The organism is Streptosporangium album (genome assembly GCF_014203795.1).
GTDB lineage: Bacteria > Actinomycetota > Actinomycetes > Streptosporangiales > Streptosporangiaceae > Streptosporangium > Streptosporangium album.
Genome location: NZ_JACHJU010000001.1, coordinates 2221075 through 2451760 on the forward strand (window position 1 = coordinate 2221075; position 230686 = coordinate 2451760).

At 69.1% G+C, this 230686-nt stretch carries 216 protein-coding genes, 3 pseudogenes and 1 riboswitch (2 of these 220 running past the window's edge); of the genes and pseudogenes, 101 read left to right on the forward strand and 118 right to left on the reverse strand.

Annotated elements, in window-relative coordinates; translation table 11 throughout:
• On the forward strand, positions 1–867 hold the 3' portion of the coding sequence (locus FHR32_RS10495) for an alpha/beta fold hydrolase (RefSeq protein ID WP_184754134.1). It extends 84 nt beyond the left edge of the window; the window shows 867 of its 951 coding nt (coding positions 85–951); its start codon lies beyond the left edge, outside the window; its stop codon occupies positions 865–867.
• A gap of 39 nt (positions 868–906) precedes the next feature.
• Here FHR32_RS10495 and FHR32_RS10500 read toward each other — a convergent pair whose 3' ends face one another.
• On the reverse strand, positions 907–1797 hold the full coding sequence (locus tag FHR32_RS10500) for an IS66 family transposase (protein ID WP_184754135.1): 891 nt from the start codon (positions 1795–1797) through the stop codon (positions 907–909).
• Between the two features lie 95 nt (positions 1798–1892).
• On the opposite strand from FHR32_RS10500, the gene FHR32_RS10505 reads away from it, so the two are divergent.
• On the forward strand, positions 1893–3128 hold the full coding sequence (locus FHR32_RS10505; RefSeq protein ID WP_184754136.1) for a winged helix-turn-helix domain-containing protein: 1236 nt from the start codon (positions 1893–1895) through the stop codon (positions 3126–3128).
• Positions 3129–3996: 868 nt separating this feature from the next.
• Here FHR32_RS10505 and FHR32_RS47215 read toward each other — a convergent pair.
• Together FHR32_RS47215 and FHR32_RS10515 are read right to left on the reverse strand one after the other, a co-directional pair.
• Positions 3997–5256: pseudogene (locus FHR32_RS47215) on the reverse strand (RNA polymerase sigma factor); the annotation flags it as partial.
• A gap of 155 nt (positions 5257–5411) precedes the next feature.
• Positions 5412–5744, reverse strand: a complete 333-nt coding sequence (locus FHR32_RS10515; protein ID WP_184754137.1) for a YciI family protein — start codon at positions 5742–5744, stop codon at positions 5412–5414.
• A gap of 294 nt (positions 5745–6038) precedes the next feature.
• On the opposite strand from FHR32_RS10515, the gene FHR32_RS10520 reads away from it, so the two are divergent.
• The 4 genes from FHR32_RS10520 to FHR32_RS46630 all read left to right on the forward strand — a co-directional run bounded on the left by FHR32_RS10520 (position 6039) and on the right by FHR32_RS46630 (position 9319).
• The gene (locus tag FHR32_RS10520; protein ID WP_184754138.1) at positions 6039–6716 is read left to right on the forward strand and encodes a DUF998 domain-containing protein; all 678 of its coding nucleotides are present in this window, start codon (positions 6039–6041) and stop codon (positions 6714–6716) included.
• A 72-nt stretch (positions 6717–6788) separates the two neighbouring features.
• The gene (locus FHR32_RS10525) at positions 6789–7628 is read left to right on the forward strand and encodes an NAD-dependent protein deacetylase (RefSeq protein ID WP_312882244.1); all 840 of its coding nucleotides are present in this window, start codon (positions 6789–6791) and stop codon (positions 7626–7628) included.
• Positions 7615–7758: a hypothetical protein gene (locus FHR32_RS10530; protein ID WP_184754140.1), complete on the forward strand. Its 144-nt coding sequence runs from the start codon at positions 7615–7617 to the stop codon at positions 7756–7758. The genes FHR32_RS10525 and FHR32_RS10530 overlap by 14 nt, the downstream gene beginning before the upstream one ends.
• Positions 7759–8098: 340 nt before the next feature.
• Positions 8099–9319, forward strand: coding sequence for a cytochrome P450 family protein (locus tag FHR32_RS46630; RefSeq protein WP_312882245.1), 1221 nt, complete (start codon positions 8099–8101; stop codon positions 9317–9319).
• A 7-nt stretch (positions 9320–9326) separates the two neighbouring features.
• Here FHR32_RS46630 and FHR32_RS45855 read toward each other — a convergent pair whose 3' ends face one another.
• The 3 genes from FHR32_RS45855 to FHR32_RS10545 form a co-directional block, all read right to left on the reverse strand.
• Entirely contained in the window at positions 9327–9449 is a 123-nt protein-coding gene (locus tag FHR32_RS45855; protein ID WP_281390861.1) for a hypothetical protein, read from the reverse strand.
• Positions 9450–9476: 27 nt separating this feature from the next.
• On the reverse strand, positions 9477–10214 hold the full coding sequence (locus FHR32_RS10540; RefSeq protein ID WP_184754141.1) for a hypothetical protein: 738 nt from the start codon (positions 10212–10214) through the stop codon (positions 9477–9479).
• Positions 10215–10337: 123 nt separating this feature from the next.
• Complete coding sequence (locus FHR32_RS10545) at positions 10338–13454, reverse strand: bifunctional cytochrome P450/NADPH--P450 reductase (protein ID WP_184754142.1); 3117 nt, start codon at positions 13452–13454, stop codon at positions 10338–10340.
• A 76-nt stretch (positions 13455–13530) separates the two neighbouring features.
• Here FHR32_RS10545 and FHR32_RS10550 point away from each other — a divergent pair, with 76 nt between their 5' ends.
• Positions 13531–14133, forward strand: a complete 603-nt coding sequence (locus tag FHR32_RS10550) for a TetR/AcrR family transcriptional regulator (protein WP_184754143.1) — start codon at positions 13531–13533, stop codon at positions 14131–14133.
• Between the two features lie 134 nt (positions 14134–14267).
• On the opposite strand, the pseudogene FHR32_RS46635 reads toward FHR32_RS10550, so the two are convergent.
• Positions 14268–14594, reverse strand: a pseudogene (locus FHR32_RS46635) (hypothetical protein); the annotation flags it as partial.
• A gap of 212 nt (positions 14595–14806) precedes the next feature.
• Between FHR32_RS46635 and FHR32_RS10560 the strand changes: the two are divergent.
• The 3 genes from FHR32_RS10560 to FHR32_RS10570 all read left to right on the forward strand — a co-directional run bounded on the left by FHR32_RS10560 (position 14807) and on the right by FHR32_RS10570 (position 17266).
• Positions 14807–15370 (forward strand): RNA polymerase sigma factor, encoded by a 564-nt coding sequence (locus FHR32_RS10560; RefSeq protein ID WP_184754144.1) that lies wholly within the window; start codon positions 14807–14809, stop codon positions 15368–15370.
• Positions 15370–16314 carry a CU044_5270 family protein gene (locus FHR32_RS10565; protein ID WP_184754145.1) on the forward strand — a complete coding sequence of 315 codons (945 nt, stop codon included), beginning with the start codon at positions 15370–15372 and terminating at the stop codon, positions 16312–16314. The genes FHR32_RS10560 and FHR32_RS10565 overlap by 1 nt, the downstream gene beginning before the upstream one ends.
• 235 nt (positions 16315–16549) lie before the next feature.
• The gene (locus tag FHR32_RS10570; RefSeq protein ID WP_184754146.1) at positions 16550–17266 is read left to right on the forward strand and encodes a class IV adenylate cyclase; all 717 of its coding nucleotides are present in this window, start codon (positions 16550–16552) and stop codon (positions 17264–17266) included.
• Positions 17267–17288: 22 nt separating this feature from the next.
• On the opposite strand, the gene FHR32_RS10575 is transcribed toward FHR32_RS10570, so the two are convergent.
• Positions 17289–17924, reverse strand: coding sequence for a recombinase family protein (locus FHR32_RS10575; protein ID WP_221465817.1), 636 nt, complete (start codon positions 17922–17924; stop codon positions 17289–17291).
• Between the two features lie 247 nt (positions 17925–18171).
• On the opposite strand from FHR32_RS10575, the gene FHR32_RS10580 reads away from it, so the two are divergent.
• From FHR32_RS10580 to FHR32_RS10590, 3 genes are read left to right on the forward strand one after another with little or no spacing between them, the layout of a single operon-like run.
• Positions 18172–18789, forward strand: a complete 618-nt coding sequence (locus FHR32_RS10580) for a hypothetical protein (protein ID WP_184754147.1) — start codon at positions 18172–18174, stop codon at positions 18787–18789.
• Between the two features lie 17 nt (positions 18790–18806).
• Positions 18807–19937 (forward strand): sensor histidine kinase, encoded by a 1131-nt coding sequence (locus FHR32_RS10585; RefSeq protein ID WP_312882247.1) that lies wholly within the window; start codon positions 18807–18809, stop codon positions 19935–19937.
• Positions 19934–20653 (forward strand): response regulator transcription factor, encoded by a 720-nt coding sequence (locus FHR32_RS10590; RefSeq protein ID WP_184754149.1) that lies wholly within the window; start codon positions 19934–19936, stop codon positions 20651–20653. Before FHR32_RS10585 ends, FHR32_RS10590 begins: the two co-directional genes overlap by 4 nt.
• A gap of 306 nt (positions 20654–20959) precedes the next feature.
• Here the strand turns inward: FHR32_RS10590 and FHR32_RS10595 are convergent, their stop codons facing one another.
• Positions 20960–21409 carry a very short patch repair endonuclease gene (locus FHR32_RS10595; RefSeq protein WP_184754150.1) on the reverse strand — a complete coding sequence of 150 codons (450 nt, stop codon included), beginning with the start codon at positions 21407–21409 and terminating at the stop codon, positions 20960–20962.
• 183 nt (positions 21410–21592) lie between these two features.
• Between FHR32_RS10595 and FHR32_RS10600 the strand changes: the two genes are divergently transcribed.
• Both FHR32_RS10600 and FHR32_RS10605 read left to right on the forward strand, forming a co-directional pair.
• Positions 21593–22696: a DNA cytosine methyltransferase gene (locus FHR32_RS10600; RefSeq protein WP_184754151.1), complete on the forward strand. Its 1104-nt coding sequence runs from the start codon at positions 21593–21595 to the stop codon at positions 22694–22696.
• A gap of 144 nt (positions 22697–22840) precedes the next feature.
• Positions 22841–23812 carry a DNA cytosine methyltransferase gene (locus tag FHR32_RS10605; RefSeq protein ID WP_184754152.1) on the forward strand — a complete coding sequence of 324 codons (972 nt, stop codon included), beginning with the start codon at positions 22841–22843 and terminating at the stop codon, positions 23810–23812.
• Between the two features lie 24 nt (positions 23813–23836).
• On the opposite strand, the gene FHR32_RS10610 is transcribed toward FHR32_RS10605, so the two are convergent.
• The 3 genes from FHR32_RS10610 to FHR32_RS10620 are packed head-to-tail and all read right to left on the reverse strand — an operon-like array spanning position 23837 to position 27782.
• The gene (locus FHR32_RS10610) at positions 23837–24745 is read right to left on the reverse strand and encodes a DUF6339 family protein (RefSeq protein ID WP_312882248.1); all 909 of its coding nucleotides are present in this window, start codon (positions 24743–24745) and stop codon (positions 23837–23839) included.
• Positions 24742–25707: a hypothetical protein gene (locus FHR32_RS10615; protein ID WP_184754153.1), complete on the reverse strand. Its 966-nt coding sequence runs from the start codon at positions 25705–25707 to the stop codon at positions 24742–24744. Before FHR32_RS10615 ends, FHR32_RS10610 begins: the two co-directional genes overlap by 4 nt.
• On the reverse strand, positions 25704–27782 hold the full coding sequence (locus tag FHR32_RS10620; RefSeq protein WP_184754154.1) for a helix-turn-helix transcriptional regulator: 2079 nt from the start codon (positions 27780–27782) through the stop codon (positions 25704–25706). Before FHR32_RS10620 ends, FHR32_RS10615 begins: the two co-directional genes overlap by 4 nt.
• 768 nt (positions 27783–28550) lie before the next feature.
• On the opposite strand from FHR32_RS10620, the gene FHR32_RS45860 reads away from it, so the two are divergent.
• From FHR32_RS45860 to drmB, 5 genes are all read left to right on the forward strand, one after another.
• Positions 28551–28679, forward strand: coding sequence for a hypothetical protein (locus FHR32_RS45860; protein ID WP_281390862.1), 129 nt, complete (start codon positions 28551–28553; stop codon positions 28677–28679).
• Between the two features lie 231 nt (positions 28680–28910).
• Positions 28911–33566, forward strand: a complete 4656-nt coding sequence (locus tag FHR32_RS10625) for a DEAD/DEAH box helicase (protein ID WP_184754155.1) — start codon at positions 28911–28913, stop codon at positions 33564–33566.
• Positions 33563–35437 (forward strand): UvrD-helicase domain-containing protein, encoded by a 1875-nt coding sequence (locus FHR32_RS46640; protein WP_221465351.1) that lies wholly within the window; start codon positions 33563–33565, stop codon positions 35435–35437. The genes FHR32_RS10625 and FHR32_RS46640 overlap by 4 nt, the downstream gene beginning before the upstream one ends.
• Positions 35430–38621 (forward strand): helicase-related protein, encoded by a 3192-nt coding sequence (locus FHR32_RS10635; RefSeq protein WP_184754157.1) that lies wholly within the window; start codon positions 35430–35432, stop codon positions 38619–38621. Before FHR32_RS46640 ends, FHR32_RS10635 begins: the two co-directional genes overlap by 8 nt.
• Positions 38621–40468, forward strand: coding sequence for an MrfA Zn-binding domain-containing protein (gene drmB, locus FHR32_RS10640; protein WP_184756466.1), 1848 nt, complete (start codon positions 38621–38623; stop codon positions 40466–40468). The genes FHR32_RS10635 and drmB overlap by 1 nt, the downstream gene beginning before the upstream one ends.
• Positions 40469–40502: 34 nt before the next feature.
• On the opposite strand, the gene FHR32_RS10645 is transcribed toward drmB, so the two are convergent.
• Together FHR32_RS10645 and FHR32_RS10650 are read right to left on the reverse strand one after the other, a co-directional pair.
• Complete coding sequence (locus FHR32_RS10645; RefSeq protein WP_221465352.1) at positions 40503–40745, reverse strand: DUF397 domain-containing protein; 243 nt, start codon at positions 40743–40745, stop codon at positions 40503–40505.
• A 112-nt stretch (positions 40746–40857) separates the two neighbouring features.
• Positions 40858–42102: a helix-turn-helix domain-containing protein gene (locus tag FHR32_RS10650; RefSeq protein ID WP_184754158.1), complete on the reverse strand. Its 1245-nt coding sequence runs from the start codon at positions 42100–42102 to the stop codon at positions 40858–40860.
• A gap of 80 nt (positions 42103–42182) precedes the next feature.
• Between FHR32_RS10650 and FHR32_RS10655 the strand changes: the two genes are divergently transcribed.
• The 3 genes from FHR32_RS10655 (at position 42183) to FHR32_RS10665 (ending at position 43714) form a co-directional block, all read left to right on the forward strand.
• Positions 42183–42533 carry a hypothetical protein gene (locus FHR32_RS10655; RefSeq protein WP_184754159.1) on the forward strand — a complete coding sequence of 117 codons (351 nt, stop codon included), beginning with the start codon at positions 42183–42185 and terminating at the stop codon, positions 42531–42533.
• 147 nt (positions 42534–42680) lie between these two features.
• Complete coding sequence (locus tag FHR32_RS10660; RefSeq protein ID WP_184754160.1) at positions 42681–43139, forward strand: hypothetical protein; 459 nt, start codon at positions 42681–42683, stop codon at positions 43137–43139.
• Positions 43140–43192: 53 nt separating this feature from the next.
• Positions 43193–43714, forward strand: coding sequence for an ATP-binding protein (locus tag FHR32_RS10665; RefSeq protein WP_184754161.1), 522 nt, complete (start codon positions 43193–43195; stop codon positions 43712–43714).
• Here the strand turns inward: FHR32_RS10665 and FHR32_RS10670 are convergent.
• Positions 43703–44509, reverse strand: a complete 807-nt coding sequence (locus FHR32_RS10670) for a helix-turn-helix domain-containing protein (protein ID WP_184754162.1) — start codon at positions 44507–44509, stop codon at positions 43703–43705. The two genes, FHR32_RS10665 and FHR32_RS10670, sit on opposite strands and share 12 nt — an antisense overlap.
• A 112-nt stretch (positions 44510–44621) precedes the next feature.
• Here FHR32_RS10670 and FHR32_RS10675 point away from each other — a divergent pair, with 112 nt between their 5' ends.
• A complete protein-coding gene (locus tag FHR32_RS10675) occupies positions 44622–44978 on the forward strand; it encodes a VOC family protein (RefSeq protein ID WP_184754163.1) in 357 nt (118 codons plus the stop codon).
• Between the two features lie 453 nt (positions 44979–45431).
• Entirely contained in the window at positions 45432–45896 is a 465-nt protein-coding gene (locus FHR32_RS10680; RefSeq protein WP_184754164.1) for a hypothetical protein, read from the forward strand.
• Positions 45897–46338: 442 nt separating this feature from the next.
• Here the strand turns inward: FHR32_RS10680 and FHR32_RS10685 are convergent, their stop codons facing one another.
• The gene (locus FHR32_RS10685) at positions 46339–46947 is read right to left on the reverse strand and encodes a TetR/AcrR family transcriptional regulator (protein WP_221465353.1); all 609 of its coding nucleotides are present in this window, start codon (positions 46945–46947) and stop codon (positions 46339–46341) included.
• A gap of 51 nt (positions 46948–46998) precedes the next feature.
• Between FHR32_RS10685 and FHR32_RS10690 the strand changes: the two genes are divergently transcribed.
• The 3 genes from FHR32_RS10690 to FHR32_RS45875 all read left to right on the forward strand — a co-directional run bounded on the left by FHR32_RS10690 (position 46999) and on the right by FHR32_RS45875 (position 49457).
• Positions 46999–47535, forward strand: coding sequence for a hypothetical protein (locus FHR32_RS10690; RefSeq protein WP_246466092.1), 537 nt, complete (start codon positions 46999–47001; stop codon positions 47533–47535).
• 907 nt (positions 47536–48442) lie between these two features.
• Positions 48443–48979 carry an RICIN domain-containing protein gene (locus FHR32_RS10695; RefSeq protein WP_184754165.1) on the forward strand — a complete coding sequence of 179 codons (537 nt, stop codon included), beginning with the start codon at positions 48443–48445 and terminating at the stop codon, positions 48977–48979.
• A gap of 349 nt (positions 48980–49328) precedes the next feature.
• The gene (locus FHR32_RS45875; RefSeq protein ID WP_281390863.1) at positions 49329–49457 is read left to right on the forward strand and encodes a hypothetical protein; all 129 of its coding nucleotides are present in this window, start codon (positions 49329–49331) and stop codon (positions 49455–49457) included.
• A gap of 59 nt (positions 49458–49516) precedes the next feature.
• Here FHR32_RS45875 and FHR32_RS10700 read toward each other — a convergent pair whose 3' ends face one another.
• From FHR32_RS10700 to FHR32_RS10710, 3 genes are all read right to left on the reverse strand, one after another.
• Positions 49517–52918, reverse strand: coding sequence for a serine/threonine-protein kinase (locus FHR32_RS10700; protein ID WP_184754166.1), 3402 nt, complete (start codon positions 52916–52918; stop codon positions 49517–49519).
• 178 nt (positions 52919–53096) lie between these two features.
• Complete coding sequence (locus tag FHR32_RS10705) at positions 53097–53696, reverse strand: cysteine hydrolase family protein (protein ID WP_184754167.1); 600 nt, start codon at positions 53694–53696, stop codon at positions 53097–53099.
• 96 nt (positions 53697–53792) lie between these two features.
• Positions 53793–55037, reverse strand: a complete 1245-nt coding sequence (locus FHR32_RS10710; RefSeq protein WP_184754168.1) for an MFS transporter — start codon at positions 55035–55037, stop codon at positions 53793–53795.
• Positions 55038–55171: 134 nt separating this feature from the next.
• Here FHR32_RS10710 and FHR32_RS10715 point away from each other — a divergent pair, with 134 nt between their 5' ends.
• On the forward strand, positions 55172–56107 hold the full coding sequence (locus tag FHR32_RS10715) for a LysR family transcriptional regulator (RefSeq protein ID WP_184754169.1): 936 nt from the start codon (positions 55172–55174) through the stop codon (positions 56105–56107).
• 64 nt (positions 56108–56171) lie between these two features.
• On the forward strand, positions 56172–56336 hold the full coding sequence (locus FHR32_RS10720) for a hypothetical protein (protein WP_184754170.1): 165 nt from the start codon (positions 56172–56174) through the stop codon (positions 56334–56336).
• A gap of 21 nt (positions 56337–56357) precedes the next feature.
• Here FHR32_RS10720 and FHR32_RS10725 read toward each other — a convergent pair whose 3' ends face one another.
• Positions 56358–59903, reverse strand: a complete 3546-nt coding sequence (locus FHR32_RS10725) for a WD40 repeat domain-containing serine/threonine protein kinase (RefSeq protein ID WP_184754171.1) — start codon at positions 59901–59903, stop codon at positions 56358–56360.
• Positions 59904–60301: 398 nt separating this feature from the next.
• On the opposite strand from FHR32_RS10725, the gene FHR32_RS10730 reads away from it, so the two are divergent.
• Positions 60302–60640 (forward strand): alpha-amylase inhibitor, encoded by a 339-nt coding sequence (locus FHR32_RS10730; protein ID WP_184754172.1) that lies wholly within the window; start codon positions 60302–60304, stop codon positions 60638–60640.
• Positions 60641–60791: 151 nt separating this feature from the next.
• Here FHR32_RS10730 and FHR32_RS10735 read toward each other — a convergent pair whose 3' ends face one another.
• The 4 genes from FHR32_RS10735 to FHR32_RS10750 all read right to left on the reverse strand — a co-directional run bounded on the left by FHR32_RS10735 (position 60792) and on the right by FHR32_RS10750 (position 63294).
• On the reverse strand, positions 60792–61679 hold the full coding sequence (locus FHR32_RS10735) for a hypothetical protein (RefSeq protein WP_184754173.1): 888 nt from the start codon (positions 61677–61679) through the stop codon (positions 60792–60794).
• A gap of 103 nt (positions 61680–61782) precedes the next feature.
• Positions 61783–61968, reverse strand: a complete 186-nt coding sequence (locus tag FHR32_RS10740) for a hypothetical protein (protein ID WP_246466094.1) — start codon at positions 61966–61968, stop codon at positions 61783–61785.
• 94 nt (positions 61969–62062) lie between these two features.
• Positions 62063–62209, reverse strand: coding sequence for a hypothetical protein (locus FHR32_RS10745; protein WP_184754174.1), 147 nt, complete (start codon positions 62207–62209; stop codon positions 62063–62065).
• Positions 62210–62406: 197 nt separating this feature from the next.
• Complete coding sequence (locus FHR32_RS10750; protein ID WP_184754175.1) at positions 62407–63294, reverse strand: helix-turn-helix transcriptional regulator; 888 nt, start codon at positions 63292–63294, stop codon at positions 62407–62409.
• Between the two features lie 125 nt (positions 63295–63419).
• Here FHR32_RS10750 and FHR32_RS10755 point away from each other — a divergent pair, with 125 nt between their 5' ends.
• A complete protein-coding gene (locus tag FHR32_RS10755; RefSeq protein ID WP_184754176.1) occupies positions 63420–64805 on the forward strand; it encodes an MFS transporter in 1386 nt (461 codons plus the stop codon).
• A 639-nt stretch (positions 64806–65444) separates the two neighbouring features.
• Here the strand turns inward: FHR32_RS10755 and FHR32_RS10760 are convergent.
• From FHR32_RS10760 to FHR32_RS10785, 6 genes are all read right to left on the reverse strand, one after another.
• Positions 65445–66653 carry a cytochrome P450 gene (locus FHR32_RS10760; protein WP_184754177.1) on the reverse strand — a complete coding sequence of 403 codons (1209 nt, stop codon included), beginning with the start codon at positions 66651–66653 and terminating at the stop codon, positions 65445–65447.
• A 70-nt stretch (positions 66654–66723) separates the two neighbouring features.
• A complete protein-coding gene (locus FHR32_RS10765; protein WP_184754178.1) occupies positions 66724–66918 on the reverse strand; it encodes a hypothetical protein in 195 nt (64 codons plus the stop codon).
• Positions 66919–66947: 29 nt separating this feature from the next.
• Positions 66948–67739 (reverse strand): ABC transporter permease, encoded by a 792-nt coding sequence (locus FHR32_RS10770; RefSeq protein WP_184754179.1) that lies wholly within the window; start codon positions 67737–67739, stop codon positions 66948–66950.
• Positions 67736–68686 (reverse strand): ATP-binding cassette domain-containing protein, encoded by a 951-nt coding sequence (locus FHR32_RS10775; RefSeq protein ID WP_221465354.1) that lies wholly within the window; start codon positions 68684–68686, stop codon positions 67736–67738. The genes FHR32_RS10770 and FHR32_RS10775 overlap by 4 nt, the downstream gene beginning before the upstream one ends.
• 21 nt (positions 68687–68707) lie before the next feature.
• Complete coding sequence (locus tag FHR32_RS10780; protein WP_184754180.1) at positions 68708–69556, reverse strand: DUF4097 family beta strand repeat-containing protein; 849 nt, start codon at positions 69554–69556, stop codon at positions 68708–68710.
• 83 nt (positions 69557–69639) lie between these two features.
• Positions 69640–70158, reverse strand: a complete 519-nt coding sequence (locus FHR32_RS10785; protein WP_184754181.1) for a toxin-antitoxin system HicB family antitoxin — start codon at positions 70156–70158, stop codon at positions 69640–69642.
• Positions 70159–70380: 222 nt separating this feature from the next.
• Here FHR32_RS10785 and FHR32_RS10790 point away from each other — a divergent pair, with 222 nt between their 5' ends.
• On the forward strand, positions 70381–71169 hold the full coding sequence (locus tag FHR32_RS10790; protein ID WP_184754182.1) for a hypothetical protein: 789 nt from the start codon (positions 70381–70383) through the stop codon (positions 71167–71169).
• A 412-nt stretch (positions 71170–71581) separates the two neighbouring features.
• Positions 71582–72127 carry a hypothetical protein gene (locus FHR32_RS10795; protein ID WP_184754183.1) on the forward strand — a complete coding sequence of 182 codons (546 nt, stop codon included), beginning with the start codon at positions 71582–71584 and terminating at the stop codon, positions 72125–72127.
• Positions 72128–72213: 86 nt separating this feature from the next.
• On the opposite strand, the gene FHR32_RS10800 is transcribed toward FHR32_RS10795, so the two are convergent.
• Together FHR32_RS10800 and FHR32_RS10805 are read right to left on the reverse strand one after the other, a co-directional pair.
• Positions 72214–72366 carry a hypothetical protein gene (locus FHR32_RS10800; protein ID WP_184756676.1) on the reverse strand — a complete coding sequence of 51 codons (153 nt, stop codon included), beginning with the start codon at positions 72364–72366 and terminating at the stop codon, positions 72214–72216.
• Positions 72367–72430: 64 nt separating this feature from the next.
• Positions 72431–72592 (reverse strand): helix-turn-helix domain-containing protein, encoded by a 162-nt coding sequence (locus FHR32_RS10805; protein WP_184754184.1) that lies wholly within the window; start codon positions 72590–72592, stop codon positions 72431–72433.
• Between FHR32_RS10805 and FHR32_RS10810 the strand changes: the two genes are divergently transcribed.
• Both FHR32_RS10810 and FHR32_RS10815 read left to right on the forward strand, forming a co-directional pair.
• Positions 72591–73142 (forward strand): YciI family protein, encoded by a 552-nt coding sequence (locus tag FHR32_RS10810; RefSeq protein WP_184754185.1) that lies wholly within the window; start codon positions 72591–72593, stop codon positions 73140–73142. The genes FHR32_RS10805 and FHR32_RS10810 overlap by 2 nt on opposite strands.
• A 353-nt stretch (positions 73143–73495) precedes the next feature.
• Positions 73496–73846, forward strand: a complete 351-nt coding sequence (locus FHR32_RS10815) for a HEAT repeat domain-containing protein (protein ID WP_184754186.1) — start codon at positions 73496–73498, stop codon at positions 73844–73846.
• Between the two features lie 446 nt (positions 73847–74292).
• Here the strand turns inward: FHR32_RS10815 and FHR32_RS10820 are convergent, their stop codons facing one another.
• Complete coding sequence (locus FHR32_RS10820) at positions 74293–75276, reverse strand: BtrH N-terminal domain-containing protein (RefSeq protein ID WP_184754187.1); 984 nt, start codon at positions 75274–75276, stop codon at positions 74293–74295.
• 121 nt (positions 75277–75397) lie between these two features.
• On the opposite strand from FHR32_RS10820, the gene FHR32_RS10825 reads away from it, so the two are divergent.
• Complete coding sequence (locus FHR32_RS10825) at positions 75398–75829, forward strand: winged helix-turn-helix domain-containing protein (protein ID WP_312882250.1); 432 nt, start codon at positions 75398–75400, stop codon at positions 75827–75829.
• Here the strand turns inward: FHR32_RS10825 and FHR32_RS44205 are convergent.
• From FHR32_RS44205 to FHR32_RS10855, 6 genes and pseudogenes are all read right to left on the reverse strand, one after another.
• Positions 75772–76173 (reverse strand): annotated as a pseudogene (locus FHR32_RS44205) (transposase); the annotation flags it as partial. The gene FHR32_RS10825 and the pseudogene FHR32_RS44205 overlap by 58 nt on opposite strands.
• A 31-nt stretch (positions 76174–76204) precedes the next feature.
• Positions 76205–76660, reverse strand: coding sequence for a DUF2690 domain-containing protein (locus FHR32_RS10835; protein WP_184754188.1), 456 nt, complete (start codon positions 76658–76660; stop codon positions 76205–76207).
• 217 nt (positions 76661–76877) lie between these two features.
• Positions 76878–78116 (reverse strand): sigma factor, encoded by a 1239-nt coding sequence (locus tag FHR32_RS44210; RefSeq protein WP_312882252.1) that lies wholly within the window; start codon positions 78114–78116, stop codon positions 76878–76880.
• 278 nt (positions 78117–78394) lie between these two features.
• Entirely contained in the window at positions 78395–79021 is a 627-nt protein-coding gene (locus tag FHR32_RS10845) for a hypothetical protein (RefSeq protein ID WP_184754189.1), read from the reverse strand.
• Positions 79018–80562 carry an ATP-binding protein gene (locus FHR32_RS10850; protein WP_312882253.1) on the reverse strand — a complete coding sequence of 515 codons (1545 nt, stop codon included), beginning with the start codon at positions 80560–80562 and terminating at the stop codon, positions 79018–79020. Before FHR32_RS10850 ends, FHR32_RS10845 begins: the two co-directional genes overlap by 4 nt.
• Before the next feature lie 78 nt (positions 80563–80640).
• Positions 80641–81324, reverse strand: a complete 684-nt coding sequence (locus FHR32_RS10855) for a response regulator (RefSeq protein WP_184754190.1) — start codon at positions 81322–81324, stop codon at positions 80641–80643.
• 186 nt (positions 81325–81510) lie between these two features.
• Here FHR32_RS10855 and FHR32_RS10860 point away from each other — a divergent pair, with 186 nt between their 5' ends.
• The 3 genes from FHR32_RS10860 to FHR32_RS10870 all read left to right on the forward strand — a co-directional run bounded on the left by FHR32_RS10860 (position 81511) and on the right by FHR32_RS10870 (position 83521).
• On the forward strand, positions 81511–81879 hold the full coding sequence (locus tag FHR32_RS10860) for a hypothetical protein (RefSeq protein ID WP_184754191.1): 369 nt from the start codon (positions 81511–81513) through the stop codon (positions 81877–81879).
• Positions 81880–81895: 16 nt separating this feature from the next.
• Positions 81896–82564, forward strand: a complete 669-nt coding sequence (locus tag FHR32_RS10865) for a class F sortase (protein ID WP_312882254.1) — start codon at positions 81896–81898, stop codon at positions 82562–82564.
• A 228-nt stretch (positions 82565–82792) separates the two neighbouring features.
• Complete coding sequence (locus tag FHR32_RS10870) at positions 82793–83521, forward strand: tyrosine-protein phosphatase (RefSeq protein WP_184754193.1); 729 nt, start codon at positions 82793–82795, stop codon at positions 83519–83521.
• A 52-nt stretch (positions 83522–83573) separates the two neighbouring features.
• On the opposite strand, the gene FHR32_RS10875 is transcribed toward FHR32_RS10870, so the two are convergent.
• Complete coding sequence (locus tag FHR32_RS10875) at positions 83574–84392, reverse strand: alpha/beta fold hydrolase (protein WP_184754194.1); 819 nt, start codon at positions 84390–84392, stop codon at positions 83574–83576.
• Between the two features lie 154 nt (positions 84393–84546).
• Between FHR32_RS10875 and FHR32_RS10880 the strand changes: the two genes are divergently transcribed.
• Positions 84547–85161: a TetR/AcrR family transcriptional regulator gene (locus FHR32_RS10880; protein WP_184754195.1), complete on the forward strand. Its 615-nt coding sequence runs from the start codon at positions 84547–84549 to the stop codon at positions 85159–85161.
• An 88-nt stretch (positions 85162–85249) separates the two neighbouring features.
• The gene (locus FHR32_RS10885; RefSeq protein WP_184754196.1) at positions 85250–85789 is read left to right on the forward strand and encodes a DUF4262 domain-containing protein; all 540 of its coding nucleotides are present in this window, start codon (positions 85250–85252) and stop codon (positions 85787–85789) included.
• A gap of 234 nt (positions 85790–86023) precedes the next feature.
• Here the strand turns inward: FHR32_RS10885 and FHR32_RS10890 are convergent, their stop codons facing one another.
• Complete coding sequence (locus FHR32_RS10890; RefSeq protein WP_184754197.1) at positions 86024–86257, reverse strand: hypothetical protein; 234 nt, start codon at positions 86255–86257, stop codon at positions 86024–86026.
• A gap of 686 nt (positions 86258–86943) precedes the next feature.
• Here FHR32_RS10890 and FHR32_RS10895 point away from each other — a divergent pair.
• From FHR32_RS10895 to FHR32_RS45880, 5 genes are all read left to right on the forward strand, one after another.
• A complete protein-coding gene (locus tag FHR32_RS10895; protein ID WP_184754198.1) occupies positions 86944–87495 on the forward strand; it encodes an RNA polymerase sigma factor in 552 nt (183 codons plus the stop codon).
• Positions 87492–88445: a hypothetical protein gene (locus tag FHR32_RS10900; protein ID WP_184754199.1), complete on the forward strand. Its 954-nt coding sequence runs from the start codon at positions 87492–87494 to the stop codon at positions 88443–88445. The genes FHR32_RS10895 and FHR32_RS10900 overlap by 4 nt, the downstream gene beginning before the upstream one ends.
• A 266-nt stretch (positions 88446–88711) precedes the next feature.
• Complete coding sequence (locus FHR32_RS10905; protein ID WP_184754200.1) at positions 88712–90115, forward strand: hypothetical protein; 1404 nt, start codon at positions 88712–88714, stop codon at positions 90113–90115.
• Between the two features lie 151 nt (positions 90116–90266).
• On the forward strand, positions 90267–91277 hold the full coding sequence (locus FHR32_RS10910) for a scabin-related ADP-ribosyltransferase (protein ID WP_446696836.1): 1011 nt from the start codon (positions 90267–90269) through the stop codon (positions 91275–91277).
• Between the two features lie 5 nt (positions 91278–91282).
• Complete coding sequence (locus FHR32_RS45880; protein WP_281390864.1) at positions 91283–91408, forward strand: hypothetical protein; 126 nt, start codon at positions 91283–91285, stop codon at positions 91406–91408.
• A gap of 6 nt (positions 91409–91414) precedes the next feature.
• Here FHR32_RS45880 and FHR32_RS10915 read toward each other — a convergent pair whose 3' ends face one another.
• The 8 genes from FHR32_RS10915 to FHR32_RS10950 are packed head-to-tail and all read right to left on the reverse strand — an operon-like array spanning position 91415 to position 99755.
• A complete protein-coding gene (locus tag FHR32_RS10915) occupies positions 91415–91777 on the reverse strand; it encodes a hypothetical protein (protein WP_184754202.1) in 363 nt (120 codons plus the stop codon).
• Positions 91778–91826: 49 nt separating this feature from the next.
• Entirely contained in the window at positions 91827–93746 is a 1920-nt protein-coding gene (locus FHR32_RS10920; RefSeq protein WP_184754203.1) for a sensor histidine kinase, read from the reverse strand.
• A gap of 60 nt (positions 93747–93806) precedes the next feature.
• Positions 93807–95096: an amidohydrolase family protein gene (locus FHR32_RS10925; RefSeq protein ID WP_221465355.1), complete on the reverse strand. Its 1290-nt coding sequence runs from the start codon at positions 95094–95096 to the stop codon at positions 93807–93809.
• Positions 95093–95911, reverse strand: a complete 819-nt coding sequence (locus FHR32_RS10930; protein WP_184754204.1) for an energy-coupling factor transporter transmembrane component T family protein — start codon at positions 95909–95911, stop codon at positions 95093–95095. The genes FHR32_RS10925 and FHR32_RS10930 overlap by 4 nt, the downstream gene beginning before the upstream one ends.
• 7 nt (positions 95912–95918) lie before the next feature.
• Complete coding sequence (locus FHR32_RS10935; RefSeq protein WP_184754205.1) at positions 95919–96485, reverse strand: ECF transporter S component; 567 nt, start codon at positions 96483–96485, stop codon at positions 95919–95921.
• Complete coding sequence (locus tag FHR32_RS10940) at positions 96482–98173, reverse strand: ABC transporter ATP-binding protein (RefSeq protein ID WP_184754206.1); 1692 nt, start codon at positions 98171–98173, stop codon at positions 96482–96484. The genes FHR32_RS10935 and FHR32_RS10940 overlap by 4 nt, the downstream gene beginning before the upstream one ends.
• Positions 98170–99330 carry an adenosylhomocysteinase gene (locus FHR32_RS10945; protein ID WP_184754207.1) on the reverse strand — a complete coding sequence of 387 codons (1161 nt, stop codon included), beginning with the start codon at positions 99328–99330 and terminating at the stop codon, positions 98170–98172. Before FHR32_RS10945 ends, FHR32_RS10940 begins: the two co-directional genes overlap by 4 nt.
• Complete coding sequence (locus tag FHR32_RS10950; protein ID WP_184754208.1) at positions 99324–99755, reverse strand: Rossmann-fold NAD(P)-binding domain-containing protein; 432 nt, start codon at positions 99753–99755, stop codon at positions 99324–99326. The genes FHR32_RS10945 and FHR32_RS10950 overlap by 7 nt, the downstream gene beginning before the upstream one ends.
• Before the next feature lie 300 nt (positions 99756–100055).
• On the opposite strand from FHR32_RS10950, the gene FHR32_RS10955 reads away from it, so the two are divergent.
• The 6 genes from FHR32_RS10955 (at position 100056) to FHR32_RS10975 (ending at position 105763) form a co-directional block, all read left to right on the forward strand.
• A complete protein-coding gene (locus FHR32_RS10955; RefSeq protein WP_184754209.1) occupies positions 100056–101921 on the forward strand; it encodes a CASTOR/POLLUX-related putative ion channel in 1866 nt (621 codons plus the stop codon).
• Positions 101922–101951: 30 nt separating this feature from the next.
• Positions 101952–102080 (forward strand): hypothetical protein, encoded by a 129-nt coding sequence (locus tag FHR32_RS45885; RefSeq protein ID WP_281390865.1) that lies wholly within the window; start codon positions 101952–101954, stop codon positions 102078–102080.
• A gap of 255 nt (positions 102081–102335) precedes the next feature.
• Positions 102336–102692: an HPF/RaiA family ribosome-associated protein gene (locus tag FHR32_RS10960; RefSeq protein WP_184754210.1), complete on the forward strand. Its 357-nt coding sequence runs from the start codon at positions 102336–102338 to the stop codon at positions 102690–102692.
• 51 nt (positions 102693–102743) lie between these two features.
• Positions 102744–103115, forward strand: a complete 372-nt coding sequence (locus FHR32_RS10965; RefSeq protein WP_184754211.1) for a hypothetical protein — start codon at positions 102744–102746, stop codon at positions 103113–103115.
• 82 nt (positions 103116–103197) lie between these two features.
• Entirely contained in the window at positions 103198–105468 is a 2271-nt protein-coding gene (gene secD / locus FHR32_RS10970; protein ID WP_184754212.1) for a protein translocase subunit SecD, read from the forward strand.
• Positions 105469–105562: 94 nt separating this feature from the next.
• Positions 105563–105763: an EF-hand domain-containing protein gene (locus FHR32_RS10975; RefSeq protein ID WP_184754213.1), complete on the forward strand. Its 201-nt coding sequence runs from the start codon at positions 105563–105565 to the stop codon at positions 105761–105763.
• A gap of 306 nt (positions 105764–106069) precedes the next feature.
• On the opposite strand, the gene FHR32_RS10980 is transcribed toward FHR32_RS10975, so the two are convergent.
• The 4 genes from FHR32_RS10980 to FHR32_RS10995 form a co-directional block, all read right to left on the reverse strand.
• Positions 106070–106819 carry a L,D-transpeptidase family protein gene (locus FHR32_RS10980; RefSeq protein ID WP_184754214.1) on the reverse strand — a complete coding sequence of 250 codons (750 nt, stop codon included), beginning with the start codon at positions 106817–106819 and terminating at the stop codon, positions 106070–106072.
• Positions 106820–106852: 33 nt separating this feature from the next.
• Positions 106853–107968, reverse strand: a complete 1116-nt coding sequence (locus FHR32_RS10985) for an FAD-dependent oxidoreductase (RefSeq protein WP_184754215.1) — start codon at positions 107966–107968, stop codon at positions 106853–106855.
• A gap of 527 nt (positions 107969–108495) precedes the next feature.
• Positions 108496–109833, reverse strand: coding sequence for a hypothetical protein (locus tag FHR32_RS10990; RefSeq protein WP_184754216.1), 1338 nt, complete (start codon positions 109831–109833; stop codon positions 108496–108498).
• Between the two features lie 131 nt (positions 109834–109964).
• Positions 109965–110279 carry a hypothetical protein gene (locus FHR32_RS10995; RefSeq protein ID WP_184754217.1) on the reverse strand — a complete coding sequence of 105 codons (315 nt, stop codon included), beginning with the start codon at positions 110277–110279 and terminating at the stop codon, positions 109965–109967.
• 242 nt (positions 110280–110521) lie between these two features.
• Between FHR32_RS10995 and FHR32_RS11000 the strand changes: the two genes are divergently transcribed.
• The 5 genes from FHR32_RS11000 (at position 110522) to FHR32_RS11020 (ending at position 115248) form a co-directional block, all read left to right on the forward strand.
• Positions 110522–111154, forward strand: a complete 633-nt coding sequence (locus FHR32_RS11000; protein WP_184754218.1) for an IclR family transcriptional regulator — start codon at positions 110522–110524, stop codon at positions 111152–111154.
• A 476-nt stretch (positions 111155–111630) separates the two neighbouring features.
• On the forward strand, positions 111631–112113 hold the full coding sequence (locus tag FHR32_RS11005) for a hypothetical protein (RefSeq protein ID WP_184754219.1): 483 nt from the start codon (positions 111631–111633) through the stop codon (positions 112111–112113).
• A 257-nt stretch (positions 112114–112370) separates the two neighbouring features.
• Positions 112371–112595: a ferredoxin gene (locus FHR32_RS11010; RefSeq protein WP_184754220.1), complete on the forward strand. Its 225-nt coding sequence runs from the start codon at positions 112371–112373 to the stop codon at positions 112593–112595.
• Complete coding sequence (locus FHR32_RS11015) at positions 112585–113979, forward strand: NAD(P)/FAD-dependent oxidoreductase (RefSeq protein ID WP_184754221.1); 1395 nt, start codon at positions 112585–112587, stop codon at positions 113977–113979. The genes FHR32_RS11010 and FHR32_RS11015 overlap by 11 nt, the downstream gene beginning before the upstream one ends.
• A gap of 30 nt (positions 113980–114009) precedes the next feature.
• Complete coding sequence (locus tag FHR32_RS11020; RefSeq protein WP_184754222.1) at positions 114010–115248, forward strand: cytochrome P450; 1239 nt, start codon at positions 114010–114012, stop codon at positions 115246–115248.
• A gap of 76 nt (positions 115249–115324) precedes the next feature.
• On the opposite strand, the gene FHR32_RS11025 is transcribed toward FHR32_RS11020, so the two are convergent.
• Positions 115325–115678, reverse strand: coding sequence for a VOC family protein (locus FHR32_RS11025; RefSeq protein WP_184754223.1), 354 nt, complete (start codon positions 115676–115678; stop codon positions 115325–115327).
• A gap of 9 nt (positions 115679–115687) precedes the next feature.
• On the reverse strand, positions 115688–116128 hold the full coding sequence (locus tag FHR32_RS11030; protein WP_184754224.1) for a nuclear transport factor 2 family protein: 441 nt from the start codon (positions 116126–116128) through the stop codon (positions 115688–115690).
• Between the two features lie 132 nt (positions 116129–116260).
• Between FHR32_RS11030 and FHR32_RS11035 the strand changes: the two genes are divergently transcribed.
• The 10 genes from FHR32_RS11035 (at position 116261) to FHR32_RS11080 (ending at position 126642) form a co-directional block, all read left to right on the forward strand.
• Positions 116261–116887: a TetR/AcrR family transcriptional regulator gene (locus FHR32_RS11035; RefSeq protein ID WP_221465358.1), complete on the forward strand. Its 627-nt coding sequence runs from the start codon at positions 116261–116263 to the stop codon at positions 116885–116887.
• A gap of 122 nt (positions 116888–117009) precedes the next feature.
• On the forward strand, positions 117010–118179 hold the full coding sequence (locus FHR32_RS11040; protein ID WP_184754226.1) for a homogentisate 1,2-dioxygenase: 1170 nt from the start codon (positions 117010–117012) through the stop codon (positions 118177–118179).
• Entirely contained in the window at positions 118161–118967 is an 807-nt protein-coding gene (locus tag FHR32_RS11045) for a hypothetical protein (protein ID WP_246466096.1), read from the forward strand. Before FHR32_RS11040 ends, FHR32_RS11045 begins: the two co-directional genes overlap by 19 nt.
• The gene (gene fahA, locus FHR32_RS11050; RefSeq protein ID WP_184754227.1) at positions 118967–120103 is read left to right on the forward strand and encodes a fumarylacetoacetase; all 1137 of its coding nucleotides are present in this window, start codon (positions 118967–118969) and stop codon (positions 120101–120103) included. Before FHR32_RS11045 ends, fahA begins: the two co-directional genes overlap by 1 nt.
• A gap of 87 nt (positions 120104–120190) precedes the next feature.
• Positions 120191–121399, forward strand: coding sequence for a L,D-transpeptidase (locus FHR32_RS11055; RefSeq protein WP_184754228.1), 1209 nt, complete (start codon positions 120191–120193; stop codon positions 121397–121399).
• Between the two features lie 281 nt (positions 121400–121680).
• Positions 121681–122115 carry an NfeD family protein gene (locus tag FHR32_RS11060; RefSeq protein ID WP_184754229.1) on the forward strand — a complete coding sequence of 145 codons (435 nt, stop codon included), beginning with the start codon at positions 121681–121683 and terminating at the stop codon, positions 122113–122115.
• Position 122116: 1 nt separating this feature from the next.
• The gene (locus FHR32_RS11065; protein ID WP_184754230.1) at positions 122117–123187 is read left to right on the forward strand and encodes an SPFH domain-containing protein; all 1071 of its coding nucleotides are present in this window, start codon (positions 122117–122119) and stop codon (positions 123185–123187) included.
• A gap of 167 nt (positions 123188–123354) precedes the next feature.
• On the forward strand, positions 123355–124383 hold the full coding sequence (gene tdh, locus FHR32_RS11070) for an L-threonine 3-dehydrogenase (protein ID WP_184754231.1): 1029 nt from the start codon (positions 123355–123357) through the stop codon (positions 124381–124383).
• Positions 124383–125555 (forward strand): glycine C-acetyltransferase, encoded by a 1173-nt coding sequence (locus FHR32_RS11075; protein WP_184756474.1) that lies wholly within the window; start codon positions 124383–124385, stop codon positions 125553–125555. Before tdh ends, FHR32_RS11075 begins: the two co-directional genes overlap by 1 nt.
• A gap of 169 nt (positions 125556–125724) precedes the next feature.
• The gene (locus FHR32_RS11080; RefSeq protein WP_184754232.1) at positions 125725–126642 is read left to right on the forward strand and encodes a LysR family transcriptional regulator; all 918 of its coding nucleotides are present in this window, start codon (positions 125725–125727) and stop codon (positions 126640–126642) included.
• A 6-nt stretch (positions 126643–126648) separates the two neighbouring features.
• Here FHR32_RS11080 and FHR32_RS11085 read toward each other — a convergent pair whose 3' ends face one another.
• The 3 genes from FHR32_RS11085 to FHR32_RS11095 form a co-directional block, all read right to left on the reverse strand.
• Positions 126649–127251 (reverse strand): HNH endonuclease, encoded by a 603-nt coding sequence (locus FHR32_RS11085; protein WP_184754233.1) that lies wholly within the window; start codon positions 127249–127251, stop codon positions 126649–126651.
• 22 nt (positions 127252–127273) lie between these two features.
• A complete protein-coding gene (locus FHR32_RS11090) occupies positions 127274–128638 on the reverse strand; it encodes an AAA family ATPase (protein ID WP_184754234.1) in 1365 nt (454 codons plus the stop codon).
• A 313-nt stretch (positions 128639–128951) separates the two neighbouring features.
• Positions 128952–129428 carry an ATP-binding protein gene (locus FHR32_RS11095; protein ID WP_184754235.1) on the reverse strand — a complete coding sequence of 159 codons (477 nt, stop codon included), beginning with the start codon at positions 129426–129428 and terminating at the stop codon, positions 128952–128954.
• A 229-nt stretch (positions 129429–129657) separates the two neighbouring features.
• Between FHR32_RS11095 and FHR32_RS11100 the strand changes: the two genes are divergently transcribed.
• On the forward strand, positions 129658–130494 hold the full coding sequence (locus tag FHR32_RS11100; RefSeq protein ID WP_281390866.1) for a helix-turn-helix domain-containing protein: 837 nt from the start codon (positions 129658–129660) through the stop codon (positions 130492–130494).
• Positions 130482–130694: a DUF397 domain-containing protein gene (locus FHR32_RS11105; RefSeq protein ID WP_184754237.1), complete on the forward strand. Its 213-nt coding sequence runs from the start codon at positions 130482–130484 to the stop codon at positions 130692–130694. Before FHR32_RS11100 ends, FHR32_RS11105 begins: the two co-directional genes overlap by 13 nt.
• 277 nt (positions 130695–130971) lie before the next feature.
• On the opposite strand, the gene FHR32_RS11110 is transcribed toward FHR32_RS11105, so the two are convergent.
• Complete coding sequence (locus tag FHR32_RS11110) at positions 130972–131373, reverse strand: NUDIX hydrolase (protein ID WP_184754238.1); 402 nt, start codon at positions 131371–131373, stop codon at positions 130972–130974.
• 536 nt (positions 131374–131909) lie between these two features.
• Between FHR32_RS11110 and FHR32_RS11115 the strand changes: the two genes are divergently transcribed.
• Both FHR32_RS11115 and FHR32_RS11120 read left to right on the forward strand, forming a co-directional pair.
• A complete protein-coding gene (locus tag FHR32_RS11115; RefSeq protein WP_184754239.1) occupies positions 131910–132491 on the forward strand; it encodes an RNA polymerase sigma factor in 582 nt (193 codons plus the stop codon).
• Positions 132492–132493: 2 nt separating this feature from the next.
• On the forward strand, positions 132494–133576 hold the full coding sequence (locus FHR32_RS11120) for an LCP family protein (RefSeq protein ID WP_184754240.1): 1083 nt from the start codon (positions 132494–132496) through the stop codon (positions 133574–133576).
• 124 nt (positions 133577–133700) lie between these two features.
• Here the strand turns inward: FHR32_RS11120 and FHR32_RS11125 are convergent, their stop codons facing one another.
• Entirely contained in the window at positions 133701–133940 is a 240-nt protein-coding gene (locus FHR32_RS11125; RefSeq protein WP_184754241.1) for a hypothetical protein, read from the reverse strand.
• A gap of 67 nt (positions 133941–134007) precedes the next feature.
• Here FHR32_RS11125 and FHR32_RS11130 point away from each other — a divergent pair, with 67 nt between their 5' ends.
• The gene (locus FHR32_RS11130; RefSeq protein ID WP_184754242.1) at positions 134008–134478 is read left to right on the forward strand and encodes a hypothetical protein; all 471 of its coding nucleotides are present in this window, start codon (positions 134008–134010) and stop codon (positions 134476–134478) included.
• Here FHR32_RS11130 and FHR32_RS11135 read toward each other — a convergent pair.
• Positions 134471–135952, reverse strand: a complete 1482-nt coding sequence (locus FHR32_RS11135) for a PucR family transcriptional regulator (RefSeq protein ID WP_184754243.1) — start codon at positions 135950–135952, stop codon at positions 134471–134473. The genes FHR32_RS11130 and FHR32_RS11135 overlap by 8 nt on opposite strands.
• Positions 135953–136173: 221 nt before the next feature.
• Between FHR32_RS11135 and FHR32_RS11140 the strand changes: the two genes are divergently transcribed.
• From FHR32_RS11140 to FHR32_RS11150, 3 genes are all read left to right on the forward strand, one after another.
• Positions 136174–137271, forward strand: coding sequence for an alcohol dehydrogenase catalytic domain-containing protein (locus FHR32_RS11140; RefSeq protein WP_031170008.1), 1098 nt, complete (start codon positions 136174–136176; stop codon positions 137269–137271).
• A 12-nt stretch (positions 137272–137283) separates the two neighbouring features.
• The gene (locus tag FHR32_RS11145) at positions 137284–138720 is read left to right on the forward strand and encodes an APC family permease (RefSeq protein WP_184754244.1); all 1437 of its coding nucleotides are present in this window, start codon (positions 137284–137286) and stop codon (positions 138718–138720) included.
• 132 nt (positions 138721–138852) lie between these two features.
• Positions 138853–139062 carry an HAD family hydrolase gene (locus FHR32_RS11150; protein ID WP_281390959.1) on the forward strand — a complete coding sequence of 70 codons (210 nt, stop codon included), beginning with the start codon at positions 138853–138855 and terminating at the stop codon, positions 139060–139062.
• A 36-nt stretch (positions 139063–139098) separates the two neighbouring features.
• Here FHR32_RS11150 and FHR32_RS11155 read toward each other — a convergent pair whose 3' ends face one another.
• Genes FHR32_RS11155 through FHR32_RS11170 form a run of 4 tightly spaced genes read right to left on the reverse strand, consistent with a single transcriptional unit; the run spans position 139099 to position 142491 of the window.
• Entirely contained in the window at positions 139099–140280 is a 1182-nt protein-coding gene (locus tag FHR32_RS11155) for an ABC transporter permease (RefSeq protein WP_184754245.1), read from the reverse strand.
• Positions 140277–140936 (reverse strand): ABC transporter ATP-binding protein, encoded by a 660-nt coding sequence (locus FHR32_RS11160; protein WP_184754246.1) that lies wholly within the window; start codon positions 140934–140936, stop codon positions 140277–140279. Before FHR32_RS11160 ends, FHR32_RS11155 begins: the two co-directional genes overlap by 4 nt.
• Positions 140933–141979: a peptidoglycan-binding protein gene (locus FHR32_RS11165; protein WP_184754247.1), complete on the reverse strand. Its 1047-nt coding sequence runs from the start codon at positions 141977–141979 to the stop codon at positions 140933–140935. The genes FHR32_RS11160 and FHR32_RS11165 overlap by 4 nt, the downstream gene beginning before the upstream one ends.
• Positions 141976–142491, reverse strand: coding sequence for a hypothetical protein (locus tag FHR32_RS11170; RefSeq protein ID WP_184754248.1), 516 nt, complete (start codon positions 142489–142491; stop codon positions 141976–141978). Before FHR32_RS11170 ends, FHR32_RS11165 begins: the two co-directional genes overlap by 4 nt.
• 106 nt (positions 142492–142597) lie before the next feature.
• On the opposite strand from FHR32_RS11170, the gene FHR32_RS11175 reads away from it, so the two are divergent.
• Positions 142598–143242 carry a response regulator transcription factor gene (locus tag FHR32_RS11175; protein WP_184754249.1) on the forward strand — a complete coding sequence of 215 codons (645 nt, stop codon included), beginning with the start codon at positions 142598–142600 and terminating at the stop codon, positions 143240–143242.
• Positions 143239–144366: a sensor histidine kinase gene (locus FHR32_RS11180; protein ID WP_312882259.1), complete on the forward strand. Its 1128-nt coding sequence runs from the start codon at positions 143239–143241 to the stop codon at positions 144364–144366. The genes FHR32_RS11175 and FHR32_RS11180 overlap by 4 nt, the downstream gene beginning before the upstream one ends.
• A 97-nt stretch (positions 144367–144463) precedes the next feature.
• Here the strand turns inward: FHR32_RS11180 and FHR32_RS11185 are convergent, their stop codons facing one another.
• Positions 144464–145342, reverse strand: coding sequence for an SEL1-like repeat protein (locus tag FHR32_RS11185; RefSeq protein ID WP_184754250.1), 879 nt, complete (start codon positions 145340–145342; stop codon positions 144464–144466).
• A 142-nt stretch (positions 145343–145484) separates the two neighbouring features.
• On the opposite strand from FHR32_RS11185, the gene FHR32_RS11190 reads away from it, so the two are divergent.
• Positions 145485–145631, forward strand: coding sequence for a hypothetical protein (locus FHR32_RS11190; protein ID WP_184754251.1), 147 nt, complete (start codon positions 145485–145487; stop codon positions 145629–145631).
• A gap of 124 nt (positions 145632–145755) precedes the next feature.
• Here the strand turns inward: FHR32_RS11190 and FHR32_RS11195 are convergent, their stop codons facing one another.
• From FHR32_RS11195 to FHR32_RS11220, 6 genes are all read right to left on the reverse strand, one after another.
• Complete coding sequence (locus tag FHR32_RS11195) at positions 145756–146601, reverse strand: MerR family DNA-binding transcriptional regulator (protein WP_184754252.1); 846 nt, start codon at positions 146599–146601, stop codon at positions 145756–145758.
• A gap of 731 nt (positions 146602–147332) precedes the next feature.
• Positions 147333–147962, reverse strand: coding sequence for a hypothetical protein (locus tag FHR32_RS11200; RefSeq protein ID WP_184754253.1), 630 nt, complete (start codon positions 147960–147962; stop codon positions 147333–147335).
• Positions 147963–148046: 84 nt separating this feature from the next.
• Positions 148047–148586, reverse strand: a complete 540-nt coding sequence (locus tag FHR32_RS11205) for a DUF6529 family protein (protein ID WP_184754254.1) — start codon at positions 148584–148586, stop codon at positions 148047–148049.
• Between the two features lie 399 nt (positions 148587–148985).
• Positions 148986–149249, reverse strand: a complete 264-nt coding sequence (locus FHR32_RS11210) for a hypothetical protein (RefSeq protein ID WP_184754255.1) — start codon at positions 149247–149249, stop codon at positions 148986–148988.
• Positions 149246–150103 (reverse strand): metallophosphoesterase family protein, encoded by an 858-nt coding sequence (locus FHR32_RS11215; protein WP_425584213.1) that lies wholly within the window; start codon positions 150101–150103, stop codon positions 149246–149248. Before FHR32_RS11215 ends, FHR32_RS11210 begins: the two co-directional genes overlap by 4 nt.
• A gap of 107 nt (positions 150104–150210) precedes the next feature.
• Positions 150211–150720 carry a cupredoxin domain-containing protein gene (locus FHR32_RS11220; protein WP_184754256.1) on the reverse strand — a complete coding sequence of 170 codons (510 nt, stop codon included), beginning with the start codon at positions 150718–150720 and terminating at the stop codon, positions 150211–150213.
• 692 nt (positions 150721–151412) lie between these two features.
• Between FHR32_RS11220 and FHR32_RS11225 the strand changes: the two genes are divergently transcribed.
• The 3 genes from FHR32_RS11225 to FHR32_RS11235 are packed head-to-tail and all read left to right on the forward strand — an operon-like array spanning position 151413 to position 153540.
• The gene (locus tag FHR32_RS11225) at positions 151413–152636 is read left to right on the forward strand and encodes a transposase family protein (RefSeq protein ID WP_184754257.1); all 1224 of its coding nucleotides are present in this window, start codon (positions 151413–151415) and stop codon (positions 152634–152636) included.
• Complete coding sequence (locus tag FHR32_RS11230) at positions 152576–153073, forward strand: RNA polymerase sigma factor (protein WP_221465360.1); 498 nt, start codon at positions 152576–152578, stop codon at positions 153071–153073. Before FHR32_RS11225 ends, FHR32_RS11230 begins: the two co-directional genes overlap by 61 nt.
• Positions 153070–153540 carry an SRPBCC family protein gene (locus FHR32_RS11235; protein ID WP_184754258.1) on the forward strand — a complete coding sequence of 157 codons (471 nt, stop codon included), beginning with the start codon at positions 153070–153072 and terminating at the stop codon, positions 153538–153540. Before FHR32_RS11230 ends, FHR32_RS11235 begins: the two co-directional genes overlap by 4 nt.
• A gap of 63 nt (positions 153541–153603) precedes the next feature.
• Here FHR32_RS11235 and FHR32_RS11240 read toward each other — a convergent pair whose 3' ends face one another.
• The 3 genes from FHR32_RS11240 to FHR32_RS11250 form a co-directional block, all read right to left on the reverse strand.
• A complete protein-coding gene (locus tag FHR32_RS11240) occupies positions 153604–154179 on the reverse strand; it encodes an OmpA family protein (RefSeq protein WP_184754259.1) in 576 nt (191 codons plus the stop codon).
• Positions 154163–154774, reverse strand: coding sequence for a hypothetical protein (locus tag FHR32_RS11245; protein WP_184754260.1), 612 nt, complete (start codon positions 154772–154774; stop codon positions 154163–154165). The genes FHR32_RS11240 and FHR32_RS11245 overlap by 17 nt, the downstream gene beginning before the upstream one ends.
• Positions 154775–155067: 293 nt before the next feature.
• Positions 155068–155235, reverse strand: a complete 168-nt coding sequence (locus FHR32_RS11250; RefSeq protein WP_184754261.1) for a hypothetical protein — start codon at positions 155233–155235, stop codon at positions 155068–155070.
• Between the two features lie 220 nt (positions 155236–155455).
• Here FHR32_RS11250 and FHR32_RS11255 point away from each other — a divergent pair, with 220 nt between their 5' ends.
• Entirely contained in the window at positions 155456–156748 is a 1293-nt protein-coding gene (locus tag FHR32_RS11255) for a cytochrome P450 (RefSeq protein ID WP_184754262.1), read from the forward strand.
• A gap of 5 nt (positions 156749–156753) precedes the next feature.
• Here FHR32_RS11255 and FHR32_RS11260 read toward each other — a convergent pair whose 3' ends face one another.
• The 11 genes from FHR32_RS11260 to FHR32_RS11310 all read right to left on the reverse strand — a co-directional run bounded on the left by FHR32_RS11260 (position 156754) and on the right by FHR32_RS11310 (position 168526).
• Complete coding sequence (locus FHR32_RS11260; RefSeq protein ID WP_184754263.1) at positions 156754–157359, reverse strand: TetR/AcrR family transcriptional regulator; 606 nt, start codon at positions 157357–157359, stop codon at positions 156754–156756.
• Between the two features lie 151 nt (positions 157360–157510).
• Entirely contained in the window at positions 157511–158146 is a 636-nt protein-coding gene (locus FHR32_RS11265; protein ID WP_184754264.1) for a hypothetical protein, read from the reverse strand.
• A 252-nt stretch (positions 158147–158398) separates the two neighbouring features.
• On the reverse strand, positions 158399–159328 hold the full coding sequence (locus FHR32_RS11270) for a WXG100-like domain-containing protein (RefSeq protein ID WP_184754265.1): 930 nt from the start codon (positions 159326–159328) through the stop codon (positions 158399–158401).
• On the reverse strand, positions 159325–159681 hold the full coding sequence (locus FHR32_RS11275) for a hypothetical protein (RefSeq protein WP_184754266.1): 357 nt from the start codon (positions 159679–159681) through the stop codon (positions 159325–159327). Before FHR32_RS11275 ends, FHR32_RS11270 begins: the two co-directional genes overlap by 4 nt.
• 258 nt (positions 159682–159939) lie before the next feature.
• Positions 159940–161748 (reverse strand): GTPase family protein, encoded by a 1809-nt coding sequence (locus FHR32_RS11280; protein WP_184756478.1) that lies wholly within the window; start codon positions 161746–161748, stop codon positions 159940–159942.
• 2 nt (positions 161749–161750) lie between these two features.
• Positions 161751–163640 (reverse strand): GTPase family protein, encoded by a 1890-nt coding sequence (locus tag FHR32_RS11285; protein ID WP_184754267.1) that lies wholly within the window; start codon positions 163638–163640, stop codon positions 161751–161753.
• 262 nt (positions 163641–163902) lie between these two features.
• Entirely contained in the window at positions 163903–164601 is a 699-nt protein-coding gene (locus FHR32_RS11290; protein ID WP_184754268.1) for a response regulator transcription factor, read from the reverse strand.
• Between the two features lie 197 nt (positions 164602–164798).
• Entirely contained in the window at positions 164799–165356 is a 558-nt protein-coding gene (locus FHR32_RS11295) for a hypothetical protein (RefSeq protein WP_221465361.1), read from the reverse strand.
• A 28-nt stretch (positions 165357–165384) separates the two neighbouring features.
• Positions 165385–166638: an ABC transporter permease gene (locus FHR32_RS11300; protein ID WP_184754269.1), complete on the reverse strand. Its 1254-nt coding sequence runs from the start codon at positions 166636–166638 to the stop codon at positions 165385–165387.
• Positions 166635–167372 (reverse strand): ABC transporter ATP-binding protein, encoded by a 738-nt coding sequence (locus tag FHR32_RS11305; RefSeq protein ID WP_184754270.1) that lies wholly within the window; start codon positions 167370–167372, stop codon positions 166635–166637. Before FHR32_RS11305 ends, FHR32_RS11300 begins: the two co-directional genes overlap by 4 nt.
• Positions 167369–168526, reverse strand: a complete 1158-nt coding sequence (locus FHR32_RS11310; protein WP_184754271.1) for an efflux RND transporter periplasmic adaptor subunit — start codon at positions 168524–168526, stop codon at positions 167369–167371. Before FHR32_RS11310 ends, FHR32_RS11305 begins: the two co-directional genes overlap by 4 nt.
• A gap of 151 nt (positions 168527–168677) precedes the next feature.
• Here FHR32_RS11310 and FHR32_RS45890 point away from each other — a divergent pair, with 151 nt between their 5' ends.
• On the forward strand, positions 168678–170471 hold the full coding sequence (locus FHR32_RS45890; RefSeq protein WP_184754272.1) for an efflux RND transporter periplasmic adaptor subunit: 1794 nt from the start codon (positions 168678–168680) through the stop codon (positions 170469–170471).
• Between the two features lie 147 nt (positions 170472–170618).
• Here the strand turns inward: FHR32_RS45890 and FHR32_RS11320 are convergent, their stop codons facing one another.
• From FHR32_RS11320 to FHR32_RS11345, 6 genes are all read right to left on the reverse strand, one after another.
• Entirely contained in the window at positions 170619–172004 is a 1386-nt protein-coding gene (locus FHR32_RS11320) for a sensor histidine kinase (RefSeq protein ID WP_184754273.1), read from the reverse strand.
• A complete protein-coding gene (locus FHR32_RS11325; RefSeq protein ID WP_184754274.1) occupies positions 172001–172708 on the reverse strand; it encodes a response regulator transcription factor in 708 nt (235 codons plus the stop codon). Before FHR32_RS11325 ends, FHR32_RS11320 begins: the two co-directional genes overlap by 4 nt.
• A 35-nt stretch (positions 172709–172743) precedes the next feature.
• Positions 172744–173934, reverse strand: coding sequence for an L-2-hydroxyglutarate dehydrogenase (gene lhgD, locus FHR32_RS11330; protein WP_184754275.1), 1191 nt, complete (start codon positions 173932–173934; stop codon positions 172744–172746).
• Positions 173935–174035: 101 nt separating this feature from the next.
• Positions 174036–177434 carry an SCO7613 C-terminal domain-containing membrane protein gene (locus FHR32_RS11335; protein ID WP_184754276.1) on the reverse strand — a complete coding sequence of 1133 codons (3399 nt, stop codon included), beginning with the start codon at positions 177432–177434 and terminating at the stop codon, positions 174036–174038.
• Positions 177435–177578: 144 nt separating this feature from the next.
• Positions 177579–178592 carry a YjiK family protein gene (locus FHR32_RS11340; protein ID WP_246466101.1) on the reverse strand — a complete coding sequence of 338 codons (1014 nt, stop codon included), beginning with the start codon at positions 178590–178592 and terminating at the stop codon, positions 177579–177581.
• Positions 178593–178972: 380 nt separating this feature from the next.
• Positions 178973–180262: an MATE family efflux transporter gene (locus FHR32_RS11345; protein WP_184754278.1), complete on the reverse strand. Its 1290-nt coding sequence runs from the start codon at positions 180260–180262 to the stop codon at positions 178973–178975.
• Positions 180263–180393: 131 nt separating this feature from the next.
• On the opposite strand from FHR32_RS11345, the gene FHR32_RS11350 reads away from it, so the two are divergent.
• On the forward strand, positions 180394–180549 hold the full coding sequence (locus FHR32_RS11350; RefSeq protein ID WP_221465364.1) for a hypothetical protein: 156 nt from the start codon (positions 180394–180396) through the stop codon (positions 180547–180549).
• 82 nt (positions 180550–180631) lie between these two features.
• The gene (locus FHR32_RS11355; RefSeq protein WP_184754279.1) at positions 180632–181600 is read left to right on the forward strand and encodes an aldo/keto reductase; all 969 of its coding nucleotides are present in this window, start codon (positions 180632–180634) and stop codon (positions 181598–181600) included.
• A gap of 98 nt (positions 181601–181698) precedes the next feature.
• Here the strand turns inward: FHR32_RS11355 and thpR are convergent, their stop codons facing one another.
• From thpR to FHR32_RS11375, 4 genes are all read right to left on the reverse strand, one after another.
• On the reverse strand, positions 181699–182271 hold the full coding sequence (gene thpR, locus FHR32_RS11360) for an RNA 2',3'-cyclic phosphodiesterase (RefSeq protein ID WP_184754280.1): 573 nt from the start codon (positions 182269–182271) through the stop codon (positions 181699–181701).
• Positions 182228–183469: an MFS transporter gene (locus tag FHR32_RS11365; RefSeq protein ID WP_184756480.1), complete on the reverse strand. Its 1242-nt coding sequence runs from the start codon at positions 183467–183469 to the stop codon at positions 182228–182230. The genes thpR and FHR32_RS11365 overlap by 44 nt, the downstream gene beginning before the upstream one ends.
• Positions 183470–183726: 257 nt before the next feature.
• Positions 183727–184188: a MarR family winged helix-turn-helix transcriptional regulator gene (locus FHR32_RS11370; RefSeq protein WP_184754281.1), complete on the reverse strand. Its 462-nt coding sequence runs from the start codon at positions 184186–184188 to the stop codon at positions 183727–183729.
• Between the two features lie 312 nt (positions 184189–184500).
• Positions 184501–185994: an NCS2 family permease gene (locus FHR32_RS11375; RefSeq protein ID WP_184754282.1), complete on the reverse strand. Its 1494-nt coding sequence runs from the start codon at positions 185992–185994 to the stop codon at positions 184501–184503.
• A gap of 101 nt (positions 185995–186095) precedes the next feature.
• On the opposite strand from FHR32_RS11375, the gene FHR32_RS11380 reads away from it, so the two are divergent.
• Positions 186096–186386, forward strand: a complete 291-nt coding sequence (locus tag FHR32_RS11380) for a DUF2530 domain-containing protein (protein WP_184754283.1) — start codon at positions 186096–186098, stop codon at positions 186384–186386.
• 55 nt (positions 186387–186441) lie between these two features.
• Here FHR32_RS11380 and FHR32_RS11385 read toward each other — a convergent pair whose 3' ends face one another.
• Entirely contained in the window at positions 186442–189501 is a 3060-nt protein-coding gene (locus tag FHR32_RS11385) for a sacsin N-terminal ATP-binding-like domain-containing protein (RefSeq protein ID WP_184754284.1), read from the reverse strand.
• Between the two features lie 94 nt (positions 189502–189595).
• Complete coding sequence (locus FHR32_RS11390; protein ID WP_184754285.1) at positions 189596–190414, reverse strand: DUF3027 domain-containing protein; 819 nt, start codon at positions 190412–190414, stop codon at positions 189596–189598.
• 201 nt (positions 190415–190615) lie between these two features.
• Between FHR32_RS11390 and FHR32_RS11395 the strand changes: the two genes are divergently transcribed.
• Complete coding sequence (locus FHR32_RS11395; protein ID WP_312882262.1) at positions 190616–192214, forward strand: MFS transporter; 1599 nt, start codon at positions 190616–190618, stop codon at positions 192212–192214.
• Positions 192215–192240: 26 nt separating this feature from the next.
• On the opposite strand, the gene FHR32_RS45895 is transcribed toward FHR32_RS11395, so the two are convergent.
• Together FHR32_RS45895 and FHR32_RS11405 are read right to left on the reverse strand one after the other, a co-directional pair.
• Complete coding sequence (locus FHR32_RS45895; protein ID WP_184754286.1) at positions 192241–192639, reverse strand: cold-shock protein; 399 nt, start codon at positions 192637–192639, stop codon at positions 192241–192243.
• Between the two features lie 193 nt (positions 192640–192832).
• A complete protein-coding gene (locus tag FHR32_RS11405) occupies positions 192833–193462 on the reverse strand; it encodes an HAD family hydrolase (protein ID WP_312882263.1) in 630 nt (209 codons plus the stop codon).
• A gap of 266 nt (positions 193463–193728) precedes the next feature.
• Here FHR32_RS11405 and FHR32_RS11410 point away from each other — a divergent pair, with 266 nt between their 5' ends.
• From FHR32_RS11410 to FHR32_RS11430, 5 genes are all read left to right on the forward strand, one after another.
• Positions 193729–194352 (forward strand): TetR/AcrR family transcriptional regulator, encoded by a 624-nt coding sequence (locus tag FHR32_RS11410; protein ID WP_184754287.1) that lies wholly within the window; start codon positions 193729–193731, stop codon positions 194350–194352.
• Between the two features lie 101 nt (positions 194353–194453).
• A complete protein-coding gene (locus FHR32_RS11415; protein ID WP_184754288.1) occupies positions 194454–196820 on the forward strand; it encodes a helicase-associated domain-containing protein in 2367 nt (788 codons plus the stop codon).
• A gap of 145 nt (positions 196821–196965) precedes the next feature.
• Entirely contained in the window at positions 196966–197646 is a 681-nt protein-coding gene (locus tag FHR32_RS11420) for an MgtC/SapB family protein (RefSeq protein WP_184754289.1), read from the forward strand.
• A 137-nt stretch (positions 197647–197783) separates the two neighbouring features.
• A complete protein-coding gene (locus tag FHR32_RS11425) occupies positions 197784–199430 on the forward strand; it encodes a DNA repair helicase XPB (RefSeq protein ID WP_184754290.1) in 1647 nt (548 codons plus the stop codon).
• Positions 199431–199752: 322 nt separating this feature from the next.
• Entirely contained in the window at positions 199753–201771 is a 2019-nt protein-coding gene (locus FHR32_RS11430; protein WP_184754291.1) for a HelD family protein, read from the forward strand.
• Positions 201772–202016: 245 nt separating this feature from the next.
• Here the strand turns inward: FHR32_RS11430 and FHR32_RS11435 are convergent, their stop codons facing one another.
• The 9 genes from FHR32_RS11435 to FHR32_RS11475 all read right to left on the reverse strand — a co-directional run bounded on the left by FHR32_RS11435 (position 202017) and on the right by FHR32_RS11475 (position 213998).
• Positions 202017–203060, reverse strand: coding sequence for a YVTN family beta-propeller repeat protein (locus FHR32_RS11435; protein ID WP_246466103.1), 1044 nt, complete (start codon positions 203058–203060; stop codon positions 202017–202019).
• 457 nt (positions 203061–203517) lie between these two features.
• Positions 203518–205143 carry a chaperonin GroEL gene (gene groL, locus FHR32_RS11440; protein WP_184754293.1) on the reverse strand — a complete coding sequence of 542 codons (1626 nt, stop codon included), beginning with the start codon at positions 205141–205143 and terminating at the stop codon, positions 203518–203520.
• Between the two features lie 340 nt (positions 205144–205483).
• A complete protein-coding gene (locus FHR32_RS11445; protein ID WP_184754294.1) occupies positions 205484–205684 on the reverse strand; it encodes a cold-shock protein in 201 nt (66 codons plus the stop codon).
• Between the two features lie 317 nt (positions 205685–206001).
• On the reverse strand, positions 206002–206277 hold the full coding sequence (locus FHR32_RS11450; protein WP_184754295.1) for a MoaD/ThiS family protein: 276 nt from the start codon (positions 206275–206277) through the stop codon (positions 206002–206004).
• Positions 206278–206300: 23 nt separating this feature from the next.
• Positions 206301–207566 (reverse strand): threonine synthase, encoded by a 1266-nt coding sequence (gene thrC, locus FHR32_RS11455; RefSeq protein WP_184754296.1) that lies wholly within the window; start codon positions 207564–207566, stop codon positions 206301–206303.
• 14 nt (positions 207567–207580) lie between these two features.
• Positions 207581–207721, reverse strand: a riboswitch (SAM riboswitch).
• Positions 207722–208106: 385 nt separating this feature from the next.
• Positions 208107–209621, reverse strand: a complete 1515-nt coding sequence (locus FHR32_RS11460) for a S1 family peptidase (RefSeq protein ID WP_184754297.1) — start codon at positions 209619–209621, stop codon at positions 208107–208109.
• A 244-nt stretch (positions 209622–209865) separates the two neighbouring features.
• Complete coding sequence (locus FHR32_RS11465; RefSeq protein ID WP_184754298.1) at positions 209866–211359, reverse strand: S1 family peptidase; 1494 nt, start codon at positions 211357–211359, stop codon at positions 209866–209868.
• 308 nt (positions 211360–211667) lie between these two features.
• Entirely contained in the window at positions 211668–213167 is a 1500-nt protein-coding gene (locus tag FHR32_RS11470) for a S1 family peptidase (protein WP_184754299.1), read from the reverse strand.
• A 273-nt stretch (positions 213168–213440) separates the two neighbouring features.
• Complete coding sequence (locus FHR32_RS11475) at positions 213441–213998, reverse strand: RNA polymerase sigma factor (protein WP_184754300.1); 558 nt, start codon at positions 213996–213998, stop codon at positions 213441–213443.
• A gap of 101 nt (positions 213999–214099) precedes the next feature.
• Here FHR32_RS11475 and FHR32_RS11480 point away from each other — a divergent pair, with 101 nt between their 5' ends.
• Complete coding sequence (locus tag FHR32_RS11480) at positions 214100–215530, forward strand: alpha,alpha-trehalose-phosphate synthase (UDP-forming) (protein ID WP_184754301.1); 1431 nt, start codon at positions 214100–214102, stop codon at positions 215528–215530.
• A 118-nt stretch (positions 215531–215648) separates the two neighbouring features.
• On the opposite strand, the gene otsB is transcribed toward FHR32_RS11480, so the two are convergent.
• Positions 215649–216431, reverse strand: coding sequence for a trehalose-phosphatase (gene otsB, locus FHR32_RS11485; RefSeq protein WP_184754302.1), 783 nt, complete (start codon positions 216429–216431; stop codon positions 215649–215651).
• Between the two features lie 97 nt (positions 216432–216528).
• Positions 216529–216837 carry a DUF3263 domain-containing protein gene (locus FHR32_RS11490; protein ID WP_184754303.1) on the reverse strand — a complete coding sequence of 103 codons (309 nt, stop codon included), beginning with the start codon at positions 216835–216837 and terminating at the stop codon, positions 216529–216531.
• Between the two features lie 143 nt (positions 216838–216980).
• Here FHR32_RS11490 and FHR32_RS11495 point away from each other — a divergent pair, with 143 nt between their 5' ends.
• Positions 216981–217781, forward strand: a complete 801-nt coding sequence (locus FHR32_RS11495; protein ID WP_184754304.1) for an SAM hydrolase/SAM-dependent halogenase family protein — start codon at positions 216981–216983, stop codon at positions 217779–217781.
• A gap of 256 nt (positions 217782–218037) precedes the next feature.
• Positions 218038–218562, forward strand: coding sequence for a hypothetical protein (locus tag FHR32_RS11500; RefSeq protein WP_184754305.1), 525 nt, complete (start codon positions 218038–218040; stop codon positions 218560–218562).
• A gap of 105 nt (positions 218563–218667) precedes the next feature.
• Here the strand turns inward: FHR32_RS11500 and FHR32_RS11505 are convergent, their stop codons facing one another.
• The 5 genes from FHR32_RS11505 to FHR32_RS11525 all read right to left on the reverse strand — a co-directional run bounded on the left by FHR32_RS11505 (position 218668) and on the right by FHR32_RS11525 (position 224305).
• Positions 218668–219681: an ABC transporter ATP-binding protein gene (locus tag FHR32_RS11505; protein ID WP_184754306.1), complete on the reverse strand. Its 1014-nt coding sequence runs from the start codon at positions 219679–219681 to the stop codon at positions 218668–218670.
• Positions 219665–220702, reverse strand: a complete 1038-nt coding sequence (locus FHR32_RS11510) for an ABC transporter ATP-binding protein (protein WP_312882264.1) — start codon at positions 220700–220702, stop codon at positions 219665–219667. Before FHR32_RS11510 ends, FHR32_RS11505 begins: the two co-directional genes overlap by 17 nt.
• A gap of 11 nt (positions 220703–220713) precedes the next feature.
• Positions 220714–221631 carry an ABC transporter permease gene (locus FHR32_RS11515; protein WP_184754307.1) on the reverse strand — a complete coding sequence of 306 codons (918 nt, stop codon included), beginning with the start codon at positions 221629–221631 and terminating at the stop codon, positions 220714–220716.
• Entirely contained in the window at positions 221624–222553 is a 930-nt protein-coding gene (locus FHR32_RS11520; protein WP_184754308.1) for an ABC transporter permease, read from the reverse strand. Before FHR32_RS11520 ends, FHR32_RS11515 begins: the two co-directional genes overlap by 8 nt.
• A gap of 120 nt (positions 222554–222673) precedes the next feature.
• A complete protein-coding gene (locus tag FHR32_RS11525) occupies positions 222674–224305 on the reverse strand; it encodes a peptide ABC transporter substrate-binding protein (RefSeq protein ID WP_184754309.1) in 1632 nt (543 codons plus the stop codon).
• 506 nt (positions 224306–224811) lie between these two features.
• Here FHR32_RS11525 and FHR32_RS11530 point away from each other — a divergent pair.
• From FHR32_RS11530 to FHR32_RS11545, 4 genes are all read left to right on the forward strand, one after another.
• Positions 224812–225753 (forward strand): ABC transporter permease, encoded by a 942-nt coding sequence (locus FHR32_RS11530; RefSeq protein ID WP_184754310.1) that lies wholly within the window; start codon positions 224812–224814, stop codon positions 225751–225753.
• Entirely contained in the window at positions 225746–226600 is an 855-nt protein-coding gene (locus tag FHR32_RS11535) for an ABC transporter ATP-binding protein (RefSeq protein ID WP_184754311.1), read from the forward strand. Before FHR32_RS11530 ends, FHR32_RS11535 begins: the two co-directional genes overlap by 8 nt.
• Before the next feature lie 79 nt (positions 226601–226679).
• Complete coding sequence (locus FHR32_RS11540) at positions 226680–227201, forward strand: YbhB/YbcL family Raf kinase inhibitor-like protein (RefSeq protein ID WP_312882265.1); 522 nt, start codon at positions 226680–226682, stop codon at positions 227199–227201.
• A 107-nt stretch (positions 227202–227308) separates the two neighbouring features.
• Complete coding sequence (locus tag FHR32_RS11545; protein WP_184754313.1) at positions 227309–227488, forward strand: hypothetical protein; 180 nt, start codon at positions 227309–227311, stop codon at positions 227486–227488.
• A gap of 150 nt (positions 227489–227638) precedes the next feature.
• Here the strand turns inward: FHR32_RS11545 and FHR32_RS11550 are convergent, their stop codons facing one another.
• Both FHR32_RS11550 and FHR32_RS11555 read right to left on the reverse strand, forming a co-directional pair.
• Positions 227639–228694 carry a hypothetical protein gene (locus FHR32_RS11550; RefSeq protein ID WP_184754314.1) on the reverse strand — a complete coding sequence of 352 codons (1056 nt, stop codon included), beginning with the start codon at positions 228692–228694 and terminating at the stop codon, positions 227639–227641.
• A gap of 441 nt (positions 228695–229135) precedes the next feature.
• Entirely contained in the window at positions 229136–230494 is a 1359-nt protein-coding gene (locus FHR32_RS11555) for a KamA family radical SAM protein (protein ID WP_184754315.1), read from the reverse strand.
• Positions 230495–230668: 174 nt separating this feature from the next.
• Between FHR32_RS11555 and FHR32_RS11560 the strand changes: the two genes are divergently transcribed.
• Positions 230669–230686, forward strand: partial view of a DUF1707 SHOCT-like domain-containing protein gene (locus FHR32_RS11560; protein WP_184754316.1) — the beginning only. It continues 579 nt past the right edge of the window; the window shows 18 of its 597 coding nt (coding positions 1–18); the start codon lies at positions 230669–230671; its stop codon lies beyond the right edge, outside the window.

A 230686-nucleotide genomic window follows, 5' to 3' on the forward strand; every position in this document is an offset into this window, starting at 1 on the left:
ACGGTGGCGGTAGCGCGGCAGGGCGCCGAGGCCACTGGGGACTCGACCCTGCCTCTCGACGGCGGGAACATCTACGTGCACCAGGACGGCCCCCGCGATGCCCCGGCACTGGTACTGATCCACGGGCTCGCCGCGTCGACCCGCTGGTGGGACCCGCTGGTTCCGATGCTGGCGAGGTCCTACCGCGTCATCCGGGTCGACCTGCTCGGGCACGGCCGGTCAGCTAAACCGGCCGGCGGGGGCTATGCGATCCCAGAGCAGGGACGCCGGGTCGGCGAGGCACTGGACCGGCTCGGCGTCAAGCACGCCATCGTGGTCGGCCATTCCACCGGCGGCTCGGTCGCCACCGCTCTCACCGAGCAACGACGCGACATGGTGACCGCGCTCGCGCTCATCGACTCCGGGCCCCGTATGGACGCCTTCATCTCAGACGGGCCCGTCGGCCAGCTCTTGTTCATCCCCGTCGTCGGGCAACTGCTGTGGCGGTTGCGGACCGACACGATTGTTCGCCAGGGTTTGGACACCGCGTTCAGCCGCCGCGGCTACCAGATCCCACAACAGCTCGTGGACGATGTGCGCGGTATGACCTACCACGCGCTCACCACGACATCGCGGGCAGTCGACGACTACCTGAAGCAGCGCGCGCTCCCCGATCGGCTGACGGTCCTCGGCAAGCCGCTGCTGGTGATCTTCGGTGAGGAAGACCGGAGATGGCGATCCTCCTCCGCCGCCGGCTACCGCGCCGTTCCGGGTGCGAGAGTCGAGTTGCTGCCCGATGTTGGACACTCACCCATGCTCGAGGATCCGCCGAGGACCGCCGCACCTCTCCTAGCCTTCACCGCGATCCACGCCGCGCAGGCGGACTGAACGAGACGATGAACCGTATCCATTCTGGCCCGTGATTGATCAGGCGGTTTGTGGTGGCATCCAGGGGGTTCCTGCGAGGGCGGCGCGGAGGGCGTCCAGGGGATGGACGCCGTGATTGCGGGCGCTGCCCAGGTAGGAGCGGATGAGGCAGTAGCGGGCGGCGGTGCGCACGCTGCGCCAGCAGCCGCCGATCTTCATCTGGAGTTTGACCATCCGCTGCGGCTGCTCGGCGGGGTTGTTGGTGAACGGCACAGTGAAGTCGACCGCAAAACGCCAGACCTGGGGGGCGCGGGTCTGCAGGCGTTTGGCCAGGGTGTAGCCGGGATGTCGCCCACTCGGCCAGTCCCGGTGGGCGTTGGTGGCCATGCCCCAGGCCACCGCGGTGTCGTAGCGGGCGCGCAACGCGTTCAAGACGTCGCCATCCAGCGCGGTGGCGCCGTCGGCGCGGGCCTTGGCGACAGCTGCTTTGGCGTCGGTCAGGGCTTGGGCGGCAGGCTGGGTCCAGCAGCGTTGTACCCGGCTGTCATCGGCGTCCAGGTCACCGATGCCACGCAGGGAGCGCAGCAGGTGAGCACAGCACAGCTGCACCGCGGTCAGGTCCCGGTCGTACTTGGCATAGGCGGCGTAGTCGTCGCGGACCAGGGTGCCGCGGTAGCCGGGCAGAATCTTGAAGGCGTCCAGTTCGGCGTGGCCGCGACCCGCCGCGGCGCCGAACCACACCAGCTTGCCGGCGCGAGCGGTGTAGACATACAGCAGCCGATCGTCGTCATCTCCGGCCACCCTCGCGGGGGTCTCGTCGTGGTGCAGGACCGGCGCCGCCCGTAGCCGCTCCTTCAACACTGTCTCGAACCCGCCCAGCCGGGAGGCGATCCGGGGCAGCAGGCCGCCGGTGAACCCGGCCGAGACCGGCGCGTCCAGCAACACGCTCATCAAGCTGTCTTCTTGAGGGCTTCCTGATCACCTTAAAGCGCAAGTCAGAGACATCTGAGGAATATCGAACATTCTTTCGGTTACAATGCAGGGCTATGTCATCCCCCCTGGTCCTTGGCGTGGAGTCCGCGCGACGTCTTGCCGTGAGCTGCCAGCATCTGGCCGGGCCGCGGCCCGGCGGCGATCTGGAGGGGCTGCGGCATGTGCTGCGTAGGCTGCGGTGCCTGCAGCTCGACCCGGTCAACGTGGTGGCGCGCAGTCACCTGCTGGTGCTGTGGAGCAGGGTCGGCGGCTACGATCCGGCCGACCTGGACCTGCTGCTGTGGCGGGAGCGGTGGCTGTTCGAATACTGGGCGCACGCCGCGTCGATCGTGCTGGCGGAGGACTATCCGATCCACCATGCCATGATGCGCGGCTACCCGGCGGGCCGGTCGCGCTTCGGGCGGCGGGTCCGTGACTGGTTGGAGGCGAACGACGGGTTGCGGCAGCACGTGCTGGACCGGTTGCGGGAGGCGGGGCCGCTGCCCGCCCAGGCGTTCGACGACTGCGCGACGGTGGCGTGGGAGTCGAGCGGCTGGACCAACGGCCGCAGCGTCGAGCGGATGCTGGACTTCCTGTGGATCCAGGGGCAGATCTTGGTGGCCGGGCGAGAGGGGCGACGGCGCCGTTGGGACCTGGCCGAGCACTGGCTGCCGGAGTGGGTCGGGGGCGAGCCGCTACCGCAGGAGGAGGCGGTGTCGCGCGCGGCCGAGCACGCGCTGCGCGCGCTCGGCGTGGCCCGCGCGACCGACGTCGAGCGGCACTTCACCCGTGACCGCTATCCCGGCCTCGCCGAGGTGCTGGACCGGCTGGAGCGGTCGGGTCGCATCCTGCCCGCCCAGGTCGCGGGCGGTGCCGAGCGGTGGTACGTGCATCGCGACGTCGTCGGCCTGCTGGAGCGGGACTGGGAGCCGCGCACCACTCTGCTGTCGCCGTTCGACAACCTCATCTGCGACCGTGAGCGGACCGAACGCCTGTGGGGGTTCACGTTCCGCACGGAGATGTACGTCCCCAAGGACAAGCGGCAGTACGGGCACTACATCCTGCCGATCCTGCACGGCGAGCGGCTGATCGGCAGGCTCGTGCCACGCCTGGACCGCCGCCGGGGACTGCTGGAGATCGAAGGGGTGTTCCCCGAGGCGGAAACACCCGCGGACGAGGTGACCGCCCAGGCCGTAGGCCGGGCGATCGCCGGACTGGGCGCGTTCGTCGGCGCCCGCGAGATCTCCTACGGGGACAAGGTGGCCGAGCCGTGGCGGACGGCGCTTCAGGCGGTCGGCGTGACCGGCTGACCCGCCTGGACGGAGACGGCCGCCCGCGTACCGTCGCCGGCCCCGCTGAAACCATCGCCGCACACGCCTTCAGGGGTGTAGGGGTTCCCCGGGACGGTGGCGGCTTGGGCGGGGATGGCCCCTATCCGGCCCGGAGCTGGTTGAGGGTATGGCCGGTGGCCTGCTTGAACAGATACTCGGCCCGTTCGTAGGAGAGCCTGCGGCGGCCGGTCTCGGGGCACAGGTCGCCGGGGGCGGGGGGACGGCCGGGGCCGGGCCTGCGGTCGGACAGGAACAGGGGGCCGCGGCGGCGGCCCGCGATGAGGTGCGGGAGAAGCTCGGCGGTGCCGGACCGCCAGTGGACCCAGCGGGGCCCGGCGGCCACCCTTCCGCGCATCCCGGCCAGGTCGAGGTCCTCGACGTTGAGCGCGAGCACCGATCCGGCGCCGGCCGCGCTCTCGTGGAGCAGCAGCCACAGGGTGCGCTCGCGCAGGGCGAGGTCCGGCCGCTCCCACAGCGCCTCGACGCGCGGCCGGTCCATGGGGCGGGTGCGCCCGCGGGGTTCGGGCCGGCGACCGAGCCCGGCGGCCAGGTCACGGGCCAGGTCGCCGGCAGGCAGGCCCTGGGCGGCGGCCCAGGCGGAGAAGGAGCGTACGGCGCCGCGATGCCGGTTCCACGTCGCGGAGGCGGCGCTCCCCCACGCGGCGGTGAAAACCTCGGCGACCTGCCCGGCGCTCACGCCGCGCAGCGGGGCGTCGTCGCCGAGGTCACGGCGGAGCCGGCTCATGGTCTGGCCGTAGGAGCGGACGGTCGCCGCGTCCAGGTCGTCACGGGAGAGGAAGGCGCCCGCGGCATCGGCCAGGGTGACGCCCGTCTCCCGCGTGGCCGCGCCGGCGCAGGCCGCGGCGCGTGCCAGGAGGACCGCGCGTTCGGGCATGTTGAGGGTGAGAGCCGCGGCGCGTTCGAACTCCCGCCTGGCCTCCTCATGGCGGCCGAGCCTGACCAGGAGGTCGCCGCGCACGCTGGGGAGACGGTGGTAACCCTGGAGCGCCGGTTCGGCGACCAGCGTGTCGGCGAGCGCCAGGCCCGCCTCGGGCCCGTACGCCATGGCCAGCGCGACCGCGCGGTTGAGCTGCACGACCGGTGTGGGCAGCACCCGGGCGAGCGCCTCGTAGAGGGCGGTGATCTGCGTCCAGTCGGTCTCCTCCGCCGTCCGGGCCCGCGCGTGGCACGCGGCGACGGCGGCCTGCAGCGCGTAGGGACCGAGGGATCCGCCGGGCTGCCTGGCGCGCAGCAGGGCCGCGAAGCCGCGACGGATGAGGAGCTGGTCCCAGCGTCCGCGGTTCTGCTCGTGCAGCGCGACGGGTTGCCCCGCCGGACCTGTCCGGGCGGCCGACCTCGACGCCTGGAGCTCCATCAGCGCGACCAGGCCGTGCACCTCGGCCTCGCCGGGCGCGAGCCCGGCCAGCAGGCGGCCCAGGCGCAGCGCCTCCTGGCAGAGGTCCTGACGCATCCAGCCGTCGCCGGCGGTCGCCGTGTATCCCTCGTTGAACACCAGGTAGATGACCTCGAGGACCGACGACAGGCGCGCCGCCAGCTCCGGCCCCGCCGGGACCTCGAAGGGGACCTGGAGGGCGGCGAGGGTGCGTTTGGCCCGGACGACGCGCTGCGCGACGGTCGGCTCGGAGACGAGGAACGCTCGTGCGATCTCCTCGGTGCGCAGGCCGCCGAGCAACCGCAACGTCAGGGCCGTCCGGGATTCGGTGGACAGCGCGGGGTGGCAGGAGACGAACATCAGGCGCAGGACGTCGTCACCCACCTCCTCGTCGAGTGCCGCGTCGAGGTCGGCCTCGGCGGTGTCCGGCCGGGTGGACAGCTCGTGGGCGAGCTGCCCGTGCCTCTGGTCGAGCCGCTCGTCACGCCGCAGGTGGTCGACGGCGCGGCGCTTGGCGACGGCCATGAGCCAGGCGCCCGGGTTGTCCGGCACATCCGCCTGTGGCCACTGTTCGAGGGCGGCGAGGAGCGCGTCCTGCGCGAACTCCTCGGCCAGCCCCACGTCGCCCACCATCCGGACGAGCCCGGCGATGATCCTCGCCGACTCCATCTTCCAGACCGCGTCGACCGCGCGGTGGGCGTCTTGGGACGTCACACGCTCGATCAGAGCACCAACCCGGCCCGCCGCGCAAACCCGGGATCAGAGCATCCGCCGGCCGGGGACGCAGAGCCCCGATCAGCGCTCCGGGCCGGCTGGAGGCGCAAGCACCCGCTCAGCAATCCAGACCGGCCGGGCGCACGGGCATCCGATCAGTTCTCCGGGCCGAAGACCTGCTGGATGTCACCCTCGCCATCACCGATGATCTTCCAGAAGCGCCGGGAGAGCTCGATGGCCTCCTCCTTCGAGCGCGCCTCGATGAGCGCGAAGCTGACGATCGCCTCCTTCGCCTCGGTGAACGGCCCGTCGGTGATCGTGATCTTGCCTCCGGAGGCCGACATGTGGGTGCCGGCCGGGTCCAGGCCGCCGGTCGCCAGCAGCACCCCCGCCTGGGTCATCTCCTCGATGAACGCGGCCATCTCGGCGTAGACGGCCTCGTCCGGGGTCGCCGCGTCGCCGGCCTTGGTCGTCAACAGGAATCGCATCGCCATATCTCCTTCTGGTGGTCGGACGGCCGATTTTCGCCGGTCTCCGGCTACGCGTCGACCGGACCCGGCGGAAATCGACACGCGTCTCCCGACCAGGGCGGCAGCCGGATGTGACAGGGAATGCGATGTGACAGGGAATGCCCGAAATGCAAAATATTCGCAGGTCAGAGAGGCGAGACCAGGGCGACGTCGAATCCCGGCCTCCCCGTTCGACGCGTCAGCGAGGCCGGACAAAACACCGGCGGACCGACGACAGCGACGGACCTCCGTCGCACCAGAGAGGAACCAGCCATGACCGCCATCCAGTCCGGCATCGCCACCCCCGTCACCCCCGCCGGCGCCCCCGCGACGCGCACCCTGCTCGCCTGTTCCGTCGCCGCCGCGCCCCTCTTCGCGGTCGTGTCGCTGACGCAGGCCTTCACCCGTGAGGGCTTCGACCTGACGCGCCACCCCCTGAGCATGCTGAGCACCGGCGACCTCGGCTGGCTCCAGATCGCCAACTTCCTGATCAGCGGCGTCCTGACGATCGCCGGGGCGGTCGGCCTGCGCCGCGTCCTGCGCGGCGCGTCCGGCGGCACCTGGGCGCCCCGGCTGATCCTGGTCAACGGCATCGGGATGATCGCCGCCGGAGTCTTCGTCATGGACCCGGGCGACGGCTTCCCCGCGGGCACCCCGCTGGGCCAGCCGACCGGGATGAGCTGGCACGGCCTCATGCACATGGTCGCCGGGTCCATCGCGTTCACCGCGCTCATCGCCGCCTGCTTCGTCCTGGGCCGCCACTTCTCCCGCGCCGGCCGCCCCGGTGCCGCCGTGGCCTCACGGCTCAGCGGCCTGATCTTCGCCCTCGGCGACGGCTGGGCGATGTCGGGCGGGCACGCCGGTTCCCTGACCCTGTGCATCGGCGCGATCACCGGGATGGCGTGGGTCTCCGTGGTGGCGGCGGACAGGCTGGCCGCACTCCGCGGGTGACCGAGGTCGGAGCGGCCCGGCTCGACGGGGGCCTGAGGCCGTACCGCGCATCCGGTGGGGCAGCATGTAACGGTGAGCGAGGGTGCGAGCGTGCTGGCGGAACTGTTGACCGCGGGCGATGTCGTGGTGCTGAGCGGGGCCGGGATATCGACGGAGTCGGGGATCCCCGACTATCGAGGGCCGAGTGGGACCCTGAGCCGGCACAGCCCGATGACCTACCAGACGTTCGTCGGCGACCCGGCGGCCAGGCGGCGCTACTGGGCCCGTAGCTACGTCGGGTGGCGGGCGATAGGCCGGGCGCTGCCGAACAGCGGCCACCATGCGGTCGCGCGCCTCCAGCAGCGGGGCCTGGTGGCCGGCATCGTGACGCAGAACGTCGACGGCCTGCACCAGCTGGGCGGTGCCCGGGCGGTCGTCGAACTGCACGGCAGCCTGCACCACGTGGTCTGCCTGGACTGCGGCGATTCGACCTCGCGGGAGGAACTGGACCGTCGCCTGACAGAGGTGAATCTGCGGTTCGGCGCCCGGGCCACCGCGGTCAACCCGGACGGTGACGTCGACCTGCGGGATGAGGAGATCGACGCGTTCCAGATCGTCGGATGCCGGGCATGCGACGGAGGAGTGCTCAAGCCCGACGTCGTCTTCTTCGGGGAGACCGTCCCGGCGACGCGGGTGCGTGAGTGCTTCGCCCTCGTGGAAAGAGCACGCCTGCTCCTGGTCCTCGGATCGTCGTTGACGGTGATGTCGGGCCGCCGGTTCGTGCTGCACGCCGCGAAGCTCGGCATCCCCGTGGCGATCGTCAACCAGGGCCCCACCCGCGGTGACCTCTACGCGTCGCTCGCCATCGACGCTCCCCTGGGCACGGTCCTTCCGGAACTGGTCCGCCTCGTCGCCACCCATGCCGGAGCCTGACACCCGCGTAGGAGCCCGCGTTCCCGATCCGTTCCCCGCGTACGGCCCGCGCGGCAGTACCGCCATCGACATCGGCATCGGCATCGGCATCGGCATCGGCATCGGTGAGATCTTCCGGCACCCAGGGTGACCATGCGGATCCTGAAGATCGGTTCACTAGCCTGGACACGCCCGTCCAGGTTGAACCGCTCCGGCAGATCCGCCGCACCCCGAAAGCCTCGGACAATCAGCGACACCGTGAACAGCGGCGAACAGAACTAAAGGCTATAAACCGCCCCAAAGTCATCTCGGTCGCCCAGCGCGATCGCGGCCGGAGTCGTCGAGGACGGCTCCGTAGCCGAAGACCGCGCCGCGGAAGCGGGGCGAGGATGCGGTCCGCTCCTACCGTCAATTTAATGCTGCAAATAACCCAATTCGGGCACCCCCATTCGTTAAGGTAACGGCGTCTATGCACTATTCGAAGGAGCTTCGTGGCCAACACTCCGTTCTCGTTTCCTGTCCCCGGGGAGCCCGTCCCCCAGACCCTTGCCCATCTCCGAAAGCTCGGCCCGGTCGTTCCCATCGAGCTTCCCGGCGGCGTCAGCGTGTGGGCGGTGACAAGCCAGGACGCGATCTTCGAGCTCCTCTCCAATGACAACAAACTGTTCAGCCGGAACCCCAGGCACTGGTCGGCCCTGCAGGACGGGGCCGTCCCAGCGGACTGGCCGATGCGCCCGGTGGTCGAAGGGGAGCACCTGCAGGTGCTGGACGGCGCGGATCACCGTCGGCTGAGGGGCCTGATCTCCCGGGCCTTCACCCCGTCGCGGGTCGAAGCGCTGACACCTCGCATCGAGAAGATCACGAACGAGCTTCTCGACGGTGTGGTGGCGGCCGGCGACGGAGTGGACCTGGTGTCCGCCTTCACCGAGCCGCTGCCGATATCGGTGATAAGCGAGCTGTTCGGCGTCCCCGTGCCAGATCGTCCCCGGCTCCGGAAGTGGACCCAGGTGCTGATCTCGCACACCAGCACCGGCGAGGAGACTGCGGCGGCGAACCGCGACCTGCTCGCCTACCTGGGCGAGCTTGTCGAACAGAAGCGTCGCGTCCCGGGTGACGACCTCACCTCCGGGCTGGTCCGCGTCCACGACGAGGACGATCGGCTGACCGGCTCCGAACTGGTGGCCATCCTCTGGCTGATGGTCATCGCCGGGCACGAGACCACCGTGCACCTGCTCGGGAACGCCATTGTGGCGCTGTGCGCCCATCCGGAGCAGCGCGCCCTCGCGATAGCGGGCGATCGGTGGTCACAGGTGGTGGAGGAGGCCCTCCGGAGCGGCGCGTCCGTCGCCACGTCCCCGTTCCGGTACGCGGTGACGGACGTGACGCTCGCCGGGGTGCGTATCCTCGCCGGCGAACCGCTGCTTGTGTGCTACGGGGGGGCGGGGACGGACACCGACCGACACGGTGAGGGGGCGGACCGTTTCGACATCACACGCGAACAGACAGGGCATCTGGCCTTCGGGCATGGCCCGCACTTCTGCATCGGCGCGCCACTTGCCCGGCTTGAGGGCGCCATCGCCCTCTCCGCGCTGTTCAGCCGGCTACCCGACCTGAACCTGGCCGTCGCCCCCGCCGAGCTTCTCTACTCGCCGTCCTTCATGACCTACGGCCCGCTGGCCCTGCCGGTGAGCCTCGGCGTTCCTGGGAGCTGACGGCGGATCAGAGCGTTCCGGAATCGGCCTCCTCCGGAACGACCGCGAGGATGCCACGCTTGTGCTGTGAGCCCGGCACCCCGGTCACCGCGTAACCGACCACCCGGTCGGCGATGCCCACCGGGCTCACAGCTCGGCGCAAGGCTCATGTGGCCCGCTAAGCGTCCCCGAAAACCTCCCAGACCTGGAGCAGCTGGCCGGTGCGCGGGTTGTAGTCCACCTTGGCCAGGACGGGATGCCTGACCCCCTTCATGACCTTGGTGAAGGCCGGTGTGGTGCACACCTTGGTGCCAAGACCGTCGCGCCTGGCGTTCACGTGGCCGGACAGCCAGGCATCGCCGCATTTCCCGGTCACGCGGTTGAAGACCAGATCGGTGTAGCCCAGCTTGACCGACCTGCCGCCCTTCGTGAAGACGACCGTCGTGTCGTTCTGGCGCTTGATCGTGCCGTAGGCGGTCTTCGAGTCACTCGGCGTCGCGAGGATCTCATGAATCCGCTTGGTCGTGCCCAGCGAAACCCTGATCGGCACGGGATCGAGCCTGAGCGCGAAGGTCAGGTCACGGTCCTGGCAGCGAGTCCTGCCCAGGCCCTTTCCGTCGAGCTTGACGACCCCCTCGGTCTCCTTCAGTCCGCACTCGGCGGTGATCCTGCGGAAGTCGACGCCGGAGTAGTTCAGCCGCCGTTCCTTGGCGCCGGGAACGGGGGTCAGCTTGTAGCGCAGGACACCACCCCCCTTGACGAGGGTCGCCTCCGCCGGCGTGATGCGCAGGGTGTCGGCTCCGTCGGCCCAGGCGAAGCCGTAGAACACCTCCGAGGTGGACGCGACGGCGGGCGTGGTGGCCAGGCCGGTGACACCGACGGCGAGCGCGGCGGTGGCGGCGAGCGAGCGCAGCATTGGATTGTCCTCCCCGAGTTGCGATCCCTTACCTGGGTGAGACTCTCCAGAGCTCTCGAAAGTTCGCATCGGCCTCCGAGGTGTACCCGGCCGGGTGCCCGCGCCGGCCGGGAGGGCGCGAGGTCAGGCGAAGACGTCCTGCTGGTAGCGGCCCTCGGCTTCCAGGGTGCGCAGCCATTCCTCGCCGTCGCCTCCGGTCCTGTCCCGGTAGATCGCCGCGAGGGCCTGCCGTACGGCGGGCGCCATGCGGAGCCCGTCGCCGCAGACGTAGACGTGGGCGCCCCGCTCCAGCAGCGTCCAGAGCGTGTCGGCCTCGGCGGCGACCGCCTCCTGGACGAAGCGGAAGGGGTGGTCGTCGACCGCGGAGAACGCGGCGTGCGCGCGGGCGACCCCGGCCGCCTCCCAGTCCTGGAGTTCCGAGCGGTACAGCCAGTCGTGCGAGGGGTGGCGGCAGCCGTAGAAGACCTCGGCGGGACCGGTGGCACCGGTCAGAGCCCGCTCCTCCAGAAAGCCGCGCAGCGGGGCGAAACCGGTGCCCGGGCCGACGAGGATCACCGGGGTCGCCGGATCGTCGGGGAGGCGGAACGGAGGGGCCGGAACCCGCACGTATCCATAGAAGACATCGCCGGGCTCCAGGCCCGCCAGGTAGGCCGAGCACATGCCCCGATACTCGCCGCTGCCCGACCAGGAGGGCCCTTCCACCAGGCCGACGGTGATCCGGACCCGGCCGGGGGAGGCCAGCGGCGAGGAGGAGATCGAGTAGTAGCGCGGCCGGATCGGTCCGGCCAGCTCCAGGAAGACCGGCAGGGGCAGGGTGATCGCGGGGAACCGCTCCAGCAGCGTGAGCACCGAGACGCGCTTGGCGAGGATCTCGTCGGCGTAGGCGGCCTCCAGCTCGGCGAGCCGCCCCCGGGTGTGAGGGCACTCCGTCTGCCCGGCCAGCGCCGAGAGGTCGGAGCGCGTGGCCACCTCCTGGAGCTCGGCGAACTCGGTCAGCAGCAGCCCGGCGGTCACCGGGGTGTCCACGGGCAGATGGGTCGTCCCCCGGGAGCGGAGCCGTACGACCTGGTCGCGGGGGACGCGCAGGCAGCGCAGCGCCCACTCGACCAGCTCGGGGGCGTTCTTGGCGAAGACGGCCAGGTGGTCACCGGCCGTGTAGGTCGTTCCCGGGGGCAGCTCGGCCACGATCGAACGCACCCCGGGGCGCGGAGCCTCCAGCGCGAAGTCCCACAGCCCGGCCGGGTCGCCGGTCAGCTCCTCGTTCGAGAGCACGGTCAGCGGGACCGCCTGCGGGGACACGACCGCGGGGCGCACGTCGGCCTCGGTGAGGACGTCCATCTCGTAGCGGGGCCCGCTCTCGGCGGCGGCCGTGCCGTACTCCTCCGCCAGCGCCGCCCAGAGCGCGCCGGTCCACGCCGAGACGTCGCCGTCGAAGTCGCCGTCCGCGTCGGCTTCGCCGCGGTCGATCAGCGGTACGGCTCCCGCCCGGGTGAGCTTGTCGAAGGCCCGCCGGGGGAAGTCCTGGTAGGTGGGCCACTGGGTGTTGCCGCAGCCGAGCAGTGCGAGCCGTACCCCGTCCATGGCGGGAAGCTCCGTCAGGGCGTCGAAGCGCTGGGCGTTGTCGGGCGCCTTGCCGTTGTAGGTGGAGGTGATCACCACGAGGAGCCCGTCCCGGGGCGGGTCGAGCTCGTCCAGGGTCGTCAGCGTGGTCGCGAACCCGGAGCGCCCGGCGCGCTCGGCCAGCCTCTCGGCGACGTCGGCGGAGGTGCCGAGGTTGGAACCGTAGGCGACGGTGAGGCCGACTCCGGTGACGGCCACCTCCACCGGCTGTTCCGCCACGACCTCGACCGTCTCGGCGACGCCTCGTTCGTACGGCTTGCGTTCCCTGACCCGGACCGTGAAGCCGTCGGGCTTGACGGTGAGCGTCTGCTTGATCTCCATCCGGTAGGCGTCCGGGTCGGAGATCGCGAACCGCTGCAGGATGACGGCGAGGGCCAGCCGCGCCTCGGTCAGCGCGAACTGGCGCCCGATGCAGGCCCGCTCGCCGTTGCCGAACGGCTTGTAGGCGGCGGGGTGGTGGCCGGCCCTGTTCTCCGGGAGCCAGCGGTCGATGTCGAACTCCTCCGGCCGGTCCCACGCCTTCGGGTGCCGGTGCAGCGGCGGCAGGAGGACGACGGCCGGCTGGCCCTCGCGCACCGGGTAGCCGCCGACCGTGGTGTCCTCGAAGGACTTGACGGCGAACGCCGGGATCGGGGACCAGATCCGCAGCGTCTCCTCCAGGATCCGCGGGATCACGTCCAGCTTCATGACCGTGTCGTAGGTGGGGACGGTGTCACCCGGCAGCAGCCGGTCCACCTCGGCGTAGGCCCGGGCGAGCACGTGCGGGTTGCGCAGCAGGTTGTAGAGGGCGAAGGAGAGCAGCCCGCTGGTGGTCTCGTGCCCGGCGATGAGGAAGGTCAGGACCTGGTCGCGGATGTTCTCGTCGGAGAGCCGCTCGCCGCTCCGCGGGTCGGCGGCCTCCAGCATCAGGCCGAGCAGGTCCTTGGTGCCGCTCCGGCCCGCGGCCCGGCGCTGCCTGATGACGTCGTCCACCAGCTCCTGCATGGTGAGGATGTCGGCGCGGTAGGCCTCCTCCCGCCTCTTCTTGAGCTTGGTGACCAGGGGGAGCTGCCGGTTGCGGAGCATCGCCTCGGTCAGCGCGCGGCCCATCGCCTGCAGGAACGGGTGGAGTTCGGGTGAGTCGAAGGAGTTGAACCGGTAGTCGAACCCGGTGAGGGAGATCGTGTCGAGCGTGAGCCTGGTCATGTCGTCGGCCACGCTGACCTCGTCGGAGACCGCCCACTTGGCGGCGAGCTCCTGCGCCACCTCCAGCATCTGCGGGAAGTAGGCCTTCATGGACCGCTGACTGAAGGCCGGCATCAGGATGCGGTGCGCGTGTCCCCAGACCGGTTCGTCGTGGTGGGCGGTGAACAGCCCGTCGCCGGCGAAGTCGCGGACGATGGAGAGCGGCGGGTCGATGCCCTTGTAGAACCGCGTCTCGTCGCAGAGCTCGGCGACCAGGTCGGGATCGGACACGAACAGGACCCTGCGGCCGAGCAGGTCGAGCTGGTAGATGCCCTCGTCGTGCTCCGCGGCGAGCTTCTCGAGGAACGCGGCGGGCGCGTGCGCCGGGATCTGGAGCGTGTTGCCGAGCACGGGCAACCCCTGCGGGGCGGGGATGGATCGGACCGCTGTTGCCATGGGAACTCCCCCCTCTGCCGGCGATCTACCGATACCGCCAGCCATACACTGTATGTCTGACGCTACCATACGGTGTATGGCAGTGAGTGCGCGCAGGGGACAGCCCCTGACGCTTGAGGAGATCTACGCGACCACGCTGCGCCTGGTCGACGCCGCCGGGGTGGACGGGCTGTCCATGCGCAAGCTGGCGGCCGAGCTCGACGTCAACCCGATGTCGCTCTACCACCACGTGGAGAACAAGGAAGCGCTGATGAGCGGGGCCTGCGCCGTCGTCGCCTCCCGGCTGCGGCTGCCCGCCGACGACGGCGCCCCGTGGCAGGACCAGTTGCGCGCGCTGGGCCACGCCTACCGGTCCCTCGCGCGGTCGCACCCGTCGCTCTGGTCCTACGTCAACGGCCACCCGAACCTGGTCAAGCAGGAGAACACCCTGTGGGCGGTGTTCAACCGGATCCTCTGCGCCGCCGGGATCCCCGCCGAGGATCTGGTCCACACCCGCAAGGTGCTGTACACCTTCGTCTCCGGGTTCCTCAGCGCCGAGACCAGCGGGCTGCTCTTCGAGCTCGAAGGCACGGCGGACGCCGACAGCGCCTTCGAGATCGCCCTCGACCTGATCGTGGCCGGCCTGGAGTCACGCCACTCCGCGGTAGCCGGACCGCCGCCGGAGCCCCTGGGTCGATGAAGCCGGGTGGTCAGGACGCCGGCAACCGATCGGCGAGCCGGTCCAGCCCCCGCCTGCCCGTACCCGTCGTCACCGAGCGCGTCGACGGCGGCCCGCCCGCGTTCGAGATGGTCGTGCGCACGGTCGAGGTCGCCGAGCTTGCGATAGGCGTCGCCCAGGTTGAGATGCAGGGAAGGATAGAAACCCCGCACGGAGCCGGCGACACCCGCCTGCCGCGCCCGCTCATCGGTGACCAGGTCGGCCGCCTCCAGGGCGCGCAGGTCCCAGCGCAGCTCCTCGCGCACGTCGTCCTGGACGTCGGCCATCGAGTGCGCCAGCGCACAGCGGTGCAGCGGGTCGCCGGCCGCACCGATCTCCTCCCACAGTCCGGCGAACAGCCGCCGCGCGGCCTCCCGGTCGCCGCTGCGACCCAGTTCGATGCCTTGGCCGATCCTGGTCATCGTCGCGTCGGGCTCGGTCATCCGGTCTCCTCCTCAGGGGGCGATGGTGCCCCGGCGACTGTAGCGGCGGGCACCGACACAAGCCCGACCCAGCTCACGGTGGGGGTTCTCGACCCCGGGCCGGAGGTGCGGCGTTCCGAGTGGCGTGCGTCATGTTTTCCACCGGATCGAGAACCCGATCGCGGTCTTCGGGAGACAGCAGGGTGACCGACCGACCTCACTAAGGAGGGCCGTTGACCATTGAGACGGCCGAACTCGACGACGCCGAGCTGATCAGGCGATCCGCGGGCGACCCAGAGCAGTTCGCCGCGCTGTTCGACCGGTATGCCCGGCAGATCCACCTGTACGCCGCGCGGCGGATCGGCACGCAGGCCGCCGACGACATCGTGGCCGAGACGTTCCTGGCCGCGTTCCGGCGGCGCGGTACGTACGACCTGTCGTTCCCGCTGGCACGCCCCTGGCTGTACGGCATCGCCACCACACTCGTCGCCCGGCACCGGCGCCAGGAGGAGCGGTTGCTCCGGGCGCTGAGCCGGACCGGCGTGGACCCGCTGCCGGAGGCGGTGGCCGACACCGTGGTCAGCAGAGTCGCGGCGCGCGACAAGCAACGCGAACTGGCCGGGGCGCTGGCGTCGCTGTCTCGCGGCGACCGCGACGTGCTGCTGCTGGTGGCGTGGGAGGACCTCAACTACGAGGAGGTCGCGCAGGCGCTCGGCATTCCGTTGGGGACCGTACGGTCGCGGCTGCACCGGGCCAGGAAGAAGGCACGGACCGTGCTGGGAGACGAGGAGCTGTGATGAACACGATCAAGGATTTCCGGCGGGACACCCCGCCGATGACGGCGCAGGCGGAGAGCGCCGCACGGGCGCGGCTGCTGGCCGTGGCGCGGGAACCGGAGAGGCGGCGCGCACCGCGGCTCGGCCGGCGACTCGGCCGGCGGCTCGCGGTCGCGGGCGCGCTGGCCGTGACGGTCGGCACCGGCGTGGTGGTGGCGACCGACCGGCCGCGCGCGGTCATCCCGGTGGCGAGCGTGCAGGAGCTGGGCGAACGGGCCGCGCAGGCCGCCTACGACGACCGCGGGCAGGTGCCCAACCCCGGCCAGTGGCTGTACATCAGGGAGCTCCAGGCGCCGCAGTCCAAGGACGAGAGCTACGGGGTGGACGTCTCCCAGCGCGTCGTATGGGAGCAGTGGACCAGCGTGGACGGCAAGCAGATAGCGGGCCTGTTCCCCAACGGCAAACTGCTCGTCCAGGGAAACCATCCGGGGCTCGGCGCGGCCGACCTGGCCCGGCAGCCGGTCACCCCGGAGGGGGTGCTCACGAAGATCCGCCAGAAGCTGGAGGGCATGCACATGGTGTGGGCAACCGGGCCGGCTCCCTCCATGGACGAGCAGCTCTTCCAGGCCGTCTACCAGCTCATGGACACCCAGGCGCTCCCACCGGAGGTGCGGGCGGCGCTGTTCCGCGGCCTGGCCACCATCCCCGGCGTGAGTTTCACCGAGGACGTCTCGGACGCCGACGGCCGGAGGGGGGTCGCGTTCAGCCACACCGGTGAGTCGGGCCGCTACGACCTCATCCTCGACCCCGTCGACTTCCGCTTCCTCGGCACCTACGGCGTGACTGTCAAGGACCGGACCACGGACTACACCGATGCCCCGAACCAGGTCGTCAAGGCGGGCACGCCGCTCACGCTGACGGCCCGGCTGGAGACCAAGGTGGTGGACGGCCCCGGACAGAAATGAACCCGCACGGGGCGGGGCTGCCCGCGCGGCCCCGCCCCCGACCGCGCCGAACATCCGATGGCTGCCGGTGCGGCGGACTCATCCGGCGCACCGACCGGTATATGCCGGTCGGCGAATCCGCAACCGGCGAACTCCGCTTGGAGGTCGTCCGCTTCCGGGATGGGTTCGCGTGGTCGCCGGGAACGCCATCATGATCTAATCCGCCCGTCAGACCACTCGACGCGAGGGAGCACAGATGCCCATCGAGTACGAAGCCAAGGTGCTGGACATCGATCCGGACCGGACCGCCGACCTGATCATCGCCCTCGGCGGGGGGAAAGTGGCCGGCACCAGGCTCATGCGCCGCTACGTCTACGACATCACCCCGGGCGACATGGGCCGATGGATCCGGCTGCGCGACACCGGCACCGAGATCACACTGACCGTCAAGGAGATCACCGACGACGGCATCGACGGAACCCGGGAGACCGAGGTCGCCGTCCTAGACTTCGAGACGACCAACGAGCTGCTCGGCAAGCTCGGCTTCACCCCGAAGTCCTACCAGGAGAATCGTCGTACCAGCTTCACGCTCGACGGGGCCGAGCTGGAGATCGACGAGTGGCCGGGGATCCCGCCCTATCTTGAGATCGAAGCCGGCGACCGCGACCACGTCATCGCCGTCGCCCGGCGGCTCGGCTACGACGAGGAACGGCTGACCGGCGAGAACACCCTCAAGGTGTACGCCCGGTACGGCATCGACCTCACCGCGATCGCCGACCTGAGATTCGACACGGAGTCGGTCGGCACATCCTCCTGGACGACGTGCAACGCCGCGTCCTCTACCGCAGCGCCCCGCCCGGCCGATCCCCACGAGCTCGCCACAGCTCAGCCGGGCGACACCGTTCACCTGGTGCCGGGATCCTCCGCCAAAGCGACGATCGCCGTGGTGCCCGCGGGTGACCTTGACCAGTGAACCCAACACCGCACTGGGGCCATCAGCGCGCGGTCGGCACCACGTCGCCGGCATCGGCCAGGACGCGATACACGCTCGCCACCGAGGGATGCCGGCCCTTGTTCTTGCCGGTGGGGATGACCAGCTTGCGGGCAATGTCAGGCACGGCCACACCCCGCTCGCGCAGCGTCCGGGCGTAAGCGATCATGTCGTCGTCGAACACCTTCGGCCGTCCGCCGTGGCGGCCGCGGGCTCGGGCCGCGGCCAAGCCTTCATTGGTGCCGATGACGATGAGTTCGCGGATGAACTCCGCGAGAGCGGCGAAGACGTGGAAGATCAGGCGGCCACCGGGGGTGGTGGTGTCGATCCTCTCCTGCAGGGAGGTGAAGCCAATCTCGCGACGGCGTAGGTCGGCGACCATGGTGATGAGGTCGGCCAGGGAGCGGCCGTAGCGGTCGAGGCTGGGCACGACCAGGGTGTCGCCGACAGCGAGAAAGGCGTGACAGGCCTCAAGTTCGGGCCGCTGAGCATTCCTGCCCGACGTGGAGTCGGTGAAGATGCGTCGGCAGCCGAAGGCGGTCAATGCGTCGATCTGCCGTTCGAGCTTTTGACCCTTGGTAGAGACGCGGGCGTAGCCGATGCGGATCTCGGTGCGGGCGGTGGGGAAGGCGTCGAGCAGGTTGCATGACGCGGGGGCGCACGCGCCCGGCGGCGGCGCTCAACCTGCTCGCGGTGGTGGCAGCGACCCGGAGCGCGGCCTCCCTCCGGCGCGGACCTGGGGTCGCCGCATCGGCGGTTGCTGAGGTTGGCGGCGGCGCCCCGGATCCCTCTCAAGAGGGATGTGGGAGTTCGCTCGCCTCGGCGATGTCCGTGCGGCCGCGGGAAACCAGGATTGGGGAGGTCATCACCGCTAAGGAGTCAACGAGATGAACCCCCGTATCGCCTTCGTCGCCGCCCCCGTCCTCACCTTCACCTACGGCGTGATCCGCATCCTGGACAACCTAGACGGCAGCCGCGGTCCCGGGCTCGCCTGGACGACCGGGCACCTGGCCTTCATCGGCGCCCTGGCGTTCTTCGCCATGACATTTCATGAGATGCGGAGGCTGGCCGGTCGCGGACGCCTGGCCACCGGGCTGGCCTCCGCCGGATATATCGGCATCACCACGCTGATAGCCCAGTTCGCCATCGACATCGTCGTGGGGTTCCGCTCAGCCGACCACTCCGCGATGGGCGTGCTGTTCGATCAGGTCCAGGCGGTTCCCGGGGTGCAGCAGGTGATCTACGACTTCGGGCCGCTGCTGTTCTTCGTCGCCCAGATCGGCCTGGTCCTTCAGCTTGCGATCCAGCGCCGCGTCAAGGCATGGACGCCCGTCCTGGTGATCGCTGACGTCCTGGTGCCGTTCGTGGAGAAGGATCTCATGCCGCTGGGCGCCGCTTTCCTGCTGACCTCCTTCCTGGCGCTGGCCCGTGTGTCCCGCGCGTCCCGCCTGGCTGACGGCCGGCACCGCGTGGTCGAGCCCGCCGTACCGGCTTCTGCGCGATGAGTGGAGAATGCCGAGTTGTGTTCCTTTTCGATCGGCTGCGTGCCATCCCGGCACGCCGGCTGGACCTGGCGCTCGCCGCGCTCGTCCTGGCGGCCCAGCTCTGGCCACTCCTGTCCAGCCCGGAATCGTGGAGTTGGTGGGGGTACGCCGTCGTGCTCGCGGCGGCCGCACCCCTGGTGTGGCGGCGGCGCGCGCCGGTGGTCGTGCTCATGGTCACCCTCGGCGCCGTCGCCCTCTACGACCTGTCCGACCGGGTCGCCGCACAGCCCATTTGGTATGGCGCGCTGGTGGCGATGTACTCCACCGCCGCCTACGCCCCCCGGTGGCCGCGCATCCTCGCACTGGCCGTGGCCACAGCCGGCGGGCTCGCGTTCACCGGATCGTCCGACACGGCGGTGCGCGGCGTCGTGCTGTTCGTCGCCGCCTACGCCGTCGGCCGGGCCGCGGCCGTCTCCAGGAGCCACGCCGCCGCGCTGGAGGAGCGGGCCGCCCAGCTCCAGCGCGAACGCCAGGTCGAGGCCGAGCGGGCCGCAGAACGCGAGCGGGCGCGCATCGCCAGGGACATGCACGACATCCTGGCCCACGCGGTCAGCCTCATGGTCGTCCAGGCCGAGGCCGGGCCGGTCGTGGTGCACAGCGATCCCGACCGGGCCGAGGCCACGTTCGACGCGATCGCCGCCTCGGGGCGCGACGCGATGGTGCAGCTCCGCCGGCTGCTCGGCGTGCTCAAGGAGGGCGATGGCCCGCGCGCGCCGCAGCCCACACTCGCCGACCTGCCCGACCTGGCCGACCAGGTTGCGGGTCCCGGGCTGGCCGTGAACTACACCGTCACCGGCACCCCCGTCCCGCTCCCCGGCGACGTCGACGTCGCGGCCTACCGGGTGACCCAGGAGGCGCTCACCAACATCGTCAAGCACTCCGGTGCCACCCGCGCCGACATCCGATTCGACTGGCAGGACGACGAACTCATGATCCGCATCACCGACGACGGCGGGGGGATCCCGCACGCGCTTCCCCACGGCGGTAACGGCCTGATCGGCATCCGCGAGCGCGCCGCCGCCTGTCACGGCACCGCATCCGCGGGACCGCGCCCTGATGGACCCGGCTTCGAGGTCGTCGTCCGGCTGCCCCTCGGGGTTGCGGCATGAGTGGGCTGCGCGTCGTCATCGCCGACGACCAGGAGCTCGTCCGGGCCGGGTTCGGCATGATCCTCGAAGCCCAGCCCGACATCGAGGTCGTCGCCGAGGCTGGGGACGGGATCGAGGCGGTCGAGGCGGCCCGCGCGCACGAGCCGGATGTGCTGCTACTCGACATCCGGATGCCCCGGATGGACGGCATCGAAGCGGCCAGGATTGTCTCGGCCGAGACGGCGTGCCGGGTGCTCATGCTGACCACGTTCGACCTCGACGACTACGTGTTCGAGGCGCTGCGGGCGGGCGCGAGCGGGTTCCTGCTCAAGGATGTACGGCGGGCCGACCTCGTGCACGCCGTACGCGTGGTGGCGGCCGGCGAGTCGCTGCTGGCCCCCTCGGTCACCCGCAAGCTGATCGCCGAGTTCACCTCCCGGTCTCCGGCCGCGAAGCCGCCGGCCAGAGAGCTCGACGTGCTGACCGCCCGGGAGCAAGAGACCCTGCGGATGATCGCCCTGGGTCAGTCCAACGCCGAGATCGCCTCACGGGTGAGCGCCTCGTTCAGGACGGCCAAGGTGTCCAGCACGAGCGGCACATCCGGCGACCCGGGCGACAGATCGGCATCCCGGCCGTCGACATACTCGTGCAGCAGCACGATCCATCCCTCTACCTCGCCGCTCCACGTCAGGGGGCGCGGGAAGGCCGGGCGGCAGTACGGTGCCCCGCGCGTATAGCGACGCGGCCGGGCTGGCAGTGGAGACGGCCTTGAGGAAGACTGTTCCGCCGTCCTCGGTGTGCAGCCGGGCGGCGATCCCTGGCATGAACCCTTTGGTCACGGGTTCGGCCTTGAGGACCTGGCCGACCTGCTTCTCGACGGCATCGCGCGTGCCGTCGGGGAGGTTGTCCCACTGTTGTCTCATGGTCAGCTCTCCCTCGGGTCGTCGGCACAGTCGGCGTAGCACTGGCTGCACTCCTCGGCGGGAATCCACAGCTCGGGACGACCGGCAAGCCCGCACTATTTCGGCTCCTGTGTGGACCGGTTACTTTCGCTCAGCGGCCGGAGCCCTCCGACGGGTGGCCACGGCGTCAGCGACAAGCGCGGCCGCCTGAACAGGATCTTGGTGTTCCCAAATCCGTACGACCAGCCACCCCTCCTCTGCTAGAAGACGGTCGGTCTCTGCGTCGCGCTCCCTCGTTCGCCGAACCTTCTCCGCCCAGAAAGTCGCGTTGGTCACTGCCACCGTGTGATGTTCGGGGCATCCGTGCCAAAAGCAGCCGTCCATGAAGACGGCGACCTTCGCTCTCGTGAAGGCGAGATCCGCTGTGCGGCGGACAGCCTTGAGAGGGCGATGCGAGACTCGGTAGCGCAGGCCAAGCGCATGTACGGCACGACGGAGAGCAAGTTCGGGCTTCGTGTCACGCCCCTTGTTGGACTTCATGCTCGCCCTGGTGGCTTCGCTCGACGCCCACGATTCGACTGCCTTGGTCACAGATCCACCGTAGGTCCGATCGGTTCGAAACCAAGAGAGTACGAACAGTTGCTCGATTTAGTTACGAAGGAGGTGTTCACTGTCTTCCGAGGGCCCTCTCAGGTAGCAGGGAGGAACAGGAGGCTCAGGCGAGGCGTTTGCCGCCTATAGTTACGCCGATGTAGGTCCGACTGGGGAGAACCGATGAGCAACCAGGCTATCCGCATGATCGACCTCTTCGCCGGGTGCGGTGGCATGACTGCAGGGTTCGTGCGGGAGGGCTTCGTCCCCGCCCTGGCCGTGGAGTGGAACCTGTACGCGGCTGCGACGTATGCCGCCAACTTCGGCGCGGACCATGTGATCGCAGGCGACATCGCCGATGTCACGAAGGATCGCATCCCCACTGCCGATTTGATCATCGGGGGGCCTCCATGCCAAGGATTTTCAAATCTGGGCAGCAAAGACATCAATGACCCGCGTAATCAACTCTGGAAAGAGTACGTCCGGTTCATCACACATGCCCAGCCAAAAGTCTTCGTGATCGAGAATGTCGATCGCTTCATGAAGAGCAGCGAATTCGCTCTTCTTAACCAAGAAGCGGACGGAGGAATGTTGAAGGATTATAAGCTTTCCTTCAATATCCTCAACGCGGCAGACTATGGCGTCGCACAGCGCCGCAAGCGCGCCATTGTCATCGGTTCTCGGGTTGGCAAAATTCCCCTACCTCGGCCTACTCACGCCAAAGACCCAGGGCTGGACCCCGACCTCACGCCATGGCTGACAACCGCTGATCGAATCAAGGATCTGCCCAAAAACCCCGACACCACTGAACTTCCCGATTCGAGCATCGAATTCTTTGACAAGAAGATGCAAGGGATTTTTAAGGGCTTGGATCTCCATGTAGGACGACAGCCGACAGAAAGATCACTGGAGCGATATAACCATATCCCTCCAGGAGGAGGTCGCTTCAATCTACCCGACCACCTTCTCTCTCCGTGCTGGCGAAAGAAGAAAACCGGAACAACGGACGTCATGGGACGCATGCAGTGGGATAGCCCGTCCCTGACAATTCGAACAGAATTTTTCAAGCCAGAGAAGGGGCAGTACCTTCACCCGCAGTGGGATGAAACCGACCCTTCAAATCGCGTCAACCGCCCGATAACTCACCTCGAAGCCGCATTACTTCAAGACTTCTCCCCTGGATACCAGTGGTGCGGATCAAAAGTTGAGATCGCCAGGCAGATCGGCAATGCCGTACCCGTCGGCCTTGCCCAAGCATTGGCCAAGCACATTAAGAAATATCTATAAATATCGCCACAACCCCCGCGGCCCCTTGGCGATATTTGCCGACCGAACCATACATAGAACCCGAAGAAACCGCCCATCTGTTTCACGATAGATGGCACTCGCCGTCGATGAGTCATCAAACGATGAACCGGGAGGGGTCGAAGCATGCTCAGGAGTCTTGAAATCTGTGCCGGCGCAGGTGGGCAAGCATTAGGCCTTGAACAGGCAGGTTTCGAGCCTGTTATGTCAATCGACAACGACCCGAACGCCTGTGCCACACTGCGGACCAATCGCCCGCACTGGAATGTTCAACAGCTAGACCTACATGACTTTGTCGCTGCCGACCATCCTCAAGTACTCGACGTAGATCTCATGGCATGCGGTGTTCCCTGCACACCGTTCTCGGTCGCCGGCAAGCAAAAGGGTGTCGAGGATGAGCGTGATCTTCTAGAGGTTGCGATCTGGTTAGCACACGAGGTTCAACCGAAAGCAATCCTGATTGAGAATGTCCCAGCTCTGCTCACCGGAAATAAGTTTGCCTCATCCAGAGACTTCGTCCGTGAAGAGCTCGGGCACCTCGGATACCGCCTTCATTGGGAACTTCTCAATGCTCAAGATTTCGGCGTGGCACAGCGACGCCCACACAGCATTTTAGTGGCCCTTCGCAAGGAATACTACGATCATTTTCAATGGCCATGCCCAACCGATTGGCCTTTGACGGTCGGCGAGGTCCTCCAAGCCTCGATGGCAAGCCGCGGTTGGGAAGGTGCCGGCGCTTGGGCGAAAGAGGCCAATACCATCGCGCCTACAGTTGTAGGCGGCTCAAAGAAACACGGTGGAGCTGACCTCGGCCCTTCTCGCACCAAAGCGGCTTGGGCCAAGCTTGGAGTTAATGGCAGCAGTCTCGCAGATGAGGTTCCCGGCCCCGACTTCGTTCTTGAACATGGTGTCGGCCCCCACGGCTGGCTTGGACTTCCCAAACTCACCGTGCGCCAGGTCGCCCGTCTTCAGGGCTTCCCGGATGACTGGATTTTCAGCGGTAGAAAGACCGCCTCCTACCGGCAGGTCGCCCAAACCTTTCCGCCGCCCGTTGCCGCAGCTGTAGGCGAACAGATCAAGAGGGCCCTCAGCCTATAGAATCGGTTTCCTCTCAGGGCGCTATTAGTAGTCAAAAATTGCTTCCGGAGAAGCGGTGTCTTCAATCGGCGAGGCCTGCTCACGCCCTCGAACCGGAGCATCTACGTATAGCTTTTCAAATAGCGGGATGAGAACGTCCACAGCAAAGCTTGGAACACCGCCGTCATCCGGCCCCTCAGGCAAGGAGTCGTAAGGTACGAGTGCGGTGTCTACCTCGTCGATCCATGCACGATAGGCATCTGCGTCCGGGATCTCATCTGGAGCAGGGATCTCATAGAGCAGCGTACTTCCCGCTGCGTTGACGGCTTTGGCAAGAGCGTTTACCTCTCGCCCGGTATGAACGACCTTCCGACGAAGCATATGAACGATTGCCTGAGCAGTTGGCCTGTGATGGATAATCTCTAGGCGCAGAACCGTGTTCAGCATGTCTTGGTTACTACATGCGATCTCAACTGGCCTATAGTCATCACCGTCCCTGAACAGCTCCGCCGCCCACCACAGACGTGCGAAGGCCTGAATGTGGAAGGTGCCGTGGTACCTCGCAGAGCTAACCTCAGGAATAGGCTTCTTCACCGTTGGCTGGCTCAGGTGCCGCCAAAACACATAGTCGGGCGCCAACATCAGGCACAAAAAATTCCATAATCTGGAATCAGCGGCTTCTCTGCGAGTGAGTCGTAGCACCGCATGAAGCCTCGGTGCCAACCATGCGTCAGCCTCGGGAGCTGAACCATCGAAGCGCCTCATGGCCTCGTCAAGCAGCTCTCGGATCTGCGCAGCCTCCCAGCGTGGTGTCTCATCGAGCGCCACACAGGCCTTAGCGAGTGCGGCCTGAGGAAGTTTCTCCGAGCCTGTACGCACACCCAGCGTAAGATGCTTAACGACCACCGAATCAGGAAGGAGCGCCAAACGAGTCGGAGCATTGGCGATGGTCACATTTCCTCCTTTGCGATGGTCCGCAGGGTTCGGATGAAGGTACCGAGAGATTTCGACGTGCGGGCCTGTTTGATCGCCGCGTGGAGAATCTGAGTCTGGAGTTCTCCTCCACCTTCCCCCGCACTGCGGCGCTCGAAGATCTCAGACAGTGCGTCATCTGGAGAGTGATTGGGGAAGACATCAGGAAGCATGCGTCGCAGCACGGATTCATGCCATCCGCCTGGCCACTGGGGCTGATCGTCTTCGACGTCGATCGCATAGGTCGCGGTGTTGAAGAGTGCTGTCCAACAGTCGGTGGCGATTTGCCCTGCAAGGGTGTCCTGGACTGCTCTGTCAGCTCGCGTATTCGACTCGAGGATGAACTGAAGCCCTTCAAAACCACTGTTGAGGTAGACGATCGGCTCGTCACCTGCGGCTTCTATCGCCCAGGGATCCATCCTGTACGGGTTGAGATAGGGGTTGTCGTCTGAGGCGAAGTCAGCCCACAGGGTCTTCACCGTCTTTTTCCGCGTGGGAGTGTGGACCTGGAGATCAACAGTCCAGTGACGCTCCGTCCGGGCGATCACCCTACCGGCGACTCCGTCAACGGTTGCCGTGACGAGTCCCTCGACCTCCGCTTGACCGAGATGCCAGTCACGGTGAAGCTCGATAACACCAATCCAGGAACCGTCAGGTTGTCGCTTCAAAGGGGTCACGATACGCAGGTTCGTCTTCTTCTCGGCGAGAACAGCGGCGCAAGCGACGTCGGCCCACTCATCGGGCTTCATCAACTCTTCCGGAGTTCGCATGCGAAAAACGACCCTGGCACGCTCCCAGTCATCTCGCTCGATCTGATGCAACGCGACCACGCGTTCCATGACGGAGATCATCGTGAGTGGCAGCAGCTTGCCGTCCAGCCGAGCTTCCTTGACTTCCAAGGAAATCTCACCGAACAACGTCCGGTAGGGAAACAAAGTCTTCATGAGGCGGTCTCCTTAGTGCTCATGAGATCAACCTCTGCGAGGGCCATCTGTGCGGTCACCGGATGACTTGTCACATCGCTCACCCCGGTGAAAACAGCAGTTTTGCCACCCGATGTGAATTTCAAGAGCTCTCCATCGACCAGCTCGCACCCTGACTCGGGCACGATCTCAGCCCACTGAGCCCGCGGTTTGGGGCCCGAACGCGTCAAAAAACGAAGCACGGGTACCATCACCCACGGGTCTTCACGCTCCGGCAGCCTGATCTCAACCCGCACTTGCCATGCCCCGTCTCCTCGAATGACACCTTCTACCTGCCGCACCGTGGGAAACCCCGGGATTCGCTGAATCGGGGGAGGATCGAGACTGAGAAGGTCACGGAGCGCAGCGGGACCATCGTCGCTCTTTCGCTCGGAGCTACGCACGAGTCTTCGGGCTTCTTGAAGCATCGCCGTACGGAAATCGTTGATTCGGGCGACAGCCCCTCGCGCGTAGAGGGCCGTGAGATCATCGGTCTTCTTCCAGTCGTTGTGCTCTGGAGGTTCAGCCGCACGGAGAAACGCTTCGGCAGCGTATGCATCCGACGCGCTGGAACCGGTAGCCACTCCGGCAAGGAGTACGGCCTGGAATCGAGGCGCCCCCATGGGGACATCACTGACTGTCCGCGTCATGACGGTCATACGGCTGCTCCGCATGCAAACAATCTTGTTGGGGGCGTCATCTTCTCCATCGGTCGGGGTGAGAAGGAGGATCGCGTCATGCTCAGCCGGCTGGGCTTCACCCCCTGCCGGACGCTCCCTCAGCGTGGGGAGCCCCAGCCGCACAGTGGTTTTCACCACCGCGTCGGCAGAGGTCAGTTCGTCGACCGTGCTTCCTTCATAGAAAGCGCGTAGTGCACGGGAGCGGGCGGGCTCGTACTTATCGGGGTTGACACGTTCCTCGGGCCTGATGACCTGGCCGTCGCGGAGGGCGACGACTGAGGCTTCAAGCATTGGCTTGGTTTTCTCAGCCGAGACCATCGATGCCCAGAAGCTCTCCGCAAGCCCCTTCACCAAGGCGGCATGCATCTCCTCCAGCGTTGTCGCCTCTCCTGAGCCGTCGTGAGCTCCCACGATGAGAAACGATGTTCCAGGAGCATCACTCTTTCTGGTGAGTTCCAAGGACTGAACCGTCTCTGTGTCAGCCCACCAGGAGCAGGCCGTGCCTCCTCGTTCGGCATCGGGCTCCCCCAACCAGGACGGGCCCGCATAGGCGTCATCGCCCACTTGCCTCCATGGCAGATCGAGCCTTCCAATCACACGACGGGCCGCTCGTCCTTCATGTGGTTCTGCAAGAGTGCTGTTGATCAACACAAGACCCAGCCGACTGGCGGCCCAGATGGTGGCCTTGCCCAGGCCGTACGATCCGCCGGCCGTACTTGATTTGAGGCTGTCCAACTGGCGACGGACGACCGCAGCGAAACGTCCGTCTCCGTACTCCGGGCCGTCCAAACCGTAGGCGTTGTAGTCATCGATGCGAAGCAGTAGAAGCGAACTCTTCTCGCGCAGCTCCTGGAGGCCATTGGCAATGATCCGACCAACCTTCGTGGATCGGTCCGCAGCTGCCTCGTAGTGAGCTTCGAGGTCGTTCCAATGGAGTGCATCGAGAAAGCGATACAACCGTTCACCTGAGATCTCGTGCAGGGTGTACCTGACTCTGACCTCTCTGCTTTTGTCCCACCTCTCGTCCAAACTGTTCTGTGTTGCCTCACGTGCAAGCACTCGAAGGTCCGAGTCGAAAGCGAAGGCTGCCGCGTTACCAAGCTCTCGGCCACCATCACGATGTGCGGGTCGGTGGTACCAGACAACGTTGCCTGCCGAGTCGGGAACTTCGTCCAAGGTCATGACCGAACCGGTCATCAGCCCGAGGATCTCCTCGATGGTCCTGATCTTCTCCAGCCGGGGCACTGCCCGCCCGGTAACCCATGCGGACACGGCGGCACGGGTGACATCGAGTCGCTGGGCTAGCTCCGCCTGGCTCATCCCTTGCCGCCTGAGCTGTCTCCCCAACCAGATCCCGAAGTCGTTGGAGTCATCCATGGCATCCCTCTCATCGACGGCTGGCGTGAACCCACCCCAAGAGCATCTTTGACGTCCAGGGCTATGTCAAATGTGGATTGACACCTACTATGTGGCGACTTGAGGTTGTCCATGGTTCATCTCAAGACACAGGCCCGCCTTCCTCCGCCCGTCGCATCGAACCCTCACTTTCTGTCCATTTAGCAGAAAAGGGGACACTCAACCCATATGGGCAGGTAGCGGGGAGTCAAAACACCCTAAGCCTCCTCTCTTGACGCCCAGTCCTCCCTTTGGGAAGGCGATAAGACTCCTAAAGGGGCTTTTGGAATAAAGTCTCTCATGGGAGATCCATGCCTTCATGTCTACTTTCTTCCCAAGCGCGCCCCTAGCGCCAATAGTCCTTTGTGCCCATGGCATCAATGGCTCTTGCTGTGCCAAAATGGGCACTCTGCACTGCTCGACCTACACGTTGTTTCTTAGAGAAGCGCTTCCAAAACGTAGCGTGAGAGGCGGCCGTATCCTCATGGGTCCCTAAAGCCGTGGTAGCAACAGCGATCACACGATGAGGCGAGTCCTCGTCGAGCAGTACCGCGCGCACCTGGGACTCCTCAGGGATAAGCGGGTCTAGCCCTTCCTGGGCAAATCGCGACGCCAGCCTAATGCCGCCTGGTCAGGGACGAGCTCGGGTCGCCATCGGGGATCTTATTCTGACGCGTTAGTAGCTGGAAGGGCCCAACAGTGAACGTCACGGCCAACTCTTCTTCCGACCCTTCCGAGGAGCGGGAGAGGGTGCTTGAGCTTATGTACTCCTGCCGGGGTACCAGTCGGATGCTGCGTCTCTCCGTCAAGGAGGGCATCCTCAACATGTTCAAGATCTCCTTCAAGAAGTACGATTCCGCAAAGCACAGGCTGGAATGACCTAGCCTCAACACCCCAGAAGTAAATCTTCACCATCTGCGGTACGCCAGGCTGCGAAGATTAAGGTAACGGTCACCCCGGTCGCAGTCCGTGGCACGCCGCCAAGCCTGTCTTTTGTCAGAGTCAGTACACCCATGCAGAGAATTCCGTGTTCTCTGCCGGCCGACCTGAAGCCCAGCCGGCAGAGAACACGGCCCCCGCATTTAAGATCCCCCAGGAGTTGATCGTCCCGTGGCCGGCAGCATCGACGAGTCCCCCGTTGTTCAGATCGTGGTCGAGCAATCCCGCAGAGTTCTGAAAACATACGAGGTCGACCCCGGCCTTATCCAAGAGCACGCGAACAGTGAGCGCAGAATCACCCAGGGTGGTTATGGCGAGCGTCAGGTGTACGAGCTTGTCCAGAACGGCGCCGACGAGATGCGAGACGACCGCGGAGGAGAGGTACGCGTCGTTCTGACTTCAACGCATCTGTACTGCGCAAACGAGGGAAACCCTGTAACTGCCGCAGGTGCCGACACGATTCTTCGGATGAGTGTCTCGCGCAAACGCGGTGGTCAGATCGGCCGGTTCGGTGTTGGCTTCAAGTCGGTTCTCAGCATCTCCGACGCTCCCGAGGTGTTCAGCAGGGCCGATGAGATCGAGTTCGGCTTCGGCTTCGACCGGACATGGTCCGCCGGGCGCATCAAGGCAGTTCACCCCGATGCCGAGGAGACGCCCGTGCTCCGTATGGCACAGGTGCTGGATCCCGCCAAGGCCCGAGCCTCAGATCCGGTGTTGAACGACCTGATGGGGTGGGCGACGACAGTCGTACGACTTCCGCTCAGGCCGGAGAGCGTGAGAAGACTCGGCAATGACCTTGCTGAGTTCCCCGTCGAATTCCCCCTGTTCTCAGCCCACGTCGGAGCCGTGACCCTGGAGGACTGGCGTAGCGGACGCCCCGTACGACGACAGATCTTCCAGGGGATCGACGGAGCTCGACGCACGCTGCAGGAGGTGCGCGCCAACGATGAAAGCGTCGAGTACAAGTGGCGGGTCTTCACCCGAACTCATCGGCCAAGTACCTCCGCGCTCCAGGCCGCCGGCGAACTCCATGACCGTCCAGAGATCGACATCTCGTGGGCCGTTCCCGACCGGGCTCGCGATCGCGGTATTTTCTGGGCCTACTTTCCCACCAACTACGCCACCACTCTGCGCGGCATTCTGAACGCGCCATGGAAGACTTCAGAAGATCGACAGAACCTCTTCGACAAGAACGGGTTCAACGACGAGCTCATTCAGGTCGCGGCAGAACTGGTTGTGGACTCCCTTCCCGAGTTGACGGTCGACGAGGATCCTGCCACTTATATCGATCTTCTTCCCGGACGTGGCCGTGAAGCACCGCAATGGGCAGACAAGAGCTTGACCGACGCCATCTGGGCTGCGACTGCGCAGAAACCCTCTCTTCCCGACCAGACCGGTCGTCTCCGTACCCCCGACAGCTTGCGGCTTCACCCGCCGGGCCTGGATGAGCGTTGGCGCACGATGTGGCAGAGCTACAGCGGACGCCCCACCGACTGGTGCCACGACTCCGTGGAGAAGCGCGACCGCAGGGCGCGCGCGGAGAGAATTCTCAGTGAAGCAGGCGGGCGGACGGCATCGACGATCCAGGACTGGCTGGAGGCCCTTGTCTCCGACAAAACTCCAGAGGCATCTGCACTGGCCGTCCGTATCGTGGCAGAAATGCAGCAGAGGAGGCATCTATTGGCCGACCAGGCGCTGAAGGCCAGGATTCTCCTTACCGAGGACGATGGTCTGGTACCGCCGACGCGCGGTAAGGTGTTCCGCCGGAGTGGAGTCGACGAGCTGCACGACACGATGATGTACACCCACACAGATCTTCTGACGGACCCAGAAGTCGTCTCCGCACTGGAGACCCTGGGTATCCAGGAGGCGGACGCCTCGGGCCGGTTCGCAGCCATCGTCGACCAGGGTTTCTTCGGTTACAGCGATACCCAGTGGACCGCCTTCTGGCAGCTCGCTCGGCAGGCTGGCCCCGTCAAAGCTCTCTCCGCACTCGAACGGAACAGCAGTGAGCTAGCCGTCAAGGTTCGTGTCCTGTCAGGGGGTTTTAAGCTGGCAACGCGCTGTCTGCTCCCCGGTCCCGTAGTGCCGTCGGACGGATCACGCGACAAGCACATCACGGTAGACCTACGTTTCCATGGCGACGACCTTCCTCTTCTTCAAGGAATCGGTGTTGCCGATCGGCCCGTTCCTGAACAGGATCCCCGTAAGGAGCCGTGGTTCACCGCCTATGTCGAGGCTGCTTGGCAGACCTATTGCGATACTCTCCCTTCTACAGCGCCCACCCCGCAGCTGAAGAGTATGAAAATAGAGGGAGCCAATCCCTCTGGCCCACTGCATTTTCTGATGGAGCTGTCCGAAGAGGGGCGAGCCGCCTTCCTTGGCTGCCTCCCTGAGCGGAGCCTTGTCACAGGCTGGACTGTGCGGCACGGTAGCCAGTCCGGTACCCGAACCAACATCCCCTCACCACTGCTGTGGATGGCCCAGAAATATGGTTACCTCTCCACTTCCCAGGGCCTGTCGGCTGTCGACGCGTGTGTCGGCCCACACCTGGCCGCGCATAGCGATGTTCTGCCCGTCGCCCAGGTTCCCAACATGGTGGCGACCGCACTGAAGTTGGCATCAGAACTACGTAACGTCCCGCAGCGAATCTGGGACGCCGTCATCTTCCAAGCAGCTAAGAGCACCGATGACGACTTCGCTGGCAAGGCGTACGCACTGCTCTTTAAAGCTGAGGCCAAGTGGCCGGAGAATGGCAGAACACGTTGTCGCATCGGCGACAAGTGGTCAACCGAGCACCCCGATAGCGAGATCGCCGTCACCGCGGTCCGCGACGAGTACGACGCACTCGTTCGCGAGAGCATCCCTGCTCTGCTCGCGCCCTCGTCTGAGGCGGCGGAAGCGATGATCGAAACATGGGGCATGCTGCCCGTCTCCGCAGTGATTGAAAAGGAGATTCGTTACGTATCCCAGTCCGAACCGACTCTCCTGATCGACGAGTTCCCTCACCTGAAGATCAGCCATCGAAGCCAGGTCACCGGCTGGTCCCTGGTGCGCTGCAGCGAGCTGGGGGAGATCATCCGGACTCCAAACGGAATGCGGTCGAACACACTCAGCGAGGCGGCGTCCGAGCGCAACGTGTTGGTTTTTCAGCCCGAGGATGATCTGGCGATCCTCAAGGCGATCGATCGGGTGCTGCGACTCGGACTCGGAGACGTGGGTTGCCGATCGATTCTCAAGCGGCGAGAGCAGCAACGCGATAACGAGCGTGTTCAGCAAGCTCGTGAGGCTACCGAGGTAACGGACAAGATCCTTATTCTTATCGGAGAAGAGGCGCTGAGACGAGGTCTCCCAGAAGGATTGTTGGAAAGCGACCAGGCCGAAACCGGCCGAGTTTCCGATGCTCAACGCGTTGCGAAACTCGCGATCAACACCCACGGAGAAGCCATCCTCCGCCACCACGGCAAGGACCTGGCGGCACGACTTCCCGAAGCGCCGACCTCCTTCAAGGGAGACGGCACGGCACGCCGATTCGTCGGCAACCTCGGATTGCCGGAAAGCTACGCCGGGACGAAGAGTGTCACCATGCCGGCGGAGGAGCTCATTGAGGGCCCCAACGACTTCCCTGACCTACATGACTACCAGAAGCAGTTGGCCAGCAACATGTTCCGACTGCTCGACCGCGCACGCCCTGGACGCGCCATGTTGACGTTGCCGACCGGTGCGGGCAAGACACGCGTTGCGGTGGAGGCGGTGATTCGCGCCATTAAGGCACACAGCGTGACGGGACCGGTGCTGTGGATCGCCCAGTCCCGGGAACTGTGCGAGCAGGCCGTACAGAGCTGGAAATTCGTCTGGTCCAAGGTCGGTCCGCAGAAAGAACAGCTGACGATCAGCCGGCTGTGGGATGGAAACTCAGCAGCCGCGGTGACCTCCAACGCTCATCTGGTAGTCGCCATCGACGACTCGCTGAAGAACCGCCTGGACGAGGAGGAGTACGACTGGCTCAGGCAGGCGGCAGTAGTCATTGTGGACGAGGCGCACGCCGCGCTTGCCCCGACCTACACCGAGATCTTCCGACGGCTCGGTCTCACCTACGCCAAGACTGAGCGTCCCCTCATCGGTCTCACCGCGACGCCCTTCCGGGGCATGAACGAAGAGCAGACCCGTCTTCTCGTCGATCGATTCGGTTCAACGCGTCTGGACGAGGGGGTGTTCGACGGTGATCCTTACAGCATCCTGCAGGACGAGGGAGTGCTCGCACAGGTGGAGCATCGACCACTGAGTGGCGCGACCATCAGCCTCACCGAGGACGAGCTCAGGAGGGCGATTGACTTCCGCGGGCTTCCAACCAGTGCAGAGGAGCGACTGGCCTCCGACCATGAGCGCAACAACATGCTGATCAAGGAGATCGCTGCCCTGCCGGACGATTGGCCGGTGCTGGTGTTCGCGGCTTCGGTCAACCATGCCAGGCTGCTGGTGGCCAGACTCAACGACCGCAATATCTCTTCTCGGGTCGTCGAATCCGCAACACCAGCCTCGGAACGAGCCCGCGTGATCGATGACTTCCGTAACCGAAAGATCCGCGTCATCGCCAACTACGGCGTGCTGGCCCAAGGCTTCGACGCACCGGCGACACGAGCCGTCGTGGTGGCCCGTCCCACCTACAGTCCCAATGTCTATCAGCAGATGATCGGCCGCGGCCTGCGAGGTCCGAAGAACGGCGGTAACGAGATCTGTCTCATCTTGGATGTCCGTGACAACATCACCAACTTCGGCGCGGAACTCGCATTCACTCGATTCGAACACCTGTGGAGCAAGAAGTGACCGGGCCCTACGCGGGCGATCCAGAGCTCACTCCAGAACAGGAGGAGGTGATCCAGCAGCCCGCAGAAGCGATGACGCTGGTCACCGCTGGGGCAGGCTCAGGAAAAACACACACCTTGGTGCGCCGGCTGCATCGGTTGGTCCAGGAGGAAGGGCTGAGGGCTCGGGAAATCTTAGTGCTCAGCTTCTCCCGAGCCAGCGTGCGAGAGCTCCGCAGCAGACTCGCCCGCGACGGTGCGGCTGCCCAATACGTGCGAACCCAGACCTTCGATTCGTGGGCGTTGGAGTTGCTGTCGGAGATCGATTCGCATATCGACTGGCGGTCACAGAACTTCGAGGAGCGAATCCGTGCAACGACCAGAGCGATCGACGCAGGCGACGCCGATGGTCGCTATGAGGAAGCCCTCCGTCACGTCGTCATCGACGAGGTCCAAGACCTGGTGGGTGAACGCCGGGAGATGGTCGAAGCGCTGCTCGGTCGCTACGACTGTGGGTTCACCGTCGTCGGAGACTCCGCGCAGGCCATCTACGGCTTCCAAAGCCAGGATCCCGCCGAACGTCCCGGCGAATTCTTTATCTGGCTGCGTAACACCTTCGGGGAAGATCTTGTAGAGCTCCACCTCACCAGGAACTTCCGTGCCCGGACTGAAGAGGCTCGGCTTGCGCTAGCTCTCGGATCCAAACTCCAGCTCACCGATCGAGTCACCGCCCCCGGTCCTCACCTGTACAACCGGCTGCGTACGGCGTTGGGAGGCACCCTGGAGTTCGGCTCACTAGACGATCAGTTCGTCTGCGACTCGCTCCGGAAGTACGACGGGACGAGCGCGATCCTCTGCCGTACCAATAGCCAAGCCCTCCTGACCTCCGAACTGCTACACAAAGGCGGGGTTGCCCATCGGCTGCAACGAGCCGCACAGGATCGCGCCGTTCCGGCATGGATGGCAGCTCTCTTCCGTTCGGTCGATGCGTCCCAGCTGACGCGATCCCAGTTCGACGAGGTGTTTCCGGCGGTCCCATCAGTCGGTGATTTGGACCGCGATACGACATGGGATCTCCTGATCCGCCACTCGTCTCCACGGGGAAGACGCACTGTTGATCTTGTAGGGCTTCGCTCGGCGCTGGTCTCCGGACGGATCCCCGACGAGCTCACCGCGCAACCACCTTCTGCTCTCCTCGTATCGTCCTTCCATCGAGCCAAGGGCTTGGAGTTCGATCGCGTTCTGGTTACCGACCCCGGCCCATTGCAGGACGGTCGGGGCACTGATCCCGACGAAGAGGCCCGCATGCTTTACGTGGCGATGACTCGCCCCCGTGACGACCTGTGGCATCTAGCAGCTCCGGACACCCGATTTATCCGTAAAGACGATAGAACCAACCGTTGGGGCCGCTATCACTGGCAGCGGTCATGGCGCCTCGGACTGGAACTGACCAGTGGAGACGTCCATAGTGACCAACCGGCAGGAGCCTACGGCTTTGCCGGCGACCCGACAGAGTTGCAGCAGTACCTGGAAACAGCGGTGCTCACAGGGGATGAACTCGTATTGGAGCGCGTCAACGATGAAACCGACGACCAAGGTCACAGCCCGCCATACCTGATCCGCCATAGTGATCGCTTAATCGGAGCGGTCTCTGATCCATTCCGTAGCACCTTGTATCGCTATATGCAGCTCGGCAGAGGGTCTAATCCCCGAAGCTGGCCGGCTCTCATCACCGGGGCCCGAGTGGACGCCATCGAAACAGTTGTGGGGAGCCCGCTTTCTGGAGCGTCCTCCGGACTGGGACCCCACGGCATATGGCTGGCTCCTCGGCTCACCGGACTTACCTGGTTTTCGTACGAGAAGAAGAGCCGCGAGGAATCCGTAGATGTCTGAGCTGACCGATCACTACCGGTTCAGGCGAGAGCTGGTTGAAAAACTCCAGAGGGATCTGCTGGGACCGGTCGGCGGATCGAACGAGCAGCTGAACGACCTGCCTGGCAACGCCTATATCTCGGGCGTGCTCTTTCCTCTGCGTCCCGAGGACGAACGCGTCCGCGAGGTTGGAGAGAACGACGTAGATCTCGCGGCGTCCGGTCTGGCGGTGGACGAGGTCCCGGACTCCGGTGTGGCCATGGCCAATGTTCAGTTGCCCTCTTCGATGGGTCTGACCTTCGCCGTCGATCCGCTTCTGTCTCCCGTAGTGACTGTCGATGTCGATGCCGCGACGTATGAGCCCGTGGATGAAGTGGGAAATCGTATCGCCGCCGCTAGAGCCGAGCGCGGCACGACCCGTGAGGAAACCACCTTCTGGCGACGCAGACCACTCACTCTCGCACCGGTGCCGGTGAACGTCACCGCACAAGGACAGTCGACGGTTACGCTTGCGCACGGCCTCCAGCTTCGGCTGCGTGTTCGCCGTCCGGTCCAGGGCGCGGTGGCAGTAACCGTGACGCTCGTCAACTCCCATCGGATCGACCGTTCCACCCTCCGTGACGCCTACTGCTTCTTCCAGCCCGCACTTCGTGTTTCTTGCGTAGGCGGTGTCGCCGGGCTCGTTGAGCGCCCCTCTGTTCGCGGCAGTGATGACCCCGAACTCCTGACAAGCAGACTCTTACACCGCTACGCGCCGGCTTTCGCGACGGGCCATGGCTGCTCCGCTGACTGGGAGTGGCAACCGCCTCCGCCACATGGCCTCAAAGAGCTTGTATCGGCCAGAACCGATGCCGTGTGGACAGCGTTTGTTCCCGTTCGTGATGTTTTACTCACTGACTCCAACCCGGACATCCCCATGTTCCGCATGTGGGATCTGGCCAAATCTCCTAGGGATCGCCTGGTTGCCGACCTCCGTCGACTCATCGATGGCTATACGGCCTGGATCTCCGATCGAGCAGCAGAGGCCAAGGCACTACACGACACCGAATACGGCGTAGTCGCCCGTGAACAGATCGAGCGATGCCGCAGGGCCTGCAGACGGATGGCCAACGGAATCACCCTGCTCGAAAAAGACGATCGGGCGCTGAAGGCATTTCAACTCGCCAATGAGGCCATGGCCGTACAACGCGCACGAACTTCTTGGATAAAAGAGGGGCGTTCCGGAGCGATAGAGCCAGAGAAGGGACGATGGCGGCCGTTCCAGATTGGTTTCCTCCTGCTGTGTCTTGACGGAATCACCGATCCAGACCACGACGACCGCGACATAGCGGACCTGCTCTGGTTCCCCACCGGTGGTGGTAAGACCGAGGCCTACCTGGGACTAATCGCTTACACTGTCTTCCTGCGACGACTTCGTGACGGCACCGCCGGCGGTGGGGTCACCGCACTGATGCGCTACACCTTGCGCCTACTCACCCTGCAGCAGTTCGAACGTGCCGCCGCCCTGATCTGCGCTATGGAGATCATGCGCATCAACGCCCCTTGGGTCCTCGGCGACGAAACAATCTCGGTCGGAATGTGGGTTGGCCAGGCTGCGACACCCAACACCCTCTCGGAGGCTCGCGACAGCATCCGAGAGTTGCGCAATCACAAGGTTCTCCAGACCCGTAACCCTGTCCAGTTGACCGTTTGTCCTTGGTGCGGCAGCGGGATGAACGCTTGGCACTACGAAGTGGATCTGGCCCGGGGCCAGATGTGGGTCAGATGCTCGGACGACGACTGTTCCTTCCGTAACGGACTACCGGTTCACGTGGTCGACGAGGCCATCTATGCTGCCCGGCCGACCCTGCTCATCGCGACTGCCGACAAGTTCGCACAGATCGCCTGGCGCGAGGAGGTGGCCACACTCTTCAATCGTGACGGTCGAGACGCCGCCCGCCCTCCCGAGTTGATCATCCAGGACGAGCTTCACTTGATTGCCGGACCATTGGGCACCCTTGCCGGCTTGTACGAGACGGCAATCGACATAGCGGCGAAAAAGCCTAAGGTGATCGCTTCGACAGCCACGATTCGGCGATCAGACGAACAAGGTAGAGCCCTGTTCGATCGGGAGGTTTGTCAGTTCCCTCCCTCCGGGCTCGACGCACGAGACTCATGGTTTTCGGTCGAGACACCCCGAAAAGCAAAAGCGTCCAGGTTGTACGTTGGGCTACTCACTTCAAGTACGAGTCAGGCCACACTGCTGATCCGGGCCTACGCCGCTCTGCTCCATCATGCGCAGGTCCTGGAGGGAGAGGACGCGGTACGTGATACGTACTGGACGCTGGTGGGCTACTTCAACAGCCTTCGACTGTTGGCCGCAGCCGAACTACAGGTCAACGACGACGTCCACGCCCAGCTCAAGGTGCTGGCGGAGCGCATAGGAATCCCACCGCGGCCAGCCGATCAGCCGACCGAACTGACCAGTCGAGTGAGTTCCAGCGAGATTCCCACACGTCTCAACGACCTCAAACGTGCGCTGCCCGACAGGAACACGCTGGATACCGTCCTCGCCACCAACATGATCTCCGTCGGCGTCGATGTCGACCGACTCGGTCTGATGGCTGTCATGGGACAACCTCAGACCACCGCCGAGTACATTCAGGCAACCAGCCGTGTCGGTCGTGTATATCCCGGGCTGGTGGTCGCTCTGTACAACTCCGCCCGGTCGCGCGACCGGTCCCACTACGAGAATTTCAGCTTTTACCACTCTGCCCTCTACCGCCAGGTGGAGTCGACCAGCGTGACCCCGTTCTCAGCTCGCGCTCGCGACCGTGCGTTGCACGTCGTTCTCGTGGGGCTTGCTCGGCTCTCTCTACCCCAAGCTCGATCCAACGGGGCGGCGGCCTCCGTCGAACTCTTCGTCGAACAGCTCGCCGATCTGTCCGAGGCCATCCTCGCCCGCGTCGAGAGAGTCGACCCCGAGGAGTATGGCGCCACCGTTGTCGAGCTGAAGAACATCATCGAACAGTGGCGTCGCCTCGCGGCCGGCAATCCACAGCTGACGTACGAGGCGCCACCGCGACACCCGTACGGACCGGCACGACGAGCCGATGCGGCACTCTTACGAGCCTTCGGTAATGCTGAAGATCTCACCATGGCGTACCGCACCCTATGGAGCCTGCGCGATGTCGATGTCGAATCACAGCTTTACTTGGAGAAATGATGGCACTGCGAGATAAAAGCAAAAAACAAGAACCAAAAAATCACTCAGATAATCCAGAGTCATCCACTCCTATCGGCGCCGTACGGCGGGCACAGCTGCTTACCACATATGGCGTTGGCGCGATGGTCGCCTTCGAGGATCAGTCTTTTATCGTAAGTGGCCTGGACAGCTGGAACGTAGTCGGTCGACCCGATATTCAGGACACACGCCTACGGCGCTATTTGAAGGTCAAGGGATTCCGTCTCCCACCGGCATCCGATCCACCTTCTGGAGACGGTGTTCGGATGCGACGTTTCCCGCACATGTACTCATGTATCGGATGCGAGCACAATCTAAAATCGTTCGAGGATTTCAACCCCCCTCCAGGCAAAAGTGAATGCGCTGCCTGCGGAAAGCCATTGACGCCGTCGAGATTTGTCGTTGCCTGCGAATATGGACATCTCGATGACTTTCCCTACCACGAGTGGGTACACAACGACGAAAACGGGCAAACGGTTCCACCGGGCCCCGATCATAGGCTCAGTCTGCACACGACAGGCCGGACCACTGCTCTGCGTTCCATTGTCATCAAGTGCTCCTGCCGCACGTCAGCCTCAATGGAAGGCGCCTTTGGCCGTTTTGCCATGAGGAACATCAAGGTGAGTTGCGGAGGTGGCCGCCCTTGGCTGGGCAAGCAGGCCACCCACGAAAGATGCTCGCTGTCTCCTCGCACCCTCCAACGTGGTTCCTCCGCCGCATGGTTCCCTCTTGTGCGATCCGCACTCTCTATTCCCCCGTGGAATGGAGGAATCCATATACTCATAAACGACCGATATGACGTGCTACAGTATCTCGACGATGAAACTATTGCATCGGTCGCAGAACAGAATGGAATGCTTTATAATACCGGATACTCCACCGAAGATCTGGTAATTGCGGTTCGGCAACGCAAAAAGATTGAAAGCGAACAAGTCGAGGACGAGGACGGCCAGTTCGAGTCAGCTGGCGAGCTGCGTCGCGAGGAGTACGAGAAACTTATCCAGACGACTTATGAAGGCCCCGAAAGCCGAGACTTTGAGTGTGTTCGGCCATCCGGAGACTCGTCTTCACTGCGCACTATGGGCATCGCGCAGAACATGCTCGTCAAGCGGCTGCGCGAGGTTCGCGCCCTGAAATCATTCGTGCGAGTGGAAGCTCCCGGCCTCTCCGATCCGGACAATCGCAAGGCCTCCCTCTCCTTGGGCAAGGTCGACTGGCTTCCCGCGATCGAAGTGATCGGCGAGGGGGTCTTCCTGCGACTCAATGAAGATCGTTTGATGAGATGGGAGAGCCTCAGCAACCCCACTGACCGGGCAAGGGTACTGCATCACAACCATACGATTCATCTGCGCCAGAGAACAGCATTGTTGAAAAAGTCACCGCCTCCCGAGTCCCCGTTGACCTCCCGATTTATTCTCTTGCACACACTCGCACATGCTCTGATCAACGAATGGAGCCTTGATGCGGGATATCCAGCCGCTGCCCTACGCGAACGCCTGTATGTCTCAGACAAGATGGCAGGAGTGTTGATCTACACCGCCACCAGTGATTCCGCCGGCAGCCTAGGTGGCCTGGTCGTTCAGGGAGAGCCTCACCGCCTGAAATCCTCCCTGGAGTCAGCGCTGGAACGCATCTCTTGGTGCTCAGCCGATCCTCTATGCATGGAGGCGGCGGCAGGTGGCGCCGACAGCCTCAACTTAGCAGCCTGCCATGCTTGTGTTCTAATCCCCGAAACCAGCTGCGAGACAAACAACGCCTTCCTCGACCGCGCCTTGCTCATCGGTACACCCGACGATCCCAAAACGGGATACTTCCATGATCGGGAATGATACAAAGCCGTAGAGAGCCTGGTCGAGCCGATGGTCAGCGGCTCAGATCATCGAATTCTCCGTTTTTGATGCCGCCGATGAATGTCTGCCATTCACTGCTGGTGAAGCGCAGCATCGGCCCATTCGAGATCTTGCTGTCCCGTACGGCACGACCTCCGCAGGGGAGGTCTGCCGTCTCCACGCGGTTGTCCTGCTGCGCGCTCTGCCTGTTCTTACGCCAAACGAGCGCGAGTGTGATTCGGTCGACGGTTCTCTCCCCTGCTCCTGCTGTAGTCAATCAGCCAAGGTGGCCATGTAGCGAGTCTGCCAAAAAGATCAAGGTGCCTGACCGGGATTACCCCTGCGCCGGTTTCTCTGAGGTTCCCGCCTGAGAGGGCTTGTCGAATGCGTCAGAGGATATGCATGCGCACTCCGAGCCTGCGGATGCGTTCCCGATAGCTGTAGCGCTCCAGATCCAGCAAGGTTCGTACGGCCTGCTGGGCCATCGGGTGGTTGCGGACGAGCATCGGAGCAATCTTCTCGGCACGCTCCAGCTCGGCCAGTGCGGCCTCTCGCTTTCCGCACCACAGCAACCCTCGGGCGTGATCCAGGTGATGGTGTCCCGCGCGGCCGGCCTGCATGTCCTTGGGAAGTCGCACAGCCTCCCCACGCTGTACGGCCCGCGGCCCGTCCCCCAGCTCGACCGCGACGGCGACACCGTGAATATCGACGTTGGCCTGATTGGTGGAGAGGTCGTAGTAGTTGGTGCGCTGGCGTGAGCCGAGCCGGGTGACCGCCTCGGTTGCGAGCTGGTGGCGTGACCACGCCTCATCGGGGTCGTTCTTGCGAGCGGCGGTGATCGCGGCCCTCAGTTGGAGCCCACCCCAGACCGCGAGCGCCTCGGCTTGGCCTGCGGTGTATTCGTCCTCGATGCTCGCGCAGGCCGTATCGAGGACGGAAAGCGCGTCGTTCCACGAGGTGCTGGCCCACAGGCTCCGTATCCGCAGATAGGCGAAAACGGCGTCGTGGTAGGGGTCTCCTGCGCGTTCTCCAGCCCATCGGACGCGGTTGGTGGTGATCAGGGAGAGATCGGCGTAGCCCAGGTTGTAGACCACCGAGTCGGCCGCCAGATAGGTCAGCCCAAGCAGCTTGAACGCCGCACTCCGGTCAGGCTCCGCATACAGATGAGTAGCCGCCTGAAGTTCGGAGAGCAGAGCCGGTAGCTCGTCTGCCAGTTCCGCGTAGCGCGCCTCTCGCCGCAACCAACGGGCACGCTCGGTCGCCGCGCGGAGGTCGGGCAGCGGCCGTACCGCTCCGGCCCATTCCGGGTCGAGGTCATATCGTTCCAGGTGACGGCGGATCTCGGGGATCGCCGAGTGTCCCCGGTCTTCGCTCGGGCTGTCGCCCCGGTAGGGACGCGCGGTCAGCTCGTTGGGGTGCATGCGCAAGGCACGGGCAAGAGTGTTGATCAGCGCGATGGAGTCCAGGGGGATGCTGTCGTTCTCGATCCCGGACACCCAGGACTGTGCTCGGCTGACGCGCCGGGCCAGTTCGCTCTGGGTGATGCCGGCGCGCTTGCGGGCGCGCCGCACACGGGTTCCCACACTCTCCGCCGCCGGGTCTGAGTAGGCCATGGCCTCAAAGTAACCCGCCATGGCGTCTTTGGCTTCTCCCCTGGCCAAAGTATCAACGGCACTGATGTCGGCATCTCTTCGCGCTCGTAGTTTCACTTTCCGTGAGGAGAGATAAGCGCGAGAACGACGAACGACACCCGTACGGAACGTCGGCTGAGACAGCCGCCGGACGGCTCAGACAGGAGCTTGAGGCGCTGGGCGTCGTCTCCGATGTGCACGACGGATACGGACTGGCGCTGGTGTCGGTCTGGGCCGGTCTGGTGGTGTGGTGCAACGGGGAGCGGTTCTGGTGGCAGACGGGGTGGGACGCCCGGCAGGCACGGCCTGTCTATGCCTCGAATCCGGTGCACGAGACCAACCGGGCCGCTCACCGGATCGCGGCCCGCTGCGCGGAGCTCCGGCAGGCACATCAGCCCGAGCCGACGACCAATACACCAGGAGATCCTGTCTGACCGGCGCCTGAGCCCACGGCCCCGGAGAGAGGGGCCCTCCTACCCGGCCACCGTACGGACGTGGCCGATGACCCCACACAGAAACGGCTCCACCAGGCGAGGCGAATCGCCTGGCAGAGCCTTGATCGCACACTGGAGGTGCGACCCGTGCACAACCTTAACGGAGCTCCCCGGATCATCAGGGTCCGTTGGCATGCCGAACAGCCCCCGGCCCCGCTCGGGTGCCGGTGGTGCGGCCATCCGCCGTACGCCCACGACGCGGCCACCCTGCCGCACCGGCCCGGCCACCTGTGGGACCAGCCCACCTCCGCGCAGGTCCACGCACGCATGGCGGCGCGGCGGCGCCTCGGACTGTGCGGCCCGCCACTCCCGAACACGCCAAGGAGCATGCCGCACACCACGCCAAGCAATACGCCACGTACCGCGCCCGACACCGTGACGGCCCGCCCGCTCCGGGTCCACCACCCCGCGCCTCCTCCCGCAGGTCGCCACCGCCACCCGCGACCGGCCGTGGCGACCGCCGTGCCGTACGGGCGTGAATCACCGCCGGGGGCTCGACCGCCGTACGGCAGGCGCGAGCCGTACCGGGTGGGGGCGACGGTATGAGCATGCCCCCGGACGGTACGGGCCTGCCCTCAGAGGGAAAAGGGGTGACGGAGATGGCGACACGACTGCTGTCCGTGCTCATCGGCGCGTTCACTGACCGCTTCCGCACAACCGGCGGCACCGTGCGACCTCCCGGCATGACGTGGCCGCCGGGTCTGGGACCGGCGCCGGTGGACTGCCTGGTGATCTCCCGGCGGTTCGCCTCCGCGCCCGGCCAGGTCAGGCACGCCCGCGCGTTCGTCGCCGAGATCGTCGGGGACGGTCACCCCTGCCTTGACGACGCCCTCCTGCTGACCAGCGAGCTCGCCACCAACGCCGTCGAACACCCCACCGGACCGCCCCGGCAGCCCGGCAGGGCGCGGGAGTTCCTCGTCACGGTGGCCTTCGTCCCCCACGGTTTGCTGATCACCGTCCAGGACCCCGGCTCCCTGACCGTCCCCTGCCCCAGGGACGCCGGCCAGGATGCCACCGGCGGCCGGGGCCTCGCGCTCGTCAACGCCTTGGCCACCCGCTGGGGATTCCACCGTGACTCCCTCGGGACCGTGATCTGGTTCGAACTCGGCTCACCTGTCTGAGGAAACCATTTCCCTGCCAGGGGAGGCCGGGGCGAGGAGCAGGCGGAGCGCGGTCGGGGTGTCCCCCGTGTCCTCGCGGGCGGTCCGGGTCAGGTGCGCCTGGTCGGCGAACCCGAGGTCCGCGGCCAGGCCGGCGAGGTCGCGGTCGCCGTCTTCGAGCCGCTGCATCATCCGGCCGACGCGGACCCGGTTGCGGTAGCGGGTCAGTGACACGCCCACCTCCCGCGAGAACACCCGGCTCAGCCGGTACGGAGAGACCTCCAGCAGTCTGGCCAGCGGGCAGAGCCCCGCCGCCGCCGGGTGTCCTTCGATGATCGCCTCACGGGCCGCCGCGACGAGCGCCCGGTCGGCGGGGCACGGCCGGTCAGCCGGCCGTCCGGCGACCGACGCGATGAGCCGGAACAGCTCCTCGGCGAGCGCGTAGTCGACGTCCCCACCGTCGGCGGCGGCGAGCAGCCGCCGGTGGGCGAGATCGACGCGCGCGTCCACGTACACCGTCGTCCCGCCCCGGAGCCCCTCCCAGAGCCGGGGCTCGAAGCTCACGGACGTGCAGAGATCACCCCCGGCGGGGTGGGCGAACCGTTCCTCCTCACCCGGCGCCCCCAGGTAGGCAATCGTGGGATCCAGGTCGGCATCGGCCCCGTCGGCCCACCGCCGGAATCTGCCGCGTCGCACCAGCACCATCCGGTGGTCGTCGCGCACGTCCGGCTCCGACCATCGGGTGTGGTGCGCGCGGCAGGTCACCGCGGCCACGGTGAACTGGGGCCGGGCGGCGAGGGTCACGGCGGAGAGCACGCCGCAGACGCTACCCGGAGGGGCCGACAGAACGGCCCGCAAGAATCTTCAAGACCGCAACCGGCGTAGATCGGATGATGGTTAGGCAAGCGACGACAACAAGGAGTCACCCATGGCCGCTCTCGCGGAACCCACCGCCATCATCATCGACTGCGCCGCCCCTGGAGCGCTCGCCGAGTTCTATCGGAAGGTCACCGGCTGGGAGGTCACCCACCTCGACGACGACTCCGCCTACCTCGGCGACGGCCCGATCCAGCTCGCCTTCCAGCGGGTCCCCGGCTATCGCGGGCCCGGATGGCCCGACGCGGCCAAGCACGCCCACCTTGACCTCAAGGTCGCCGACCTGGAGATCGCGACCAAGGAACTGCTGGCGCTCGGCGCGACCAGGCCCGAGTTCCAGCCCGGCGAGGGCCAGTGGACGGTCCTCGCCGACCCTGAAGGACATCTCTTCTGCATCGCCGCAGGCTGACCGGGGCCGGGACGGCCTTTCCGGCGCACTCCGGACCGGCCGGGCCGTCCCCCTCCTGCCACATCCCACTATTTCCGACATTCCGGAAAACGCTTAATTTCGGGCTTTCGCGGTGAGTTTCGGAGAGCTCGATCGCTTACATGAGAAAAGCACCATTATGCCGAGACGGTACCGGCGACGCGAAGCATCCGAAAATCGTGACATATGACATCGGCCGGCTTCGAATGGCGGATGCACTGTCGATAACAAAGAAGACTCATGTCCTGCTGCCCCTCCCCCCCCCGGCCAATCGGCACATCTACCGTTTCAACCAGGTTTCCGGGGAGGAAGACGCCCTCTCTATCCGCTGACATGGACGCCGTGCAATACGGTATCCGCCGCCTCACGCGGCGCCCGTACGGCGTGCCGGCATGCGCCTTCCCAGCCGGCCGGGAACAGCCAGGGAGAGCAGACATGACCAGGTGGGCAGGCCGGTTATCGGTCGCCGTAACAGTGGCGATCACAGTAACCGTCTTTTTCCCGACGGCGGCGATGAGCGCCGTGCCGTCTTCGCTGACCTCGCAAGCTCGGGAAACGGCCGTCAACCTCAGGATCACCGAAAAGATCCGCCACACACTCGCCGACGCCTTCTGGAATCAGAACTACGGGAAGTACCATCCGGGAGTCGGCCGCAACAAGGTGGACGGGCCGAAAAAGGTCTACTACGGCAAGATCAAGGGCGTCGGCGCCGGGCAGGACGTGTATTGGGCGGTCGGCTCCATCAGCGTCAAAGGCGACCCGATCAGCCATCAGGACGGGCCACACGTATGGCGCAAGCGTGGTCACGGCGCCTGGTCATATCGCGGCGACACGGGCGGATGCCTGGCCAAAGTGCCGAGTGCACTGTTGAAGATATGGCACCTGCCCTCGTGCCATTGAATCGGACAGGAGCTCTGCCGCCGGGGAGACGAGGACCCCGCGCGGGCCCGTTCAGAGTGAGACTTCGACGGTAGGACCGCACCCCGTTGGTCTTGGGCCGGGGTGCGGGCGCGGCTCCCCCGCGCCGTCATCGCGGGCCGTACCGCCGTTCATGCCGCGCCCCCGGCGCACGCCCTCTCCTACAGGGATCCCGGTGGCATCGGCGAAATCTTCAACGGATACGCAGGTCAAACCCTTGGCAGCGGGCTTCGCACGCAACTCGGCCAAGGATCGTTGGCCTGCGTATCCGTTGTTTTGCCGCGCTTGCCACCAGGACCTCTTCACCTGGCGGCCTGATCAGCGAAGGTCATCGTCACTGTCTCGATCGTCCCGTCTCGCCCTGCTTAACATCAAAAGGACTCATACGTCCGTGTCTCACAGCAGTCTGACAGAGAGGGGGGACTCAGTTGGATGGGAGCGGCTGGTGGGCGGTGGATCGGAGTGCGGCACAGGCGAACCGGGCGAGTCGTTCGGGCAGGTCGTGCGGGTCATGGTGGGAGATGAACAGCCAGGACAACACAGTGCCGCCGAACATCGCGTGGAACAGGTCGATGTCAGGCAGCCGCTCCATCTCGCCGCGCCGCACTGCTCGCTCCAGCAGTTCGGCGTTGCCGGCCCGTTCCGGTGCCACGAAGGTCGTGGTGAACCGTTCGGCGAGTGCTGGATCGGCTGCGATCTCGCCGAGCAGGCTCATCAATGCGCCGGCGGCCGCGGGGTTGCTCAGATGGCCAACGATCACCCGCGCCAGCGCGGTCAGGTCCCCGAGCAGCGACCCGGTGTCGGGCGGAACCTCCAGCACTTCTCCGTGGACGATCGCGGCGAAGATCATCTCGTGCTTGGTGGCATACCGCCGGTAGATCGAGGCCCTGCCGATCCCAGCGCGCTCGGCCACGGCGGCCACCGTCAGACCCGCATATCCGACCTCGCCCAGGAGTTTCTGGACGGCTGCGGTGATGGCCTCGTCCACCCGGCTATCGCGCGGCCGCCCGACCTGTTGCCCGTTGTGCTCCATTCCATCATCATACGAGACTATAGTTTCGAAACTGCAGTCTCGAAAGGATTGATGATGATCAAGGATGCGGCGGTACTCCCACCTTCAATCGACGCCGAACGGCCGGTCCCGCGCTGGGCCGTCGGGGTAGCGCACGTCGTGCCCCTGCTCGCGCTGCCGTCGGGTCTGTGGCGGATCGGCCTGGCCCTGGGACTTCCGCTCGGCTACACCGAGCAGGGCCTGCGCGACCTGGTCGGCACGACCGCGTGGGGGTCGCTGTACCTGATCGCCCTCTCCGTGCTGACCGAAGCCGCGGCCCTGCTCACTCTCGGCCTGGTGCGACGCTGGGGCGAAGTAGTGCCGCGCTGGATCCCGCTGCTCGGCGGCCGGACGATCCCGCGCCTGGCCGTCACCATGCCCGCCTGGCTCGGCGTCGGGGTTCTCGCCCTGCTGTGGACCCCGTTCCTGTTTTGGTGGACGCTGCCGCACACCGGCATGACCGTGACCGGACGTCTGCTCGTCGGGTTCGTCTACCTGCCGCTGGCGGCGTGGGCCCCGCTCCTCGCCGCCGTCACGCTTTCCTACCAGCACCGCCGAACCGGCCCATGATGCAGCGGAACGGTGGTCGGCGTCATCTCCCGGCCGGACGGCCGGCTATCGCCAACGAGTGTCCGGTTGTTCCCGATGGGCCTTGACCAGGCTCCTCCCTCGGGCAGTTTCGCCCGAGTCCAGTGGCCATGGGGCAGGGGAGGTGCTGGCCGCCCACCAGGAGGTTTCGTGGCTGTGTATCCGGACTCGCATGGCCGTCAACCAGGAGTTCCTGGCGACTGTCCACACCACCCTCCGTCCCTAACGTCGGAGCCATGAAGAAGACAGTTGTTGCCGGGGTCGGTGTCGGCGCTGCGAAGAAGATGGTTCTTGCCGGGGTCGGTGTCGGCACTGCGGCTTTCACGATCTCGGATACGGTCAACAGGGAAATGAGCCCCGTCGGCGAGACGGTCAGCAGGTTCGTCAACACGGGCGCGGGCTGGCTGGTCCCGCTCGGGCTGGTCGCGATCGCGCTGGGCCGTCGGTGTGGGACTGTTCCTGCTGCTCTACGCGCTGGCCTGGGACTGGGCCGTCGCGAGCGGTTCCCCGGCCCGCGCGCTCGCGGCGGGTGGGGCCGAGATGCTCTGGCTGGCGCTCGTACTGGCGATCGGCAATGCCCGGCATCTCCAGGCGCGCTGGCGGGCGCAGCTGGAGCAGGCGCGCGAGGCGGATGCCCGCCGCCGCGGACCAGGGCGCGACCGGCCGCGACACCCACGTGAGAGCCCTCCACTCGGGTACGTGCCAGCAGCCGCAAAGTAACTCTGTGTGATGAAAGTTGGGCGATGTAGCCAGAGATGCCCCGGTCCGGGCAAGCAGCAAAGTGACGAAGAGTTGCGCGGGTAGCCAGCTTTAACCAAAGGTAGTTGATCAATAACTCCTAGTTGCGGGATGGTGTTCGGGTTCTGATCAAACTTGCCTAGGAGGAACCATGTTGCTTGCTCGCCATCTACTGGCCGGCGCCGTCGTCGCCGCCGTCGTGAGCGCGGCTACCGCCCTGCCCGCCGCGGCCGCCGCCCGGCAACCCGCTACCCACGCTGCTCTCGCCGGCCCCCCCGTGTGCGTGGACGCCACCGGCGCCCGGACCAACGGCACCCGGGTGCACCTGTGGCAATGCTTTGGCAACACCAACCAGAAGTTCGTGATCGCCAACGGCCTGATCAAGGTCGAAGACACCCTTGGCTCCGGCACTCCGATGTGCCTGGACGCCGCCGGCGCCCGGACCAACGGCACCCGGGTGCACCTGTGGCAATGCGCGAACACCAACACCAACCAGATCTGGTTCATCAGGAGGGGAGAGATCGTCATCAAGGACACCCTCGCCTCCGGCACCCCGATGTGCCTGGACGCCACCGGCGCCCGCACCAACGGCACCCAGATGCACCTGTGGGAATGCGCCGCGGGCAACACCAACCAGAAGTTCGTGATCGACAATGGCATGATCGAGGTCGAAGACACCCTGACCTGACCAGCAGCCACACCGGAAACACAAAGGGCCGGGGCCAGGCTCACCCGCCCGGCCACGGCCCTCTCCCCTGCCTGCAGGCAGACCAGGAGGCAGGGGAGAGTTACCTTGCGGATGGCGACACGGACCCGGGTGGGGGACCTTGAGGCAGCGCGCCGCCGGACGCGCCGACGGAGGTGTCACCGGCCTTCCGGCCGAGTGCGACCAGGCGCGGGGACCGCCCGGAGTCGTTTCCCGCCCATCGCCGTTTCCGAAAGGCTTAATAAGTCGCTATTTCGCAATAAATGCTATAAAGGGCAGGCCAAAAAAATCTCATCGCTTTACCGCGTGGGTTTTCAGTAATGTCTTTACCATGCGCTTGACAAGGAGCCAGATCCTGGCGGGGCCCGCTTTTCTGGTGGTCATGGTGACCGGGGCGACGGCGCCGCACGCACGCACCCACCCACCCACCCAGGCCGTACGGCGCGCCGGGGACGTATGAAACGCCTCGTCCCAGACCGCCGGGCTGAGCGAGCGCGCCCGTTGCCGCCTTGCCGAGGGTCACGCGGCGGCGCAGACGTCGCGGTAGGGGACGGCGCCGAGGTGCTCGCGCCATTCTCGCGGGGTGAGCGTGCGGCCGGCCCGTGCGCAGACCGCGGCGGCCACCGAAGCGGGCGCGACGGGCAGCTCGTAGACGAAGCCGCTGTAGTTGGCGAGGCGCAGCCGGGTGCCGTCGGAGTCGAAGGCCGCGTCGAGCTCGGCGACTCTGTCGCTGTCATAGACCCTGATCTCCTCTCCGATCCGCTGCCGGGTGGCGACATCCCACAGCTGCAGGGCCTCGCTGTCGTCGATCGTGGCGAGCACATCCCCCTGGGGAGAGAACAGCATGGTGATGACTCGCTTGCCGGCGATGCGCAGATCCGGCGCCAAAGGCGTCAGGGTACGGACATCCCACAGCGTCACCCGCTCGCCTCCGCCGCTGACCGCCAGCCGCGCCCCGGTCGGGTCCACGACGACCAGGGGGAGTCCGGTGGCGGCATCGGCGTAGCCCACGCTGACGGGCTTGCCGGTCACGGTGTCGATGAAGCGGCCCAGTGCCGAGGCCAGAGTGCGTCCGTCGGGCATGTAGGCGATGTCGCGGACCGTGGTGCCCAGCCTGACGGTTCTGATCTCGCGCCCGCTGCGCGCCTCCCATTCATGGAGCCAGTAGTCGGTCTCTTCCTGGGAGTTCTGGGTGTACACCGCGGCGAAGGTCGTCCCGTCGTGGGTGAACGCCCGACCGGTCATGATCAGGCCGTCGGCGGCCCGGTAGCTCCACAGTCTGCGCTGCGTGGCGACATCGCGCACCTCCACGTGGGTGAAGTCCGGGACGACGGCCATGGTTTTCCCCGTGGGGTCGAACAGCACGTCCGAGGCCGCCTCCGCGGGCAACGCCCCGATGAAGCGGCGTCCGGGGATGTCCCACAGCCGGATCTGGGAGGCGACGGAGAGCTCGACCGCGAGCCATCGGGCGTCGGGGCTGATCGCGCTGACCGACAGATCGCCGGGGACCTTGTGTCCTGGGGTTTCGGAGCGCAGATCGAGGCTGACGATGCCGTCGTCGAGAAGGTAGCGCAGGGTCCGGCCGTCCGGGTCGAACCAGAGACCGGAGACACTGCCGGGGGCCTGGTAGGTCAGGATTTCCTGGTGAGCCTGGACGTTCCAGACCCGGATGGTCGCCCCGCTGAAACCGGCCGCCAGCCGGGTGCCGGCGCTGAGCCGCACTCCTGAGACGGAGTCGCCGCCGAGCTCCGCCGACGGCTCTGACCCTGCCCAGAGCCAGCCGTACTGCTCCTCGTTCACCTCGGCGGCCTGTTTGACGCGCTTACCCGTCACGGTGTCCCACAGCTCGATGCGCTCACCGCCGCAGATCAGGAACCGGCTGTCCGCGCTGAAGCCGAGCACGTTGAAGGTGCCGCCGCAGCCGGCCGGGAAGCTGTGGTCCTGCACGAAGCCGGGCAGCCTCCACACGCGCAGCCTGCCGGCGACGTCCACGGTCACGGCGATCTTTCCGGAGGGCGCGACGGCGAACCGCCGGAGATCGAAATCCCATCCCGTTCGCATGACCCGGTCGCGGTTCACATCCCAGATCTCCGCCACGTGGTTGTTGGCGTCGAGTGCCAGGAGCGAGTCGTGATCACCGAAGACCGGCTCGATCACCCCGGGGTTCTCCCCCGGCATCCGCTTGACCCCGACGAACCGGCCGGTGCGGGTCTCCCACACGACGACACTCTGCGAGATCACGACCGCCAGCAGACGGCCGTCGTGGCTCAGCCCGGCGCGCCCTGTTCCCATGGTCAGCTGGGGCGCGGTCCACTCCGCGAGCTGCCTGCCGGTCGCCACCTCGTACACGCGCACGCCGCGCTCGCTGACGGCGGCCAGCGTGAGCCCGTCGCCGCTCACCGCCTGGATTCCGGCCCCCGGTGCCGGCGGGGGCCGGAACACGGCGCTTTCTCGCCGGTACAGGGAGGAGGTCAGGCTGGAACGGCTCTCCGCCCCCGGCGCGAGTCGCCAGGCGGCGACGCTGAGCAGCATGGCCCTGACCGGGTCGACCGTGCGCAGGCCATCGGCGACGCGAGCGAGCTCGCGGCCGCGGGCCTGGTCGCGTTCCGCGGCCACCCGGTCGCGCTGCTCGGCGACCTGGGCACCCTGGTGAAGCGAGGCGATGCCGCCGGTCAGGGACAGAGCCAGCAGTGCCGCCAGTGCCACGGTGAGCAGCCGGCGGCGCCGGGCACGGCGCCGGGTGAGGCCGCCCGCGGCGGCGAGGAAATCGCGTTCCAGCGGGGTGAGCGTCAGATGCCGTCGTCCGGTGGCGGCCCAGCCGAGTGCCGTCTGCAGCCGGCTGCCCTGAAGCAGGTCGCCGTCCCGGCGCCCGTGCGTGTCCCAGATACGGGCGGCCTGGGTGATCTCGGCGATGATGGGCAGGCCGTCGCGGTCGGTCTCCACCCACTTCCGCAGCCGCGGCCAGGCACGCAGCACGGCCGGGCGAGAGATGGTGACCTCGCCGTCGCGTTCGGCCAGCAGGTAGGCGAAGACGTCCAGGATGCGGCGGCGCGCCTCGGGCCGCTCGGGTAGCAGGTCGACCGAGGGCACCCGCCGTACGGTCTCCAGGCCGTCGGCGCCGATCGCGACCAGCCGCAGCAACAGCTCGGGCACGAGCTCACGCTCATCGGCTTCGAGCATGGTGTAAGCATCCTCGGCCAGGGTGCCGAGGCCGGGGTCGATCACTTCGCCCGCGTGCAGGGCACCGGCGCGACTGCTGCCCGCACCGAGCAGGTCGGTCTCCCCGGCACCGCCTACCAGGGTGAGCAGGAGATCTCGTGCGGTCGGCCGTCGCGCGGGATCCTTGTTCAGCGCGGCGGCCACCAGCGGACGCACGCTGGGCGGCAGCGCGTCCAGATCGGGGTCATGGGACAGCACCCGGTGCATCACCCCGCCGAGCGCGTCGGCCCTGAACGGGTCCTGGCCGGTGGCGGCGAACACCATGACGCCGCCCCAGGCGAACACGTCGGCCGCCGGTCCCGCGCGCTGCCCGGTGAAGATCTCAGGAGCCATATAGGTCGGGGTGCCGGCGATGTGGCCGCTGACGGTCAGCGACATCTCCGCGGTACGGGCGATGCCAAAGTCGATCACCCGGGGCCCGTCGGGGCCGAGCAGGACGTTGTCCGGTTTGAGATCGCGGTGGATGACTCCGGCCTCGTGCACGGCGGTCAGCGCGGTCGCGACGGCGGTCGCCAGCCGGTGCAGGTCGTCCCCGGCGAAACGCCGTCCGGCGCGGCGGAGATCGACTCCTTCGACGTATTCGCTGACGATGTACGGCGGGACCGCTGCGAGGTCGGCGTCGATCACCTTGGCGGTGCAGAACGAGGCGACCCGCCAGCCAGTATCCGCCGATCCGGTCGGGGTCTCCTGCGAGCAACGCATCCATCACGCCTCCTTGCGGGATTGGATGCACGACACGGGCCAGGAGTTCGCACCTGTTGAGCGCCCGGTTGCTGTCAGTGATCGTACGCCCGGTTGTCCCGGCGGAGTGTGACTTTCACCGGGCCGCCACACCGGGCGGGTGCGGCGGCCGTGGGTGGGATCGGCTCGGCGGTTCGAGTCAGTCAGCCCGGAGCAGGGTGTGCAGCTCGGCGGTGTCGATGATGTGGGCCCGTGAGGGGAGGACTTGATGGAGCAGGACGTTGTGGACTTCGGTGTCAGGGTCGGCGACGCCGTCGGACAGGACGTAGAGCTGGTAGTCGCGGTCGGCCGCGTCGATGACGGTGGACAGGACGACGCCGCTGGTACTGATGCCGGAGACGACCAGAGTGGTGATGCCGCGCTCGCGCAGCCGCTGGTCAAGGTCGGTGGTGGATATGCCGCCGTAGCGGACCTTGCGCACCATGATGTCGCCGTCCTGGGGAGCCAGGCGATCGTGGATGGCAGCGGCAGGGTCCTCGTGGTGCATGACACGGTGCTGGGCCACCGGGGCGAAGGACTTGTTGGTGGCCGGGATCGCGTCCCAGTCGGCCTCAGTGAAGCCGACGCGGACGTAGGCGATGGTGCCGCCGTTGGCGCGAACGTCGGATATGGCCCCTTCCACGCGGGTCAGCAGGGCATCGCGGTACCCACCTTCGGGCAGAAGGGCCAGGATCGCGGGCTGGTAGTCCATGACGAGGAAGGCGGTGTGCGCGGGGTCAAGTGCGGGGGCAGTGCTCACGCGAGTGTTCTCCTTGCTTGGTGGTGCCTGGTCGGCGCGGACACGAATCGGCGGACCGGCTGCGGCCTGCGGGCTTCAGTGGCGAGTTGCGGTGTGTCATGTGTGGCTACGGGCCGGCTCCGGCTCGGAGAGAAGCGCTGCGGCGCGGCGGGGGAGCAGCAGCGGGGTCGCCAGCAGGAGCACGCCGGCCAGGCCGATGGCCGTACGCGGGCCGAGCAGGCTGCCCAGCACACCCCAGGCGGCTGTCAGGAGCGCGGTCGTGGCCTTGGTCGTCACCGCCCATGCGGACAGTGTGCGGGTGACCCGGTCGGTTGCGGTGCGCTCGAGGCGGTAAGTGGTGTAGACGGGGTTGAAGACCCCGCAGCAGAAGATGAGCCCGAGCTCGACGCCCATCACCAGCAGCAGCCCGCCGGTGCCCGGCCCCAGGAAGGCCAGGCCGACGGGCCAGATCGCGCGCAGCGTCCCGGCCACGACCAGGACCTGGTGCTGCCCGAACCGGGTGACGAGCGGTCGGGCCAGCCGTGAACCGAGCAGTCCGCCGATTGAGGGCGCGGCGAAGGCGAGGCCGTACTGCCACGGTGCGAACCCGAGTCGGTCGAGCATCAGGACGGCCAGCAGCGGCTGGGTGGCCATCACCAGGCCGTTGAACAAGGTGGTGTTGAAGAACAGCCGACGCAGCGTCGCGTCGGCGAGGATGTACCGCCAACCGTCGAGCAGGTCCCCGGCCCGCATGCGTGCGGCCTCCCGGCGCTGGGGCCGCGGCTCGTGCCCGCCTATCGCGCGGATGCCCAGGGCCGAGAGCAGGTAGCTGACCGCGTCGGCCACCACCGTCGCCACCGGGCCCAGGAGCCCGATCGCCGCGCCGCCCAGCGGCGGTCCGATGATCGTGGTCGTCCAGGCCGTGGACTCGAATCGGGCGTTGGCGACGAGCAGGTCCTCGGCCGGCAGCAGCGTCTTCAGGTACGCGCCGGAGGCGGCGCGGAAGGTGATGTCGGCCGCCGCGACGACGACCGAGACCAGCAGGAGCTGAAGGAAGGTGAGCACGCCGAGCGCGAACGCGGCGGGGATCGTCAGCAGCGCCGTGAACCGCACCAGGTCCATCGCGATCAGCACCGGCCGCTTGCGGCGAAACTCCACCCACGGGCCGAGCGGCACCGCCACGGCCGCGCCCACCGCAGCCCCCACGGAGGAGAGCGCAGCGACCTCGGCCGGTCCGGCGTGCAGCACCTGGATGGCGATCAGCGGGAACGCGCCGAAGGCGAGCCACGTGCCGAGCTCGCTGGTCCCGTACGCTCCCCAGAACCACCCGAACCGCCGCCCCAGCCGGTGCCCGCTCCTCATGCCTGCCGCCCCTCGCCACTCACCCGCACAACCGATCCGCGATCGGAAGCATCAAAGCGCGCACCACACCCGGGGATCAAACAACCGCAGGACCGCCTGGCCACAACCAACGGTTGTGCCCATAGGGTGTCGGCATGGACCTCGACACCGTCCGGACCTTCGTCGCCGCCGCCGACGCGGGGCAGTTCCAGGAGGCCGCCGCCGAGCTGGCGGTCACCCAGCAGGCCGTCTCCAAGCGCATCGCCGCGCTGGAGCGCAACCTCGGCGTGCGGCTGTTCACCCGCACCCCGCGCGGCGCCGAGCTCACCATCGACGGGCAGGCGTTCCTGCCCCACGCGCGCGAGCTGCTGCGCGTCGCCGAGCGCGCGGTCGCGTCCGTGCGCACCGGCCGCCGTCCGCTGCGCGTCGACGTGATCGCCTCGCGCAGCGCGGCGTCGGGCCTGATGCGCGGCTTCCACCGCGCGCACCCCGAGATCGAACTCGACGTGCTGATGCTGTTCGACATCGAGACGGCCGTCGCCGCCATCCGGTCCGGTGCGATCGACGCGTCCTTCCGCGCCGTCGCCGTGCCCGGCCGGCCCCTTCCCGAGGACATCGAATCCGTCCGGGTGCTCGACGAGCCGCTCCAGCTCCTCACCGGCCCCGCCCACGCGCTGACGGGCGCCCGGTCGGTGCCCCTCGCTCAGCTCGCCGGGCACCGGATCTGGATGCCCGGCATCGTCCCCGGAACCGAGTGGGCCGCCTACTACGACGATCTCGTCGCCGAGTTCGGCCTCACCATCGAGGCGACCGGCCCCAACTTCGGCTCCGACGCGCTCCTCGACACCATCGCCGACACCCCGGCCCTGGCCACCTTCATGGGCGAGCAGACCCGCCTGATCTGGCCCGCCGACCACGGCCTGCGCCGCATCCCGGTGACCGACCCGACGCCCGTCTACCCGCACTCGCTCCTGTGGCACCGCGACAACCCCCACCCAGCGCTGGCCACCCTCCGCGCCCACCTCACCGCCGCATCGGCCGGTCACGACGCCGCCGGGACCTGGGCGCCGGGCTGGGTGATTCCGCGCTGAACGCCGCCGCGTCCGCCGCGCATGCCGGCCAGGAGGCGTTCGCGGTGAAGATCCCCGACGGCAAGTGCGCGAGCGGGCCTTCGCCTCGCCCTTCCACGACCTGCTGCCCGCGCTGAAGGAGGCCCTGGCCAATGTGACGCGGGCGGACGTGTTCACGACCGTCCCCTACACCGCCGTCACCACGACCGACCTGCACCGCAGGTGGGCCGCTCTGCCGAGGGGCGTGTGAAACGCCTCGTGCCGGGCGGGGTCACCAGGCGGCGCAGACGTCGCGGTAGGGGACGCCGCCGAGGTGCTCGCGCCACTCCTGCCGGGTGAGCGTACGGCCGGCCCGCGCGCAGACGTCGGTGGCCATCAGGTCCGGGGCGACGGGCAGGTCGTAGACGGAGCCGGTGACGTTGGCCAGGCGCAGCCAGGCGCCGTCGGGGCTGAAGGCCGCCTCAAGCTGGGCGAACTCGTCGTCGTCGTAGACCCTGATCTCCTCCCCGATCCGCTGGCGCGTGGCGGTGTCCCACAGTTGCAGTGCCTCGGTGTCGTCGATCGTGGCGAGCGCCTCTCCGTGAGGGGAGAACCTCGCGATGTCGGTGAGCTTTCCGCCGACGCGCAGGTCCGGCTCCAAAGGCGTGAAGGTGCGGACGTCCCACAGCGTCACCCGCCCGTCACCGCTGCGGGCCGCCAGCCGCGCCCCGGCCGGGTCCACGGCGACCGGGGACGTCCCGTCGCTCGCGTCGGTGTATCCCACGCCGACGGATTTTCCCGTCGCGGTGTCGACGAAGCGGCCCAGGGCCGAGGCCAGGGTGCGTCCGTCGGGCATGTAGACGAAGCCGCCGACCACGGCGTCCAGCACGACGTCCCGGATCGTCCGTCCGGTGCGCGCGTCCCAGACGCGGAGCCGGTAGCCGTTCTGGGTCTGGGGGTTCCCGGTCTCCGGGGAGTAGGCCGCGGCGAAGGTCGTCCCGTCGGCGCTGAACGCCTGGCCGCTCATGGTCATGCCCTGAGGAAGGCTGTAGGTCCACAGACTGCGCCGGGTGGCGACGTCGCGCATGTCCACGCGCACCGAGTCCGCCACGACGGCGACGCTCTTCCCCTGGGGATCGAAGAGCACGGCCGGCACCGTGTCCGGCTTCTCCGGCAGCACCCCGGCGAAGCGGCGGCCGGGGATGTCCCACAACCTGATCTCGGAGGAGCCCTCGGGCTCGACCGCGAGCCATCGGGCGTCGGGGCTGATCCCGCCGACGTCATGGACGCCGGACACCCGGTGTTCCCGGATTCCGGACCGCAGGCCGAGGCTGACGATCCGGTCCCCGAGACCGTAACGCAGGGTCCGGCCGTCCGGGGCGAACCAGATGTCCGAGACCTCGCCGGGCGCCTGGTAGGTCAGGATCTCCCGGTGGCCCTGGACATCCCAGACCCGGATGTCCGTTCCGCTGAAACCGGCCGCCAGGCGGGTGTCGGCGCTGAGCCGTACTCCCGAGGCGAAGTGATCCAGCCGCATCCGCGGATCCGGTTCCGTCCAGTACCAGCCGTACTGGTCCTCTTGCGCCTCGGCGGCCTGCCTGGCCCGGCTGCCCGTCGCGGTGTCCCACAGCTCGACCCGCTCTCCGCCGCAGATCAGGAACCGGCTGTCCGCGCTGAAGCGGACCACGTTGACGGGGCCGCCGCAGCCGGTCGGGAAGCGGCGGTCCTCCACGAGCCCGGGCAGCCTCCACACCCGGACCCTGCCGTCGCGCACGGTCACACCGAGCTTGCCGGAGGGCGCGAGCGTGAACCGGTTCTCGTCCAGGTTCCAGGGCAGTCGCGTGACCCGGTCACGGTCGACGTCCCAGATCATCTCCTGCTCGTTGAGCACCATGAGGGAGTCGTGGTCACCGAAGGCGGGTTCGACCAGTCCGGGGTTCCCCGGGATCTTCCTGCTCCGGACGAGGCGGCCGGTCCTGGTCTCCCACACGACGACGACGCCGTCGGAGATCACGGCGGCCAGCAGGCGGCCGCTACGGCTCAGCCCGACGGCTCCGACGCCCGCGGACAGCCGGGGCGCGGTCCACTCCGCGATCCGCCGGCCGGTCGCCACCTCGTAGACGCGCACCCCGCGCTCGCCGACGGCGGCGAGCGTGAGCCCGTCACCGCTCACCGCCTCGATGGCGGCTCCCCTGCCCGGCGGAGGCTGGAACGCGGCGCTCTCCCGCCGGTACAGGGCGGAGGTCAGGCTGGAGCGACTCTCCGGGCCTGGGGCGAGCCGCCAGGCGGCGACGCTGAGCAGCATGGCCTTGACCGGGTCGACCGTGCGCAGGCCGTCGGCGACGCGGGCCAGCTCGCGGCCCCGGGCCTGGTCGCGTTCGGCGGCCACCCGGTCGCGCTGCTCGGCGACCTGGACGCTCTGGTAGAGCGCGGCGGCGCCGCCCGCGAGGGAGAGGACCAGCAACACCGCCATCGCCATGGTGAGCAGGCGGCGGCGGCGGGTGCGGCGCCGGGTGAGGCCACTCGCGGCGGCGAGGAAGTCACGTTCCAGCGGGGTGAGCGTCAGATGCCGCCGCCCGGTGGCGGCCCAGCCGAGCGCCACCTGCAGCCGGCTGCCCTGGAGCAGGTCGCCGTTGCGGCGCCCGTGCGCGTCCCAGGTGTGCGCCGCCTGGTTGATCTCGGTGAGGACGGGCAGCCCGTCGCGGTCGGCGTCCACCCAGGCACGCAGCCGGGGCCAGGCGCGCAGTACGGCCGGGCGGGAGATGGCGACCTTGCCGTCGCGTTCGGCGAGCAGGTAGCCGAAGACGTCGAGGATGCGGCGGCGCGCTTCGGGCCGTTCAGGCAGCAGGTCGGCCGCGGGCACCCGCCGTACGGTCTCCAGGCCGTCGGCGTCGAGCGCGACCAGCCGCAGCAGCAGCTCCGGCACGACCGCGCGCTCGTCCTCCCCGAGCATGGCGTAGGCGTCCTCGGCCAGGGCTCCCAGGGCGGGGTCCGCCGCGCCGTCCGCGCGCAGAGCATCGGCGCGGCCGCCGCCCGCGCTGAGCGGGCCGGCCTCTCCGGCGCCCGCCAGGGCGAGGAGGAGGTCACGCGCGGCCGGCCGGCGGGCGGGGTCCTTGTTCAGCGCGGCGGCCACCAGCGGGCGCACACCGGGTGGCAGCGCGCTCAGGTCGGGGTCGTGGGACAGCACGCGGTGCAGCACCGCGCCGAGGTCGTCGGCCCTGAACGGGTCCTCGCCGGTCGCCGCGAACACCATGACGGCGCCCCAGGCGAACACGTCGGCCGCCGGTCCCGCGCGCTGCCCGGTGAGGAGCTCGGGAGCCATGTAGGTCGGGGTGCCGGCGATGAGACCGTCGGCGGTCAGCGACATCTCCGCGGTGCGGGCGACCCCGAAGTCGATCAGCCGGGGGCCGTCGGGGCCGAGCAGGACGTTGTCCGGCTTGAGGTCGCGGTGGACGACGCCGGCCTCGTGGATGGCGGTCAGCGCGGTCGCGACGGCCGTCGCCAGGCGGTGCAGGTCGTCCCCGGCGAACCGCCGCCCGGCCCGGCGCAGATCGAGCCCCTCGACATACTCGCTGACGATGTACGGCGCCGCCGCCCCGGGGTCGGCGTCGATCACCCGGGCCGTGCAGAACGAGGCGACGCGCCGGGCCGCGGCGACCTCCTTGCGGAGCCTGTCGCGCATGCCGGCGTCGGCGGCGGCGTGCAGGACCTTGAGGGCGACCCGGGCGCCGTCGGCGTCGTACGCCTCGTAGACGACCCCTTGGCCGCCCGCGCCGAGCCTGCCCGCCAGCCAGTAGCCGCCGATCCGGTCGGGGTCTCCCGCTTGCAACGCGTCCATGCCGCCTCCTCGGAGGGTTGGACGCACGGTGGGGGCCGCGGGTTCGTGGGTCCATCGGTGGATGCCCTTGACGGCCCAGCCGGTGAGCCGTCGCACCGCCCAGACGTGGGGCCAGGGAACAGATGTGATTTTTTGCCGTCGGGCCGAACTTCCACCGCACCACGCCCATCCAACTATGCAGAGAGCGGGCTTCACCGGAGGCTCCAGCGCTGACTCCGGACGGGGCACCCATCCGTTTCTCGTCGCTCGTCAGGCCTCTGCCGCCACTGGCCGGACGCGTCTGTGACGCGTGGGCCGTCGGGGCTGTCGCGCGCCGCTCCCGGCCGGACCAGGTTGACGTCCGGTGCCAGGCGCGGAAGCCGGAGCGGTTGACACCAATGGAATCGAAGGAGAATCCGATGAGGAAGCTGGGAACGTACACGCTGGCCGTACTGGCCGCCGCCGGGTTCGGCCTGTCCGCCGTGCCCGCGGCGCAGGCGTCCACCACCCACCAGGCGTCCGCCGAAACGGTCGTGTCACTCCGGGGGAAGGTCCCGTCCTGCGTGAACGTCTGGTCCAGGACCGGGAGGGTGACCAAGACCGGCTACGCGCAGAACAACTGCGGACGCACCCTGCACATGAAGATCGTCTGGGCGCACGGCGCGGACGGCGACTGCCAGACGGCGTACCCCGGAAAGACGATCTCCTACTGGGTCCCGAGGGGGATCCGCACGTTCGACGGCGCCAAGACCTGCTGACCCGGCGGTCTCCGGTGTCCGTGATCCGACCGGCGTTCGACGCCCTGACCTGGCCGGTCTCCGGCGGCGGCGCGCCGGCCCGGTGAGGATCAGACGGTGAGGACGAGTCCGCGGCACTCGGTCACCCCGAGGGCCGCGGCCTTTCGGCCCGTCAGATCCGGCCGTTGCGCCGGAGGATGTCGACGGCACGCACGGTGGTGTGCCCGCGCCAGTCGAGGGCGCCCGCGGGCGAGATCGTGGCGTAGTCGACGGTCCAGCCGCCGTCGTCCTGTTGCAGGGCGGCCAGGCGGTCCAGGTCCGCGGAGATCACCTCCGGGGCGAACAGCGCCCGCGCCGGCCGGTCGGGGAAGGGGGCGAAGTCGAGCGGGTGCAGCGTCTCCTCCTCGGTGCCGCCCTCGACGTGCATCCGTCCGTCGGCGGGGATGTGCTTGCCCAGGCGACTCAGGAGATCGGCCGCGTCGGGCAGGGCGTCGTGGACGGCGTCGAGGAACCGTACGGCGAAGGCCAGCACGTAGGCGTGGGTCGTGTGGTCGACCTCCTCGGCGGCGGCGAGGCAGTAGCGGGTGGCCTGGGCGAGCCACGGGTGGGCGGCGACCGCCGGATCGTGGGCGGCGACGCGGTGGGCCGCGGCCACGGTCACGGCCGTGATCTGCAACGAGGAGACCGTGGTGTCGGCGCCGGTCCACCAGGGGGCGCTCCCGGCGTCGGTGGTGAGGGGCAGCGCGAACGGCAGGCCGCCGTCGGGCAGGGAGACCGACCGCAGCCAGTCGCACAGCCCCGTGGCCTCCGGAGCGGTGGCCGGGGCGATCTCCTCGAACACCTCGAAGGCGTGCGCCGCGGCTCCCGGCTGGCTCTCCGGGGAGCGCAGGTCGGGCTCCAGGCCCCAGCCGTAGCCGCCGTCGGGGTTGCGGTAGCCGTCCAGGGCGGCCAGCACGGCGTCGGGGCCGGTCTTCTCCGTCAGCGACTGGAAGCGGCGGCGGTCCAGGAGGCGTGCGTGAGCGGCCATGAAGGAGGCCGCCGAGGAAAGGTCGATGCTCATGCCTTCACCTTCCCCTGCCACGGCGCCGCGGTCTTGCAGGAATCGGCCGTCACCGTCAATGATCTTCGGCCCGGCAGTCGCTACGACGTCGAAGTAGCCACGGTCAGTGCCGACGCCGGGGCGGAGCAGGATGCTTGGTCACGGCGGCGATGGCCTCGCTGCCGGGTTTGACGTAGCGCATGGCGGTGCGAGGGTTCTTGCGGCGGGTCTTGCCCATGACGAGCTGCAGTGGGACTTCTGCCTGGCCGATCTCGGTGTCGGCGACCTCGGCCAATGGACGGGCAACCACAACTCGTCCTCTGCGACGGCCGGACCCACGCCTTCTCCAGGGTTCTCACCCCGGACAAGCTCGGGCGCATCCGGCTAGCCTCCAGGCACCGTGGTCATTGACGCCGCCCCCAGAGCATCACGACGGCCAGCAGTCCCAACCCTCCCACCATCGACAAGATGACCAGGTAGGCGGTGACAGCGGTATCGATCTCGCCGGCGCCGCCCGTCTGCTCCCACGACTGATCGCAGGCCGCACTCACGGCCCGCTGTTCCTGGCCGAAGACGGCTGGTCAGCCCCCATGTTCATGGCCCTGTCCGGCCACGAGAACATCCGCAGCCTGGCCATCTACACCAACGTCAGCGCCGAAGCCGTCGACGCCGCCCTCGCCGAACACGACCCTGCCCGCCGCCACCGCTGAACAGCACCCCGCCTACTTCGCCCCTGGTGCGCCGATCCTTAACGGCACCCCCGGGAGGGTGAGACGGGCGCCGTCTCGCCGGAACCGCCGGACGAACCGGAGGCGGCGAGGTCGAGGAGCGTCATCGCGTCGTGGTCCGGGCTGCCGGGCGGCGCCATGTAGACGATGAGGCGCTGGCCTTGTGCGCGGTTCAGGGACAGCCCCTCGTGCGAGAGCGTCATCGTGCCGACCTCCGGGTGCCGGAGCGTCTTCTCGCCGTCGCCGATCGTGTGCACCTCGTACCGCTCCCAGAGCCGGTTGAAGTCGGGGCTCTTGACGATCAGCTCACCTACGAGTGAGGCGAGATCCGGGGCATCCGGATCGGTGCCGGCGATCGCCCGCAGCTGGGCGACGCACCCCTTGGCCTTCTGTTCCCAGTCCGCCCACAGCTCGCGGGCAGCCGGGTGCAGGAAGGTGTACCGGACGGTGTTCCGCTGCCGCTCCGGCCAGTCGGCGATGCCGTGGAGCAGCCGCAGCCCGCCGGGATTGGCCGCCAGCAGGTCGTTGGTGCGGCTCACGACGTACGCCGGGTTGGGCCGGAGCGTCTCCAGAAGCTGCGTGACGGTCGGACGGACCCGCCGCGACGGCAGGGGACGGGGCTCGGGCGCACGCCGCGCCGCCCGCGCCGCCAGCTCGCGCAGGAAGCCGCGCTCCTCCTCGTTGAGGCGGAGCGCGTCGGCCAGCGCCTCGACCACGGAGGGGCTCGGATGGGTCTCCTTGCCGCGTTCCAGACGTACGTAGTAGTCGATGCTCACACCGGCCAGCGCCGCCAGCTCCTCCCGGCGCAGACCCGGCGTACGGCGCGTGCCGGTTCCGGCGGGCAGCCCGACGTCTGCCGGGCGTACGCCGCCACGGCGAGCCTGCAGAAACTTCCCGAACTCGGTCATGTCGTCATTTTGCCAGCGTGTGGTCACGGGTCCGGCCCGGAGCCTGGCCCTGTCACACCCCCCTATGGCGCACCCCGGAAGATCACGGTCTGCCCCGCCCTCGCGAGCCTCACCAGCCTGGACGGATGACCCCTCTTGCACCAGCCCGCGCGTCACAGGATGCCCGGCAACGCACGGCCGCACCGAAGCTGATCCTGGCGACCACGTTCATGGGCATCTTTCTGCTCAACCTCGACGCCATGGCGATGAACGTGGCGCTGCCCGGGATCGGGCGGGCCTTCGGCGGCAGCACGGCGGGACTGCAATGGATCGTGGACGCCTACACGCTGATGTTCGCCGCGCTCCTGCTTTCCGCGGGCACGCTCTCCGACCGCATCGGGGCGAGCCGCGCGTTCGGCGCCGGCGTCGCGCTCTTCACGGTCGCCTCGGCGGCCTGCGCACTGGCGCCGGGGCTGGGCGAGCTGATCGCCGCCCGCCTGATCCAGGGGAGCGCGGCGGCGATCATGCTGCCCTCCTCGCTGGCCCTCGTCCGGCAGGCCTTCCCGGACGCGGCCGCACTGGCACGGGCCATCGCGCTGTGGACCATGGCCGGAGCCGTCGCGGTTGCCGCCGGCCCGGTGGCTGGCGGGGTGCTGTCCAGCACCCTGAGCTGGCGGGCGATCTTCGTCGTCAACCTGCCCGTCGGCATCGCCGCCCTCGCGGTGTTGACCCGCGCGGAGCGCTCGCCGCGCCGTGCCACGCCGCTCGATCCGTACGGCCAGCTCACGGCGATCGTCGCGCTCGCGGCGCTCACCTTCGGGGTGATCGACGGAGGGGAGAACGGCTTCGGCGAGCCCGTGGTGCTGGGCTGCCTGGGGCTCGCCGCGGTGGCGACGGCCGCGTTCATCATGATCGAGGCACGTACCGCCGCGCCGATGGTCCCGCTCGACCTCTTCCGTTCGCGCACGGTGACGGTTTCGGTCGTGATCGGCTTCGCCGTCAATGCCGCGTTCTACGGGCTGGTGTTCGTGCTGAGCCTGTTCTTGCAGGACGTTCTGAACCTGTCCGTCATGGCCGCGGGACTGATGTTCCTACCGATGATGGCCGTGATCGCCGGAGCCAACCTGGCCTCGGCCAGGGCTTCGGCACGCTCTGGGCCGCGGATGCCGATCGCCGTAGGACAAGCGATCTTCGCACTGGCGATGTTCGGCCTGCTCTGGATGGACGAGGGGACCAGCAGACCAGTGATCGCGGCGATGCTCATCCCGGTCGGCCTCGGCCTAGGTTTCGCCGTACCTTCCCTGACCGCCATCCTGCTGAACGACATCGCCGCGGACCGGGCCGGAATGGCCGCCGGGATCCTGAACTCCTTCCGGCAGACGGGCGGCGCGCTCGCCGTGGCCGTCTTCGGAGCCTTGGTCGCGGACCGGGGTGAGTTCATTGTGGGTCTGCGGGTCGCCTTGTGCGTCGCGGCTGTGATGCTGGTAGCCACCACGGCCGCGGCCCTCATGCTGCCGCGCGGCCGTAGCTGACGGGACGGTGACGGGGATGTCTGGCGCGGGGCCCGGTAAGGAACTCAACCGGCTGAGGCGGCACCCTAGTCGGTGGTTTGTCAGGGCCGGGCATAGAGGTTGAGGGATCGTCCCGCAGTGACGGCTGTGACCAGGCCCTGTAGTTCAGCGGGCGGGGGCCTGCTCGACCAGTCGCGCCACCAGCGTTGCAGCAGTGCGCAGGAGGTCAGCCGGCCGCGTACTCCTCCAACGGACCCGGCGCCGGCGGACACGGACGTCGCGCGGTCGCCATCACGACCACCCCCGAACAGCATCGGCCATCCCTATCCACCGGCTTGCTGCGACATCAACCCCATGTCAACAAACCACCGACTAGCCGGAAGGACTGCCCCCGTAACAACGTCCATGGTTACGTAGGTCCGACCGGTGGCAGCGGAGAGGTTGGGATCGTAGCCGTTGCTTCGGAAGGCCCAGCGAAAGATACGCAGGCGATCGGGGATGTCGGTAAGGCTCGCACCACCAGCCGCCATCTGTGATCGGAAGTGCCGAGTTGCTGGTTGGTGCCGTACTGCACGGCGCCGCGGACGCGATCGCCGCAGGCGAGCAACCACAGCGGTGGCGGGCGGGCCGTACGCGGCCTCACCCGTCACCGGCTCGCGGTCAGGCGTCCCAGGTGACCGGGAGGCTCTTCACCCCGTAGATGTCCGCGATCTCCGGGCGCAGGGCGACCTCATCGGCAGGTACGGCCAGGCGCAGCGTGGGGAAGCGGTTGAGCAGCGCGGGGAGCGCGACGCGCATCTCGACGCGGGCCAGCTGCTGGCCCAGGCACTGGTGGATGCCGTGGCTGAAGGCCAGGTGCCCGCCCTCCTGCCTGCGCACGTCGAGCACGTGGGGGTCGGTGAAGCGCTCGGGGTCGCGGTTGGCGGTGTGGAGAGACAGGATGACCGTCGTGCCGGCCTTGATGGTCTGGCCGCCCAGCTCGACGTCCTCCAGCGCGACCCTCGCGAACTGCTTGGCGACGCTCAGATACCGCAGCAGCTCCTCCACGGCCCCGTCGGTGAGCGCGGGCTCGGCGCGCAGCGCAGCCAGCTGCTCCGGGTTCTGCAGCAGCGCGAAAGTGCCCAGCGCCAGCATGTTCGCGGTGGTGTCGAACCCGGCCGACAGCAGGATCAGGGCGATCCCCCGCAGCTCCTCATCGGTCAGGTCGCTGTCGAGCAGGTCGCTGAGCAGGTCGTCGGTGGGGTCGGCGCGCTTGGCGGCCACCAACTCGGCAAGGTACTGCTGGGTCGCGGTGTAGGCCGCGATCAGTTCCTCGTCGCCGACCTCGCCGCCGAGGAACTTGTCGATGTTGTCCTGGAAGGAGCCCCGGTCCTCGTACGGCACGCCCAGCAGCTCACAGATGATGATGGCGGGGATGGGCTTGGCGAACGCGGTCACCAGGTCCGCCGGCGGCCCGGCCTGCTCCATGGCGTCCAGGTGCTCGGCGGTGACCTGCTCGACGCGCTCGGTGAGCAGTCGCATCCGCCGGACGGTGAACTTGCCCACCAGCGGTTTGCGGTAGCGGCCGTGCTGGGGCTCGTCCATGAGCAGGAACTCCCCGGGCGGCGCCGGGGGGACCTCGATGTCGCCGTAGTCGACCAGCGGGTGGTGGCGCATGAGCTCCTTGCGTGAGCTGAAGCGCGGGTCGGCCAGGATCGACCGGATCAGGTCGTAGCCGGTGACCAGCCAGCCCTGGTGTCCGTCGGGGAAGGGGAAGCGGCTGATCGGGCCGTGCTCGCGGGCGTCGATCAGCTCTGCCGGCGGGTCGAAGGGACAGCCGGGCTGACGCGCCGTCGGCATCGTCGTGACGGTGTGGAGGGATTCACTCATGCCCATTCCTCATCTCGCGATAGTACGTGTTTGATATTATTCGAAAGCTACGCTGCATTCAGAATTCCTGTCAACCGCAGGAAGTGCATTCAGGCAGGTAATTAGCGCTAATTAATGCAATGACACTGCGCGCGAATGCAATGATGCGTTGCAATGACAGTGCAGCGCGAGCGCAGCGGGCAGCCGGTTTGCCCTCTGCCTTGGGCAGGTGCAGGAGATCCGTCATCAGCAGCAGGTTTTCCTCGCCGGTGCGCAGGTCGTGCACCGATCGTTTCGCCTTGGCTCAAGTGCGGCTTAGCGGGTGGACTCGCGGTTGAACAGCTTCTTCGACCAGAGGTAGCCGCCGAGCGCGATGACGACGCACCAGCCGACCGCGATGACGGCGTTGTTCCCGACCGGCGTGCCCATCAGCAGGCCGCGCAGGGTCTCGATGAGCGGCGTGAACGGCTGGTACTCGGCGAACCAGCGCAGCACGGTGGGCATCGAGTCGGTCGGGACGAACCCGCTGCCCAGGAACGGGAGCAGCAGCAGCGGCATACCGACGTTGCTCGACGACTCGACGGTCTTGCTGGCCAGGCCGAACGCGACCGACAGCCAGATGAAGGCGAAGGCCATCATCACCAGGACACCGATGAGGGCGAGCCAGTCGCCGGGCCCCGCCGACGGCCGGAAGCCGATGAGCAGCGCGACGCCGATGACCGCCGCGATGCTGAGCATCGTCTGGATGAGGCTGCCGATGACATGTCCGGTCAGGACGGACACGCGGGCGATGGCCATGGTGCGGAACCGGTCGACGATGCCCTCGGTCATGTCCATGGCGATCGAGATGGTGGTGCCCTGGACCGCAGCGGTGATCGTCATCAGGATGATCGCGGGGGTGACGTAGTTGACGTACTCCGCACGTCCGCCGGAGACGCCGCCGAGCCCGGCGCCGAGCGTGCCGCCGAAGACGTAGACGAACAGCAGCAGGAAGACGATCGGCATGCCGATGAGCTGCAGTGTCATGGACGGGTAGCGCACCATGCGCTTGAGGTTGCGGCGAAGCATCGTCGCCGAGTCGGTCAGGGCGTGCGACACAGTGCTCATCGTGCGGTCACCTTCTCCTTGTTGCCGGTGAGAGCGAGGAAGACATCGTCGAGGTCGGGGGTGTGCACGCTCAGCGAGTCGACCTCGACCGCGTTCTGGTCAAGCCGGTCGAGCAGCGCCTTCAGCGACCTGAGGCTGCCGTCGTGCGGTACGCGCAGGGCGAGCGTGTCGCTGTCGCGGGACACCTGGCCCACGGCGCGCGCGGCGGATTCGAGGTCGCGCTCGTCAGCGAACCGCAGCAGGACGTGGCCACCGGGAATGCGCCGCTTGAGCTCGTCCGCGGTGCCCTCGGCGACGATCTTCCCGTGGTCGAGCACCGCGATCCGGTCGGCGAGCTCGTCGGCCTCCTCCAGGTACTGGGTGGTGAGGAAGATGGTGACGCCACCCGCCACGAGCTCCCGCACGATCTGCCACATGGCACGGCGGCTGCGCGGGTCCAGCCCGGCGGTCGGCTCGTCGAGGAAGATCACCTGCGGTGAGCCGACCAGCGTCATCGCGAGGTCGAGCCGCCGCCGCATCCCGCCGGAGTAGGTCGCCGCCGTCTTCTTGGCTGCATCGACGAGGTCGAACTGTTCGAGCAGCTGGGCGGTCCTGCGCCTGCCCGCCTTCCGGCCGAGGTGGTGCAGATCCGCCATCAGGGTCAGGTTCTCCTGACCGGTCAGCAGGTTGTCGACCGCCGAGAACTGGCCGGTGACGCCGATCGCGGCACGCACCGCGTCCGGCTCGGCGGACAGGTCGTGACCCGCGATCCGCGCGCTGCCCCCGTCGGCGCGGATCAGGGTGGACAAGATCTTGACTGTGGTGGTCTTGCCGGCGCCGTTGGCGCCGAGCAACGAGAAAACGGTGCCACGCGGGACGTTCAGGTCGACGCCGTCGAGCACGACGTGGTCGCCGTACGACCGGCGCAGTCCGGTCGCCGTGATCGCAGATTGGGATGGCATGGTCATGAGAACCCCTTCGAGATCTGGTCAGGAACGGCGGACGGTGATGTCGCCGAACAACGTGCGCGCGCGGACTTCGACGGTCTGCTCGGACTTCTCCGGTGCTTCGCTGAGACCGTCCAGCGAGTTCTCCACCCGCCCGTGCGAGGTGTTCAGGTCGAGCCATGCGGCGGTGCCGGCGGCGACACCGATTTCGAGGTGGCCGGTCGAGGTGTGCAGCGTGACGGTGTCGCGCGTGACCTGGCCGACGCGAATGGTTCCGTTGGAGGTCTTGGCTTCCACCATGGCGTCGGCCCGGTCGACGGAGATGTCGCCGTTGGCCGAGCGCACCCGCAGTTCGCCGGTGACGGTGCCGATGTCGGTGTTGCCGTTGGAGTTCTTGATGACGGCGGTGCCACCGATCTCGCCGATGTGCACGCGCCCGGTGCCGGTGGAGACATCGACGTTGCCCGCGACCGTTTCGACGGTGATGTCGCCACCGGAGGTGCCCAGTCGAAGCGGTCCGGTCCGGTCGAGGCGGAAATGCCCGACCGACGCCTTGAGCCGGCACTCCCCCAGCGTGCCGACGCCGCGCAGGTCCGCTACCGACAGGTCCGCGTGCACGTGCGAGCCGGTGGGAAGTTCGATCAGCACGTCGACCGACCTGGTCTTCTTGGAGAAGTCGAGCATGCGGGCCTTCGGCCCACGGACCGTCAACGTGCCGTTGGCGTACTCGACGCGCGTCTTCTGCGCGGCGTCCACATCGGACTCGTCGGACTCGTCGCTCGGCCGCACCTCGACGACGGTGTCGGTCCGGTCGCTCGCGATGATCTGCACGTCACCGACGGAGAGCTCGATCGTGGCGGAAATCGGTTCAGGCGTGGCGAAAACAGGCATGGCTACCCCCTCAGAATGAGTCAGAAGAACATCCCCGCTGGTCGGAGATGTACGAAGAAAGTGGTTCTGGGTGTCGGCGTGGGCTAGCGAGCCCAGCCGGTGTAACGCTGCGCGCTGCGCTTGCCGCGCCGGTCGGAGCCGTGGTCGCGCTCCGGGGCACGCAGCGCGGTCGAGGCGGCCCGCACCAGCCAGGCGTTGAGCGAGCGACCTTCCTTGCCCGCCGCCTCCTCGATCGCGGCCTTGAGCTGTTCCGGGAGGCGGACGTTGATCCGTGCCACCGGGCCGTCCTCGAAGCTCGCCGCGGCGTCATCAGCCGACACCGCGCCCAGATCCGGGGTGTCCTCGAGTGGCTGCTCCGCCTGCCGAACCGTCACGACAAAGTTCGGGTCACGTCCACGCAGGTGCACCTGGACCGAACCGGGAGCCAGGTCTCGGGTGATCTCGTCGGCAGCCGCCGACAACGCCTCGAGCAGGGTGAGCCGGATCGCCGACTCCATCGACACGGTCAACCGCTCGATCAGCACACTGGCGTCACCATCACCGGTCTCGACGGCGGTCAGCAGCTCGCGACCGAGGGAGGCCACATACGGGGTCAGGTCCATGGCATCACTATGGCACACCGTGATGCCACCAGCAAGCCATATTGGCTCAGATTGGCATCACTCTGGCTCAGGCTGGATGTTCAGCCGATCACGACACGACAGACTGACTCCGGAACTCGCACGTCAGAGCCTGCTGACAAAGGCTTAAGTGCTCGTGGGCATGGGGCCGTAGAGGGCTGGTCCGATCTTGTTGATGTAGCCCTGGTGTGACCATTGGGACAGTTGGACGCGGAAGCTGTTGATGTTCGCGATTCCGAGGATGGCGGCCAGTTCGGTTCCCTTCCAGGCCCGCCAGGGCTGGGCGGCCAGGAGTTCCAGGACCTTGCCGCGCCGGTCGGGACTGGACAGGTCCGCAAGCGGGGGCGGGTCGCTCCAGCGGCCATGGGGCGGTCGGCCTGCCAGTTCGCGGGTCAGGCGGCTGGTCCGGTAGAGCAGCCGCCCGGTGGCGTCGCGGTGGACGGCCCGCAGCGCGTGGACGATGTGGAGAAGGCGGCTCCGGACTCGGGCACCTCGCCCATCAGGGTGATGACGGTGCCGCGGTGGCGGCCTGGCCTGGGCGTATCGGTGTTGCCGCGGGCCTATCAGGATGTGCTGGAGGCACCGGTCTATGCCGGTGGCGCGATGCGGGCCAAAAAGATCGTGGCGGCGTTGGGGCTGCCGGTCCAGGCGGCCAAGGTCTACGACACGCCCGTGCCGGCTGACTGCTTTGCGTCCGCGAAGAACACCTTCAACTGTCTGATCGGACAGCTCGCCGACCCCGCGACCGCGGCGTTCACCCATGACCTGCTGGAGGAGATGCTCGCCGAGCAGGGCCGTGAGCTGCTGCGCCGGCTGCTGCAGGCCCACCTGGACCTGCGGGCGGTGCGCCTGGCGTGCCCCGGGCGCGCCGAATGTGTATCCGGCCGATGTGGCGTTGTCGCTGCCGGCGGGGCGTCACAGTCACGGGCTGGCCCGGCTGGCGGTGGCCGAGGCGGGCGGGTTCACCAGGCCGAACACAACCTCATTGCCTGATCAACTCAGTCCCTGAGAAAGAGCTACACCCATCTCTGATTGGGCATCCGGGACACCTGACAGAGCCCTACTAGAACACGGTTCAGTCCGCCTGTGGACTCGGGACTGCCATCCCCGAACCCCTGCAAGGCGAGAGCATCGCCCGCCCAGCTGCGTGCGCGGGCTTGGTGGGCACGCCGGTGATGGGACCAAGCAAGGGCCTGTTGAAGGATCTGGTCGATGGGGTGGGTGACGGCGCTGGTCAGATGTGCCAGGGTATTCGGCGTTGGTCACCGGGAGCGAGGAGAGGTTGAGCGACGGCGATGGGTCAGACTCCGATGCAGCCGGGGTTGCTGTCCTCCATGGTGAGTTTCTGCGAGGGCCGACTGGCGCGGCTGGCCCGCCCGGCGGGCAGCGCAGAAGGGCGACACCGATGAGTGCGGCAGCTGACGTGGACGTCTTGCAGCGGCTCATGCCGCCACCGGCGGATGGCGGCACCGCTGTCGACTGGGCTTGTATCACCGAGTCGTGGGGGCGGGCGTTCCCGCCCGACTACGTACGCTTCATGCAGGTGTACGGGGCCGGAGCGGTGCAGAACTACCTGTCGATTGACGAACCGGAGCCCAAGACGTCGCTGTCGGAGGCACGGCGGGACGGGATGGTGGTGGAGACAGCGAACGCTGAGGCGGATTGGGAGAGCGAGGACAAGTCGCCCGAATTGGAAGGAACCTCTCCGCTGCTGATCACCTGGGGCGTCGATGCCACCGCCGACCTGCTGTGCTGGGACGCCTCGGGCCGCGATCCCGCCTCCTGGCCCGTCCTGGTCTACAAGCGGGGCGATACGCGGTGGAGTCGCTACGACTGCGGCATGGCGAAGTTCCTCGCCAGGGTGCTGAGGGCTGACTTCCCACAGTGCCCCCTCAGCGCCGTGTTCATGTGGGGCGCGACCGATGCGGTCTTTCAGAAGAAGCGCGGATGAGCTCGACTTAACCGGTCCGGCGGCCTCCAAGAGGTCACCTGAGCAACGTTCGCAAGTGCAACGAAGTTACCTCTGACCTGCGGTGATTAGTCTCCGGAAGTCAGTTCGGGACGGGATCCAGGCACGTCGATCTCGATGGCACGGCCGAGTTGCTCGGCCACGTAGGCGCGCACGTCGTCGCGGACGGCGTCGGCGTCCCAGCCGGCGGTGCGCAGCAGGCGCTGCAGGGGTCCAGCCAAGGTGATCCCAAAAGCCGCAATACAAGATCAACAATGCTGCGGCTCGGGCGCGGCCTATGTGGCGTCAGACCTTGGTGAGGTGGCGGTAGATGGTGGGGCGGGTGACGCCGAACTCTTCGGCGACCTGCGGGAACGCCATGTTGATCTGTATGTATCGCGAACGCTCGTTTCCCGAACGCCTTGTGCGCGGCGATCTATTGGTGGGGTGGGGGCAAGCTATGGGCATGGATTTCTTCTGCTACCACCGCGACCGGCCCGGCTCCGTAGCGCTGCGCGATGAGCTACTGGAAGAGCATTGGTCCTATATGGACCGGTACGCGAAGGAGATGATCGCCCGGGGCCCGACCCTCGCCGGCGACGGCGACACACCCACCGGCAGCGTGCACATCGTCGACCTTCCCGATCCCGTCGCCGCCCGTGCGTTCGCCTTCGACGAGCCGAACTACCAGGCTGGCGTATACCGGGACGTGCTGCTGCGACGGTGGCGCAACACGCTGGGGCGCACCATGTGGGATTTCCCCGGCGGCCGGGCCGGTGGCAACCGGTACCTGGTGCTTGGCCTCGGCACGGGGCAGGCTGCCGACCTCGCTGTGCCACTCAACGGGGACGTGCTGATCGCGTACGGGCCGCTGTTGTCCGACGACGGCGCCACCTGGCTGGGTACGGCGGCGCTGGTCCGGGCGCCGGACCCGGACACGGCACGCGCCATCCTGACCCCGGACCGGTACGCCGACATCGAGGTGCACAACTGGCAGTTCGGCGGGCGGCCGTCATGACCCCGAGGACATCCAGGTAGTGCTGGCTGTACATGGGTCCCGGTAGGGGTCCCGGTAGTACTCGCGGAGAATCCAACGGATATCGCTGACCAGCGTCGACGTGGAGCACCCGGGCAAGGTCAGCGGCATCCTCGCCCCAGCCCGCCGCATCCACCAACCGGCACACCAGTCCTGCGGTGCCCTCACATCAGAGCAAGCCAGGGGCATATCCATTGGATTCTCCGCGATCACTACCGGGACCCCTGTCTCTGACGGCACGACCATAAACGATCATGCATTGCGGCTTTTGGGCTCACCTTGGCTGGACCCCTACAAGGGCCAGAAGCACCCGCCTCTGGTCGGCTCCCGAGGCATTGAATGCGCTGAACGGGGCGAGCGCCCGGAACGAGAAACTGGCCCTTGTCTACGCTGTGGCACTTGCTGCCACGGAACAGCATGGAGAACCGGTAACCCAGGCATTCCAGAACGTCGCACGCGACCCCGACCCCGCAGTCCGCCAGTCTGTGATCGTCGCTACGGGTTACTTTCCCTACCCCGGCCTCGTCGATCTCGTCAGGCAGTTGCGTGACAGCGACCCCGTCGACCACGTCCGCAAGAACGCGGAAATCCTGCTGAACGGACTCTCCGGGGGAAACCGACTGTACGATTTCCCCTTTATTGGGCTTTCCCTCGGCGCCAGTTCGTGTCAATTTCGGGGCGTGTGAACGTCCAGGGTGTGCCAGGGAACTGTCGGTGACATTGGCTCTTAGCGATAACAAGCCCCGCGGGAGGCATGGCTGACCCGGTCGGCATGGATGTTGTGTGCGAGCATCTTCAGGCCCGACGCCTCGGACGCTCCGGGCCAGTTGTCAGCGGGGTGTCCTCACCGAAAGTGCAAGGTAGGGGTCCAGCCCACATACGCCCAAAACCCACATCCGATCTCGATGTACCGGATGACGCGCCCGAGTCGTGCGGCTGCCCTCGCGGTGGACCCGCAGGTCAGCGCCGTCCCGGCCATCACCGTGTACGGGATAAAGGACCGTTGTCCGGCACCTGGGCTCGACCGGATTCCCCGCCGCACACCTGCCCCTGACCAGCGGGAACGCCGGGCCAATGCGGGTTTTGGGCGTATGTGGGCTGGACCCGTTCATCGGAGTTCGGCACGGTCATTTCACACCTCGATAGCGGCCAGCGCCTGCATGGCGTCGTGCTCAAGCCGCGAAAGGTCATGGAGGAGCGTGCTGGCCTGTTCGAGGTGTGTGGGATCGCCGGATTCACCAGCCTTGGCGATCAGGCCGGCGACCTCGGTCCACATCCCAGCGGCGCGTCCGTACATCTCGTGGCCGGTACGCAGCGCGCTGTCGTCACGGAGGTGTGCGCATTCGCCGAGGAAGTCTCGGTAAAGGTTGCGGAACAGGGCACCGCCTGTCCCGGCGCGCTCCATCAGCAGCGCCGCCTGCGGCAGGTCCCGGGCGGGGTCGTCGCTGCGGTCCCACCACTTCTCGACCTGTCGGGCGGTCTTCTCAATGCCCCGGTAGCCGAGGTTGGCGATGGGCGGATTGAGGAAGTCCCCCGCGCAGGCCTTGATCGCCGGGACGATGACGTCTCGCAGGGCGGGGAGCTGATCGGGGACGGTAAGGGTGAAGGACCGGTTCTTCGCCGTCATCGGGCCGCGCTCGGCCCTTGCCTTGGCCAGGCTGGCCAGGCTGGTCGTGACCGCTCCGCCCTGCTGGTCGGTGTCGACCAGGTAGGCGACGTCGTCGTACCCGTACATGGCCACGATGTGGCCACCGAAGTGCACTTTCGATCCGAAGTAGTCCAGGTGGTAGCTGTCGAGCTGCAATCCCACCGGCCACCCCGCATCGATCTGTTCGGTGACGTTCTGCCAGGCCTTGCGCTGCGAGGCGGTCTCCCGCACCTCCAGGTCCAGTCCCAGCCGACCGGCCAGGTTCCTGGTCAGCTCGAATGGTTTGACCCGGCCGCCCAGGAACGGGAAATCCATTCCCTTGCCGTCCCAGTAGATGAAACCCAAGCCAGCTCCGAGCCCGAACATCATCGGCTCCGACAACTCCAGCCCCTGTTGCCGCAGCAGCACCCCCAGCCCCGTCGTCTCACAATGCTGCAAACCCCGCACGTCCACACCCTCGATGATCAAACCCGTCTCCCCTTTGTCAATGCCCCTTCCTATCAGGGGTCCCGGTAGTAATCGCGGAAAATCCAACAGATACTGATCTTGAAACGAGTTCGCGCCCGCACAGGTGGCCCGGATCCTGCGGGTGAGTGAGAAGTCGGCCTATGCCTGGCGCGGCCCGGCCGCCCACGGCTGGAGCGATCAGCGCTGGACCCTGGCGCGGATCACGCAGGTGATCGGTGAGCTGTTCGGGGTGTCCTACACCCTGCGCGGGCTGGATTACCTGCTGCATCGCATCGGCTGGAGCGCGCAGGTGCCGGTTCATCGGGCGGCCGAGCGCGATGAGGAACAGATCGCGGCCTGGGTGGCGCAGGTCTGGCCACAGATCTGCGCCGACGCCGCCGGACGCCACGCCTGGATCCTCTTCGAAGACGAGAGCGGTCAGAGCCTGCGCCCACCCAAGGGCCGTACCTGGGCGCCGGTCGGCAAAACGCCGGTCGTCAAGGTCTCGGGCAAGGGCTCGGGCAGGGTCTCGATCGCCGGATACCGGCCGCCCCACGCCTCGGCGAACTCGTAGAACCGCTCCAGCGCCGCGGCCTCGGTGGGTGCGGTGTAGACCGGCCGCAGCGCCTTGGCGATGGCGTCCCAGTGCTGACGGGCGGCATACCGGAACGAGGCGCGCAGCAGGTGCACCACACACGTCTGCACGACCGCCTGCGGCCATACCTGCTCGATCGCGTCCGGCAGGCCCTTGAGGCCGTCGCAGACCACCGTCAACGCGTCGGCGACACCGCGGTTCTTGATCTCGGTGAGCACGTGCAGCCAGAACTTGGCACCCTCGCCGCCGTCACCGGACCATAGCCCGAGGATGTCGCGCTCACCATCGACGGTGACCGCCATCGCCACGTAGATCGGCCGGCTGAGCTCCGGCGGCCCATCCCTCCGGGAGGCGTCAGCGGCGGCAGACCATGTCGGTGTCGCCGAGCCCGACGTCCTTCGCGTAGGAACCGGTCCTCGCCTCGGCCCACGCGTACGTGCATCGGCCACGGAGCACGGACAGCATGGGGCCCCAGTGACGACCACCCCTGCCCTTCTTCAGTTTCACGTAGGACGTCTTCCCCCTCTCCTTGAGATCGGTGGCGACCAGGATGCTCACGTCCGCCTGCGGGGAGACCTCGACCTCGCCCCAGCTGGTCTTGCACGTGCTCGACCACATGAGCTTGACGTCGCCGACGTCCTTCTTGTCGGCGTAGGTGATCAGGTCGGCCGTCTTGAGCACGCGCGCGGAACGGGCACAGCCGGACTTGTACGGGTCCTTGCCTGTGTAGTCGAGGGCGTTCGCGGGTGAAGTCGCGAGCAGCGTAGCCGAGGCCGCGAGCAGCGCTGCCGCAACCATCCGGATCTTCACGGAGTCCGACTCCTTCTTATCAGGGGCTGGCCGAACCCATCAGGGTCTGGCCGATTAGGGTCTGGCCGAAACTGAATGATCTTAGCCATGCCCATCTGAAGAAATCGGGAATATCGAAATATCGTCCTGTTTGGCCTGGCACCGACGGGCCAGGGGACGGAGGACCCCGGAAGGGGACCCGCCGTACGCTGCGGGGGTACGGCGGGTCCGGGTCAGGTCAGGCGGCGGGCTTTCCGTCGGTCCAGCCGGCTTCGAGGACGGCCTCGGAGTTCCACACCGTGCCCGGCGCGAATGCGGCCTGCAGGCCGCCCGGCCGCACGACGACGCTCTCCCTGGCCAGCGCCTGCCCGGTCGTCTCGTCGAAGATCAGCCTCGTCTGCAGGATCCCGCCGTCGTCCTTGGCGGTCGCGTTCGCCTTGACCCGTTCCTCGATCGCGACCGCGGTGCCGGTGCGGCCCTCCGCGTCGGTGACGTCACGGACGACCTTGATGGTCTTGAGGTCGGCGAGCATCTGGAAGGCCGCGCCACGCACCTGCGGGGTGATCGGCATGTCGGTGAACAGCCCGACCGTGACGGCGAACAGCCAGGCGTCCGACGACATCGGGTCGCTCGACGACTCGGTGCCGTGCCCCTCGTACGAGCGCAGCAGCCAGGCCTTGAGGCCGGCCGGGTCCGACGGCAGGCCGCGCAGGTCCTTCATGGTGACGTTGCGGCCCAGCCAGAACACCTTGTCCCCGTCGACGAGGGGGGCGTGGCCGTCCTGGGCGTCCCCCGGCTCGGTCGACAGGGTGAGCTTGGCCCCCCGCTTGCCGGGCACCGTGACGGGGATCTCGGCCGGAGAGCCGGCCTGCTTCCAGGCCGCCTCGTCCTCCGGGGTCGCGGGCTCCGCCCCGAGTGACCGCGTCCGGCTCCACTGCTCCCCGCCGGTCGCCGACGGGGTCCAGCCCTCGTTCTGCTCCCGATTCACGACGGTGTAGTCCGCGTCGGCGGCCGTGAACAGGTTCCGGCTCACGGACACGGTGTGCCAGTAGGCGCCGGCCGTGTCCGGCTGGCGGGCCGCCCCGTGGGCCGCCGCCCGGGGGGAGAGTCCCTGCCAGGCGGTCAGGATCAGGACCTCCCTGTCGTCCTCGGGCAGCTCGGTCAGTGCCCTGAGCACGCTGAGCCGCTCCGTGACCTGCTCGGCGACGTCGCCCTCGGTCCAGGACCGCAGCTCGGCGCCGAGCGCGTCCCGCCGGACCTCCGCCCGGATGTTGTCGCGCAGCACGTTGCGGGCCACGCCGAGGAGCCACGGCAGAGCGGGCTCCGGCACGTCGTCCAGCCGCCGCCAGGCGATCGCGAACGTCTCGCTCACCACCTCGTCCGCCACCTGCCGTCCCGCGCGGCTGACCACGTAGGCCCACACGCGCTGCCGGCACTCGTCGTACATGCTGGTGAATCGCTGCGAATCGTCCGTCACCGCCCCGCCCCCTCTGTCCCGGATGTGTTCTTCTGACATCGGGAAGTGGTCCGGGACCCCTCGTTGTTACGAGCTCCCCCGAAAAAAGATTACGAGCTTCTTCCGGCACCCTCTCCGACCTGCGCTCCTCCGCTCCTCCGGGTGCTGCTTCCGCCTCGGGCCGGACCTCGCGTGAGGGGCTCCCGCCCGCGCGACCTACCACTCCCTGGGATTCCGGCGTTTCGCCCGCAACATGACGTTCGTGCGCGACCACTGAATGCCCGTGTCGGGGGTGAGGGTCACTCCGACCCGCGCGGGAACTCCGAGCACCGGAAGGACCCGAGCCGCCGGCCCCCCGTCCACTGGATGACGACGGTGACGGCGTCGGGGTCGATGTCGGTCCGCGCGGCCAGGGCGCTCGCCGCCGTACAGGTGAGCTGGCCCATCCCCAGCGTCGAGGGGGAGGCGGACGGCCTGGCCTCCCTGGGTGTCGGGTCGGTCACCCTGGGCACCGGAACGGGCATCGCGGGTGACGGCCTGGCCTCCTTGGGCACCGGAACGGGCAGCACGGGTGACGGCTTGGGCACCGGGAGCGTGATGAGGACCTTCGCCTGATCCGAGGCCACCTTCACCGGCGTCTCCGCGTCTGACCGAAGCTCGCTGCGGAGCCCTCGCCCGCGTTCGGCGGCGCTGGGCCCGTCCATCAGCAGGGTGAGCGTGTCTTTCAGCGGGGGCCACGGGATGGGGCGGATCGCGGCCTGCAGCCGCGACCCCGACACGAAGTAGAGCCGGGTGCTGGGGCGGAAGCCGACAGCGGGTTCGCCCCCGTCCACGACGCCTGTCGAGGTGATGCCACAACCGGCCGCCAGCAGCGTGACCGCCAGGGCGAGCGCCGGCGGCGTCCGGCGCGCGCGGGCGCTCGTCATCGCTCCTCCACGGCCGGGGAAGGTCCGGTGGCCTCCGCGCGGCGCGGCAGGGAGACCGTGAACACCGCTCCTCCCCCGGCCCGGTTGGCCACCTCGATCGAGCCGCCGTGCAGGCGCGCGTTCTCACGGGCGATGGCCAGGCCGAGACCGCTCCCGTCCGATCGCACCCGTGCCGCGTCGGCCTTGGAGAAGCGGTCGAAGACGTGCGGGAGGACGCGCGGGTCCACCCCGTCGCCCGCGTCCTGGACCTCGATGACGACGCCGCCCACTCCGCCCGGACCGTCCGCTCCCCTCAGATCGTCCGCTCCGCCCGGACCGTCGGCTCGCAGCCGTACGGTGACCGGGGGCGCGCCGTGGTCGAGCGCGTTGCCGACGAGATTGGCCATGATCACGTCGAAGCGGCGGGGGTCCATCCGGATCCGTACCCCCGGGGGGAGATCCAGCTCGACACGGCCGGTCCAGCCCCGGGTGCGCAGGCAGGCGCGGATCGCGTCCGCCACATCGATGTCGTCCAGGATGAGCGTCGCCGCCCCGGCGTCGAACCGGGAGATCTCCATGAGGTCCTCGACGAGCCGGACCAGCCTGCCCACCTCCAGGTTCATCAGGCGGGCCGCTTTTTCCAGGTCGCTTTCGAGGCGGCCGGCCTCCTCCTCGAACATGTCCGCCATCGCCAGGATGGACGCCAGCGGGGTGCGCAGCTCGTGGGACACGTCGGCGGCGAACCGGCGGGCCTTGACCTCCATGCCGCGCAGTTCGGACACATTGGTCTCCAGGGCGACGGCCGTGGCGTTGAAGGTCTTCACCAGCCTGGCCAGCTCGTCGCCGCCGCTCACCTTCAGGCGCGTGTCCAGCTCACCCGAGCCGAGCCTGCGGGCGGCCCGGTCGAGGTCGCGCACCGGGCGCAGCACACCCCGCGCCGCCACGAGGGCGAACACCACGGCCAGCACCAGGACGGGGATCACCCCGTTGCGTGCCGCCGCGACCAGCGCGTCCTCGTCCCCCTCCTCCTTGCTGAGCGGGGTCACCAGGTAGACCTCCACACCCGACGGCTCCGTCCGCTTGCCCAGCATCACCGGCGTGCCGACCACGAGGTAGGGGGTGCCGGAGGTGATCACGCGCTGGTGGAACAGGCGATTTCGCGCGACGACGGTACGGCGCAGCGCAGGGGTGATCGGGCCGGTGTCGTCCCCTGAGGCGATCAACCCCGAATCGCGGTAGGCGGCGGCGCCGGTCGCCTGCAGGAACGAGGGTGCGACCCCGTTGGCGAGCCGTTGCAGCGCCGCGCGGTCCGGCGGGTGCTGCATGTTCTCGGTGAGGGTCGCGACGCGCAGCCGGAACTCGTTGACGACCGACCACTCCGTGCGCCTCAGCATGAGGTCGTGCGCCTGCCGGTAGATCAGCCCGGCGGCGGTCAGGGCGCTGAGTCCCGCGAGGAGAACGAAGACGACCACCAGCCGGGCTCTGAGCCCGCGCACCCAGATGGGGAGTCGCGGTGTCCGCCGCCCGGAGCCGCCCCCACCCGCCCGATCTCCGCGGGTCACGTCGCCCACCGCCCGGACCGCCCGGCACCGGAGGCCGTCCGATCCACCCGGGTCACGTCGTCTCGCCTGGCGGACGGTTCACAGGGGCCCGAACCGGTAGCCGAACCCGCGGACGGTCTGGATGTAGCGGGGCCTGGACGGGATGTCCTCGATCTTCGTCCGGAGCCGCTGCACGCACGCGTCGACCAGCCGGGAGTCGCCCAGGAAATCGAGTTCCCAGACCGACTCCAGGAGCTGCTGGCGGCTGAACACCTGGCTGTTCGCCGCCGACAGCTCCAGCAGGAGCCGTAGCTCCATCGGCGGTAGGACGATCGGGACACCGGCCTTGGAGACGGTGAGCGCGCCACGGTCGATCGTCAGCTCGCCGTACGTCTCCTGCCCGGCCGCGGCGGCCGTCGCCGGGCCTCCGCGCCGCAGCACCGCGCGGATCCGCGCCTCCAGCACGCGCGGCCGGACCGGTTTGACCACGTAGTCGTCGGCCCCCGCCTCAAGGCCGCTGACGACGTCGAGATCGTCGCCGCGGGCCGTGAGCATGACGATGGGCGTGGGCCCGCCGGCGCGGATCCGGCGGCACACCTCGAATCCGTCGAGCCCGGGGAGCATCAGGTCGAGCACGACGATGTCCGCCGGAGCGACGAGCAGCCGCCGCAGCCCGTCCTCACCTGTCCGGGCGACCTCGACGTCGTGTCCGTGCCGGCCGAGTGACAGGCGCAGCCCTTCCCGTACGGACGGGTCGTCCTCGATCAGCATCACTCTGGCCACCGTCCAAGTATCCGCAGTGGCGGGACTGCTTCCTCACAATGAGGACATCCATTACACACTCATGACATTCCGGTCACGGCGAGCGGACATTGCCCTGCCAGCATCGAGACCGTTCCCGACCGGTGAACAGCTGTGCCGGTAGGCGTCGCCGGACCGTTTCGGCGACGCCGCCGCTGAGGAGGATGTATGCGATCTGTCCGTACCATCGTGGCCGCGACGGCGCTCGGCGTCGCGGCACTGACCATGGCCGGACCGGCCATGGCGGACGCGGAGCCGACGGCCGCCCCCAAGCCCGTGCCCACCGCCAAGCCCAGCCCGCAGGTGACCAGAGAGGCCAAGAAGCCCGCGCCGGTCACGCGGGCGGCACCGGCCGAGAAGCCCGCGCCGGTCAGCACCCGCGGGCCGAGGCCGGTCCCGTTGATCCCCAAGGGCGCCCCAGAGACCGGCGGAGGTCCCGCGGGGAGCGCTCTGGTGCCGCTCGGCGGAGTCCTTCTCGGCACGGGGGCCGGGATGGGCGTGCTGGTACGCCGCCGCCGCGCGCGGGTCCACGCCTGAGATGTCAGGTGGAGAGGTGACCGGCGGCCGCCATGCCCTGGGCGTGGCGGCCGCCGCCGTCACGCTGACCGGTGCCGTGCTCGTGAGCTGTGGGCTCCTGCCCCAGGAGGGCCCCCCGGCTCCGCCGGCCGTGAGCGCACGGGATGTGCCCTCGGCCGTGTCGCAGGCCGTACGGGCGAGTTCTTCCCCGACCGGTGGCAGCCGGTCCTCCGCGTCCTCGGCCGGTCCCGCTCTCGGCCGCTCCGAGCCGCGCCACCTGGACATCCCGAAGCTCGGCGTCCACGTGCCCCTCGGCCGGCTCGGCCTCAACCCGGACGGCACGGTGCAGGTCCCCCCGGTCGAGCGTCCCGAGCAGGCGGGCTGGTACTCGCGCGGGGTCACTCCCGGCGAGCGCGGGGCGGCGGTGATCCTCGGGCACGTCGACGGAGGGGGACGCCGGGGCGTCTTCTACGACCTCGGACGCCTGCGCGGCGGGGACACCCTCTCCGTCGGCCGCGCGGACGGCTCGGCCGCCACCTTCGTGGTCGAGTCGGTCGAGCAGGTCGCCAAGAGCGGTTTCCCCTCCCGGCGCGTGTACGGCCCGCTCGACCACGCGGGCCTGCGCCTGGTGACCTGCGGCGGCACGTTCGACAGGCGGACCGGCCACTACACGGGCAACGTCATCGTCTACGCGCGTCTCGCCTGAGCGGAGGGACCCGGCTCAGCGCAGCGCCAGGTCGAGTGCGCGCTCGACGTGGATGCGGGAGGAGTCCTCGACGCGCCCCTGGGTGAGCTCCCGGTAGATGACGAGGATTCCCAGCTCATGCCGCCGATCAGGCCGATGGTTCGCATCATGTGTCCATGGTCGCCCATGCGGGCCCCGCCGGACGTCGTACAGGATGGGCTTGATTCATCGACGCGGGAGGTGGAAGTGATGGACGATCGTCATCTCGGCTGGGACGGCTGCTACAACGTCCGCGACCTCGGCGGTCTCCGTACCGCCGGGGGGCGCGTGACCCGATGGGGGGCGGTCGTCCGCTCGGACGCCCCCGACCAGCTGAGCCCGGCGGGCTGGTCGGCACTGGCCGCGCACGGTGTCCGCACGGTCATCGACCTGCGCAACGACCACGAACGCCCGGCAGGGGTGAAGGCCGGCGCGGCCGGGGTCGACATCGTGCACGTCCCGCTGGAGGACCTGACCGACACCGCGTTCTGGGACCACTGGGGCAAGGGGCTGTACGGCACGCCGCTGTACTACCGGCCCTTCCTCGACCGCTTCCCGGAACGGTGCGCCACCGCCGTGGCGGCCGTCGCCCGCGCCCGGCCCGGCGGCGTCCTCATCCACTGCGCCGCGGGCCGTGACCGTACGGGGCTCGTCACCCTGTTGCTGCTCGCGCTGGCCGGAGCCGCGCACGAGGACATCGTCTCCGACTACGAGCTGAGCACCGAGCGCCTGCGGCCGCTCTTCGCCGCGCTGGGGAAGGAAGACCAGGACATCGCCATCCGGAGGCTCCTCGCGGCCGAGAACACCTCCGCCCGCGCCACCGTACTCGCCGTGCTGGAGTCTCTCGACGCCGAGGCCTACCTGCGGGCGGCGGGCCTCGGCGACGAGGATCTCGCGGCGGTCCGCGCCAGGATTCTCACACCGGCGGCCACCCGGTGAGATCGGCGGCAGGGCGGAAAGGCCCGTTCCCGGTGATCGGGGGACTCCCGGTTCAGTCGACGGAGTCCAGGGACCGGAGGAACGCGCGGACGGCGGTGGCGAAGCCCTCGGGGTCGCCCGCGTAGACGAAGTGGTCGGCCTCCAGCTCGGCGAGGTGGGTGCCGGGGCGCCGCTCGACCATGGCGTGGGCCTGCTCGGCGGGGATGACGCCCTTGGTGCCGCGCACCAGGAGCGCCGGGCAGGTGCTCGCGAGCCAGTCGCTCCAGTGGTCGCCGTGGACCAGCTCCTCGGAGTCGACCATGTCCTGGGGGTGGAAGGGCAGGCGCCAGGTGCCGTCGGGGTTCTCGCGGAGGGCGTCGCCGAAGAAGGGGGCGGCCTGGCCCAGCCCTTCGATCAGCGCCTCGCGGGTGGGCGCCTCGTACGGCAGGGCGAGCACGAAGGCGAGCGGGTTGGGGCCGTCGAGGCCGAAGGAGGCCGGCCCCTCCGCGTTGACGACGGCGCCGACCCGGCCGGGGTGGCGGGCGGCGAGCTGGTAGGCGTTGACGGCGCCGAGCGAGTGCCCCAGGACCACGGGCCGGTCGAGGCCGAGGTGGTCGAGCAGGGCCACGACGTCGGCGATGTAACCCTCGCGGGAGTAGTCGGCCGCCCGGTCGGACTCGCCGTGGCCGCGCTGGTCGAGGGCGATGACCCGCCACTCGGGGGCCAGCGCGGCGGCCAGGCCGGCGAAGCTCGCCCCTTCGGACATGTGGCCGTGCAGGGCGACAAGAGGGCGACCGGTCCCGCCGAAGTCGAGGTAGGACAGGCGACGGCCCGCGATGTCCAGCCCGGCCCGTACGGGAGTGGTCGTCGGGGAGGTGGTGTCCTGGCTCATGCCTGCCTCTTTCGTGTGATCGCCGCGCCGTCCGACCGGAACGGCCTGATTGAAGTGGACGGTACAGAGATTTGCGCATTTGCGCAATGCAAATGCCTAATTCATATGCGCTACCCCTTGATGGCGCCCCCGCCAAGGCAAGTAGCATCCCGGTATGGGAAATCGTGAGGATCTGCTCGCCGGCGCCAGGCGCTGCCTGGAGGAGAAGGGCTGGGCGCGGACGACCGTCCGCGACATCTCGGCCGCCTCCGGAGGGGTCAGCATGGCGGCCATCGGCTACCACTTCGGTTCCCGGGAGGCACTGCTGAACGCGGCGATCATCCAGGCGCTCGACGAGTGGGGGAACGAGACCGGCCGCACGCTGGCCGCCTACGGTGACCCGGGCTCCTCCCCCGCGGAGCAGTACGAGGCCATGTGGACGCAGATGATCGAGTCGTTCACCGAGCATCGGAAGCTCTGGCTCGCCACCATCGAGGCGATCCTGCAGGCCGAGCACTCATCCGAGCTGCGAAAATACCTGGCCGACAGCCAGAAGGAAGGGCGCCGAGGGGTGGCGGGGATCCTGCGGGGGGTCCCGGAGGACGAGCTCTCCGACTCCACGGTGCGGACCGTCGGCTCGGTGCAGATGGCGCTGCTCTCCGGCGTCATGATGCAGTGGCTGACCGACCCCGAGCAGTCACCGTCCGGACCCGAGGTGGTGGCCGGGCTGCGCGACCTCGTGGCGAGCATCGACCCGGCCGGCTCCCCGCCCCGGACGGTCCGACGGTGAACGTGGGGCTACCACCTCACCGAGCCGGGGCGGGAGCCGGTGCCGGGCCTGACAGCCCCTTCAGCCAGAGAGCACTACGCTCGACACCATGTTCGACCAGCATGTATGCCACTGTCTCCTGTGCGTTGAACGCGACGTGGAGCTCGACGAGATCGATCACAGCACGATGCGGCACGTCCGGGAACGCGGTTGGGGCGTCATCATGGTCCCGGAGGACGAGGACGGTCCGGGGTGGGCGTTCACCGTCGGGCTGTGGCACACGTTCCGCTCACCCGAGGCGGCGATGTTCGGACTCCGGGTGGACGTGATGCAGAACTGCCTGAACACCCTCGCCGACGGAGTCGCGGCCGGTCGTCATCTCGTCGACGGCCAGGAGCGGGACGACGTCATCAGGAACTACTCGGTCGTCGCGAGGAGCGTTGACACGAGCTGGTACCGATCGCTGTTCGGCATGGCGTTGCACTTCTACCAGGAGCCGCCGCTGCCCTTCATGGAGATCGTGTGGCCCGACGCCGACGGCCGGTTCCCCTGGGACGCCGACGCGACACCGAAGCTGCGCGAGCTCCAGCCGACGTTGTGGATTCCGAAGGACGACCACGCCCCGGGGCCGTGGACGAAACTGCCCTGACGGAAACCGGACCGCCCGGACGGAAACGGGACCGCCTCGACAGGAAAGGCCACGCGCCCGCCCCTCGAGGGAGCGAGCGCGCAACCGCGGCGGATCGACCCGCCTTTCTCACTGAGCGGAGATCCAGCGGAAGATATTTCCATTTTTTACCAGCACGGTCTTTTGCTGACCGTCCGAGTGCGGAAATCGGACGCGCCATGCCCGTGCGCGGCTCCGGAATGGGCCGGTCCCGGCTCAGTCCTCGATGTTCTGGTTCCCGCTGCCGACCAGCTCATCTTCCGCCTGCTCATCCTCCGCGAAGATGAAGTTCTTCACCCAGCCGGATCCGTGGCCGGCATTCGCCTGTGTGCTGGTCGCGCTGGCGCCGTGACCCTCGTCCGCGACCGCCGGGCCCGCCATGAGCGCTCCGGCGAAAAGGGTTGCTCCGACCGTGACCGCGGCGAGCGATGCGGCAGTTTTCGTTCCCATGTGATCCTCCGATTCCAAGAAGACGGAATTCGCCCTCATGACTTACCGACGTCCCAAGAATGCCGGACGAATAATCACAAAAAATACCGCCAAGCGCTTATACTTCAGCAAAGCAAAGAAGGCCTACATAAATAGGAAATAAATTAGACATATCAGCTTATTTCTACATGAATTTATCCTATTTTCGCTGCGGCCGTCTTCCCCCGTTCCGCCACATGGTCGAACACGGCGGGCAAGCAGCGTGAGAACGGGTGCGCGGCGAGAGTTCCGAGGACGTTTCTCATCGACTTGGCAATCCGTGGAACATCACGGCCTCGCGGGGCCCGTCACGACTCGGGATCACGCGCGAGCACCGACCGGCCGCCGACGGGCACCCCGGCCCGGCTCAGCCGGGCTCGCCGAACCAGCGGCGGAGCGCGGCCCGGAGAGAGGACGCGTCACCGGGGGCGCACCAGGCGACGCCCGCCGGGGTGCCGGTGAACGGGATGCCCGGTGGAAGCGCACCTCCCCGTAGGAGGACCCGCCCACCGCCTCCAGCAGTCCCCGGCGGTTCAGGCTCTGGGCCGCCCTGGCGTGCAGGGTGCCGGCCTTGAAACTGCTTCAATCACAACAATCGCCTTAAAGGTGAAACAGAACCCCGGGTCCGGACAGGTACAGGTGACGAGTCCCCTTGGAAAGGGAGCAGAGTGGGCCCCCCTGACCCGAAGCAGCGCTTCGAGGAGATCTATGACGCGCACTACCCGGATCTCCTCGCCTACGTGCGGCGGCGCACCGATTCCCCCGACGACGCGGCCGACGCGCTCGCCGAGACGTTCACCACGGCCTGGCGCCGGATGGACGACATCCCCCAGGGACACGACGCCCGGCTCTGGCTGTACGGCGTGGCCCGGCGGGTCCTGGCCAACCGGCGGCGGGAGGAGACCCGGCGGAGCGCGCTGGCCGTACGGCTCCGCGCGGAGCTGACCGTCTGGGCCGAGAACGCCGTCGAGGAGGACCCCGACGGGGTCCGCGCGGCGTTCCGGCGGCTGAGCCCCGAGGACCGGGAGCTGCTCTCCCTGGTGAGCTGGGAGGGCCTGAGCTCCGAGGAGATCGCGAAGGTGCTGGGCTGCTCGCGCGGCGCCGTACGCCTCCGGCTGCACCGGGCCCGCAAACGGCTCGCCCGGGAGCTGACCTCCGCGGGATACGACATGACCAGGTACGGCTCGCGCGCGGTGGCGCTGGCGAAGGGACAGCTGTGATCAACGACATCGACCGGATCGTCGCGGGGATCGCGCCCGACCCGGGCCCGGGCATGACCCCGGGGGCCAGAGAGCTCTTCGACGAGATCACCACGGCCCCGGCCGTCGCGCCCGGCAGGTTCCACCGGTGGTTCGCCACCCGTCCCGCCCGCCGGTGGAGCGCCGGCCGTCCCGTCTCCCCCGCCCGCCGGTTCGCCGTACCGATCGTCGCCGGGCTCGCCACCGCGGCGATGGCCCTGGGCTGGGTGCTCCCCGGCGGCTACGGCACGTCCCCGGCCTCCGCCGCCCTGGACATCCGGCAGGAGGGCGACTACTACGTCATCACGGTGAAGGATCTCTACGCCGACCCGGAGTCGTACGAGCGCGAGCTACAGGCCCGCGGCATCGGGATCACGCTCAGCGTCGATTCGGCGCCGTCGAGCCTCGACGGCCGGATGATGGTGATGGACCCGCAGGCCGACGGCCTGTCCAACGCGCAGCAGCAGGAGAGGAAGGACCTCATCACGACGACCGACCGGGCGGGAGCCTGCTACCGCCCGGAGGTGAGCTGCCCGATCGGGCTCAGGGTCCCCGTCGCCTACAAGGGCCGGGCTGAGATCTCCCTCGCGCGCAAGGGCCGCCCCGGCGAGATGTACAGGTTGCGGGTCAGCCTCGCGGCGCCCGGCGAGCCGCTGCACTGCGTCGCCTTCGTCAACAGGACCCTCGACGAGGTGCGGCCGCTGCTCCAGAAGCGGGGCATCGGCCTGAAGTTCGTCGGCAACGAGGGGACACCGGCCTCGGTGCCCGGATCGTGGTACGTCCACGACGGCGTCCTGGAGTCCGCGACCTCGGCGCTCATGCTGGTCTCGCCCACCAGGAAGAAGCTCGCCCCGCCCGAGGCGGAATTCGCTCCGGAGAACCAGTGCGAGAAGGGCACCCCGGAGGACGGTCAGGGCGTGGGAACGTCGTGACCGGGCCGCCCACGTCCTGACAGCCCCTCCTCCCATGCCCGCACCGGCATCCCCGAGGCTGAGTCCGGGCGCGAGCCCGCCGCACGTCCGGACCCGGGTGCGGGCCGGGAAGACGCCCCCGCACATCGGCGAACTTCTCCACGCCGCGCGCCCCCTTTCACGTGCGCCAGACCTCCTCCGCGCCATGTGCTCTCCCCCGCCTGCGCGAAACCTCCTCCGCGCTCTCCTCGGCATGCGCGGAACTCCCCCTCGACGATCGGATCCACGTGCTCACAGACGTCCGTCCCGCGGCCCTCCCCCGGACCGGCCGCGTCCTCACCGGTCACCGCCTCTTCGCCGTGGTCCTGGCGCTGGCCGCGGCCCTCCGGGTGGTCACGATGCTCGGCTACCGCCCCGCCCAGGTGTACTGGTACGACTCCTTCACCTACCTGGACACCGCCGTCCATCTCAAGCCGTCGGCCGCCTTCCACCCGATCGGCTACCCGCTGCTGCTGAGAGCCCTGTGGCCGTTCCACAGCGTGGAGGTGATCGCGGGTGTCCAGCACGCCATGGGGCTGGGCATCGGGCTGATGGTCTACGCCCTGCTGCGCCGTAAGTCGCTGCCCGGCTGGGGGGCGAGCCTGGCCGCGGCGCCCGTCCTGTTCGACGCCTCGTTCCTCCGGCTCGAACACAGCGTCCTGTCGGACACGCAGTTCAACCTCTTGATCGTCGCCGGGCTCACCGTCCTGATGTGGTCGCCGGAGCTGTCGACGCGGGCCGCCGCAGGGGCGGGCCTGCTGTTCGCGATGGCCGCGCTGACCCGGACGATCGCACTGCCGCTGCTCATCCTGGTGCTGGTCCTGCTGGCCGTCCGGCGGATCGGCTGGCGGCCCCTGGCGGCCATGACGCTGGCCGGGACGCTGCCGCTCGTGGCCTACGCGGGCTGGTACGGCCAGCACCACGGCAGGTTCGCCCTCAGCGGCGCCGACGGGGTCGCGCTCTGGGCGCGCACCATGACCTTCGCCGACTGCGCGGTGATCAGGCCGACGCCGGAGCAGGCGAAGCTCTGCCCCAACGGGACGGTGGTGGACGCGGCCTCCGAATACGTCTGGGCCCCGGAAGCCTCACTCAACAGGCTCCCGGGGGACCGGTTCTCCCACAACGAGCTCGCCCGCTCGTTCGCGATCAGCGCCATCATGGCCCAGCCGTTCGACTATCTCCGCGAGGTGGCGAAGGACACCGCGCTGACCTTCGCCTGGACCCCGGTCGCCCACCCCAAACGGGTCACCCCGGCCTTCGGCTTCGCGCACGGGAGCTGGCCGCTGCCCGAGTTCCCGCTGATCGACACGGTGAAGCGGGAGTACGACCCGGGCATCCGGGGCCTGTACTCGGTCCGGCCGTACGCGGATTTCCTGGTCGCCTACCAGTACCCCGCGTACCTGCGCGGCCCGCTGATCGGCGTGCTCCTGCTGCTGGGCGCGGCGGGCGCGGTGCTGCGACGGCGTGCCGTGCTACTGCCCTGGGGCGTGGCGGCAGGGCTGCTGGTGGGTCCGGTGGCGGTGCTGGACTTCGACCACCGCTACGTCCTGCCGGTCATCCCCGTCGCCTGCCTGGCCGCCGCGCTCGCCGTGCGGGAGCTGACGGGGCTTGTCCGAGACGGAAGATCGGCTGGCCGGGTCAGGAACACGTAGCCATACCCGTGTTCACCGGAATGCCATCGGCTGTCGGTCTCACGGTTACCGAAGGGGACATCCGCAAGGCGAGAGTGATGATCATCGGGTTCGCCGCGGTCTCCGGAAGGTCAGGCTCTCATCACATGCGTCACGAACGCCCGTCCCGCTGATGGGGCTGGAGCCACCGGCCGGGCTCGTCCCTGTTCTGGAACTGACCGGCTTGTCGTGGCCACAGGACGAGACCGTCATTTACGCGGCAGGTCAGCGGTGGTTGAGGTTCGCGGACATGGCGGAGCGTCTCGGACGCGATGGCGACGACCTGGCCGTCCGGTTCACCAGCCGTAACACCGGTGAGGGCGTTGACGCCTTCCACGCCGACTGGACCGGCGAGGAGAGCGTGTCCTCCCATGTCGGAGACCTCGCCGAAGCGGCCCGGCTCGTCGGTGTCGCGCTACTGGCCGCTGCGGTCGTCGTCCTCGCGTACAAGCTCGGCATCATCGCGGCGCTCATCGGACTGCTCGTACGGCTGGTGACGGCGAGCATTCTCCCCGGAGGCGCGGTGGCGGCGGTCGTGGCCGAGCGGGCCGTTCTCAACCGGCTGCGCAACAAGATCGTCGAACTGCTCCAGCGGGTGGTGGGGCGTCCCTTCGCGAGGGCGGCCGAACGCCTTGGCCGGCCCCTGATCCGCACTCCCCGGCGCTGGCCGGCGCATCTCCTCCGGGACCGCACGCAGGCGGCCGCCGACCGTTCCTTCGATCCCGATGACATCGTGCCGCGTGACGTGGTGTGGCGCACCGAGCGCAGGATCCTGGGGCGGTACGACTCCCGCGGACCGGACCGGATATTCGAGGAGGGATTCCAACCACAGGGGGATGAGCTGGATCTGCACGAGTTCATCCACGGCCATCCCGGAGGGTTCGTGTCCACCTCCCGCGATATCAATCTGATCGTGCGGGCGCGTCACAACGGCTTCTACCGATACCTCGTCGACGTCCCGGGCGGGATCGACGTGCGCCGTTCGGCGCGGGTGAACACATACCTGCGCCCCATTCGGACGGAGCGGGAGGTGGCTGTCCCCGGCGGCATCGATCGGCGGTACATCGTGGGTGCCCAGCGATATCGCGGGGGAGGCATGTTCGACCCGTTCATCCCCAATCCGCATTACTCCCCTGAAGGATGACATCCTTGGCAGAGCCACCACAGGTGACCGACGACCTGCGCAAGGAGGCCCGCGTCCACCCGGCGGTCAACCCCTCCGGGAGGATCGGCGTTCACCTGCCCCGCGCCGACTTCGGCCGGCCGCGGACCTGATCCACGTCACACGTCCCGCACGTCCGGATGGGTGATCTTCTCGATCGCCTCCTCGCTCACCCGCTCGCCGCCCCGGTGGTTTACAGACATCGTCCAGAGTCTCTCCGACACCGTGCCGTACTGGTCGGCGATGCCTTGCCCCTTGTCCACGAGCATCTGGACAAGCCTGCGATGAAACTCCCCGAGCTCCCCGGTCAGCTCGCCGTCACCCAGGGGGTCGCCGTCTTCGGCGAGGCCCATACGGAACGTCTCCACATCGCGCACCAGTTCGCCCGACAGCCGAGCCAGAGCCGATGCCGTCTCGCTCAGCTCGCTGTGCGAGATGTTCACCTCGCGCACAACCGCCTCCTCGAATGGATGCTTCCCCACGCCATCTTCCAGAAGCCGTGTCCCGATGGCCACCTCACCGCCGCTCTGGCTATTCGAGAGCTCGCACGGCCGGCATCTGCCGCTGCTCGGGCTCGGTTTCGGCGAGCACGGCCTGCGGGATGAGCACGACCGCGGTGGTCCCGCCGAAGGGCGAGCGGCTCAGCGTGACCTTGATGCCGTGGCGGGCGGCGAGCTGGCTCACCACGAACAGGCCGAGCTGCTCGCTGTCGGCCACGTCGAACTCGGGCGGGGTGGCCAGGCGTCCGTTGATCGCCTCGCGTTCGATCTCCTTCATGCCGAGGCCCCGGTCCTCGATCTCGATCACGAAGCCCCGCCCGACGATCTCCCCGCGGACTCTCACCTGGGCGGTCGGCGGCGAGAAGGAGGTCGCGTTCTCCAGCAGCTCGGCCAGCAGGTGGGTGACGTCGGCGGTGGCGGAACCGGTCAGCCGGGCGTCCGGCAGGGGCGGGACGGTGACCCGCTGGTAGTCCTCGACCTCGGCCACGGCCGCGCGGACCACGTCCATGAGGGGGACGGGGTTGCGCCAGGTGCGACCGGCGGTGGCGCCGGAGAGGATGACCAGGCCCTCCGACTGCCGCCGCATGCGGGTGGTGAGGTGGTCGAGCCGGTAGAGGTCCTCCAGCGCGCACGGATCGTTGGTCTTGCGCTGCATGGAGTCGAGCTGGGCGAGCTGGCGGTGGACCAGTGACTGGTTGCGCCGTGCCAGGTTGCGGAAGACCCGGTTGAATCCCTGGCGGAGCCGGGCCTCTCCCACGGCGGCCTGGACGGCCGTGCGCTGCACGGTGGAGAACGCCCGGCCGACGTCGGTGATCTCCATGGTGGTGCCGGTCGTGGGGATCGGCGGCGCCTCGGTCTCCACGTCCACGGACTCGCCCTTGCGGAGCCGCTCGACGACCTGCGGCAGCCGCACCTCGGCCAGGTCCAGGGCCGCCAAACGCAGGCTGCCCAGCTCTTCGGCGAGTCCCCGGCCGAGCCGCGCGGACAGGACGACCGCGCCCAGAATGGCGGCGAGACCGAGGCCGCCGGCGAGGACGATCTTCGTGATGATGCCGCCCGCGGCGTCGTCGGCTCGGCTGTTCAGCAGCTCGGCGCGGCTGGCCAGGAAGCGGTCCATGGTCAGGTCGAAGGAGCCGGCGAGGGCTCGCCAGGCGTCCCGGTCCCGGGGCAGCTGCGACCTGTCGACCATGTCGAGCTCCAGGGTGACCAGTCCCCGGTAGGCGAGAGAGTCGGTGAGCGAGTTCAGAGGTCCGCGCAGCTCTTCGTCCAGCGTGGCGGCGCCCTCGGTGAGCAGCATCCGCCGGTTCGGCGCGAGCACCTCCATCGCCTCGTACTCGTCGTGGGTCAGCCGGCCCGCGATGGTGGCGCCGGAGACCAGCGCGTCCTCCCTGGACAGCAGGTCGTGCGCGTGGGTGATCCGCTGGAGCCCGACGGCCTGCTGGTAGAGCCGGATGTCCGAGACGGTGACGACCTGGTCCTGGAGCCGGTAGGCCGCGTCGGTGATCCTGCTGAACGCCTGGACGGTCTGCAGCCGGTTGGCCGTGCGCCCGTCGACGTTCCTGCGGATGGAGCGCACCTCGTCGGTCTCCGCGAGGACCCGCTTGACCGCCGCGGCCAGTCCCGGGTCGGTGACCGTGGTCGCCTCCAGCGAGGTGGCCTGGGTGCGGAAGTCGGTGATCGCCTTGTTGGTCCGGCTCCGCGCCTCGGTCAGGTCATCGGGCTGGGAGACGTCCTTGCTCAGCGCGACGGCCGAGAGCTTGCGCTCGTTCTGCACCTCGGCGACCAGGGCGGCGGCGGGCGCCGACACCCGCTCGTACAGCGTGGTGGCTGAGCGCAGCTCGAAGAAGTCCCCGACGACATACCCCGTGACGAACGTCCAGAGCGCGATGAGCGCCACGATGGGGAGGCTGAGCAGCGCGTACAGCTTGAAGCGAATGGTCCGGGATCCCATGACACCATGCCTGCGATATCGATGTCCGCAATATAGACAAATAGCGGGAAAGATCGGAGATTAACATCCAACGACGGCCGCTGTCCGGTGATCCCAGATCATCTTTCCTCCGACGGCCGTCGCGACGCAGCGTCCCGGCCCTTCCTCGACGAGGATCCGGTACGGCTCCGTCCCCGCGGAGACGTCGAAGACCGCGAAGTCCGCCGGTCCGCCGGGGGTGAGCCCCTCGGGGATGCCCAGGGCGCGGGCCCCGCCCAGCGTGGCGGCCTCGACCAGCCGCCGGTCCAGGTCGGCGGCCCGGTAGCCCTGCCGTACCGCGAGGTCGCGGAGGACGGCGACGTCGGCCAGCACGTCCAGCGACGGCGAGGAGGAGAGCGAGTCCGTGCCGACCGCGATGGGATTGCCCTCGGTGAGCAGCGCCGCCACGTCCGGGTCCCCCGCGCCGACCGTCTGGTTGGAACGGGGGCAGAGCGCGACGGCGGTGCCGCGCGCGCGGAGCAGGGCCCGGTCGGCGGCGTCCAGGTGGGTGCCGTGCGCGATGTGACAGTCCGGCCCGAGCATGCCGAGCCCGTCCAGGAGGGCGGTGGGGCCGAGGCCCGTGCCCCCCTCGCGCAGGATGGCGAAGTCGAACCCCAGCTCCCTGACCATCCGGGCCAGCGGCCCGGTGCCCGAGACCGTGTACTCCCGCTCGTGCGCGCCCTCGGCCAGGTGGATGTGGAGGCGCAGCCGCCGGGAACGGGCCAGGGCGGCCGTGTCGCGCAGCACCCCGGTGTCGAGCGTGTAGGGCGCGTGCGGGGAGACGCCCACCGGCGGCCCCACCGCGTCGAGCAGGGCGCCGAACCGCTCCCGCCCCGACACGGCCCAGCTCGCGTCGGTGTCGCCGAGAGCCTCCAGGTACGGCAGGCCGCCCAGGCCCGCGTCCCGCAGCGCGCCGGCCGCCACCAGGTCGGTGACGACGTCGGCGGCCGAGGTGGTCCCCGACCGCAGAGCCTGCGACGCGCCGTCGCGGGCGCTGGCCGCCCAGTCGATCGGGGCGCCGAAGTAGACCGCGTCGAAGGCGGTGGACCACTCCTCGAAGGAGGCGTAGCGGCGCTGCCCGACCTCGGCCATGTGCGTGTACTGCAGGTGGGTGTGGGCGTTGACCAGCCCGGCGACGATCATGCCGTCCCAGCGGGTCTCCTCCCCGTCCGGCCACGCGGCCAGGATCTCGGCACGCGGGCCGAGGGCGGCGACGCGGCCGTGCCGTACGGCCAGGGCTCCGTCGTGGAGCGGGGGCCCGCTGACCGGCAGGACCAGCGGCGCTGAGTGGATCACAGTGCCCGTCCACCGGGGGCTCCGCGGCGAGGTCACGGCGTCCACACCTCGCCGAACGGCCCGAAGAACTTGGCGGCGGTCATCGCCACGGTGAGCGCCAGGAACGCGCCCAGGACCAGGTAGTCGGTACGGTCGAAGCCGAGCTCGCGCATCCAGGTGCGGTGCTTGGCGCCGAAGCCGCGCAGGTCCATGGCGTTGGCGGTGTCCTCGGCGTCGATCAGCGCGTTCACCGTCACGGGGACGACGACGGGCTTCAGCGAGGCGAGCTTCCGCAGCGGGTTGCGGCTGCGGCTGTGCTCGTAGCCGCGGACCCGCTGGGCGTCGATGGTCTCGCGCATCGAGACGACCGTGGACGGCAGGAACCGGAACGTCAGGTCCACGCCGTAGGCGAGCCGCTGTGACAGGCGGAGCCGGGCGAGGGCGGTGCCGAGGTCGGCGGGGGCGATGTCGAAGGCCACCGGGAAGCTGACCATGGCCAGGGAGGCGTAGCGGACCAGCATGGTGATCGCGTACGACAGGGTGACCCAGGTGATCTCCGTCCCGGAGAGCGGGATGGTGAACAGCGTTTCCCCGGCCCCCTCACGGGTGTCGGTCGAGGTGATGATGCTGTTCATCACCACCAGCAGCGTGGTGAAGGTCAGCATGAAGATCCAGTTGGCCCTGACACCGCGCCACGGGATGCCCGCGGCGCGGTAGTACACCATGGCGACCGCGGCGCACACGAGCATGCCGCGGAGGTCGGCGACGTTCACCACCGCCACGAAATAGAGCACGGGGACCAGCAGGAGCACGCGCGGGTCACGTCGTGCGAGGAAGGAACCCGCGCCCAGATAGCGTGGCGTGACATCCATCGGCCTGTTACAGACCCGCCCGCTTGGCGAGCGGCTCCCAGGCGGCGTCCAGCGCCGGCACGAGGATGACGACCGCGATGCCGTTGGCCAGCAGCGCCGGCAGGTAGTTCACGTAGAAGAACGTCGAGAAGTCGACGCCCTGCTGGACCCACATGTCGGTGATCACGAACAGCAGGCCGGCCGCGGTGGCGGCGAGCGCCCCGATGGCCGTGACCACGAGCCGGACGGCCTCACCGGCGATCGGCGGGATCGCGGTGAAGATCAGCGCGGCGAGCGCGCCGATCAGGCCGTTGGCCACGCTCCAGTTCCAGTAGAGCAGGCCGTAGCCACTGATGAGGTCGATGATGACGTTCCCGACCAGACCGACGAAGAAGCCGGTGATGACGCCGAACCGCTTGCCGAAGAACGGCACCAGCGCGAACGCGGGCCGTACGGCGACGCTCTGCGTGCCGGGGATGAGGAAGCTGAACAGGCCCAGCACGGCGTAGAGCGCCGCGCCGACGGCGCCGAACACGACCGTCCTGGAGCTGATCGCCCATGGGGAATGGCGTGGGGAGAATGCCTCGGTACTCACGAAGGGATGGTTCCTTCCCGGTGGGGGGTGAGGCGCGCGAGGTCGAACGGATGGGGGATGATCCCCCGCGCGTCCTGGACATGGTCACGGATGGCCCGGACCAAGCTGGTCTGCCGGAGCCCGGCGCGGGACCAGATGTCCGCGTCGCGAGCCAGTTCGGCGGGTGAGGCGTCGGCGACGACGCGGCCCCCGTCGACGACGACGATCCGATCGGCCGAGGTCAGCGCCAGATCGACGTCGTGGGTGATGAAGTAGACGCTCTCGGTGGCGTCGAGGACCTGGGTCATGAACCGCGTGGTGGTGCGCAGGTCCTGGCCCGCGGTGGGCTCGTCGAGGATGAGTGTGCGGGGCCGCATGGCCAGGGCCAGGGCGACGGTGAGGCGGCGCTGCTGGCCGAAGGAGAGCGTGCGCGGCGAGCGGTTCATGACGTCGGTCTCACCGTCGAGGAGCATCGCGCGCAGCGCCTCCTCCGAGACCCGCCGGATCTCCTCGTCCGGCCAGCCGAGGTTGCGCGGGCCGAAGGCCAGCTCGTCGCCGACCGTCGCGCAGAACAGCGCCTGGCCGGGGTTCTGGAAGACATAGCCGAAGGTGGTCGCCAGATCCGGGGTCGAGCGCTCGGCGATCGGCGCACCGTCCACGTGGACCGTGCCGCGCAGCGGTTCGAGGAGCCGTACGGCGGCGCGCAGCAGGGTGGACTTCCCCGCGCCGTTGCGCCCGAGGATCGCGACCCGTTCGTGGGTCCCGAGCACCAGGTCCACGCCGTCCAGCACGGCCCGGCTGCCGTATCCCAGCGCGACACCCCGGTAGTCCAGCCGGGGGGCGGCGCCCGCCGGCCCGTGAGACGTGCCGGCCGGGTCGTGACGCGTGCCGCCCGGCGCGGCGAGCGGCCCGGAGGTCCGGTCGCGGCGTGGACCCCCCGGTGCGGCGGGCAGCTCGGCGGCCCGCTCCACCAGCGTCTCGAACGGGAGTTTCACGTGCGCCACCGGCGCGGATGCCAGGAACCCGGTCACGTTCCCCGCGTAGTGGCTCTGCCCGTCCTCCAGGTAGAGGACCTGGGTGGGCTCGAACTCCAGGATCTCCTCGACCCGGTGCTCGACGACCACGGCGGCCCCGCCCTCGTCGACGAACCGGCGCAGTGCGCGCATCAGCCGCAGGCTCGCCTCCAGGTCGAGGTTCGCCAGCGGCTCGTCCACCAGGACGACCTGGGGCCGCATCACCAGCACCCCGGCGAACGCGACCATCTGCAGTTCGCCGCCGCTCAGCTCGGCGGTGGCCCTGCCCATGAGGTGCCGGATGCCCACCCGGTCGGTCACCTCGGCGATCCGGTGGCGGATCTCGGACCGGGACAGGCCGAGGTTCTCCGGGCCGAAGGCCAGCTCGGTGTCGACGGTGGTGCCGACGATCTGCTTGTGGGGGTCCTGGAGGAGGGTGCCGACGGTGGTGGACAGCTGCCTGATGCTCTGCTCGGCCACCGCCCGCCCGCCGACCGCGACCTCGCCGGTCACCTCGGCCCGGTAGGCGTGCGGGATGAGACCGTTGAGCAGCCGGAGCAGGGTGCTCTTGCCACCGCCGGAAGGTCCGCTGACCAGGGCGAGGTCTCCGGGGCCCACGGCCAGGTCGACCCCGGAGAGCACCTGCCGCCCGGTGCTCTGGTAGCGGACCGAGGCGGATCTCAGCTCGATGATCACAGTCCTCTTTCCAGGAACTCACGCTGAAGTGCGGACGGTACGTCGAGGCCGATCCCCAGCGCGCGCAGCTTGAGCCGGGCGATCCGCTCATCCAGCTCGCCGGGCATGGGGTGGACGGCGGCTGCCATCGCCGGGCCGTGGGTCACCAGGTGGTCCACGGCGAGCGCCTGCACCGACAGCGAGAGATCCATGATCTCGATCGGGTTGCCCTCGGCCGCCGCGCAGTTCACGCACTCCCCGTCGGCCAGCACGGTGACGCCTGGTGGCACGTCGCCGGTCTCGACCTCCTCGGGCACGCCCCCGGCGACGGCCACCACGGCACCGGGACTCATGGCGCCCAGGTGCTCGCGGGTGATCGTGTGCGCCACGCCGGTCGCGGAGAACACCAGGGCGGCCTCCGGGCAGGCGTCGAGGAGCGGGCGGACCTCGAACCCCTCGTGGTGGGCGCGGAGCGCCGCGAACGGCTCCACCTCGGTCACGATCACCCGGGCGCCGAGTGCCCGGGCGTAGCGGGCCACGCCCTGGCCGACGTATCCGTAGCCGGCGACCACGCAGACGGTCCCGGCGAGCTGGAGGCCGGTCAGGTCCAGGGCGGCCATCACGCAGGACTGCCCGGTGCCGTGCACGTTGTCGAAAAGGTATTTCGAGCGGGCGTCGTTGACGGCCAGCACGGGAATCCTCAGTTCACCCCGGTCGGCCATGACCCGGAGCGGGCGCAGGCCGCTGGTCGTCTCCTCGGCCGCGCCGGCCAGCCCGTCCAGCAGGCCGGCGGCGTGGGCCAGCCGTACGACCCTGGAGCCGTCGTCGACCAGCACGTCCAGCCGCTGTCGGAGCATGCGCAGCGCGAAGTCGCGGTCCTGCTCCGGCGAGGCGTCCGAGCGGGCGAGCACGGCGACGCCCTCGGACACCAGGGCCGCGGCCGTCTCGTCGTCGGTCTCGCCCGCCGGGCAGGTCACCACCACCTCCGCCCCGGCGTCCCGGAGCGCCAGAGCCAGGTTCGCGGTCTTGGGCTCCAGCACGAGCACCAGGCCGACCCTGCGCCCGGTCAGGTCGAGCTCCCCGGCGACGGCGCCGAGCACCGGCATGAAGCGCCGCGCCCAGGCGATCCGCTCCCGGCCGCGCGCGTGGAGCGAGGCGTCCCTGATCTCGGTCAGCACGCCAGGTCCAGCACGAACACCTCGCGGCCGGGGCCGAGCCGGTAGCCGGTGACGCCGTCACGGACCCGCACTCCGGCCATCCCCGCGAAAAGGCCGGGCGCCTCATACAAATCCGGCTTTCGGGACATTTCTGATGGCTCGGCTCGGACGACGATCGCCCCGTCCCGCAGGAAGGGCAGATGCGCCTCGGTTGCCCCGACCACCAGGTCGGCGATCGCCACCGCCTCGTCCTCGGACATGACCCGGTGACCGTCGAGGGCCGCGGCCGGATCGGCGACAAGGGTCTGCGCGCCCATCGCCCGCAGGCGGGCGGCCAGCTCCGGCTCATGGCCGATGACGGCCACGCGCTTGCCGGTCATCAACAGGTTGGTGAGCCGGAGGATGGCCTGGATCGCGGTCTGTGCCCGGCGATGTCCGTCACTCATAGCCCCCATCCGATCTTCTGCAAGATCCGATTAAAGGGGAGATCCCTACCCAGTGACAATGCTCTTTCACGGATAAAAGGCACTAATTCCTACGGGTGAGTCCCGCTCTACGGTGAGAACCATGCTGGACTACGATGCCGAGGCCGCCGACTGCGACGCGACCCGCGGCGGTGTTCCCCGGGCCGACGCCGCAGCCCGTGCCGTCCTGGAGCACCATGTTCCGCGGATTTGCGAACACCAGAGCGACCTGCCACTTTTATGCGATTGCCGATCGGACGTTTACCTACCGGGGAGGTGGCGGTGTCCAGGGTGACAGTCAGTGAGCGGGTGCGGTACTGGTTCGACACCACCATGTCGAGAGGCACCGTGGCCTTGATCGGCTGGCTCTGCCTGATCTCCCTCGGGCTGATCCTGCTGGTCACCCTGCTGAGCCTGTGGCTGACCCCGACGGAGGCGGCCAAGCACGACGGCTTCGCCGGCATGCTGTGGGCCACGCTCATGCGCACGCTGAGCCCCGGCAAGGTCGCCAGCGACACCGGGAGCGCGCCGTTCGTCGCGCTGATGTTCGCCGCCTCGCTGGGCGGGATCTTCATCGTGAGCGCGCTGGTCGGTGTGCTCGCCAACGGGCTCAAGGACAAGTTCGAGCAGCTGCGCAAGGGCAGGTCACGGGTCATCGAGACCGGGCACATCGTGATCCTGGGCTGGTCGGACCAGGTCTTCACGATCATCACCGAGCTGGTCCAGGCCCACGCCAGCGAGCGAGGGTCGGTCATCTCGGTCCTGGCCGACAGGGACAAGCTCGCCATGGACGACGATCTCCGTCAGTACGTGGGGGAGACCGGGAGGACCAAGCTGGTCTGCCGGACCGGGCGGCCCACCGAGCCGACCGACCTCGACCTGATGAACCTCGACTCGGCCCGCTCGGTGGTCGTCCTGTCCCCCCAGGGCGACGACCCCGACGCGCACGTCATCAAGACGCTGCTCGCCCTGGCCAAGCGCGACGGCGACCACCCGCCGGTGGTGGCCGCCATCGCGAGCACCGCCAACATGGCCGCCGCCCGGCTGGCCGGCGGCCCGGACGTCCACCTCGTCGACTCCGACGACACCGCCTCCCGGCTCATCGTGCAGTCGTCGCGCCAGTCGGGCACGTCCGTGGTCTGCATGGACCTGCTCAACTTCTCCGGCGGCGAGATCTACCTGCGCTCCGACGCGGACCTGGCCGGCCTGACGTACGGCGAGGCGCTCCCGGCCTACCAGACCGCCACGGTCATCGGCCTGCGCCGCGACGGCCGCATCATGCTGAACCCTCCGATGGACACCGTGATCGCCGCGGCGGACGAGGCCGTCGTGATCGCCCAGGACGACTCGATGATCCACCTGGCGGACGCCATGCCGCAGGCCCAGGAGGAGTCGATCGTCTCGGCCGAGCCCGGCAGGCCCGGCCCGGAGCGGACCCTGATCCTCAACTGGAACGGCCGGGGCCGCCACATCATCCAGTGCCTCGACGGCTACGTCGCTCCCGGCTCCGTCCTGGACATCGCCTCCGACCATCCCGACGCCGTGACCGGCTTCGAGGACCTGGTCAACCTCACGGTGAACGTCAAGGGCTGCGACACCACCGACCGCTACGCCCTGGAATCCCTGGGGCTGGGGGTCTACCAGCACGTCGTCGTGCTCTCCGACGACCGCTACCCCACGGGTCACGCCGACACCCGGACGCTGATGACCCTGCTCCAGCTCCGCGACATGCAGACCTCGCTCGGCGAGCGATACTCCATCGTCAGCGAGATGCACGACGAGAACAACCGCGCCCTGGCCGAGGTCACCCGGGCCGACGACATCGTGATCAGCGACACGGTCATCGGCCTGCTCCTGGCACAGCTCACCGAGAACCGGCACCTGGCCGAGGTGTTCGGCTACCTCTTCGACTCCCGCGGTTCGGAGATCTACCCCCGTCCGGCCGGTGAGTACATCCGCGCCGGAGCCCCGGTCGGCTTCGCCTCGGTGATCGAATCGGCCCGTCGCCGGGGCGAGACCGCGATCGGCTACCGGCTGGCGGACCGGGTGAACGAGGCGCCCCACTTCGGTGTCGTGCTCAACCCCGACAAGTCACGCACCCTCCGCCTCGGCCCCGGCGACTCCGTGATCGTCCTCGCCGAACGGTGACCCCCGGTCCGCGTCGGTAGAGTTCGGGACGTGGTCCTCCCCCGTGTCCCCTTCGCGACCCTGCTCACTCCGGCGATGCTGGTGGTCACTCCGGTGCTGGTGGCGTCGCAGGTGTTGCTCTGGTGGACCTTCGGCCGTGTTCCGGTCAGGTCGAGGTGATCATGTAGGCCAGGCCGAGCAGCACGGCGACGGGGATCAGCCACACCACGAACTCGACTGCGGTCTCCTTGTACACGGTCAGTTTCTCCCTTGAGGTTCTGCTAAATCCATGGAATCGGCCATGCGAAGCATATGCGCATCGCGGGGCGGGCCTGCACACGGGCCGGGCCGGCCGACTCCCCGGGGCGGCCGGTCGTCCCCGCCGCCGTCACCGAATGTAATGTTATGAACACATCAGGTGGAGAGGCGGGGGCCATGACGGACACGGGTGACGAGCAGCCGGACATCCTCGGCGAGCGGCTCGTCCTCGGCAGGGGCTTCACCGAGAACGACCGTCCCGACATCGTCGAACGGTTGACGGCCTTGGGGAAACGGCTGCGCTCGTATCCCGCCGACTCGGTGGACCTGCGGCTGAGCGTCAAGAATCGCGACCGGGCGGAGCAGAAGGTGACCTTCGAATGCCGGCTCGCCGGGGCCGAGCCGCTGGTGGCCACCTCGGCCGAGGAGGACCTGTCCACCGCGCTCGTCGAGGTCCGCGAGGACATGATCCACCAGCTGGACAAGCTCAAGACCAGGAGGGATCCCCGCCACGACCGCCCGCACCGCCCGTGACCCTCAAGGGTCCTTGACGGGATACGGTGGGACCGACCCCTGGAGGAGATCATGCGGCAGCTGAGGCGCGGCGCGCCGTTCGGCTGGCTGATCGCCCTCCTCTTCCCGCTGCTCGTCTCGGGCGGGCTGGGCGGGAGCGGTGTCACCGCCCTGCTGGAACGCCCGGCCGTCACCACGATCGCCGGGGAGCACCAGCCCCTCTCCCACCAGGCCCATCCCGGTGGCGAGCAGCAGGCCCTCACCGCGGGCTCCGCCGGGTCCGGATCCGGCGGCGGCCATCCGGTCGCGGCCCGCCCGCCCGACGCCCACCGGCTTCTGCGCCTCTCCGGCTCCGGCTCACGCCGGGCGGGCGACGACGGTCCACGTCCGCTCGCGGCCCCGCTGTTCCTGCCCAGCCGGGCACCGCCCTCCACAGGCACCTGAAAGCACCTCGCAGCCAGGCCCCACGGCCGGTGCGGGTGCTTCGCCGTACCCGAAAAACTTTCCCCAGCCTGTGGAGGCTTCCATGTCGCGTGCCCCCGTGGTGCGCGCGGTAGCGGCGTTCGCCGTTATCGCCATCTCCCTTCTCGTCGCGTTGACCATGCCCCCGCGTCTCGGACTCGACCTGCGCGGCGGCACCCAGATCGTCCTGGAGACCAGGGACTCCCCGACCGTCAAGGCCGACGCCGAGGCCACCGACCGCACCCTTGAGGTGCTCCGCCGCCGGGCCGACGCCCTGGGTGTGGCCGACGCGCCGCTGGCCCGCTCCGGCGAGCGGCGCATCATCGTGGAACTGCCCGGCGTGCAGGACCCGGCCCAGGCCGCCGAGGTCATCGGCAAAACCGCCCAGCTCACCTTCCACCCCGTCATCGCCCTGGCCGACGCGACGACCAGAGCCAAGGCGGGTGAGCAGATCATCCCCGACGAGGACGGCACCAGGCTGCTCATCGGCCCGGCCGGGCTCACCGGAGACGGTGTCAGCGACGCCCAGGCCGGGACCGACCCCCAGCAGGGCGGCGGCTGGTACGTCACCGTGGACCTCCGTGACGGAGGCCGCAAGGCGTGGGCCGAGCTGACCGGCAAGGCCGCGTGCCAACCGGTGGGCGACCCGAAACGGCGGGTCGCCATCGTGCTCGACTCCAAGGTCATCGTCTCGCCGCAGGTGAACGAGGGCGTGGCCTGCGACGTGGGCCTGCCGGGCGACTCCACCCAGATCACCGGCTCCTTCACCGCAGAGGAGGCGCAGGACCTGGCCGTGCTCATCAAGGGCGGCTCGCTGCCGGTGCCCGTCGAGATCGTCGAGCAGCGGACCGTCGGCCCGACGCTCGGCGCCGCCGCGATCACCGCCAGCGCCGAGGCGGCCGTGATCGGCGTGCTGCTGACCGCCCTGTTCATCATCGTGGTCTACCGGCTGGTGGGGTTCCTCGCCGCCGTCGCCCTGGCCTGTTACGCGCTCGTCTCCTACGCGGCGCTGGTGGCGCTCGGCGCCACGCTCACCCTGCCGGGCCTGGCGGGCTTCGTGCTCGCGATCGGCATGGCGGTGGACGCCAACGTGCTGGTCTTCGAGCGGGCCAGGGAGGAGTACGCCGCCCGCCCAAGGCTCCGGCCCGCCTTGGAGAAGGGCTTCCGCAACGCCTGGAGCGCGGTGGCCGACTCCAATATCACCACTCTGCTCGCGGCCGGGCTGCTGTTCTTCCTGGCTTCGGGGCCGGTGCGCGGCTTCGGCGTCACCCTGAGCATCGGCGTGGTCGCCTCGCTGGTCACCGCGATGGTCATCACGCGGGTGCTGGCCGAGTGGGCGGTGTCGAGGAAGTCGGTGGCCGGGCGGCCCGCCCTGACCGGCCTGTCCGGCATCGGACGCCTCCGGACCTGGCTGAACGCCCGCAGGCCCGACCTGATGCGCCACCGGACGGTCTATCTCGTGCTCACCTGCGTGGTGGTGACCGCCGCCCTCGCCGGGGTGGCGGTGCGGGGGCTCGGATTCGGGGTGGAGTTCACCGGCGGCCGGCTGGTGGAGTACTCCACCAGCGCCCCGATGACCGCCGACACCGCCCGCGAGCTGGTCAGCGCGGCCGGGTTCCCGGAGGCGGTGGTGCAGTCCTCCGGCACGGACATCTCCGTGCGGACCGGCCAGATCGACGCCACCGGCCTGGAGAGGATCGAGGCGGCGCTGGAGAGCCGGGCCGGGCAGATCACCAAGGAGCGCGACGAGCTCATCGGCCCGAGCATGGGTGACGAGCTTCGCCGCAACGCGCTGGTCGCGCTGGGTGTCGCGCTCGCGGCCCAGCTCGCCTACCTGGCCTTCCGGTTCCGCTGGACGTTCGGCCTGGCGACGGTGCTGGCCCTGGTCGCGGACGCGGCGGTCGTGCTCGGCGCGTTCGCCTGGCTGGGCAAGCCGGTGGACGGGGTGTTCCTGGCCGCGATGCTCACCGTGATCGGTTACTCGGTCAACGACAAGGTCGTGGTCTTCGACCGCGTCCGCGAGCTGTGGGGGCTGCGCCCCAAGGCGCCGTTCGCGGAGGTGACCAGTACCGCGATCCTGCAGACCGTGCCCCGTACGGTGAACACGGGCCTGGGCGCGCTGTTCATCCTGGCCGCGCTGGCCGTGCTCGGCGGCGACTCGCTGACCGACTTCGCGGTGGCCCTGCTGATCGGCATCGTCACCGGCACGCTGTCCTCCGCCCTGGTCGCGGCGCCGCTGGCGGTCGTGTTCGAAAAGCACAGCTCGGCGCCACCGCCACAGCCCGTGCGCAGGCGCGTGCCCGGGTCGCGCGAGGGATCGGGAGCGGTGGTGTGAGCGGGTGGTCAGCGGGCCCGTCCCCGGGGCAGCGGGCATCCCGCTAATGTGCTTGGCGTCTGAATCTCCCTGCTGACGGAAGGCCGGTGCAATCGTGGCGGACGACTACGCGACGACTTTCAGGATTATCGACGTCGACGGTGACGGCCTGATCTCGGCCACCGAGATGACACGCCTCATGGAGGTGCTCGGCCAGCCGATCACCCCCGAGGCCGCGGAGGCCGCCATCGTCAAGATCGACATGGACGGTGACGGGCTGATCTCCCTGGAGGAGTTCGGCGGTTACCTCGGGTAGTCATGTCTCTCCCGCCGGATGCCACGGGAATCGGCTCCGGCGGGACACACCGGTGAGGGCGGTGCTGCCACGCCCGGCTCGCGGATCCCCCTCACCGGCCACCATGGGCCAGCCGCGGGCCGGGCGTGGCTCGGATCCATTCCCGGCCGGCGCGCCTTGACACCTGCCGCCCGCGTTCAAGCCGTGATCAGGGACCCGCGCGCGGGAACCGGCACCCGGGAGACCCTGGTCGGGAGACCCGGGGTGGGAGACCGGCCCTCCGGAGGGAGTGGCCGGGGACGGTCCGCCGGCCCCACCTCACGCGGATCAGCGGACGTAGACCGGCTCCCCCGTCTGGACCATCTGGAAAAGCGGCCGGGCGTTGTGCAGCGGGACCCGGATGCATCCGTGGGACGCGGGATGCCTGGGGACCAGTTCGGAGCCGTGGAAGCCGATGCCGCCGTTGAAGTAGACGGTGTAGAACTGTTCGCCCAGCGGACCCTTGGTCCACCCCGACGTCCGCCACCAGGCGCGGAAGTCGCCGACGGGCGTGACGGCGACCCCGCAGTGCCCGTTCTTGCAGTAGTGCTCACCCGTGCCGGTCGAGATGTGGGAGACGAGCGCGGGCTTGTCGTCCTGCCACGCGGTGAGCAGCTGACGGCGTAGGTCGATCTCCACCCTCGCGGGCTCCCCGGAGGGCACCAGCGGCCTGACACGCTCCGGGTGAGCGAGCGCGCGCCAGGTCGGAGAGTCGACCCGGTCGACGGGTGGCAGCCCGTTGGCCTTCTGGAAGGCCCACACGGCAGCCCGGAGCGCGGGGCCGTACTCGGAGCCGAGAGGTCCCGGACTGAACCCCAACCGGTCGAGACGGACCTGGACCTCACGGATCAGGTTCCCCTTGTCGCCGAGTTGAAGGGTGGGGAACTGCGGCGGCGCGGCGGCGTGCCCGAAACGGGCCGCGGGGGGCCCGGAATACCGCTGGGACGCCATACCGGTGCGTTCCATATCGAACGGCAGGAACGCGGTCAGCGCGAGGACCATGTTCGCGGTCAGAAAGCACTGGACAATTCTTCGCATGTTTGACGCCTATCCACTCTCAGGCGAAACCAGTCAAAAGGAATGTGAGTACTTACGGTCCTCTACGGCTGCACGCACAAGCCCGACGGCTTCCTGTGCGCATCCCCAGGAGAAACTGAATCCCGCCCCACCGTGCGCGAAATTGTAGATGATCCGGCTCGCCTCATCCCATTCCAGGCAGACGTTCTCCTTTCGGAAAGGCCGCAACCCGACCCGTACCGGCTCATCGGGGTCGACCCGGGCCTGCCGCAGCGCGGGCATGAACGCCAGGCAGCGCTCATACATGTCCCGGACCGGCCCGTGGTTTTCCATGGTGATGCCCGTGTCCCACTCGTCCTTTTCCGCCAGCCCGCCGAGAACGAGGATTCTCTGGCTGCGCGGCACGATGAAGACGATGTCCTGCTCGTCCTGGCCCTCCTGGTGGGAGACGCAGTGGGCCTCGCCGATCCGGGGCCCGCGGATCCCGCCGTTGCGGACGCGGACAAGCGCGCCGCGCAGCGGATACATGCTGACGCCGCGCAGCCGGGCGGTGCCGAGCCCCGCGCAGCAGACGATGGCCTCGGCGCCGAACCTGTCAAGGAGCTCGGCTCTCTGCTCGGCGAGCAACCCCTCGATCCGCTCCCGCCTGACCTGCACCCCGTGGCTCTTGACCTGCCGTATCAGCCACATCATGTACTGATCCGTGTCGATCATGGGTGCCATGTGGGAGTAAGCGTCGACCACGCCGTAGTCGGGACTGACGCCGTTGCGTTCGGCGAGCGACCGGTCATGGACGAAGCCGCGTACCTTGCCCGCGAGCTCCTGCATCTTGTGCAGATCAAGCGGATTCTCTCCGACCGGGCGCCTGAAGTAGAAGTTGGATCTCCGCATGGCCACTCCGGGAACCTTGGCACGGGCGAGTTCCTCGAAAACCCGGTACGAGGTGACGCACCAGTCCTTGGAGCGGGCAAGTGAGACCTGGTCGTGGTGGTAACCGCATACCGCGGGCGGCCACTCCCAGAGCGCCCCCGCCACGACGGAGACGATGTCGGGCGCGAACTTCTCCGCGACCACGGTGACGCGGAATCCTTCCCTGGCCAGACACAGCGCAGTCGTCAGTCCGCTCACACCGGCCCCGACGACCAGTATTTTCTCCGAATTCGCGCGCACCTGGGAACGCCTTCTTTCTGAGTTCATCCGGCTCGATCACTTTTTCGGCATGGCCGATCGCGGGAGGTCGTCGCGACGGACGCTGAAACTCTCCCAGGGTAAATCGAGATACCGGCGAACTCCGGAGTGGCAATGCGCCCGGCGCGGAAGATGTGCAGCCCCGGATCGGTGAAAGAGAATTGCCGATCGCGGAGAAGAACCGGATGAAAAGCAGGCACAGCCGTACCGGATCCCGATACCCGGGTGGCGAGTCTTTGGCGGTGCGCTGGATTTCCGCAGTCAATCCATCGACCGGCCCTGGCCTGCATTGACACACTTTTAGTCGAGCACCGGCGGTTACCGCGGGCCGACCTGGGCCACCGAGGGCCGGATTGCCTATGTTGCGCTTCAGGCTCGCCTATATGGCCCCAAGTGAGATCGTTGGCCGCAGAAAGGCGGCCGCGTCTTGCTCACCGGAGAATGCCCGGATGAAACGGAAAGGCCCGCATCCGGTGAACGGGCGCGGGCCTTCCGTCAGGACGCCGGGATCAGGCGGTGGTGAGGTAGACCTGGCTGACGGCCTCGGCGATCTTCTTAAGGTCGGTGGCCACGTCCACCTCGGGGGCGGTCGGGTTGTAGACGGCGGCCAGACGGCGCTTGATCGGGGTGAGCTTCTTCAGCTCCTCCCAGGCGGTCAGCCGGTTCACGGCGCCCTGGGCGTTCTGGACGCGGGTCCAGAGGTTCACCTGCTGGGCGGCACCGTCCATGACCGGTGTCGACGCCCGGGAGGCGACCTGCTCGGGCGTGACCTGACCCACCAGGCCGGTCTCCTCCGCGGCGATCTGGGCCAGGACGTCCCACGAGCGGGCGCGGACCTGGATCCACTGGTTGCGCTGGGCCTTCGCAGCGTCGATCTTCCAGGTCGTGTAACCGCCGTACAGCAGGCCGGTGTCCAGGGAGATCTGGTCGATGCGGTCGGCGCTCAGCAGGGATTCCACCTTCTCCGGGACGACCAGCGGGTAACGCTTGCGCATCTCGGTCTTGCAGGCCTCCTCAGCACCGCAGGCGAGCTCGGGCACGACCGTGTGCACACCCAGCCGCTTGCCGGGAGCCGCCTGGCGCAGCGCGTCCGACGCGGCGGTGACGAAGGCGGCGACCTCGGCGTCCGTGGTGAACGTCGCGTTGTAGCCGAGCTGCGAGGTGAAGCGGATCCCGGCCACCTCCGGCCGCGCGGCCAGCGCGCCGATCCGCTTGACGGCCGCGGCGAAGGTCGCGGCGCCCGCCTTCCAGTCGTCGGCCAGCTCGGTGTCGATCCAGACCCGGACCCCGGTCGCCTTGGCGGTGGTGATCGCCTGCCCCGCGGGGGTCTGTGCCGCCGCGGTGACGTCCTGGGTGGCCGTGGTGAAGGCCTGCGTGGCCGCCCTCTGACCGGATGAGGCGGAGGTGCCGGTCTCGGGGCGGCTCACCGTACCGTCGCCGCCCTCTCCGTTCCCGTCGACCGCGCACTGCTGGCCGGGCTCGCACTCGGGCGTCCCGCCGTCCTCGGCGCCCTCGGGCGCCGGAGAGTTCTCGTCGCCGACGGTGCCGTCGCCCTCCAGGTAGGGGCAGTCGGCCCCGGCGGCGGAGCAGTCGAGGAAGTGCCCCTCCGACGGGACGGCCTCCTTGAGGTTGGCGTTGTCGTTGGCCGCCCAGAACTTCGCGACGTCGAGGGCCTCCTCCGGCTTGGCCAGCCACTGGCACATGACGTAGGAGGGAGCGTCGGCGCTCAGCAGATCGTTGCAGCTACGAGGGTCATCCTGCGAGTAGGCGGCGACCGCTGGTGTCACGACACCGACGACCGTGAGCATGGCGCCGACGGCGAGTGCCCGCCGCAGAGTGAATCGCATGTTCTGAAACTCCCGGGTAAAGCCAGCCAAAACGATCCCCCGCACTGTATCGAGATCACCACCGCCCCGACAGAGGCTGACAGGAAATCGTCAGGCTCCGGACATTTCCCATTCAGTTCCGGCGGGGCGGGTCAGGGGCTGACATAGGTCGGCAGGTTCGCCGCCACCAGGCACTGGTGGAAGGTGAAAACCTGCGGGTCTTCCGGGTCGATGTCGACACTCACCCAGTGGTTCTGGTCGCTGCCGAAGGTCTGCACCCGCGTGACGTTCTGGATCACCTGCTTGTTCGCGTCGGTGAGCGGCTTGTCGATCTTCAGGAAGTGGCTGTCGCCGTTGACCGGCAGGACCTGTCCGGGGAAGCCGATGGACAGCTGGGCCAGTTTCTGCTTCGTGTCGGTGAAGTGCGTGGTGGGCTCGGTCCACATGTCGGACTGGAGAGTGATCACGATCGCCTTCGAGCGGGCCGCCTTGGCCGCGGCTGCGAATCCCCGCCGGCATAGGCCGCCACCGTGCCGCCGAGCATCGTCAACGCCCCGACTGCCGCGACAACCAACGTTCTGCGCATCTCTGTCCTCCAGCCATCACGTACCGAACCCGCGCATTCGAGTCCCTACAGATGGCACGGCGGAGCCGGCCCGAGCGCACCACCGATAATCGGAAGCATGCTCCCAGCACAGCAGGTGCCCTGATGCCGGCCGAATCGTCGCAGACCCTGGAACGCGGTCTCCGCCTGCTCCGCCTGCTCGCCGACGGCCGCCCCGGCCGCACGCCCACCGAACTCGCGGCCGAGCTCGGGCTGAGCCGCCCGGCGGTCTACCGACTGCTCACCACCCTCCAGAGCGAGGGCTTCGTCCGCCGGGACGGCGACGGCCGCGTCCATCTCGGTTTCGGCGTCCTCGTCCTGGCACGTGCCGTCCAGCCGCTGCTCCGCGAGGGTGCGCTGCCCACCCTGCGCAGGCTCGCCGAAGAGGTCGGCGCGACCGCGCACCTCACCGTGGCCGAGGGGGACGACGGCCTGGCCGTGGCGGTGGTCGAGCCCTCCTGGACGGACATGCACGTCGCCTACCGGGAGGGTTCCCGCCACCCGCTCACCCGGGGCGCGGCCGGTCTGGCGATCCTCGCCCTGCGCCAGGGCCGCACCGCGTATGCGATCAGCGAGGGCCAGCTCCAGGAAGGCGCGCGGGGCATAGCCGCCCCCGTCCCCGGAGTCCCCTGGCTGGAGGCCTCCGTGGGAGTGGTCTCCTTCACTCCCCTCGCCCCCGAGTCCATCGGCCCCCGGGTGGCGGCCGCCGCCGCGGAGCTGGCCGCCGCCCTGGCCTGACCCGGCCACCGCGGGATCCGGGCCCGTATCGCCCGGCGACACGGGGAGGAGGAACGACCCCGCACCCGGGTCAGGGCTTCGGCAAAGTCCGTTGAGCGGTAGCCGATCAGGTGAGTCCGAGGACGGTCAGGGTGCGGGTGGCGTCGCGGGAGAGGTGACGGATGGCTTGGGCGATGTTGCCTGTGCCGGTCAGACGGAGAGCGCCAATGGCGAGTTGCGCAGGGCGACCATGTTACCCGGAATATCGGTCAGGCCCATATAAAGGCATATTTATGATTAAAACACTGTCGGCGGCGGTCGAGATATACGTGCCGTACCGCGGCAGAAGCACCTCAACCCGGTTACCGTCTCCCGCCTTTCCACAGGCCGGGAGATGGATGGCTTTTCCGGCGCTTTCGTGGACGCCGAATTGCGTTGACCGGTGAACGGGAGTTCGCCATATTGGCGCAATGATCCCCTTACGCCCCCTTGCGGGAGTGATCCTCACATCTGTTCTCCTGACCGGTTACGCCGCCACTCCGGCGGCCGCCTCCGCCCAGGCGCCCGCCGCGCTCTCCTCGGTCCAGGCGGCGTCCCGGCCGGGCAACGGCACGCTCCTCTACGACCGTCTCAGTGACGGACGGGGCACTGTGAAAATCAAGAACGGCACCGCCAAGGACGCCGTCGTCACCCTCGTCCGAGGCACGTCCAAGGCGCTCAGCCTCTATGTCCGCGCCAGGTCGACCGCCAGCGTCAAGGTGGTCGAGGACGGCACCTACAGCGTCTACTTCACCAGCGGCCACCGGTTCAGCACCTCGAAGCGCAGGTTCGCCAAGAGCGCCGTCTACCAGCGCTTCGACCGGAAGCTGAAGTTCACCACGACCTCGATCAGCGCGACCATCTGGACGCTGACCCTCAACGTCGTCAGGGGCGGCAACGCCCGCACGAGCGGCGTCAACCCGAAGGATTTCCCGGCCTGACCCCGGACCGGGCGACGGTCCCCGCACGGCGGGCGTTCCCCGCACGGCGGGCGTGCCCCGCACGGCGGGCGTGCCCCGCACGGCGGGCGTTCCTCGTATTTCCGCCGCGACAACGGCTTATCGACCACTGTTTTGGAGAAGTCCGGCAAAGATCCCGTCAAATGGCGCAACACGGCGATTCCGGATGACATCTGTCCTGTTCCGCAACTTACGCTGAGCAGCACCTGATGGCCACCCATCGAAGGGACAGGGTCCTCATGAGGCTTGTCGTCGATCTCAACCGGTGCCAGGGATACGCGCAGTGCGCCTTTCTGGCACCGGATGTCTTCGTCATGCACGGCGAGGAAGCCCTGATGTACGACCCCGGTGCCGACGAGACGCAGCGTGAGCAGATCATGAGGGCCTCGGCGGCGTGCCCGGTCCAGGCCATCCTCGTCGACCAGGTCGACCTGGCGGAGGGGGCGCTCGCCCATGTCGGTTGACGGGCCGACGAGGACGTTCAGGCGCCAGGGCCGCGTGGTCGTCGTCGGCGCCTCACTGGCGGGTCTGCGGGCCGCGGAGACCCTCCGCGAGGAGGGGTTCACCGGAGCGCTGACCATGATCGGCGACGAGCCGCACGGACCCTACGACCGGCCGCCGCTGTCCAAGCAGGTCCTGCTCGGCAAGACGCCGGCGGATGGCACCGCCCTTCCCCGGCGCCGCGCGATCGACGCGGAGTGGCGGCTCGGGGTCGCCGCCACCGGGCTGGACCTGACCGAGAAGCGGGTACGCCTGGCCGACGGGCAGGAGGTCGGGTTCGACCGCCTGCTGATAGCGACGGGCACCCGGGCCCGGCCGTGGCCCAGGGACGCGGAGGCCGACCTTGACGGCGTCTTCGTCCTGCGTACCAGTGACGACGCTGCCCGGCTGGACCAGCGGCTGGCCGCCAGGCCCCGCCGGGTGCTCGTCATCGGCGCCGGGTTCACCGGCTCCGAAGTCGCTTCCGCCTGCCGCGAGCGGGGACTGGAGGTCACGGTCGCCGAACGTGGCCCGGCCCCGCTCGTGGGAGCGCTCGGGGGAGTCATCGGCGCGATCGCGGCGGAGCTGCAGCGCGAGCACGGTGTCGACCTGCGCTGCTGCATCACGGTGACCGCGCTCGAAGGCGACCCGGCCGGGCGGCTCAGACGCGCCCACCTGTCCGACGGCACCGCGCTGGACGTCGACGTGGCGGTGATCGCGCTCGGCGCGATGCGCAACACCGAGTGGCTGGCGGGTTCGGGGCTCGGCGCCGGTCCCCGGGGAGTCGCCTGCGACGCCGGGTGCCGGGCCTTCGACGTCCACGGCATCGTCACCGACGACATCTTCGTGGCGGGCGACGTCGCCCGCTCCCCGCACCCGCTCTTCGGCTACCAGTTCCTCTCCCTGGAGCACTGGGGCAACGCGGTCGCGCAGGCCGAGACCGCGGCCCACAACATGATCAGTGCCGGACCCGACCGCCGCCCGCACCTGTGGGTGCCGGCCTTCTGGTCCGCCCAGTTCGGCGTGAACATCAAGTCCGTCGGCGTCCCGCCCATGGGCGAGGAGATCGCGGTCACCCAGGGATCCCTCGCCGAGCACCGCTTCGCTGCGGCCTACGGCTTCCAGGGGCGTGTCATCGCCGCAGTCAGCTTCGACCACGCCCGATGGATCGACTTCTACCGCGAGCGGATCGAATCGGCCGCGCCGTTCCCGCCGGACTTCACCGGCGTCGACCGGCCCCCCGGAGGGGTACGGCCCGTCCCCGCCGACTTCCCGGACCCCGCCCTGCCCACCCACGGGCCCACCGTCACCCTGAGCGGGTACTCGCCCAGCGACCGACGGGTCACCTTCACCCCGGCCCGTGCCTGACGGCAGGGGTCTCCACGCCGGAGGCAACCGATGACATCGGGAACCCTGCTCCACCAGATCACCGACTACGCCAACCGCGCCGATCCGTACCCCCTGTACGCCGAGCTCCGCAGGACGCCGGTGGCACGGCAGGACGACGGCGTCTACACCGTCAGCACCTACTGGGAGATCAACAGCCTGCTGCACGACCCGCGGCTCAGCTCCGACGCGCGCAACCGCGTCCCCCTGGCGGACGGTTCCCTGTCCCCGGATCCGGAGGAGGACGCCGCCCTGCCGCCCAGCTTCATACGGCTCGACCCGCCCGAGCACGACCGGATGCGCCGCCTGGCGACACGGCCGTTCGGGCCGCCGAACTGCCCCCGGCGGATCCACGACATGCGCGGCGAGCTCGCCCGGATGGTGTCCGACCTGATCGACGGCTTCGAGGGCAGGGAACAGGCCGACATCGTCGACGACTTCGCCTATCCGTTTCCGGTGATGGTGATCTGCAACCTGCTGGGGGTGCCCCATCAGGACGAGACCCGCTTCCACGGCTGGGCCGACACGATCGTCTCCGCTCTCGACCCCAGCCCCGCCGAGGGGGCCGCCGAGCGGCAGCGCGTCGCCCAGCAGGCCCGGACCGAGCTGGGCCGCTACCTGGCCGGGCTCATCGAGGAGCACCGCCGTACCCCCGGCCACGACATGCTGTCGGCCCTGGCCACCGACCACGGCCCGGACGGGCGGATGTCGCAGCTCGAACTGATCACCACCGCCGTCCTGCTGCTCATCGCCGGCCACGAGACCACCGTCAACCTCATCGCCAACGGGGCGCTCACCCTGCTGCGTCACCCGGAGGTCCTCGGGCGGCTGCGTGAGGACCCCGACCTGGCCGTCCCGCTCGTGGAGGAACTGCTGCGCTACGAGCCCCCGGTGCAGCTCCTGCCCCAGCGCACCGCCCTGGCCGACGTCGATGTCGCCGGCACCCTCATCCCGAAGGGTTCGCCCATCTGGCTCATGCTGGCCTCCGGCAACCGCGACCCCCGGCGCTTCCCCGACGCCGACCGGTTCGATCCCGGCCGCCGGGACAACCAGCACCTCGGCTTCGGCAGCGGCATCCACTACTGCTTCGGCGCGCCCCTCGCCCGGCTGGAGGCGCAGATCGCGCTGACCGAGCTCGCCCGCCGCCTCGTCAATCCCCGGCTCGTGGAGGATCCGCCCCCGTACCGGCAGAACCCGGTCCTGCGCGGCCCCCGCCACCTCCCCGTCTCCTTCGACGGCCTCACCGCGTAGGCACGGTTCCTTCGACCGGGCCGCCACCCGGGAGAGGCCAGCGCAGACGATCTCCCGCCGGAGGCTCCGCCCGCCCTCAGGGCAGCGGTTCGAGAAACTCCAGGCGGTTGCCGTGGGGGTCTTCGCTGTAGAAGCGGCGCATGCCGGGGAAGTCGTCGTCGAAGGCGACCGGGTAGCCGGCCTCGGTCAGCCGCCGGGCCCATCCGTCCAGGTCAGCGACCAGGAGACCGGGATGGGCTTTGCGGGCCGGGCGGAAGTCGGCCTCGACGCCCAGGTGCAGCTCGATGCCGTGGCCGCGGAACCAGCACCCACCGCGTACGGCGAGCGCGGGAGGTTTGGGAATCTCAGCCAGCCCGAGCACGCCTCCGTAGAAGCCCCGCAGCGCGGCCTCGCTTCCGGGCGGGCAGGCCAGCTGGACGTGGTGCAGCATCGTCACTCCTCAAGATGAGGACCGGAGGGCGTCGGCCAGCTCGCCGAGCCGCCCGCGGCGCCTGGCCGAGGCGATGTGATCGATGTAGTCGCGAGAGGCGACGATCTTCCCGTCTCTCACGCGAAGCACGAACACGCAGGGGACGGTGAAGGGCTCGCCGTCGTCGGCCGTCCCCCGGTACTCGAACTCGGCGACGATGACCTCCGGGTCCGTGGTCTCGTGAACGACGATGCCGGCCGGTCGCTGCCGGACGGGCTTCATCCGCGCCCCGGCCGAGAAGTGCTCGCGCAGTTCGTCCCGGGTGCGCAGGGGGGCGGCTCCCAGCGGCGCGAACGGGTGCTCGACACAGGTCTGTTCGGCGTAGAGGTCGGAAAGCTCCTCCCAGCGACCTTCCGAGACGCCGTGGACGAGCTTCAGGAAGACCTCGCGGGGAGTGAGTGGGCGCGTCATGACAGCCTCCATACGGCAACGCGAGCCTCCGCGGCCGGAGGCGTGGGGATAACATCCGAAGTGACGACTCCGATTATCCGGAGTGTCGACTCCGAATGTCAACGACGATGCGCGGGCGAGATGGGCGGACAAGTGAAGCGAGAAGAGACCGACGGGGCCGGGCATCCGCTGCGCGCCGACGCCCGCAGCAACCGGCTCCGCATCCTGGAGGTCGCCGAAGAGGTCTTCGGCAAGGGCGGCAGGTCGGCGTCGACCGAGGAGGTGGCCCGTCTCGCGGGTGTCGGCATAGCCACGGTCTTCCGCCACTTCCCCACCAAGGGCGCCCTGCTGGAGGCCGTGCTCGTCCGGCACCTCATCCGCCTGCGCGACCGGGCGGACGACCTCTCCGGGTCGGCCGACCCCGGCGCGGCGTTCTTCGGTTTCTTCGCCCATGTCGTCGACAACGCGTCCGAGAAGCTCGCCATCATCGAGGCGTTCACCTACGCCGGCGGCGATCCCGGCGGCAAGGCGGCCCTGGCCTCGGACGGACTGCGCGAGGCCATCGGGGTCCTGCTCCGCCGCGCCCAGGACGCCGGCGCGGTCCGGAACGACATCGGCCTCCCCGAGCTCTACGTGCTCCTCGTCGGATCCTCACGCGCCGTCGCCCACACTCCCCTCGACCGGGAGGTACGGGACCGGGCACTCGCCGTCGTCTTCGACGGCCTCGCCCCCGGAGCAGGCGCCGGAACCGATCGCCGCACCGGACGGCCGGCCCGGTGACGCCGGCGGGACGGAGCGAGACATGCGGCCGGGAGATGTTTGACAGCGCCCGCCCGAAGGCGGAATGTTGTACGTATAAAGGACGCTAGCGTCCGATAAACGGACAATCCTGGGAGAAGCGGATGCCGTACTACCGCACCGTGGGAGAGATCCCCCGCAAGCGACATGTGCAGTTCCGGCGGCCCGACGGCGGGCTGTACGCCGAGGAGCTGATGGGCGAGGAGGGCTTCTCCAGCGACTCGTCCCTGCTCTACCACCGCCACCTGCCCACGGCGATCATCAAGGCGGAGGCGGTCGAACCGGCGGCGGGCACCACGCTGACCCCCAACCTGCCCCTCTCCCCCCGCCACTTCCGCACCCAGGACCTGCCGGTGGGCGGCGACCTGGTCTCCGGGCGCGGGCTGCTGGCGGGCAACGCCGACGTCCGCATGTCGTACGCCGCGAGCGAGACCCCCAGCGAGCTCTACCGCAACTCCATGGGCGACGAGTGCGTCTACATCGCGAGCGGCCGGGTCAGGTTCGAGTCGGCCTACGGAGTGATCGAGGCCGGTGCGGGCGACTATGTGGTCGTCCCGACCGGGACGATCCACCGCTGGGTGCCGCAGGGCCGCGTCACGGCGTTCACGATCGAGGCCGCGGGGCACATCCGGCCACCCAAGCGTTACCTGTCCACGCACGGCCAGTTCCTGGAGCACGCCCCCTACTGCGAGCGCGACCTGCGCACCCCGCAGGAGCCGCTGACCGTCGAGGGCGAGGAGGTGCCGGTGCTGGTCCGCACGCGCGGCGGGCTCACCCGGCTGGTCTACCGCAACCACCCGTTCGACGTGGTCGGCTGGGACGGCTGCCTGTACCCCTACGCGTTCAACATCAACGACTTCGAGCCCATCGTGAAGCGGACCCACGCCCCGCCGCCGGTGCACCAGACCTTCGAGGGCCCGAACTTCGTGATCTGCTCCTTCTGCCCCCGGCCGCTGGACTTCCACCCGGACGCCGTCCCCATCCCCTACAACCACCACAACGTCGACTCCGACGAGCTGATGTTCTACGCGGGCGGCGACTACACCGCGCGCAAGGGCTCGGGCATCGACGTCGGCTCGATCTCCCTGCACCCGGCCGGGTTCACACACGGCCCACAGCCGGGCGCCGTCGAGGCCGTCATCGAGGCGGTACGGCAGGGCCACACCCAGACGAGCGAACTGGCCGTGATGGTCGACACCTTCCGCCCGCTCGACCTGGGACCCGCCGGCCTGTCGGTCGAGGACCCCGCCTACGCATGGACCTGGGCCCGATGACGCCGCCCCACGACGGCCCGGCGCCGGAGGCGCTCTTCCGGGGCCTCGTCGACGACGCGGGGCTGTTCCCGCCGACCGCGCTGCCGATGGCCGAGGCCCTCCGGCGGCACCGGGCCGACCTGGCCGAGGGCAGCCCGGTGCTCACCCACCGCTTCCTCTGCCCGGCCAGCCGCCTGCCGGAACTCCGCGCCCACCTGGGCTCCCCCGTCCGGCTCGGGCTCATCCTGGACACCCCGGAGACGCCGCCGCTCGACGGCCTCGTCGTCGAACTGGTCGAGGTGCCGGGCGGCCGGGCGATCGCCCTGGACCTCCCGGCCCGCCAGTTCGTCGAGGTCACCGCGGCCCAGCTACCCGTGGACGTGCCGCCCGGGGTGGGGCTGAAGATCCGGTGCGGCGGACTGACCGCGACGGCCTTCCCGTCCGCCGGCGACCTGGGCTCCTTCATCACCCACTGCGCCGAGCGCGACATCCCGTTCAAGGCGACCGCCGGGCTGCACAACGCGGTCCGTCACTTCTACCCGCCGCTGGGCACCGACCGGCACGGCTTCCTCAACCTGGTCCTCGCGGTCTGCGCGGCGGTGGAGGGCCGGGACCCGGTGCCGGTGCTGAAGACGACGGACGTGGGCGAGCTGGTACGGCTGGCACGGGCCGTGCCGGACGACACCGCCGGGCGCGCCCGGCGACTGCTGGTGTCATACGGCTCGTGCAGCACGAGCACCCCGATCGAGGACCTGCGGGCCCTCGGCCTGATCACCGGCGTGACCGCCGGCATAGAGGAGAACGCGTGATGTCTTGGGGCCTGGAGCACCTGCCCTACGGAGTCTTCTCACGGCGGAAGGGGGAGATTCCGCGCGTGGGCGTGCGGTACGGCGAGCATGTGGTCGACCTCGCGGGGGCCCTGCACGACGAGGTGTTCGCCACCGGGTCGCTCAACGCCTTCATGGCCAGGGGCGCGACCGCGTGGCGGGACACCCGGACGGTGATCCAGAACAAGCTGAGCACCGACCGGGCCGCGATCGAGGCGCACCTGATCCCGCTGGAGCAGGTCACCCTGCACCTGCCGATCGAGGTGGCCGACTACGTCGACTTCTACTGCTCGCTGGAGCACGCCACCAACCTCGGCCGGATGTTCCGCCCCGACGAGGAGCCGCTGAAGCCGAACTGGCGGCACCTGCCGGTCGGCTACCACGGCCGGGCCGGGACCGTCGTCGCGTCGGGCACGCCGGTCGTCCGGCCGTCCGGGCAGCGCGGGGCCGGGGTCTTCGGCCCCTCGGCGAAGCTGGACATCGAGGCGGAGCTGGGGTTCGTGGTCGGCACGCCGACGGTCCTCGGCGAGCGGGCCGGCCGGTTCGACGACCACGTGTTCGGGGTGACGCTGATCAACGACTGGAGCGCCCGGGACATCCAGGCATGGGAGTACGTCCCGCTGGGGCCCTTCCTCGGCAAGTCCTTCGCCACCTCGATGTCGCTGTGGATCACCCCGCTGGCGGCGCTGTCGGAGGCCCGCATCCCGGGCCGGAGGCAGGAACCCGAGCCGCCGGCCTACCTGCGCCGCCGGGAGCCGTGGGGGCTCGACCTGACGCTGGAGGTCACGCTGAACGGCGAGGTCGTCTCCCACCCGCCGTACCGGGACATGTACTGGACGCCCGACCAGATGCTCGCCCACATGACCGTCAACGGCGCCAGCCTGCGCACCGGAGACCTCTACGCCAGCGGTACGGTCTCCGGCCCGGGGCCGGGCGAGCGGGGCTCGCTGATCGAGCTGACCTGGAACGGCGCCGAGCCGCTCAAGCTGCCCGACGGTTCGGCCAGGGCCTTCCTGGAGGACGGTGACACCGTCACGATCACCGCGTCGGCTCCCGGCCCCGGCGGGACCGTGATCACCCTGGGTGAGGTGACGGGGACCGTCCTGCCCGCGAGGTAGCACGCCCCGTCACTCAATGTGCTCATCTGATGACTCGTCGCTAGTGTGGGGTTCCCGACCATTCGCCGAACTCGAAGGCAGGAACAGATGCGGCGCGCCGCGGGATGCATCCCGATCGTTCTCCTCCCCCTCACGGTCACCGGCTGCTCGTCGGTCACGGCCGGCGACGACCGGCTGGGAGCGGCCGGCGTGAGGATCTCGCCACCGCTGAACTCGACGGAGGCCGGCACCCGGCAGGGACTGGTCGTACGGACCGGATCGGGCAGGCTGGCCGGGGTGACCGCCTACGCGGGCGGCACCCCGGTGCCGGGCCGGCTCGACGGCACCCGGACCACCTGGCGTTCCGACTGGGCGCTGGCCCCCGACCGGGAGTACATCGTCAACGTCACCACGTCGGCGGCGGACGGCACGACGGTGACGACCTCCGGGAGGTTCCGCACGCTCACCCCCACCCGCACCTTCCAGGTCCGGTCGGTCACACCCGACCCGGGCGAGACCGTGGGCGTCGGCATGCCGATCATCGTCGACTTCACCGCCCCGGTGGAGGACAGGGCGGCCGTCGAGCAGGCTCTGGAGGTGCGCTCCACGCGGCCGGTCGAGGGCGCCTGGCACTGGGTGAGCGACGCCGAGGTGGTCTACCGTCCCAGGCGCGACTGGCCGCCCCACCAGCAGGTCTCCTTCACCGCGCATCTGTCCGGCGTCCGCGCGTCCAAGGGCACGTACGGCACGGCCGACCACACGGTGCCCTTCGCCATCGGCCGGGGGCAGGTCAGCTACGTCGACGCCGGAGCCCACCGGATGCGGGTCGTGCGGGACGGCGAGGTGGTCCAGCGGATGGCGATCAGCGCCGGAATGGCCACCACCGAGGAATACACCACGACGAGCGGCGTCCATCTGACCATGGACAAGGCCGACCCGGTCCGCATGGTCTCACCCGGCCGGAAGAAGGGGGACCCCGGTTTCTACGACGTCATGATCGATCATGCGGTCCGGATCTCCAACAGCGGCGAATACATTCACGCCAAGAACAACGTCTGGGCCCAGGGCAGGCAGAACGTCAGCCACGGCTGCGTCAACGCCCGGCCCGACCAGGCCGCCTGGTTCTTCGACTCCTCCCTGCGCGGCGATCCCGTCGTCATCAGCGGCACCGACCGTGCGCTGGCGTGGAACAACGGCTGGGGTTACTGGCAGCGCCCCTGGGAGGAGTGGCTCAAGGGCAGCGCCCTGCACGCCGCCACACTGACACGGCCCCTGCCGACGCCACTCCCCGCCCCGGCCGCCCCGGAGCCGTCCTAGCTTCGACCCGCGCCGGCTCACCAGCCCCTACCTCTATTTCCGCGTCCACCCGCAACGGCTCCAGGCCTGGCGCGAAGCAAACGAGCTCAAGGGCCGCGAGCTCATGGTCGACGGGCAGTGGCTCCTCCCCGGCTGAGCCTGAAACCCTTCCCATTGGGCATGTTCTCTAAATATCAGCAAATGGACGACATACCCCTGACACTTGTTAAAAAAACGGAATACGGTAGGAGAAAGGAACCTCCCGGGCGCCTGCTCCGTTTAACGAGGTAGGAGGGCAGAGCATGGATGACTGGGTGATCTGGCTGATTCTGGCGGTAACGCTGGGCATTGCGGAGATATTCACTTTCACCACTGCTTTCGGCCTGCTGGGCGGAGCCGCTCTGGTCACCGCCGTCGGCGCCGGTCTCGGCCTGCCGGTCCCCCTTCAGCTCGTGGTGTTCATCCTCTCCCTCGGTGCGGGGGTCGTCGTGGTCCGGCCCATCGCCAAACGCCAGCTCAGGCAGGCGCCCTCCGGCAAGCGGTTCGGGATCCAGGCGCTCGTCGGCAAACCCGCCTATGTCGTGCGTGAGGTGACCGGCCGGGATGGCCGGGTACAGATCGGCGGTGAGGAGTGGTCGGCCAGGGCCTATGACGAGACACTGGTGATCCCCATAGGAGCGACCGTCGACGTCATCGAGATCGAGGGCGCCACCGCGCTCGTATATCCCCGGGAGTGACATGGATGCATTCTTGATCGCCGCCCTGCTCGTCGTGCTGTTCGCCGTGCTGACGGTGATCCGCTCGGTGCGCATCGTCCCTCAGGCCCGGGCCCGCAACGTGGAACGGCTCGGCCGCTACCACAGCACGCTCAAGCCAGGCCTCAACTTCGTGATCCCCTACATCGACCGGGTCTACCCGATGATCGACCTCCGCGAGCAGGTGGTCTCCTTCCGCCCGCAGCCGGTGATCACCGAGGACAACCTGGTGGTCGAGATCGACACCGTCCTCTACTTCCAGGTCACCGACCCCCGCGCGGCCGCCTACGAGATCGCCAACTACATCCAGGCCGTCGAGCAGCTCACGGTCACCACGCTGCGTAACGTCGTCGGCTCGCTGGACCTGGAGATGACGCTCACCTCGCGTGACACGATCAACAGCCAGCTGCGGGGCGTGCTGGACGAGGCGACCGGCAAGTGGGGCATCAGGGTCAACCGGGTGGAGATCAAGGCCATCGACCCGCCGAAGAGCATCAAGGAGGCGATGGAGAAGCAGATGCGCGCCGAGCGTGACAAGCGCGCCGCGATCCTCAACGCCGAAGGCCAGCGGCAGTCGCAGATCCTCACCGCCGAGGGCGACAAGCAGAGCGCGGTGCTGCGCGCCGAGGGCGACCGGAGCGCCGCGATCCTCAAGGCCCAGGGCCAGTCCCAGGCCATCGACGAGGTCTTCCAGGCGGTCCACCGCAACGACCCGGACCCCAAGCTGCTGGCCTACCAGTATCTCCAGGTGCTGCCGGAGCTCGCCAAGGGGCAGGGCAACACGTTCTGGGTGATCCCCAGCGAGATCACCTCCGCCCTGCAGAGTGTCTCCAAGGCCTTCACCGAGGCGCTGCCCCCGTCGACGGCCACCCGCGAGGCCCCCGCGATCAACAAGGACGCGGCCAGGGAGGCGGCCCAGGCGGAGCAGGCCGCCGCCGAGGCGGTGGCCGAGGCCGAGGCCGCGGACCTGGGCCCCCGCCAGCTCGGCTCCGGCGCCCCTCTCGCGGACCCCCTCGCCGATCTGCAGGAGAACCGCAACCGCGCGACCCCCTGATCCAGGACCCTGTACGGCTTCGCGGCGCCGGGCGGGACATCCCGGTAGAGCGCTCACCGGAGAGAGCGTGAAGCAGCGCTGTGGGGCGGGTTAAGAAAACCGCGATGGACACCTTCAGAGCCGACCGGGCACAGTGCGTAAGGTCGGAGCTGAGGGGGAGATCTGTGATGAAAGCGCTGGTCAAGAAGAAGGCCGAACCGGGCCTGTGGTTGACGGACGTGCCGGAACCGGTCATCGGGCCCGGAGAAGTGCTGATCAGGGTGTTGCGGACCGGGATCTGCGGAACGGATCTGCACATCAGGAATTTCGACGCGTGGGCCCGGCAGACCATACGGACGCCGTTGGTCGTCGGGCACGAGTTCTCCGGCGAGGTCGTCGAGGTGGCGCCGGGCGTGGAGGACATCACGGTCGGTGACCTGGTCAGCGGCGAGGGGCACATCGTCTGCGGGAAGTGCCGTAACTGCATGGCCGGGCGGCGGCATCTGTGCCGCAACACCATCGGGCTGGGCGTGAACCGGGACGGCGCCTTCGCCGAGTACGTGACGCTCCCGGCCTCCAACGTCTGGGTGCACCGGGTGCCGGTCGACCCCGACGTCGCGGCGATCTTCGACCCGTTCGGCAACGCCGTGCACACCGCGCTGGCCTTCCCGATGGTCGGCGAGGACGTGCTGATCAGCGGGGCCGGGCCGATCGGGCTGATGGCCGCCGCGGTGGCCACCCACGTGGGCGCCCGCAACGTGGTCATCACCGACGTCAGCCCCGAACGGCTGGAGCTGGCCCGTAAGCTCGGGGTCACCCTGGCCCTGAACGTCGCCGAGAGGTCCGTCGCGGACGGCCTGCACGAGCTGGGCATGCGCGAGGGCTTCGACGTGGGGCTGGAGATGTCCGGGCACCCGCAGGCGCTCCGCGACATGATCGCCAACATGACGCACGGCGGGAAGATCGCCATGCTCGGACTGCCCGCCGAGGAGTTCGCGGTCGACTTCGCCACGATCGTGACCTCGATGATCACCCTGAAGGGCATCTACGGCAGGGAGATGTACGAGACGTGGTACGCCATGTCCGTCCTCCTGGAGAAGGGCCTCGACCTCTCCCCCGTCATCACCGACCGATTCTCCCACCGCGACTTCGACGCCGCCTTCGACACCGCCGCGAGCGGCAAGACCGGCAAGATCATCATGGATTGGACCGCCTGATGTTCGACAACGTCCGCGCCGACATGCGCGCCACCCTCGACGAGATCGCCTCCGCCGGGCTGCTCAAGCCCGAGCGGGTCATCACCACCCCGCAGAACGCCGGCATCTCCGTCGCCGGCGGCGGCGAGGTGCTCAACTTCTGCGCCAACAACTACCTGGGCCTGGCCGACCATCCCGAGGTGATCGCCGCCGCCAAGGAGGCCCTGGACCGCTGGGGCTTCGGCATGGCGTCCGTCCGCTTCATCTGCGGCACCCAGGAGGTGCACAAGGAGCTGGAGGCACGGCTGTCGGACTTCCTCGGCCAGGAGGACACGGTCCTGTACAGCTCGTGCTTCGACGCCAACGGCGGGGTGTTCGAGACGCTGCTCGACGACCGCGACGCGGTGATCTCCGACGCGCTCAACCACGCCAGCATCATCGACGGCATCCGGCTGTCCAAGGCCCGCCGCCTGCGCTACGCCAACCGCGACATGGCGGAGCTGGAGGCCCGGCTCAAGGAGTCGGCCGACGCGCGGCGCAGGCTGATCGTCACCGACGGCGTCTTCTCCATGGACGGCTACCTCGCGCCGCTGGGGGAGATCTGCGACCTGGCCGAGCGCTACGACGCCATGGTCATGGTGGACGACTCGCACGCGGTCGGCTTCGTCGGACCGAACGGCCGGGGCACCCCCGAGCTGCACGGCGTGATGGACCGGGTCGACATCATCACCGGCACGCTCGGCAAGGCGCTCGGCGGGGCCAGCGGCGGCTACGTGGCGGCCCGCAGGGAGATCTGCGACCTGCTCCGCCAGCGCTCCCGCCCCTACCTGTTCTCCAACTCGCTCGCCCCGATGATCGCCGCCACCTCCCTGCGCATCCTCGACCTGATCAGCGGCCACAGCGACGCCCGCGAACGGCTGCGCGCCAACACCGAGCGGTTCCGCACCCGGATGACCGAGGCCGGGTTCGACGTCCTGCCCGGCGACCACCCCATCGCCCCGGTGATGATCGGCGACGCCGCCGAGGCCGCCGCGATGGCCGAACGCCTGCTGGAGCAGGGCATCTACGTGATCGGCTTCTCCTACCCGGTGGTCCCGCACGGCAAGGCCCGGATCCGGGTCCAGCTCTCGGCCGCCCATTCCACCGAGGACGTGGACCGGGCTGTGGAGGCCTTCATCGCCGCCCGGAAGTGACCCGCCTCGCAGCCGGGGTGGCCGTCCGGAAGTGACCCCGTCTCGCGGCCGGGGGTGACCTCGCCGTCATCCGGAGACAACCCGTGTCCCGGCCGGGGGCGGCCCCGCCCCCGCCGTACGGTCCCGGGCCCCGTCCCGGTCATGAGACGGCCTCGGCGAGAATGGACGGGTGATAGAGACGCGGCGGTTGAGGACCCTGCGCGCGGTGGCCGACCACCGGACGGTCACCGCCGCCGCCGCCGCACTCCACCTGACCCCCTCCGCGGTGTCCCAGCAGCTCGTCGCCCTGGAGCACGAGGTGGGCCACCGGCTGCTGGAGCGCGACGGCCGGGGCGTGCGGCTGACCTCCGTCGGCCGCATCCTGCTCGGCCACGCCAACGAGATGCTCGCCCAGCTGGAGCGGGCCGAGGCCGACATCGCCGCCTACACGACGGGTACGGCGGGCGAGGTGAGGGTGGCCTCCTTCGCCACCGCGATCGGGCTGGTCGTGGCCCCGGCGGTCGGCGCCCTCCGGGGCAAGGAGCCGGGCATCCAGGTGCGGGTCCTGGACGCCGAAGGCGACCAGAGCCTCACCATGGTCCTGGACGGCGCGGTGGAGGTCGCCGTGGCCGTGGAGTATCGCGGCGCCCCCGCCGAGGACGACCGGCGCCTGTCACGCATCCCCCTTTACTCCGAGCCGTTCGACGTGGTGCTCCCCGGCGACCACCCCCTCGCGGAAGGCGGGGTGGCGGTCGCGGAGCTGGCGGGCGAGACGTGGATCGGCCCCTATCCGGGCAACCCCTGCCACGACGTGATCGCGCTGGCCTGCGAGCACGCCGGGTTCACCCCCGAGTTCGCGCACTCCTCCGACGACTTCAGCGCGGTGGTCGCGCTGGCCGCCGCCGGAGCGGGCGTGGCGATGGTGCCCCGCCTGGCGCTGCGCGAGACGGACCTGTCGGGTGTGGTGGTCCGCCCGGTCGCGGGCCCGGAGCGCCGGGTCTTCGCCGCCGTACGGCGGGGCGCCGAACGGCACCCGCTGCTCATCCCCCTGCTGGACGCCCTCCAGGACGCCGCAACGACCCTGCGCCAGACCGCCCCGTCACTGTGATCGGCCTCACCGCCACCGTCGCGGCCGGGGCACGGCGTCCGTGCACGGAAGGGTCCGTCGCGGAGAGGCTGTGGAAACGGCCGGGCGCCCACCTCCTGGTGGCACGTCTCCTTCCGTCCGGATGAAGGCGGCGGCCCTGCCGCGCTCCAGATCGCTCCGATTCAGGCCGAAGACCTTGATCGTGGCATCTCCTCGGACGGTCAGCGCCTCATAGGTCCCCGTGCTCAGTACGAGTTCGAGATGCCCGTACGGATCTTCCGCCGACGGATCGACGAGCATGGGCCTGCCGTCCTCGTCCCGCGGAAAGAGTTCTCGTTTCTGATGGCTGTTGCAGTGGGAGCAGGCCAGCAGGTGGTTCGGCCAGTCGAAGGCACGCAGCGGTGCTTCCGCCAGGGGCTCGAAATGGTCGATGTCGGTGCCGAGACCGTCACCGCAGTACATGCAACGACGGATTCCGGTGGCCATGGCATTCAGGTGTCCGGCCAATCGGACGCGTACGGCACCCGCGGACTTCCACGCGGCACGGGCCGCCGGGCAGTCGGCCTGACTCTCGCGCAATCCGCCGGCTCTGCTGTGGAGTTGGTCGGCCAGGTCAGAGGGGAGTTCCACACGGTTAATGCGGATCATGGTTTTAGGCGATCCTCGCAGCGACCTCGTCCACCCGAGCAGTCAGGGAGCTGGTGAGTCCCTCTCGCAGAAGCTCGTGCTCCTGTATTTCCTCAGGAGTCGCCTTCCCACGGAGAACCGCGCGTTCCAGAACAGTGAGCCGCCGCCGCAGGTCTTCGGCCTGACTGGAGTATGGGGAGTCCATGCCGAAGAGATCGGTGAGAAGGGCGTCGTCACCGCTACCGAAGACCACGCGCTCGTAGAGATCTTCGTCGACGACCCGTGGAGGGACGTCCTCGTCAACGCCGGGAAGCCGGATCAACCCTCCCGGGTCGGCGCTCTGGCAGATGTACGGGCTGTGCGAGGTCACGATGAACTGGGTGGCGGGAAAATGGCTCTTGAGCCATTCACCGATCTTCTTCTGCCAGCTCACATGGAGATGGACGTCGATCTCATCGATGAGAACGACGCCCGGAAAACTGAACTCGGATGTCGACGGCGGGCCAGAGGGCAGCCCGGGGATCTCGGCCCGTCGACCGGCGACGTTCCCTTCCATGTAACCGGGACGCGCCTGATTCATCTGGCGGACCAAGTCGAGGACGAGCGCGGTGACGGTCCGATAACCGTCGCTCATCTCCCGGAGCGAGATGAGCTCGCCGTCTCGTCTGGCCCACAGGCCGTCACTGTTGACCCGCTCGATCCGGAATCCATCCGGAAGGAGCCCGTCGTTGAGCAGTTCGGTGACGAAGGTCAGCAGGTCCGCGGCGCCGTGCTGTCCTTCCAGGCTCCTCAGGTGCAGATCGATCAGCCAACTGACGCTCTCGGCCAGGGAGGCGTCCTCATGGAAAAGGCTGGCCAGGCGGGCTACGGGCCCGGTGCTCTGCATGAGCTGCCGGGTGTCGGCTGAGCCGCCCGTGAGCCGCCCGAAGGGACCGTATCCGGCGAAGAACCAGCCCTGTGGATTGTCCGCCCACGGCCCACGTTGTGCGGTTGCGCCATGACTTTGCATGTTCGGCTGCGGGCCGTACCGTCCGGAGTCCCCGATGAGCGCACGGGACCAGGTCAACCGCGCGGAGAACGGATGCTTGGGGCGGCGGCCACGGCCGAATCCGTCCAGGAGCTCATCAAACACGATCTTCACCTCGGCCACCGCGTCGAGGGAGTCGTTGGAGATCCAGCCGTCGAAGATGGGGACGAGGCTACGGGCGGCGGAAGGACCCGCCATCGCCAGCGCGATCGCGCGCAACAGAGTCGTCTTGCCTGAGCCGTTCCGACCCGCCAGGACCGTCCAACCGGCGTGGCTGCCGTCTGGACGGGTCAGCCGGAGATCCGCGCTACGGGAACCGGAGAAGCCGCGGACACCAGAGACCTTGAGATCCGCGATGTACATGTCCTCACCTTCCCGCCCGTGATCGTATCGTCGTACATCCTGAACGATAGCCGTGCGCACGACAGCGGATGCGGCACATCGACCGGGCGGTGTGCGGGGACTCACCGAATGTCTCTGCCCTTCGGAGTGGTCGGCCCCCGGCGGAATGCTCCAGGGGGTGGGAGCGGGTACGTGTCGGAGGTCGCGGGGGCGACGACCACGTGCCGTGGTTTCCCACCGGGGGCCGGTCTGTACGGCTCCCGCATCAGGCGGGGCCGTGTCGGTCACCTCGGTCCGGCCGGCTGAGAAGGCCGTCCTGGCCAGGGCGAGGAGTTCAGCCGGGCCGGGTGAGGAGGTCGGACGTGTCCGGGAGAGGGTCTTCGGGAGACGGCGGGCGGGCGGGGACCTCACACCAGACGGTCCGGCCGAGGCCCGGCCCGTGCGAGCGGTATCCCCAGTTCCCGTCGGAGATGAGGCTGACGATCGCCAGCCCCCGGCCGCTTTCGGCGAGACCGCACAGCGGCTCCACCGGGATGCGGGGCTCCCCGGTGGCCCAGGCTCTGTCGGTGACCTCCACCCGCAGCGCGCCGCCGTCCGTCACCGTCAACCGGAGGACCAGCGGGTCGACGGGATGACCGATCCCGTGGGAGGCGTGCCGGACGGCGTTGGTCACCAGCTCGGACACGGCCAGCCGCGTGTTCTCGTAGGCGGGATGACTCTCCCCGAGCCATTCACGGACCTCGCCGCGCGCCCGCGAAACGGATTCGGGATTGCTGGGAAGACATGTCTCTCTGAACGTCTCCTTATTCATCGGCCTGCCGCTCCTCGCCGAATTCGGTTGGCTTTTCGCCGCTTGAGTCATTGGCCGGGATGCGGTCGCCGCCCCAGCTTGACCCCCATACGTTCCCAAACAATGGGGCGGCGGAGCGGCCGATCGGCGTCCACCATGTGTTCACAATGATGTGAACCCCCTGGCACCGCCGCGCAAACACCCAGGACAATGGCGAGAACACCCCTCGAAAAGGCGAGAGGAGCTCCGGATGACCGTCCCCCCGGAACCGGATTCATACCTGTCCACGCGTATTCAATTCGGCATTGAACTACGCAAATTCCGACTTTTGTCGGGATTTACCCAGAGAAAGCTCGGTGCGGCGATCCACCTCTCCGTCAGCCAGCTCAGCATGCTGGAGAACGGCCACCGGGCGCCCAGCAGGGAGCTGGCCCACCGGGTGGACGACGTTCTCGGCCTGGGGACGGCACTGGTGGATCTGCTGGACCGGCTGAACCGCACGGCGTCCCAACTCCCCCGCTGGTTCCGGCCCTGGCTGGAGTTCGAGCGCGAGGCGGAGTCCCTGCGTGTATGGGGACCGCTGATAGTTCCCGGCCTCCTCCAGACCGAGGCCTACGCACGGGCCATACTGAGTCCCGAGCCCGGCGTCTCCGCCGAGAAGGTGGAAGAACACATCGCGGCCCGCATGGACCGGCAGGGCATTCTCGGGCGATCCACGCCCCCGATGCTCTGGATCGTCCTTGACGAGAGCGTTCTCCACCGACCGATCGCCGACCCGGAAGTGATGAAAGGCCAGTTCGAACGCCTTATTGAAGTGGGAGAAGGCCCATGGATCTCTCTTCAGATTCTCCCTTACAAGGCGTACAGCGTGATCGGCCTGCTGGGCGGCTTCGTCGTCGCCGACATGCCGAGAGGAGCACCTCCCGTGGCCTACATCGATTCCCAGAGCACGGGGGACCGAGTAAGCGAACGTGTCGAAGAGGTGACAGGTCTAACATTCAGACATGACCTGATCCGGGCGGATGCCCTGTCCCGGCACGAGTCACTCGGCATGATCAAGGAGACGGTGCAGCGATGGACGACCTGACCCAGGAAATCGACAAGGCTCATTGGCGCAAGTCTTCTCTCTCCGGAAGCGACGGAAGCGACTGCGTCGAGATCGCGGCACTCTCCGCCGGACGCCGGGCCGTACGCGACAGCAAGGACCCGGGCGGCCCCGCCCTCATCCTCACCCCCGGCCAGTGGACCGCCTTCGTCACCGGCGTCCGGAACGGCAACTTCGGCTGACCCCACGGCCCGCCACGCGAAAACCCGAGAGGCCCCCGGTGCCATCCGGAGGGCCTCTCCCGCCGTCTGGAGAAGGGATCGCCGTGAGCTCTCATGGGCCAGGCCGTCCCGGGGCAGGGTGACACCGGCGAGATTTCCAGCGAGTACGCAGGTCAGCCGCTGTGAAGACCTTCGAGCACGGCTCGGACGAGGGCTGCCGCCTCGGTTGGAGGCGGCCGCCTATTCCCTGGCCTGCCAGAGGAGAGCGCTTTCGACTCCCGGCCTGGGAGGGCGGCGGTCAGACCAGGCGGCCGGCCGCCTTGAGGTCGTCGAAGATCAGCTGGTCTACGGGAGAGACCTTGTCACGGTCGGCATAGGACAGCCAGACGACTTCTTCGATCTCGCTGCTCGGGACGAGCGTGCCGCGATAGTCGCCGGTGTAGCAGGTCATGCGGACCACCACCCCATCCGGATGGCCGTGCGCCTGGGCCTCGTAGGTGCCCAGGTGAGCGACGGTCTCGGGCTGGATCGCCACGGTGAGCTCCTCCTCGACCTCACGTGACAACGTCTGCGCGTCGCTCTCCCCCGTCTCCCGCTTGCCGCCGGGAAGGTAGTAGGCGTCCTTCCCCCGAGAGCGCGTGCTGAGGATCCGGCCACCTTCCAGCCGTACCCACGCCACCTTGTCGATGAGCACCGACACCGCATCTCCTTCGCTTCGCGCCGAAAGGGGCAGGAGATCGACGCCCTGGCCGCAGGGCCTCTGCTTCCGATCGATCCCGTGCCGAAGAGCCGCTCCGCGAGCGAGCGAGCGACCGCGGAGCGCGTCCCTGGAAGGGGGCGCCCGTCGTGGTCACCACCGCCTTGGTCTCAAGATCGAGGGAGCGGGGCTGCTCCGTCGGCCTCAACATCCTTGGAGGTCGAGAGCCGTACGGCCCCTGGTGAAGCCAGGTGCGGAAAACGGACCAGCCCCACGGCGTTCACACGAGAAGCCCTCCGGCCACGCCCCCGGAGGGCTTCTCGCCTTCTATTCTTCCATCGAAATCACCGGGGTCTGGCATCGGATGAGCGTTCCCGACACCGATCAGGCGACCGGCAGCCGTTCGACGTGGTCCTCACCACGCCTCAGGCGCCCGAAGTTCCCGTGGCCGCCCCGTGAACCCGGATCCGGGTTCGTGGTGATACATCCCTGACCGTGTCCCCGACGGAAAGGGTCGCCGCCATGCCATGGTGCCCGCGATGAACGCATCGGCCACCACGAGGATCCGTGACTCCGACATCGTGAGCGAGTCGCGGACCGACCCGGAGGCGTTCGCCGAGCTCTTCGACCGCTACTCCGGCATGCTCTACCGTTACGTCTCGCGCCGGCTCGGCCCGGAGATCGCCGAGGATCTGGTGGGCGAGACGTTCCTGGCCGCCTTCGCCCGCCGCGCGCAGTACGACCTCACGTACACCGACGCCCGCCCCTGGCTGTTCGGCATCCTCACCAAGCTCATCTCCCGGCATCGCCGCACCGAGGCCGTCCGCTACCGGATGCTCCAGCGCAGCCCGGCCGAGGACGTGGTGGAGTCGCCCGCCGACCGGATGGACGAGAAGGTCACCGCCCAGGCATGGCGGCCGGTGCTCGCCAGCACGCTGGCCGGGCTCTCGTCCAAGGACCGCGACGTCCTGCTGCTGATCGCGTGGGGCGACCTGTCGTACGAGGAGGTCGCGCGGGCTCTCGGCATCCCGATCGGCACCGTCCGTTCCCGGCTCAACAGGGCCAGGCGCAAGGCCCGCACCGCGCTCGGCGACACCAACCCGATCGACGAGGAGGAGTGACCGTGGACGACCTGAAGATGCTCCGTGACCTCGGCCGAGACCTGGAGCACGAGCCCCCGGCCACGCTGGCCCGACAGCGGCAGCGGCTCCTCGGCGCCGGAACCGGCGGGGGACCCCGATGGACGCGGCTCCTCGGCGGCGGAACCAGCGGGAGATCCCGGCGGACGCGCCACTGGACGATGATCGGGCTGGTCGCCGTGGTCACCGCGGCCATCGCCCTCGTCCCCGCTCTGCTCCTGAGCGGACACCAGGCCGTATCGGTGCTGAGCGGACACCGGACCGTGCCGACCCTGGCGGGAGATCGCCCGGACAAGCGGACCGAGGCCCTCAACATCCTGCTGGTCGGCACCGACAGCGAGGTGGGCACGCCGCGGTATCGCCCGCCGGACGCGCGGAGCGACACCATGCTGCTGCTGCACCTGCCCGCCGACCGCGTGAAGGTCACCGTCATCAGCATCCCGCGTGACTCGATGGTCCGGATCCCGTCGTGCGGGCCGGACATTCCCGCCCGGACCGAGATGATCAACTCGGCGTTCCGCAAGGGCGGGCTGGCCTGCGCCTGGAAGACGGTCGAGTCACTGACGGGGGTGCGTGTCGACCACGCGGTGGAGCTCGACTTCTCCGGCTTCGCGAGCCTGGTGGACGCCGTCGGCGGGGTGGAGGTCACACTGCCGCGGGCGGTGGACGACCCCAAGGCGAAGCTGCGTCTGTCCGCAGGCAAGCACATGCTCAGCGGTAAGCTGGCGCTGGCCTATGTGCGGGCCCGCTACAGCATGGGCGACGGCAGTGACATCAGCCGGATCAAGCGGCAGCAGCAGCTCATGAGCGCGCTGGCGAAGAAGGTGAAAACGCTTCTGGCCGACCCCGCCCGGCTGCGCCCCCTCCTCGCCGAAGCCACCGCGTGGGTCAAGACCGACGCGGGACTCGACCTGGAGACGATGTACGAGATCGCTAGCAGCCTCGCGAAGACCGACCCGGGTGCCGTTCCGTTCGTCACGGTCCCCTGGCGCCCGTACCCCGAGGATCCACATCGGATCCAGTGGCTCCAGCCGGCCGCCGAGAAACTCTTCGCATCAATCAGATAGTGGCCGCCGCCGCACCCGCGCTGCTCCGGAAACAGCGCGGGTGCGGCCACCCTCCTGTCCTCGCCCGGCAGAAAGTCACCTCCTTCCATGAGAGGACCCCGTCTGGTGAACGGGTATGGAGCTCTCATTTCTGAATGACCAGGGCGACCTCCATCCCCACGCTCTCCCCCTGCTCCAGTAGCCCGATCTGGCGCAGGCGGGACAGCTCCACGTCCAGTCCGCGGTCCTCAGCCGCCACGAGCAGCGCGAGCACCGCCGGGTGCGCGGCGCCGTCGACCATCGTCATCGGGTCATCGAACCGCCAGCGCACCGCCAGTTCGAGCGCGGCCTCGACCGTGCCGGTCTCGACTGTCCATCCCGGCACCGCCCATCCGTCGGGCGGCGGATGGGCGACCGGCCAACAGCAGATCACCTCGACCTCGGGGCCGGGGGTGGAAATCTTCGCGGACCTGCGGAAAGGCAAGGTGTTGCCGCTTCCCGGAGGGACGGATGCGTGGGCCTTCCTGGGGTTCAGCCCGGACGGCAAGCGGCTGCTGCTGGCCGAGGAAGCACGGCTGACGGTGTTCGACCGAGGGCTGCGCGCCCGGATGCGGCTGAAGACGCGGCTGGCGCCGATGGCGCTGGCGAATGACTACGTCACGGCGGCGGTGCCTGTCGGCACGTGGCCCAAGTACCGCAAGCTGCGCATGCTCAACCTGCGTACCGGCCGCGCGAGCGGCACGGTGACCGTGCAGTTGCCGCGCGGGCAGTACGTCAACGACCTCGACTTCGACCGGGTGGGACGCATGATCGTCCGATCGAGGACCGGGACGGGGGGTGGCGATCTACCGGGTCTCGAAGACGACCGGCAAGACGACGCTGCTGCGGACGATCGCCAGGCCCGATGTGGAAGGGTCAGATGACCTGATCGGCCTGGAGGGCCTGGAGGGCGAGCCATATGACGATCCGGTCCTCGACGCTTGAGATCGACAGGCCGGTGAGCTCCTCGACCCGGGACATGCGCTGGCGCAGCGTGTGCCGGTGGATGCCAAGCTGTGAGGACGCCGTCTCCCAGCTGGCGTTCTCGCTGAGGAAGACTCGCAGGGAGCGGAGCAGGCCACGGGTCGTGTCGTTGTTCAGCAGCGGGAGCAGCGGAGAGGTGAGCGCGGCGCGCGCCGCGGCGTCCAGGTGATGCAGGACGAGCCGGCTGGTGGACAGGGCGGAGAACTCGATCACCGGCAGAGCGTCGGCCACCGCCACCTCCAGCGCCTGTTCGGCCTGCTGGCGGCTGAGCGAGCAGCCGGTGATCGGCTGCGGTGAGCCGAGACCGCAGCGGGCGGGCACGCTCTCCCGCTCCACCGCCTGGCTCACCCGCTGCTTCCACCGGGGCAGCTCGTCGGCCGGGAGGAGCACGGTCACCACCGAGAACTCATCGCTGATCAGCGGTGGGATGTTGAGCTGGTCGCACCATTCGAGGACGTAGTCGGCGAGTGGCACCGCGCGGGAGCGGGAGCGCAGCAGCGCCACCGCGATATCGCCCGCTGGAACGCTCCATCGGTCCGCGACCCGCTTGATGAGAGCCGCGTCGCCGCTCAGCAGCACGTCCACCGCGTCGGCACGGGCCAGGCCCCATACATCGCCGCCGTTCAACGGGTGCAGCGCCAGATCGAGCAGGACCGAGGCGTGCTGGGCGAGCTCGCGGGTGAGACTCTTGCGGTCGGGGCGGGCGGCCACCACGAGATGGGCGCGCGGATGCACCGGGTCGCCCACGGCGTGCACGATGAGGTCGGGGTGCCGGATCCGGGAGCGCTGGCCGAGTGCCGCGGCGCGGGCGTCGTCGATGTGCACCCGGGCCGCGCCGACCGCGGCGTGCACCGCTCCGTTCCGGTCCATGAGCACCGCCCAACTGTCGATCCGGCTCGCGAGCATGGTGATGACGCCTTGGGCGCCCGCGCTGCGGGCCACCCGGATCATCGCGGAGATGCTCTCGGCGACCAGCCGTGATTCCGCCGTGCCCGTGCGCAGAAGGTCGGCGTTCAGCTGGTACGTGACGTCCTGGAAGGCTACGCCTCCGGGGATTTCGAGCAGGGGGAGGCGGTGCCGGAGCGCGCTGCTCACCAGCGCGGCGGGGACGACCGCGTGGCGCGCCCCCGTGCCGAAGGCCAGCCCGGCGATCCCGGCGCCCGCCAGCCGTTGAACGTAGTGGTCGAGCTGCTCGGAGTCGGCGGGGTCCAGCTGGAGGCCGAGGGACAGCAGCAGTTCGCCGCCGCGGAGCCAGGGGGTGGGATCGACCAGCTCGGAGATGTGGGTCCAGCGGATCGGCCGGTCCGCGCCGTCCGGTCCGGTGTGCAGCCGCAGCCGGAACCTCTGGGCGACGTCCGCCACAGTCTCTAGCATGCGGTGCTCCTTCTCGCGAGCTTGTGGGCATTCCTCACAAACCGTGCCAGCGGCCGCTCACTCGGCGGCATGTAGCAGTTCGGAGCCTGTCGCGCAGATAGGTGGACATTTCTCCACATTCCCGCAGGTCAACGGCGGTCCTACTATGCATGACATACCAGTAACGCCGGGTAACAAGACGCTGTTCCCGGCCCTTTCCCGGTTTTACCCGAAGGAGTCGTATGCGTGCCGCAGTGTTCCTGTCCGCCGATCAGCCCGTGCGCGTCGAGGACGTCGAGCTCGCGGCGCCCGGACCCGGAGAGGTCAGGGTCAAGATCGCGGCAGCCGGGGTTTGCGGATCTGACCTGCATGTCCGGCGGGGCGAGTGGGATGTGCCCGCCCCGCTGGTGATGGGCCACGAGGGGTCGGGCATCGTCACCGCGCTCGGCCAGGGCGTGACCAGCCTGGCCGAGGGCGACCATGTGGTGCTCTCCTGGGTGGCGCCGTGCGGGCAGTGCCGCTACTGCCGGGCGGGCCACGAGGCCCGCTGCCAGGTGGCCGCGAACGTGGTCGCTCCCGGCGGCGTTCTCCAGGACGGCACCAGCCGGTTGAGCCGCGGTGGCGAGAAGATCTACCACTATCTCGGCGTATCTTCCTTCGCCGAGGAGGCGGTCGTCCCGGCGTCGGGCGCGATCAAGGTTCGCGAGGACGCGCCGCTGGACACGATCGCGCTCGTCGGATGCGCGGTGGCGACCGGCGTGGGTGCGGTGACCAACACCGCGGCGGTGGTCCCCGGCAGCACCGTGGCGGTCATCGGCTGCGGCGGCGTCGGGCTCTCGGTGGTACAGGGCGCCCGGCTCGCCGGGGCGGAGCGGATCATCGTGATCGACCCGCGGGCGGAGAAGACCGCGCTCGCGGTCATGCTCGGCGCGACCGACCAGATTTCCGGGCCCGGCGTGGACGCCGTCGAGGCGATCCGTGACCTGCTTCCCGACGGGGTGGACTACGCCTTCGACGCGGTGGGCGCGCAGGCCACGATCGAGAGCGCCATCAAGGTCCTCGGTCTCGGCGGCGCGGCCGTCGCGGTGGGGCTGCCGCCCAAGGGCACCGCGGCCCGTTTCGACCCGCTCGTGCTCGGCGAGGCCGACCAGCGAATCCTGGGCTCCAACTACGGCAGCGTACGGCCGGCCGTGGACATCCCCGCACTCGTCGACCGCTACATGGACGGCCATCTCCAGCTCGACCAGCTCGTCAGCCGCCGCGCGTCACTCGACGAGGCCCCCAACGCCCTGGACGAGCTGGCCAGCGGCGAAGCCCTCCGCACACTGCTGATCCCCTGAGGAGCCCTCCGAATGACCCAGACCAGCGCCCGCCCCACTGAGAGCCCAGATCGGGGCCTCAAGAAGGGCGCGATGTCCAGCGGCGAGGTCGTCGCCCAGGCCATCGCCAACATCGCGCCCAGCGCGGTGATCGCGTTCACCGTGGCGGCGATCTACGCCAGCGCAGGCAACGCCTCATGGCTGTCGTTCGCGCTCGCCACGGTCGTGATCCTCGCGGTCGGGTACTGCATCGCGCAGTTCGCCAAGCGCCGCGCCTCTGCCGGTTCCCTCTACAACTACGCCGCCCAGGGCATGGGACCGTTCGGCGCGTACATCACGGGGATCACCTTGATCATCGGGTGTATGGGCATCGCGTCCGGCTCGCTCAGCGGCGCGGTCGTCCACTTCAACGCCTTCCTGGACGGGATCGGCCTGCCGGTGCGGAGCACCGTCTGGAACGTGCTGCTCGCGGTGGCCATCGGCGGTCTCGCCATGCTGTTCACCGTCTGGGGCATCCGGATCTCGGCGCGGATCTCACTGATCCTGGAGATCGTCTCGATCACGATCATCGCGATCATGCTGGTCATCGTGCTGTTCGCCGGCGGGGGCCCGATCATCGACGTCGACCAGCTCAGCCTGAGCGGTGCGACCCCGCACGGCGTGGCCTTCGGCATGGTCCTCGGCATCCTCGGGTTCGTCGGTTTCTCCAGCTCCGATGCGCTCGGCCGGGAGGCGCGCGACCCGTTCAAGGCCATCCCACGGGCGATCATGTGGAGCGCGGCGGGTGTCGGCCTGCTGTACGTCTTCGCCGCCTACAGCCAGGTGGCCGGTTACAGGCCACTGGGCGATCTCGGTGCCAGCGGCAACCCGCTGGACGATCTCGCGGTGGCGATCGGGCTGCCCGGCTGGTTCCGGCCGGTGCTCAGCCTCGGCATCACCGCGTCGTTCTTCGCGGTGGTCGTCGCGCCGATCAACGTCGTCGGCCGGATCGTGTTCGTGATGGGCAAGGAGGGCGTCTTCCCCCGCTCGTTCGGCCGCACCCACCGCACCCAGCAGACGCCGCACCGGGCGATCCTCTCGATCGCGCCGCTCGCCGTGCTCACCACCGCGGTGATGTACGCGGTAGGCGTGGACGGCAACGAGATCCTGATCAACGTCGACACGTTCGGCACCTACGGCTACATGATCGCCTATGCCATCGTGGCCGTCGCCGCACCGATCTTCCTCCGCCGTGAAGGCGTCCGCCTCGCGCTCATCTGGCCGTGCACGGTGGTCTCCGTCATCGGCATGGGCTACGTGTTCTACGCCAACGTGGTGCCCTGGCCGACCTGGCCGCTCAACGCCGTCGTGCTCGCGTTCTTCGGGGTGGTGGCCGTCGCGGTGGCGTGGTACGTCTACCTGCGGACCGCCCGTCCCGAGGTCACCCGGAACATCGGGACCACCGAGACCGACTTCCCGGAGATGGCCTGAGTCTCACGCGACGGCGGGCCCGGCCGGAGATTCCCCGATCCGGCCGGGCCCGCCGCTCTGCCCCGGACGCATCCGGCCGTTCCCTCCCGGTCAGACGCGGAGCATCTCGATGACGGTGAAGCCGGGGCGGCGCTGCTCGACGTCGATCCGAGGCACGCCATGGTCGTCGGTGACAGCGTCTGGGACCTGCTGGCCGCCCGCCGGGCCGGAGCCCTGGGCATCGGCCTGCTGTCCGGCGGCTACGGCAGGGACGAGCTTGAGCGCTCCGGCGCGTTCCGCGTCTACGCCGATCCGGAGGACATGCGGAACCGGCTCGACGAACTGGGCGTCCGCCTCGGCTGACCGCGGAGGCGCGTGACCCCGCGGAGCCGTACCGGGTCAGGTGGTGGACAGAGCGACGGTCGGAGACAGGCGGGCGGCGCGCATGGCGGGGTAGATCCCGGCGATGGTGCCGATGACCAGGGTGGCGCCGATCGCGCCGCCGATCGCCCACGGTGGCACGACGGGGGGCCAGTCGCGGGACAGGGCGTAGCCGACGGTGGCGATGGCGCCCAGGGCGGCCCCGACGATACCCCCCAGGGCGGACAGAAGCAGAGACTCCGCCAGGAACTGGACACGGACCTGGCCACGGGTGGCGCCAAGGGAGCGGCGCAGGCCGATCTCCCGCCGGCGTTCCAGCACCGAGATCACCATGGTGTTCGCCACGCCGACCCCGCCGACCAGCAGCGCGACCGCGCCGAGTCCGAGCAGCAGGTTGGTGAAGGCCCCGGCCGCGGCGGCCCTGGCGGCCAGCGCGTCGGAGGGCCTGCTGACAATCACCTCACCCGGGTTCTCCGGGTTCACCGTGCGAGGCAGGACGGAGCGCACGTCCGTCACCGCCTCCTCGGCGGATCGCTCGTAGATCGTGGTGGGGTGCCCGTCGAAGTCCAGCAGCTCCTCCGCCACGGGGAACCCGACGAGCGCCGACCGTTCGATCTCGGGCGCGAGCGGCATCGGACCCAGGATGCCGATGACGGTGAACCACCGGCTGCCTATCCACAGCCGCACACCGGTCCTGTTGATACCCAGCCGCTCGGCGGTCTTGGAGCCCAGGACGACCGCCGGTTGCCGTTCGGTGGCGGCGTTCAGCCAGGTGCCGCTCTGGACGGTGCCCTCCAGCGTGCGGAGCAGTTCGGTGGTGGCGGCCTGTACGGCGATGCCCCCGGTGACCGCTTCGGGGATGTAGCTGGTCCGCCGCACGGACGTCTCGACGTTTCCGGTGGCCGAGGCGGTGCTCACCGGGCCGATGCGTCTGACCATGGCGACCGCTTCCTCGGGCAGCTTGGCCTTCTCTCCGAAGATCGTCTGGCCCGGGGCCACCGTCAGCAGGTTGGTGCCCAGGCTGTCGAGCTGACGTAGCAACTCCTCGCGGGACGAGGAGGAGATCCCGATCACCGCGATCATGGTGGCGATGCCGATGGCGATGCCGAGCGCGGACAGGACCACCCTGGCCGGACGGCTCCTGAGCCCCGCCGCACCGACCCGCAGCACGTCGGAGAGGCTGAGCCTGGCGGGCTTCACGTCAGCACCTCCCCGTCACGGACCCGTACCTGCCGGGGGCACCACTCGGCGATCTCGTTGTCGTGCGTGATGATCGCGATCGTGGTCCCGCCCTCGTGGAGCTCGCGCAGGATCTTGAGCACTTCCGACCCCGAGGCGGAGTCCAGGTTGCCGGTCGGCTCGTCGGCCAGCAGCAACGGCGGGTCACCGACGACCGCCCTGGCCACGGCCACCCGCTGCTGCTCACCGCCGGAGAGCTGGTTGGGCCGGTGGTCGAGCCGGTGCCCGAGGCCCACCCGCCGCAGAGCCTCCGCGGCCCGCGCACGTCTGACCCGCAGCGGCGTCCCGGTGTAGAGCAGTCCGTCGGCCACGTTGTCCAGGGCGCTCACCCCCGGCGCCAGGTGGAACTGCTGGAAGACGAAACCGAGGTGGCGGGCGCGCAGCGCCGACAGCTCGCGGTCCGACAGCGTGGCGATGTCGTGGCCCGCGATGCGGACGGTCCCCGAGGTGGGCCGGTCCAGGGTCCCGATCATGTGGAGCATGGTGGACTTGCCCGAGCCCGACGGGCCGACGATGGCCAGCAGCTCGCCCTCCTCGACCAGCAGGTCCACTCCGCGCAGCGCCTGGACATGACCGTTATAGGTCTTGGTCACCCGGCGTAGCTCGATGATGCTCATTCCGACGGCACCCCGACCTTCATGCCTTCCGTGAGCCCGTCCCCGGTGATCTCGACCATGCCGCTGCCGAACGCCCCGACCTTCACCGGCGCCAGCCGGGTGCCGGAGCCCTCGACGATCTCGACGCCGAACCCGCCCTCGCGCAGCGCGAGCAGCGCCTCCACCGGTACGGCGAGCACGTTCTCGCGCCGCTCGCTCACCAGCTCCACCTCGACGGGGGCCTGGTCCAGCTTGGTCTTCGGGTCCTTGGTGAGCATGATCTCGACGTCGATGACCGTCCTTTCCCCATAGGTCTTGGCCACCGTGCCCACCTCGGTGATCTTCCCCGCCGCCTTTTCGCCGCCCGGCAGTTCCACGGTGACCTTCGCTCCCTTCTTGGCGAGCATCTGGTCGCTGCTGTCGAGGTCGAGGTGGACCAGCCGGTCCAGGTCGCTGACGGCGAGGGCCTGCCGTCCCGGCGCGGTCCTGCCGCCGACCACGGCCTTCACCTCGGTCACCCTGACCGCCGAGGGCAGGAACACCACCTGCGTGTCGTCCACCTGCCCGGTCTCGGTCAGCCCGCGGTCGTCCTGCCACTCCCGCACCGCGAGATGGGTGGCGTTGCTGAAATGGTCGTCCACCGTGAGGTCCGCGCCATAGCCCAGCGCCTTGAGGTTGCTTTCGAGCTGCTCGACGTCGGGTCCGTCGGAGACGCCCCAGCGCAGCGGCCGGTAAAGGGGCAGCGAGCCGTACATCAGGGTGACCGGCTTGCGGTCGACCTTGAGCAGGGAGCGGCCCCGCCGTACCACCGCGCCGTCGTCGGGCACCCACGTCACCGTTCCGGACGCGCCGGTGGTGAGCGGGCGCCGGCCCGAGTAGGTGAGCGCGCCGGTCACGGTCTTGGTGTCCACCAGGTCCTGCCTGGTGATCGCCGCAGTGGCGGCGACCTGCGCCTTGGCGGGCGCGGCCACTCCGGTGCCGCCGCCGGTCAGGAGGGCCGTCGCCGCCCCTGCGGCCACGACGGCCAGGAGGGCCACCCCGGACAGGGCGAGTCCCCTTCTCACCGCCCGCTCCCCTTCATCGCGGGCGCGAACTCCTTACAGGCCTCCTCGGCCGCCTTCATCTTCTGCTCGCTGCCGTCGGACATCTTGAGCCTGAGCCTGCCGTTGGGGTCCGGGTCGTCGATGGCGATGCCGTTCTCGCGCAGGCACTGCACGTACTTGACCATCTCGTCGCGCCGCTTCGGGTCGTTGGCCGCGCCCTTGTCACCGACCGCGTCTTCCATGAAGTGCTGGCACTCCTTCATCGCCTTCTCCATCTTGGCCTCCTCCCCCTTCTGGGCCTGGACGCGGATCTGCCCGCTGCCGTTGGGGTCGGCCATGTCGACGCCGTTCTCGCGCATGCACTGGGCGAACTTGAGCTGCGCCTGCCCCCGATCCACCGAGGCCGAGACCGAGGCCGACGCGGTGTGCTTGGCGGTGCCGTCTCCCGCGCTGGCGACGCCTGAGGTGGTCGAAGCCGCACCGCACCCCGCCAGCAGCAGCGGTACGGCGAGCAGCAACAGCCGGGCTTTCATGACGATCTCCTTGGGTTGGTTGCGAGGCCAACTTCAACAGAGGCAGTGCTAAACCCGGATAAGCCGCTTACCCGGCGCTAACACCTGGTGCGTCACTCTCATCGTCATGCGGGTGTTGATCGTGGAGGACGAAGAGCAGCTGGCCGACGCCGTCGCACGGGGCCTGCGGCTGCACGCGATGGCCGTGGACGTGGCCTACGACGGCCAGGAGGCGCTGGAGCGGGCCGGCTACGTCGACTACGACGTCGTCGTCCTCGACCGCGACCTGCCCGAGGTGCACGGCGACGACGTGTGCGGCGAGCTCAGGCACAGGAGCCGCATCCTCATGCTGACCGCGGCGGGGCAGATCCGCGACAAGATCGACGGGCTGGCCCTGGGCGCGGACGACTACCTGGTCAAGCCGTTCGCGTTCGCCGAGCTGGTCGCCAGGGTCAGGACACTGGCCCGCCGCTCCTTCCGTACGGCCTCGCCGGCCCTGGAGCGGGCGGGGATCAGGCTCGACCCCGCCCGCCGTACGGTCACCAGGGACGGGCGACAGGTCGCGCTGAACCGCAAGGAGTTCGACCTGCTGCGGGAGCTCCTGGACGCGGGCGGCGATCTCGTCACCTCCACCGAGCTGCGCAAGAAGGTCTGGGACGAGTACGCGGAGGGGGGCACAGGCGTGCTGCGCGTCACGATCACCTCGCTGCGCAGGAAGCTCGGCGCTCCCGCGCTGCTGGAGAACGTGCCCGGCAAGGGGTACCGGCTGTGAGGCTCGGCCTGCGCATGCGGCTCACCCTGCTGTACGGCGCGCTGTTCTTCGTGGCCGGGTCGGTGCTGGTCTGGTCCACCTACCTGCTGACCGCCAGGGCGCTGAACCAGCAGTTCGTCGTGGGGCGCCAGGAGATGTCCCCCCTGGGGGAAGGCCTGCCTTCCAAGGAGATCATCACGGGGATGCAGATACAGGACGCGGGGCAGCGGGCGACCAGCGTCCTCGACGAGATGCTGCGCTCCTCACTCCTGATCATGGTTCTCGTCGGGATCGTCGCGACAGTGATCGGCTACCTGATCGCCGACCGCGCGCTACGCCCCCTCGACCGGGTCACCGAGACCGCGCAGCGGCTGTCGGAGAGCAACCTGCACGAGCGGATCGCCCTGCGCGGGCGGCCCCAGGACGAGATCAAACGGCTGGCCGACACCTTCGACGCGATGCTCGACCGGCTGCACAGGGTGTTCGACGCCCAGCGCCGGTTCATCGCCAACGCCTCGCACGAGCTGCGCACCCCGCTGGCGATCAACCGGACGGTCCTGGAGGTGTCGCTGGAGGAGCCCGAGGCCTCACCGGACCTCAAGGCGCTGGCCCGCGCGCTGCTGGGCACCAACGCCCGCTACGAACGGCTGATCGAGGGGCTGCTCCTGCTGGCCCAGTCGGAGCAGGAGCTGACCTCACGCAAGCCTCTCGAACTCGACCAGGTCGTGCGCGCCGCTCTCGACCAGGTCGACCAGCTCGACCTGCGGCCCCGCGGACGGCCCGTCACCGTCCACCGGGACCTGAGCCCGGTGACGGTCGAAGGCGATCCGCTCTTCCTTGAGCGCGCGGTCTTCAACCTGGTGGAGAACGCGATCAAGTACAACGTGCGGGACGGACAGGTCTGGGTCTCCTGCGGGGAGAACGGCCTGGTCGTGGAGAACACCGGGCCGTCGATCCCGCCGTACGAGGTGGAAGATCTCTTCGAGCCCTTCAGGCGGCTGCAGGGCGACCGCGTCCGCTCGGCGCGCGGCTCGGGGCTCGGGTTGTCGATCGTCCGCGCCATCGTGGACGCCCACAACGCTACGGTCACCGCCACCTCACGCCCCGAGGGCGGCCTGCGCGTCACGGTCACCTGGGGGTGCTGACCTGGAGCCCGCTCGCCTCGGGCTTCCTGTCCGGCAGGCGAACCGGTCGATCCCGCCGTCACGTCCGCGCGCCGGTGGAGCCCCGCCGTAGGCGGTCTCAGCCCTCTTCCTTCAGGTGTTCCCGAAGGGCCTCCACCTGTTCGGGAGCGGCGCCGAGGCTCTCGGCCCGCGGTATCAGCGCTTCGATCTCGGACGCGCGCCCCTCCCCACGGAGCAGATCCGCATAGGAGAACACAGCGCTCAGCCAGCCCGCCGTGATGCTTGCCTTGAAATATTCCTCCGCGGCCTCGGCCTCTCCGTGCTCCTGATAGATGAGGGCGACATCCTCATAGGCGCCGTCCGATCCGGCGTCGATCGCCCGCAGATAATAGTTCATCGCCTCATCGACGCGGCCCTCCTCCGACAGGAAGACCGCGTAGTAGTACAGGGCCCCCTCGTCATCGTTCTCGATGGCCGCTCCGCCGAGATTGCTGAACGCCAGCGCATCCCCCTGCTCGGCGGCCTGGCGAAGCACGCGCTCCGCCTCTTCCAGGCGACTGTCGTCTTCCGAGAGAAATGACCCGTAGTCGTTGACGGCGCCAGGTTCGCCGCGTTCGATCGCCTTCTTGTACCATTCCTCCGCCTTTTCGCGGTCCCCCACGGCGTCGGCCCAGATGGTCGCCGCCCGCAAAGCGGCCACCGGGACCCCTTGCGCGGCGGCCCACTCCATGAGGTGAGCAGCCTCGCCGGGACGCTGGTCGGCGACCAGCGTGTCGGAGAGCCAGCCGATGGCAGCCTTTTCCCCATCGGCCACGGCCGCGCGCAGAACCCTTTCCGCCGCCGGATAGTCGCCGGTGAGAAAGAGCATCTCGCCGTACTTCACCGCGGCTCCGGGCAGGCGTGCCCGTACGGCCTGCTTGTACACCTCCCCGGCCTCCTCGTACATGTTCAGCGCGGCCAGCCGGTCGGCGCGGGCGAGCATGTCATCGGCACTCACCGATCCCCCTCTCCCTCAGAAACGCCCGCCGCCGAAGGCTGCGTTATTCATTGTTCTTCTTACGCTTGTTGGGATTGGGCGGAACCTTCCGTCTTCCCCCATGGCTCGCAGCATTCTGGTGTTTATCTCTTGAGGACCTGCCTTGACCACCACTTTCATGCGGCTTCCTGTTGCTCTGATTGAGTTCCCCCTTACCTTCATCCTTGTCTTTTTTATTCCTATTGCGTCTCAGGATTCCGGGAATGCCGTCGGCACGGTCGCCGAGCAACTCTTCGCGGCGATCAGATAGTGGCCGCCGCCGCACCCGCGCTGCTCCGGAAACAGCGCGGGTGCGGCCACCCTCCTGTCCTCGCCCGGCAGAAAGTCACCTCCTTCCATGAGAGGACCCCGTCTGGTGAACGGGTATGGAGCTCTCATTTCTGAATGACCAGGGCGACCTCCATCCCCACGCTCTCCCCCTGCTCCAGTAGCCCGATCTGGCGCAGGCGGGACAGCTCCACGTCCAGTCCGCGGTCCTCAGCCGCCACGAGCAGCGCGAGCACCGCCGGGTGCGCGGCGCCGTCGACCATCGTCATCGGGTCATCGAACCGCCAGCGCACCGCCAGTTCGAGCGCGGCCTCGACCGTGCCGGTCTCGACTGTCCATCCCGGCACCGCCCATCCGTCGGGCGGCGGATGGGCGACCGGCCAACAGCAGATCACCTCGACCTCGGTGTCACTGCCGGGTACGGCCCGCAACGTCGACCAGAACGGCCCGACGGGCGCGTTGCCGGACTCCGCCAGCACCCCCCACAGCGCGGCGAACCCCTCGTTGACCTCCTCGTTCGCGCATTCCACGTCGTCTTCCGTGAGATCGTCACCGCCCGGCACCCGTAGCGCGACGCCCGCCCAGTGCTGCCGCTCAGCCCGTCGTTCCACCACCTGCCAGTCGTTGCGCCCCTCGCCGTTCAGCAGCCGGTCGAGGGTGTCGAGCGCGGCGTCCTGGCGCTGCCGCTCCGCGGCCAGCCGGGCGCGGTGCTCGGCGAGCGTCACGCCAGCCGTACGGGGGTCGTCCAGGAACGGCGGGGCCTCGGCCAGTGGGACGCCGGCCGCGCGCAGCGCCTTCAGCCGTGTCGCCGACTCGAACTGGGACGCGCTGTAGCGCCGGTGCCGCGACCACGGGTCGACCGAGACCGGCTTGAGCAGGCCCTGCTCGTCGTAGAGGCGCAGGGCCTTCAGGCTCAGTCCGGTCAACTCCGCGAATTCGCCGATGCTCATCATAGGACCAGTGTGGAACCTCCCCCAGGGGCAGGTTCCACCGTCTTGAGCGGCTGCTGTCTCCGCGATCCGACCGGTGAACGACCGGCCCCGCGGGCTGCGCCCGGCCACCTCAGCACCATCATCACGGACGCCCTCTCCCGGGAGAGCCGCACCGCTGGAGCCTGTGTGTTCTTTCGGTCATCTGTCGTGATACGTAGCATCCCCATATTGGAGGATGATCGCTCTTTGCTTCATTCCGAAACGCTACGCTCATGTCCGCAGCAGGGGAGCACGGAAATCACAGCTTTCAACATGAAACTCCCATGCAGCACATGGCCCGATCTCAAAATGTGAGAACGCCGGAACCGTGCGAGCCCGCTCCCCTCATGGGGTAATTGCGTGTCCGAGGGGGGACCGCAACCAATTGCACATGTCCCCGATTACCCGGTCGGCGCTGCGTGCGTGGCTGAACTTGGTGGCCCACGTCCCCGGGAGAGTATCGAGGAGAAGGTCTGGCGCGATGTCCCCAGGACTTGGCGTCGGGCACTGCTTGGATAAAAATGATTGTTCCCAGCGCAGACACGCCTGACGTGGTGGGTGGATCGGTGTGGTCGCACGACGTGGATGGCGAGCTGTGCCTGCACGGCGCGGACGCGCGGCGGTTGCGGCCAGCGCGGCTGCTGCTGTTGTTTTCGGGGCTGGCCGCGCTGACGTTGAACGCCGCCGAGCCGGATCGGCAGGGTGCCCGAGGGTTACGGCTCCTCGCCGTGAGCGCGTCGGCGGCCTTCGTCGAAGAATTCGTAGATGGCTTCGGTGTGCGGCAGTTGGGTGAGTGGGCGGGCGGCGCCGAAGGAGATGTTCCAGAACTGGCCGGTTCGTGGTTGCCCGGGGCCGACGTAGGCGTACGGCTCGGGTATGTGCCTGTCACCCGGCGAGACGCCGTAGTTGACCTCGTCCAGGGTGACGCCGATGTCGAAATGCTCCGGCCAGAGCACCGGCGTCATGCCGGGAGCAAGCCTGCGCAGGGCCGCATCACCGTCGCCGAGGGCGCGGGCGATCACCATTGCCGCCTGCGGATCGACATGTACGCGGTCGTCGGCCGTGACCCCGGAGCCCTCGGAGTACAGGCCCTCGGGGGCGCCGGCTACGATCCCGGCGGCAGCCGCGAGTTCGGCGTAGGTCACCCCGGTCAGCTTCCCGAGCGGTCGGCCGCTGGTGAGCAGCAGGTCTCCGTTGACGGCCACGTCGGGGTGCTTGGTGGTGGCGAAGCCGCCGGGGACGGCCCGGAGCCTGATGGTGCCGCTTTGGCGGTACTGCGGCCCGGCCAGTACGAGTTCGGCCACTCCATGCAGGCTCTGCCTGGTCAGGACCAGTGTCGTCATGTCCACCGGCGTCTCCTCCCACGTCGTGTAACCCCGAAAACCCTGCCATGTACGGTCGAGTACCTCGCGCTCTGTGGGGGACTGCTAGGGCTGGATCAGCTGCCAGAGGGCCGCTGAGGACCACAGGATTGCGATGAGGGTGACCAGGGTGCCACCGGCGAGTGGCAACGCCCAGGCGGGTAGGCGCCGGCTGCGGACGAGGAGTACCTTCGCGGCGAATGCGCCGTAGAAGAAGCAGCCCGCGAGGGAGTGCAGGGCGACCCGGGTGCTGTGCGTCTCTACTCCGTAAGCGGTGATGCAGTGGTAGGCGACGGGTAGGGAAAGCGCGAACAGCACGGCTCCGCCGATGCGGTGGGCGAGGGGTACCGGGCGGGGGGCTGCGCCGGCCCCGGGTAGCCGCCGGTACATCCACAGCGCCAGTATGAGCTGGTAGAGGGCCAGGCCCAGCAGGGCGGTGCCGAGTTGCGCCTTCAGCAGGTTCGCGTCGTTGCCACGGCGTCCGAACAGGCTGCCGGCGTAGTCCGGAGTGTGTATCCGGCCGAACGCGTACAAGGCCGCCGCCACGGCCAGGGCGAGCCCGGCGGCCACCGCCGGCCGCAGCCAGACCGGGCGGGGTGGTGACATCCTGTGGCTTGCTCCCACGTTCCTCCGATCCCTGCGTGTTCTCGGCTGTCGGCGCCGCCGCAACAGCCCGCTCAACGTAGTTCAACTAGTTATGTCCCGCCTTCGCGGTGTCCCCGGCGTCAATCTCCCGAAAACCGGGGAATGCCAGGTTTTGCTGTGCTCTGAAATTCGCGGGATTATGTTACTGAGAAATACTTGGGGTTATCGCCCCGCTGGGTTTCGTCGCCCGTCAATTCATGCGTAGGCGCCGACGGTGCGATCCAGCCAGCCGCAGGTGGCCTCTATTCGGTACCAGAAACTCGCGCGGGATACCAGTTCACCCGCCCTTGACATCCGGTGGCAAGATCGACAGCGGCACGCGCCACGCGTATCGACATGCGGCGTGACCGGTATGGATGATTATTCGGCACCCGTGAGGCCCTCCGCCGGCTTGCGCATGGCCGGCTGCCAGGCCGCGAGCAGCAGCAGCGCGGCCACTTCGACGATCACGCTGATCGCAGCCTGCGGGGAGGGGGTGAATCCGTGCTCGGTGAACCCGAAAATCCCGATGATGTGGATGTGCCGGTAGCCGCCGTTGAGGTAGAGGTCGGCGTGGATGTAGCCGCTGACGGCGATGGCGGCGGCCGTGCTCAGGCGGGCGGCGAGGGCCGCGGACGCCTTCATGCCAGCTTGTGGTCGGTGACGGCCAGGCCGCCTGCGCCCTTACGGTAGGTGACAGTGCGGATGCCCAGTGCGTCCTTGAGGCGGCCGGCTGGTACCACCTGCGGGAGGGGTCCCGGCCCGATGCCCGGTTTGGGCAGCGGGTAGGCGGTGGTGGTGGCGCTGTGAAAGGTGACGTTGCCTTCGGTCTTGGTGAACAGCTGGTGCACGTGGCCGTTCAGGCAGGTCACAGAGGAGAAGCGGCGTAGCAGGCCTAGGACCTTGATGGCGTCATCGGTGCCCCAGCCCCAGGCCGGGTACATGGCGAACAGCGGGATATGGCTGAACACCACGATGGGAGTGTCAGCCGACAGACCGGTGACGTCTTTGCGGACGAAGTCGATCTGGTCGGCGCCAAGGTGCCCGAGTTGCTCCATGTGCAGGGTGTTGACCAGAGCGATGAAGTGGACGCCATGGGTGTCGAAGCTGTACCAGCCCTCGCCGAGGGTGTTTGCGCCGAATCGCTGCCGGTAGGCATGTCCGCCGTCGCCGATCGAGTCGTGTTCCCCGGGCACCGTGAAGACGCGACCGGTACGCAGGCCGGTCAACATCTGCTTGACCTGGTCGAACTGGCCCGGGGTGGACAGGTGGGTGAGGTCGCCGCTGTGCATGACGAAGTCGGGCCGGAAGCCCAGGCTGTTGACCTGATTGAGCGCTTCGATGAACGTTCGGTTCACGTCGGTGTTGGCGGCGCCGGTGAAGCCGATGTGGCTGTCGGAAATCTGCACGAACCGCAGCGCGCCAGAGTTGGCGGCGGCCTGTGCGGCGGCGCTGTCCTGACTGCCTGCGATGCTGCTGATCACTTGGCCGTCGACCACCGCCAAGACCACGGCGGAGCCGAACCAGCCGGCGTGGCGCAGCAGTTGGCGGCGAGACATCCCGTGTTCCGGCGTCGGCTCGGCTCCACGCGGATCGATAGGGCCGGTCACTGGGTCACCGTCACAGTGGCGTGCATGAACGGGTGGATGCTGCACAGGTACTTGTAGGTGCCCGGCTTGGTGAACTTGTAGGGGTAGCGGGCACCGGACGCCAGCGCGGCGGAGCGGAGCGGACCCTGGCCTTGGCTCGTCACGGTGTGCGGTTCAGGGTCCTGGTTGATCCAGGTCACCGTAGTGCCTGCCTTGACGGTCAGCGCAGCGGGATGGAAGGCGAGATTCTTGATCGTCACGGAGTTCGGGCCCACCGGCGTGGCCGGCGCGCTGCCTGTGGGTGCGGCTGTGGCCGTGTTGGGCATCTCCGGGATGACAGATGCCGGGCCGGTGCTGCCGGGCCTGCCGGGCAGGCTCTGGCCGGCGCCCGGGGTGATCCCGGCGGACGCCGGGCCGCGGTGCGGCGGGTCGCCGCAAGCGGTGACCAGACCAAGTGCGCCGATCAGAGCAAGTGCGCCGATCAGGGCCGGTAGGCGCGGTATGCGGGGATGAATACCGTGACTCATACTCATGTCCCTCTCGATGGCTGGAGTGCCGATCCATTCAGCGCGAATCGGCATCGACACTGTGAGATAGCACGCCGGGTTACCCACGGAACTGGTGGCCGGTATGGAGCGGGCGCCTGGGCACCGGCCTGGATGCCCGCCTGTTCAGCGGGGCCGGCTGGGACTCGACTGCGCCGACGTGCTGAAACCCGATCCAGAGCATTTTTACCCTGAACTGACCGAAGCAACGTGAAACCACTGGATGTGCGACGTTGCCACTCAATATCGCCGGAGATATATGCGTAGTTAAACTATTTCCTCAGTTATGTCCCACCTTCGTGGTATCCCCGGCGTCAATCTCCCGAAGCCGCGGAATGCCAGGTTTTGCTGTGCTCTGAAATTCGCGGGGATATTTTACTGAGAAATACCTGGGGTTATCGCCCCGCTGGGTTTCCTCGCCCGTCAATTCATGCGTATCGAAACGGCTCGCTTCCGTAGGTGCTGACCGAGAACACGCTTGTGCCGACCGCCGCGTCTTCCTCGCGCCGTCGACGGTTACGTCCGGCACGGCCCCGGCGTTCTCGGATGGTGAGACACCAGGTGCGGCGGTGCAGATCACGAGTCGATCGCTGAGAGCGTGTCAGCAGGGCAAAACAGCACGAGGCCCCGCTGAACAGGTGATTCTCTACGTCATCTGTCCCTGCGGAGCCTCGTTGTCCGTCAATCCTGCCATGCCTGTCGCCGATCTTTCCCCCCTCATCTGGGGAGGGGCCGGAGGCGGCAGTCCGGCTGATCTCGCCAATCCGGTCCTTGACCTCGATGACTGCCGTGACCTGCTGGAACACCTGTCGGAAATCACCGACCCGCGCGGACTCCGCGGGGTACGGCATGCGTTCGTCTCCATCCTGGCGATCGCGGTGGCAGCGGTGCTCGGCGGCGCACGCTCCTTCACCGCGATCGGCCAGTGGGCCGATGAGGCACCCGGGCAGGTGCTGACCGCCCTGGGAGTACGCTCTCGCCGCAACGGACAAAAGGAAGACCTGCCGTGGGTGCAGGCGGTCATCGACCCCTTGGCCGGCCAACAGGTGCCGATCGATGAGAGCAACGTAATTGACCTCTGGAACGAGCACGGACTTACGGAGACGCTTCAACGACAGGCGACGCGTTTCATCGAGGGCGAGAAGGTGAGGACCGGTCCGCGATATCCCGACCGCTATCCGATCCTCATCGAACTGAGCGTGATGCGGCGCCGCAAGGACGGACGCATCGACCTTCCTGATGTTTATCGGATCGCTTTCTCCATCGGTCGGAGGGGGGCGTGCCGAAAGTCAAGGCATGACTCGTCGGTTCAGGTCCCATCCCAGGCAGGGCTTATCTCTGCCAGTCACCCACAACCCCGCCGGGCGGCGGTCGTGGCGGCGGAGAGCGCCAGGCAGAGCGGGGCGGCCTCGGTGATCGGCTGGAAGGAGCAGCTCCACGTGCTCGCCCAGCGGCACACGGTCTACGTGGTGGACCTGCCCGGTCAGGGCTACACCCGGCTGAAGGACCGTGCCTTCCACTGGGACCTGGGGGCGATGACGGGCGCGATCGGCGACTTCATGGACGTCCGCGACACCTGGAGCTGGGAGATCATGAAGTATCCCGTGGTCGGGGAGCTGTTCGGCAACCTCCGCGGTGCGACCGGGTCGACCTACCTCGGCTGGGCCGAGAACATCTTCGTCCACCGGAACCTGGTCACCCCTGAGCTGGTGGACGAGTTGTGGGCATCGGCCACCTTCCACGACAATCTGCGCGCCATGTACCTGCTGGAGCGTGGCCTGGACTGGGGCGAGACGGAGAGCGCCGGGCCGGTGAACCGCCTGCTGCGGGACTTCCTGTGGGCGACGGGCTCGGCGCCCTGGTCCTGGCCGCGCAGCGGGGCGACACCATGGCGATGAACGACCTGTTGGACGAGCTGTCGCCGTACGTCTTCAGGATCTGCCGCGCGATCACCCCCCAGCACGGGCCGGACGCCGCCCAGGAGACGCTGATCGCGGTCTTCCGCGGCCTGCGCGGCGTGCGCGATCCGGCGGCCCTGCGCGGCTGGGTGCGGGCGATCGCGGTGCGCGAAGCCGTACGGATCGCCCGCCGGCACAGCGCGCACCCGCAGGCGGTCCTGTCCGACATCCCGGCCCGTGACGACGGTGAGCTCTCCGTCGACGTACGCGACGCGCTGGAGCGGCTGTCGCCCGAGCATCGGGCCGTGCTCGTCCTGCGCGACCTGGAAGGACTCGGCGAACAGCAGGCCGCGGCCGTACTGGATCTTCCTCAGGGCACGGTGAAGTCCCGGCTGCACCGGGCGCGACTCAGTTTCCGAAAGGCATGGAGCCGATGAACCCATCCGATCTGGACCCGGTACGGCGCCTGCGTGTCATGGCGGGTGCCACCCCGGGGTGTGTCCTGCTGGAGCGGGTCATCCCGGCGCCCTTCGACACGGTCTGGGCGGTCGTCGCCGACCTGGAGAGGGAGCTGCCCCGCTACCAGCCCCATGTCCGCACCCTCCGGGTCACCCCCGGCCGGGGGGACCGGCTGGACGTCCTGGCCCTCGGCCGGGCGGGGTTGTGCGCCCGCTTCGACGCCGTCCTGCGGCCGGGCTGGTGCTGGATGCAGAGCCACCACATCGTCTTCGGCCTGGCCGCGGTCCCGGTGCCCGGCGGCACTCTGCTCGCCCGCGCGGGCGCCACGCGCAGGCCCGGCCTGCGCAGGCTTCTCATGCCGCTGCTCCGGCGCGACTTCGGCAGGGAGCTCGACCGCTTCGAGAGCAGGGTGCGGGCACGGCTCACGCGAGACACCGCGCCTTGACCCGGGTACGGCGGGGCGCGGTGCGGTGCCCTCGCCCGCACCCCGTCCCGGCGCAGGCCGGAGTCACTGCTTGGCGTTGAAGACGATCTCGACGCGGCGGTTCTTCGCGCGGTTCTCCTCCACCGGCCGCCCCTCGACGAGGTTGGGCAGCTTGGGCTTGGCCTCGCCGTACCCGGTGGCCCGCACGGTGACGGCGGAGCCGTTCAGCAGCGTGGTGAGAACCTGCTGGACGGCCTGGGCCCGTCTCAGCGACAGCGCCCTGTTGTAGGCGTCCGACCCCTGGTCGTCGGTGTGGCCTCCCACGTTCACCACATCACCGGCCGACTCCGCTCTGATCTTCTCGGCCACGGCCCGCAGCCGCTGCCTGGCCTTGGGCGTCAGCACGGCCTTGTCGAGCGCGAACAGCACGTCACTGGTCAGCGCCACGGTGACCTGCTCGCCCTGCTTGGACTCGCTCTCGCTGCCGTCGAGCGACTCGACCTCGGGGACGAGATCCTCGACGGGGAAGACCAGGTCCTCGACACTCACCGCCGCGTCGGGCGGAACGGTGGGATCGGCCCAGGCGGCCGGTCCGGGTCCCGCCGCCAGCACTCCCGCGAGCACCGCCACGGCCAGCGCACGGTCAGGAGATCGGAACATCGGTGAGCACCCCTATCACCGGGAACTCGACGTTGACCTTCGTGACGTCCGGTGGGGGCGCCCCGAAGACCGCGTACAGCGAGACGGACCCTCCGGCCTTGACCTGCAGCCCCTGGGTTCTGGAGCAGACGAACTGGGCGTCCTGTCCGGGCCCGTTCCGTGCGACGCGATACCGCTTGGCGTTGACGGGGTCGATCAGCGCGACGCCCGACACGGTGTAGTCGAGGGTGCCCGTACTCAGCTTGTTGTGCAGAAACCAGTCCTTGTCCTTGTTCAGGTTGGTGATGTTCCAGTTCAGCGTGATGGTCCGCCCCTGCCGGACGAGCCCGACGATGTCGGCGCGCAGTTCGCTGCCGTCGTCACTCCCCTTACGGCTCGCGATCACCTTGTCCTGCTGGGCCGGCGCGGTCTCCTGCGCGGCGGCCTCCTGCCCTGTCTCCTGCTCTGCCGCCTGGGTGGTGGGCGGCTTCTGCTGCGAACCGGGCTGCTTCTCCTCGCCACCGCCGCCCTGCAGCGAGCCGGGAAGCATCCCGCAGCCCGTCAGCAGGAACGCCAGCGCGGGCGCCGCCACGGCCAGCGCGATCTTCCTATGCATCTCCGGTCACCTCTGTCTGTCGGGGTCAAGAACAAGACTGACCATAGGAGGACGACCTTCAGAATCCGCATAGTGCGCCGCAGCCGCGGGCCACCACTCCACCTCAGCCGTCACCAAGGGCGTGAAACTCCGTCACACCATACACAAAAGCCCCAGAAGCCTATTTTGCTGGCGATCTTTCCGATCACTCAGCAACTAGGGCATATAACCCTGATTGCGGAAGGGCGGACCTTCGTCGGAGGTCTACGGAAGGTCGAAGGTCTACGGAAGAAGGACGGCGCCGGTGGCACCCGTCATTGCTTGAGGTTCTTGCGCAGTGCGGCGTAGTAGAGCCCCACGGAGATGCCGCCCACCACGGCCACCGCCCGGACGGTCGTACCTCCGGCGTCGAGGATGACGGCCAGCGCGATCGCGGCGGCGAAGACCATGGGAACGGCGAGGTCAAGGGTTCTGCGGTTCACGACTCTCCTTTTCGGCGTCACCACGCGGCTCCACCAGACAAAGGGGATCATCCCATCAGAATCACCCTGACGGGTAACCCTGAAAGCCGCACCACCCGCTGGTCAGGAGCGGCTGACAGCCCTCTCGACGGGCAGGAAGATTCAAAGTTGCATGGCGTGCAAGTCTGGGTATGGTCGAACGAGGACGCACCATTCACTGTGATTCACCACAGGAGCGCTGATGACTCGTTCTACAGCCGAGGTCTCCCACGTCGAGCAACCCCCGTCGCCTGATCAGGCCACGATGCGGGTGCCACTGCCTCCCGAGCTGACCGCCCGGCAGTGCCCGTTCGACCCGCCGCAGGCGCTGGCCAGGATGCACGGCAGAGCGCCGGTCAACCAGGTGAAGCTGGGCAACGATGAAGTGATATGGCTGGTCACCGGCATGAGCGAGGCCCGTGCCGTGCTGTCCGATCCCCGGTTCAGCGCCGACCGGTTCAGCCGGCCCAACGCCCTGATCTCGGTGCCCGAGGAGATGCGCGAGAAGCTGTTCGACGCCCGCGCCAGGGCCGGGCAGTTCATCACCATGGACGCGCCGGAGCACACCCGCCTGCGCAAGATGGTCATCGGCCAGTTCACCCTGCGCCGGATGCGCGCGCTCATCCCGCACATCACCGAGATCGTCGATGCCCACCTGGACGCGATGGCGGACGCGGGCACTTCGGCGGATCTGGTCAGCGCGTTCGCCCTGCCCGTGCCCTCCCTGGTGATCTGCGAGCTGCTCGGTGTCCCGTACGAGGCCCGCGCCGACTTCCAGCGCCGCACGGCGGCCCTCCTCCGGATGGACACACCGCTGGAGGAGACGCTGCGGGTCCGCGAGGAGATGCGAGGGTTCATGCACGAGCTGGTGGCAGCCAAGCGCGCCCAGCCCGATGACGGCCTGATCTCCGGGCTGATCCACGGCGACCACGCGGGAGAGCTCACCGACGACGAGCTGGTCGGCGTCGCGAACCTGTTGCTCGTCGCCGGGCACGAGACCACGGCCAACATGATCGGCCTGGGCGTCTTCGCCCTGCTGGAGCATCCCGACCAGCTCGAACTGCTGCGCCGAGACCCCGAACTGACCGCCAGTGCCGTCGAGGAACTGCTGCGCTACCTCTCGATCGTCCATCTGGGTCCGACCCGTATCGCCACCGAGGACGTCCGGGTCGGTGACGAGCTGATCCCGGCAGGCGGCACGGTGATGATCTCGACACCGGAGATCAACCGGGATTCCGCCCACTGGGACGACCCGGCCGCCCTCGATCTCACCCGGATGCGCAACCCGCACCTGGCCTTCGGGCACGGCATCCACCAGTGCCTGGGGCAGCAGCTGGCCCGCGCGGAGATGACCGTCGCCCTGCCCGCCCTGGTCCGCCGCTTCCCGCACCTGCGGCTGACCTGCCGCCCGGAGGAGGTACCGCTGCGCGACAACATGTTCGTGTACGGCGTGCACTCCCTACCGGTCGCCTGGGACGCCCCCGAGGACGCCTGACGCCGTCAACCGCGAGGACGGTCGAGCGGTGCTCCCAGCCCGGCGTCGAGCTGGGTGACCACCGCGTCGATGAGCGCGCTGAGCGGGCCCGACTCGCTCAGCCAGCGCTGGATCGCCACCCGCAGCGCGCTCAGCACGCACGTCGCCACCAGTCCGGGATACAGGTCGCCGTCCGGCACCCCGGCGCGATCCGCCACCGCGGCGGCCAGCGCCCGCTCGTGCGCGGCGAACGCCTTGAGCCGGTACGGCAGCAGCGCCGGTTCTCCGCGCAGGACCCGCAGGTGCTCGGCGCGGAACCGCAGATCCTCCTCGTCCACCGCCTCCAGCACCGCGGCCCGCAACGCCACCAGCACCGGCTCCCGCCCGGGACGCTCCCTGAAGGCGGCGACGATGGCCTCGGCGACGACCGAGTCGCCCGCCACCACGGCCTCCTCCTTGCAGGAGAAGTAGTTGAAGAAGGTCCGCAGCGCGACTCCGGCCTCCTCGGCGATCTGTTCGGCGGTGACGTTCGTCACGCCCCGCTCAGCGCACAGCCGCGACGCCGCCTCGCTCAACGCCGTCCGGGTCACGCGCTTCCTGCGCTCTCGCCGGCCCAAGCCACTCTCGTTCATCCGCCACACCTCAGCGAGCCCGCCTGCCGTACCCGGAGGATAGAGGGTCAGCGGCCGAGGCGGCTCTTGCGCAGGTCAGCGGCTTCTCAACCTCTGCCCGTCCGTACCGTCGGGAGATCCGGACGAGGGCGGTCCCACGACGGTCCCCAGCTCAGGGGAGCCGCCGCGCCCGCCACAGGGCCACGCCGAGCCAGACGCCGCCGACCGCGATCAAGGCGCCGTGGGCCATGCGGAGCGCCGGCGTGCCGAAGAACTGCGGGAGGAACAGGATGAACCCGGCGGCGAGCGGGAGGGCGCTCCATCGCGGCAGCAGGCCCGAACGCCGGACCGCGACGGCGGCCATCACCGTGCCGACGCCGAGCAGCACGAGGCCGACCCCGAACATGGTCATCGCGGCGGGGCCGTAGCGGAACTCGTTGGCCAGTTCCAGCAGTGAGGCGTCCTGTGTCTGCACGGCGCGGCGGGCGATGACGTTCAGGCCGAAGACCTCGGCACCGTAATAGGGCAGCGTGAGCCCGACGCCGATCCATGTCGCCACGACGGCCCGGAGGCTGAGACGCTGGCCCAGCATCTGGTGCAGGCCCAGCAGTCCCAGCGTGAGCAGGATGAATCCGGCCACGGCCGACAGGTGCGAGGCCATCCAGGCGGAAGAGGCCATCGCCCGGGCACCCTCCATCGTCGTCTCGTCGGAATACGGCCGCAGCACGGGATAGACGAGAAACAGGATCCCCGCCCCTATGAGGGAGGCGGCACCCAGCCGGGCGCGGGGAGAGACGGAAGTGGTCATGAGGGGCTCCATCGGCGAGTAAGCAGGCGTTCATCGCTCTCTTTCGAGAGCAATGCTCTCGCTAAGGATTGATGATGTCAATAGAGGGCTGCGCTCCCGAAGTCGGAGTGACGATGCGCGACGCCGGGGACGGGCGGCTGGCGGCCTGCCCGCCCAAGGGCACATACGTGATCGTCGACCTGGCGCGGATCCGGTGGGCGCGGCCGTGCCGGGGACCGGGGTGGGCGCCGCGACCGCGGTGTCCGCCCAGGTTCAGGGGGCGGCCGGCTTGGCCGCGCGTGATCCGTGGATGATGAGCTTGGCGATCCACTGCTCCCAGGTCGGGAGGTCGGGGTCTCCCTGCAGCGTGTTGTCCACCACGGTGTAGGTGCCCGAGCCGGCCAATCGGGACAGCGCGTTGCCCATCCGGCTCTCGGGGAAGAACCTGGCCCACGGGCCCACCTTGGTCAGGTCGTAGACGCCGTTGAAAGCCACGTTGGCGCCGAACCCCCGCAGGAACTGCTCCCTGTTCTCCTTGAGGCTGGTGACCTCGGTGCCGTTGAGGTCCTTCTTGACGCCCGCGATCTCGAAGACGCCCCACTGGAGGACCTGTTGTCCCCCTGCGTAGAGCACGCTGTCACCCAGGTAGTAGAAGGCGTTGAAGATGATTTTCTCGACACCGATCTTGAAGATCTTCATCTGCAGGACCGCCCGCCCCTTGAACAACTTCTCGATCATCATCCGCTGGACGACCGCGCCGACCCCCGCGGTGCCCCAGCCCCACGCGATGGTGAAGAGGATGTTCACCCACATCTGGATCGCGAGCACGACGAGCACGTATTTGGTGACCTCCACGACCTGGGCGTAGTCGCGGCACGCCTTGGCGACGGCCCGGCAGTAGGTCGCGACGTCGGCGGGATATCCCTGGATCTTCCTCTCCCACACGTCCCTGAACTCGCCCATGCCCGCGCCGGAGTTGTTCTTCCAGACCTGCGCGACGATGTCGTTCGCGTCTTTCCCGCTGCGCTCGATGGTGCCGGCCAGATCTTCCCAGATCCCCGCGACCTCGCGGAGGGTGTCCTCGTCGGCCTCCGGCCATTCGATCGCCAGCATCGCGACGACGAACCCGGCGCCACCGACCGCGCCGGCCCCCATCCCGCTCGCGAACGGGTTGGCTCTTATGAAACCCGTCAGCCCGCTCACCCGAGCTCGGCCCTGGTCGAGGGGACGACGATCTCCGGGCTTTTGACCTCGGTGTCCAACCTGGCGAGCATGGCCGCGCTCTCGGCGGCGGCGGTGTCGGCCGCCCTGACGGTGAAGTCGTTCAGGTGGAGGTTGGAAGCCGTCGCGGAGTAGCTGTCGACAATGTTCCGGACATGCTTTCTCGCCTCTTCTCGCGCGCCCAGGTAGCCCTTTCCGCCCTCGGCTCCCCCGAACTTCCGGCCCGCCTCGTCATGCCCCCAGAAGTTTCCCAGATGGTCGAGGCGCGTCATGGCCCTGTTGAATGCGTCCTTCAGGTCCTCGTGCTCGATGTCCAGGTTCTTCGCGCCGCTCAACAAGCTGGATGAGCTTATGTCCATCTCGTCATCCGGTTTATATGACAAGGCCACCCCTCGAACACCGCTCCCAGCGATGAACGAAATCCTATCGGCCCATTGTTACAAAATCATTCACCTTATATTAATAATCGCTAACCGTGACATACGGTATTCATGCTTCAATTGTTCCGCCGGCGGCGTTTACGGACGGACCGTAACCGGTCACCGTTACGGACATATTCGCATCCCGTGTCGGCCGCCCTCCGGGCCGGGAACTCAGGGGGTGGCGTCCCGGGCCACCGTAACCGCCTCGGTGAAACGGCGATAACGCGACAGCTCCTCCTTCACGGGTGCCAGCACGAGCTCGCGGGCGACCTCGTCCACGCTCGCGCGCAGCATTCTGGCCGCCCTGCGTGCCCGCCGGCGGCCACCCAGCCAGGCCGCCCCCCGGGAGAGCAGCGCGATCACCAGCCCGAGCAGGATCCCGCCGGCCAGCAGCAGGGTGGGCCAGGGCAGCTCTCCCGCGGTCGGCAGGTACGGCCTCGGGAGGCGGAGATAGTCCAGCCCCACCAGGCCGAGCAGCCACAGCACACCCGCCAGCATGACCGCGAACACCACCCACTGCGCCAGCCCGGCCACCCGCCACCAGACGGGGCGCCGGGCCACGCCGAGCGAGGTGGTGGCCACGGCCCGGTCGAGACCGTCCTCCAGCTCGTCCCCGTGCGAACGGGCCGCCCGCCGTACGGCCGCCGCCCACGGTGCGGGCAGCCCCGCCGAGGCGGCCCCGGCGGCCTCGCGGATCGCGGTGTCCATCCGGGAGCGCTGCACCGCGGTCGTGACCGGGATCGAGGTCCGCCCCACGGGACCGGTGGGGCCGTGGACCTCGGTGGTGCCCAGCCGGAGACGGCGGAGCGGGTCGGGCCTCAACCGGCGGATCCAGCGGGTCAGCGGCCAGCCGGTGGCGGCGACCGAGCGGTGCCGGTGGGCTCTGGCCACGGCCTCGACGACGGTCGGCACCCCCGCGGCCTCCGACAGCGCGACGGTCAGGAGCTTGGCGAGGCCGTCCGTGGACATCTCCGGCGCCACCGTCGCGACCGCGCCGGAAGCCGCATCCGGCTCGCCCGTTCCGGACCGTCCAGGGCCGCCGGCAGGGGTGTCGACTCCACTGGACGCCGTGACGAGCGCGTCCGCGGCCGTGCCGACGTCGGCGGCCAGCCGGGTGGCCCAGGACCGCCGGTCCGCGACCCGGGAGGCGAGCAGGGAGCGCAGCTCCGGGAGTCCCGTCCCGGTGCGCGTGGAGACGCCCGCCAGCGGCACCCCGGCCAGCCCGTCCTCGTCGAGCAGCCTCCGCAGATCCTTCAGGCACCGCTCGGCGCCGGCCGGGGTCAGCCGGTCGATCTGGTTGAGGACGACGACCATGACGCCCCGGTGCCGGGCCAGCGGGCGGAGATACCGCTCGTGCACGGCCGCGTCCGCGTACTTCTGCGGGTCGAGCACCCACACCAGCAGATCGACCAGCTCGACGAGCCGATCCACCTCCAGCCGGTGCGCCAGCTCGATCGAGTCGTGGTCGGGCAGGTCGAGCAGGATCAGACCGGCCGCGTCGCCGTCCGCCCAGCCGCCCGGGCCGGACGCGAGGACCGCGCGCCCGCCCTCCGCCTCCGGGCCGGACGCGACGGCAGCCCGCCCGCTCTCCACCGCCTCCGGGCCGGAACCGCGGGTGGGATCGGCGGCCGTCACCTCGTGGCGGCGGGGGATCTCCAGCCAGTCGAGCAGCGGCCCCGACCCCGCCCCCTCCCAGAGCGCGGCCTGCGCGGCCGAGGTCGTCGGACGGGTGACTCCCACGGTGGCGAGGGAGGTGCCGGACAGCAGGTTGAAGAGCGAGGACTTGCCGCTCCCGGTGGCCCCGGCCAGCGCGACCACCGTGTGGTCGACCGACAGGCTCCGCCGTACCCCGGCGCGGGAGACCACGGAACGGGCCTCGGCCACCACACCGGCCTCCAGCCGCCCGTCGGCGAGCTCGGCGGCCTCCGCCAGTCCGTTCAGCCGGTCGTCCAGGGAGACCGAGCTCCTGCGCCGTAGCATCTTCACCTCTCGTCCCCCTCCCTGTCCGCCGGGCGGGGAACGGCGCCCGGAGGCCGGTCCAGGGGATCCGGGGCGGCGTCCGTGCCTCCCGCGGGGAGGGTGAGCGTGACGGGCGCGCCGGGGAGCCTCTCCTGCCGTTCCCCCACCGGCAGCGCGGTCCGGCGGTCCGCGGCCGGGATCTCGCGCTGGTGATCCCGTACGGCGAGCGCGGCCGCGCGGAGAGCGGCGGCGGCGCCCTCGGGGGGCTGGACGGCGTCGAGGAGGGAGGTGAATCGGGTGGCCTCCGTGCCGAGGAGTGCCGCGACGCGGGCCCGCAGGTCGGTGCGGGCCTTGACGGTGAGGGTGCGGACGGCCTGGTCGCCGAAGAAGGCCTCCAGGAGTTTCTGGCTCAGCACGCTGGTGCCTCCGGCGATGCCGACCTCGATGCCGGTCAGGCCTCCGGTGGAGGCGAACACGGCGAGCATGAGCAACAGCCCCGCCCCGTTCAGGCCGTAGGAGGTGAGCCGGGCGGTGGTCCGCCTGTCGGCGCCCTCCTCACTGACCAGGCCGAGCACGTAACCCTGCCAGCCACGGACCGCCGCCTCCGCCTTCGCGGGCAGGCCGGCCGAGGCCCTGCCGAGGCGCACGGTCGCCACGGCCCCGGTCTCCTCAAGCAGGGCGCGTCCCGACGGGTGCGACGACCACGACTCCAGCGTGCGTTCGGCGGCGCCGTCGGCCGAGTCCCTGATCAGCGCCCCCACCCCGCTCTCCAGCGCCACCCGGAGCTCGTTCTCGGGCGCCGGCCGCCCGGTGAACAGCGCCACCAGGCGGTCCCTGACCCGGCCCACCCGGTTCTCCAGGGTGCGCATCAGGTCGCCGGTCCCGATGAAGTCCTGCCAGCGGGCCAGCACCTCACCCCGGAGCAGCGAACCGTCCAGCATGCCCTCGTCGAACGTGGCCAGTCCCCCGGCGTAGGCGGCGTCCGTCATCGAGCGGAGCTCGCCCGCCACGGCGTGCTGGCGGTCCACGGCGTCGGCCAGCGCGGGGACCCGGGTGGCGAGGCTCTCCAGGGCGCCGGACAGGGTCTGGCGCACCACGTCGGCGCGGGCCTGGGAGTCGGCCGCGATCCCGGTCAGCCAGTCGGCGACGGGCGCGACCGCCGGACGCGGCAGCCGGGCGTTCTCCTCGGGCAGCACCAGCTCCGGAACCTCGAACAGGCGTGTCCCGCCCAGCCCGTTGACCTCCAGCAGCCGGGCCAGGTCCCGCTTCACCACGCCCAGTGCCTCCGGCGGAACCCGCGACAGGATGACGGCCATGGCCGTGCTCCGCTCCCTGGCGACGCGCAGGAACCCCCACGGCACCTCGTCCGCGTAGCGGGCCGCGGTGGTGGTGAACAGCCAGAGGTCGGCGGCGGCCAGGAGCTGGGCGGCCAGTTCCCGGTTGGCGGTGACGACCGAGTCGATGTCCGGTGCGTCGAGAAGGGCCAGGCCGGGCGGGAGCGCGGGGACGGTGACCACCCGGAGCGTGCCCGGCTCGCCACGGCCCTGTCCCGTGACGCGGGGAAGGCCGGGCAGGACGTGCTGGGCGGTGAACCAGGCCTGGTCGGCCGGGCTGACGGCCAGGGTGGGGGCCAGCGTGGTGGGCCGCAGGACGCCGGGCTCGGAGACGTCGGCACCGACCAGGGAGTTGACCAGGGTCGACTTGCCGGCCCCGGTGGAGCCGCCGACGACGGCCAGCAGCGGGGCGTCGATCGCGCTCAGACGCGGGATCAGGTAGTCGTCGAGCTGACCGGTCAGCTCGCGCAGCGCCCGGCGGTCACCCTCGACGTCACCGGCCGCGAGCGGGAACAGGCCGAGATCGAGGTGGCCCCGCAGCTCTCGCAGTGCCCCGAGCAGACCGTCACTCCCGTTCATAGAGGCGATCCTTCCCGCGAGGAAGGCCCCTAGACGTGATTGTGCCCCACCGCTCGACCGGGTCACGGGGGCGAACTCGGTAGAGCGGTGGGGCCTTACCCCGGCGCCTCGCGTGGAGGTCGTGCCGAACTCGTCTCCCCCGCAGCTGGAGGCGAGCCCTGACCCACCACGCGACCGCGGGGTGATCGGGGGTGATGCGTTGCCCATTCGAGCAACCGAAGCTCAAAATCAGGTCAGGTGAAGCTGAGTATCAGCTGAAAATTCAATCACCGCGTGGTAACCGCAGGACATAGCCCACGCCCCGGAGGGTGTGGATGAGCCGCGGCTCCTCCCTGTCGACCTTCCGCCGCAGGTAGGAGACATAGGACTCGACGACTCCGGCGTCGCCCCCGAAGTCGTAGTTCCAGACGTGATCCAGGATCTGCGCCTTGGACAGGACCCGGCCGGTGTTGACCATGAAGTAGTGCAGCAGCTTGAACTCGGTGGGCGACAGCCGTACCGGCTTACCCGAGCGCCACACCTGGTGTGCCTCCTCGTCCAGCTCCAGGTCGCCGACCTGGAGGCGGGCGGGGAGATCGAGGTCCCCTCTCGTACGGCGGAGCACCGCCCGGATCCGGGCGAGGACCTCCTCCAGACTGAACGGCTTGGTCACGTAGTCGTCCGCCACGCGCAGACCCGTCACCTTGTCGTCGGTCGCGTCCCGCGCGGTCAGGAAGACCACCGGCATCTGCCCGCCTATCTCCCGCAACCGTCCCGCGACCGCGAAACCGTCCATGTCCGGCAGCATCACGTCCAGCACGACGAGGTCCGGGCGGACCCGCTGCGCGAAGTGCACGGCCTCCCGGCCGTCCGCGGCGGTCACCACCTCGAACCCGGACCTGCGCAGGCTGGCCGAGAGCAACTCGCGGATGTTCGGCTCGTCGTCCACGACCAGCAACCTGGCCTCGACTCTCTCCAGCACGACAACGAGGCTCGCTCACCCCGCTGGAGCGCAGCTCAGCTCAGGCTGAACGTTTCCTGGGAAAACGTTTCCCAGGAAACGGGCCACCACCGATGCGGGGAGACCCTCTCCCGGGACCGGACCGCCACCGATCCCGATGGGACGCCTCCCGGGAAAAGGACCGCCGCCGACGGGGAGAGCACGTCCCCCGGAGAGCGTCATCGGCGGCCGCCGCCCCCCTCACTGATCGCGGTCGCGGTGATCGACCCGTCCTCGGCCTTGGCCCCCTGGACGACCACCGTGCCGCCGGGCTTGAGATCGGTGACCTTGCCCTTCTTCGTGACCCGCACCGCCGTCTCGCCGCTGGTGTTCACGGTGACGACGGACCCGTCCATGGTCGTGACGTAGAGCTTCGTGCCGTCCACCCGCTGCACCGTGCCGACGGCCCCGCCCTGGCCGCCGCCGCCCTGCTGCCTGCCCCCGAACCCGCCGAACCCGCCGCCTCCTCCGTACCCGCCGGGACCCGCCCCCTGCCCCACGGCGGCGCTCCGCGCCCCGGAGGCCCCGGAGGCCCCGGCCGGGCCGCCCATCGCCTTCTGCGCCTGGATGCCCACGATCACCCCGGCGACGAGCATCACCCCGGCACCGAGCACCAGCGTGAGCCTGGAGAGCCCGCGCCTCGGCCGGACCACCAGCTCGCTGTCCAGGTCACCCCGGAAGGGAGAGGTCTCCAGCATGTCCCCGGCCGGAGCCGCCTCATCCGCGTTACCGCCCATGTCTGTCTCCTTGCGTAAGCCGTACAGGTCACTCGTGGCGCAGTGCCTGGATGGGGCGGAGCCTGGCCGCCCGATTCGCGGGGTAGCCCCCGAAGAACAGTCCGATGCCGGCACAGACCCCGAGGGCCAGCACGATCGAGGACGGGACGATCACGGGCTCGATGCCCGCGATCGTGAACCGGGTGCCGAGGAACGCGATCGCCACACCTGACAGACCGCCCACCAGGCTCAATACCGTCGCCTCCAGCAGGAACTGACCGAGGATCGCGCTTCTGGGCGCGCCGATGGCCTTCCTGATGCCGATCTCCCTGGTCCGCTCGGTGACGGTGACCAGCATGATGTTGGTGATGCCGATGCCGCCGACCAGCAGGGAGATGGCCGCGACCGCGCCGAGCAGGGCCGTGAAGATGCCGACGGTCGAGCTGACGGTCTCCTGCAGGGTGGCCTGGTTGAGGATGCGGTAGTCGGCGGTGGCCGTGGGGGTGATGTCGTGCCGCTGGTTGAGGATGTCCGTCACCTCGGCCTGAGCCGTGTCCGTCGTGCCGGCACCGGTCGCCTGCACGATGATCGAACTGAGCGACCCGAACCCGGTCAGACTCTGCTGTACGGCGGGCAACGGCACGATCGCGACGTCGTCGGCGTCCTGCATCCCCGAGGAACCCACCTCTTTGAGCACCCCGACCACCGTGAACGGCACCCCGGAGACACTGATCTGTTTGCCGACGGGGTCCGCCGCGCCGAACAGCTCCTCGGCCACGGTCCGCCCGATCACCATGACCTTCCGGGCGGCGAGCACGTCGTCGTTGATGAAGTAGGCGCCGCTCTCGACAGGCTTGTTCGTCGCCTCGAAGTAGCTCGGATAGGTGCCGACGAGCTGGGCGATCGTGTGACTGGCCCCCTCGTACACGGCGGCGGCCGAGGCCGCGGTCACCACCGGGGACACGCTCCTGACCGACGGGGCCTGTCCGCGGTCGGCCAGCGCCTTGGCATCGTCCAACGTGAGCTGCCTGGCCTGCGTACGCGGCCCGCCGCCCTGACCGCCTCCTCCGCCACCGCCACCGCCTCCGAAACCGCCCCCGGAGAAGGAGGCGGAGATGGTGAGGGTGTTGGAGCCGAGACGCTGGATGCTCTGCTGGATGCTCTGCGAGGCGCCCTCGCCGAAGGAGACCAGCAGGATCACCGCGGCCACCCCGATGAGGATGCCGAGCGTGGTCAGGAAGCTGCGCAGCTTGTTGGCCGCCAACCCGCGGAGGGCGAACCGGAGGATCTCGAACCAGCTCACGCGGGGACCTCCGGCATGCGCATACGGGGCGGGGGGCCGTCGACGGGCGCCTGGCGGCGGTCCTCGACGATCTGGCCGTCCACCAGGCGTATGACCCGCTTGGCATGCATGGCCACATCGTCCTCATGGGTGATGATCACGATTGTCCGGCCCGAGGTGCTCAGCCGGTCGAAGATCTCCAGCACGTCCCCGGTGGACTTGGTGTCGAGGTTTCCCGTCGGCTCGTCGGCGAGCAGGAGGGCGGGCGAGGTGACCAGCGCCCTGGCCACGGCCACCCGCTGCTGCTGGCCGCCGGAGAGCTCGTTCGGCTCGTGGCGGACCCGGTCGGCCAGGCCGACCTGGTCCAGGGCCGCCAGGGCGCGGGCGCGCCGCTCGGCCGCGCCGACCCCGCCGTACGCCATGGGCAGCTCGACGTTGGCGAGCGCGGTCATCCGGGGGATCAGGTTGAACGACTGGAACACGAAACCGATCTTCCGGTTGCGCAGGATGGCGAGCTGGCGCTCGTCCAGCGATCCGACGTCGGTGCCGTCGATGAGGTAGCGGCCGGAGGAGGGCACGTCCAGGCAGCCGAGGATGTTCATGAGTGTGGACTTGCCGGAGCCGGAGGCGCCCATGACGGCCACGTAGTCGCCGCGCTCGACGGTGAGGGACACGCCCCGCAGGGCACGGACCTGGGCGTCGCCCTCACCGTAGACCTTCGAGAGGTCCTGGACGGACAGGACGGGCGCGGTCACCGGCCACCCCCGCCGAGACCGCCGCCGCCCCCGCCACCGGTGCCCCCGCCACCGCGGCCGCCGCCACCGCCGAAGCCGGGGAAGCCGCCCTGCTGGGTGGTGCCGGTGGTCACCGGGCGGACGATCTGGTCGCTCTCGCCGAGCCCCGACTTGATCTCGGTGAGTGCGTCGCCCTTGACGCCGACCTCCACCTGGACGGGCACCTGCGCGCCGTTCCGCAGGACCGTCACGGTGCTCCGGCCACCCGCCGTGGAGACCACCGCCGAGGGGACCGCGAGCACGTTCCCGGCCTGGTCGATGATCACCTCGACCGTGGCCGTCTGGCCGAGCCGCACCTCTTCCGGCGTCTCGGTGAAGGAGATCGTCACCGGATACTGGACCACGTTGTTGCTGGTGGCGGCGGTCGGCTGGATCTGGGTGACCTTGCCGGTCGCGGTGACGCCGGTCAGCGCGTCGAACCGGATCGAGGCCGTCTGCCCGATCTTGAGCCTGATGACGTCGGACTCGGTGAAGTCGCCGACGAGCTGGAGCTTTCCGGTGTCGGCGATCTCGACGAAGCCGGTGGAGCTCTTGGTCGCGGAGCCGCTCGCCTTGGCGGTGGAGTCGCCGGAACCGCCGGACGACGCGGCGGTGGAGGAGCCGGACGCCCCCGAGGAGCCCCCGACCGTGCCGTTGACGGCGGTGACCGTGCCGGCGAACGGCGCCTTGATGACGGTGCCCGCCACCGTGCGCTGGGCCGCCCGATAGGTGTTCCTGGCGGTGACGTACTGGGCGTAGGAGGCGGCGGTGGAGGTGTCGTCGTCGGCGGTGTCGAGGGCCGCCGCGGCGGCGTCGAGGCTCTCCCGGGCGGACGTGTCGTCCAGCCGGGCCAGGACCTGCCCCTTGGCGACCTTCTCCCCGACCTTGACGTAGATCTTCTCCACCGTGCCGCTCGATCCGAAGGCGAGGGAGCGCGCCTGGGCGCTCGCCACCGTTCCGGAGGCGGACACCGAGGCGACGACCGTGCTCCGGGTCGCCGACACCGTCCGCGCCGAAGTCTCGGCGGAGGAGACCCCGCCGCCGAGAGAGGAGTAGGCGATCCCCGCGCCGCCCAGCAACAGGACCCCCAGGGTCCCGTTAACGATCAGCGCTCTGCGCTTGGTCGACAGCTTCACAGCGCTGTACTTTGACGCATTTTCCTGAGTCGTACCACTGGCTTCGACTGAAGGTTTGCTGCGGACTTCAAACCTGATACGCCAAAATCCGCAGGAAACGTTCAGGTATTTGTGAGGAGAGAGTGAATCGAGCAGGCCAGGATGGTCCGTCATGAGACCGACCGATCTCCCCAAGCCGCTGCGGACGGGAGGACTGGCGCTGGCCGCCCTTGTCCTGGTGGGCGCGGGCGTCCTCTACACGCTTGACGACGGCCCGTCCTCGGCGCCCCGGGTGGAGCTCGCCTCCGCCAAGCGGGGAACGGTGACGGCCGAGGTGTCCGCGGCGGGCAACACGGTGGACGACGGCACCCGCGAGCTCGCCTTCGGCGGGTCGGGCACGGTCACGAAGGTCTACGTCCGGGCCGGGGACAAGGTCGGCAAGGGCGACGTGCTGGCCAGGATCGACTCCGCACCCGCGCGCGAGCGCCACGCCGCGGCCGTGGCACGGCTGTCGGCGGCCCGGGAGGCGCTGGACGGAGCCGAGACCGCGGCGACGGCACAGCCCCAGCCACAGGCTCAGACTCGGAGCCAGACGCAGACGCAGACCCAGGACCGGACGTCGAGCGACTCCGCCCGGCAGGCGGCCTGCGAGCCCACGGCACGCCCCACCGGCACGCCCAGCCCGGACGGCACGCCCCGGCCGACGGGGAGGCCCGGACCGGACGGCACGCCCGGGCCGACGGGGACGGCCGGTCCGGCCCGCACGCCCACGCCGGCCGGATCGGAGCAGCCGGTGGCGGTGGTCCCGGCCGGATACTTCCCGGCATCGGTACGGACGTCGGCACCGACGCCCACACCGACGTCAACGCCCGCGCCGGTGCCGACGGCCACCGGCGACTCTCCCGAACCCGCTCCGACGGTGACCGTCACGGTCACGGCGACCCCCACGGTCACCGTGACCACCACGGCCACGGCCACGGTCACCGTGACCGCCACGCCGAGCACGGGCCGCCCGCCCACGAGCGCGGAGCCCACCAGGCCCGGCCCGGCGCCCAGCCTGTCGACGCAGCCGAGCGCGCACCCTGTGCCCACCTCGTCGGCCAGACCCACCGCGACCGGGACCGCGAAACCCCGCCCGACCTCGGAACCGACCGTCGGCCGGACTCCCGGCCCGCAGTCCACCGCCTGCCCGGGGCAGACCGGCCAGACTAAGCCCGGCACCACCGGGCAGACCGGGCAGTCTGGGCAGACCAAGACCGGCGCCACCGGCCAGACCGGCACCACCGGGCAGACCGGCGGCACCGGCGGGCAGCGGACGCTCAGCGTGGAGCAGGCCGAGGCCGACGTGAAGCGGGCGGAGGCCGACCTGACGGACGCCCGCGAGGAGCTGGCGGGTGTGCGGATCGTCGCTCCGGCGGACGGCACCGTCCTGTCGGTGGCCGGAACCGTCGGTGACAGCGTGGGCGCCGACGCGTTCCTCACCCTTGGAGATCTCGACGAGCTCCAGGTGGAGGCACTGGTCACCGAGTCGGACGTGGGCAAGCTGAAGCCGGGGCAGCCGGCGGCGATCACCCTGGCCACCGGGGAGGGCAAGAAGTACACCGGGACGGTGACCCGTGTCGCGCCCACGGCGACCGCCACCGGGCAGCTGGTGAGATACGGGGTCACGGTCGCGTTCGACAAGGCTCCGGCGGACCTCCTGGTCGGCCAGACCGCCACCGTCAGCGTGACGGTGGCCGAGTCGGAGCAGGCGCTCTACCTCCCGGCCCAGGCCGTGCGGTCCGGGGCCGGCGGGGCCTCGACGGTCACCGTCCAGGGCGGCGCCGAACGCGTCGTGAAGACCGGGGTCCGCAGCGACCAGTACGTCGAGATCCTCTCGGGGCTGGGAGAGAACGACCGGGTGGTGCTCCCCGGCGGCACGGCCACCGGAGGGTTCCCCGACGGTAGCTGGCCGGGAGGCCTCTGAGCCGGGCCGCGCCCGGAGGCGGCCCGCGCCCGGAGGCGGCCCGGCCACCGGCGTCCGTGCCGGTGGCCGGAGGAAGCAGGGCCGGGCCCCCACGGTGCGGGGCGGTCGCCGTCGGCGGCCGGGAGGCGTTCACCTCAGGCGACTCCGTCAGTCGTCGTCGGCCAAGGGGAGGGAGACCCGGAACGTCGAGCCCTCACCCGGGCATGACTCCACGGCGACCGTGCCGCCGTGGGCGTCGACGATGGCCGCGACGATGGCCAGGCCGAGACCGCTGCCACCGTCCTCCGGCGCGCGGCGGCCACGGGCGGAGTCGACGCGGTAGAAACGCTCGAAGACCCGCTCGCGCTGCTCGGCGCTGAGGCCCTGTCCCTCGTCGGCCACCTCGATGACCGCCGTGCCGTCCCGGGCGGAGAGCGCCATCCGCACGGGGGTGCCGTCCGGCGTGTGGGTGAGCGCGTTCGTCATCAGGTTGCCCACGACCTGGCGGAGCCGTACTTCGTCGCCGGAGACGATGAGCGCGGAGCCGTCCACCGAGAGGGTCACCTGGCGGGCGGGGGCGAGGATGCGGGCGTCGTGAACGGTGTCGGCGGCGATGGCGAGCAGGTCCACCGGGCGCATGGCCATCGGCCGCTGCTGGTCCATCCTGGCGAGCATGAGCAGGTCGTCGACCAGCAGGCCCATCCTGACCGCCTCGGACCCCATCCGGCGCAGCAGCGGGGCGGCGTCGATGTCGGGCGCCTGCTGGTAGAACTCGGCGAAGCCGCGGATCGAGGTCAGCGGGGTGCGGAGTTCGTGCGAGGCGTCGGCGACGAACCTGCGCATGCGCTCCTCGGAGCGACGGGCCGAGGCCTCCGACTCCGACCGGGCCTGGAAGGCGGTCTCGATCTGGGCGAGCATGCCGTTCAGCGACTGGCCGAGGCGGCCGACCTCGGTGCGCGGGTCGGCGTCGGGGACGCGGCGGCTCAGGTCTCCGGCGGCGATGGCCTGGGCGGTGCGCTCGATCTCCTCCAGCGGGCGCAGGCTCCGCCGTATGATCACCACCCCCGTCCCGGCGAGCACCAGCATCAGCCCGCCGCCGCCGAGCAGCTCCACCAGCGCGAGCTGCCCGACGATCTGCCGGACCTCGGACATGTCCACTGCCGTGACGAGGGTTCTCCCCTTCTCCAGGGGGGTGATGTGGATCCGCCACTCACCGCTGTCGAACGTCCCGGGTCCCTGGCCTGCGGGCACCTGCGGAAGGGGCTTGTCCTCCACGTCGGCGCCGCTGAACTCAAGGGTGGTCCCGCCTCTGGCGTCGCGGAACTCCACCCGGGTGTCGGCCGGGAGCGGCTTGCCGACCAGCATGGCCGCTCCGCGGTTCAGCCGCCGCACCACGTTTTCGGCGGTCAGGTCTATCTGGCTGTCCACACGGTCGATGAGGTAGCCGCGCATGATCGAGACGCTGCCGATGCCGATGAGGGTGAGCGCGATGGCCAGCAGGACCAGGATGACCGCGATCAGCCTCACCCGCAGCGGGGTCCCGTTGAGCGTCACGGGGCGGGGGGGAGGCGCAGGACGTAGCCGACCCCGCGCAGGGTGTGGATCAGCCGGGGGTCGACGTTGTCGATCTTCCGGCGGAGGACGGAGACATAGGACTCCACGATCCCGACATCGCCCCGGAAGTCGTAGTCCCACACGTGGTCGAGGATCTGCGCCTTGGACAGCACCCGTCCGGCGTTCGCCATGAAGTAGCGCAGGAGCTTGAACTCCGTCGGCGACAGCGCCACGGCCCTGCCCCTGCGCCACACCTCGTGGCTCTCCTCGTCGAGCTCGATGTCGGCGAAGGTCAGCCGGGGCGGACGCGCGAACAGGTCTCCCGAACCGGTACGGCGCAGCACGGCCCGGATCCGGGCGACGACCTCCTCCAGGCTGAACGGCTTGGTCACGTAGTCGTCCCCGCCGACCGTCAGCCCCCGGATCTTGTCCTCGACGGCGTCGCGCGCGGTGAGGAAGACCACGGGCGTGTCGGTGCCGCCGCCGCGCAGGCGCCGCACGACGTCGAACCCGTCCATGTCGGGCAGCATCACGTCGAGGACGATGAGGTCGGGGCGGTGGCGCTGAACCGCGGCGACGGCGTCGGTCCCGTTGCCCGCCGTGTTCACCCCGAACCCGGCGAACCGCAGGCTCGCGGCCAGGAGCTCGAGGATGTTGGGCTCGTCCTCGACGATCAGCAAGCTGGCTTCAGGTGCGTCGGTCACGGATTTTATCTTCACTCGCCCACATGAAAAAGCAGTTAAATGGTCAGCCTCGAGGCTAACCCCACAATATGCCTGGCAATGGCCAGACTGGAGGTCGCGGCCGGTGAGGGGGCGTTCCGCACCAGGACGACCCGGCCGTGCACGTCGATCGCGAAGTCGTCGAGCATGCTCCCGTCCCTGGCCACGGCCTGGGCCCGGACGCCACCGGCCGTCCTGACGAGGTCGGCCCTGGTGAGCGCGGGCACGTAGCGGCGAGCGGCGGCCAGGAAATGCCCCTTCGCCATCGAACCCAGCACCTCCCGCACCCCGGTCCGCCAGTGCGTGGCGGCCAGCCGCCGGGTGCCCTCCCAGGCCAGGACCCGGCGCAGGTCGGTGAGATCGATATCACCCCACGAGTAGCCCTCCAGAGCCAGGGCCATGACCGCGTTGGGGCCGACCAGCACCTCGCCGTCGATCCTGCGGGTCAGGTGGACGCCGAGGAACGGGTAACGGGGGTCGGGCACCGGGTAGATCAGCCCGCGGACCAGGTCCTTCGCCGTGCCGGCCAGCGCGTAGTACTCACCGCGGAAGGGGACGATCCGCACGTCGCCGGCGGCTCCGGCCATCCGGGCGACGTTGTCGGTGCCCAGCCCGGCGCAGACGATCAGCCGGTCGAACCTCAGCTTCCGCTGCCCGGCCAGCACCTCCACCCCGCCCGCGGTCTCCCGCAGAGCGCGAACCGGGTGGGAGAGCAGCACCGAGCCGCCCGTCTCCTGCACGTCCCGGGCCAGGCGGCGGGCGACGGCGGGGAAGTCGGCGATCGCGGTGTGCGGGGAGTGCACGGCGGCCACCCCTACCGTGTGCGGTTCGATCTCGCGCAGCGCCAGCGCGTCCAGCTCGGCGATGCCGGGGACCCCGTTGGCGCGGGCACGGTCGGCGATCCTCCGCAGCCCCGGCCGCTCGGCCGAGGTGGAGGCGACGACGAGCTTGCCGACCTCCTCGTAGGGGATGCGGTGCTCCGCGCAGTATTGCCTGAGCATCGCCACCCCCTCGCGGCAGAGCCGGGCTTTGAGCGATCCCGGCTGGTAGTAGATTCCCGCGTGGACGACCCCGCTGTTGTGACCGGTCTGGTGGGCCCCGACACGAGCCTCCTTGTCGAGGACGGTCACCGTGGCACCACGGGTCCGCGCCACCTCTCTGGCCACCGCCAGACCCACGATTCCCGCTCCGACGATCCCGATGTCCACGGCGTGACTCTACCGGCCGACCCGCCGCCCTTCCCAGGGGCGAACGGCCGTTTTCGGGCGATACGGCACGCGGAGCCGATGATCACCAGGTGAGGGGAGGGTCAGCGCATCCGGCCGAAGGCCGCGCGCAGGCGGCGCACCTCCCTCAGCCGTGCCTCGTAGGTCGCGCCGACCACGAGGAGGAGCAGCCCACCGGCCGCCATCGGCACCCATCGCGGCACGGCCACGGCGAGCTGCGCGATCCACGGGGCCAGCTCGTGCAGGGCGACGACGGCCAGGGTGAGCCCGCCGAGGAGCACGGGGGCCTGGAGCCGGAAACGCGCCCCGGCCAGCAGCACGGTCAGCGAGGCCGCGCCGAGCAGCAGCGGTCGGCCCCAGCCGGTGTCACCGAGCATCGCGATCATGCTCGGGAGCAGGCTGGAGGCGAGGCCGCCCCCGTAGGAGACCCAGGAGGAGGTCTCCCGGTTCCTGGCCCGCCACCAGCCGAACACCAGCAGGACCAGCGAGAACGGCACCGTGTAGGCCTCGACGACCGTGATGTCGGAGGCGAGCAGCCGTAACCAGGAGGCCGCCAGCAGGAAGCCCGTCCCCACGTATCCCGCCCACCGCCGGTCGGCGCGGAGCGCCGTACCGGCCATCAGCACGCCGACGACCGCGCAGGCCAGCCCGGCCAGCGGCAGATCGGCGGCGCCGAGCGGCAGGCCGGCCGCGGCCAGGGCGTACCCGGCCGTCTCCACGCCGATCGCGGGCGTCGCGCTCCCGAACCTGCCCGCCACGGCCGCGGCCAGGCAGGCGACGGCGAGCACGCCGAACGCCGCATGCCGTACCGGCAGGTCAAGCGCCACCCCTGCGGCGAAGGCCTCGCCCCCGGCGAGCAGCGTCGCCAGCCCCGCCCCGGCGACCCGTACGGCCCGCGCCCGCCCGTACAGCGCGACCGTTCCCGCGGTGACCGCCACGAGCGGCAGCACGATGAGGGTGGCGGGTCTGCTCATGAGCGCCCAGGAGACCGCGGCCGAAGCCGTGCACAGCGCCACCGCGCCGCCCACCATCCCGTTGGTACGGCTCCGCGCGGCCGTCCACGCGGGCGGCACCAGACCCGCGACGAACAGCCCCACCTCCAGCCCGTACGGCCACGCGACCGAGACGGGCAGGGCCGTCAGCACCACCGGCCAGGCCACCAGCCCCGCGCTGAGCGCGCCTCCGCGCCCGGCGGCCTGCCAGGAGACCAGCACAGCCGTGACCGCGACGAGAGTCGTGACCACGATGAGGAGGGGATGGTGGTCGACGGGGGTCCCCAGGGCCGTCCACGGCGAGGTGAGGGGGCGGTAGAACCTGGTGATCCGGGCGAGATCGCCGCACACGGAGAGCAGCGCGAGCCCGGCGAGCACGGCCCCCAGCACGAGCCCGGTCAGCCGCCGCGGATCATCGGCTCCGCCTCCGGCGGCCTCCCCGACGGCGGACGTCCCGGCGGTGGGCCGGTGACGCAGGGCGAGGAGCCCGGCGAGCAGGGCGCCGACGGCCAGGGCCGGCGACAGCCCTCCGGCCACCGGCTGCCATCCTGTCCCGGTGGCGACCGCCCAGATCAGGCCGGTCGCCGACAGCACCGCCATCGCCAGCGCGGCCGAGGCCGCCTGCGGCACCCGGGCGGTGAAGGCGGCCAGGCCGCACGCGACCAGCAGGACGGCGAGCGCCGCGTACGTGGTGCTCCGCTCCGCGAGCGCGACGGCCACGGCCAGCGCGGCGACCGGTCCGGCCAGGGCCGTGAAGGCGCCCGCCCACCAGTACTCTCCGGCCAGGGTCAGGCCGGCCACCAGCGTGACGGCCAGGATCAGCAGAACCGTGAGGTCCGCCGCGTAGCCCCAGCCGAAGGCGACCGGGGCGACCGCCACCGTGACCGTGCCGAGGGCCAGGGCGCCGGGCCGCATGGCGGCCCGCCCTTGGTGGGCCGCCACCGCCGAGGCGACCGCCAGCAGCCCCAGCACGACGGCTCCCTGCGGGAACGGCGTGACCTCCCGGTCACCGGCGAAGCCGTAGGCCCCCGACCAGGCGTCGTCCAGCCGGGCGAACGGCGCGAGCAGCGTGTAGACCGTCATGGGCAGAGACGGGAGCGCGGTGAGCACGGCCAGGACTCCCGCGCAGACGGCGCCGGCCGAGCGTGCCCGTGGATCGTTCAGGCCGGGCAGGCGGAGCACGACCAGCGCCACCACCAGCGCCGCGACGGTGTACGAGACGATCCGCCAGCCGGATGGGAGAAGCGGCCAGACCGCCGCGGCCAGACCCACGGTCAGCGCGAACGCTGAGACGGCCGCCAGAACCCCGCGCCAGTCCGGGTCCGTCCGGAGCGCGAGGACGCCGATCGCGGCGAGCACGATCAGCAGAAGCCCGCCGGCCACACCGGTGATCAGAGAGTCGGCGCGGAAGAAACCGGCCAGGTCCAGGGAGTCCAGAGACCCGTAACCCACACCCAGCGCCCACACCACGCCGAAACAGAGCCCCATCGTCGTCCGGACCCCGGTCGCGCGCCACGGCGGAGCCGGGGGGCCGGGGGCGCGCTCCGTTCCCGCGTCGTCCGGCGCCGCCTCACGACCGGCCGCGTCGCCCGGAATCACCAGGGGTGCATCCGCGCCGGCATCGTCCGGAACCACCTCGCCCCTGTCCGTTCCTCGGCTGCGCACCAGGAGGAGGGCGTCGGCGGCCGCCGTCACCGCGAGGGCGGCGGTCATCCAGGGGGCGGTCTCTCCCAGCGCGAGCAGCGGGAGCGGCAGCTGGGCGAGCACGATCGCCACCGGCAGCGGCAGTCTCAGCGGGAGCAGCCGCGAATAGCCCGCCATGACGAGGGCGACGAGGCCGAAGATCAGGGCGGCGTAGTCGGGTCCGGTGAGGTCGGCGGCCCCGGCCAGGCCGACCCGCCGGGCCGCGTAGCCGTCCAGGAAGAGCAGGGCGACGCCGAGCATCGCGATGGTCTCGGCGGTGGCGGTCAGCCCTCGCCGTACCAGGATTCTCGGTGCGGCGAGGGTAAGGCCGGTGATCCCGGCGAGGATCGCGGCCCGCCCGCCGATGCCCAGGTGCCCCCAGCTGACGACCGTGAAGACGACGGCGGCGACGGCCAGCAGCAGGCCGCCGAGGATGAGCAGCACGTTCTGCACGGCCCGGGGGGAGACGTCCCGTCGCGGTGCGGGAGTTCCGGGCTGCCCGGATGCGGGGACGTCCGGCGGATCCGTTCCGGCCGCTGCCTGCCGTACGGCGGAGTCGGCCACGACGCGGCGGGCCCGTTCCTCCCGGAGCAGGTCGAGCAGCATCTCGCGCCGGGCCAGGAGCGCCGTCTCCCGCTCCCGCAGCCTGGCCAGGGCTCCGTCGAGCTGCCACAGGTCGACCGCCACGGGTCCCCGCAGCGGCAACGCACAGCGGGGGCAGCGGTCGTACTCCTGGATGAGGACCGCGCCGCAGTCCGGGCAGTTCACCCCGGCGGACGGACCGGGAGACGCGTTCTGATCGGGCATGCCCTGAAGGATGCCGGACGCGGATTGCCGTTTGGTTGCGGCGATGCTGTCCGGCGACCGCCCGGTACCCCACCTGGGCCGTGCCCCCTTGAGACCTTCCGCCTCCTGCGGTCGCCCAGGCGGACGGGTTCTGCGGGACAGGGCCTAACGCGTACGGCGGGCGATGAGGGTGATGACGCCGGTCGCCGCCGCCGCGGCCGCCAGCCAGGCGGCCACGGCCAGGTTCGGCACCCCGGCGTCGGCGTCCTCGTCCGCTCTGGAGTCGGACACCAGCGCCGTCCCGCCCTTCTTGGCGGGCGGCGGTGTGGGCGTGGGCTTGGGCTTGGGCTTGGGCGCCGTCTCCCGGAGGACCTCGGCGGGCAGTGGCACGCGGTAGACCGGGCTGGCGGCTCCCTCGGTGCCGGTCAGCAGCGCCTTGCCGTCGGCGGTGTAGGCGATCGACTCGGCCTGTTCCAACGGGGGCATCGACACCCGGGCGATCTGCTCCCCCGGAGCACGGTAGACCGTGGCGGAGAAGTAGGTGCGGATCACGAAACTCGACCCGTCGGGGGCATAAGCGGCGTCGGTGGCCATCATGGGCGCGGCGCCGACCTTGCGGAGCACGTTGACCTTGTCGGTGCGCAGCCGCTTCGGGGCGGCGTACACCGCCCCGGCGAACTGCTTGGTCACCACGTAGAGCCGCCCGGTGCGGGGATGGACCATGATGCCCTCGGCGTTGTGCCCGCCGTCCTCGTAGCGGAACCGGTAGCGGACGGCGGGGAGCACCGCGTCCTGCATGGTGGTGGGCTCCGTCACCTTGTAGACGGAGATGTCGGGCCAGGCCCCGTCGAAGTTGTCGCCGATGTCGCCGAACCAGAGCACTCCCGCGCCGGTCGCCGGATCCCTGGAGGCGGCCATCGCCTCCCAGTCACGGGCCACCGCCCCCTGGAGGGTGAACCTCGCACGGGTCCGCCCGTTGGGTCCGAGGGCGTAGAAGACCGGCTCGGCCCCACTGTCGTTGTGGGTGTAGTAGACGTTCTTGTGCGTCGGCGAGACCGCCAGCCCGCTCGACTCGGTGATGCGGCTGTCCTTGATGGTGAAGAGGGGCGGGTCGTCGTCGGCCGACGCTCCCGGTCCCGCGAACATCGCCGTCCCGGCCAGCACGGTGACCGCGAGCATGCGAACCACGACATCCCCCGCCCTACTCCCCATCCCGCCATCATGCCCTGTCGCCGGACTCAGGAAGCGGTTCGGGCGCCTCTCGTCTCCATCAAGGTCAGACAAGCGTTGCCGAAAGCGGCGGGACGGATCGTCCCCGGCGCCGGGCGTCACGGCGGCAGGAGGGCGTGGCACTTTCGGCGTGGAGGTGCTGGAAACGATCTTAGAGATGTACCTCTAAGGAAGGCCTTCTCGTCTACTCGGACATCCCGTCATCGCGCGAGGAATTCGACGACTGGGTGGTTCGGACCGTGCTCAACCCCGTGGTTCCCCTCTTCTACGAACGGTCCGGCGACCAGCCGACGTGAGGCCCGCGCCAGGCCGAGTGGAAGGCCGGCTGGTCAGGCCGGCACCGGAACCGGCCTGACCAGCGCGCTGTGGCGCAGGAAGTTACCGCCCTGCGCGGCGGCGAGCAGCAGGTTCGTCGCGATCAGGGTGGTCCAGAGACCGGTGAGGCCCGCGGCCGTTGCCACCGGGAAGGCGGCCAGGGCGAGCAGGCCGTACAGGATCGCGAAGGAGATCAGGCTCGCCGAGGAGCGTTTGAGCCCGGTGAGGCCGAAGCCCATCACCGCCTGGCAGGCGTCGGCCATCGCCGACAGCAGCATCAGCGGCAGCAGTACGAGCACCCGGTCCGCCACGGCGGCGTCGTCGGTGAACAGCGCGAGCATGGCGTCGCCGGACAGCACCAGGACGGCAGCGCCGGCCGACGCCCCGGCGACCGCGATCATGAGTGCCGCCCGGATGGCGCGGCGTGCCTCGCGTGGGCCGGCGGCGCGGGCCACCACCGGGATCGAGGCCTGGGCCACCGCGATGGAGGCGACCATGATGAACCCGATCAGGGAGGTGAGGATCGTGTGGACCGCCCCGTCGCCCGGGCCGAGCCGGGCCGCCGCGAACGCCACCACGCCGAGCACCGCGAACTTGATCAGCACGGTTCCCGCCAGGGGGATGCCGACCCTCGCCAGGGCGATGATCTCCTTGGTCCTGGGCCTCCCCGGACGGAGCGAGCGGCCCTTCAGCAGGGGCGACCGGCGCAGGCAGGCGTTGGAGACCGCCACCCCGGCGCAGGCGGAGAGGATCTGGGCGATCCCCGCGCCGGTCAGACCGAGCGATGGGACCAGGGCGAAGGTCAGCGTCACGGTGAGGGCCGTCGTCGTCAGGCCCGACCAGAGGACCTGCCGGTTGTGGCCGAGAGCGATGAGCGTCGAGTTCGCGCCGCCGGAGAGGGCCACGACCATGATGCTCAGCGCCGACAGGATCGGGTAGACCCCGAGCTCGCCGACGATCTCGCCGGGCACCCCGCCGGCCCGGGCGATCACCGGCACGCACGCCACGGCGAGAGCGCCCGCCGCGCCGACCGACATGGCCAGCCATCGGGCGTCACGTATGACGGGGACGGCCGCGTCCGGGTCGTCGCGGACCGGCGCGAGGAACGGCATCAGGCCCCGCATGACCCCGGTCACCGCGGCGGACGCCGGATTGGAGACCGCTCCGGCCAGGGCGAACGCCGCCAGCGTCGCGGTCGCGTGCCTGCCGAGGGTGGAGACCACCACCAGGGCGCCCACCATCGAGGCGACCATGGAGAGATAGAGGGGCACGGCGGCGCCGAGGATGGCACGGTGCGGATTCATGAAACGCAGAATCCCGGGGAGAGGAAGTCTGCTCCGACCGGGATCACGGGATAAGTATACCAGGAAGATCATTTCAAGTCGCGGGCGTTCGCACCCGGCGCGGTGGAAGCGCGCCGCCTCCGGCGGCTCCCGTGGTCGGTTCGCCCGCGCAGCTCGTCGAGCGGATCGGCGAGTTCGCCGCGATCGGTGCCACCCGGGTGCACCTGCGCCTGATCGACATGGCCGACCTCGATCACCTGGAGCTGATCGCCGCCGAGGTGCTGCCGCACCTGGGGGGTGGGAGGTGAACGCGACCGGCCCGGTGCGCCCGATCAGGACTCTTCACGGCGCGCTCGCCTGGAGTGCACTCCAGGTCCTTAATGTGGGTCCATGGACTATACGCAGCTTGGCCGTACCGGCCTGAAGGTCAGCCGCCTCTGCCTGGGCACGATGAACTTCGGTCCTGTGACCTCGGAGGACGACTCCTTCGCGATCATGGACCACGCCCACGAGCTGGGGATCAACTTCTTCGACACGGCCAACGTCTACGGCTGGAAGAAGGGCGAGGGCATCACCGAGAACATCATCGGCCGATGGTTCGCCAAGGGGGGCGGCCGCCGTGAGAAGACGGTCATCGCCACGAAGCTCTACGGCGACATGGGCGACTGGCCGAACGACGGCCGTTTGTCCGCGCTCAACATCCGCCGTGCCGCCGACGCGTCGCTGAAGCGGATGCAGACCGACTACATCGACCTCTACCAGGCCCACCACGTCGACCGGGACACCCCGTTCGAGGAGTTCTGGGAGGCCATGGACATCCTCAAGCAGCAGGGCAAGATCCTGTATGTCGGATCGTCCAACTTCGCGGGCTGGCACATCGCCAAGGCCCAGGAGACCGCCCGCCGCCGCAACTCCGTCGGCCTGGTCTCCGAGCAGTCCCACTACAACCTGATCGTCCGGGCGCCCGAGCTGGAGGTCATCCCGGCGGCGGAGGACTACGGCCTGGGCCTGATCCCGTGGAGCCCGCTCGCGGGCGGCCTGCTCGGCGGCATCCTCCGGAAGATCGACAAGGGCCGTTCGGCCTCGGAGAACATGACCAAGGAACTGGAGAAGCACCGCGACAAGATCGAGCAGTACGAGGCGTTCTGCGACGAGCTCGGCGAGGACCCGGCGAACGTCGGCCTGGCCTGGCTGCTCCACCAGAGGGCCGTCACCGCGCCGATCATCGGCCCGCGCACGCTCGACCAGCTCGACGGCACCACCAGGGCGCTGGAGATCAGACTGGAGGAGAAGGCGCTGACCCGGCTCGACGAGATCTTCCCGGGGTTCAAGACGGCTCCCGAGCACTACGCCTGGTAGCGCTCTTAGGAGACCAGGGCGCCGATCACCACGAGCAGCACGAGTAACGCGAGCACCGTGGGCAGCAGCCAGCGACGGGGACGATCCACGCCTGGAGCTTAGCTCTGCCCACCCGGTGCCCGCGCCGCCAGGGGGTACGTGGCGACCGTCTCGTAACGGACCACGGCCCCCAGGTGGCTCCTCACCAGGTGAACCTCGCCGGCCTCCCAGGAGCTTCCGGCGAACGGCCCGAAGTCCTCCACCAACCGGCTCAGGTCGACGTCGGTGCGGGATCTGGCCAGGGTCAGGTGCGGGCGGAGCGGCCGCCGGTCGGTCTGCACGGCTCCCGCCCGCTCCGCCCCCGCCCCCAGGGAGCCGGCCAGCCGGACGAGCCGGAGGCGGGGGCCGTACAGGCCCGTCCAGAAGACCCGGGCGCGGCGGGCCGAGGGGAAGGCGCCCGCGCCGACGAGGGACAGCGTCATCGGCGCGTGGCGGGACGCGGCCCGGGCGAGCCGCGTCTCCAGGTCGGGCCGGACCTCCTCCGGAACCTCGCCCAGGAACGCCAGCGTCACATGCCAGGTCTCCGGGTCCGGCCAGCGCAGGCCGGGCCAGGCTGCGCGGTGGGGTCCGAGAGCTCCGGCGAGCTCGTCACGCACCCACCGCGGCAGCGGTAGTCCTACGAACAGCCGCATGCGACCTCCTGCCGATCATCCTGGTCAGGATAATCGCCACACCGACGCCGACCAGGCTGAGCACCCCTCCGATCACGACCCCCGTACGGGGTCCGCCGAGGTCGGCGACCCAGCCGAGCAGCGGCGCACCGATCGGGGCGCCACCGGTCATCACCAGGACGTAGATGCCCATCACCCGGCCGCGCATCTCCGGTGAGGCGGCGAGCTGCACGCTGGTGTTGGCGGCCGTGTTGGTCGTGATCAGCGCGACGCCGGCGGGGATGAGGAGGAGAAGGTAGACCGGATACCACGGGGCCAGGCCGGTGACGATCTGGAACAGCCCGAACGACGCCGCACCGCTGATCAGCAGCTTCCGGCTGGGCCGCACCCGCCGGGCCGCCAGCAGCGCCCCGCCCAGGGCGCCCACCGCGAACATGCTGGAGGCCAGGCCGAAGGAGGACGCGCCCGCGCCGAAGACCTGACGGGCCATCAGCGCGATGGACATCGAGAACGACTGCGTGAACAGCGACACGAAGGCGACCAGCAGTATCGGCAGCAGCAGGTCCGGCCGGTCCAGCACGTAGCGCAGCCCCTCGCGGAGCTGCCCCTTGGCCCTGGGCACCGGGTCGGGAGTGGTCAGCTCCGAGGTGCGCATCAGCGCCAGACCGGCGAGCACCGCGCCGAACGACACCGCGTTGACCAGGAACATCGGGCCCGTGCCGCCGAGCGCGTAGATCAGCACACCGGCGGCGGCCGGGCCGACCACCCGGGCCAGGTTGAAGCTGGAGGCGTTCAGCGCGATGGCGTTGGACAGGTCCTGGCGGCCGACCATCTCCACGACGAAGGACTGCCGGGTCGGCACCTCGACGCAGGAGATGAGGCCGAGGGCGAAGGCCATCACGTAGACGTGCCAGACCTGCGCGTTCCCCGTCACGACGAGCACGCCCATGGTGAGCGCCAGCACACCCATGAGCGACTGGGCGACCATCAGCAGCGGCCGCTTGGGGTAGCGGTCGGCGAGCACGCCGCCCCAGAGCCCGAAGAGCAGCAGCGGCAGGAACTGCAGCGCGGTGGTCAGGCCCAGCGCGGCGGCGCTGCCGTGTGTCAGGTCCAGCACCAGCCAGTCCTGCGCGGTGCGCTGCATCCACCCGCCGACGTTGGAGATGACGCCGCCGAGCGCGAACAGCCGGTAGTTGTGGTTGCGCAGCGACCGGAACATCCCGTCCCGTGTCTTGGGCATGGCCTGCGCGGTACCGCTCTCGACGGCCTGCAGCTCATCGGCGGCCGCGGCCCGTGCGATCCGCCGCCGGCGCAGCCTCCCCTTCAGTCCCAGCCCCTTGCCGGGCCTCTTACCGGATACGGCGCGCATGAGGTGCGGCCGTCGTGTCTCTGCCCGCCGTTCCGCCCCCGCGTCTGGTACGGCGTGCGCCTCGGCGTCCTGCGGGTCCGCCGAGGCCCCGGGTTCCTCGGGTTCGGCTAGATCCTGCTGAGCTTCTCCAGAATCGGAGCCGCCTGCCGGAGCACCGTCCGTTCCTCGGCCGTCAGCTCCTTCAACCGCTGCGTCAGCCACGCCTCCTTGCGGCGGCGCTCCTCCTTCAGCAGCGTTGAGCCCTGCTCGGTCACGTTCACGGTCACCTGACGCCGGTCGGTCGGGTGCGGTGTTCGCGACACCAGCCCCCGCTCTTCCAGCACGGCGATCACGCGAGTCATCGAGGGCGGTTGCACCTTCTCGAGCTCGGCCAATTCGCCGGGGGTTATCCCGGAATGCCGTTCCACGGCGGCGAGCGTCGCGACCTGGGTGGGGGTCAGCGAGTGTCCCGCGGCCTGCCTGCGCAGGCGTCTGTTCAGGCGTGCCAGTGACACGCGCAGTGCTGAAGCCAGACCGGCGTCGCTGCGCAGGTTCGCGACGGGGTCCTTCTTGGGGTGATTCGTTAGCATAAGTCATTACCTTTGCTAACTATATATGAACTCACGGGATTCCCTCCAACGATATTTCTCCCGGCGCGGCCGTACAGCGTGGCAGACCCGCGGACGGCGCCCAACCACAGCATGACGCCCCCGCCGACGGGAACCGGCGGGAACGCCATGACCAGGGCGTTCTCCGCTCACCGAACCCGGCTGGGCCACCCGTCCCGGCCTCGGCGGCGAGAACCACCGAGACATGCGTCACTCCGGACCCGTCCGCGCCGAAAGCCGTCATGGTGATCACGTGAGCGTACGCGGATCACCTGACGGCGTTGCCTCCGGGTTTCAGCCGAGGTTGAGCAGGGACTTGATCGGGCCGAGAGCGAAGTAGAGGACGAACAGGAGCGCGACCACCCACATCAGGAGGTGGATCTCACGGGACTTGCCCTTGGCCAGCTTGATCAGCACGAAGCTGATGAAACCGGCGCCGATGCCGTTGGCGATGGAGTAGCTGAACGGCATGAGCACGATCGTGAGAAAGGCCGGGATGGCGATCTCGTAGTCGGTGAAGTCGATCTCGCGGATCGCGGTCATCATCAGGAAGCCGACGATGACCAGCGCGGGGGCGGCGGCCTCGTAGGGGACGACGGCGACCAGCGGCGACAGGAAGATGGCCAGCAGGAAGAGCACCCCGGTGACGACGCTGGCCAGGCCGGTGCGCGCGCCCTCCCCGACGCCCGCCGCCGACTCGACGTAGGTCGTGTTGGAGGAGACCGAGGCCGCGCCGCCGACCGCCGCGCCGATGGAGTCGACGAGGAGGATCTCGCGGGTCCTGTCCATCGTCCCGTCCTCCTTGACCAGTCCGGCCTGGGCGCCGACGCCCACGACCGTGCCCATGGTGTCGAAGAAGTCGGTGATCAGCAGGGTGAAGACGAGCAGCAGGGCCAGGATGACGGAGACGGAACCGAAGGCGCCGAACGGATCGAACTCCTTGAACAGCACCAGCGGGTTGTGGAACCCGAAGATCTCCTCGGGCATCGTCGGCACGACGAGCCGCCAGCCCGAGGGGTTCGGGCTGTCGGGCGTCCCCGACCCGCCGACCTTGGCGACGGCCTCGACGATGACGGCGAGGACCGTGGTCGCGACGATGCCGATCAGGATGGCGCCCTTCACCTTCCGGGCCACCAGCAGGGCGATCGTCAGCACGCCGACCACGAACACGAGGATTGGCCAGCTGGTCAGGTTGCCGCCGATGCCGAGCTCCAGCGGTACGGCGGGCGCCTTGCGGACGAAGCCGGCGTCCACGAAACCGATCAGCGCGATGAACAGGCCGATGCCGACGCTGATCGCGGTCTTGAGCTGGGGCGGGATGGCGTTGAACACCGCCGTGCGGAAGCCGGTCAGCACCAGCAGGGCGATGATCACACCCTCCAGGAAGACCAGGCCCATGGCCGACTCCCACGACATCTGCGAGGCGATGCCGTAGGTGACGAAGGCGTTCAGGCCCAGACCGGCGGCCATCGCGAACGGCACCTTGCCGATGACCCCCATCAGGATGCTGAGCAGACCGGCCACGAGCGCGGTGCCGGCCGCGACCAGCGGCACGTTGGGCACGCTTCCGTCACCGATGAACTGGCCGTCCGCGTCCTTGACGGTGGCGATGATCAAGGGGTTCAGCACGACGATGTAGGCCATCGTGAAGAAGGTGGCGAGGCCGCCGCGGACTTCCTGGCCCACCGACGAACCACGGTCAGAGATGTGAAAGAAACGGTCAAGACCGCTTATTTGGGAAGATTTAGTGTCACTCACGGACGCAGGTTGGCAGCGAGCTTCCCCCATCGGAAGTCCCGGATCCTGATGGTGATGCATTCGAGACGGTTTCGCGCCCTCACAGGGCCCGTTTTGCGGGTAGTGAGACCTCGTCGCCTACGCTGGAGCATGTGAACCAGCCTCGCCGTCCGGAGCTCCGGCCGTTGAAGACCAACGACACGGCCACGATCCTCGCGGGCACGGGCCTGTGGGTGGTCGCCCTTCTCGTGCTCCTGATCGTGCAGCCGGACGCCGGGCACCAATGGTGGATCTGGACCTGCGTGTCGGGCATCTGCGGCGGCTTTTTCGGCCTGTGGTACGTCCGGCGCCGCGACCGCCGGGGACCGCCACCCGCCCCGGAGGAGCAGATCGAGCCCGCCACGGCGATCCCGCCCATCTCCCCCACCCCGCCGGCTCCCTGACGGGAAGCCCGCCACCCGACGCGGGAGACGCGGCGGGCGGCGGGCCTGCAGAGCGCTACTGGCCGGTCGAGGCGGTCCAGCTGTCCAGGTCCGCCTCGGCGAGCAGCAGCGGCACCGCAGCCGGGTCACGCAGCAGCGCGGCGGCGGCGAGCCGGTCGCCCCACTGGCCCGACGCCCACGCGAGCCCGCGGGCCAGGCCCTCCACACCCGCGGCGTGCACCACGCCCTCGAAGAACCGCCAGGCCGCGGGGACACCGTCCACCAGCAGCTTCTCGTGCTCCACGTAGGTGACGGGCGCACCCGGCAGCAGTGACCGTACGGCGGGCGGGACCTCGCGGACCGTGCCCGAGGAGGTCACCTCACCGGCGGCCTCCTCCCCGGCCAGCGGCAGGTCGAGCAGCTCGGACAGCGTCTCGGCGAGGTCGAACGGGGCCAGGATCAGCGGCCGGTCCGCGACCAGCGGGAGCAGGTCCGGCGCCTCGACGACGACCGGCTCGCCCGCCTCGCCCTCGGCGTCGGCGACGACGATCTCGCCGTCCAGGACGGCGCGGACCGCGCGAGGGGGCGCGACGCGGGCGGGGGCGACGGCGGCGAGAGCCACCCACAGGGCCCTGAGCTGGGCCCGGTCCACCTCGATCGACGGATCGGCGAGCAGCTCCAGCAGCTCGTCGGGTCCGCCGTGCGAGGCGAGCAGGCCGGACAGGGTCGTCCGGACGCCGATCATCTCCAGCGCGGCCACGTCCATGCCCCCGGGGGCGTCGCCGTACAGGCCGAACAGCAGCGGGTCACCGGCCGGAAGCCGCAGCTCGGTGGGGCGCCTGCCGTTCAGCACCGGGTGGGTGGACAGCCACCAGGCGGTGTAGGAGGGCACCTCCACGACCTCGCCCGCGACCAGGACACGGAGCGGGTGCAGGACCGAGCGGAGCGGCGGGCGCGAGAGCAGCGCGAGGGCCGAGGGCCAGTCCGCGACATACTCCAGGTCGCGGATGGCGGAGAACTCCCGGGCGACCGGCGGCACGTCCAGCTCGGGCAGCAGGTCGAGAACGGCCTCCAGCCACTCGTCCTCACGGTCGAGGTCGTGGTCGCAGTCATCCGGGTCGATCATGACATCGGTGTCGTTCACCACGGCGAAGCCGTCGAGCACCCCGGCCGCGGCCAGGACACGCGGGCCGTACCGCTCCACCAGCTCGGGCGCGGCCGTGCCGAAGTGCGTCTCCTCGTCCAGCAACCCGGCCAGCGAACCGTCGGCCAGGAGCAGCTCACCCGCCGGATACAGCTCGCCGTCGGTGCCGCGCAGCGCCAGCTCGGCCAGCCACGGCGCCTCGCCCGCCGTCAGTCCGGCCGACTCCACCAGCGCGAGGACCGCCTGGGCCACCGGCTCCGCGTCGGGGCTGTCGAGAGACTGTGCGACGGCGGCGCGGGTCAGCGGGTCTTCCAGGACCGTCCGGGGCGTCGCCTCCCCCGCGCCGAGCCGGAGCAGCAGGGGATGGGCGGCCTCCGGGTGGACGACGCGCAGTCCGAGCGGGGCGAGCACGGCCGGGTCCAGCGCGGAGCCGTCGGCCAGCAGAAGCGTGCCCCTCGGCCCACGGACCAGGCGGCCGTCGGCGAGCGGCACCGGCAGCGCGCCGAGCGCCTCGGGGTCGTCGGCGGGCAGCACCTCGTACAGCGACCGCCACCAGGCCGGGTCCCGGTCGGAGACCGCGTCGCCGGAGAGCATGTCCACGACGTCGGAGAGCTGCACCCGCCTGACGCCGAGTGTGGTGATCGCGGGGTGCCGGGACGGCCACCCGGCGGGCAGCAGGCCGGGCACCATGGCGGCGATCTTCTCCAGCAGCTCCGCCGGGGCCGCCACCACGGACGCCTGCTGTCCCGTCACGACCAGGTTCTCGGTACTCGGAGGAGACGCGGGTGCGGAGTCAGGCGGAGAGGCCGGCGGGGAGAGCGCGGGGAGCAGCGGGGCGTCGGGGAGCCGGCGCAGGATCGCCCGGCGGATGTGGGCGTCGAGCTCGGCCTTGCCCATCAGGCCGGGGACGAGATCGAGCAGCTTGGGCGTGCGGGGCAGCCCCGCGAGCAGGTCGAGATAGGCGTCGGCGGCGCGTTCGACCAGGAAGTCGGTCAGCGCGCCCATGGCCACGTGCCGCCGGTCGGTGGCCATCGGGAACGAGGCGATCAGCAGCGCGGGCAGGTCCAGCGGCTCGTTGCTCGGCGTCGGCGCGTGCACGACCGGCGGGACCCGCGCGGGCAGCGGACGGGGCTCCCCCTCCGCCGGTCCGCCCGGGGAGGCGTCCGCAGGTCCGCCGACGGGCACCGCCCAGCGGACCAGCCAGTACGGCCGGGCGCGCTCCTCGGTCGGCCGGTCGGCGAACAGTTCGGCCACCTGCTCCGGGGTGAACCGCCCGGAGGCCGACACCACCCGCCAGCCGTCCGGCAGGACCGTCCTGACCTCACCGTCCAGGTCGATCTCGATCGACTCCAGGGCGGGCAGGCCGAGCAGCAGCGCGGGCCCGGTCTCCTCCAGCATCCGGCGGACGGCGTCCTCGGCCGCCCGGTCGCGGAGCGGCAGCCGTACAAGGGTGTCGAACCCTGTCGGGATCTCCAGCGGGCCGGCCGGGAACGGCAGGCGGAGCAGCGGGACGTGTCGGCCGCGCTCGGCGAGCTCCTTGGCCAGCGCCGGCTCGGCGGCCACCAGGGACGTGGTCTGGTCACGCGACCAGCGGACGACCCCGGACCCGAGCGAGCCGATCACCGGCTCGTCGGTGACCGACACCACGGCCGCGAAACCGACACCGAACCGGCCGGCCATGCCGGACTCGTCACGCTTGCCGGAGACGCGTAGCGTCGACAGTCCCTCGATCCCGGCGGCGTCCACCGGGGCGCCGGTGTTGGCGGCCGACAGCACCCCCTCGCGCAACGACAGGCGCAGCCGGCCGGGCACTCCCGCGCGGAGCGCGGCGTCGGCGGCGTTCTGGGCGAGCTCGACGATCAGCCGGTCACGGTAGCCGCCGAGCGCGAAGTCCTCCTCGGCGTTGGCGTCCTCCCGGAAACGCGCGGGAGAGGCCGTCCAGGCCGCGAGCACGGCGGAGCGCAGTCGGTCGGTGCCGAAAATGTCAGTCACAGCGATGAGTCCAAAGGTCGAAGGGCCCGCAGGTCACGTCGCACGGCAGCCGGCAGGGCCAGGGGTGTCCCGGCGGCCTGCGGAGAACGTCAGATCAGGAGTGTCCGAGCGGCTCGCTGCCGGCGTCGTCCACGGAACCGGCCGGCTCCGGCTCCGGGGAGTCCTCGGGAAGGTGGTCGTAGGCGAGGTCGTCCAGGATGGGCGAGGTGGGCTCGACCTGGTGCGGCAGCACGGCGGCCTCGGAGTGCGCGCCGCAGCCGTGGTCGGCGGCGACCACGCGGCCGTCGTCGGGAGCGTACTCGTTCGTGCAGACACCGAACCCGACCCCGAGCGCGCCGGCCAGCGGCCAGTAGAAGCCGCAGGTCGAGCACTGGGCGGGGGCGGCGTGCGCGAGCGGCGTGTGCGGGCCGGACTCGCCGGAGTGCCAGCGCCGCACCACGCGGTCGCGGCCGATCGGGGAGAGCACCCGGGCCCGGCCGAGGCCGTACTCGAAGATCATTTGGCGGTCGGAGTCGTCGTCGGTCTCGGTGAAGCCGGGCGCCAGCCGGTCGTCGTCGGCGGCGGCGGGCAGCAGGTCGCCCACCCCGAGGTCTCCGGGACGGAGCCGCTCGCTCCACGGCACCCACTCCGGGGGCAGCAGCGCGCCGGTCCCGGGCAGGAGCACGACCTCGCTGACCGTCACGTTGCGCGCCCTGGAGGCTCGGGCGACGGTGACGGCCCAGCGCCAGCCGCGGTAGGCGCGGTCCAGGCAGTCGAAGTAATGGGTGACGACACGCTCGCCCTCACCCTCGACTCCGAGGTGCTCGCCCACATCACCGAGCCTGACGATCTCCCCGATGGCGGAGCGGGCCAGGTCGGCGGCGGCGACGCATGCCGGGTCAAGCGGCGCGGTGCGGGATCGGGTACGACTCACGAGTCCTCCTCCGTCGGCCTCGCAACCCGACGGCCACTCTGCTCTCTGGCTCGCTCGCTGCGCTGACTCACACTTCATTCTCGCCTATGCCCGGAGCGTACTGCACCGGTGGCAGGCCGCGAGACCGGGAGTGCCCCCGGTGAACGCCGGGGTCGCGTGGCATGAGCCATGGGGCTGATGTCATCGGGTAGGACTGGATGCGTGGCGAATGGGTGGGGACGAGCGCGGAAGACGGTGGGCGAGGCCTCCCGTCTGATCGGCCGCTCAGCCGCCGGGGCGGGACGGGCCACCGTGCGCGCGGGCAGGGGCACGGGGCGGGCGACCGTGCGGGCCGGCCGTGGCGCGGCGAACGGGACACAGTGGGTCGGCAGAGCCACGCGGCGGCTGACCTATGCCCAGGGCGCGGGCCGTACGGGGCTGGGCCAGCTGATCGAACTGACCGCGGCGCAGAGCGCGGGCGACGCGCTGGTCACCGCGGCCCTGGCGGGAACGCTGTTCAAGCTTCCGGTGAACGAGGCCCGGGGCCAGGTCGCCCTCTACCTGCTGATCACGATGATCCCCTTCGTGGTGGTCGCGCCGTTCGTCGGCCCGGTCCTCGACCGGTTCCGCTCGGGCCGGCGCTTCGTGATGGCGGGCACCCTGTTCGGACGCGGCCTGCTCTGTTTCGCGATGGCCGCGGCGATCATCCCCGGAGACGTGTTCACCATCTTCCCCGGGGCGCTGGCCGTGCTGGTGCTGTCGAAGGCCTACAGCGTCTCCCGCGCGGCGATCATGCCGAACGTGCTGCCCGCCGATATCGCGCTGGTCACCGCCAACGCCAGAGTCGCCCTGTTCGCACTGGTCACGGCCGGTGTCGCGGTCCCGATCGGCGCGGGCGCCAGCGCGTGGCTCGGTGCCGAGTGGGTGCTGCGGGGGGCCACGGTCGTCTTCCTGTTCCAGGGCGTCCTGGCCGTACGGCTCCCGCGTCACGTCGACTCCCCCGACCTGGACCTGGAGGAGGAGGGCGGGGAGCGGCCGCCCCGCTGGCGCACCATGTTCAACGTGGGCCCGGTGGTCGCCGAGGCGATGCAGGCGAACGTGGCCATCCGCCTCTATTCCGGGTTCCTCCTCTTCTACCTGCTCTTCCTCGTCCAGGACGGGAAGCTGCCCGGCCTCGCCCCGGCCGTCACGATCGGCGCGCTGGCGGTGGCCGCCGGCGTCGGCGGCCTGGCGGGAACGGCCGTGGCCTCCTGGGTGCGCACCCGCTCCCCGCAGATCATCGTGCTGTCCACGCTCGCGCTGTCGGCCGTGACCACGGTGGTGGCGGCGGTCGTGTTCACCCTGTGGACCGCGGTGGCCGTCGCGCTGGTGGCCTCGTTCGCCCAGGGACTGGGCAAGCTCGCGCTGGATGCGATCGTGCAGCGCGAGATCGGCGAGGAGGTGCGCTCGTCCACCTTCGGCGTGGTGGAGGCGTTCCTGCAGATCGCGTGGGTGATCGGCGGGCTGGCCGGCCTGTGGCTGTCGCTGTTCGCCGGCGGGTCCGCCGGGCTCGCGGTGATGGCCGCCGCGCTGGGAGGCTCGCTCGGCTGGCTGCTGCTACGGCGCCGCAGGCGGTCCGACGCGAGGGACGCCAGGGTCGAGGCCGCCCGGGCGGCCGGCCCCCGGGCCGGCTCCGACGCCGGGACCGCGCCCGATGACCGGCCGGCGGCCCCGCGGGAGCGTCCGTGGCCGGACCCCCCGGGAACGACGACCGCGGTCGTGCGGCGTGACGATCCTCCGGCCGAGAAGCGGACCAAGCCGCTGACCAACCCCCACGGCTGAGGCCGCGGGGGTGTCCGGGGGGAAGGTCAGTCGTCCAGGTCGTCGGCCACGGCGCGGAGCACGGCGGCGATCTGCTTGGCGTGCGCGGCCTCGGGGTGCTTGCCCTTCTGGTAGGACGTGGAGACCGCGTCCAGGAGCTTGATCAGGTCTTCCACGATGACGACCATCTCGTCGGGCTTCTTGCGCTTGCCCTTCGGCTTGACGGCCTTGGCGAGCGTGGGGGGCTGGTCGATCACGCGGACCGAGAGCGCCTGCTGGCCGCGGCGCCCCTCCGCCACGCCGAACTCGACCTTCTGGCCGGGCTTGAGCGCGTCCACGCCACCGGGCAGCGCGGAAGAATGCACGAAGACCTCACCGCCGTCGTCGCGGGTGAGGAAGCCGAAACCCTTGTCGGCGTCGTACCACTTGACCTTGCCACTCGGCACAGGGGTGACCTCGTTCAGACTGTCGTGAAAAGGAATGGATGTAGGTTATGCCCAGGAGACGCCGAGGGCGACCGTCTATTTGGGCCTGAATCACGGCGTGCGAACCACCGGCCTGGAACTATCAGGCGCACATCCATTCTGACCTGGTGTTTCAGATCTCCGGCGGCTCCATGCAGGGCCGACCGGCCCCGGGTCACACGAGCTCGGCGGGGGCCCGCCACCCGTCGAACCAGTCGGCGAACTCGGTCAGATCGCCGAGCACCACGTCGGCCCCGTGATCGTGCAGCTCTCCGATCGGGTAGACGCCCGTCGCCACCGCCACGCTGACCGCGTCCCCGGCCCGCGCCGCCTCGATGTCGGCGACGTGGTCTCCGACGTAGGCCGTCGCGCCGAACCTCGCGAGGGCCGGGCCCTTCGCCGCCGCGAAGACCGATCCGGCGACCTCGTCCACGTCCAGCCCGAGGAACTTGACGGTCCTGGCCGCGTCGAGGGTGTTCTTCCCCGTCACCACGATGATCCGGCCGCCGGCCCGCCGTACGGCCTCGACGGCCTGGCGGGCGCCGGGCATGAGAGTGGTGGCGGGGACGGCCATCGAGGGGTACAGCGACCGGTAGAGGGCGGCGGCCGCGGGGACCTCCTCGGGCGGCAGCCAGTGGGCCAGCTCCCACTCCAGCGGCGGCCCCAGCCTCGCCACCACGACGGCGCTGTCGATGGGGACGCCGATGCGCAGCGCCACCTCGTCGTAGACGGCGGCGATGCCGGCGCGCGTGTCCGCGAGCGTCAAGTCCAGGTCGAACCCCACCGAGCTCATTCGGTCACTCACCGCTCCTCGTCCGTTTCGCGGCGAATGTCGTCCACCGCCCCCCGAAGGATGCCAAATCTCTGGGGAACAGGGGTAATCTCCGGCCGCCGCACGTGGCCCACCTGCCTGAAAACCTTTCGGGAGAGCGCGCCACCGGCCGGAGGAGGACCGGCCCCGGAGGCCGGGGTGGGGGCTCCGCACCCATCTACCTTCCGCATCTGGTGCGGTGCGCCGAGAACCGATGGTCAGGCACTGGATAGGGTCATAAGGGAGGTACCAGCCGAGAAATGACCAGATCGACACGCGAGCGGATCGTCGACGAAGCCCTGCGCCTGTTCGCCGAGCGAGGCTACACGGCGACCTCGGTGGCGGAGATCGAGGCCGCCTCCGGGCTGTCGCCCGGCGCCGGGGGACTCTACCGGCACTTCACGTCCAAGTACGAGGTGCTCGCCGCGGCGGTGAACGAGCACGCCGCGCGGACTCGGACGCAGATCGCCGCGACCTTGGCCGAGACGAGCACCGCCGACTCCTCCGCCGGCGTCGAGGAGCGCCTGACGCGCCTGTGCAGGGCGGGGCTGGCCAAGGTCCGCGAGGAGAGCGAGCTGACGCGCGTCTTCTTCCGCGATCTCAGCCGGTTCCCCGAGCTGGTGGCGGTCGTCCATGAGGGCCTGCTGCAGCCCATGTTCGACGCGATCACCAGGTGGTTCCGCACCCAGCCGGAATACGCCGGAGCCGATCTGGACTGGCCCGCGATCGGCGCGGTGCTCGGCGGCGCGGTGGTCCATTACCGGCTTTTCCAGGAGACCGTGGGCGAGCCCCCCGGCTGCGCCGAGTGCGATCGCTTCGTCGCCTCCTGGGTGCGCCTGGCACTGGGCCTGTTGCCGCGACCGGCCGCCCAGGCGATCGGCTGAGCCGATGAAAACGCTTTTCTCCCCGTATTCACGGTTTGTCGCAATAAAACCGGCTTTCCCGGAGCCCCGCACTGTCGGTAAGGCCTCCTACCATTGACGGAATGAGCACGGAGTTCACCGAGTGGCTGCGCAGCCGGAGCGACGACCAGTTGCGGGCCCTCGTCGCCGTGCGACCCGAGCTCATCACTCCGGTCCCGGCGCACCTCGAAGGGCTGGCCGGGCGGGCGAGCAGCCCGTCGGCGGTCGGCCGCGTGCTCGACCGTCTCGACCTGTTCACGCTCTCGGTCATCGAGACGCTGGCCGTGCTCCCGTCGCCGATCACCGCCAAGGCGCTGTGCGCCCAGATGACCCCTGCGCTGCGGAGACCGCCGGACGCGGCGTTCCGGCGCGCGCTCAAGGAGACGGTCGAGCGGCTGCGGACCCTGGCCCTGGTCTACGGGCCCGACGGCGCCATGGCTCCGGCCCCCGGCGTGCGGGAGATCCTCGAAGTGCCCGCGGGGCTCGGTCCGCCCGCGGTGGAGGTGTTCAGACACCATCCCGCCGAGCGTCTGGCCGAGCTGGTCCAGGACATCGGCGGCGGTGACGGCACGAAGGAGACCCTCGCCGGGCTGCTCGGCGACCCCGGAGTCGTCGGACGGCTGATCCAGGACGTCTCGCCCCAGGCGCGGGCGGCGCTCAACGAGCTGGCCTGGGGGCCCCCGAGCGGCCGGGTGCCCAACGCGCGCCGGGAGGTGCGGGCCGCCACCGCCCAGTCGCCGATCGAGCAGTTGCTCTCCCGCGCGCTGCTCGGCGCCACCGGCGAGGAGACCGTCGTCCTGCCGCGCGAGGTCGGCCTGTTCCTGCGCGACGGCCGGATCCACCAGGACCTCTCCCCCGTCTCGCCCGCGCTGGAGGGCACCGCCCGCGACCGGAGGCTCGCCGACCGCACGGCCGCCGGACAGGCGTTCGCGTTCACCCGCGCGGTGGAGGAGCTGTGCGAGCGCTGGAGCGTCGATCCCCCCGGTGTGCTCCGCGGCGGCGGTCTGGCCGTACGCGACCTGAAGCGGGCCTCGGGCCTGCTCGACCTGCCCGAGTGGGCGGCGGGACTGGTCATCGAGGTGGCGCACGCGGCCGGGCTGGTGTCGGCGAGCGGCACGGTGGACGGCGACTGGCTGCCCACCCCGGCCTACGACGCCTGGCGGGTGAAGGGCACCGAGGACCGCTGGACGGCGCTGGCCACGACCTGGCTCACCATGGACCGGGTGCCGGGTGTGATCGGCGAGCGCGACGAGCGCGACCGGCTGCTCAACGCCCTCCACCCCGACCTGCGCCGTACGGCGGCCGCCGAGGTCCGCACCGCCACGCTGGGCATGCTCGCCGTCGCCGGGCCCGGACTGGCCCCCACCCTGGAGTCGGTGCGCGAGCGCCTGGCCTGGGAGCAGCCTCGCCGCCGTGGCGGGCAGCGCGACCAGTTGGTGGAGTTCACGCTGCGCGAGGCCGAGCAGATCGGGGTGACCGGCCTCGGCGCCATCGTCGACCACGGCCGTGCCCTGCTCCCCGGCGGCGACCGCGCGATGTCGGCGGGCCGGCTCCTGGCCCCGCTGCTGCCGGAGCCCCTCGACCACGTGCTCCTCCAGGCCGACCTGACAGCCGTCGCCCCGGGTCCGCTCACCAGCGACCTGCGGCGGTGGCTGGCGCTGGCCGCCGATGTGGAGTCCACCGGAGGGGCGACGGTCTACCGGTTCGACGAACGGTCGATCCGGCGGGCGCTGGACGCGGGGCAGAGCGCCGACGAGATGCTGGCCATGCTGGAGCGGCACTCGGCCACGCCCGTCCCGCAGCCGCTCGGCTACCTGGTCGCGGATGTGGCCCGCCGCCACGGCCGCATGCGCGTCGGTACGGCGAGCGCCTACGTGCGCTGCGACGACCCCTCGCTGCTGGACGAGGTGATGGCCGACAGGCGCGCCATACCGCTACGGCTGCGCCGGCTCGCCCCCACCGTGATCGCCTCCAAGACCACCCGGCCGACCCTGATCGACTCGCTGCGCGCGATGGGCTACGCCCCGGCGGCCGAGTCCCTGGACGGCGACGTGATCATCACCCAGCTCGACGTCCGCAGGACCGACGGTCAGCCGCTCGTCCGGCCCCCCGCCACGTTCAACGGCCTGGAGGCCGACGTCGTGGCGGCGGCCGTCCGCGCCGTCCGGGCCGGCGACGCCGCCCACCAGGCACGCCGCGCTCCCGTCGACGCCCCTGGCGGCCAGGTCCCCCGCTCCCCCGCGACCGCCACCATCGTCGCCTTGCGCGAGGCCATCCGGCAGGGCTCCCAGGTCTGGATCGGCTACCTCGACTCCCAGGGCAACGCCACCAGCCGGATCCTCGAACCCGCCAGAATGGAGGGTGGCTATCTCACCGCCTACGACGAGACCCGCACCGCGGTGCACCGCTTCGCCCTGCACCGCATCACCGGCATCGCGGACATCAACTGAGATGTCCTCACCCCCCGCGCAAGAGCGGCTCCGGGCCGGGTGATCTGTCCTCCAATCCATCCGTCTGGACGCGGCTGCGCTGTTTGCCTCCCGCACAGTGCAACCCAATATCGTGATATCAGCCGATATCTCCAACTCAACAGAAGTGAGACGATCGACAGTGAGCAGCGGTCACCCCGAGGGTCCCAGCACGAATCCGGATGACTGGAAGAGCCCGTACAGCACAGGCCCCGGCCAGAGCCCCGGGTACGGCAACCAGCAGCCGGACCACGGGCAGACCCGGCGGTTCGACGAGCAGGACCAGGGCCAGCAGGGCTACGGGCAGCAGAGCCAGGGTTACGGGCAGCAGGGCCAGGGGTACGGCCAGCAGGGCTACGACCAGCCCGGCCAGGGATACCAGCAGCCCGGCTACGACCAGGGCTACGGCCAGCAGAGCCAGGGGTACGGCCAGCCGGGCCAGTACGGCCAGGGCTACGGCGAACAGCCCTACGGACAGGGGTACGGCGAGCAGCCCTACGGACAGCACCAGCCCGGCTACGGCTACGGCTACCCGCCCCAGCAGCAGAACACCGACGGCGTCAGGACCCACGCGATCGTCGCGCTCGTCATCAGCATCGTGCTGGGCCTGAGCTGCTACATCAGCCTCGGCGGCATCGCCGGAGCCATCGTGGCCGGCATCGCGCTGGGGAAGGTCCAGACCGACCCCCAGGGTGCCAGGAACCTCCTCAAGTGGACCTGGATCAGCATCGGCATCAACGTCGCGCTGGTCGTCCTGGGTGTCGTCGCCCTCATCATCGCGGGGGCCAGCGGCGCGCTCGACAGCTGAGCCGATCAGGGACTGTCCGGAGGCCTGTCTCTGTTGGACATACGGAGGACGGGGAGCCGGTGGCCGGGAACGGACCGGCAGATCCCCCCGCGCGGGTGCGACCATGGGCTCGCCGGCCGTACACAAGGGAGAAGTCTTTGACTGACGGACCATTGATCGTTCAATCCGACAAGACCCTGCTCCTTGAGGTCGACCACGAGCGGGCCGACGAGTGCCGCAAGGCGATCGCGCCCTTCGCCGAGCTGGAGCGCGCGCCCGAGCACGTGCACACCTACCGGATCACCCCGCTGGCCCTGTGGAACGCGCGGGCCGCCGGACACGACGCCGAGCAGGTGGTCGACGCGCTGATCGGCCACAGCCGCTACCCGGTGCCGCACGCGCTGCTGGTGGACATCGCCGAGACCATTGCGCGGTACGGCAGGCTCCGGCTGGAGAAGCACCCCGTCCACGGGCTCGTGCTGACCAGCACGGACCGGGCCGTGCTGGAGGAGGTGCTGCGCTCCAAGAAGATCCAGCCGCTGCTGGGCGAGCGGCTGGGCCCCGACGCCGTGGCAGTGCATCCGAGCGAGCGCGGCAACATCAAGCAGCACCTGCTCAAGCTGGGCTGGCCGGCCGAGGACCTGGCCGGATACGTCAACGGCGAGCACCACCCGATCGAGCTGGCCGAGGACGGCTGGCAGCTCCGCTCCTACCAGCGGGAGGCCGCGGAGGCGTTCTGGCACGGCGGTTCGGGCGTGGTCGTCCTCCCCTGTGGCGCGGGCAAGACGATCGTGGGCGCGGCGGCGATGGCGCACGCCAAGGCGACGACGCTGATCCTGGTGACGAACACGGTCTCGGCGCACCAGTGGAAGCAGGAGCTGCTCAAGCGGACCTCGCTCACCGAGGACGAGATCGGCGAGTACACCGGCACCAAGAAGGAGATCCGGCCGGTCACCATCGCCACCTACCAGGTGATGACGACCCGCAGGCAGGGCGTCTACCGCCACCTGGAGCTGTTCGACGCCCGCGACTGGGGTCTGGTCGTCTACGACGAGGTGCACCTGCTGCCCGCGCCGATCTTCCGGATGACCGCCGACCTGCAGGCCCGGCGGCGGGTGGGGCTGACCGCGACGCTCGTGCGCGAGGACGGCCGGGAGGGGGACGTGTTCTCCCTGATCGGCCCCAAGCGCTACGACGCGCCGTGGAAGGAGATGGAGAACCAGGGCTGGATCGCCCCGGCCGACTGCGTCGAGGTGCGGGTGACGCTGACCGACTCCGAGCGGCTCGCCTACGCCATGGCCGAGTCCGAGGAGCGCTACCGGTTCTGCGCGACCACGCCGTCCAAGAGCCGGGTGACCGAGGCATTGGTCCAGCGGCACCCGGGCGAGCAGGTGCTGGTCATCGGGCAGTACATCGACCAGCTCGACGAGCTGGGCGAGCACCTGAACGCTCCGGTGATCAAGGGCGAGACGAAGGTCAAGGAGCGGGAGCGGCTGTTCCAGGCGTTCCGCGACAAGGAGATCCAGGTATTGGTCGTCTCCAAGGTGGCCAACTTCTCCATCGACCTGCCGGAGGCCGCGGTGGCCATCCAGGTGTCGGGCACCTTCGGGTCACGGCAGGAGGAGGCCCAGCGGCTCGGCCGCGTGCTGCGGCCCAAGTCGGACGGTGGCGGGGCGCGCTTCTACTCGGTGGTCAGCCGGGACACGGTCGACCAGGATTTCGCGGCGCATCGGCAGCGTTTCCTGGCCGAGCAGGGATACGCCTACCAGATCATCGACGCGGACGACGTGCTCGCCGAGGAGTAGCGCCACCCGGCGGACACGCCGTCGCCTGCGTCGATCAGGTCCACGAAATACCGCGGTTTTTCGACAAGGAAACCACCCCCTCGCTGGGCCACAACGACCATTAGCGGCATACCCCATGATCTACCTAAGTCACCGCATTTAAGCTAGTTTTTCACTGTTTTGGAACGGTATAACGGAGGGTGGCAAGGCGCTCACCGAAGGTTCGCACGTCGACCCGGCCCGCGATTAATCCTTTTGAGCGGACGCAGGTCGCCGGTAAGCTGGCCGATTCGCTGCCTGTGATGACCACCACCTCCGTTGACCGAATGGGAGGCGCTTCCGCGTGCCCGCACATCAACTGGCCCCCGACATAACCGACGACCCGGCCGAGACGCTCGCCGCCGAACGCGAGCATCTGGCCACCTCCAGAGCCGCCCTGCGCGCGATGCGCGAACACGCCCAGTCCCTCTCCTCCGACGCCGCCGGCGACTGGGTCTCGCAGCAGATCCTGCAGGGACTGCTGGACCAGCGGGTGGCGGCGCTCGCCGACCACTCCGGCACCCCCCTGTTCTTCGGCCGCCTCGACCGCGCCGTGGACGACGACCTTCCCGGCACCGTCTACGTCGGACGCCGGCACGTCCACGACGACCGGAGCCGTCCCCTGGTGATCGACTGGCGGGCCCCGATCTCCCGGGCCTTCTACCAGGCCAGCCCGTCCGACCCGATGGACGTCGCGCTCCGCCGCCGGTTCGGCTACCACGGCGGCGACCTGACCGCCTACGAGGACGAGCCGCTCGACCAGGGCGTCGCCCTGCAGCACAGCAGGATCCTCACCGACGAGATCGAGCGCCCCCGCTCCGGCCCGATGCGCGACATCGTCGCGACCATCCAGCCCGACCAGGACGAGATCGTCCGCTCCGAGCTCGGCCAGACCGTGTGCGTCCAGGGAGCACCCGGCACCGGGAAGACCGCCGTCGGCCTGCACCGGGCCGCCTACCTGCTCTTCACCCACCGGGAGAAACTCGCCCGGTCCGGCGTGATGATCGTCGGCCCGAACCGGGCCTTCCTCTCCTACATCTCCTCCGTGCTCCCCGCTCTGGGCGAGGTCAAGGTCGACCAGACCACGGTGGCCGGGATCCTGGGCGACCACGCCGCTCCCGAGGCCCCCGAGGTCGGCGCGGTCAAGGGCGACGCGAAGATGGCTCCGGTGCTCAGGCGTGCCCTGTGGATGCACATCGTCAAGCCGACCGAGGGCGTGCTGTACACCAAGGGCGTCAACCGCTACCGGGTGGCCGACTACGAGGTCCGCGAGATCGTCGCGTCGCTGCGCGGCACCACCCGTTACGGCCCCGGCCGGGCGGCCCTCGCCCAGCGGCTGGCCCACCTGGTGCTCGTCCGGATGGAACAGCGCGGCGAGTCCCCCGACGACCGGGTGCAGGACGCGGTGGCCCGCTCCAAGCCGGTCAAGCAGCTCGTGGACGCGGTGTGGCCCAAGCTCACCCCCCAGCAGGTGCTCCACCGCCTCTTCAGCGACCCCGCGTTCCTCGCCGCCGCCGCAAAGGACGACCTCACCGCCGACGAGCAGGCCCTGTTGCTGTGGGCGAAGCCGGCCAAATCCTTCCGCTCGGCGAAGTGGTCGGCGGCCGACGGAGCGCTGATGGACGAGCTCGGCGACCTGATCGAGCGGACCGCCGTCCTGGGGCACCTGGTCGTGGACGAGGCCCAGGACCTGTCGGCCATGCAACTGCGCGCCCTCGGCCGGCGCTGCCGTACCGGGTCGGCCACCGTGCTGGGCGACCTCGCCCAGGGCACCACGCCCTGGTCGGCCCGCTCCTGGACCGAGGTCCTCACCCACCTGGGCTTCGAGGACGGCGCGGTCACCGAGCTCACCCTCGGCTTCCGCGTCCCCCGCGAGGTGCTCGACTACGCCGCCCGGCTGCTGCCCGCCGTCGCCCCCGACCTGGCCCCGCCCCGGTCGCTCCGCCCCGGCGTGGGCTCGCTGTCGGTACGGCCGTCGCTCGATCCGGCGGCATCCCTGGTGGAGGCGGTGGGGGAGGCGCTCTCCCGCGAGGGCTCGATCGGGGTCATCGTCCCGGACGCCTCGGTCCCGGCCGTCTCGGCGTCCCTGGCCGCCCTGGACCACCGTGTGCTGAGCCCCGACTCGGTCGAGGAGCACCGGCTGCTGGTGATCCCCGCGACCCTGGCCAAGGGTCTGGAATACGACCACGTCATCGTGGTCGAGCCGGCCGACATCGTGGACGCCGAGCCCCGTGGCCTGGCCCGCCTCTACGTGGTCCTGACCCGCGCGGTCACCTCCCTGACCGTCCTGCACACCCGGGAGCTCCCCGACCAGCTCCGCTGATCCCGTGGTCCGCGGCCACCGTGTGATCGTCCGGTCCGGTGGAAAGACGTGGCGACCGTACCGACCCGGTTCTGGCAGGCAGGGCTGGCAACTTCTCCAGGCATAGGGGTTGTCATCCGGAACGGGCGGATCGAGGACGTCGAGGCGCTGCCGGCCTTCTGGCTTGAAGCCGCCGAGGGGACCGACCGGCACGACGATCCGGCCAAGGTGGTCGTGGAAACACGTCCTGTCCGCGATGGCGAGGATCAGCCCTGCTCCTGGTACGAGCCTGAGTGGTGCGGACGACTCTTCGGTCTGCGCACCTTGGTTCCGCCGTCGCTCCGGCCGCGGGGACCGGCGGTCGCGATCCCGAAAGGCTCGACGCCGACGGGAACGGTGGTGACGACCTCGTTGGTCGCGGTGTCGATCACCGACACCGAGTCCGCACTCAGGTTGCTCACGTAGACGCGGGTGCCGCCGGGAGAGACCGCGATACCGAAGGGGTGGTGGCCGACGGGAACGGTGGTGACGATCTCGTTGGTCGCGGTGTCGATCACCGACACCGAGTCCGTTTCCAGGTTGGTCACGTAGGCACGGGTGCCGTTGGGAGAGACCGCGACCCTGTAGGGGGGGTGGCCGACAGGGATGGTGGTGACGACCTTGCTGGTCGCGGTGTCGATCACCGACACCGAGTCCGAGTCCTGGTTGGTCACATAAGCACGGGTGCCGTTGGGAGAGACCACGACGCCGAAGGGGTGGTGGCCGACAGGGATGGTGGTGACGACCCTGTTGGTCGCGGTGTCGATCACCGACACCGAGTCCGAGTCCTGGTTGGTCACATAAGCACGGGTGCCGTTGGGAGAGACCACGACGCCGAAGGGGTGGTGGCCGACAGGGATGGTGGTGATGACCCTGTTGGTCGCGGTGTCGATCACCGACACCGAGTCCGACTGCGTGTTGGTCACGTAGACGCGGGTGCCACGGGGGGAGACCGCGATCCCCAGCGGGTAGTCGTCGACGGGAATGCTGGTGACGACCTTGCTGGTCGCCGTGTTGATCACCGACACGGTGTCCGCGCCCTGGTTGGTCACATAGGCACGGGCGTCGCCGGCGGAGACCGCCACCTCAAGGGGATTACGACCGACAGGGATGGTGGCGACGACCTTGTTGGTCGTAATGTCGATCACCGACACGGTGTCCGACTGCGTGTTGGCCACGTAGACGAAATTCGAAGGCTCCGAGGTGGCCACAGCCGGGACAGCTGTGGCGGTCGGCACTACCAGAACCGCCGCGATGGCCACCGCGGCCATGGACGGACGGGCATGGGATCGTCCGTCCCTCTTGGACGGGCCGGACAGGCTCCGACGGTGATTCTCAATCGCGTTTCTCGCCCAACACCGCAGCACCAGGACCTCCATCGATACAACAGGGTTCCGTTCTACGTCCGCACGACATCGTGTCCTGGAAAACAACGCACTGACTTGGATCCTCCTGGCCGCCCGCTTTGTCCATTCATCGCTCAACGGCAGTGAAGTCAGCCGGAGTCGACACGAATGTGACCACACGCCTACCGATCATCGACTCTTACCGCTCCGGCCAGGCTCCGTAAGCCTGGAACGCCCTTCCCGTCCTCGGTCTTTCGATGTCGCCCTCCCTGCCCACGAGCCCACGGACGGATGCCGAGTGGCGGATGGCACCGTCCGGCACCACAAAAAAGAGGCGGCCCCGGCACCTCGGGGTCGCCTCTTTATGTGAAAGCGGCTGGACTTAGAAGTCCATGTCGCCGCCACCCGGCATGGCGGGGGCGGCTCCGGCCTTCTCGGGCTTCTCGGCGATGACGGCCTCGGTGGTGAGGAACAGCGCCGCGATGGACGCCGCGTTCTGCAGAGCCGAACGCGTCACCTTGGCCGGGTCGATGATGCCCGCCTCGAACATGTTGACGTACTCGCCCGTGGCGGCGTTCAGACCCTCACCGGGGGTGAGGTTGCGCACCTTCTCCACCACGACGCCGCCCTCGAGGCCGGCGTTGACGGCGATCTGCTTCAGCGGCTCCTCGAGCGCCTTGCGGACGATCGCGGCACCGGTGGCCTCGTCGCTGGTGAGCTCCAGCTTGTCGAAGGCCTTGGCGCCGGCCTGCAGCAGGGCCACGCCACCGCCGGGGACGATGCCCTCCTCGACGGCCGCCTTCGCGTTGCGGACGGCGTCCTCGATGCGGTGCTTGCGCTCCTTGAGCTCGACCTCGGTCGCCGCGCCGGCCTTGATGACGGCCACGCCGCCGGCCAGCTTGGCGAGACGCTCCTGGAGCTTCTCGCGGTCGTAGTCGGAGTCGGTGTTCTCGATCTCGGCGCGGATCTGGTTGACCCGGCCGGCGATCTGCTCGGCGTCGCCGGCACCGTCGACGATGGTGGTCTCGTCCTTGGTGACGATGACCTGGCGGGCACGGCCGAGCTGGTCCAGCGCGGTGGACTCGAGCTTGAGGCCGAGGTCCTCGCTGATGACCTGGGCACCGGTCAGGATGGCGATGTCGCCCAGCATGGCCTTGCGGCGGTCACCGAAGCCCGGGGCCTTGACGGCGACCGAGCGGAAGAGGCCGCGGATCTTGTTGACGACCAGGGTCGCCAGGGCCTCGCCCTCGATGTCCTCGGCGATGATCAGCAGCGGCTTGCCGGCCTGCACGACCTTGTCGAGGACCGGGAGCAGGTCCTTGTTGGCGGAGATCTTCGAGTTGACCACGAGGATGTAGGCGTCGTCGAGGACGGCCTCCATGCGCTCCGGGTCGGTGACGAAGTAGGGCGAGATGTAGCCCTTGTCGAAGCGCATGCCCTCGGTGAGCTCAAGCTCCAGGCCGAAGGTGTTGCTCTCCTCGACGGTGATGACGCCTTCCTTGCCGACCTTGTCCATCGCCTCGGCGATCATCTCGCCGATCTGCGGGTCGCCCGCGGAGATGGAGGCGGTGGAGGCGATCTGCGCCTTCGTCTCCACGTCCTTGGCCAGCTTGGAGAGCTCCTCAGAGACGCGCTCGACGGCGGCCTCGATGCCCTTCTTCAGGGACATCGGGTTGGCACCGGCGGCCACGTTGCGGAGGCCCTCACGCACAAGAGCCTGGGCGAGCACGGTGGCGGTGGTGGTGCCGTCGCCCGCGACGTCGTCGGTCTTCTTGGCGACTTCCTTGACGAGCTCCGCCCCGATCTTCTCCCACGGGTCCTCGAGCTCGATCTCCTTGGCGATGGAGACACCGTCGTTGGTGATCGTGGGGGCGCCCCACTTCTTCTCCAGAACGACGTTACGGCCCTTGGGGCCGAGGGTCACCTTGACGGCGTCCGCGAGCTGGTTCATACCGCGCTCGAGACCGCGCCGGGCGTCCTCGTCAAACGCGATCATTTTGGCTGCCATACGGCTAGACCTCCCAAACGCAGGGTGGCTTGCACCGGATCGAGCCGACGCCCGCGACGGCATGTGAACCCGCGACTCCGTTCGGCGGGTCCCATCGTCTCGATCCAGGGTTGGCACTCTCCAACAGGGAGTGCCAACGAACTGTTTAGCACTCTACCCTGCCGAGTGCAAGCGACGTCGCGCTGACCTGCACCCAGCTTAGAGGGCGGGCACAGATTCACAGCGAAGGCCCGACCCGCCGTTGGGGCGGCGAGCCGGGTCGACATGCGGGAAGGTCCGCGCGGACTGCGCTGCCACGGGATCTACCGGCATTTCCCGACGAATGGACGGAACGGCTGCGTCAGACCGCCCGGACGGATTCCGCCTGGGGGCCCTTCTGACCCTGGGTGACCTCGAACTCGACCCGCTGGCCCTGTTCGAGCGCACGGTAGCCATCCATCATGATCGCGGAGTAATGGACGAACACATCCTTACCACCGTCGACCGCGATGAAGCCGTAGCCCTTGTCCGCGTTGAACCATTTGACGGTGCCCTGCGCCACTTCCGACTCCTCTTACTGGACTTGAGGACATCGCCCATTCCTCTCGCGAAGTCCTCAATCTTCGAGGCATAGACATCGCCTACGTCGATCGTTCTCGACCATACCTGTGGGACACGGTGGGGCAACAGAGTCAATCGACAGACCGCTGCTTTACGCGCGCATTCATGAGCGGAGCCATGTTTTGCCGAGCGTTTGTTTAGTTAAAAAATAAATCATACTCACCGGCCCCACAGGGGGTCTCACGTCACATAACGCGACACCCGCACACGGCCGGGCCGCGTGCGGGTGTCGTGGAGAAGCGGTGGGGATGCCGCGGATCAGCCTCCGGCGACCGCCGGAATGATGGAGACCTGAACGCCGGACGGCGTGGCCGTGTCAAGGTTCTCCGCAAAACGGACGTCCTCATCCCCGACATAGACATTGACAAAACGCCGGATCTTGCCCGTTTCGTCGAGGATGCGAGCGCCGATGCCCGGGAAGTCGGCGTCGAGCCTATGCAGAACCTCGCGCAGCGTCGCCCCTTCTCCACTCACCTCCGAGGAGCCATCGGCGTAAGTCCGGAGAATCGTCGGAATCCGCACAGAAACGCTCATATTTCAGTACCTTTCATGAATTTCTAGGCGATAGCCGTACGGAATGCGTCGAGAGACGGGCGGATGACGGCGGTGGGACGCGCCTGGTCCGCCACCGCGTCGAGGGTCTTGAGACCGTCGCCGGTGTTGAGCACCACGGTCTCGGCGTCGGGGTCGATCTGCCCCGAGGCGACCAGCTTGCGCAGCACGCCGACGGTGACCCCGCCCGCGGTCTCGGCGAAGATCCCCTCGGTCCTGGCCAGCAGCCGGATCGCGTCGACGATCTCGGCGTCGGTGACGTCCTCCACCGCGCCGCCGGTGCGCCGGGCGATGTCCAGCACGTAGGGGCCGTCCGCCGGGTTCCCGATCGCCAGCGACTTGGCGATGGTGGCGGGCTTCACCGGGCGGATCACGTCGTGGCCGGCCTTGTAGGCGGCGGAGACCGGGGAGCACCCCTCGGCCTGGGCGCCGAAGATCTTGTACGGCTTCTCCTCGACGAGGCCGAGCGCGATCAGCTCCTTGAAGGCCTTGTCGATCTTCGTGAGCTGGGAGCCGGACGCGACCGGGATGACGATCTGGTCGGGGATCCGCCAGCCGAGCTGCTCGGCGATCTCGTAGGCCAGGGTCTTGGAGCCCTCGGCGTAGTAGGGCCGGAGGTTGACGTTGACGAAGCCCCACTTGTCGCCCAGTTCGTCCCCGATGAGCTCGGAGCAGAAGCGGTTGACGTCGTCGTAGGTGCCCTCGATGCCGATCAGCCTGCCGCCGTACACCGACGCCATGACGATCTTGGCCTGCTCCAGGTCCGAGGGGATGAACACGCAGGCGTCCAGCCCTGCCCGGGCGGCGGCGGCGGTCACCGCGCCGGCCAGGTTGCCGGTGGAGGAGCAGGACAGGGTGTGGAAGCCGAAGTTCCTGGCCGCCTCGACGGCGATGGCCACCACACGGTCCTTGAAGGAGTGCGTGGGGTTGCCGGAGTCGTCCTTGACGTGCAGCGAGCGCAGGCCCAGCTCGCGCGCGAGGTTGCCGGCGTCGACGAGCTTGGTCCAGCCGGGGTTCATGTTGGGCTTGGCGGCCACGTCCGCCGGGACGGGCAGCAGGGAGCGGTAACGCCAGATGTTGGCCGGCCCCTCGGCGATCTGCTCACGGGTCACGCGCCCGAAGTCATAGGCGATCTCCAGGGGCCCGAAACACTCGATACAGGCGAAGTCGGGACCGAGGTCGTAGCGGGCACCGCACTCGCGACAGGACAGAGCCACGGCGGGGCCGAAGTCGATCGAGGTGGTGGGGGTTTCAGTGCTTGCGAGCGCCATGAAGCGAGGCCTTTCCCTCATCTTCGTCTGCGACCACCCTGGCCACAGACCGGAATTGGCACCTGTCCCGGCCGACCTCGTCAGATCACGAGTCTGGAACCGGGAGGGTTGCCGGGGCTTCGCAGGGCCGGTCCCTCCACCCCTCTGGATGAGCAAATATTCAGTTAGGACCTGACGAGCAGGTCTTACGCACTCTACCTCGCCTCCCCGCCGTCCTGACCAGATGTCTCACCCTTCGAGATGTGACGTGTTACCTGCCGGACAGTCTCGCCAGGGTCGCAGGCCGTGAAACGCACCGCCCGCACCCCTTCACCTCGTACGGCCGGCCGGACCGTCACCGTGGTCATCCTGCTCACCCCGGCCGAGAGCGCCTCCCTCCCGCATACGCGAGCCTGCGCTGTCCCCTGACGGCCGAGGAGCGCAGAGAGCTCCGCGCCGGGTGGGTGATCGTCGGCCGACCACCCACTTGGCGCGGAGCTCCGTCCTTCTTGTCCGCACCTCCGAGTGATCCACAGGTGCGGTCAAAACGGCCCGGCCGGGCTACGGCGCGCTGTATCCCAGGGTGTAGGTGCCGGAGCCGCTGTAGGCGGCCACGAGGTAGCGGTAGTAGCCGGCGGTGCCGGTGTAGCTGATCTTCTCGTTGGGGGTCGGGCCGTTGGAGGTGGCGACGGTGGCCCAGGTCCGGCCGTTCCACTTCTGCAGGTAGAGGTCGAAGTCGGTGCCGACGGGGCCGTTCAGGCAGCCGGAGTGAACACCGCCGGCGATCGACCGGTAGTACAGGTTGTTCGGCTGATAGGCGGATCGGCCGCTGGTCAGGGCGCCGGTGACGGTCTTGGAGTAGCCGGTACAGGTGACGCCGGTCGGCGGGGTTGGCGGCGTCGGCGGAGTGACGCCGCCGCTGGTCACCAGGGTCAGGCCGTAGGTGGTGAGGATCGGGCCGACCGGCTGGAAGTAGGTGGTGCCACCCGAGGTGCAGTCGCCGGAGCCACCGGAGGTGACCCCCTGGGCCTGGTCGACGGAGATGAAGGAGCCACCGGAGTCACCTGGTTCGGCGCAGACGTTGGTCCGGGTCAGTCCGGAGATGGTGCCCTGCGGATAGGTCACGCTGGTGTTCTGCTGCTGGATGGTGCCGCAGTGCCAGCCGGTGGTCGAACCGGACCGGCAGACCGACGCCCCTTCGATGGCCACAGTGGAGCCGGCGACGTTCACCGTGCCGCCCGTGCCGTTCTTCACCGATGGTTTGGGCGTCCAGTTGCCGTTCACCGCGACCCAGGAGAAGTCGTTGCCCGGGAAGATCGACGCCTGGAAGACTCCCTGGGCGACCTGGTTGACGCCGGCCGTGGTGTCACCCGCCTTACCGCAGTGGCCGGCGCTGACGAAGCCGTTCTGGGTCCCCTTCGTCACCGAGAAACCGATCGAGCATCGTTCCGTGTCGCCGATGTAGTAAGCGTCGCCTCCCACCAGATCGAAGAGGGGCTGGGGTCGCTCATTGGACGACACCACCAGCACCGCGACCGGGTTCAGCTCGGCGGCCTCGATGACGGACTCGGTTGCCGCAGGCGTCTCGGACAGGATGACGACCTTGTTGATTTTCACGTCGATGTAGCGCACCCGCCCGTTGGGGTGAGCGGACAGCGCCGCGTTGACCTCTTTGGCCGTGTCGTTGAGTTGCGCCAGCGACCGGCTGACGACCTCGGCTCGGGCCCCCAGAGCGACGATCCGGGGAACGTCCTCTTGGCTGGTGGTGGCGACCACGAGGGACTGCGCGAGGTCTCCCGCGAACCAGGAGCCGCCAAAACGGTCACCGAGTCTTCTGCGGAGTTCCGCCGCGGTGGGTGTCAGGCGGATCTCGTTGAGCAGGCGGGTCTGGGCCTGCTTCCTGGTGAGGTGGAGATCACGCTGGAGCGCCTCCAGCATGCCCGGCGGCGGCTTGCGCGCGGCCGCAGCGGCCGCGGTATCCGTTGTCAGGGAGTAGGCGGCGGCCGGAGCGGCCGCCGCTGTCAGAGCGGCGATCGCCAGAACGCATCCCATGACGGCGGTGTATCTGCGGGGCATCGGTCTCTCCTCGACCTCGGCTTTCGAAGCAAGAGGGGGGAGAGCGCCTCGTATCACACGTTGATCATGCGATACGGGCACCATCACCTTAATCCAGCTGTTGCCGATCAAGGCCGCAAAAACCACACGCCACGCGGACAACGATTCCCCGCCAAACCCACCGGGGTGCAGACCGCGGACACTGCCGTCGCGGCTGGGTCAGGAAACGACCGGTGCGGCGGGGAGGATGTGGAACCCGCACAGCTCACGCCGCCTTGTGCCCCAGGCTGTAAGGGCCGGAGCCGCTGGCGGCGGTCACACGGTAGCGGTAGAAGCCGGCCGTACCGGTGTAGGTGATCTTCTCGTCGGGATAGGGGCTGTCGGCGGTGGCGACGGTGACCCAGCTCCGGCCGTTCCACTTCTGCAGATAGAGATCGAAATCAGTGACATCGGTGGCGTCCAGGCAGGCGGAGTGGACGCTCCTGGTAATCGTTGTGTAGTAACGGTCGTTCGGCTGATTGACCGACTTGCCCGCGGTCAGCGTGCCGGTGATGGTGTTCGGGTAGCCGGTGCACGGGTTCGCGCCCGTGATCGGCGGGTTGGGGATGACCGTCAGGGTCAGGCCGTAGGCCGAGAGGATCGGGTTGACCGGCTGGAAGTAGGTGACTCCCCCCGCGCTGCAGTCGCCGGAGCCGCCGGAGGTGACTCCCTGCGCCTGGTCCACCGAGATGAAGGAGCCACCGGAGTCGCCGGGCTCGGCGCAGACATTGGTCCGGGTCAGCCCGGAGATGGTGCCCTGGGCATAGGTGACGCTGGTGTTGCGCTGCCGGACGGTGCCGCAGTGCCAGCCGGTGGTGGAGCCCGACCGGCAGACCGACGCCCCCTCGATGGCCGCCCTGGAACCGGCGACGTTCACCGTGCCGTCCGTGCCGTTGTCCACCCACGGCCTGGGGGTCCAGTTGCTGTTCACCGCGACCCAGGAGAAGTCGTTGCCCGGGAAGGTCGACGCCTGGAAGACACCCTGCGCGGCCCGGTTGAAACCGGTCGTGACTTTGCCCGCCGTGCCGCAGTGACCGGCGCTGACGAAACCGTTCTGGTCGCCGTGGGTCACCGCGAAACCGATCGAGCAGCGAGCAGTGACGCCGATGTAGTAAGCGTTACCGCCCACCAGGTCGGAGAGGAGCCGGGGTTGCTCGGTGGACTGCACCGCCTGCACCAGGGTCGTGTTCACGCCACTGGCCTCGATGAGATCCTCGGTTGCCAGGGGATCTGCTGTGAGGATGACGATCCTGTTGTTCTTCACGTCGATGTAGCGCACCTTCCCCCCGGTCGCCGGCAGGGAGGTGTTGACCGTTTCCAACGCCTCGTTGAGTTCGGTAAGCGGCCGCTTGACGACCTCACCCCGGGCGCCGGTGGCGATGATCTGGGGGAGGTCGGCGGGGTCGGTGGTGGCGACCACGAGGGTCTGCGCGACGGTTCCCACGAACCAGGAACCGCCAAAACGGCCACCGAGCTTCTCGCGGAGCTGCGCCTCGACCCCGGCCAGGCGGATCTCGTTGAGCAGGCGGGTCTGGGCCTGCTCCTTGCTGAGATTGAGATCACGCTGAAGCGCCTCCACCATGCCCGGCGGCGGCTTGCGCGCGGCCACAGCGGCCGCGGTATCCGCGGTCAGGGAGTAGGCGGCGGCCGGAGCGGCCGCCGCTGTCAGGGCGGCGATCGCCAGAACGCATCCCATGACGGCGGTGTATCTGCGGGGCATCGGTCTCTCCTCGACCTCGGCTTTCGAAGCAAGAGGGGGAGATCGCCCCGCATCACACGTTGATCATGCGATACGGGCACCACCACCTTAATCCAGCTGTTGCCGATCAAGACCGCAAAAACCACACGCCACGCGGACCACGATTCCCAGCCAAACCCACCGGAGCGTCGCGCCCAGCGATGATCCTCGATCGGCTCCGTCGTCTCTCCCCCGCCGTCCCATCAAGGCAGAAGCCGTGGGCGTCACGCGCAGACGGTGCCCGGGCAACTCGGCGGAGGGCGAGAGGAAGGCGAGAGGAGAAAGTCGGATCACGGTGCCTTGTAGCCCAGGAGGTAGGGACCGGAGTGGCTGAAGGAGGTGACGCGGTAACGGTAGTAGCCGGCCGCACCGGTGTAGTTGATCTTCTCATCGGGGTTCGGGCTCTCGGAGGCGGCGACGGTGACCCAGCTCCGGCCGTTCCACTTCTGCAGGTAGAGGTCGAAGTCGACGCCGTCGACGCCGTCCAGGCAGGCGACGTGAGCGCCGTCGGCGGTCGACCGGTAGTACTGGTTGTTCGGCTGGTAGACGGATCGGCCGCTGGCCAGCGCGCCCTCGGCGGTGTGCGGGTAGCCGGTGCAGGTGCCCGTGCTCGGCGGCGGAGGATTGCCTGCGATGGTCACCAGGCTCAGGCCGTAGGTCGTGAGGATCGGGTTGACCGGCTGGAAGTAGGCGACTCCCCCTGCGTTGCAGTCGCCGGAGCCGCCGGAGGTGACTCCCTGCGCCTGGTCCACCGAGATGAAGGAGCCACCGGAGTCACCGGGTTCGGCGCAGACATTGGTCCGGGTCAGCCCGGAGATGGTGCCCTGGGCATAGGTGACGCTGGTGTTGCGCTGCTGGACGGTGCCGCAGTGCCAGCCGGTGGCGGAGCCCGACCGGCAGACCGACGCCCCCTCGATGGCCGCCCTGGAACCGGCGACGTCAACGGTGCCGCCGCTGCCGTTGTCCACCCACGGCCTGGGGGTCCAGTCGCCGTTGACACTGATCCAGGAGAAGTCACCGACCGGGAAGGTCGACGCCTGGAAGACTCCCTGCGCGGCCTGGTTGACGCCGGCCGTGGTGTCACCCGCCTTACCGCAGTGACCGGCGCTGACGAAACCGTTCTGGGCGCCGTGGAGCACGGCGAACCCGATCGAGCAGCGGGTCGTGCTGCCGACGTAGTAGGGGTCGCCGCCCACCAGGTCGGAGAGGGGCTGAGGCCGTTCGATGGACGACAGCACCCGCACCGCGACCATATCCACGTCGGAGGCCTCGATGACGGCCTCGGTCGCCGCGGGCGCGTCAGACAGGACGATGACCTTGTTTGTCCTCACGTTGACGTAGCGCACCAGCCCGTTCGAATGGGCGGACAGGATCGCGTCGACCTTGTCGAGTGTCGCGTTGAGTTGTGCCAGCGACCGGCTGACGACCTCACCCCGGGCTCCCGCGGCAACGATCCGGGGAACGTCGGCGGGGTCGGTGGTGGCGACCACGAGGGTCTGCGCGACGGTTCCCACGAACCAGGAACCGCCAAAACGGTCACCGAGTCTTCTGCGGAGCTGCGCCTCGACCCCGGTCAGGCGGATCTCGTCGAGCAGACGGGTCTGGGCCTGCTCCTTGCTGAGGTGGAGATCACGCTGAAGCGCCTCCACCATGCCCGGCGGCGGTTTCCGCGCGGCCACAGCGGCCGCGGTATCCGCGGTCAGGGAGTAGGCGGCGGCCGGAGCGGCCGCCGCTGTCAGGGCGGCGATCGCCAGAACGCATCCCATGACGGCGGTGTATCTGCGGGGCATCGGTCTCTCCTCGACCTCGGCTTTCGAAGCAAGAGGGGAGATCACCCCGCATCACACGTTGATCATGCGATACGGGCACCACCACCTTAATCCAGCTGTTGCCGATCAAGACCGCAAAAACCACACGCCACGCGGACGGCGATTTCGGACGAGGCCTACCAAAGCGCTCGACCCCTTGTCCGGACGGGAACAACCGGAACGCTCCCGCCCCACAGCCGGGTGGGATCGGCTCCGGTCCCACCCGGGGAAGCTCCGTGACGCCCTCGGAAGGGATCAGAACCCGTAGGCGTCGCCCAGCGCGCCCTGGACGTATTTGCGCGCCTGGTGGATGCGCGACTTGGCGGTGCCGAGCGGGATGCCGAGCTGCTCGGCCACCTCGTTGTAGTCGAGCTGGCAGATGTCGCGGAGCACCAGCGCCTGGGCCAGCTCGGGCTTGTCGGCCTCCAGCGCCTCCATCGCGTCGAGCAGGTCCAGCCGGGAACCGGCGATCACACTCACCCGGGCGACGTCGGGCTTCTGCAGGGGCAGCTCGTCGGAGGTCTGCTCGGCCGCGCGCCGCTTCAGCGAGCGGTAGGTGGTGCGGGCGCAGTTGGCCGTCACGATGTGCAGCCAGGTGGTGAAACGGGCACGACCCTCGAAGCGGCCGATGTTGCGGGCCACCGCCAGCAACGTGTCCTGGCACGCCTCCTCGGCGTCCTGCCGGTAGGGAAGGATCCGTCCACAATGTCGCAGGACATCCGGCTCGATCCGCCTCAGCAACTCGCCCAGCGCGCGATGATCGCCTTGGGCGGCCACCCGAGCCAGTTCCTCGGTCGTCTCGTCCAGCGCCATCACGAGCCCCCATCAGCGGTCACAGTCACTCGACATCCTATGGTCGAGGGCTGTTTTTGGTTAATCTTCGGGGCAAGCGCGTCCCAAGGCGAGGGGTATCCATGAACGCCGTCCTGGTGGCCTCCAACCGAGGCCCCGTCTCCTTCACCCTCTCCGAAGACGGTTCCCTGAGCATGCGCCGGGGAGGTGGCGGCCTGGTGTCCGGTCTGGCCGAGGTGGCCAAAGACCTCGACATGCTCTGGGTCTGCGCCGCGCTGTCCGACGGCGACCGCAGTGCCGTACGGCTGACGTCCGGTGGCCGGCTCGACCACTCCGGCTACGACACCGGGGCGGTGCGGATGCTCGACATCCCTCCGACGATCTTCCACCGGGCCTACAACGCGGTGGCGAACTCCACCCTCTGGTTCATCAACCACCTCCTCTACGACACCCCCAACAGCCCGCAGTTCGATGCCAGGTTCCGTCGTGAGTGGGAGTCCTACCGGGCCTACAACGAGGCGTTCGCGATGGCGCTGGCCGAGGAGGCCGCGCACGGGGCGAAGGTGATGGTGCAGGACTACCACCTGGCTCTCGTCCCGGCCATGCTGCGCAGCGAGCGGCCCGACCTGCGGGTGGCCCACTTCTCGCACACCCCGTGGGCGCCGCCGGAGTATTTCCACCTGCTCCCCGACGACGTCACCGTCGAGCTGCTCGAAGGCATCCTGGGCGCCGACCACGCGGGGTTCCTGACCGCGCGCTGGGCCGGGGCGTTCATGGACTGCTGCGAGGCGGTGCTCGGAGCCGAGGTGGACCGGGTGGGCCGTACGGTCACCCACGCGGGGCGGACCACCCACATCGGCGTGCACAGTCTCGGAGTGGACGGCGAGGCGCTCTGCGCGCGGGCCTCCGAACCCGACGTGGAGTCGCACATGGCCGCCCTGCGCGACCAGGTCGGCGACCGCAGGCTGATCGTACGGATCGACCGGACCGAGCTGTCGAAGAACATCGTCCGGGGCCTGGCCGCCTACCGGGAATTCCTGGCGGCCCACCCCGAGTGGCACGGCAGGGTCGTGCACCTCGCCTTCGCCTATCCCTCCCGGCACGATCTGCCCGAATACCGCGAGTACACCGCGGCGGTGCAGCGCTGCGCCAAGGAGATCGAGGACCAGTACGCCACGGAGGACTGGGCTCCGGTGATCCTCAACGTGAACGACGACTACCCGCGTTCGCTGGCCGCCTACCGGCTGGCCGACGTGCTGCTGGTCAATCCGATCCGCGACGGCATGAACCTGGTGGCCAAGGAGGGCCCCATCCTGTCTCCGCGCAGCGCGCTGGTGCTGTCTCGCGAGGCGGGTGCCGCCGCCGAGCTGGGCGAGCACGCGCTCCTGGTCAACCCCTACGACGTCTCCGCCACGGCCACCGCCCTCTACGAGGCGCTGGTCATGCCCGAGGAGGAGCGTGCCCGCAGGGGCGCCCTCCTGGCCGCCGCCGCCACGGCGCTCCCCCCACGGCGCTGGTTCTCCGACCAGCTCGCCGCCCTCGGCGACCACTGAACACCCCGCCGCCAGGGGAACGCCTCCCCGAGCCCGCACACCACTCGGAAAACATCTCTCAGAAGCCCCGGCAGTCCCTCACCGCCCCGGACCGATCCCCTGGTCTCCCGGCGCGCCCTCAGCCCCCGGCGGTCTGGCGTTCGATGGCGTCGGCGATCGAGCCGAGCAGCTCCATCACCCCGGCGGGCCCGTCCACGACGATGTCGGCCTCCACGGAGATCTCGGCCGACCCGCTGAACACCGTCACGCCGGGCAGCCCGGACGCCCGGACGGCCGCGAAGGCCGCCAGGTCCCCCAGGTCGTCCCCGGCGAACAGCACCGACCGCGCCGCCCGTTCGCGCAGGAAGGCACTGAGCGCCACTCCCTTGTCCATCCCCGAAGGCCTCAGCTCCAGCACGAACTTGCCCGGCTCGACCGTCAGGCCGGCCTCGGCGGCCAGCTTGGCGACCGGCTCGCGCAGTGCCTCCAGCGTGGCCTGCGGGTCGGCGGCCCGCCGGGTGTGCACGGCCACCGCCCGCTCCTTGTCCTCGACACTGGCCCCGTCGACCGTGGAGACCAGCCGGGACAGCTCGGCCCGGACCCTCGCCAGGCCCGGGTGGACGGGCGGCGCGGTGAGCGTGCCCGCCTCCCAGCGTTCGAGCCCGTAGTGGCCGAGCACGACCAGACCCGGGACGCCGGCCAGCGAGCCGTACTCGACGGCGGTGGCGGCCGGGCGTCCGGTGATCACCGCGATGGCGCCGACCAGCCCGCCGAGCCTGGCCAGCACGGCGGGACCGTCGGGGTGGATCCTGGCCGACGCGGGGTCGGGCACGATCGGGGAGAGCGTGCCGTCGAAGTCGAGCCCGATCACCGCCCCCGCGGGATCCTCCAGGATCGCTCGCAGTCCGTCGGGAGTGTTCATGGTGGCTCGGCCCTTTCTCCGCTCACCGGGCCCGCTCCCCTGCGGGATAGGCCCGGCCGATTGTCTGACTGGCCGTACCCGGAGACCGGAGACGCAATCAGGGACGCGAGCCCTTCCGGCGGGCGGCGCGGGCGCGGCGGCGGGTCTCACGGAGCCGTAGCAGGCGCTTGACCAGCATCGGATCGTGGGCGAGCGCCTCGGGTCTGTCGATGAGCTCGCCGAGCAGCTGGTAGTAACGGGTGGCCGAGATGTCGAAGGCCTCGCGGACGGCCTGTTCCTTGGCTCCCGCATGGCGCCACCAGCGGCGCTCGAAGGCGAGGAGCTCCCGCTCCCTGTCCGTCAGAGCCCGCGCGGGTGGTCCCTGGCCGGCACCGTCACCGTCACCGGGGGTCGGCGCAGCGTCCATCGCGATGTCCTCCTCGGTCGGGCACGGAATGATCACACCCCGTACGCACGGCCCGCTGCCAGGATAGTCGGGAATTTCAGACCGTTTGCGACGCATGCCGTTCCGGCTGTTCATGTGGGAGACAGGGACGTACAGTCACCGATGTGACCTCTGCCATCACCCTTCTCACTGACTACGGCCTGGAGGACGGCTACGTCGCCGCCTGCCACGGTGTGATCGTCTCGATCTCGCCGGAGTCGCGGATCATCGACGTGTGCCATCTGGTCCCGTCCGGGGACGTACGGCGCGCCGCCGCGATCCTGACGCAGACGATCCCCTACTTGCCTCCCGGCGTGCACATCGCCGTGGTGGACCCCGGGGGCGGCTCACGCCGGGCGGTGGCGATCGACGCGGGCAAGCACGTGTTCCTCGGCCCGGACAACGGCGTGCTGTCGTGGGCGGCCCATGCCTGCGGCGCGAAGACGGCCTACGAGCTGACCAACGAGGAGCTCTTCAGGAGACCGGTGTCGCCCACCTTCCACGGACGCGACATCTTCGCGCCGGTGGCGGCGCATCTGACGGTCGGGCACGGCCTGACGGAGCTGGGACCGGAGATCCCGATGGAGCGGCTGGTCTCGCTCCCCACGCCGACCTCGCTGGTGCGCGAGGGCATGGTGGAGGGCGAGGTGCTGTCGGTGGACCGTCACGGCAACACCCAGCTCTCGGTCGGTGCGGCCGACCTGGCCACGCTCGGGGTGCGGCCGGGCGCCACCCTGGTGGTCTGGCTGGGCAGGAGACAGATCTCGGTGCCCTTCAGGGAGACGTTCGCCGCGGTGCCTCCGGGCGACATGGTCGCCTTCGCCGACTCGGCGGGGCTGATCGCGCTGGCGGTCAACTCCGGTGACGCCGCCCAGCGCCTGGGACTCCCTCCGGGAGCCCATGTGCGGCTGTCCCTCGCCCCCTGACCGGGGATCACCTGGCTGACCTGCGATGACGGGTCGGAGCGGAGACGCGTCGGACGGGTGGAGCACAGCTCAGCCCCGCGGTCAACCAAGGTTCGCCATGCTCTTGGGGCACGATCATTACTGTTGGCCGACCATTCCGACACCACTTTGAGGCATGTCGATGGATAGTCTCACTCCCGTTACTTTCAGTAGCCGCGCAAAAACGGACAGTTTCGGTCCACAAAATTGCCGCGGTTTCCTTTCGGGGGGAAAACCAATGATTCGTCGTCTTCTCATCACCTCTGCGTGCGTCGGCATCGCCATCGTCGCACCGGCCGCCGCCGCGTCGGCAGCCACGTCCGCGACCTCGTCGAAGGCCGCGACCTCGTCGAAGGCCGCCTGCTGCGGCGGCGGCATCGTCGCTCCCACGGCCGTCGTCGTTTCCAGCGCCTACTGCGCACCGACCGCCGTCGTCACCTCCGGTGTCTGCGGCGGCGGCGTCTACGGTGGCGGCATCTACGGTGGCGGCGTCTACGGTGGCGGCGTCTACGGCGGCGGCATCTACGGCGCCAACTGCTACGGCGGCGGCGTCTACGGTGGCGGCGTCTACGGCGTCGGCTACCGTCGCGGCTTCGGCGGCGGCTTCGGCGGCGGCTACGGCTACGGTGGCGGCCGCGGCTTCATCGGCAACGGCAACATCGTCAGCGGCGGCAGCGGCTTCGGCCACGGCGTCGGCGTCGGCGGCCTCGTCGGCATCGGCGGCATCAACGCCAACGTCCTCGGCAGCCAGATCGGCGGGTAACCGCAGTAGGTAGCAGGTAGTAACAAGCAGGAGGGTGCCGCTTCCACACGTCACGTGTGGAGGCGGCACCCTCCTGCGTTCTCGGGCCTTTCGTGTCCGGCCCTCCTACACGTGCACCACGTCGTGGGTCTCGGCGAAGTGGCAGGCGCTCGCGTGCGCGGTGCCCGGCCGGATCTCCAGCAGCGGCTCCTGTTCGGCGCAGATGTCCTGCGCCTTCCAGCACCTGGTGCGGAACCGGCACCCCGACGGCGGGTTGGCCGGCGACGGCGGGTCACCCTGGAGGATGATCCGCTCACGCCGCTCCCGGCCGTCCGGGTCGGGCACCGGCACCGCCGACAGCAGCGCCTGGGTGTAGGGGTGGGCCGGGCGGTCGTAGATCTCGGTGTCCTTGCCGAGCTCGACCATCTTGCCCAGATACATCACCCCGACCCGGTCGGAGATGTGGCGGACCACCGACAGGTCGTGGGCGATGAAGATGTAGGCGAGGCCGAACTCGTCCTGCAGCCGCTCCAGCAGGTTGATGACCTGGGCCTGGATCGACACGTCGAGCGCGGACACCGGCTCGTCGCAGACGATGATCTCGGGCTGGAGCGCCAGACCTCGGGCGATGCCGATGCGCTGGCGCTGACCGCCGGAGAACTGGTGCGGGTAGCGGTTGATGTGGTCGGGGTTGAGGCCCACGACCTCCAGCAGTTCCTGCACCTTGCGGCGGCGGTCCCCCTTGGGGGCGACCTCGCTGTGGATCTCGTACGGCTCGCCGATGATGTCACCCACGGTCATCCGGGGGTTCAGCGAGGTGTACGGGTCCTGCATGACCATCTGGATGTTGCGGCGGACCCGCTTGAGCTCGGCCCCCCTGGCCTGGGCGATCTCCCGGCCGTTGATCTTCACCGAGCCGGAGGTCGGCCGCTCCAGTGCCATCAGGACCTTGGCCAGCGTGGACTTGCCACAGCCGGACTCGCCCACGATGCCGAGCGTCTCACCGCGCCGCAGGTCGAAGGAGACCCCGTCCACGGCCTTGATCGCGCCGACCTGCTTCTTCATGACGATGCCCTGGCTCAGCGGGAAGTGCTTGACCAGGTCGCGGACCTCAAGGATCGGCTCACCCGTGGCTGCCATCGAGGACCTCCCTCCAGTAGTGACATGCACTGCTGCGCGTCGGGCCGATCTCGTAGAGAGGCGGCGCCTCGGTGACGCAGTTGTCCTGACGGTAGGGGCACCGGGGGTGGAAAGCACAGCCCGAGGGCATCGCCAGCAGGTTCGGCGGCATGCCCTTGATGGCGTACAGTTCCTGGCCCTTCTGGTCGACCCGGGGGATCGAGTCCAGCAGCCCCTTGGCGTACGGATGGGCCGGTGCCCGGTAGATGTCGTGCACGAGGGCGTTCTCCACGATCCGCCCGCCGTACATGACCGCGATCTTGTCGGCGACGTCGGCCACCACGCCGAGGTCGTGGGTGATGAGGATCAGGCCCATGTTGCTCTCGCGCTGCAACTCGGCGAGGAGCTCCATGATCTGCGCCTGCACCGTCACGTCGAGCGCGGTGGTCGGCTCGTCGGCGATCAGCACCTCCGGGTCGAGCGCGATCGACATCGCGATCATGATGCGCTGGCGCATGCCGCCGGAGAACTGGTGCGGGTAGTCGTGCACCCGCTGCTTCGCGCCGGGGATGCGGACCCGGTCCATCAGCTCGATGGCCTTCTTCTCGGCCTCGCGCCGGGAGACCCCCCGGTGCACCCGGAACATCTCACCGATCTGCGCCCCCACGGTGAACACCGGGTTGAGCGCGGACAGCGCGTCCTGGAAGATCATCGCGATCCGCTGCCCGCGGACCTGGGACCGGGCGTCCTCCGACAGCCTGAGCAGGTCCGTGCCCCGGAAGCGGATCTCGCCCCGGGGAACGCGGGCCGGCGGCATGTCGAGAATGCCCATGATCGCTTGCGCGGTCACCGACTTGCCGGAGCCCGACTCGCCGAGCACCGCGAGCGTCTCGCCGGGGTTGAGCGAGTAGCTGACCCCGTTGACCGCCTTGACGACGCCCTGCCTGGTGACGAACTCCACGTGCAGGTCGTCGACGGCGAGCAGGGGCTCGTCGCCCAGGGCTCCCCCGGCCGGCAACACCGACGTTGACGTCTTCTTCACAGGTCCCTTCCCTACCGCAGCTTCGGGTCGAGGGCGTCGCGGACCGCGTCGCCCAGCATGATGAAGGCCAGCACGGTCAGGCTCAGGAACAGCGCCGGGAAGAGCAGCGGTCCCGGAGCCTCCAGGAAGCGCTCACGGGCATCGGCGATCATGAGTCCCCACGAGATGTCCGGAGAGCGCAGGCCCACGCCGAGGAACGACAGACCGGCCTCGGCGGCGATGAACGTGCCCAGGTTGATCGTGGCGACCACGATCACGGGCGCGAGGGCGTTCGGCAGGATGTGCCGGAACATGATCCGCGGCGCGGAGGCGCCGAGCGCCCGGGCCGCGAGCACGTAGTCCTGGCCCTTGGCGGTGATCACCGCGGCCCGCATGATGCGGAAGGTCATCGGCCAGGTCAGCACCGCCAGCGCCAGCATGACGGTCCAGACGTTGCCCGTGCGGAAGACGGCCAGGATGAGCAGGGCGCCCAGGATCGACGGGATCGCGAAGAAGACCTCGGTGATCCGGGAGAACAGGGTGTCCACCGCGCCGCCCTTGAACCCCGCGAAGAGGCCGAGCAGTCCGCCGACCACCGCGGTGACGATCGTGGTCGACAGGCCGACCACGATCGAGTTTCGGGCGCCGTAGACCGTGCGGGCGTAGACGTCGCAGCCGAGGTTGTCGGTGCCGAACCAGTGGGCGCCGCTCATGCCCTTGCGGGCGTCGGCGAGCTGGCAGTTCGCGGCGTTGAACGGGTCCACCGAGGTGAAGAGCCAGGGAAGCACCGCCATGACGAGGAAGATGCCGATGAGCACGGCGGAGCCGATGAAGAGCGGGCGGCGGCGCAGGTCGTGCCAGGCGTCTCCCCACAGGCTCGCGGCCTTCTCGGGCCGGGCCTTCCTGCCGTGCTTGGCGCGCCCGGCGGACGGGGCAAGGGTGTCACTCATAGCGGATCCTCGGGTCGAGCACGGCGTAGAGCAGGTCGACGACCAGGTTGGCCAGGATGTAGATCAGCACCAGCACCGTCACGATGCCGACGACCACGGACTGTTCGCGCAGGTAGACCGAACTGAACAGCTGCTGGCCGATGCCGGGCAGGTTGAAGATCGTCTCAGTGATCACCGCGCCGCCCATCAACGTGCCGAGGTCGGCGCCCAGATAGGTGATCAGCGGGATCAGCGCGTTGCGCAGCGCGTGCCGGCCGACGACCCGGCGCCGGGGCAGGCCCTTGGCCACCGCGGTGCGGATGTAGTCGGCGCGCAGGGTCTCCACCAGGCTGGTCCGGGTGAGCCGGGTGAGATAGGCGATCGACACCCCGGCGAGCACGAAGCCGGGCAGCAGGTAGCTGCGCCAGCCCTCCGCCACGCCCGCGACGGGGAAGAAGTCGACGCCCAGCTTCACTCCCAGGAGCAGCTGGAGCACGAAGCCGGTGACCAGCGTGGGGACCGAGATCAGCACCAGCGTGGACGCGAGAACCAGCGAGTCCTGGGCCTTGCCGTGGCGCAGCGCCGCGTAGAGGCCGAGGCCGACGCCGATGATCGCCTCCATGACCAGCGCCATCAGGGCCAGGTTGATGGTCACCTGGAACTTGCCGGCCATGATGTCGGTGACCGGGATCCCGGCGAAGGTGGTGCCGAAGTCGCCGCGGAACAGGCCCACGAGGTAGTACCAGTACTGCACCAGGAACGGGTCGTTCAGGTGGTACTGCTCCCGCAGGATGGCCACGATGTTGGGGTCCATCCGCTTCTCGCCCGCCAGCGCCGCGATGGGGTCACCGGGCAGCGCGAAGACGATGGCGTAGATGAGCAGGGTGGCGCCCAGAAGAACAGGTATCGCCTGGATAAGGCGCCTGATGATGTAACGGCTCATTCAAGCCTCCCGTACATGCCTCGGGGCAGCCCCTCGCCAACCGGTTGGGGTGTGCGGTGCCGGGGGCTGCCCGAGGCAGTCCATGGGGCCGGACGCATGCGTCCGGCCCACAGCCATCCGTCAGGCGACCTTCTCGACCTGGGCCCACTCGACCTGGTTGAGGAGGTTGATCTTAACGCCCTTGACATGCTGAGAGAAGGCCGCGTTGATCCGGTAGAAGTACACCGGGATGTACGGCAGATCCTTGATCAGAATGTCGTCGGCCTGCTGGTAGAACTTCAGGCCGTCCTTCTGCGTCGCGGCGGCGTCGCCCTTCGCCAGGAGGCCGTCGAACTCCTTGTTGGACCAGCCGGCGTAGTTGGAGCCGGTCTTGATCGCGACGGTCGAGAAGACCGGGGTCAGGTAGTTCTCCGCGGACGGGTAGTCGATCGCCCAGCCCATGCGGAACATGCCGCTGTAGGTCTTCGCGTCGAGCTCGTCGAGGATCGCGGCGAACTTCTCGAACGGCTTCACCGAGACCTGGACGTCGAGGTTGGCGCGGAGGTTGTTGGCGACGGCCTCGATCCACTCCTTGTGCGGACCGTCGGAGTTGTAGCCCAGCTCCAGCGTCTTCGGGCCGTTCGCGGCGGCGTACTGCGCCTTGGCCTTGGCGGGGTCGTAGGTGCAGACCGCGCAGGCGCCCTGGCGGTAGCCGTCGAGCAGCGGGTTGATGAAGTCGTCGGCCGGGGCGCGGGTGCCCGAGAAGACCATGTCGGCGATCGTCTTGCGGTCGATGGCCATGGAGATGGCCTCGCGGATCCTGATGTCCGAGTAGATCTTGTTGTACTGCAGCGGGAAACCGATGTAGCCGACGCCGGCGTCGGCCTGGTCGATGTAGCGCTCGCCGAGCTCGGCCTTGGCGCTGGCGACCGCCGAGGGAGGCAGCGAGTCGTGGATGTCCAGGTTGCCGGCACGCAGGTCGTTGAACGCCGTCTCGGCGCTCGTGTAGAGCTTGAACTGCAGCTTGTCGAACTTCGGCTTCTCCCCGGGGAACTTGTCGTACCGGGTCAGATCGATCGTCTGGGAGGTGCCCTTGTTGTAGGGCGCGTCCATCTTGAAGTAGCCCTGCCCGACCGGCTGCTTGGCGTACGCATCGGTGATCTTTCCGTCGTCACCGAAGGCGGCCTTGGGCAGCGGGTAGAACGCCGTGTAGCCCAGCATCGTCTTGAACTGCGAGAACGGCTTGGTCAGGGTGACCTTGAAGGTGGTGTCGTCGACGGCCTTCAGGCCCTTCATCTCCTTGGTGGAGACGGTCTTGCCCTCGCCCGGGTTCAGGTCGGCCCAGCCCTCGACGCGGCTGAAGAAGCCGTTGGCGCCCTGGGCGTTGTCCTGGTTGGCGGCGTAGTTCCACGCGTCGACATAGTTCTGCGCGGTCAGCGGCGTGCCGGCGTCGTCCTGCCAGCTGTAGCCCGGCTTGAGCTTGATCGTCCACACCTTGTTGTCGGTCGTCTTGATCGACTCGGCGACGTCGTTGACGACCTGCTTGTTCTCGTCATAGCTCACCAGCGGGGCGAAGACGGCGCCCAGCACCTCGGCACCCTCGGACTCGGTGGTGTCACCGGGGTAGAAGAGCTTCTGCGGCTCACCGAGCTCCATGCGCACGGGCTGGCCGGCCGCCGCCCCACCGGTGGAGCTCTCGCCGCCGCACGCGGCCAGCCCGAGAGCGAGCAGTGCGGTACCAGCGATGATCCGTGCGCCGTTAGTAACGCGCATTGTGGTAATTCCTCCCTTTACAGGTGGACGTCGCCAATGAGTTCCCGAAGCCTGGACAGCCAGGGGGGAGGATGTTGTGGTCCCCCTGTCCCCTCCGTCCCGGCCAAGGGGCTGACGCCACACCAGTCGGACGCGACTATTCCGCACTACTCCACATCGAAATGTCTCTGTGATGTTGCAGTTCGGTCACGCGGATGCCAGTTAGGTGCTATACGTCTACCAACTCGGCCGGCCCAAGCCCCCAGGAGGACCACAAGTGGACATAGGGGCCCATGTAGGGCGTGAACGGTCACGTCAAAATACCTCTCCACCGGCAGTGCTCGCGTCCTGTTGCCTGCAGATGGCTCCCACCTGGGCTAACGTTGACCCGGTCGCGGGGGGGCCGGAGGTTCGTCGACGAAACACACAATTGCCCTGGAACCTCTTCCGTGGAGATCCCGTCCAATGTGTGCGGCGGAGCACCGCCGGAAGCACTTCAACCACTCGCATCCAATAGAGTCCTTGCCATGAGCCAGCCGGAATCCGCGATCGCGGACGCCCAGGCGGGCGGCCCGAGTAACGGCACCCCAGACAAGGGGCAAGAGCCGCTGGCCAAGCTCGCCGAGCGTTACGGACTTCGGCGTGCCATCGCACGCCCCAGTCTGCCCGTCTACCTGCGCCAGTTGTGGGAACGACGGCACTTCGTCATGACCTACGCGACCTCGCGTAACGTCTCGAAGTACAGCAACTCAGCCATGGGCCAGCTCTGGCAGGTCCTCACCCCGCTGCTCAACGCGGCCATCTACTTCCTGATGTTCGGCCTGATCCTCGGCGCGAGCAAGGGCATCGAGCACTATCCCGCGTTCCTCATCACCGGGATGTTCGTCTTCACCTACACCCAGCGCTCGGTGAGCAGCGGCGCCAAGGCGATCTCCGGCAACCTGTCGATGATCCGCGCGCTGCACTTCCCCCGCGCGGCACTCCCGCTCGCCTACACGATCCAGGAGTTCCAGCAGCTCCTGATCTCGATGGGCGTGCTGGCCGTGCTGGTGCTGATCATCGGCGAACCGATCACCTGGTTCTGGCTGCTGGTCCCGGTCGCCCTACTGCTGCAGACGATGTTCAACATCGGCGCCAGCCTGGTGCTGGCCCGCGTCGGCGCCACCGCCCGCGACCTGAACCAGCTCCTGCCGTTCATCACGCGCACCTGGCTCTACGCCTCCGGCGTCTTCTTCTCGATCCAGGACAAGATCGTCGTACAGGCTCACCTGCCCCAGTGGGTCGCCGACCTCATGTATGCCAATCCCGCCGCCGCCTACATCGAGCTGATGCGTGACCTGCTCATGCAGTCGCATGACGTGCAGCCGTCGGCGTGGGTTTGGTCCGTCTGCATATTCTGGGCCGTGTTCGCCCTGATCGGCGGCTTCTGGTACTTCTGGCGAGCCGAGGAGAAGTACGGCCGTGGCTGAGTTGACCGAGGAGCTGCCCCAAGTGAAGGCTGAGGAACCCGGCGTCCCGAGCACGGACGTCAGGGTGCACCCCAACCCGGAACCCGTCGGCAACAGCCGTACGGGCACTCCGACGGTCATCGTGGACGACCTGCACATCATCTACCGCGTGTACGGCGCGGCCACCGAGGCTGAGAAGGGTAACGCGGCCAACGCCCTCATGCGCCTGGTCAAGCGCCAGGGCCGGCCGCAGATGAAGGAGGTCCACGCCGTCCGGGGCGTCTCCTTCGTGGCCCAGCACGGCGACGCCATCGGCATCATCGGCCGCAACGGCTCCGGCAAGTCCACCCTGCTGCGCGCCATCGCCGGGCTCCTGCCCCCGCACTCGGGCGCCGTCTACACCGACGGCCAGCCCTCCCTGCTGGGCGTCAACGCCGCGCTGATGCGCGAGCTCACCGGCGAGCGCAACATCGTGCTCGGCTGCTACGCGATGGGCATGAACCCCAAGCAGGTGAAGGAGAAGTACGAGGAGATCGTCGACTTCTCCGGCATCGGCGAGTTCGTGCAGTTCCCCATGTCCACCTACTCCTCCGGCATGGGTGCCCGCCTCCGCTTCGCCATCGCCTCCGCCAAGGCCCACGACGTGCTCCTCATCGACGAGGCCCTGGCGACCGGCGACCGCGACTTCAAGCGCAAGAGTCAGGAACGGATCAAGAAGATGCGCGACGAGGCCGGCACGGTCTTCCTGGTCGCGCACAACCTCGACGTGATCGAGGAGACCTGCAACCGGGTGATCTGGCTGCACAAGGGAAAGATCAAGATGGATGGCGACCCGAAGGCGGTGCTCGCCGCCTACAACAACGTCTGAGACGCCTCTTACCGCTATAACCGCCGGCGGCGGGGCAGGATGGGAGCGACCGACAAGCCACTCCCATTGGAGACGAACCGTGTCCTCACGGCCACCGATTCCCTATGACTTCCTGCCCCAGGTCCCGGCGCTGACCGTCGAGAGCGACGACGTCCGTGACGGCGAGACCCTGTCCGAGACCCAGGTGTTCGACGACTGGGGAGCCAGCGGGCAGAACATCTCCCCGCACCTGCGCTGGTCAGGGGCCCCGGAGGGCACCCGCAGCTACGCGGTGACGTGCTACGACCCCGACGCCCCCACCGGCAGCGGGTTCTGGCACTGGCTGCTGTTCGACATCCCCGCCGAGGTGACCGAGCTGCCCGCCGGAGCGGGCGGCGCCGGCTCCCGTTTCGGCGTGCACGGCCGCAACGACTACAGCATCAACGCCTACGGCGGCGCCGCCCCGCCGCCCGGCTGGCCGCACCGCTATCTCTTCGCCGTCCACGCCCTCGACGTGGAGAAGCTCGATGTGAACGCCGACACCCCACCCGCCGTGGTGGGCTTCAACATCACCGCCCACACCCTGGCCCGCGGATACATCGCCCCCGTGTACGAAACCTGAGACGTACAGGCCGGCCTGTGACCGGTGTGCCTCCGGGGGCAATCCGCTGACATCGTGATTGGCGTTCCGCTATGATTCGAACGTTGTTTCGATTTGAGGAAGCCGTCATGGAGTGGGGGCGCGCGATGCGAGAGCTGTCGACGGCGATCGACCACCTGGCCACCGAGGACCCGTCCGAGATTCCCCGTCTTCAACTGGTCGAGCAGCTCATCGAGCTGCACTGGCAGATGGCCAGGCTTCAGGCCCAGATCGCCCGCCGCACCTCCGTGCGAGGACCTGGCCTCTGAGCAGACAGAAGAGACCGGCCGGTGCGCACCGGCCGGTCTCTTCTGCCGCGAAGTCCCGGCATCACGGCGAATTTCCCATCTCACCATGGCCCCGCGCCTCCGCGTCGCCGTGACCGTCCGCCGTCACGGCGACTCTCCGCCTTGCCGTGATTACTCGGCGGCGATCTTGGTGATGCTCAGGGCGGCGTCAGCGGCGGTGCCCACACCTTCGGTCACGGCCTTGACGCTCTCCGCGCTGGTGTCGCCCACCATCGGCGCGATCTCCTCGACGGAGTCGGAGGAGACAGCCGGGACAGCGGCGGCGTCGACAACCGGCGCGGCAGCGTCGGCAGCCGGGGCGGCGGCCTCGGGAGCCGGCGCCATTTCGGCGGCCGGGACGGCAGCGTCAGCAGCCGGAACAGCAGCGGCCTCGGGAGCCGGCGCGGCAGCGTCGGCAGCCGGGGCAGCGGCCTCGGGAGCCGGCGCCATTTCGGCGGCCGGGACGGCAGCGTCAGCAGCCGGAACAGCAGCGGCCTCGGGAGCCGGCGCGGCAGCGTCAGCAGCCGGGGCAGCGGCCTCGGGAGCCGGCGCGGCAGCGTCGGCAGCCGGGGCGGCGGCCTCGGGAGCCGGCGCCATTTCGGCGGCCGGGACGGCCTCGACCGGGGTCACGGCGTCGGCCTGCGGGACGGCCTGGTCTGCCGTGACGACGACGTCGGCCGTGGAAGGCGCCTCGGTGAGACCCTCGGTCGTCTCGGTGGAGTTCTCCATGGCGTCGACGCTCTGCGTCACCGTGGTGGTCAGGCTGCTGACACCGTCAGCGGGGTCCTGGGGTGCCGCAGGGGCCTCAGGAAGCAGAGCGTCCTGTGCGGGGGCGTCGGCCGCGGGAGCCACAGGGGCGTCAGCCTCAGGAGTCACGGCGGCGTCGACCACGGGAGCCACCGAGGTGTCGGACGTCGGGGCGTCGAGGGCGGGGTCGTCGGCGCGCAGGCTGCTCAGCAGTTGACGGCCGAGCATCGGGTTGGACTGCATGCCCTGGCCGCTCTGCAGGAGCGTCACGTCATAGATGTCGAGGATCCCGCCGCTGAGCTGTCCGATCGGGCCGGCCATGTCGCCGGTCCCACCCTGGGAGTCGAACATGTCGTACGTCTCCGCCTGAGCGGGGGCGGAGACCGCCGCCGCGAGACCGAACGCCGCTACGGCCACGGCCGTCTTGATGACTCGCTTCATGATTGCTCTCCAGCTTGTAGTCGGACCGCTTGATTTCTTGGCACATCAGAAAAAAGCAGACCTGGGACCTTTTTTACCGGCAGGCGCGGTTGAGATGGCTGCACGGAAAGCACCGGCCGGAAACTGCATCGGCATTTGTATCACCGTTCCGAGCGGTGCCCAGGTTGACCAACGGTGATCGAATTAGCGGTGCGGGCCGAGTCTGGAGCCCCAGCAGAGCCGCGCCGGGCGGGTTCTGAGACCGCCCGGCGCAGCAGATAAATCAGGAAATAGTCTTGCGAAGAATGACGATCCAGCGAGCCTTATGCCACAAAGCCGCAGTGGCGGCGAGCACATCTCGGTGATTTTGGAGGCAGGGAACCGGGAAAGAAGCGGGAAAGAGAGTCCACGGATGGCGCCGCCATATTTTCCGGTTGCGAGATGCCCACTTGACCGAACGGATCAGGCGGACAGCCGCTGGGGGACTGTCGCCGCTTCGAAGGGGACGAGCGGTTCGGGGATCTCCTGGGGATCGAAGGGGAAGCGGTCGGCGAACGCCGGCCGCAGATCGGTGAGCCACACGGCCTGGGGGTCGTAGTGGGCGAAGAAGGGCCTGCCGACCAGTTCGGGGTCGCGCGCCTGGATGAGGTGGAGCACGAAGACCTTCTGCCCGGCGATCTCCGCGACGCCGTCCACGCACACCTTGCCGGGGGTGGCCGACATGGAAGGACCCCGCACCGTGCGGCACAGCCCCGAAACGCTCGCGTAGGCGCTCCTGAAGATCTCGTAGGCCCGGGCGAGGGGGACCGCGAAGTAGTCCTGGGGCCCGGTGTCCCGCTCGACGAACATGTAGTAGGGCACCATGCCCATGGTGAGCTGCCTGCGCCACATGGCCGACCAGGTCGCGGGGTCGTCGTTGATGGATCTGATCAGTGGGGCCTGGGTCCGGATCACCGCGCCGGTGGCGAGGATTCCGGCCACGGCGGCCTCGGCGACGGGGGACTCCATCTCCCGCGGGTGGGAGAAGTGCGCCATGAAGGCCAGGTTCTTACCCGCTTCCACCACGGAGGCGAACAGGCGCAGCGTGTCATCGGCGTCGGGGTCGGAGACGAACCGCTGCGGCCAGTAGGCCAGCGACTTGGTGCCGATGCGGATGGATTCGAGCTGCTCCAGTTCGAGCAGCGGCTCCAGGTAGCGGCGGAGCACGGGCTCACTCATGATCATTGGGTCGCCGCCGGTGAACAGCACGCTGGTCACCTGGGGGTGGTTCTCCAGATAACCGACGAGGTTGTCGACGTCGTCGGAGGCGAACTTCAGGTCGGGCTCCCCGATGAACTGGGCCCATCGGAAGCAGTAGGTGCAGTAGGCATGACAGGTCTGCCCCTGCTTGGGGAAGAAGAGCACGGTCTCGGAATATTTGTGCTGCATACCGGGCATCGGCTCCGCGCCGACCCGGGGGACGTTGAGGTCGAGCTGACCGGCGGGGTGCGGGTTGAGCCGCATCCTGATCTCGTGCGCCGCCGCCTGAATCTGCGCGTTCGGAGCACCGGCGCTCAGGAGACCTGCGAGTCTGGTGACGTCCGCCTCGGGCAGCATGTCCGCCTGAGGGAAGACCAGGCGATATATGGGGTCATCGGGTATGACCGACCAGTCGATGAGCTGGTCCACCACGTACGCGTTGGTGCGGAAGGGCAGCACGGTCGCCACCGCTCTGATCCGGAGCCGCTCCTCGTCTCCGAGGCCGCCCCGCCGCAGCAGGTCGTCGAGATGCTTGGCGTTGTAGGCCCGAAACCCGCGCGTAGAGCCTTCCTTCAAGATCACTAAGCCTTTCCTCCGTTTTTTGTCGGTCTTCGTGTAAACCTCTCCAGCCTGTCGCGCGTCTATGGCGCTTATATACCCGGACGTAACCACACCCATGACTGGTTCCACTTCGCAGCAAGTTCCCAGACAAAGTTGATATCGCGATATATCTCGTTTAGCCGTACAATCCAAGCCATGACCCCTGGTGACTCC

Coding starts and splice junctions, on each gene's coding strand:
- FHR32_RS10590 (WP_184754149.1), top strand. CDS start 19,934: ATGAGTGGGCTGCGCGTCGTCATCGCCGACGACCAGGAGCTCGTCCGG.
- FHR32_RS10570 (WP_184754146.1), top strand. CDS start 16,550: ATGCCCATCGAGTACGAAGCCAAGGTGCTGGACATCGATCCGGACCGG.
- FHR32_RS10950 (WP_184754208.1), bottom strand. CDS start 99,755: ATGAGTGACGGACATCGCCGGGCACAGACCGCGATCCAGGCCATCCTC.
- FHR32_RS45875 (WP_281390863.1), top strand. CDS start 49,329: ATGCGCTTGACAAGGAGCCAGATCCTGGCGGGGCCCGCTTTTCTGGTG.
- FHR32_RS10690 (WP_246466092.1), top strand. CDS start 46,999: ATGATGATCAAGGATGCGGCGGTACTCCCACCTTCAATCGACGCCGAA.
- FHR32_RS11505 (WP_184754306.1), bottom strand. CDS start 219,681: ATGGCAGCCACGGGTGAGCCGATCCTTGAGGTCCGCGACCTGGTCAAG.
- FHR32_RS11435 (WP_246466103.1), bottom strand. CDS start 203,060: ATGGCCGCGGTGGCCATCGCGGCGGTTCTGGTAGTGCCGACCGCCACA.
- FHR32_RS11460 (WP_184754297.1), bottom strand. CDS start 209,621: ATGCCCCGCAGATACACCGCCGTCATGGGATGCGTTCTGGCGATCGCC.
- FHR32_RS11160 (WP_184754246.1), bottom strand. CDS start 140,936: ATGAGCATCATCGAGCTACGCCGGGTGACCAAGACCTATAACGGTCAT.
- FHR32_RS11490 (WP_184754303.1), bottom strand. CDS start 216,837: ATGGACGCTGCGCCGACCCCCGGTGACGGTGACGGTGCCGGCCAGGGA.
- FHR32_RS10775 (WP_221465354.1), bottom strand. CDS start 68,686: ATGACCATGCCATCCCAATCTGCGATCACGGCGACCGGACTGCGCCGG.
- FHR32_RS11515 (WP_184754307.1), bottom strand. CDS start 221,631: ATGAGTGACACCCTTGCCCCGTCCGCCGGGCGCGCCAAGCACGGCAGG.
- FHR32_RS10750 (WP_184754175.1), bottom strand. CDS start 63,294: ATGACCGAGTTCGGGAAGTTTCTGCAGGCTCGCCGTGGCGGCGTACGC.
- FHR32_RS10920 (WP_184754203.1), bottom strand. CDS start 93,746: ATGGGATCCCGGACCATTCGCTTCAAGCTGTACGCGCTGCTCAGCCTC.
- FHR32_RS11245 (WP_184754260.1), bottom strand. CDS start 154,774: ATGCATAGGAAGATCGCGCTGGCCGTGGCGGCGCCCGCGCTGGCGTTC.
- FHR32_RS10875 (WP_184754194.1), bottom strand. CDS start 84,392: ATGAGCCAGGACACCACCTCCCCGACGACCACTCCCGTACGGGCCGGG.
- FHR32_RS11280 (WP_184756478.1), bottom strand. CDS start 161,748: ATGCTACGGCGCAGGAGCTCGGTCTCCCTGGACGACCGGCTGAACGGA.
- FHR32_RS11450 (WP_184754295.1), bottom strand. CDS start 206,277: ATGAGCGTTTCTGTGCGGATTCCGACGATTCTCCGGACTTACGCCGAT.
- FHR32_RS10760 (WP_184754177.1), bottom strand. CDS start 66,653: ATGAGTGAATCCCTCCACACCGTCACGACGATGCCGACGGCGCGTCAG.
- FHR32_RS10635 (WP_184754157.1), top strand. CDS start 35,430: ATGTCTGAGCTGACCGATCACTACCGGTTCAGGCGAGAGCTGGTTGAA.
- FHR32_RS11345 (WP_184754278.1), bottom strand. CDS start 180,262: ATGAATCCGCACCGTGCCATCCTCGGCGCCGCCGTGCCCCTCTATCTC.
- FHR32_RS10685 (WP_221465353.1), bottom strand. CDS start 46,947: ATGGAGCACAACGGGCAACAGGTCGGGCGGCCGCGCGATAGCCGGGTG.
- FHR32_RS11340 (WP_246466101.1), bottom strand. CDS start 178,592: ATGCTCGCGGTCACCGTGCTGGCCGGGACGGCGATGTTCGCGGGACCG.
- fahA (WP_184754227.1), top strand. CDS start 118,967: ATGTCTTGGGGCCTGGAGCACCTGCCCTACGGAGTCTTCTCACGGCGG.
- FHR32_RS11210 (WP_184754255.1), bottom strand. CDS start 149,249: ATGAAGGCGTCCGCGGCCCTCGCCGCCCGCCTGAGCACGGCCGCCGCC.
- FHR32_RS45890 (WP_184754272.1), top strand. CDS start 168,678: ATGAGACCGACCGATCTCCCCAAGCCGCTGCGGACGGGAGGACTGGCG.
- FHR32_RS11475 (WP_184754300.1), bottom strand. CDS start 213,998: ATGGCGCTGGACGAGACGACCGAGGAACTGGCTCGGGTGGCCGCCCAA.
- FHR32_RS10600 (WP_184754151.1), top strand. CDS start 21,593: ATGAGCAACCAGGCTATCCGCATGATCGACCTCTTCGCCGGGTGCGGT.
- FHR32_RS10520 (WP_184754138.1), top strand. CDS start 6,039: ATGACCGCCATCCAGTCCGGCATCGCCACCCCCGTCACCCCCGCCGGC.
- FHR32_RS10910 (WP_446696836.1), top strand. CDS start 90,267: ATGGGGCTGGAGCCACCGGCCGGGCTCGTCCCTGTTCTGGAACTGACC.
- FHR32_RS10675 (WP_184754163.1), top strand. CDS start 44,622: ATGGCCGCTCTCGCGGAACCCACCGCCATCATCATCGACTGCGCCGCC.
- FHR32_RS11500 (WP_184754305.1), top strand. CDS start 218,038: ATGATTCGTCGTCTTCTCATCACCTCTGCGTGCGTCGGCATCGCCATC.
- FHR32_RS10795 (WP_184754183.1), top strand. CDS start 71,582: ATGAGTGCGGCAGCTGACGTGGACGTCTTGCAGCGGCTCATGCCGCCA.
- FHR32_RS11375 (WP_184754282.1), bottom strand. CDS start 185,994: ATGGGGGAAGCTCGCTGCCAACCTGCGTCCGTGAGTGACACTAAATCT.
- FHR32_RS11015 (WP_184754221.1), top strand. CDS start 112,585: ATGTCGGTTGACGGGCCGACGAGGACGTTCAGGCGCCAGGGCCGCGTG.
- FHR32_RS11480 (WP_184754301.1), top strand. CDS start 214,100: ATGAACGCCGTCCTGGTGGCCTCCAACCGAGGCCCCGTCTCCTTCACC.
- FHR32_RS11060 (WP_184754229.1), top strand. CDS start 121,681: ATGGATGACTGGGTGATCTGGCTGATTCTGGCGGTAACGCTGGGCATT.
- FHR32_RS11335 (WP_184754276.1), bottom strand. CDS start 177,434: ATGCCCGATCAGAACGCGTCTCCCGGTCCGTCCGCCGGGGTGAACTGC.
- FHR32_RS10545 (WP_184754142.1), bottom strand. CDS start 13,454: ATGGCAACAGCGGTCCGATCCATCCCCGCCCCGCAGGGGTTGCCCGTG.
- FHR32_RS10885 (WP_184754196.1), top strand. CDS start 85,250: ATGTTCGACCAGCATGTATGCCACTGTCTCCTGTGCGTTGAACGCGAC.
- FHR32_RS11055 (WP_184754228.1), top strand. CDS start 120,191: ATGCGGCGCGCCGCGGGATGCATCCCGATCGTTCTCCTCCCCCTCACG.
- FHR32_RS10880 (WP_184754195.1), top strand. CDS start 84,547: ATGGGAAATCGTGAGGATCTGCTCGCCGGCGCCAGGCGCTGCCTGGAG.
- FHR32_RS10805 (WP_184754184.1), bottom strand. CDS start 72,592: ATGCCCATAGCTTGCCCCCACCCCACCAATAGATCGCCGCGCACAAGG.
- FHR32_RS10695 (WP_184754165.1), top strand. CDS start 48,443: ATGTTGCTTGCTCGCCATCTACTGGCCGGCGCCGTCGTCGCCGCCGTC.
- FHR32_RS10785 (WP_184754181.1), bottom strand. CDS start 70,158: ATGGACCTGACCCCGTATGTGGCCTCCCTCGGTCGCGAGCTGCTGACC.
- FHR32_RS11525 (WP_184754309.1), bottom strand. CDS start 224,305: ATGCGCGTTACTAACGGCGCACGGATCATCGCTGGTACCGCACTGCTC.
- FHR32_RS10605 (WP_184754152.1), top strand. CDS start 22,841: ATGCTCAGGAGTCTTGAAATCTGTGCCGGCGCAGGTGGGCAAGCATTA.
- FHR32_RS11465 (WP_184754298.1), bottom strand. CDS start 211,359: ATGCCCCGCAGATACACCGCCGTCATGGGATGCGTTCTGGCGATCGCC.
- FHR32_RS10580 (WP_184754147.1), top strand. CDS start 18,172: ATGAACCCCCGTATCGCCTTCGTCGCCGCCCCCGTCCTCACCTTCACC.
- drmB (WP_184756466.1), top strand. CDS start 38,621: ATGGCACTGCGAGATAAAAGCAAAAAACAAGAACCAAAAAATCACTCA.
- FHR32_RS10650 (WP_184754158.1), bottom strand. CDS start 42,102: ATGGCGGGTTACTTTGAGGCCATGGCCTACTCAGACCCGGCGGCGGAG.
- FHR32_RS11195 (WP_184754252.1), bottom strand. CDS start 146,601: ATGATGAGCATCGGCGAATTCGCGGAGTTGACCGGACTGAGCCTGAAG.
- FHR32_RS10930 (WP_184754204.1), bottom strand. CDS start 95,911: ATGGATGTCACGCCACGCTATCTGGGCGCGGGTTCCTTCCTCGCACGA.
- FHR32_RS11010 (WP_184754220.1), top strand. CDS start 112,371: ATGAGGCTTGTCGTCGATCTCAACCGGTGCCAGGGATACGCGCAGTGC.
- FHR32_RS10730 (WP_184754172.1), top strand. CDS start 60,302: ATGAGGAAGCTGGGAACGTACACGCTGGCCGTACTGGCCGCCGCCGGG.
- FHR32_RS11370 (WP_184754281.1), bottom strand. CDS start 184,188: ATGCTAACGAATCACCCCAAGAAGGACCCCGTCGCGAACCTGCGCAGC.
- otsB (WP_184754302.1), bottom strand. CDS start 216,431: ATGAACACTCCCGACGGACTGCGAGCGATCCTGGAGGATCCCGCGGGG.
- FHR32_RS10700 (WP_184754166.1), bottom strand. CDS start 52,918: ATGCGTTGCTCGCAGGAGACCCCGACCGGATCGGCGGATACTGGCTGG.
- FHR32_RS11520 (WP_184754308.1), bottom strand. CDS start 222,553: ATGAGCCGTTACATCATCAGGCGCCTTATCCAGGCGATACCTGTTCTT.
- FHR32_RS11090 (WP_184754234.1), bottom strand. CDS start 128,638: ATGTACATCGCGGATCTCAAGGTCTCTGGTGTCCGCGGCTTCTCCGGT.
- FHR32_RS11220 (WP_184754256.1), bottom strand. CDS start 150,720: ATGAGTCACGGTATTCATCCCCGCATACCGCGCCTACCGGCCCTGATC.
- FHR32_RS11040 (WP_184754226.1), top strand. CDS start 117,010: ATGCCGTACTACCGCACCGTGGGAGAGATCCCCCGCAAGCGACATGTG.
- FHR32_RS11295 (WP_221465361.1), bottom strand. CDS start 165,356: ATGGGCGGTAACGCGGATGAGGCGGCTCCGGCCGGGGACATGCTGGAG.
- FHR32_RS11025 (WP_184754223.1), bottom strand. CDS start 115,678: ATGCTGCACCACGTCCAGCTGGCCTGCCCGCCCGGAAGCGAGGCCGCG.
- tdh (WP_184754231.1), top strand. CDS start 123,355: ATGAAAGCGCTGGTCAAGAAGAAGGCCGAACCGGGCCTGTGGTTGACG.
- FHR32_RS10620 (WP_184754154.1), bottom strand. CDS start 27,782: ATGGATGACTCCAACGACTTCGGGATCTGGTTGGGGAGACAGCTCAGG.
- FHR32_RS11200 (WP_184754253.1), bottom strand. CDS start 147,962: ATGACGACACTGGTCCTGACCAGGCAGAGCCTGCATGGAGTGGCCGAA.
- FHR32_RS11410 (WP_184754287.1), top strand. CDS start 193,729: ATGACCAGATCGACACGCGAGCGGATCGTCGACGAAGCCCTGCGCCTG.
- FHR32_RS10530 (WP_184754140.1), top strand. CDS start 7,615: ATGCCGGAGCCTGACACCCGCGTAGGAGCCCGCGTTCCCGATCCGTTC.
- FHR32_RS10665 (WP_184754161.1), top strand. CDS start 43,193: ATGGCGACACGACTGCTGTCCGTGCTCATCGGCGCGTTCACTGACCGC.
- FHR32_RS10515 (WP_184754137.1), bottom strand. CDS start 5,744: ATGCGATTCCTGTTGACGACCAAGGCCGGCGACGCGGCGACCCCGGAC.
- FHR32_RS11240 (WP_184754259.1), bottom strand. CDS start 154,179: ATGTTCCGATCTCCTGACCGTGCGCTGGCCGTGGCGGTGCTCGCGGGA.
- FHR32_RS10540 (WP_184754141.1), bottom strand. CDS start 10,214: ATGCTGCGCTCGCTCGCCGCCACCGCCGCGCTCGCCGTCGGTGTCACC.
- FHR32_RS10755 (WP_184754176.1), top strand. CDS start 63,420: ATGACCCCTCTTGCACCAGCCCGCGCGTCACAGGATGCCCGGCAACGC.
- FHR32_RS11095 (WP_184754235.1), bottom strand. CDS start 129,428: ATGAATAAGGAGACGTTCAGAGAGACATGTCTTCCCAGCAATCCCGAA.
- FHR32_RS10735 (WP_184754173.1), bottom strand. CDS start 61,679: ATGAGCATCGACCTTTCCTCGGCGGCCTCCTTCATGGCCGCTCACGCA.
- FHR32_RS11530 (WP_184754310.1), top strand. CDS start 224,812: ATGAGCCAGCCGGAATCCGCGATCGCGGACGCCCAGGCGGGCGGCCCG.
- FHR32_RS11265 (WP_184754264.1), bottom strand. CDS start 158,146: ATGACCACTTCCGTCTCTCCCCGCGCCCGGCTGGGTGCCGCCTCCCTC.
- FHR32_RS10680 (WP_184754164.1), top strand. CDS start 45,432: ATGACCAGGTGGGCAGGCCGGTTATCGGTCGCCGTAACAGTGGCGATC.
- FHR32_RS10860 (WP_184754191.1), top strand. CDS start 81,511: ATGCGATCTGTCCGTACCATCGTGGCCGCGACGGCGCTCGGCGTCGCG.
- groL (WP_184754293.1), bottom strand. CDS start 205,143: ATGGCAGCCAAAATGATCGCGTTTGACGAGGACGCCCGGCGCGGTCTC.
- FHR32_RS11065 (WP_184754230.1), top strand. CDS start 122,117: ATGGATGCATTCTTGATCGCCGCCCTGCTCGTCGTGCTGTTCGCCGTG.
- FHR32_RS11045 (WP_246466096.1), top strand. CDS start 118,161: ATGGACCTGGGCCCGATGACGCCGCCCCACGACGGCCCGGCGCCGGAG.
- FHR32_RS11100 (WP_281390866.1), top strand. CDS start 129,658: ATGACCGTCCCCCCGGAACCGGATTCATACCTGTCCACGCGTATTCAA.
- thrC (WP_184754296.1), bottom strand. CDS start 207,566: ATGGCGCTCGCAAGCACTGAAACCCCCACCACCTCGATCGACTTCGGC.
- FHR32_RS11140 (WP_031170008.1), top strand. CDS start 136,174: ATGCGTGCCGCAGTGTTCCTGTCCGCCGATCAGCCCGTGCGCGTCGAG.
- FHR32_RS11255 (WP_184754262.1), top strand. CDS start 155,456: ATGACTCGTTCTACAGCCGAGGTCTCCCACGTCGAGCAACCCCCGTCG.
- FHR32_RS10990 (WP_184754216.1), bottom strand. CDS start 109,833: ATGCGATTCACTCTGCGGCGGGCACTCGCCGTCGGCGCCATGCTCACG.
- FHR32_RS11115 (WP_184754239.1), top strand. CDS start 131,910: ATGAACGCATCGGCCACCACGAGGATCCGTGACTCCGACATCGTGAGC.
- FHR32_RS11285 (WP_184754267.1), bottom strand. CDS start 163,640: ATGAACGGGAGTGACGGTCTGCTCGGGGCACTGCGAGAGCTGCGGGGC.
- FHR32_RS10960 (WP_184754210.1), top strand. CDS start 102,336: ATGACGGACACGGGTGACGAGCAGCCGGACATCCTCGGCGAGCGGCTC.
- FHR32_RS11170 (WP_184754248.1), bottom strand. CDS start 142,491: ATGAAAGCCCGGCTGTTGCTGCTCGCCGTACCGCTGCTGCTGGCGGGG.
- FHR32_RS11415 (WP_184754288.1), top strand. CDS start 194,454: ATGAGCACGGAGTTCACCGAGTGGCTGCGCAGCCGGAGCGACGACCAG.
- FHR32_RS10845 (WP_184754189.1), bottom strand. CDS start 79,021: ATGACGAGCGCCCGCGCGCGCCGGACGCCGCCGGCGCTCGCCCTGGCG.
- FHR32_RS10715 (WP_184754169.1), top strand. CDS start 55,172: ATGGACCTCGACACCGTCCGGACCTTCGTCGCCGCCGCCGACGCGGGG.
- FHR32_RS10980 (WP_184754214.1), bottom strand. CDS start 106,819: ATGCGAAGAATTGTCCAGTGCTTTCTGACCGCGAACATGGTCCTCGCG.
- FHR32_RS10565 (WP_184754145.1), top strand. CDS start 15,370: ATGAACACGATCAAGGATTTCCGGCGGGACACCCCGCCGATGACGGCG.
- FHR32_RS11260 (WP_184754263.1), bottom strand. CDS start 157,359: ATGAACGAGAGTGGCTTGGGCCGGCGAGAGCGCAGGAAGCGCGTGACC.
- FHR32_RS11365 (WP_184756480.1), bottom strand. CDS start 183,469: ATGTTCCGGTCGCTGCGCAACCACAACTACCGGCTGTTCGCGCTCGGC.
- FHR32_RS11205 (WP_184754254.1), bottom strand. CDS start 148,586: ATGTCACCACCCCGCCCGGTCTGGCTGCGGCCGGCGGTGGCCGCCGGG.
- FHR32_RS11545 (WP_184754313.1), top strand. CDS start 227,309: ATGGAGTGGGGGCGCGCGATGCGAGAGCTGTCGACGGCGATCGACCAC.
- FHR32_RS11075 (WP_184756474.1), top strand. CDS start 124,383: ATGTTCGACAACGTCCGCGCCGACATGCGCGCCACCCTCGACGAGATC.
- FHR32_RS11135 (WP_184754243.1), bottom strand. CDS start 135,952: ATGCTAGAGACTGTGGCGGACGTCGCCCAGAGGTTCCGGCTGCGGCTG.
- FHR32_RS10500 (WP_184754135.1), bottom strand. CDS start 1,797: ATGAGCGTGTTGCTGGACGCGCCGGTCTCGGCCGGGTTCACCGGCGGC.
- secD (WP_184754212.1), top strand. CDS start 103,198: ATGTCGCGTGCCCCCGTGGTGCGCGCGGTAGCGGCGTTCGCCGTTATC.
- FHR32_RS11145 (WP_184754244.1), top strand. CDS start 137,284: ATGACCCAGACCAGCGCCCGCCCCACTGAGAGCCCAGATCGGGGCCTC.
- FHR32_RS11550 (WP_184754314.1), bottom strand. CDS start 228,694: ATGAAGCGAGTCATCAAGACGGCCGTGGCCGTAGCGGCGTTCGGTCTC.
- FHR32_RS10890 (WP_184754197.1), bottom strand. CDS start 86,257: ATGGGAACGAAAACTGCCGCATCGCTCGCCGCGGTCACGGTCGGAGCA.
- FHR32_RS11030 (WP_184754224.1), bottom strand. CDS start 116,128: ATGACGCGCCCACTCACTCCCCGCGAGGTCTTCCTGAAGCTCGTCCAC.
- FHR32_RS10725 (WP_184754171.1), bottom strand. CDS start 59,903: ATGGACGCGTTGCAAGCGGGAGACCCCGACCGGATCGGCGGCTACTGG.
- FHR32_RS10550 (WP_184754143.1), top strand. CDS start 13,531: ATGGCAGTGAGTGCGCGCAGGGGACAGCCCCTGACGCTTGAGGAGATC.
- FHR32_RS11175 (WP_184754249.1), top strand. CDS start 142,598: ATGCGGGTGTTGATCGTGGAGGACGAAGAGCAGCTGGCCGACGCCGTC.
- FHR32_RS11105 (WP_184754237.1), top strand. CDS start 130,482: ATGGACGACCTGACCCAGGAAATCGACAAGGCTCATTGGCGCAAGTCT.
- thpR (WP_184754280.1), bottom strand. CDS start 182,271: ATGCGGCTGTTCGTAGGACTACCGCTGCCGCGGTGGGTGCGTGACGAG.
- FHR32_RS11020 (WP_184754222.1), top strand. CDS start 114,010: ATGACATCGGGAACCCTGCTCCACCAGATCACCGACTACGCCAACCGC.
- FHR32_RS10870 (WP_184754193.1), top strand. CDS start 82,793: ATGGACGATCGTCATCTCGGCTGGGACGGCTGCTACAACGTCCGCGAC.
- FHR32_RS10615 (WP_184754153.1), bottom strand. CDS start 25,707: ATGAAGACTTTGTTTCCCTACCGGACGTTGTTCGGTGAGATTTCCTTG.
- FHR32_RS10810 (WP_184754185.1), top strand. CDS start 72,591: ATGGATTTCTTCTGCTACCACCGCGACCGGCCCGGCTCCGTAGCGCTG.
- FHR32_RS10780 (WP_184754180.1), bottom strand. CDS start 69,556: ATGCCTGTTTTCGCCACGCCTGAACCGATTTCCGCCACGATCGAGCTC.
- FHR32_RS11235 (WP_184754258.1), top strand. CDS start 153,070: ATGAACCCATCCGATCTGGACCCGGTACGGCGCCTGCGTGTCATGGCG.
- FHR32_RS10505 (WP_184754136.1), top strand. CDS start 1,893: ATGTCATCCCCCCTGGTCCTTGGCGTGGAGTCCGCGCGACGTCTTGCC.
- FHR32_RS10710 (WP_184754168.1), bottom strand. CDS start 55,037: ATGAGGAGCGGGCACCGGCTGGGGCGGCGGTTCGGGTGGTTCTGGGGA.
- FHR32_RS10770 (WP_184754179.1), bottom strand. CDS start 67,739: ATGAGCACTGTGTCGCACGCCCTGACCGACTCGGCGACGATGCTTCGC.
- FHR32_RS11000 (WP_184754218.1), top strand. CDS start 110,522: ATGCCGGCCGAATCGTCGCAGACCCTGGAACGCGGTCTCCGCCTGCTC.
- FHR32_RS10965 (WP_184754211.1), top strand. CDS start 102,744: ATGCGGCAGCTGAGGCGCGGCGCGCCGTTCGGCTGGCTGATCGCCCTC.
- FHR32_RS11355 (WP_184754279.1), top strand. CDS start 180,632: ATGGACTATACGCAGCTTGGCCGTACCGGCCTGAAGGTCAGCCGCCTC.
- FHR32_RS11470 (WP_184754299.1), bottom strand. CDS start 213,167: ATGCCCCGCAGATACACCGCCGTCATGGGATGCGTTCTGGCGATCGCC.